General features: G+C 35.0%; 223 protein-coding genes, 6 tRNA genes and 2 pseudogenes (2 of these 231 running past the window's edge). 151 read left to right on the top strand and 80 right to left on the bottom strand.

The annotated features are described in order from the left end of the window. The 17 genes from W908_RS07270 to W908_RS07190 all read right to left on the bottom strand — a co-directional run. Positions 1-242: the start of a glucosaminidase domain-containing protein gene (locus tag W908_RS07270; RefSeq protein WP_053820561.1), read on the bottom strand. 484 nt of this gene lie to the left of the window's left edge; the window shows 242 of its 726 coding nt (coding positions 1-242); the start codon lies at positions 240-242; the stop codon falls past the left edge of the window. A 116-nt stretch (positions 243-358) separates the two neighbouring features. Beyond that, positions 359-2,128, bottom strand: coding sequence for an ABC transporter transmembrane domain-containing protein (locus tag W908_RS07265; RefSeq protein WP_053820560.1), 1,770 nt, complete (start codon positions 2,126-2,128; stop codon positions 359-361). 26 nt (positions 2,129-2,154) lie between these two features. Continuing rightward, positions 2,155-3,129 (bottom strand): NAD(P)H-dependent glycerol-3-phosphate dehydrogenase, encoded by a 975-nt coding sequence (locus tag W908_RS07260; RefSeq protein ID WP_053820559.1) that lies wholly within the window; start codon positions 3,127-3,129, stop codon positions 2,155-2,157. A gap of 5 nt (positions 3,130-3,134) precedes the next feature. After that, positions 3,135-3,548 carry a rhodanese-like domain-containing protein gene (locus W908_RS07255; RefSeq protein WP_053820558.1) on the bottom strand — a complete coding sequence of 138 codons (414 nt, stop codon included), beginning with the start codon at positions 3,546-3,548 and terminating at the stop codon, positions 3,135-3,137. A 2-nt stretch (positions 3,549-3,550) separates the two neighbouring features. Continuing rightward, positions 3,551-4,135, bottom strand: coding sequence for an anthranilate synthase component II (locus W908_RS07250; RefSeq protein WP_053820557.1), 585 nt, complete (start codon positions 4,133-4,135; stop codon positions 3,551-3,553). A 34-nt stretch (positions 4,136-4,169) separates the two neighbouring features. After that, positions 4,170-4,883 (bottom strand): carboxy-S-adenosyl-L-methionine synthase CmoA, encoded by a 714-nt coding sequence (gene cmoA / locus W908_RS07245; protein WP_020025638.1) that lies wholly within the window; start codon positions 4,881-4,883, stop codon positions 4,170-4,172. Next, positions 4,876-5,352, bottom strand: coding sequence for a chorismate--pyruvate lyase family protein (locus tag W908_RS07240; protein ID WP_053820556.1), 477 nt, complete (start codon positions 5,350-5,352; stop codon positions 4,876-4,878). The genes cmoA and W908_RS07240 overlap by 8 nt, the downstream gene beginning before the upstream one ends. Before the next feature lie 50 nt (positions 5,353-5,402). Beyond that, entirely contained in the window at positions 5,403-7,469 is a 2,067-nt protein-coding gene (recG, locus tag W908_RS07235) for an ATP-dependent DNA helicase RecG (protein ID WP_053820555.1), read from the bottom strand. Between the two features lie 4 nt (positions 7,470-7,473). After that, positions 7,474-7,881: a RidA family protein gene (locus W908_RS07230; protein ID WP_053820554.1), complete on the bottom strand. Its 408-nt coding sequence runs from the start codon at positions 7,879-7,881 to the stop codon at positions 7,474-7,476. 78 nt (positions 7,882-7,959) lie between these two features. Then, entirely contained in the window at positions 7,960-9,135 is a 1,176-nt protein-coding gene (locus W908_RS07225; RefSeq protein ID WP_053820553.1) for an MFS transporter, read from the bottom strand. A gap of 42 nt (positions 9,136-9,177) precedes the next feature. Next, the gene (locus tag W908_RS07220) at positions 9,178-10,083 is read right to left on the bottom strand and encodes an ABC transporter permease (protein WP_053820552.1); all 906 of its coding nucleotides are present in this window, start codon (positions 10,081-10,083) and stop codon (positions 9,178-9,180) included. 2 nt (positions 10,084-10,085) lie between these two features. After that, a complete protein-coding gene (locus W908_RS07215) occupies positions 10,086-11,480 on the bottom strand; it encodes an ABC transporter permease (protein ID WP_053820551.1) in 1,395 nt (464 codons plus the stop codon). A gap of 114 nt (positions 11,481-11,594) precedes the next feature. Next, positions 11,595-12,680 carry an extracellular solute-binding protein gene (locus W908_RS07210; RefSeq protein WP_053820550.1) on the bottom strand — a complete coding sequence of 362 codons (1,086 nt, stop codon included), beginning with the start codon at positions 12,678-12,680 and terminating at the stop codon, positions 11,595-11,597. A 30-nt stretch (positions 12,681-12,710) separates the two neighbouring features. Next, complete coding sequence (locus tag W908_RS07205) at positions 12,711-13,799, bottom strand: ABC transporter ATP-binding protein (protein WP_053820549.1); 1,089 nt, start codon at positions 13,797-13,799, stop codon at positions 12,711-12,713. Positions 13,800-14,129: 330 nt separating this feature from the next. Then, a complete protein-coding gene (locus tag W908_RS07200; protein WP_053820548.1) occupies positions 14,130-15,503 on the bottom strand; it encodes a uracil-xanthine permease family protein in 1,374 nt (457 codons plus the stop codon). 182 nt (positions 15,504-15,685) lie between these two features. Next, positions 15,686-15,774, bottom strand: a tRNA-Leu gene (locus W908_RS07195). A gap of 82 nt (positions 15,775-15,856) precedes the next feature. Beyond that, on the bottom strand, positions 15,857-16,774 hold the full coding sequence (locus W908_RS07190; RefSeq protein ID WP_053820547.1) for an alpha/beta fold hydrolase: 918 nt from the start codon (positions 16,772-16,774) through the stop codon (positions 15,857-15,859). A gap of 79 nt (positions 16,775-16,853) precedes the next feature. Between W908_RS07190 and W908_RS07185 the strand changes: the two genes are divergently transcribed. From W908_RS07185 to W908_RS07175, 3 genes are read left to right on the top strand one after another with little or no spacing between them, the layout of a single operon-like run. Further along, positions 16,854-17,063 (top strand): PP0621 family protein, encoded by a 210-nt coding sequence (locus tag W908_RS07185; RefSeq protein ID WP_020027296.1) that lies wholly within the window; start codon positions 16,854-16,856, stop codon positions 17,061-17,063. A 6-nt stretch (positions 17,064-17,069) separates the two neighbouring features. Next, on the top strand, positions 17,070-17,729 hold the full coding sequence (locus W908_RS07180; RefSeq protein WP_053820546.1) for an inner membrane-spanning protein YciB: 660 nt from the start codon (positions 17,070-17,072) through the stop codon (positions 17,727-17,729). 42 nt (positions 17,730-17,771) lie between these two features. Next, on the top strand, positions 17,772-19,583 hold the full coding sequence (locus W908_RS07175; protein WP_053820545.1) for a ribonuclease catalytic domain-containing protein: 1,812 nt from the start codon (positions 17,772-17,774) through the stop codon (positions 19,581-19,583). On the opposite strand, the gene W908_RS07170 is transcribed toward W908_RS07175, so the two are convergent. Together W908_RS07170 and W908_RS07165 are read right to left on the bottom strand one after the other, a co-directional pair. Further along, positions 19,560-20,267: a UDP-2,3-diacylglucosamine diphosphatase gene (locus W908_RS07170; protein ID WP_053820544.1), complete on the bottom strand. Its 708-nt coding sequence runs from the start codon at positions 20,265-20,267 to the stop codon at positions 19,560-19,562. The two genes, W908_RS07175 and W908_RS07170, sit on opposite strands and share 24 nt — an antisense overlap. Positions 20,268-20,304: 37 nt before the next feature. Further along, positions 20,305-20,793: a peptidylprolyl isomerase gene (locus W908_RS07165; protein WP_053820543.1), complete on the bottom strand. Its 489-nt coding sequence runs from the start codon at positions 20,791-20,793 to the stop codon at positions 20,305-20,307. Between the two features lie 120 nt (positions 20,794-20,913). Between W908_RS07165 and rplU the strand changes: the two genes are divergently transcribed. The 4 genes from rplU (at position 20,914) to fabG (ending at position 23,239) form a co-directional block, all read left to right on the top strand. Beyond that, positions 20,914-21,225 carry a 50S ribosomal protein L21 gene (gene rplU, locus W908_RS07160; RefSeq protein ID WP_053820542.1) on the top strand — a complete coding sequence of 104 codons (312 nt, stop codon included), beginning with the start codon at positions 20,914-20,916 and terminating at the stop codon, positions 21,223-21,225. A gap of 10 nt (positions 21,226-21,235) precedes the next feature. Beyond that, positions 21,236-21,493 carry a 50S ribosomal protein L27 gene (gene rpmA, locus W908_RS07155; protein WP_020024764.1) on the top strand — a complete coding sequence of 86 codons (258 nt, stop codon included), beginning with the start codon at positions 21,236-21,238 and terminating at the stop codon, positions 21,491-21,493. 77 nt (positions 21,494-21,570) lie between these two features. Then, on the top strand, positions 21,571-22,506 hold the full coding sequence (fabD, locus tag W908_RS07150) for an ACP S-malonyltransferase (RefSeq protein ID WP_053820541.1): 936 nt from the start codon (positions 21,571-21,573) through the stop codon (positions 22,504-22,506). Then, entirely contained in the window at positions 22,499-23,239 is a 741-nt protein-coding gene (fabG, locus tag W908_RS07145) for a 3-oxoacyl-ACP reductase FabG (protein ID WP_053820540.1), read from the top strand. The genes fabD and fabG overlap by 8 nt, the downstream gene beginning before the upstream one ends. A gap of 6 nt (positions 23,240-23,245) precedes the next feature. Here fabG and W908_RS07140 read toward each other — a convergent pair whose 3' ends face one another. From W908_RS07140 to guaA, 5 genes are all read right to left on the bottom strand, one after another. Then, entirely contained in the window at positions 23,246-24,094 is an 849-nt protein-coding gene (locus tag W908_RS07140) for a Wzz/FepE/Etk N-terminal domain-containing protein (protein ID WP_053820539.1), read from the bottom strand. A 93-nt stretch (positions 24,095-24,187) separates the two neighbouring features. Further along, complete coding sequence (gene tadA / locus W908_RS07135; RefSeq protein WP_053820538.1) at positions 24,188-24,640, bottom strand: tRNA adenosine(34) deaminase TadA; 453 nt, start codon at positions 24,638-24,640, stop codon at positions 24,188-24,190. 34 nt (positions 24,641-24,674) lie between these two features. Beyond that, positions 24,675-25,292: a LysE/ArgO family amino acid transporter gene (locus W908_RS07130; protein ID WP_053820537.1), complete on the bottom strand. Its 618-nt coding sequence runs from the start codon at positions 25,290-25,292 to the stop codon at positions 24,675-24,677. After that, entirely contained in the window at positions 25,292-26,077 is a 786-nt protein-coding gene (locus W908_RS07125) for a class I SAM-dependent methyltransferase (RefSeq protein ID WP_053820536.1), read from the bottom strand. The genes W908_RS07130 and W908_RS07125 overlap by 1 nt, the downstream gene beginning before the upstream one ends. Positions 26,078-26,109: 32 nt before the next feature. Next, positions 26,110-27,684, bottom strand: coding sequence for a glutamine-hydrolyzing GMP synthase (guaA, locus tag W908_RS07120; protein ID WP_053820535.1), 1,575 nt, complete (start codon positions 27,682-27,684; stop codon positions 26,110-26,112). A 47-nt stretch (positions 27,685-27,731) separates the two neighbouring features. Here guaA and lptG point away from each other — a divergent pair, with 47 nt between their 5' ends. From lptG to surE, 5 genes are all read left to right on the top strand, one after another. Next, the gene (lptG, locus tag W908_RS07115) at positions 27,732-28,814 is read left to right on the top strand and encodes an LPS export ABC transporter permease LptG (protein WP_053820534.1); all 1,083 of its coding nucleotides are present in this window, start codon (positions 27,732-27,734) and stop codon (positions 28,812-28,814) included. 3 nt (positions 28,815-28,817) lie between these two features. After that, entirely contained in the window at positions 28,818-29,117 is a 300-nt protein-coding gene (clpS, locus tag W908_RS07110) for an ATP-dependent Clp protease adapter ClpS (RefSeq protein ID WP_053820533.1), read from the top strand. Positions 29,118-29,140: 23 nt separating this feature from the next. Further along, positions 29,141-30,244, top strand: coding sequence for a trimethyllysine dioxygenase (locus tag W908_RS07105; RefSeq protein ID WP_053820532.1), 1,104 nt, complete (start codon positions 29,141-29,143; stop codon positions 30,242-30,244). A gap of 99 nt (positions 30,245-30,343) precedes the next feature. Beyond that, on the top strand, positions 30,344-32,563 hold the full coding sequence (clpA, locus tag W908_RS07100; protein ID WP_053820531.1) for an ATP-dependent Clp protease ATP-binding subunit ClpA: 2,220 nt from the start codon (positions 30,344-30,346) through the stop codon (positions 32,561-32,563). Beyond that, positions 32,564-33,310 carry a 5'/3'-nucleotidase SurE gene (gene surE / locus W908_RS07095; protein ID WP_053820530.1) on the top strand — a complete coding sequence of 249 codons (747 nt, stop codon included), beginning with the start codon at positions 32,564-32,566 and terminating at the stop codon, positions 33,308-33,310. It abuts the gene before it with no gap. Here the strand turns inward: surE and W908_RS07090 are convergent. Next, entirely contained in the window at positions 33,304-34,971 is a 1,668-nt protein-coding gene (locus W908_RS07090; protein ID WP_053820529.1) for a glutamine--tRNA ligase/YqeY domain fusion protein, read from the bottom strand. The two genes, surE and W908_RS07090, sit on opposite strands and share 7 nt — an antisense overlap. 103 nt (positions 34,972-35,074) lie before the next feature. Between W908_RS07090 and waaC the strand changes: the two genes are divergently transcribed. From waaC to W908_RS08935, 6 genes are all read left to right on the top strand, one after another. Further along, positions 35,075-36,070: a lipopolysaccharide heptosyltransferase I gene (gene waaC / locus W908_RS07085; RefSeq protein WP_053820528.1), complete on the top strand. Its 996-nt coding sequence runs from the start codon at positions 35,075-35,077 to the stop codon at positions 36,068-36,070. Positions 36,071-36,143: 73 nt separating this feature from the next. Beyond that, positions 36,144-37,220, top strand: coding sequence for a glycosyltransferase family 9 protein (locus tag W908_RS07080; RefSeq protein WP_053820527.1), 1,077 nt, complete (start codon positions 36,144-36,146; stop codon positions 37,218-37,220). Next, positions 37,220-38,341 (top strand): glycosyltransferase family 9 protein, encoded by a 1,122-nt coding sequence (locus tag W908_RS07075; protein WP_053820526.1) that lies wholly within the window; start codon positions 37,220-37,222, stop codon positions 38,339-38,341. Before W908_RS07080 ends, W908_RS07075 begins: the two co-directional genes overlap by 1 nt. 13 nt (positions 38,342-38,354) lie before the next feature. Then, positions 38,355-39,434 (top strand): glycosyltransferase family 9 protein, encoded by a 1,080-nt coding sequence (locus tag W908_RS07070; protein WP_053820525.1) that lies wholly within the window; start codon positions 38,355-38,357, stop codon positions 39,432-39,434. Beyond that, on the top strand, positions 39,435-40,346 hold the full coding sequence (locus W908_RS08940) for a carbamoyltransferase N-terminal domain-containing protein (protein ID WP_335334132.1): 912 nt from the start codon (positions 39,435-39,437) through the stop codon (positions 40,344-40,346). Further along, on the top strand, positions 40,330-41,259 hold the full coding sequence (locus W908_RS08935; RefSeq protein WP_335334135.1) for a carbamoyltransferase C-terminal domain-containing protein: 930 nt from the start codon (positions 40,330-40,332) through the stop codon (positions 41,257-41,259). The genes W908_RS08940 and W908_RS08935 overlap by 17 nt, the downstream gene beginning before the upstream one ends. A gap of 39 nt (positions 41,260-41,298) precedes the next feature. On the opposite strand, the gene gmhB is transcribed toward W908_RS08935, so the two are convergent. After that, positions 41,299-41,826, bottom strand: a complete 528-nt coding sequence (gmhB, locus tag W908_RS07060) for a D-glycero-beta-D-manno-heptose 1,7-bisphosphate 7-phosphatase (RefSeq protein ID WP_053820524.1) — start codon at positions 41,824-41,826, stop codon at positions 41,299-41,301. A gap of 54 nt (positions 41,827-41,880) precedes the next feature. Here gmhB and W908_RS07055 point away from each other — a divergent pair, with 54 nt between their 5' ends. Together W908_RS07055 and W908_RS08930 are read left to right on the top strand one after the other, a co-directional pair. Beyond that, positions 41,881-43,056 (top strand): O-antigen ligase family protein, encoded by a 1,176-nt coding sequence (locus W908_RS07055; RefSeq protein WP_053820523.1) that lies wholly within the window; start codon positions 41,881-41,883, stop codon positions 43,054-43,056. Further along, positions 43,043-45,010 (top strand): glycosyltransferase family 9 protein, encoded by a 1,968-nt coding sequence (locus tag W908_RS08930; protein WP_082345045.1) that lies wholly within the window; start codon positions 43,043-43,045, stop codon positions 45,008-45,010. Before W908_RS07055 ends, W908_RS08930 begins: the two co-directional genes overlap by 14 nt. On the opposite strand, the gene W908_RS07045 is transcribed toward W908_RS08930, so the two are convergent. Both W908_RS07045 and W908_RS07040 read right to left on the bottom strand, forming a co-directional pair. After that, positions 45,007-46,410, bottom strand: coding sequence for a mannose-1-phosphate guanylyltransferase/mannose-6-phosphate isomerase (locus W908_RS07045; RefSeq protein WP_053820522.1), 1,404 nt, complete (start codon positions 46,408-46,410; stop codon positions 45,007-45,009). The two genes, W908_RS08930 and W908_RS07045, sit on opposite strands and share 4 nt — an antisense overlap. Continuing rightward, positions 46,407-47,198: a glycosyltransferase family 2 protein gene (locus tag W908_RS07040; protein ID WP_082345029.1), complete on the bottom strand. Its 792-nt coding sequence runs from the start codon at positions 47,196-47,198 to the stop codon at positions 46,407-46,409. The genes W908_RS07045 and W908_RS07040 overlap by 4 nt, the downstream gene beginning before the upstream one ends. 112 nt (positions 47,199-47,310) lie before the next feature. On the opposite strand from W908_RS07040, the gene W908_RS07035 reads away from it, so the two are divergent. The 3 genes from W908_RS07035 to waaF are packed head-to-tail and all read left to right on the top strand — an operon-like array spanning position 47,311 to position 49,881. After that, the gene (locus W908_RS07035) at positions 47,311-48,108 is read left to right on the top strand and encodes a glycosyltransferase family 2 protein (protein WP_053820520.1); all 798 of its coding nucleotides are present in this window, start codon (positions 47,311-47,313) and stop codon (positions 48,106-48,108) included. After that, positions 48,098-48,958, top strand: a complete 861-nt coding sequence (locus tag W908_RS07030; protein WP_053820519.1) for a glycosyltransferase — start codon at positions 48,098-48,100, stop codon at positions 48,956-48,958. Before W908_RS07035 ends, W908_RS07030 begins: the two co-directional genes overlap by 11 nt. Positions 48,959-48,999: 41 nt before the next feature. Continuing rightward, a complete protein-coding gene (waaF, locus tag W908_RS07025; RefSeq protein WP_335334131.1) occupies positions 49,000-49,881 on the top strand; it encodes a lipopolysaccharide heptosyltransferase II in 882 nt (293 codons plus the stop codon). Here the strand turns inward: waaF and W908_RS07020 are convergent. The 3 genes from W908_RS07020 to rfaD are packed head-to-tail and all read right to left on the bottom strand — an operon-like array spanning position 49,878 to position 52,866. Then, positions 49,878-50,444: a D-sedoheptulose 7-phosphate isomerase gene (locus W908_RS07020; protein ID WP_053820517.1), complete on the bottom strand. Its 567-nt coding sequence runs from the start codon at positions 50,442-50,444 to the stop codon at positions 49,878-49,880. The genes waaF and W908_RS07020 overlap by 4 nt on opposite strands. Continuing rightward, entirely contained in the window at positions 50,441-51,865 is a 1,425-nt protein-coding gene (gene rfaE1, locus W908_RS07015) for a D-glycero-beta-D-manno-heptose-7-phosphate kinase (RefSeq protein WP_053820516.1), read from the bottom strand. The genes W908_RS07020 and rfaE1 overlap by 4 nt, the downstream gene beginning before the upstream one ends. Beyond that, a complete protein-coding gene (rfaD, locus tag W908_RS07010) occupies positions 51,862-52,866 on the bottom strand; it encodes an ADP-glyceromanno-heptose 6-epimerase (RefSeq protein ID WP_053820515.1) in 1,005 nt (334 codons plus the stop codon). Before rfaD ends, rfaE1 begins: the two co-directional genes overlap by 4 nt. A 258-nt stretch (positions 52,867-53,124) precedes the next feature. Here rfaD and W908_RS07005 point away from each other — a divergent pair, with 258 nt between their 5' ends. The 18 genes from W908_RS07005 to W908_RS06920 all read left to right on the top strand — a co-directional run bounded on the left by W908_RS07005 (position 53,125) and on the right by W908_RS06920 (position 72,957). Beyond that, the gene (locus W908_RS07005) at positions 53,125-55,098 is read left to right on the top strand and encodes a bifunctional aldolase/short-chain dehydrogenase (RefSeq protein ID WP_053820514.1); all 1,974 of its coding nucleotides are present in this window, start codon (positions 53,125-53,127) and stop codon (positions 55,096-55,098) included. Positions 55,099-55,121: 23 nt separating this feature from the next. Continuing rightward, positions 55,122-56,006: an S-methyl-5'-thioadenosine phosphorylase gene (locus W908_RS07000; RefSeq protein ID WP_053820513.1), complete on the top strand. Its 885-nt coding sequence runs from the start codon at positions 55,122-55,124 to the stop codon at positions 56,004-56,006. Between the two features lie 9 nt (positions 56,007-56,015). Beyond that, on the top strand, positions 56,016-56,543 hold the full coding sequence (locus W908_RS06995) for an adenine phosphoribosyltransferase (RefSeq protein ID WP_053820512.1): 528 nt from the start codon (positions 56,016-56,018) through the stop codon (positions 56,541-56,543). A gap of 3 nt (positions 56,544-56,546) precedes the next feature. Then, positions 56,547-57,590, top strand: a complete 1,044-nt coding sequence (mtnA, locus tag W908_RS06990; RefSeq protein WP_417903552.1) for an S-methyl-5-thioribose-1-phosphate isomerase — start codon at positions 56,547-56,549, stop codon at positions 57,588-57,590. A 4-nt stretch (positions 57,591-57,594) separates the two neighbouring features. Next, entirely contained in the window at positions 57,595-58,368 is a 774-nt protein-coding gene (rfbF, locus tag W908_RS06985; RefSeq protein ID WP_053820804.1) for a glucose-1-phosphate cytidylyltransferase, read from the top strand. Further along, positions 58,350-59,435 (top strand): CDP-glucose 4,6-dehydratase, encoded by a 1,086-nt coding sequence (gene rfbG, locus W908_RS06980; RefSeq protein WP_200908875.1) that lies wholly within the window; start codon positions 58,350-58,352, stop codon positions 59,433-59,435. Before rfbF ends, rfbG begins: the two co-directional genes overlap by 19 nt. Positions 59,436-59,443: 8 nt before the next feature. Next, a complete protein-coding gene (gene rfbH / locus W908_RS06975; protein ID WP_053820510.1) occupies positions 59,444-60,754 on the top strand; it encodes a lipopolysaccharide biosynthesis protein RfbH in 1,311 nt (436 codons plus the stop codon). 82 nt (positions 60,755-60,836) lie between these two features. After that, positions 60,837-62,288 carry an N-acetylneuraminate synthase family protein gene (locus W908_RS06970; protein ID WP_053820803.1) on the top strand — a complete coding sequence of 484 codons (1,452 nt, stop codon included), beginning with the start codon at positions 60,837-60,839 and terminating at the stop codon, positions 62,286-62,288. Positions 62,289-62,292: 4 nt separating this feature from the next. After that, on the top strand, positions 62,293-64,122 hold the full coding sequence (locus tag W908_RS06965; protein WP_053820509.1) for a thiamine pyrophosphate-binding protein: 1,830 nt from the start codon (positions 62,293-62,295) through the stop codon (positions 64,120-64,122). A 67-nt stretch (positions 64,123-64,189) separates the two neighbouring features. Beyond that, positions 64,190-65,260 (top strand): class I SAM-dependent methyltransferase, encoded by a 1,071-nt coding sequence (locus tag W908_RS06960; protein ID WP_053820802.1) that lies wholly within the window; start codon positions 64,190-64,192, stop codon positions 65,258-65,260. 3 nt (positions 65,261-65,263) lie between these two features. Further along, positions 65,264-65,758 (top strand): NUDIX hydrolase, encoded by a 495-nt coding sequence (locus tag W908_RS06955; RefSeq protein ID WP_053820508.1) that lies wholly within the window; start codon positions 65,264-65,266, stop codon positions 65,756-65,758. A 105-nt stretch (positions 65,759-65,863) separates the two neighbouring features. Further along, positions 65,864-67,060 carry a radical SAM/SPASM domain-containing protein gene (locus tag W908_RS06950; RefSeq protein WP_053820507.1) on the top strand — a complete coding sequence of 399 codons (1,197 nt, stop codon included), beginning with the start codon at positions 65,864-65,866 and terminating at the stop codon, positions 67,058-67,060. A gap of 1 nt (position 67,061) precedes the next feature. Next, positions 67,062-67,892 carry a hypothetical protein gene (locus W908_RS06945; protein WP_053820506.1) on the top strand — a complete coding sequence of 277 codons (831 nt, stop codon included), beginning with the start codon at positions 67,062-67,064 and terminating at the stop codon, positions 67,890-67,892. Continuing rightward, entirely contained in the window at positions 67,889-68,929 is a 1,041-nt protein-coding gene (locus W908_RS06940) for an NAD-dependent epimerase/dehydratase family protein (protein ID WP_053820505.1), read from the top strand. The genes W908_RS06945 and W908_RS06940 overlap by 4 nt, the downstream gene beginning before the upstream one ends. After that, a complete protein-coding gene (locus W908_RS06935; RefSeq protein WP_053820504.1) occupies positions 68,907-69,575 on the top strand; it encodes an HAD family hydrolase in 669 nt (222 codons plus the stop codon). Before W908_RS06940 ends, W908_RS06935 begins: the two co-directional genes overlap by 23 nt. Positions 69,576-69,585: 10 nt before the next feature. Beyond that, positions 69,586-70,566 (top strand): glycosyltransferase family 2 protein, encoded by a 981-nt coding sequence (locus tag W908_RS06930; protein ID WP_053820503.1) that lies wholly within the window; start codon positions 69,586-69,588, stop codon positions 70,564-70,566. A 115-nt stretch (positions 70,567-70,681) separates the two neighbouring features. Further along, positions 70,682-71,854: a phytanoyl-CoA dioxygenase family protein gene (locus W908_RS06925; protein WP_053820502.1), complete on the top strand. Its 1,173-nt coding sequence runs from the start codon at positions 70,682-70,684 to the stop codon at positions 71,852-71,854. A gap of 107 nt (positions 71,855-71,961) precedes the next feature. Further along, a complete protein-coding gene (locus tag W908_RS06920; RefSeq protein ID WP_053820501.1) occupies positions 71,962-72,957 on the top strand; it encodes a glycosyltransferase family 2 protein in 996 nt (331 codons plus the stop codon). 12 nt (positions 72,958-72,969) lie between these two features. Here W908_RS06920 and W908_RS06915 read toward each other — a convergent pair whose 3' ends face one another. After that, on the bottom strand, positions 72,970-74,202 hold the full coding sequence (locus W908_RS06915) for a radical SAM protein (protein WP_053820500.1): 1,233 nt from the start codon (positions 74,200-74,202) through the stop codon (positions 72,970-72,972). A 116-nt stretch (positions 74,203-74,318) separates the two neighbouring features. On the opposite strand from W908_RS06915, the gene W908_RS06910 reads away from it, so the two are divergent. The 9 genes from W908_RS06910 to W908_RS06870 all read left to right on the top strand — a co-directional run bounded on the left by W908_RS06910 (position 74,319) and on the right by W908_RS06870 (position 83,384). Continuing rightward, positions 74,319-75,584, top strand: coding sequence for an MATE family efflux transporter (locus W908_RS06910; protein ID WP_144417911.1), 1,266 nt, complete (start codon positions 74,319-74,321; stop codon positions 75,582-75,584). Between the two features lie 45 nt (positions 75,585-75,629). Continuing rightward, entirely contained in the window at positions 75,630-76,211 is a 582-nt protein-coding gene (locus tag W908_RS06905; protein ID WP_053820801.1) for a DapH/DapD/GlmU-related protein, read from the top strand. Beyond that, a complete protein-coding gene (locus tag W908_RS06900) occupies positions 76,201-77,214 on the top strand; it encodes a hypothetical protein (RefSeq protein WP_053820498.1) in 1,014 nt (337 codons plus the stop codon). Before W908_RS06905 ends, W908_RS06900 begins: the two co-directional genes overlap by 11 nt. Then, the gene (locus W908_RS06895; protein ID WP_053820497.1) at positions 77,204-78,346 is read left to right on the top strand and encodes a putative sugar O-methyltransferase; all 1,143 of its coding nucleotides are present in this window, start codon (positions 77,204-77,206) and stop codon (positions 78,344-78,346) included. Before W908_RS06900 ends, W908_RS06895 begins: the two co-directional genes overlap by 11 nt. Positions 78,347-78,357: 11 nt before the next feature. Beyond that, positions 78,358-79,431: a DUF1972 domain-containing protein gene (locus W908_RS06890; RefSeq protein WP_053820496.1), complete on the top strand. Its 1,074-nt coding sequence runs from the start codon at positions 78,358-78,360 to the stop codon at positions 79,429-79,431. 79 nt (positions 79,432-79,510) lie between these two features. Beyond that, entirely contained in the window at positions 79,511-79,837 is a 327-nt protein-coding gene (locus W908_RS06885; RefSeq protein WP_053820495.1) for a tetratricopeptide repeat protein, read from the top strand. Between the two features lie 44 nt (positions 79,838-79,881). Next, positions 79,882-80,802 (top strand): NAD-dependent epimerase/dehydratase family protein, encoded by a 921-nt coding sequence (locus tag W908_RS06880; protein WP_053820494.1) that lies wholly within the window; start codon positions 79,882-79,884, stop codon positions 80,800-80,802. Next, positions 80,786-81,346: a sugar transferase gene (locus tag W908_RS06875; RefSeq protein WP_053820493.1), complete on the top strand. Its 561-nt coding sequence runs from the start codon at positions 80,786-80,788 to the stop codon at positions 81,344-81,346. Before W908_RS06880 ends, W908_RS06875 begins: the two co-directional genes overlap by 17 nt. Positions 81,347-81,557: 211 nt before the next feature. Beyond that, positions 81,558-83,384 (top strand): polysaccharide biosynthesis protein, encoded by a 1,827-nt coding sequence (locus W908_RS06870; protein WP_335334130.1) that lies wholly within the window; start codon positions 81,558-81,560, stop codon positions 83,382-83,384. Positions 83,385-83,441: 57 nt separating this feature from the next. Here the strand turns inward: W908_RS06870 and galU are convergent, their stop codons facing one another. Beyond that, positions 83,442-84,278, bottom strand: coding sequence for a UTP--glucose-1-phosphate uridylyltransferase GalU (gene galU, locus W908_RS06865; RefSeq protein WP_053820800.1), 837 nt, complete (start codon positions 84,276-84,278; stop codon positions 83,442-83,444). Between the two features lie 164 nt (positions 84,279-84,442). Between galU and W908_RS06860 the strand changes: the two genes are divergently transcribed. From W908_RS06860 to W908_RS06840, 5 genes are read left to right on the top strand one after another with little or no spacing between them, the layout of a single operon-like run. Then, positions 84,443-85,315 carry a UbiA prenyltransferase family protein gene (locus W908_RS06860; protein WP_236849140.1) on the top strand — a complete coding sequence of 291 codons (873 nt, stop codon included), beginning with the start codon at positions 84,443-84,445 and terminating at the stop codon, positions 85,313-85,315. Beyond that, complete coding sequence (locus W908_RS06855; RefSeq protein WP_335334129.1) at positions 85,279-85,692, top strand: GtrA family protein; 414 nt, start codon at positions 85,279-85,281, stop codon at positions 85,690-85,692. Before W908_RS06860 ends, W908_RS06855 begins: the two co-directional genes overlap by 37 nt. Before the next feature lie 12 nt (positions 85,693-85,704). Beyond that, positions 85,705-87,003, top strand: coding sequence for an FAD-binding oxidoreductase (locus W908_RS06850; protein ID WP_053820489.1), 1,299 nt, complete (start codon positions 85,705-85,707; stop codon positions 87,001-87,003). A 1-nt stretch (position 87,004) separates the two neighbouring features. After that, positions 87,005-87,736, top strand: coding sequence for an SDR family oxidoreductase (locus tag W908_RS06845; RefSeq protein ID WP_053820488.1), 732 nt, complete (start codon positions 87,005-87,007; stop codon positions 87,734-87,736). Next, on the top strand, positions 87,736-88,860 hold the full coding sequence (locus tag W908_RS06840; protein WP_053820487.1) for an EpsG family protein: 1,125 nt from the start codon (positions 87,736-87,738) through the stop codon (positions 88,858-88,860). The genes W908_RS06845 and W908_RS06840 overlap by 1 nt, the downstream gene beginning before the upstream one ends. A gap of 44 nt (positions 88,861-88,904) precedes the next feature. Here the strand turns inward: W908_RS06840 and W908_RS06835 are convergent, their stop codons facing one another. After that, a complete protein-coding gene (locus W908_RS06835; protein ID WP_082345027.1) occupies positions 88,905-89,399 on the bottom strand; it encodes a gluconokinase in 495 nt (164 codons plus the stop codon). A gap of 101 nt (positions 89,400-89,500) precedes the next feature. On the opposite strand from W908_RS06835, the pseudogene W908_RS08925 reads away from it, so the two are divergent. Together W908_RS08925 and W908_RS06830 are read left to right on the top strand one after the other, a co-directional pair. Continuing rightward, positions 89,501-89,692 (top strand): annotated as a pseudogene (locus W908_RS08925) (recombinase family protein); the annotation flags it as partial. 63 nt (positions 89,693-89,755) lie between these two features. After that, positions 89,756-92,284, top strand: coding sequence for a hypothetical protein (locus W908_RS06830; protein ID WP_053820485.1), 2,529 nt, complete (start codon positions 89,756-89,758; stop codon positions 92,282-92,284). Between the two features lie 37 nt (positions 92,285-92,321). On the opposite strand, the gene glmS is transcribed toward W908_RS06830, so the two are convergent. Next, positions 92,322-94,169, bottom strand: a complete 1,848-nt coding sequence (glmS, locus tag W908_RS06825) for a glutamine--fructose-6-phosphate transaminase (isomerizing) (RefSeq protein WP_053820484.1) — start codon at positions 94,167-94,169, stop codon at positions 92,322-92,324. A 150-nt stretch (positions 94,170-94,319) separates the two neighbouring features. Here glmS and W908_RS06820 point away from each other — a divergent pair, with 150 nt between their 5' ends. The 6 genes from W908_RS06820 to prmA are packed head-to-tail and all read left to right on the top strand — an operon-like array spanning position 94,320 to position 99,887. Further along, positions 94,320-95,144 carry a PHP domain-containing protein gene (locus W908_RS06820; RefSeq protein ID WP_053820483.1) on the top strand — a complete coding sequence of 275 codons (825 nt, stop codon included), beginning with the start codon at positions 94,320-94,322 and terminating at the stop codon, positions 95,142-95,144. Continuing rightward, positions 95,144-95,758, top strand: a complete 615-nt coding sequence (locus W908_RS06815) for an L-threonylcarbamoyladenylate synthase (RefSeq protein WP_053820482.1) — start codon at positions 95,144-95,146, stop codon at positions 95,756-95,758. The genes W908_RS06820 and W908_RS06815 overlap by 1 nt, the downstream gene beginning before the upstream one ends. A 41-nt stretch (positions 95,759-95,799) precedes the next feature. Next, positions 95,800-96,006, top strand: a complete 207-nt coding sequence (locus tag W908_RS06810; protein ID WP_053820481.1) for an AbrB/MazE/SpoVT family DNA-binding domain-containing protein — start codon at positions 95,800-95,802, stop codon at positions 96,004-96,006. Continuing rightward, on the top strand, positions 96,006-96,320 hold the full coding sequence (locus W908_RS06805; RefSeq protein WP_053820480.1) for a type II toxin-antitoxin system PemK/MazF family toxin: 315 nt from the start codon (positions 96,006-96,008) through the stop codon (positions 96,318-96,320). Before W908_RS06810 ends, W908_RS06805 begins: the two co-directional genes overlap by 1 nt. A 49-nt stretch (positions 96,321-96,369) precedes the next feature. Beyond that, positions 96,370-98,970: an alanine--tRNA ligase gene (alaS, locus tag W908_RS06800; RefSeq protein ID WP_053820799.1), complete on the top strand. Its 2,601-nt coding sequence runs from the start codon at positions 96,370-96,372 to the stop codon at positions 98,968-98,970. Between the two features lie 32 nt (positions 98,971-99,002). Beyond that, on the top strand, positions 99,003-99,887 hold the full coding sequence (gene prmA, locus W908_RS06795; RefSeq protein WP_053820479.1) for a 50S ribosomal protein L11 methyltransferase: 885 nt from the start codon (positions 99,003-99,005) through the stop codon (positions 99,885-99,887). Positions 99,888-99,904: 17 nt separating this feature from the next. Here the strand turns inward: prmA and thiS are convergent, their stop codons facing one another. Beyond that, positions 99,905-100,105 (bottom strand): sulfur carrier protein ThiS, encoded by a 201-nt coding sequence (thiS, locus tag W908_RS06790; protein ID WP_020024250.1) that lies wholly within the window; start codon positions 100,103-100,105, stop codon positions 99,905-99,907. A 122-nt stretch (positions 100,106-100,227) separates the two neighbouring features. Between thiS and carA the strand changes: the two genes are divergently transcribed. The 6 genes from carA to W908_RS06760 all read left to right on the top strand — a co-directional run bounded on the left by carA (position 100,228) and on the right by W908_RS06760 (position 107,577). Further along, the gene (carA, locus tag W908_RS06785; protein ID WP_053820478.1) at positions 100,228-101,349 is read left to right on the top strand and encodes a glutamine-hydrolyzing carbamoyl-phosphate synthase small subunit; all 1,122 of its coding nucleotides are present in this window, start codon (positions 100,228-100,230) and stop codon (positions 101,347-101,349) included. Positions 101,350-101,380: 31 nt separating this feature from the next. After that, positions 101,381-104,590: a carbamoyl-phosphate synthase large subunit gene (carB, locus tag W908_RS06780; protein WP_053820477.1), complete on the top strand. Its 3,210-nt coding sequence runs from the start codon at positions 101,381-101,383 to the stop codon at positions 104,588-104,590. Positions 104,591-104,594: 4 nt separating this feature from the next. Beyond that, on the top strand, positions 104,595-105,071 hold the full coding sequence (gene greA, locus W908_RS06775) for a transcription elongation factor GreA (RefSeq protein ID WP_053820476.1): 477 nt from the start codon (positions 104,595-104,597) through the stop codon (positions 105,069-105,071). Between the two features lie 96 nt (positions 105,072-105,167). Further along, positions 105,168-106,292 carry an aminotransferase class V-fold PLP-dependent enzyme gene (locus tag W908_RS06770; RefSeq protein WP_053820475.1) on the top strand — a complete coding sequence of 375 codons (1,125 nt, stop codon included), beginning with the start codon at positions 105,168-105,170 and terminating at the stop codon, positions 106,290-106,292. Between the two features lie 6 nt (positions 106,293-106,298). Continuing rightward, positions 106,299-106,742, top strand: a complete 444-nt coding sequence (locus W908_RS06765) for a GNAT family N-acetyltransferase (RefSeq protein WP_053820474.1) — start codon at positions 106,299-106,301, stop codon at positions 106,740-106,742. A gap of 121 nt (positions 106,743-106,863) precedes the next feature. Further along, positions 106,864-107,577, top strand: a complete 714-nt coding sequence (locus W908_RS06760; RefSeq protein ID WP_053820473.1) for a GNAT family N-acetyltransferase — start codon at positions 106,864-106,866, stop codon at positions 107,575-107,577. 8 nt (positions 107,578-107,585) lie between these two features. Here W908_RS06760 and xerD read toward each other — a convergent pair whose 3' ends face one another. After that, on the bottom strand, positions 107,586-108,467 hold the full coding sequence (gene xerD, locus W908_RS06755; RefSeq protein WP_053820472.1) for a site-specific tyrosine recombinase XerD: 882 nt from the start codon (positions 108,465-108,467) through the stop codon (positions 107,586-107,588). A gap of 79 nt (positions 108,468-108,546) precedes the next feature. Next, positions 108,547-108,897: a 50S ribosomal protein L19 gene (rplS, locus tag W908_RS06750; protein WP_020024242.1), complete on the bottom strand. Its 351-nt coding sequence runs from the start codon at positions 108,895-108,897 to the stop codon at positions 108,547-108,549. Positions 108,898-109,060: 163 nt separating this feature from the next. On the opposite strand from rplS, the gene W908_RS06745 reads away from it, so the two are divergent. The 4 genes from W908_RS06745 to dsrK are packed head-to-tail and all read left to right on the top strand — an operon-like array spanning position 109,061 to position 113,213. Then, positions 109,061-110,500 carry a glutamate synthase subunit beta gene (locus W908_RS06745; RefSeq protein WP_053820471.1) on the top strand — a complete coding sequence of 480 codons (1,440 nt, stop codon included), beginning with the start codon at positions 109,061-109,063 and terminating at the stop codon, positions 110,498-110,500. A 16-nt stretch (positions 110,501-110,516) separates the two neighbouring features. Continuing rightward, complete coding sequence (locus tag W908_RS06740; RefSeq protein WP_053820470.1) at positions 110,517-110,840, top strand: TusE/DsrC/DsvC family sulfur relay protein; 324 nt, start codon at positions 110,517-110,519, stop codon at positions 110,838-110,840. Between the two features lie 58 nt (positions 110,841-110,898). Further along, entirely contained in the window at positions 110,899-111,669 is a 771-nt protein-coding gene (locus W908_RS06735; protein WP_053820469.1) for a respiratory nitrate reductase subunit gamma, read from the top strand. A 5-nt stretch (positions 111,670-111,674) separates the two neighbouring features. Then, positions 111,675-113,213 (top strand): sulfate reduction electron transfer complex DsrMKJOP subunit DsrK, encoded by a 1,539-nt coding sequence (gene dsrK / locus W908_RS06730; RefSeq protein ID WP_053820468.1) that lies wholly within the window; start codon positions 111,675-111,677, stop codon positions 113,211-113,213. A gap of 4 nt (positions 113,214-113,217) precedes the next feature. Here the strand turns inward: dsrK and W908_RS06725 are convergent, their stop codons facing one another. Genes W908_RS06725 through W908_RS06715 form a run of 3 tightly spaced genes read right to left on the bottom strand, consistent with a single transcriptional unit; the run spans position 113,218 to position 115,723 of the window. Next, entirely contained in the window at positions 113,218-114,339 is a 1,122-nt protein-coding gene (locus tag W908_RS06725; protein WP_053820467.1) for an N-acetylmuramoyl-L-alanine amidase family protein, read from the bottom strand. Next, positions 114,324-114,782, bottom strand: a complete 459-nt coding sequence (tsaE, locus tag W908_RS06720) for a tRNA (adenosine(37)-N6)-threonylcarbamoyltransferase complex ATPase subunit type 1 TsaE (RefSeq protein WP_020024235.1) — start codon at positions 114,780-114,782, stop codon at positions 114,324-114,326. The genes W908_RS06725 and tsaE overlap by 16 nt, the downstream gene beginning before the upstream one ends. Further along, complete coding sequence (locus tag W908_RS06715; RefSeq protein WP_053820466.1) at positions 114,773-115,723, bottom strand: calcium/sodium antiporter; 951 nt, start codon at positions 115,721-115,723, stop codon at positions 114,773-114,775. Before W908_RS06715 ends, tsaE begins: the two co-directional genes overlap by 10 nt. A 97-nt stretch (positions 115,724-115,820) precedes the next feature. Here W908_RS06715 and W908_RS08900 point away from each other — a divergent pair, with 97 nt between their 5' ends. The 8 genes from W908_RS08900 (at position 115,821) to W908_RS06680 (ending at position 120,809) form a co-directional block, all read left to right on the top strand. Further along, positions 115,821-116,147, top strand: coding sequence for a uroporphyrinogen-III synthase (locus tag W908_RS08900; protein ID WP_236849139.1), 327 nt, complete (start codon positions 115,821-115,823; stop codon positions 116,145-116,147). After that, positions 116,056-116,601: a uroporphyrinogen-III synthase gene (locus W908_RS06710; protein ID WP_236849138.1), complete on the top strand. Its 546-nt coding sequence runs from the start codon at positions 116,056-116,058 to the stop codon at positions 116,599-116,601. Before W908_RS08900 ends, W908_RS06710 begins: the two co-directional genes overlap by 92 nt. Before the next feature lie 59 nt (positions 116,602-116,660). Continuing rightward, positions 116,661-117,110, top strand: coding sequence for a lipase chaperone (locus W908_RS06705; RefSeq protein ID WP_053820465.1), 450 nt, complete (start codon positions 116,661-116,663; stop codon positions 117,108-117,110). A gap of 148 nt (positions 117,111-117,258) precedes the next feature. After that, positions 117,259-117,477 carry a translation initiation factor IF-1 gene (gene infA, locus W908_RS06700; RefSeq protein WP_018402165.1) on the top strand — a complete coding sequence of 73 codons (219 nt, stop codon included), beginning with the start codon at positions 117,259-117,261 and terminating at the stop codon, positions 117,475-117,477. Positions 117,478-117,486: 9 nt separating this feature from the next. Beyond that, positions 117,487-117,573 (top strand) — tRNA-Leu (locus tag W908_RS06695). A gap of 66 nt (positions 117,574-117,639) precedes the next feature. Beyond that, positions 117,640-117,873, top strand: coding sequence for an OadG family protein (locus W908_RS06690; RefSeq protein WP_053820464.1), 234 nt, complete (start codon positions 117,640-117,642; stop codon positions 117,871-117,873). A gap of 3 nt (positions 117,874-117,876) precedes the next feature. After that, entirely contained in the window at positions 117,877-119,676 is a 1,800-nt protein-coding gene (gene oadA / locus W908_RS06685) for a sodium-extruding oxaloacetate decarboxylase subunit alpha (protein WP_053820463.1), read from the top strand. Between the two features lie 2 nt (positions 119,677-119,678). Next, positions 119,679-120,809, top strand: a complete 1,131-nt coding sequence (locus W908_RS06680; RefSeq protein ID WP_053820462.1) for a sodium ion-translocating decarboxylase subunit beta — start codon at positions 119,679-119,681, stop codon at positions 120,807-120,809. Positions 120,810-120,834: 25 nt separating this feature from the next. On the opposite strand, the gene W908_RS06675 is transcribed toward W908_RS06680, so the two are convergent. Further along, the gene (locus tag W908_RS06675; RefSeq protein ID WP_053820461.1) at positions 120,835-121,512 is read right to left on the bottom strand and encodes an ABC transporter ATP-binding protein; all 678 of its coding nucleotides are present in this window, start codon (positions 121,510-121,512) and stop codon (positions 120,835-120,837) included. Next, positions 121,505-122,740: a lipoprotein-releasing ABC transporter permease subunit gene (locus tag W908_RS06670; RefSeq protein ID WP_053820460.1), complete on the bottom strand. Its 1,236-nt coding sequence runs from the start codon at positions 122,738-122,740 to the stop codon at positions 121,505-121,507. The genes W908_RS06675 and W908_RS06670 overlap by 8 nt, the downstream gene beginning before the upstream one ends. Positions 122,741-122,792: 52 nt before the next feature. On the opposite strand from W908_RS06670, the gene lpxK reads away from it, so the two are divergent. The 6 genes from lpxK to W908_RS06645 are packed head-to-tail and all read left to right on the top strand — an operon-like array spanning position 122,793 to position 126,253. Further along, positions 122,793-123,761 (top strand): tetraacyldisaccharide 4'-kinase, encoded by a 969-nt coding sequence (gene lpxK, locus W908_RS06665; protein WP_053820459.1) that lies wholly within the window; start codon positions 122,793-122,795, stop codon positions 123,759-123,761. Beyond that, positions 123,758-123,928 carry a Trm112 family protein gene (locus tag W908_RS08720; RefSeq protein ID WP_082345026.1) on the top strand — a complete coding sequence of 57 codons (171 nt, stop codon included), beginning with the start codon at positions 123,758-123,760 and terminating at the stop codon, positions 123,926-123,928. Before lpxK ends, W908_RS08720 begins: the two co-directional genes overlap by 4 nt. Beyond that, positions 123,928-124,665, top strand: coding sequence for a 3-deoxy-manno-octulosonate cytidylyltransferase (gene kdsB, locus W908_RS06660; protein ID WP_053820458.1), 738 nt, complete (start codon positions 123,928-123,930; stop codon positions 124,663-124,665). The genes W908_RS08720 and kdsB overlap by 1 nt, the downstream gene beginning before the upstream one ends. Continuing rightward, the gene (gene folD / locus W908_RS06655) at positions 124,662-125,495 is read left to right on the top strand and encodes a bifunctional methylenetetrahydrofolate dehydrogenase/methenyltetrahydrofolate cyclohydrolase FolD (RefSeq protein ID WP_053820457.1); all 834 of its coding nucleotides are present in this window, start codon (positions 124,662-124,664) and stop codon (positions 125,493-125,495) included. Before kdsB ends, folD begins: the two co-directional genes overlap by 4 nt. Further along, positions 125,492-125,857 carry a glutathione S-transferase N-terminal domain-containing protein gene (locus tag W908_RS06650; protein ID WP_053820456.1) on the top strand — a complete coding sequence of 122 codons (366 nt, stop codon included), beginning with the start codon at positions 125,492-125,494 and terminating at the stop codon, positions 125,855-125,857. The genes folD and W908_RS06650 overlap by 4 nt, the downstream gene beginning before the upstream one ends. 24 nt (positions 125,858-125,881) lie before the next feature. Beyond that, positions 125,882-126,253 (top strand): hypothetical protein, encoded by a 372-nt coding sequence (locus W908_RS06645; RefSeq protein WP_053820455.1) that lies wholly within the window; start codon positions 125,882-125,884, stop codon positions 126,251-126,253. Here W908_RS06645 and W908_RS06640 read toward each other — a convergent pair. The 6 genes from W908_RS06640 to W908_RS06615 all read right to left on the bottom strand — a co-directional run bounded on the left by W908_RS06640 (position 126,250) and on the right by W908_RS06615 (position 131,523). Beyond that, positions 126,250-127,332, bottom strand: a complete 1,083-nt coding sequence (locus W908_RS06640; protein ID WP_053820454.1) for a 5-(carboxyamino)imidazole ribonucleotide synthase — start codon at positions 127,330-127,332, stop codon at positions 126,250-126,252. The genes W908_RS06645 and W908_RS06640 overlap by 4 nt on opposite strands. A gap of 3 nt (positions 127,333-127,335) precedes the next feature. Further along, positions 127,336-127,800: a 5-(carboxyamino)imidazole ribonucleotide mutase gene (gene purE / locus W908_RS06635; protein WP_236849137.1), complete on the bottom strand. Its 465-nt coding sequence runs from the start codon at positions 127,798-127,800 to the stop codon at positions 127,336-127,338. A gap of 109 nt (positions 127,801-127,909) precedes the next feature. Then, entirely contained in the window at positions 127,910-128,608 is a 699-nt protein-coding gene (locus W908_RS06630) for an alpha/beta fold hydrolase (protein WP_053820452.1), read from the bottom strand. Then, positions 128,595-129,704 carry an aminotransferase class I/II-fold pyridoxal phosphate-dependent enzyme gene (locus tag W908_RS06625; RefSeq protein WP_053820451.1) on the bottom strand — a complete coding sequence of 370 codons (1,110 nt, stop codon included), beginning with the start codon at positions 129,702-129,704 and terminating at the stop codon, positions 128,595-128,597. The genes W908_RS06630 and W908_RS06625 overlap by 14 nt, the downstream gene beginning before the upstream one ends. An 18-nt stretch (positions 129,705-129,722) precedes the next feature. Further along, positions 129,723-130,505 carry a thiazole synthase gene (locus W908_RS06620; protein WP_053820798.1) on the bottom strand — a complete coding sequence of 261 codons (783 nt, stop codon included), beginning with the start codon at positions 130,503-130,505 and terminating at the stop codon, positions 129,723-129,725. 76 nt (positions 130,506-130,581) lie between these two features. Next, positions 130,582-131,523 (bottom strand): Gfo/Idh/MocA family protein, encoded by a 942-nt coding sequence (locus tag W908_RS06615; protein ID WP_053820450.1) that lies wholly within the window; start codon positions 131,521-131,523, stop codon positions 130,582-130,584. A gap of 125 nt (positions 131,524-131,648) precedes the next feature. On the opposite strand from W908_RS06615, the gene upp reads away from it, so the two are divergent. Beyond that, on the top strand, positions 131,649-132,278 hold the full coding sequence (gene upp / locus W908_RS06610; RefSeq protein WP_020027056.1) for a uracil phosphoribosyltransferase: 630 nt from the start codon (positions 131,649-131,651) through the stop codon (positions 132,276-132,278). A gap of 6 nt (positions 132,279-132,284) precedes the next feature. Then, the gene (locus W908_RS06605) at positions 132,285-133,190 is read left to right on the top strand and encodes an aminotransferase class IV (RefSeq protein WP_053820449.1); all 906 of its coding nucleotides are present in this window, start codon (positions 132,285-132,287) and stop codon (positions 133,188-133,190) included. A 7-nt stretch (positions 133,191-133,197) separates the two neighbouring features. On the opposite strand, the gene W908_RS06600 is transcribed toward W908_RS06605, so the two are convergent. The 4 genes from W908_RS06600 to trpC form a co-directional block, all read right to left on the bottom strand. After that, the gene (locus tag W908_RS06600) at positions 133,198-134,622 is read right to left on the bottom strand and encodes a cryptochrome/photolyase family protein (protein WP_053820448.1); all 1,425 of its coding nucleotides are present in this window, start codon (positions 134,620-134,622) and stop codon (positions 133,198-133,200) included. A 69-nt stretch (positions 134,623-134,691) separates the two neighbouring features. Next, positions 134,692-134,783: transfer RNA gene (locus W908_RS06595), tRNA-Ser, on the bottom strand. Between the two features lie 68 nt (positions 134,784-134,851). After that, positions 134,852-135,265, bottom strand: coding sequence for an OsmC family protein (locus W908_RS06590; protein ID WP_053820447.1), 414 nt, complete (start codon positions 135,263-135,265; stop codon positions 134,852-134,854). Next, positions 135,262-136,062, bottom strand: coding sequence for an indole-3-glycerol phosphate synthase TrpC (gene trpC, locus W908_RS06585; protein ID WP_053820446.1), 801 nt, complete (start codon positions 136,060-136,062; stop codon positions 135,262-135,264). The genes W908_RS06590 and trpC overlap by 4 nt, the downstream gene beginning before the upstream one ends. 77 nt (positions 136,063-136,139) lie before the next feature. Here trpC and kdsA point away from each other — a divergent pair, with 77 nt between their 5' ends. The 13 genes from kdsA (at position 136,140) to W908_RS06520 (ending at position 146,913) form a co-directional block, all read left to right on the top strand. After that, positions 136,140-136,979 (top strand): 3-deoxy-8-phosphooctulonate synthase, encoded by an 840-nt coding sequence (gene kdsA / locus W908_RS06580; RefSeq protein WP_053820445.1) that lies wholly within the window; start codon positions 136,140-136,142, stop codon positions 136,977-136,979. Then, positions 136,972-137,703 carry a 4-hydroxy-tetrahydrodipicolinate reductase gene (gene dapB, locus W908_RS06575; protein WP_053820444.1) on the top strand — a complete coding sequence of 244 codons (732 nt, stop codon included), beginning with the start codon at positions 136,972-136,974 and terminating at the stop codon, positions 137,701-137,703. Before kdsA ends, dapB begins: the two co-directional genes overlap by 8 nt. A 9-nt stretch (positions 137,704-137,712) precedes the next feature. Further along, positions 137,713-138,012 (top strand): YciI family protein, encoded by a 300-nt coding sequence (locus tag W908_RS06570; RefSeq protein WP_053820443.1) that lies wholly within the window; start codon positions 137,713-137,715, stop codon positions 138,010-138,012. 96 nt (positions 138,013-138,108) lie between these two features. Then, on the top strand, positions 138,109-138,885 hold the full coding sequence (locus W908_RS06565; protein WP_020027039.1) for an ABC transporter ATP-binding protein: 777 nt from the start codon (positions 138,109-138,111) through the stop codon (positions 138,883-138,885). Beyond that, positions 138,885-139,589 (top strand): ABC transporter ATP-binding protein, encoded by a 705-nt coding sequence (locus tag W908_RS06560; protein WP_053820442.1) that lies wholly within the window; start codon positions 138,885-138,887, stop codon positions 139,587-139,589. The genes W908_RS06565 and W908_RS06560 overlap by 1 nt, the downstream gene beginning before the upstream one ends. After that, entirely contained in the window at positions 139,590-140,624 is a 1,035-nt protein-coding gene (locus W908_RS06555; protein ID WP_020027037.1) for a branched-chain amino acid ABC transporter permease, read from the top strand. It begins immediately after the preceding gene. Between the two features lies 1 nt (position 140,625). Next, on the top strand, positions 140,626-141,990 hold the full coding sequence (locus tag W908_RS06550) for a branched-chain amino acid ABC transporter permease (protein ID WP_053820441.1): 1,365 nt from the start codon (positions 140,626-140,628) through the stop codon (positions 141,988-141,990). Between the two features lie 165 nt (positions 141,991-142,155). After that, positions 142,156-143,340, top strand: a complete 1,185-nt coding sequence (locus W908_RS06545) for an ABC transporter substrate-binding protein (RefSeq protein WP_053820440.1) — start codon at positions 142,156-142,158, stop codon at positions 143,338-143,340. A 147-nt stretch (positions 143,341-143,487) separates the two neighbouring features. Beyond that, positions 143,488-143,847: a DUF4282 domain-containing protein gene (locus W908_RS06540; protein ID WP_053820439.1), complete on the top strand. Its 360-nt coding sequence runs from the start codon at positions 143,488-143,490 to the stop codon at positions 143,845-143,847. A 58-nt stretch (positions 143,848-143,905) separates the two neighbouring features. Then, positions 143,906-144,769, top strand: a complete 864-nt coding sequence (gene rarD, locus W908_RS06535) for an EamA family transporter RarD (RefSeq protein WP_053820438.1) — start codon at positions 143,906-143,908, stop codon at positions 144,767-144,769. 26 nt (positions 144,770-144,795) lie between these two features. After that, positions 144,796-145,428, top strand: a complete 633-nt coding sequence (locus W908_RS06530) for a class I SAM-dependent DNA methyltransferase (protein WP_053820437.1) — start codon at positions 144,796-144,798, stop codon at positions 145,426-145,428. Positions 145,429-145,437: 9 nt separating this feature from the next. Then, positions 145,438-146,346: a DMT family transporter gene (locus W908_RS06525; RefSeq protein WP_053820436.1), complete on the top strand. Its 909-nt coding sequence runs from the start codon at positions 145,438-145,440 to the stop codon at positions 146,344-146,346. 60 nt (positions 146,347-146,406) lie between these two features. Beyond that, positions 146,407-146,913: an HPP family protein gene (locus W908_RS06520; protein WP_053820435.1), complete on the top strand. Its 507-nt coding sequence runs from the start codon at positions 146,407-146,409 to the stop codon at positions 146,911-146,913. Between the two features lie 6 nt (positions 146,914-146,919). Here the strand turns inward: W908_RS06520 and W908_RS06515 are convergent, their stop codons facing one another. Continuing rightward, entirely contained in the window at positions 146,920-147,501 is a 582-nt protein-coding gene (locus W908_RS06515) for a malonic semialdehyde reductase (protein WP_053820434.1), read from the bottom strand. Positions 147,502-147,589: 88 nt separating this feature from the next. Here W908_RS06515 and W908_RS06510 point away from each other — a divergent pair, with 88 nt between their 5' ends. From W908_RS06510 to W908_RS06470, 9 genes are all read left to right on the top strand, one after another. After that, positions 147,590-147,928 carry a histidine triad nucleotide-binding protein gene (locus tag W908_RS06510; protein WP_053820433.1) on the top strand — a complete coding sequence of 113 codons (339 nt, stop codon included), beginning with the start codon at positions 147,590-147,592 and terminating at the stop codon, positions 147,926-147,928. A 108-nt stretch (positions 147,929-148,036) separates the two neighbouring features. Next, positions 148,037-150,280, top strand: coding sequence for a DNA topoisomerase IV subunit A (gene parC / locus W908_RS06505; protein WP_053820432.1), 2,244 nt, complete (start codon positions 148,037-148,039; stop codon positions 150,278-150,280). Between the two features lie 119 nt (positions 150,281-150,399). Then, complete coding sequence (queD, locus tag W908_RS06500; protein WP_053820431.1) at positions 150,400-150,768, top strand: 6-carboxytetrahydropterin synthase QueD; 369 nt, start codon at positions 150,400-150,402, stop codon at positions 150,766-150,768. 6 nt (positions 150,769-150,774) lie between these two features. Beyond that, a complete protein-coding gene (gene folE2, locus W908_RS06495) occupies positions 150,775-151,566 on the top strand; it encodes a GTP cyclohydrolase FolE2 (RefSeq protein WP_053820430.1) in 792 nt (263 codons plus the stop codon). Between the two features lie 3 nt (positions 151,567-151,569). Next, a complete protein-coding gene (locus W908_RS06490; protein ID WP_053820429.1) occupies positions 151,570-152,625 on the top strand; it encodes a 3-deoxy-7-phosphoheptulonate synthase in 1,056 nt (351 codons plus the stop codon). 104 nt (positions 152,626-152,729) lie between these two features. Beyond that, on the top strand, positions 152,730-155,321 hold the full coding sequence (gyrA, locus tag W908_RS06485; protein WP_053820428.1) for a DNA gyrase subunit A: 2,592 nt from the start codon (positions 152,730-152,732) through the stop codon (positions 155,319-155,321). A 223-nt stretch (positions 155,322-155,544) separates the two neighbouring features. Continuing rightward, positions 155,545-156,558, top strand: a complete 1,014-nt coding sequence (locus W908_RS06480; protein ID WP_020024983.1) for a glycine betaine ABC transporter substrate-binding protein — start codon at positions 155,545-155,547, stop codon at positions 156,556-156,558. A 173-nt stretch (positions 156,559-156,731) separates the two neighbouring features. After that, on the top strand, positions 156,732-158,900 hold the full coding sequence (locus W908_RS08920) for an ABC transporter permease subunit (protein ID WP_053820427.1): 2,169 nt from the start codon (positions 156,732-156,734) through the stop codon (positions 158,898-158,900). Next, complete coding sequence (locus W908_RS06470) at positions 158,897-159,940, top strand: quaternary amine ABC transporter ATP-binding protein (protein ID WP_053820426.1); 1,044 nt, start codon at positions 158,897-158,899, stop codon at positions 159,938-159,940. The genes W908_RS08920 and W908_RS06470 overlap by 4 nt, the downstream gene beginning before the upstream one ends. Here the strand turns inward: W908_RS06470 and W908_RS06465 are convergent. Genes W908_RS06465 through W908_RS06450 form a run of 4 tightly spaced genes read right to left on the bottom strand, consistent with a single transcriptional unit; the run spans position 159,937 to position 164,191 of the window. Beyond that, positions 159,937-161,505, bottom strand: a complete 1,569-nt coding sequence (locus W908_RS06465) for a peptide chain release factor 3 (protein WP_053820425.1) — start codon at positions 161,503-161,505, stop codon at positions 159,937-159,939. The two genes, W908_RS06470 and W908_RS06465, sit on opposite strands and share 4 nt — an antisense overlap. A 5-nt stretch (positions 161,506-161,510) precedes the next feature. Continuing rightward, positions 161,511-162,077 carry a dCTP deaminase gene (gene dcd / locus W908_RS06460; RefSeq protein ID WP_053820424.1) on the bottom strand — a complete coding sequence of 189 codons (567 nt, stop codon included), beginning with the start codon at positions 162,075-162,077 and terminating at the stop codon, positions 161,511-161,513. 33 nt (positions 162,078-162,110) lie between these two features. Continuing rightward, positions 162,111-163,196 (bottom strand): phospho-N-acetylmuramoyl-pentapeptide-transferase, encoded by a 1,086-nt coding sequence (mraY, locus tag W908_RS06455; protein WP_053820423.1) that lies wholly within the window; start codon positions 163,194-163,196, stop codon positions 162,111-162,113. Positions 163,197-163,198: 2 nt separating this feature from the next. Continuing rightward, positions 163,199-164,191: a peptidylprolyl isomerase gene (locus W908_RS06450; protein ID WP_053820422.1), complete on the bottom strand. Its 993-nt coding sequence runs from the start codon at positions 164,189-164,191 to the stop codon at positions 163,199-163,201. 143 nt (positions 164,192-164,334) lie between these two features. Between W908_RS06450 and W908_RS06445 the strand changes: the two genes are divergently transcribed. Then, complete coding sequence (locus W908_RS06445) at positions 164,335-164,571, top strand: YfhL family 4Fe-4S dicluster ferredoxin (protein WP_020024989.1); 237 nt, start codon at positions 164,335-164,337, stop codon at positions 164,569-164,571. An 11-nt stretch (positions 164,572-164,582) separates the two neighbouring features. Here W908_RS06445 and W908_RS06440 read toward each other — a convergent pair whose 3' ends face one another. Next, positions 164,583-165,692 carry a pyridoxal-phosphate-dependent aminotransferase family protein gene (locus tag W908_RS06440; protein WP_053820421.1) on the bottom strand — a complete coding sequence of 370 codons (1,110 nt, stop codon included), beginning with the start codon at positions 165,690-165,692 and terminating at the stop codon, positions 164,583-164,585. Positions 165,693-165,900: 208 nt separating this feature from the next. Between W908_RS06440 and W908_RS06435 the strand changes: the two genes are divergently transcribed. From W908_RS06435 to W908_RS06415, 5 genes are read left to right on the top strand one after another with little or no spacing between them, the layout of a single operon-like run. Then, positions 165,901-167,331 carry an FAD-linked oxidase C-terminal domain-containing protein gene (locus W908_RS06435; protein WP_053820420.1) on the top strand — a complete coding sequence of 477 codons (1,431 nt, stop codon included), beginning with the start codon at positions 165,901-165,903 and terminating at the stop codon, positions 167,329-167,331. A 2-nt stretch (positions 167,332-167,333) separates the two neighbouring features. Beyond that, positions 167,334-167,897: an FAD-binding protein gene (locus W908_RS06430; protein WP_020027003.1), complete on the top strand. Its 564-nt coding sequence runs from the start codon at positions 167,334-167,336 to the stop codon at positions 167,895-167,897. Then, on the top strand, positions 167,897-169,051 hold the full coding sequence (gene glcF, locus W908_RS06425) for a glycolate oxidase subunit GlcF (RefSeq protein ID WP_053820419.1): 1,155 nt from the start codon (positions 167,897-167,899) through the stop codon (positions 169,049-169,051). The genes W908_RS06430 and glcF overlap by 1 nt, the downstream gene beginning before the upstream one ends. Continuing rightward, positions 169,044-170,366: a 23S rRNA (uracil(1939)-C(5))-methyltransferase RlmD gene (gene rlmD / locus W908_RS06420; protein WP_053820418.1), complete on the top strand. Its 1,323-nt coding sequence runs from the start codon at positions 169,044-169,046 to the stop codon at positions 170,364-170,366. The genes glcF and rlmD overlap by 8 nt, the downstream gene beginning before the upstream one ends. Before the next feature lie 45 nt (positions 170,367-170,411). Further along, positions 170,412-170,825 (top strand): rhodanese-like domain-containing protein, encoded by a 414-nt coding sequence (locus W908_RS06415; protein ID WP_053820417.1) that lies wholly within the window; start codon positions 170,412-170,414, stop codon positions 170,823-170,825. Here W908_RS06415 and uvrD read toward each other — a convergent pair. After that, the gene (gene uvrD / locus W908_RS06410; protein ID WP_053820416.1) at positions 170,822-172,993 is read right to left on the bottom strand and encodes a DNA helicase II; all 2,172 of its coding nucleotides are present in this window, start codon (positions 172,991-172,993) and stop codon (positions 170,822-170,824) included. The genes W908_RS06415 and uvrD overlap by 4 nt on opposite strands. Before the next feature lie 148 nt (positions 172,994-173,141). On the opposite strand from uvrD, the gene W908_RS06405 reads away from it, so the two are divergent. Then, the gene (locus W908_RS06405) at positions 173,142-174,083 is read left to right on the top strand and encodes a KamA family radical SAM protein (RefSeq protein ID WP_053820415.1); all 942 of its coding nucleotides are present in this window, start codon (positions 173,142-173,144) and stop codon (positions 174,081-174,083) included. Here the strand turns inward: W908_RS06405 and W908_RS06400 are convergent. Then, complete coding sequence (locus W908_RS06400) at positions 174,064-174,591, bottom strand: TlpA family protein disulfide reductase (protein ID WP_053820414.1); 528 nt, start codon at positions 174,589-174,591, stop codon at positions 174,064-174,066. The two genes, W908_RS06405 and W908_RS06400, sit on opposite strands and share 20 nt — an antisense overlap. A gap of 11 nt (positions 174,592-174,602) precedes the next feature. On the opposite strand from W908_RS06400, the gene arsC reads away from it, so the two are divergent. Continuing rightward, on the top strand, positions 174,603-174,950 hold the full coding sequence (gene arsC, locus W908_RS06395) for an arsenate reductase (glutaredoxin) (RefSeq protein WP_053820413.1): 348 nt from the start codon (positions 174,603-174,605) through the stop codon (positions 174,948-174,950). A gap of 9 nt (positions 174,951-174,959) precedes the next feature. Here arsC and rlmH read toward each other — a convergent pair whose 3' ends face one another. From rlmH to W908_RS06375, 4 genes are read right to left on the bottom strand one after another with little or no spacing between them, the layout of a single operon-like run. Continuing rightward, positions 174,960-175,427: a 23S rRNA (pseudouridine(1915)-N(3))-methyltransferase RlmH gene (gene rlmH / locus W908_RS06390; protein ID WP_053820412.1), complete on the bottom strand. Its 468-nt coding sequence runs from the start codon at positions 175,425-175,427 to the stop codon at positions 174,960-174,962. Further along, positions 175,417-175,752 carry a ribosome silencing factor gene (gene rsfS / locus W908_RS06385; protein ID WP_053820411.1) on the bottom strand — a complete coding sequence of 112 codons (336 nt, stop codon included), beginning with the start codon at positions 175,750-175,752 and terminating at the stop codon, positions 175,417-175,419. Before rsfS ends, rlmH begins: the two co-directional genes overlap by 11 nt. Continuing rightward, positions 175,749-176,351, bottom strand: a complete 603-nt coding sequence (gene nadD, locus W908_RS06380; RefSeq protein WP_053820410.1) for a nicotinate (nicotinamide) nucleotide adenylyltransferase — start codon at positions 176,349-176,351, stop codon at positions 175,749-175,751. Before nadD ends, rsfS begins: the two co-directional genes overlap by 4 nt. Further along, entirely contained in the window at positions 176,348-177,070 is a 723-nt protein-coding gene (locus W908_RS06375) for an MBL fold metallo-hydrolase (RefSeq protein ID WP_053820409.1), read from the bottom strand. Before W908_RS06375 ends, nadD begins: the two co-directional genes overlap by 4 nt. Positions 177,071-177,153: 83 nt before the next feature. Between W908_RS06375 and W908_RS06370 the strand changes: the two genes are divergently transcribed. From W908_RS06370 to sucD, 6 genes are all read left to right on the top strand, one after another. Beyond that, positions 177,154-177,229: transfer RNA gene (locus tag W908_RS06370), tRNA-Ala, on the top strand. A 16-nt stretch (positions 177,230-177,245) separates the two neighbouring features. Then, a tRNA-Glu gene (locus W908_RS06365) sits at positions 177,246-177,320 on the top strand. Between the two features lie 67 nt (positions 177,321-177,387). Continuing rightward, a tRNA-Glu gene (locus W908_RS06360) sits at positions 177,388-177,464 on the top strand. Between the two features lie 143 nt (positions 177,465-177,607). Next, on the top strand, positions 177,608-178,555 hold the full coding sequence (locus W908_RS06355; RefSeq protein WP_053820408.1) for an HpcH/HpaI aldolase/citrate lyase family protein: 948 nt from the start codon (positions 177,608-177,610) through the stop codon (positions 178,553-178,555). 8 nt (positions 178,556-178,563) lie between these two features. Continuing rightward, on the top strand, positions 178,564-179,733 hold the full coding sequence (locus tag W908_RS06350) for a malate--CoA ligase subunit beta (RefSeq protein WP_053820407.1): 1,170 nt from the start codon (positions 178,564-178,566) through the stop codon (positions 179,731-179,733). A gap of 10 nt (positions 179,734-179,743) precedes the next feature. Continuing rightward, positions 179,744-180,631, top strand: coding sequence for a succinate--CoA ligase subunit alpha (sucD, locus tag W908_RS06345; protein WP_020025006.1), 888 nt, complete (start codon positions 179,744-179,746; stop codon positions 180,629-180,631). 8 nt (positions 180,632-180,639) lie between these two features. Here the strand turns inward: sucD and W908_RS06340 are convergent, their stop codons facing one another. Next, a complete protein-coding gene (locus tag W908_RS06340; protein WP_236849136.1) occupies positions 180,640-181,455 on the bottom strand; it encodes an SLC5/6 family protein in 816 nt (271 codons plus the stop codon). Positions 181,456-181,625: 170 nt separating this feature from the next. Beyond that, the gene (locus tag W908_RS06335; protein ID WP_053820406.1) at positions 181,626-183,434 is read right to left on the bottom strand and encodes a tetratricopeptide repeat-containing sulfotransferase family protein; all 1,809 of its coding nucleotides are present in this window, start codon (positions 183,432-183,434) and stop codon (positions 181,626-181,628) included. A 99-nt stretch (positions 183,435-183,533) separates the two neighbouring features. Between W908_RS06335 and W908_RS06330 the strand changes: the two genes are divergently transcribed. The 10 genes from W908_RS06330 (at position 183,534) to pgeF (ending at position 198,398) form a co-directional block, all read left to right on the top strand. Then, entirely contained in the window at positions 183,534-185,198 is a 1,665-nt protein-coding gene (locus W908_RS06330; RefSeq protein WP_053820405.1) for a tetratricopeptide repeat-containing sulfotransferase family protein, read from the top strand. Between the two features lie 4 nt (positions 185,199-185,202). Continuing rightward, positions 185,203-187,998, top strand: a complete 2,796-nt coding sequence (locus tag W908_RS06325) for a tetratricopeptide repeat protein (RefSeq protein ID WP_053820404.1) — start codon at positions 185,203-185,205, stop codon at positions 187,996-187,998. A 7-nt stretch (positions 187,999-188,005) separates the two neighbouring features. Continuing rightward, positions 188,006-190,513 (top strand): tetratricopeptide repeat protein, encoded by a 2,508-nt coding sequence (locus W908_RS06320; RefSeq protein WP_053820403.1) that lies wholly within the window; start codon positions 188,006-188,008, stop codon positions 190,511-190,513. A gap of 2 nt (positions 190,514-190,515) precedes the next feature. After that, positions 190,516-193,239, top strand: coding sequence for a tetratricopeptide repeat protein (locus tag W908_RS06315; RefSeq protein ID WP_053820402.1), 2,724 nt, complete (start codon positions 190,516-190,518; stop codon positions 193,237-193,239). Between the two features lie 65 nt (positions 193,240-193,304). Beyond that, on the top strand, positions 193,305-194,375 hold the full coding sequence (gene rfbB / locus W908_RS06310) for a dTDP-glucose 4,6-dehydratase (RefSeq protein WP_053820797.1): 1,071 nt from the start codon (positions 193,305-193,307) through the stop codon (positions 194,373-194,375). Beyond that, complete coding sequence (gene rfbA, locus W908_RS06305) at positions 194,375-195,256, top strand: glucose-1-phosphate thymidylyltransferase RfbA (protein ID WP_053820401.1); 882 nt, start codon at positions 194,375-194,377, stop codon at positions 195,254-195,256. The genes rfbB and rfbA overlap by 1 nt, the downstream gene beginning before the upstream one ends. Then, positions 195,253-195,807: a dTDP-4-dehydrorhamnose 3,5-epimerase gene (rfbC, locus tag W908_RS06300; RefSeq protein WP_053820400.1), complete on the top strand. Its 555-nt coding sequence runs from the start codon at positions 195,253-195,255 to the stop codon at positions 195,805-195,807. Before rfbA ends, rfbC begins: the two co-directional genes overlap by 4 nt. Positions 195,808-195,813: 6 nt before the next feature. Then, positions 195,814-196,695, top strand: coding sequence for a dTDP-4-dehydrorhamnose reductase (gene rfbD, locus W908_RS06295; RefSeq protein ID WP_053820399.1), 882 nt, complete (start codon positions 195,814-195,816; stop codon positions 196,693-196,695). Between the two features lie 27 nt (positions 196,696-196,722). Further along, positions 196,723-197,664 carry a 23S rRNA pseudouridine(1911/1915/1917) synthase RluD gene (gene rluD / locus W908_RS06290; RefSeq protein WP_053820398.1) on the top strand — a complete coding sequence of 314 codons (942 nt, stop codon included), beginning with the start codon at positions 196,723-196,725 and terminating at the stop codon, positions 197,662-197,664. A gap of 17 nt (positions 197,665-197,681) precedes the next feature. Next, a complete protein-coding gene (pgeF, locus tag W908_RS06285) occupies positions 197,682-198,398 on the top strand; it encodes a peptidoglycan editing factor PgeF (RefSeq protein ID WP_053820397.1) in 717 nt (238 codons plus the stop codon). A 2-nt stretch (positions 198,399-198,400) separates the two neighbouring features. Here pgeF and W908_RS06280 read toward each other — a convergent pair whose 3' ends face one another. The 4 genes from W908_RS06280 to W908_RS06265 are packed head-to-tail and all read right to left on the bottom strand — an operon-like array spanning position 198,401 to position 201,823. Further along, positions 198,401-198,808, bottom strand: a complete 408-nt coding sequence (locus W908_RS06280) for a S24 family peptidase (RefSeq protein WP_053820396.1) — start codon at positions 198,806-198,808, stop codon at positions 198,401-198,403. After that, positions 198,796-199,608 (bottom strand): bifunctional DNA-formamidopyrimidine glycosylase/DNA-(apurinic or apyrimidinic site) lyase, encoded by an 813-nt coding sequence (mutM, locus tag W908_RS06275; protein WP_053820395.1) that lies wholly within the window; start codon positions 199,606-199,608, stop codon positions 198,796-198,798. Before mutM ends, W908_RS06280 begins: the two co-directional genes overlap by 13 nt. A 4-nt stretch (positions 199,609-199,612) precedes the next feature. Further along, complete coding sequence (locus W908_RS06270) at positions 199,613-201,256, bottom strand: AMP-binding protein (protein ID WP_053820394.1); 1,644 nt, start codon at positions 201,254-201,256, stop codon at positions 199,613-199,615. Positions 201,257-201,262: 6 nt separating this feature from the next. Then, positions 201,263-201,823 (bottom strand): chalcone isomerase family protein, encoded by a 561-nt coding sequence (locus W908_RS06265; protein ID WP_053820393.1) that lies wholly within the window; start codon positions 201,821-201,823, stop codon positions 201,263-201,265. A gap of 123 nt (positions 201,824-201,946) precedes the next feature. Here W908_RS06265 and W908_RS06260 point away from each other — a divergent pair, with 123 nt between their 5' ends. The 13 genes and pseudogenes from W908_RS06260 to W908_RS06200 all read left to right on the top strand — a co-directional run bounded on the left by W908_RS06260 (position 201,947) and on the right by W908_RS06200 (position 217,250). Continuing rightward, positions 201,947-202,546 carry a urate hydroxylase PuuD gene (locus W908_RS06260; protein WP_082345024.1) on the top strand — a complete coding sequence of 200 codons (600 nt, stop codon included), beginning with the start codon at positions 201,947-201,949 and terminating at the stop codon, positions 202,544-202,546. A gap of 358 nt (positions 202,547-202,904) precedes the next feature. Then, on the top strand, positions 202,905-203,729 hold the full coding sequence (locus W908_RS06255; protein ID WP_053820392.1) for a hypothetical protein: 825 nt from the start codon (positions 202,905-202,907) through the stop codon (positions 203,727-203,729). Between the two features lie 137 nt (positions 203,730-203,866). Next, positions 203,867-204,694, top strand: coding sequence for a CAF17-like 4Fe-4S cluster assembly/insertion protein YgfZ (gene ygfZ / locus W908_RS06250; protein WP_053820391.1), 828 nt, complete (start codon positions 203,867-203,869; stop codon positions 204,692-204,694). Beyond that, positions 204,687-206,064, top strand: a pseudogene (gene nhaD, locus W908_RS08965) (sodium:proton antiporter NhaD). Before ygfZ ends, nhaD begins: the two are co-directional and overlap by 8 nt. Continuing rightward, a complete protein-coding gene (locus tag W908_RS06240; protein ID WP_053820390.1) occupies positions 206,051-206,743 on the top strand; it encodes a type III pantothenate kinase in 693 nt (230 codons plus the stop codon). Before nhaD ends, W908_RS06240 begins: the two are co-directional and overlap by 14 nt. A gap of 33 nt (positions 206,744-206,776) precedes the next feature. Beyond that, a complete protein-coding gene (locus W908_RS06235; protein ID WP_053820389.1) occupies positions 206,777-207,976 on the top strand; it encodes a tryptophan--tRNA ligase in 1,200 nt (399 codons plus the stop codon). A gap of 16 nt (positions 207,977-207,992) precedes the next feature. Beyond that, on the top strand, positions 207,993-208,727 hold the full coding sequence (locus W908_RS06230; protein WP_053820388.1) for a pseudouridine synthase: 735 nt from the start codon (positions 207,993-207,995) through the stop codon (positions 208,725-208,727). A gap of 111 nt (positions 208,728-208,838) precedes the next feature. Further along, positions 208,839-211,607, top strand: coding sequence for an isoleucine--tRNA ligase (gene ileS / locus W908_RS06225; protein ID WP_053820387.1), 2,769 nt, complete (start codon positions 208,839-208,841; stop codon positions 211,605-211,607). Then, complete coding sequence (aroB, locus tag W908_RS06220; RefSeq protein WP_053820386.1) at positions 211,607-212,698, top strand: 3-dehydroquinate synthase; 1,092 nt, start codon at positions 211,607-211,609, stop codon at positions 212,696-212,698. Before ileS ends, aroB begins: the two co-directional genes overlap by 1 nt. Before the next feature lie 12 nt (positions 212,699-212,710). Continuing rightward, positions 212,711-212,998: an Asp-tRNA(Asn)/Glu-tRNA(Gln) amidotransferase subunit GatC gene (gene gatC / locus W908_RS06215; RefSeq protein WP_053820385.1), complete on the top strand. Its 288-nt coding sequence runs from the start codon at positions 212,711-212,713 to the stop codon at positions 212,996-212,998. A 2-nt stretch (positions 212,999-213,000) separates the two neighbouring features. Further along, entirely contained in the window at positions 213,001-214,440 is a 1,440-nt protein-coding gene (gatA, locus tag W908_RS06210) for an Asp-tRNA(Asn)/Glu-tRNA(Gln) amidotransferase subunit GatA (protein ID WP_053820795.1), read from the top strand. Positions 214,441-214,453: 13 nt separating this feature from the next. Then, positions 214,454-215,881, top strand: coding sequence for an Asp-tRNA(Asn)/Glu-tRNA(Gln) amidotransferase subunit GatB (gene gatB, locus W908_RS06205; protein ID WP_053820384.1), 1,428 nt, complete (start codon positions 214,454-214,456; stop codon positions 215,879-215,881). Further along, positions 215,865-217,250: a protein adenylyltransferase SelO gene (locus tag W908_RS06200; protein ID WP_053820383.1), complete on the top strand. Its 1,386-nt coding sequence runs from the start codon at positions 215,865-215,867 to the stop codon at positions 217,248-217,250. Before gatB ends, W908_RS06200 begins: the two co-directional genes overlap by 17 nt. On the opposite strand, the gene W908_RS06195 is transcribed toward W908_RS06200, so the two are convergent. Next, complete coding sequence (locus tag W908_RS06195) at positions 217,242-217,877, bottom strand: site-2 protease family protein (protein WP_053820382.1); 636 nt, start codon at positions 217,875-217,877, stop codon at positions 217,242-217,244. The genes W908_RS06200 and W908_RS06195 overlap by 9 nt on opposite strands. Before the next feature lie 41 nt (positions 217,878-217,918). On the opposite strand from W908_RS06195, the gene W908_RS06190 reads away from it, so the two are divergent. Both W908_RS06190 and asd read left to right on the top strand, forming a co-directional pair. Beyond that, positions 217,919-219,622, top strand: coding sequence for a proline--tRNA ligase (locus W908_RS06190; protein WP_053820381.1), 1,704 nt, complete (start codon positions 217,919-217,921; stop codon positions 219,620-219,622). Between the two features lie 47 nt (positions 219,623-219,669). Further along, positions 219,670-220,431 (top strand): archaetidylserine decarboxylase, encoded by a 762-nt coding sequence (asd, locus tag W908_RS06185; protein ID WP_053820380.1) that lies wholly within the window; start codon positions 219,670-219,672, stop codon positions 220,429-220,431. A gap of 3 nt (positions 220,432-220,434) precedes the next feature. Here asd and W908_RS06180 read toward each other — a convergent pair whose 3' ends face one another. The 8 genes from W908_RS06180 to W908_RS06145 form a co-directional block, all read right to left on the bottom strand. After that, positions 220,435-221,424: a putative transporter gene (locus W908_RS06180; RefSeq protein WP_020024913.1), complete on the bottom strand. Its 990-nt coding sequence runs from the start codon at positions 221,422-221,424 to the stop codon at positions 220,435-220,437. Between the two features lie 47 nt (positions 221,425-221,471). Then, entirely contained in the window at positions 221,472-222,719 is a 1,248-nt protein-coding gene (locus W908_RS06175; RefSeq protein WP_053820379.1) for an HlyC/CorC family transporter, read from the bottom strand. A 79-nt stretch (positions 222,720-222,798) separates the two neighbouring features. Further along, positions 222,799-224,079 carry a phosphopyruvate hydratase gene (gene eno / locus W908_RS06170; protein ID WP_053820378.1) on the bottom strand — a complete coding sequence of 427 codons (1,281 nt, stop codon included), beginning with the start codon at positions 224,077-224,079 and terminating at the stop codon, positions 222,799-222,801. A gap of 73 nt (positions 224,080-224,152) precedes the next feature. Continuing rightward, positions 224,153-225,256: a molecular chaperone DnaJ gene (dnaJ, locus tag W908_RS06165; protein WP_053820377.1), complete on the bottom strand. Its 1,104-nt coding sequence runs from the start codon at positions 225,254-225,256 to the stop codon at positions 224,153-224,155. A gap of 70 nt (positions 225,257-225,326) precedes the next feature. Next, positions 225,327-227,234, bottom strand: a complete 1,908-nt coding sequence (dnaK, locus tag W908_RS06160; protein ID WP_053820376.1) for a molecular chaperone DnaK — start codon at positions 227,232-227,234, stop codon at positions 225,327-225,329. Between the two features lie 77 nt (positions 227,235-227,311). Beyond that, positions 227,312-227,794 carry a pantetheine-phosphate adenylyltransferase gene (gene coaD, locus W908_RS06155; protein ID WP_053820375.1) on the bottom strand — a complete coding sequence of 161 codons (483 nt, stop codon included), beginning with the start codon at positions 227,792-227,794 and terminating at the stop codon, positions 227,312-227,314. Then, positions 227,791-228,366: a 16S rRNA (guanine(966)-N(2))-methyltransferase RsmD gene (gene rsmD, locus W908_RS06150; protein WP_257720186.1), complete on the bottom strand. Its 576-nt coding sequence runs from the start codon at positions 228,364-228,366 to the stop codon at positions 227,791-227,793. Before rsmD ends, coaD begins: the two co-directional genes overlap by 4 nt. Before the next feature lie 29 nt (positions 228,367-228,395). Next, the gene (locus W908_RS06145) at positions 228,396-229,415 is read right to left on the bottom strand and encodes a ribonuclease D (RefSeq protein WP_236849132.1); all 1,020 of its coding nucleotides are present in this window, start codon (positions 229,413-229,415) and stop codon (positions 228,396-228,398) included. Between the two features lie 104 nt (positions 229,416-229,519). On the opposite strand from W908_RS06145, the gene W908_RS06140 reads away from it, so the two are divergent. After that, positions 229,520-230,686, top strand: partial view of a sensor histidine kinase gene (locus W908_RS06140; RefSeq protein WP_053820372.1) — the 5' portion only. Its footprint extends 912 nt past the window's final position; the window shows 1,167 of its 2,079 coding nt (coding positions 1-1,167); the start codon lies at positions 229,520-229,522; the stop codon falls past the right edge of the window.

The following is a 230,686-nucleotide window of genomic DNA, read 5'->3' as shown; positions in this document are numbered from 1 at the left end:
CTTAGCTCATCATTAGAGATAGCAATTCTTATTTCTATAATTTCATTATTTTTCTTTTGAATTGCTGGAAGAAGATAATTAAAAAAAACTTCTTTCCTAACGGTAGTACTTTCAATTGACTCAAAACTAGGTTTGAATGAAGAAAGAGATGCTGAAGACACAAGAGAACTAATTGTGAACAAAGACAGTAGAAGAAAAAGCGACTTCAGATTTTTAAAGATATTTCTATATTTATTGACCATTTGTTAATCAACTAACTATTGAAATTTGATGCACATTATCCTTTAAAAAATAGAGTAAGTTATTCTAATTGTTAAAAAATATTCTTAAGAAATTAGCTTACTTTAAACTAGTTAATTTAATGATTAAATTGGAGCTCACAAAGCCTCTTGTATAGATCAGAGCTGGTTAAGAGTTGCTGATGATTCCCTTCTGCAATAAGTTGCCCCTGATCAATAAGTAAAATACGATCTGCATGCATAATTGTTGCCAGCCTGTGGGCAATGATTAGTGTGGTTCTACCTTCCATTAGCTTCTTTAGTGCGTGTTGGACCTTTTGCTCACTATCAGCATCTAAAGCACTTGTAGCCTCATCTAGAAGTAAGATTGATGGGTCTTTGAGCATGGCTCGAGCAATTGCAATACGTTGGCGTTGTCCGCCAGATAAGCGAACACCTTGCTCACCTAAATAACTATTAAACCCCTCAGGCAGTTGCTCAATGAAGTTCAATGCAAATGCCTCTTTTGCCGCCTGTTTTATTTGATTTTTGCTAGCTGAGGGGTTGCCATAACTAATATTATGAGTTACATCTGCAGAGAAAAGTGTTGGCTGCTGAGGAACCACACCAATATTCATACGAAGATTTATTGGATCAAGATTTATTAAATCTATATCACCAACATCAATGCTTCCTTGAGAGGGGTCATAAAACCTCTGGAGTAATTCAAATATTGTTGTTTTTCCAGCGCCTGAAAGACCAACAATTGCGACAGTTTCACCTTTATTAACTTTAAAATTTAGTTGGTTTAAGGCAACCTCCTTTGGTCTTGAGGGATAACTGAAACTAACATTATTAAAGCTTAATGAAAGAGTTCCTTTTTCTAGTTTTTTGGGTTGAGCAGGAGGCGTAATTTGTGGTTTTTCAGATAATAGTTCAAGCAGTCTCTCTGTAGCTCCTGCAGCCCTTTGAAGCTGACCATAAATCTCAGATATAACGGCTACAGATCTTGCTACCATAATTGCATAAAAAACAAATGATGCTAGCTCGCCAGCTGATATTTCTCCATTTGCAACATCTTTGGCGCCAAACCAGATCATTGCTCCTAAGCCAGTAAAAACTATAATCATAGCAGCAGCTATCAGTAAAGAGCTTTGTAATATTCGTCTTTTGGCTGCAGAGAATGCCTTTTCAACCTCAACACTAAATGCATATGACTCTTCAGGCTCTCTAGTAAAGCTTTGCACGATCTTAATATTTTGAACAATCTCACCCGCATAGGTGCCAATATCTGCAACGGTGTCTTGACTTTTCCTTGAAAGGGTTCTGAGGCGACGACCATATATAGCCATTGGGAGAAGAATGACTGGGACACTTATTAATACAATTAAAGCCAGTTTTATATTGGTAATAATCATCATTATCAATCCACCAATAAATAAAAGTACACTACTTAATGCCATTGAAATTGAAAATCCAAAGATGGATTGAAGGAGGGTAGTGTCCGTTGTTAAGCGTGCATTAATTTCACCACTTCGATTGACTTCAAAGTAATGAGGGTGAAGTGTGAGAAGATGATTAAAAACGGCAAGGCGAACATCATTACTAATTCTCTCACCGATCCATGATATAAAATAAAATCTGATAAAAGTTCCGATAACGAGAGTCATGAGAACAAGCAAAATAACAAACAGCTCGTTCCTGCTAAGATTATAGATACCTTCATCAATGAAGAGTTTTATTCCTTGACCAAGCAAGAGGAAGGACAGAGAAGTGATGATGAGAGCAATAAAAGCAACAAATGCAATTTTTTTATAAGGCTTTATAAAAGAAGACAGCTGCAGAAGAATTCGTAAATCTTGCTTTTGAGTCTGATCTGAGTTCTCTATTTTTTTAGCAGTTAAGCCCATAATTAAGAATAGGATTTATAAACTTTTTACTCTTGACTTGGCTTTCTCAGAAGGAGCTCAGTAACTGCCTCTTTAGGAGTTGTCTTTCCTTCAGTAACGAGAAGAACTTGTTCACAAATAGGCATCTCAATTTGATTACTTCTAGCTACCTTCAGGACAAGTTTAAGTGCTTTAAACCCTTCAACAGTAGCATTAATGTTTTTGAGTGCATCGTCTGTAGAAATGTTGTTAGCGAGTTCTTTTCCAAATCGTCGGTTTCTAGACAAGTCATCTGAGCAGGTAAGGACTAGATCACCAAGACCTGATAGTCCTTGAAAGGTAACTTTATCTGCTCCCAATGCAACGCCCAGTCTCGTCATTTCAGCTAGGCCTCTTGTAATCAATGCAGCTTGCGTGTTAGCACCGAAACCAAGCCCACTAGCAATCCCTGCTGCAATTGCCAAAATGTTCTTAACAGACCCGCCAACCTGAACACCCACAATATCTGAATTTGTATAGGCGCGAAGGGTTTCTGTTTGAATAATATCTGACCAATAATCCCTTGTTTTTTCATCTTTCGAGGCAACAACGATTGCTGCTGGCTTTTCTTCAACAATTTCAGCGGCAAAAGTTGGTCCTGAGATGACGCATGGATGATGTCCTGTCAAATAGCGATTAAAGGTTTCATGAAGCAGATTTGCCGTTTCAGGATCAAAGCCTTTAGTGACCCAGGCTATCGGTATATCATTTACGTTATCTTTAATATTCTTAAGAACACTTCCAAATGCAGAGCTGGGTGTTGCTATTAGAACGGCCTTTGAGTGACTAATGACCTCGTAGCTGTAGCCAATAAAAATGTTTTGATTGTATGGCTTTGATAGGGCTGAATGTTGTTTACCTAGTGCATCGCTACTGGCTTTATCTTTCGTCAATAGAAATATTTTATCAAATTTATGACTTAGAGCGATAGCAAGAGCGCTTCCCCATGCGCCTGCTCCAATAATAGTGAGGGAATTGTTCATTGTGATTACTTGTCGATTGGAAGCTCAGCTTTAAGCCATGAATTAAAGCCACCTTTAAGGCTGTACACTTTCTGAAAGTCACTTTTGGAGAGAAGGTCTGCAATACGATCAGATCGGGTTCCACTCTTACAATAGACAAGAATATTTTTTGATTTTTCAAGAGAATCAATCTTCCCTTTAACCTGTCCCATAGGAATATTAATATCATTTAAAATAAATCCAGCATTACGCTCTTTTTCTTCTCTGACATCTAAAATAACGAGCTCATCATCATCCATTAAAGAAACAGCTCCATTAGTATCAACTACCTCATACTTTCTAAATTTCTCACTATAAAAATTTACTATGAGTAATATAATTAGTGCAAATAAAGTTCCTGTGAGTAATAACTCACCCTGTAAAAATTGAATAAATTCCATTGTTATTGATTGTCCTGTAAAAAAGTATTAAGCATTTGGTGTCCATGTTCAGTGAGAATTGACTCAGGATGAAATTGAACCCCTTCAATTGGATAGCTGGTATGTCTAACCCCCATTATTTCCTCAATTTCGCCAGATTCTTTATTAGTCCATGCGGTCACCTCAAAGCAATCTGGTAAAGACTCTTTTTCAGCAACAAGGGAGTGATATCGAGTTGCGTTGAGTGGATTTTTTAAACCTTTAAAGACGCTTTTTGAGGTGTGATGAACTGGCGAAACCTTTCCATGCATAATTTTCTGGGCACCGATAATTTTTCCACCAAAGGATTGAACTATTGCTTGGAATCCTAAGCAAACTCCAAGTATTGGATATTTGCCAGCCAGCTTTTCAATTAATTCCAATGAAATTCCTGCTTCGTTAGGTGTACAAGGGCCTGGTGAAATAACAATATATTGTGGGTTTAATTTCTGAATCTCACTCACTGAGATTTGATCATTTCTGTGGACAACAACGTCTTGACCGAGTTCACCGAAATATTGAACTAAGTTGTAGGTAAATGAGTCGTAGTTGTCGATCATTAATAACATGGAGTACCGCGCTTTAAGGCTAATTTAACTTTAATTATTTTACAGATAAAAAAGAAACAAAGTTAAGGCACTGAAAGAAGCAGCTAGTGTCTTTAAAACCAGAATCTTTAAGGCGTTCAATATGTATTGCCTTTGTATCAGTGATAAGAACATTTTCAATAGCTTGTCGTTTATTGGCAATTTCTAATTCACTGTACCCATTCTCTTTTTTAAAATCAATATGAAGATTTGTAATTTGATCTTGGGTTTCTTTATCCTCAAAATGAATTTTTTCACTTATGATTAACACCCCACCAGGGTTTAATCCCTCATAAATTTTCTTGATTAGATTAGAGCGATCCTTAACATCAATAAACTGAAGTGTTAAGTTTAAAACGACTATTGACGCATTTTCTATATGAATTTGGTTAATGTCAGCACAGGTTGCTTGTAAATTATCAATTTTACTTTCTAGATTCTGTTTACATTTACTGACCATCTCTTCTGAGTTATCGATCGCAAAAAATGTATTTTTTTGATGCTTATTATTTAGAGCTATTGCCAGTGAAATAGCGCCTGTAGATGATCCTAGATCGTAATAATTTGTATTATCTTGACCATACATTCTAGCAATAAGGCCAATCATTTGAATCATCGAATCATAGCCAGGAACTGACCTTCTGACCATATCATCAAAAACCTCAACAACCTCTTTATCGAAACGAAAATCAGCAATATCGATATTAGCGTTAAATAAATTATCACGCATATAATGACTCCAAAAAAATCTCTGTTACAAGTAAATTTGTTTTGCTAATTGTAAACGTTGAGCGCCTGGCCCATGAATTATTAAAACTTCCAACCTCAAGATGACCACGTTTAATTTCTGGATCATTAAATAAAATTTCCCCTAGTGGCCTAGAGCCAATTTTTAAAATATCTTTCGTATCATCTGTTAAAGGAATAAGAGAGCGTGCATTTACAACTGGTGTTTCAGATCCTATGAGTTCAACCTCTCTCACAATAATTTTTAGATTAGTTGTTGAACCCAGAAGCTTTAATTCACATTCATATGGGCTATTTTGCTCTTGTGAAAGAACGTTTACTCTAAAGTCATTGTACTTTTCTTTTAATTTATGCGTTAAGGATTGATTATCTAACAACCATCTGCCGACATGTTCAGGTATGTTTTCTTTAGGATCAAAAACCCGCCATTTAAATTTGTCTGGATTAAACATATTGGAGATATTTTACAAGAGTCTTATATTTTATAAAATTCTAAAATTATTTAAGCATCAAAATAGTGTGTTTTTTCTTCATCAATCCATCGATTAATAAGTGCGCTTTGGTTTTGTTCGCTCGCCTCTAGCATTTTGGCTGAATAATACCCAGCCTCTTTCAAAAGGTAAGCATCCCTGACTATGTTTGCAATCTTCATTGACGCTATCCCGGTTTGTTGTGTTCCAAGAATCTCCCCAGGGCCACGAAGCTCAAGATCTTTTTGAGCAATCATAAAGCCATCATTACTTTGACGCAGAATTTCGAGTCTCTGTTTGGCACTTTCACTCAGAGGCGATTGATACATCAAAATACATATACTCTTCTCTGAGCCTCTTCCAACACGACCCCTAAGTTGGTGCAGCTGAGCTAGACCAAGACGCTCTGAATTTTCAACAATCATTAGGCTTGCATTAGGGACATTAACGCCAACTTCAATCACAGTGGTGGCAACAAGAAGATTTATTTTCCCTTGTTCAAAGTCTTTCATTATGACTTCTTTATCTGATTTAGTTAATTTGCCATGAATCATAACAACTTTTAATTCTTGAAGATTTGAGGATAGGTAGTCAAATGTTTTTTCTGCAGATTCTGCCCTAAGAGCCTCTGATTCTTCTATTAGCGTGCAGACCCAGTATATTTGACGGCCATCATCTGATATTTTTTTAATTTTTTCAATGAGCTCATCTCTTCTAGAGTTGCTTAAGGCAACTGTCTCCACTAATTGACGACCTGGAGGTAACTCATCAATAACTGATGTATCTAGGTCAGCATAAGTGCTCATTGTGAGTGACCTTGGGATAGGGGTTGCAGTCATGACTAGTTGGTGAGGGGTATTAATGGCTTTCTTTGTAAGGGATAGCCTCTGATGAACACCAAATTTATGCTGTTCATCAATGATGACTAGGGATAAATCTTTAAAGCTGACACTGTCTTGGAAAAGCGCATGAGTCCCAATCACAACTTTTGCTTCGCCGCTCTCTATAAGACTCATCTGCTCTCTTCTTTCTTGGGTATTTTGAGATCCTGAGAGGTAGGCAATTTGAATATTTAAGGACTCAAGGTATTGAGTAAAATTTTGAAGGTGTTGGCGGGCCAGAATCTCAGTAGGAGCCATAATTGCAGCTTGAAAGTTATTCTCAACCGCTTGAATGAGAGCAAAAACTGCAACAATCGTTTTTCCTGATCCAACATCTCCCTGAAGTAGTCTTAGCATTGGCTCTGAACTAGCTAAATCATAATTAATTTCTTTAATGCATCGAGACTGCGCATTAGTTAAGTTGAAATCAAGTGAGTCCAGAAGCTTATCACTCAAAGTGTTATTAAGTATGAATGCATTAGTTTTTTTACCTTTTCGGGCTTTTTTAGTTTTCAATAGACTAAGCTGATGGGTTGCCAACTCTTCAATAATTAAGCGCTGCTGAGAGATATGTTTAAAGGCTTCAATCTGAATCAAGTTTTCATTTTTATCAGGATGGTGAAGAAGAAATAGAGAGTCCTTTAGGCTTGGCATTGACTGGTGAGTTATTGTTTCAAAATAATCATCAAGCATACTCATTTTTAAAACTTCAAGGGATTGATTAACCCATTGCTTCATTTTATTTTGACTAACTCCTGAGCATAGAGGGTAAATTGGGGTGAGGGTTGGCTCTAAGAGAGGGGTTTGATTTTGTGAAACAATGCGATATTCTGGATGATGCATTTCTAGGCCTTGATGGCCCATTTTGACTTCCCCAAAACTCTGTATAGTTTCCCCACGAACAAAAGCCTGTTTTTGATATTGGGTAAAATGAAAAAACCGTAAAAGTAATCTCTGGTTTTGATTATCAGACAGGTAGCAAAGAAGTTGTCTATTTCTAGAGGGAACAACCTCAATTCGATCAATATTCAGTTCAACTAATATCTCAGCATTTATGCTTGCATTTGAAAGAGGCGTGATTGATGTCTTATCTTGATAACGGTTAGGGAGATGAAAAACTAAATGCTCAAGGGTATGGATTCCTAGCTGATTTAATCTGTCAGAGGTTTTCTTCCCTAATCCTTTAATCGAGATGATTGGATCAGAGATTGAAGGCATAAATTTAGAAGCTGTAAGAGTCCGAACTAATAACCATAACGCCATCCATTTCTACACCAACACCTTTAGGGAGCTCTTTCACTCCAATCGCTGCTCTTGCAGGATAAGGCTCAGAGAAGTAAGTTGCCATAATCTCATTCAAAGCAGCAAAATTACTTAGATCTGTTAAAAAAATGTTCAATTTAACTATGTTACTTAAATTACCTTTTGATGCTTCACACAAAGCTTTAAGATTTTTAAAAACTTGATGAATTTGTTCTTCAATGCCTCCTTCAACAATTTCCATTGTCTCTGGAATAAGAGGAATTTGTCCCGAAAGATAAATTGTTGTTCCGCCGTTAGTAGCAACTGCTTGCGAGTAAATACCTATCGCAGCAGGGGCTTTATCAGTTGAAATAATATGTTTTTTCATGGCTTTAAAATAATGAAATAAATAACTTTAATTATATTCTGGATCATAAATTTTGGTGAACTCTTTTAGTGTTTTAATTTAATGTTTGATACTATATTTAATATTCCAAATTATTATTACAGCAGCAATTGACATAATAAGAGTTAATAAGATCGAGGAGTTGTAGTTATTATTTTGTTCATAAAGCCATCCAGCAATCGAAGGTGAAAGTAATCCTGCAGCGCCCCATGCAGTAAAGACCCTTCCATAGACCATGGCAGATAAATTATTTCCAACTAAGTGACTAACAAGAGTGGGATATATCGAAATCACTGCGCCATATATAGATGCTATTAGAATTAAAAAAATCAAAATCAAATTTATACTCGTCGTTATTGAAAGGATAAAAATGGAAAAAGAATTGACAATGAGTATTGTTAGAAGAGGGCGCTTGCATCCAAATTTATCTGACAGCCACCCAGCATATATACCGGCAATACCACTTCCAAGTGTCATTAGAGTAATAGCTGTTACTGAAATGATTGAAGAGCCTCCATAAGAGCTTATTAATGGAACAGCATGCCCAATAATCATAAGACCAGCAAAGACTCCTAAAAAATAACCAGTCCAGAGCTTTAAAATTTTAGGTTTGATAGAACTATTTTTATTAGACATATTAGCGAGGGAATTAATCTTGACTTTGGAGGTAATAAATAAGAATAGACCAACAAAAGTAGCACACGAAAGAATTCCTAACCCCATAACATATCCATTTTCAAAGCCAAAATGTTTAAATAACATAGGATAGAGCATAGAAAATACAACAGCACCAAATGCGTATGATGCAGTCACCAAGCCAAGTGCAAAGCCGAGCTTTTTGTCTTTAGTTATGGAGGAGACAATGTACAGAGAGAGTCCATAACCAAGTCCACTTGAGAAGCCAAACAGAAAGCCGTAGCCAATAATCCATCCAAACCAGCTTCCTGAATTTGAGAACAATAAGCCAATGATCGGAAGGATTGCAATAAGTGTTATTAAAACATTGGGTGAAAATTTACGATAAAGAACATGGCCAAAAAATACCGCCAATGTGACATTAAGTAGCCCAGTCGAATAAACAAAGCTTGATGCCATCCTTCCAACACCAGCTTGCATCTCAATATTTTGTATGAGGGTGCTGAATGCATGGATAGTACCCATACAGAAAGTAACTAAAAGGCAAGCAATTAAAGCGAGAAGTCTTCCATTCTTATTTTTTAGGTTTTGAGTGCTCATTTAACAAACTATACATTATTATTAAATGAAAAATAAGTGAGCTTAGTGAGGTGTGATGCCGCGGATTTTTTCTGATCTGCGACGAAGCATCTCAAGTGTTGAAAGTAATAAAATAGAAAATATTACCAGTATCGTTGCTGCAGCGAGAATTGTTGGACTGATTTCATTACGAATTCCAGACCACATTTGTCTCGGGAGCGTGTATTGATCTGGTCCACCTACAAAGAGCACAATGACTACCTCATCAAAGGAAGTAATAAAGGCAAAGAGGGCGCCTGATATAACACCTGGTGCAATGAGTGGGGCTTGTATCTTGAAAAAATTTCGAAGTGGTGAGCCACCTAAATTAGAAGCTGCTCGCATTAGATTATTATCAAAACCGGCAAGTGAAGCTGTAACCGTTATTACTACGAAAGGTATGCCCAAGATCGTATGCGCAATAATCAGTCCTGGAAGCGTAGCAACGAGGTTTACTTTAGCAAAAAAGAAAAAAGTGCCCGCAGCAGTAATGATTAGAGGAACAATCATTGGAGAGATCATGAGCGCCATGATTAAACGGTTAAAAGGCATATGTCGATTAGACAAACCAAGCGCTCCAAGTGTACCTAATACGCTTGCAAAGAAGGTGGCGAACACAGCAATAATAGCACTATTTTTAAAACCAATCATCCACCGATCTGTACACACCGTTGTTCCTGAGTTTGCACTGCAAATGCCAAACAGCTCCTTGTACCATCGAGTGCCATAACCTTCAAAATTAAAAGACCAGGTCTCAAAACTAAAGATTTTCATTTCTGGTACAAATTGTAGAAAAACAGAATTCGTAAATGAGAGCGGAATGACAACAATGAGAGGCGCTACAAGGAAAAATAGTACTAGCCCACAAAATGTCCTATACGTATAGAACCAAAGTTTTTCTCGAGGAGTTATGTAAGAAGGAAATTTCATAGTTAACCCATTTTCAAATTATCAATTCCAATTAGTCGATCATAAGCCCAATATAGAATCAAAACTGCAGCAAGAAGAAGTGCTCCCATAGCAGCTGCAAGACCCCAATTCAGTGTTGTCTGCATTTCTCGGGCAACAAAGTTACCTATCATCAGACCGTCTTTTCCACCGACTAACTCTGGTGTTATATAGTAGCCAATCGCAACAATAAAGACTAATATGCATCCAGCACCAATACCTGGAACCGATTGAGGCATATAAACACGAATAAAAGCCCTGGTAGGGGTTGCCCCAAGGTTTTGAGCTGCCTTCATATAGCTTGGAGGGATTCCCCTCATCACGCTATAAATTGGAAGAATCATAAATGGCAGAAGTACCTGCGTCATTACTATAATGGTACCTGTAAAGTTATACATCATAGGAATTCGATCTTCATCACTAAAGCAAAGATCAATATTAGTTTCTCCAAAAAATGGTAGATTGACCATACCCTCAAAGCATGGAAGGATAGTGATAAGCGTATCATTTACAACACCATTTTGCTGAAGCATAATCATCCAAGCAACAATTCTGACGAGTAGTGATGTCCAAAAAGGCATCAAAACACAAATCATCAGAAGATTCGATGTTCGCATTGGGAGTGTGGCTAGTAAATACGAAACTGGATAGGCAAGAAGTAAACAAAAAATGGTTACCATTAAGCTGACTTGAAGCGTTCTCATCCAAATCGTTTTATAAATCTTTAAATGCTCTTTCTTTTCGATAATATTTTTGTTTGCATCGTATCTTAAGTCGACTGCATTAAGATAATATCCCATAGTATAAGGGTCTTTCATTGCACCGAGTGACTGCCAGAACTCAACCTTACCCCAGCGTTTATCTCTCTTGATCATTTTTTCTTTGTAAGGTGCTTCCCATTTATAGGGCTTGATTTCTTCCTTGGATCTCTTGTCAACTTTTATAGCTTCTTTGACTGTCTTTAATAATAGGCTTCGCCAACCAGAAAATTCATAAGTCATCCGAGTACCGGATTGACCCAGAAGATTCTTACCAATATTTTTACCTTCACTGTTTTTTAATTTGTGAGTGATTCTGATGTCATTTATGACTGCAGCAAACATTTCTTCACTAGGAATTGTAGATTTGTCTTCCCATAATTCATACTGAGCAAATGTTTGAGGTAGTACTTTATTTATATTTATATCATCAATACTTCTTGATAGTAGCGATCCTATTGGCGTAACAAACATAATTAATAGGAATAGAAGAGGAGGTAATAGAAGAAGGAACGAGCGAATTTTAGAACGACGCAGGGACTTTCTTAAACTTTCTTTGAGGGGTACACCATCATTCGTCAGTAACTGACCCTGAGAATCTATAGTGGAATTATCACTCATATAAACACCAATACGTACAAAATTTATAGTTAAGTTTTAAGAAAAACAGGCCAGTAAAAAACTGACCTGTTTTCAACGAGATTAAATATATAAACTCGTATTAGGGTTAGCTAATTAATTAGCCATCCATGCTGCATAACGGTCGTTTACTGCTTGACCATTATCTGCCCACCAATCTGGGTTAGCAAGGATACCACCTTTCATATGCTCATCTGTATTAGGCATATGCTCCATGATATTTACACCAGTATTGAACCATGGCTCACCGGCTTCCATTAGAGGAAGAGCAGATGGACGCATAGGACCATAGTTGATCCATTTAGCTTGATCTGCTTGTGCCTGAGTACTTGAAGCATGTACTAGGAAGTGAAGAGCTGCAGTCCAAGATGGAGCTCCACTCATAAGCACTAACCATTCCTCTTCTAGAACTTGTCCATCCCAGACAGTAACGTAGTCAGCACCGTCATTTAGAACAGCACCACCGATACGTCCGTTGTAGGCTAGTGACATTGATACCTCACCAGAGTTAACTAGATCGAGTGGCTTAGCGCCTGCAGACCAAAATACTACGTGGTCTTTGATTGAATCAAGTTTATTGAAAGCACGATCCTGTCCTTCTTGAGTACTTAGTACATCATAGATATCAGGAATTGCTACACCGTCAGCATACAAAGCCATCTCAACGATAGCGTTAGCCCAAGTGTGAACACCACGCTTGCCTGGGAACTTTTCTACGTCAAAGAAGTCTTGGATAGTAGAAGGTTGCTCACCAGAGAACGTATCCGCTTTGTGGAAAGGAACATATGACCACCAGATCTGCGGAACAACACAGTCATTTGGAACGTCAACCATTAAGTCTTGGTCCATTGGTGTGCCATCAGGCGCAGGTAAGAAGATGCTTCTATCTAGCTCTTCAAATAGGCCTTCATCACAACCTGTACGAGCTTGAGATGGAAGTACGTCAACGATATCCCATTGAACATTTCCTGATTCAACTTGAGCACGAACTTCACCCAGACCACCGTTGTAACTGATCATGTTAACGTTTCCACTTGAATAAGTATCAACGTAGGCTTTTTGTTGTGAAGCTGAATAGCCACCACCCCAAGAAACCAAAGTTACATCTGCTTGCACTGCACCAGCCAACATCGCTGTTGAAATAGCACTTGCAACCAGAGTTTTTGATATTACATTTTTCATTTATATTTCTCCTTATGTTAAATCTAGACTTTATCCATCTAAAGCTAGACAATCCTCCGACATCCAACCGATATCAACTTGTTTACCTTCTTTGAGGGTCACATTATCAATTGAATTTGGAATTTTGACGATAAAATCGTCATGTCCACACACACTAAAGCGTGTGCGAATATGGTCACCATGATAGATTAATTCTTCTACCTTGGCTGAATACGTGTTTGGGGTTTTACCTTTAGAAGGAGAAACCATAATTCTTTCAGGTCTTAACGATAAGGTAGCTCGGTCACCGGCCTTATTAACGTTAACCTTTGTGGCTATAACTATATCTCCTGAGTCAGTTTTAACAGTTGCCTTATCACCATCAATGGATTCAACATTTCCCATCAATCGATTATTTTCACCAATAAAATTAGCTACAAAAGCATTTTCAGGTTTTTCATAAAGATCCTCTGGAGAAGAGCACTGTAAAACGACACCATCATCAAATACTGCGATTCGATTTGACATCGTGAGCGCTTCAGTTTGATCATGGGTAACGTAGACTACGGTTAATCCAAGACTCTCATGCAGATGTTTAATTTCGTACTGCATTTGCTCTCTTAAATTTTTATCAAGTGCGCCTAAAGGCTCATCCATTAAAACTAAATCGGGATCAAATACGAGAGATCTTGCTACTGCAACACGCTGTTGTTGTCCTCCAGATAGTTGCATTGGGCGTCTATTACCAAAATCACCAAGCTGAACCATATCAAGAGCACGATTAACCTTTGCTTCCCTCTCAGCTTTACCCATTTTGCGAACTTCTAGTGGGAATGCCAAATTCTCAGCAACCGTCATGTGTGGGAAAAGTGCATAGTTTTGAAACACCATTCCAATGCCTCTTTTGTGAGGAGGGACATTATTGATCGGCTTATCTTTTAAGTAAATTGTTCCATTTGTAGTTGGTTCAAAACCTGCAAGCATCATCAGGCAGGTCGTCTTTCCAGAACCTGAGGGTCCTAACATAGTAACAAACTCCCCTGGAGCAACATCTAGGTTGAAATCTTTGACAACCAGTATCTCACCATCATAACTTTTTTGAACGTTTTCAAATTTTACTAACGGTTCTGTATTACTCATAAATAAACACTTTTTTAACAAAAAAAAATACCAAGATGAAATTAATCACCTTTATATGGTTTTAAGAGATTGAAATTACATCAAACTTTTGCTACAAATTTACTTTAATAAAAGCCTTTTGTAAAGCGCAAATCGAGCTTAATTCAACAAAAATCCTCAACACTAAAACGAAATATACCATATTGATTGGAGTGAATGTTTCCAATATTGGAACAAAAACAATGCATTTATTTTGATTCTAAAGTTTATTGATGATTTAATTATTTCAAAATACATTAAACATTCATAAAAAAAGGCGGCTATAAGCCGCCTTATTAAAACTAACAATTATTAGTCTTCTACTTTTTCGCCCATAATGGCGCTCAAAATTAAAACAGTTAAACCACCTGTAGTAATTGCAGAGCTAAAGATACTGCCCATGAGCTTGCCAAATGTACCACCAATATTGCTCGCTAAAGCACCAGCAAATTGCGGTACTAAGAGAACACCTAGGCCCATACCAAATGAAACGGCTAGGATCAACATATTTCGACGGTTCATGTCAACTGTTGAGAGAATTTTAATTCCCGCAATAGCGACCGTACCAAACATCACGATAGTTGCACCGCCAAGAACTGATGCTGGAAGTGCCCTCAATATTGAGCCTACATGTGGAAATAAGCCCATTAGTATTAAGATTCCACCAATCCACACACCCACATGACGACTAGCAATACCAGTTAGATGTATCACGCCATTGTTTTGACTGAAAGTTGTATTTGGGAAAGTATTAAAAACTGCAGCGATTGCAGAATTAACACCGTCACCTAGGACACCATTCTTGATTCGATTGATATAGCCCTCACCTTTAACATCTTGCTTGGATATCATGCAGTTTGCAGTTATATCACCAGAAGATTCAATGGCTGTAATGACATATATTAACGCAATAGGTATGAAAGCAATAATATCAAAATCAAATCCATACCTAAATGGTATAGGGATGCTTATAGATTCTTGAACAGCAAATACTTGACTTGTATTTACTTCTCCCATGGCTAAGGCAATAATAAATCCAATTACTAAGCCAATAACAATTGAAGATAAACGGATCCATTGATTATTTGAACGGTTCAAAATAATGATTGAGATCATCACTATAAAGCCAAGTGCTATTTTAGATAATGAGCCCCAGAACTCAGGTTTATTATCCAGTAGCCACTGTCCACCACCTAGATCAGTCAAGCCAACTTTGATGAGGCTGATTCCAATGATTGTTATGACTGTTCCAGTCACGATTGGTGTGATGAGTTTTCTGAGTTGCGGTAGAAACTGACTCAAGCCGATTTCTATAAATGCTCCCAAGAAACACACACCCATAATCATTGCAAGAATTTCCTCTGGTCCACCGCCTTGTGCTTTCGCTAAAAAGCCGGCTGCAAGAACTGAGCTAAGAAACGCAAAGCTTGTTCCTTGGACACAGATCATTCCAGCACCAACATTCATTGGTTTTTTAGCTTGGATGATTGTGCCAACTCCTGAGACCATTAGCGCCATACTGATTAGATAAGGTATTTGCTCACCAAGTCCAAGTGCACCACCAATGATTAAGGTCGGCGTGATAACACCAACAAAACTTGCAAGCACATGTTGAAGTGCGGCAAAGAACTTTTCAGCAGGTGGCGGATCTGCTTCGAGTTCGTAAATTAACTCTGAATCACTCATATTAACTCCCCTTTTAAGTTAAAAAATGCTGACAGGAATTGTCAACAAGTGACATATTAACACAATTTTTTTAGGGTTTTAATTGATATTTAATGAAAAAATATCATTGATTTAAACTCTCTAATTTAGATTAGTATCTTAAGTGATTGTTGTGATTGTTGTGATTGTTGTGATTTATTTGATGGTGCCCGGAGCCGGAATCGAACCGGCACGGAGTTTAACCTCCGCAGGATTTTAAGTCCTGTGTGTCTACCAATTTCACCACCCGGGCAGAGATGTTTGGAGAACGGCAAATTATATACTATCGATAATAATTATTTTTATCATTTATTATTGAAGATACTATCCAAATCTTAAAATCTTTCATTAAGCCATTCAATAAAATCGGTGGTAGTTTGATCCCGATTGATTTCGTTTAAAGTTTCATGACGAGTGCCCTCTAAAATTGAACTAGTGACATCTTTCATCCCTTGATTTTTAAGTTTTGTAGCAAGTTTAATCATATCTCTTCCATTATTTGTGCATGGATCTTCAGCACCTCCAATAATATGAACTGGAAGGTTATTAGATAATCTTATTAGGTTATTTTTATGTCCGGCGTAAAAAACACCCTCTAGGATATCCATCCACATTGATATGGATGCTTCAAATCCGCAAAGGGGGTCATCTACATAAAGGTCAACTTCTTTTTCATCTTGTGAGAGCCAGTCAAATTCGGTTCGATTGGGTTTAAATTTTGCATTCCAAGCCCCAAAAGAGAGCTTCCAAGCAAAGAGGCTTGGTAAGTGAGTTTTTCTAAAAATTGATTCGAGAGATAGAATGACTCTAGATGCTCTTGGTAATAAACCAGTTTCAATTCCACTATTCCAGCAAGCTAAGGCATTAACATGTTCAGGGTATTTGAGAGCAAAATTCAAATTTACGATGGAGCCAAGAGAGTGACCAAAGCAAATGACGGGTTTATTCTGATGACTTTTTTTTGCCAGCTTTACTATTTCATTTTGATCTTCTAGGATTAACTCAAAGCCATTTGATTTAGCAAACACACCTTGAGACGCATCATGAGCCCGTGTTTGACCATGGCCTCTTATGTCATGAGTGTAGACTGCATAACCTGATTTACAGAGTTCATTTGCAAATCTTTTATACCTCAGTGCATGCTCAACCATTCCATGAGAAATATGTATGATTGCCTTTACCTCATTATTTGGAATCAGACTGTAGAGATTAATTTGTGATCCAGTTTGACTTTGATAAATTTCATTTTTCATAAATATAGCCTTTCTTTCAGAGTGCAAAATAATTCTGTAAAATTTACTATTTTAAATCGCAATTCTCGAGGATATTTCTTTGATCATTAAATTAATATTGGTTTTGTTATTAGGCTGGACTGGGTTTAGTCTTATTAAAAGGTTTAAGGTTTCAAACTCAAATCGATCATCTCAAAAAGGTGCCGGTCAAAAAATGGTTGCCTGTGTCATTTGTGACACTCATGTTCCTGAGTCTGATGTTGTTATTAAAAATGGTAAAAATTACTGCTCAAAAGAGCATGCGGAGTAAATTGAAATGAAGTTTCTATTAGATTTTGGTCCTATCGTTCTATTTTTTATAGTCTATAAGTACTATGGACTTTATGCAGCAATTTACGCAATGATTGCATCAACATTTGTTCAAATTATGTACTCAAGGGTAACAACTGGAAAATTTGTTACATCACAGGTTCTCACTTTTGCTCTTCTTGTTGTTTTTGGAGGAATTAGTATTGTTCTTAGAGATCCAGCATTTGTCATGTGGAAGGTGAGTGTTCTTTATGTAATTTTTGCGGCAGTTCTTATTGGAAGTAACTATGTAGGGAGTAAAACTTTACTTGAAAGGATGATGGGTAAGGAGCTTCAGTTGCCCAGAAACACATGGGTTAATTTAACTTGGTTTTGGAGTTTGGGATTTATTATTATTGCCATCATTAACGCTTTTTTTGTCAATACAGCCCTCAGTGCGAGAAATCTATTCTTAACTAGTGGTTCAATAGTTAATCCTAAGATAGATCTGAAAAATTTTGACTGTAGCCAGAGCCCGCTTGAAAGCCTTTGTTTAATCGCTCAAAGCTCAGAAGAATCTTGGGTGAACTTTAAATTGTTTGGTACCTTGGGTCTTACTTTAGTTTTAATCATCATTACAGTATTAATGCTCAGTAAGCACATTAAAGAGAAGCAAACTGATTCCTAGTTAATTTCTTACACAGATTAAATTCTCTAATTGGAGAGATCCTTGTCAAAAATAGGTGCACTCGTAGCATACAAAAGTAAACCAGCAAAAGTGGTCTCTGCAACAATGCATAAATATGAGATCACTTTTTCAGATGGTACTAGCCAGAAAGTAAGAGAGAAGGATTTTCGTTTTATTCACCCTGAATTTAATACAATCAACCAAAATTGTCCTGATGTAGATGCTTCAATTTTGTCCGATTTGGATGCTGAGTCATTGCCACTTCAAGAGATTACTGAGTGGCTTTTTGATGACTTTACCCCACAAAGTGCCTGGTATGTTTACTTGATGAGTGAAGATAGTTTGTATTTTTACTGGAATAAGGATTTATTGATTCTTAGAACTCCAGAGCAAATTCAATCAATTAAGAATCAAAGAAAAGATAAAGCATTAGAGCAAGAAAGCTTAAATAGGTGTATTAAAAACCTAGAAAATAATTTATTTGATGGTGAGGATATTTTTTGGATTAATGAGGTAGAACAGGTTGCCCTTAATCAATCGAAGCACTCTAAGGTAATGAGTGCTTTATCAATCGAAAATTCACCAGAAAATGCCCACTCGTTACTTCTTAATATTAATTATTGGTCAGAGTTCAATAATCCCTACCCACAGAGAAATAAAATTTATCCTGATGCAGATTTAGAGTTTGATGCAGTCAAGTTAGATAGAAAAGATTTAACTCACCTGACGTGTCTTGCAATTGATAATAGCTATTCCAGTGATGCAGATGATGCAATCAGTATCGATGGAGATAGAATATGGGTTCATATTGCAGATGTAGCTAGTTTTGTAGAAATTGATAGTGAACTTGATATATTTGCAAGGAAAAGGGTATCTAATCTTTATCTCCCAGATCAAATTTTTCATATGCTTCCACCAAGGCTATCTGAGGCTTGTTCCTTGGGAGCTAATGACGTGTCAAATGCTATTTCAATTGGATTCGTGCTCAATGAATTTGAAGTCCATGATATACAAATTTACTTGAGTGAAATTAAGGTGACAAAAATGAGCTATGAGGTAGCTGATGAGGAAATCAATTCAAATAAAACTTTAGCTTCATTAAATAAAATAGCTATAGCTCATAAAGCTCATAGAGATACTAATGGCGCCATCCAACTCAATCTTCCAAATACGGATATAAAGCTTAAAGATAGTAAGGTTCACATTTTTCCTCAAACAGTTAGCGAGAGCAGAAGTTTGGTCTCAGAGATGATGATTCTTGCGGGGCGAGTCATTGCAGAGTTTTCAGTTGAGAATAGTATATCAATGCCCTATCTATCGCAAGAGCCAGGAAATTTCAGTGATGAAGTTATTAAAAATATTAATAACCTTTCTCCCCTTTTTCGAAAAGAGGCTGCAAGAGGGTTTAATAGATCTAAACTATCTGTGAAGCACTCATTACACTCAGGATTGGGTTTAGAGGCTTATTTAAGAGTAACAAGCCCGATGAGACGCTATCTAGATTTACTAGTTCAGCAACAATTGGTTAGATTTCTTAATAAGAGTGATCTATTGAATGATAGTGATATTAAAGAGAGAATTAAAGTGGTCAATGCTTCAGTTTCAAAAGTCAATAAAGCCACAAGACAGAGTGTTGAGCACTTCAGATGCCTTTATTTCAAACAAAATAAACAATGGGAAGGAGAGGGGGTTATTGTTGAAGTTAAAGGCCAAAAGGCTTCTGTATTAATTCCTGAGCTTGCAATGATTACTCAAGTCAAATTCAAATCAAAAGTTGAGTTAGAAGAAGAGATTAAGCTGAAGGTTATTTCAAGTAATTTGTTTGAGAGATCAATTGATTTCAAGCCACTCTAACTTGTTATCTAACTTTATTGCGTTGCCTTTTTGAGTCGACCAGTCACCTAAAACATGCCTAGTGTAATTGCTATCATTATGAGTATTTTGTCTGTGCGTATGTCCATGAATGAGATCATAGCCAGGGTATTGGGACATTAATAAATCGGTTGCATTTTGATTTATATCCATAATTTTTTCAGATTTATAAGCCTGCGCCTCAATACTTTTCTTTCGCAGTTGTCCTGTTAACTTAAGCCTCATATTTTTTGATAAATTTAAAAAAATGAACTGAATGATTGGATTTCTAAGGACTTTCTTTAATTTTTGATAGTTTATATCATCAGTGCAGAGGCTATCCCCATGAATTAAAAGGTATTTTTTTGAGTTATGCTCAAGTTCAAATGGTTCTTTGATTAGCTTACAACCAGATTCTTTTTCAAAATTTTTTGATAGTAAAAAATCACGATTACCAGCCATAACAAAAACATTTGTTTTGTCTGAAAGATTATTAAGGATCGAGGTGATCACTTTATAGCTTGCTAGAGAAGCATCATCTCCAATCCAGGAGTTAAAAAGATCTCCTAAGATAAAAAGTTGATCTACTTTTGAGGCCTGTTCAATACAAAAATTTTCAAACAGCTTGACCTTATCCAGCTCAACATTTGTTAGATGGAGATCAGAAATAATTAATGTGCTCAGCATATTTTATTCGCGCTAGAGTTCATCTAGCACAATGAAATTAATCTTGTATCGTTGCCTTTAAAATAATGACAGCTTCGCCTGGAACATCAGCATGTCCTCCAAGGTTGATTGTTTCAACTTTTTCAATCTTATCAACGATATCTTGACCTGCAACTACCTCACCAAAAACGCAGTATCCCCAGCCATCCTGGCCAGGAAAATCTAAAAACTGATTATCATTTGTGTTTATAAAAAACTGTGAACTAGCTGAGTGAGGAGCCATTGTTCTAGCCATAGCAAGACTATATTTGACATTCTTTAAGCCATTCTTAGCTTCATTCTCAATTGTAGCCTTTGTTGTTTTTTGGACCATGTCTTCTGTCATACCGCCACCTTGAATCATAAAGTTTGGAATCACTCTATGAAAAATAGTGCCATCAAAGAATCCTTCTTCCACATAATCGGTGAAGTTTTTGGCAGTAATTGGTGCTTTTTCAGCATCAACAGTAATATGAATTTCACCCATATTGGTCTCTAAAATAATCATGTTTAATCTCAGTTAATTTAAAAGATGGAATTATAACTTATTTAGTTAACACTACTTTCATTAAGAGCAGTGTTCAAGTATAATTCATTCTTTTTTTTAACAATCATATTAGGATTTGTTATGTACGCAGTAATTAAAACAGGTGGAAAGCAGTACCGAGTATCTGAAGGTGAAATACTAAAGATTGAAAAGCTTGAAGTCGAACCTGGAAAAAAAGTTACCTTTGACGAGGTGTTGATGGTTGCAGATGGTGACAAAGTTCAGGTTGGTTCGCCGCTTGTTGCAAAGGCAACTGTCGAAGCTAAAGTCATTTCTCAGGGTAAAGGTAAAAAAGTACATATTCTAAAATTTAAACGTCGTAAGCACTCCATGAAGCAACAAGGACATCGTCAGTTGTTCACAGAAGTACAGATCGATAAAATTAAGGCATAAGGAGTAATTTATGGCACATAAAAAAGCTGGCGGTAGTACTAATAACGGTAGAGATTCGGTATCCAAAAGACTTGGTGTAAAACGTTTTGGTGGTCAAGCAGTTCTTGCAGGAAATATTCTTGTTCGTCAAAGAGGCACAAAGTTCCACCCTGGAACTAATGTCAAGAAAGGAAAAGATGATACATTGTTTGCAGTTGCTGATGGAAAAGTCCAATTTGAAAAGAAAGGCAAATTTAATCGTCAATATGTCTCGATTCAAACTGCCTAATTGTTAGATATTTATTATTTAAAAAAGCGCCTTCAGGCGCTTTTTTATTATTAATCTCACTTATAATTTACTTCATTATGAAATATTCAATCGTTTTTCCTGGCCAAGGGTCACAATCTTTAGGAATGCTATCTGATCTAAATAGTAACTTTTCAGTTGTAAATGAAGTTTTTCAAGAGGCAAGTGACTCTATTAGTGTTGATCTTTGGAAGATCATTAATAATGATCAAGAGGCACTTAATCTTACTGAAAACACTCAGCCAATAATGCTTGCTGCAGGATATGCTACTTATAAGGTTTTGTCAGAGGAGATTAGTCTGACTACTGTATCTATGGCTGGCCATAGTTTGGGAGAGTACACTGCACTGGTAGCATCAAACACTATGAGTTTTTATGATGCGATTCAATTAGTTAGAAAAAGAGGTGAATTAATGCAAGCAGCTGTTCCAAATGGCACAGGTTCAATGGCAGCAATACTTGGTCTAGAAGATAAGGTTATTGTTGAAATATGTCAAAAAGCTAGTAATAGAGGAATTGTTGAAGCAGTTAACTTTAATTCTCCAGGGCAAGTTGTTATTGCTGGTGAAAAAAATGCAGTTTCTCATGCTTGTAAACTTATGAAAGATGTTGGAGCAAAGCGCGCGCTAGTTCTTCCAGTAAGTGTCCCATCCCATTGTTCTTTGATGAAAGATGCTGCTGCTGAATTTAAAACTTATATAGATCATGTTGACTTTAAGGATGGAAATGTTAAAGTGATTCATAATGTCGACGCAAATTTTGGAAGTGATATTGAAAATATAAAAGATAAGTTGGTTGACCAACTGTATATGCCAGTTCTTTGGACTGACTCAGTAAAAAAGATGAAGGGTTCAGGTGTGAAGAGGCTTATTGAGTCAGGGCCTGGTAAAGTCCTTACAGGGCTTACAAGGCGTATAGATAAATCATTAAGTGCTTCAGCTATAATAGATGTAAGTTCATTAAAATCTACTATTGAGGAGATATCAAATGCTTGATGGAAAATTAGTTCTTGTTACTGGTGCATCCAGAGGAATAGGTAAAGCAATTGCATTAACTTTAGGTGAGGCTGGAGCAACTGTTATTGGAACAGCGACTACTGAAAATGGCGCTGATAATGTTTCAAAAGTTTTTGCTGAAAATAAAATATCTGGAAGAGGTATAAAACTAGATGTTACTGATAATGAGCAAATTTCTAGTTTGCTTAAGATTGTAAATGATGATTTTGGATCTATTGATATTCTTGTTAATAATGCTGGTATTACCAGAGACAATATACTTCTCAGAATGAAAGATGATGAATGGGAGGATATTATCGATACAAATCTTTCTTCAGTATTTAAGATGTCAAAATCTGTATTAAGGGGGATGATTAAAAATCGTTCAGGAAGAATTATTTCAATTACTTCAGTCGTTGGAGCCATGGGAAATGCGGGACAGTCAAATTATGCAGCAGCTAAAGCTGGGATGATAGGCTTTACAAAGTCATTGGCAAGAGAAGTTGGAGTTAGAGGGATAACTGTCAATGCAATAGCGCCTGGATTTATCGAAACTGATATGACTGATAGCTTGCCTGATGAACAAAAAGATGCTTTGGCTTCTCAAATTCCAATGGGGAGATTGGGAACTCCTGATGAAATCGCACAGGTAGTATTATTTCTAGCAGGGGATAGTGGATCTTATATTACTGGCCAAACCCTTCATGTAAATGGTGGTATGTATACTGTATAAAAAACTCTATGTTTTGAGCTCTCTATTTATATGGATAGAATTTTTTAAAAATACCAAAAAAATACTAAATATGCATCCAATAACAAAACCTAATGATATTATTAATTTATTTTTTGGCATTATAGTTATTGTCCTTATATCACCAATAGTTTGACTGCCGATTATATTTTGACTATTAAGTATCTCTAATTTATTCAATAAGGCTGACTGTCTTTGATTTAAATTAAATAATTTATCAGTAGCTCCTGCATTCTCATTCAGAAGATTTAAACGACTAGTTGCTTGAGCTTCATGTTTTAAGTTTTCAATAATATTTAGATAAGTGGATTGATTTAGGTCTGATAATTTTAACTTGATATAAGATATCTCTGCTTTTATGCTTTCAATCTCAACAGTTAATAAATTCTTTTTCTTCAAATAAATTAATTTAGAAAGACGATTATGACGCTCATAAATGTAATTAATAATACGATTCAATAGCTCTTTATTTGTTTCAGATGACTTTGAAGTGAATTCAAATTTAATTAATTTATTTTCTAAAGCCTGAATTGTGAGAGCATCATGTAAATAATCATCCAGATTTTTATATATTAAGTCTACTTTTAAGTTTTCAGTTAAGATAGAAGGTGTTTCAATTATCTCTTTAACCCCGCCAGGCATCTCAAAATAACCAATCTCAATTAGAGTTGTTGACTTAAATATAGGCTTAAGAGAAATGGTATAAAAAATAGAAATAGTCGTAATAATTAATATAGTTGAAATTATTAATTTTTTAGATTCTTTAAGTGCTTTTATTATTTCTCGAAAATCAATTTCATTTTCAACGAATTGAGGCGTGCTTAAATTACTGCTCATTATTAATTAATTTAGTTAATCAAAATTCTATTTTATAGAATTAAAATTAGCTTTACATATTAATTAAATTCAATACGACATATAAAAGGTATTTTATTTTCTGCGTAATTTAAAAAATGATTGCAGGACTTTCTTACAATCCTGCTCTAGAACTCCACCATTAACTTCTATCTTATGATTAAAAAAAGGTTCAAATAAAAGGTTTGCAGCTGAGCCACAAACACCACTTTTAGGATCCAAAGCCCCAAATACAATTCTTTCAATACGCGCATGAATCATAGCTCCAAGGCACATTGCACAAGGCTCTAAGGTAACGTACATTGTTGTTTTTGGTAATCTATAGTTCAATAATTTTTGGCCAGATTTTCTAAGAACCTCAATTTCGGCATGAGCAGAAGGATCATTTTTTGAGATAGGACAATTATGAGCTTTTGCAATAATTTGATTATTATGAACTAGAACAGAGCCGACTGGAACCTCGCCCTTTTCCATTGCAATTTCGGCTTCTTGAATTGCAAATTTCATCCATTTTTCATCTTCTACCATAAGTATATTTTAATAAAAAAACCACTCAAATTTATTACCAGTCTATTGAAGAAGCAAAATTAAAAGCTATTGAAAACATAATTAAAGCGATTATAAAGTCAAGAATTTGCCAAGAAGTCGAACTCCTCATTATAGGTGCTATTTTTTTTGCACCATATGCTAGGCTAAAGAAAAAAACAAAACTTGCAAATATAGCACCAATTGAAAATGCAAATTTTTTTACTCCAATAAATTGTTGTGAATATGTTCCAATAAGTACCATTGTATCTAGATATACATGAGGGTTGGCGAAAGTTAGAATTACTAAAATACCAATAGTAGATTTTAAGCTCTTTGAGTTTGAATTAATAATTTCAAGACTTTTATTAGCTTGAAAAGATGATTTTAACTTCATGACTCCATATCCAAAAAGCCAAACTGAAGCTAAACCAAAAATTACGTTGGAGAAATCAGTAATAAATTTGTTTAATACAGAAGAAGCACCTAAAACACCAATACTAATTAACAGTCCATCAGCAATTGCACAAAATAGCGCAACATAAAAAACATGTTTGCCACTAATACCCTGGCTTATAACGAAAGTATTTTGAGCACCAATTGCCGCAATTAAAGAAAGTCCAAGTAAAAAACCGGTAATAAAAGCTGATATCACTAGGTATTAAAGTTTTTATTTGAGAAACTCAAGGTGTATTCATCTAAATTGGGATTATTAGGCATATCTAAATTATTTGGAAAATCTGAAGCTAAGACTTGATTGACTGGCCCTGAAGAAAAAGAACATTCAATCGTATGAGGAATCTTATTTATAGTTAAGGGACCATAATTGTTAAGATGGATATGAATAAGGTTGAGAGGAAATTGACTAACAAAGTTTTCAATTTTATCGATATGAAGATCGACATCATGAAATTCAATTACTAATCCTTCTATTATCTCAGAATATTTTATCAAATCTGCCAGTAAGCGATATTCCCAGCCTTCAATATCAATTTTTAAATAAATATGTGAATAGTTTTTAATAATTGATTTATTTAAAATTGTTGAAAGAGAAACATAATCTGGTGGATCATCAATACCAACAAGTTTCTTTAGATGAAATTTATCATCTTTAAAAAATTTAATGTAGTTATATGAAGTTTTAAGCCAGTGAATAAAAATTTTAGGTTTATTTATCCTTATGAAATACTTTTTGCATTTTTTTAAGAAAATTTCTAAGCTCACAGTTCCATCATAGATATATGTAGGGACTGAATTAATTGAATTAAACTCCTCTTCGAAGTGCCAATTATCACTCATTCCAAGACCAATTAAAATATCTGAATTTGAAATATTTCTTTCATCAATAACGTAACCTCCATCATTATTTCCACCAATGCGCTTTAAAGAGGATATTTTTTTTGGTTGAAGAAATTTGGGCAGTGTGAATTGTGATTTCATAATTAATTATTTAATTAATGCCAGGATTTTAATTACTCCCACTCAATTGTTGCAGGAGGTTTTCCTGAGATATCATAAACTACCCTAGAAACTTTTGAAATCTCATTTATAATTCTATTTGAAACATGGTCCAAGAAGTCATGAGGGAGTCTTGCCCATCTTGCAGTCATGAAATCAATAGTTTCTACAGCCCTTAATGCAATTACATTTTCATATCTTCTCTCATCTCCCACTACCCCAACTGACTTGATAGGAAGAAAGACAGCAAAAGCTTGATTAACTGAATCATACAAATTAAAGTTATTAAGTTCTTCTATGAAAATACTATCAGCGTGCCTTAAAGTCTCTGCAAATTCTTTATTGATTGGTCCTAAAATTCTAACACCTAAGCCAGGACCTGGAAAAGGATGACGGTAGAGCATTTTTTTTGGTAGACCAAGTTTTATTCCAATAGCTCTTACTTCATCTTTAAAGAGATCCTTAAGAGGTTCAACTAGCTCAAATTGTATATCTTCTGGGAGACCACCAACATTATGGTGAGATTTTATTACTTTTGCTTTACCTGATGCCGCACCTGCAGACTCAATAACGTCAGGATAAATAGTGCCTTGAGCCAAGAACTTAATATTGTTTAATTTTTTAGCTTCTTGATCAAAAATTTCAATAAATGCATTACCAATAATTTTTCTTTTATTTTCAGGATTACTTTCATCAGATAATTGCTCATAAAAATGCTGTTGGGCATTAGAACGAATTACTTTAACTCCCATATTTTCTTCGAAGGTTTGCATTACCTCATCACCCTCATTAAGTCTCAATAACCCATTATCAACAAAAACACATGTGAGTTGATCACCAATTACTTTATGGAGAAGTGCAGCTACTACCGAAGAGTCAACACCTCCTGAAAGAGCTAAAAGAACTTTTTGATCACCAACCTGAGATTTAATTTTAAGTAAAAGGTCTTTAATAATATTTTCTGTGGTCCACTTTCTTTCACATTTGCAGATATTAGAAATAAATCTTTCTAAAATTTTTACCCCTTGTTTTGTATGAGTAACTTCAGGATGAAATTGAAGCCCGTAGTAATTTTGATCTTTATTTACAAAGCCTGCAATTGGACAGTTTTCACTAGATGCAATGAGTTCAAATCCAGGAGGTAATTTTGTAACTTCTATGCCATGACTCATCCAAACATCAAGAAATTCATGGCCATCAGAGTTTTTTCCATCATTTATTTCATTTAAGAGATCAGAATGATTTCTAGCACGAATTTTTGCAAAGCCAAACTCAGCTTTTTTAGCACTAGTCGCATCTCCTCCCAACTGTATAGCTAATGTTTGCATACCATAACAAATACCTAAAATTGGAACTTTAAGATCAAATATGATTTCAGGAGCTCTTGCAGAATTTTCATCAGTTACAGAATCAGGACCACCAGAAAGAATAATCCCACTCGGATTAAAATTTTCAATAAAATGGGAACTAACATCGTAAGGAAGAAGTTCACAGTATACTCCAGCCTCTCTGACTCTTCGAGCAATTAGCTGAGTATACTGAGAGCCAAAATCGAGAATTAAAATTTTATGATGAAGTATGTTTGACATAATGAAAATGTTTAATAGAAAATTATTTATTTATAGATGTTATTTTAATGAAAATTAAAGATCGCTACATTGCTAAAACTCTTTTAACTTATTCACTAGTTGTTCTAATAGTTTGGCTTAGTATTTATAGTTTTTTTAATTTTTTAGCTGAACTCAATAGTGTTGGAACAGTTAACTATACAATTCTTAAGGCATTTAGTTATATTTTACTGCAGATACCTGAGGTAGCCTATGAGCAGGTAGCACCAGTAATTCTATTAGGATGTATCCTTGGTATGGGGCATTTAGCAACTACTGGACAATTAATTATATTTAGAGCTTCAGGCATTTCAATACTAAAAATTACTTGGCTTACTTTGAAAAATGCAATTATTTTCTTAATTTTCTTAACTGTAATTGGTGAGTTAGTAGCCCCAGTTATAACTAAATATGCAGAAGATGAGCGTTCAATTGCCTTGGGTCAAAATAGTTTTTCGACTAATCAAGATGGTTTTTGGATTAGAGATGGAGATAATTTTATAAATGTTGAAAATAATATTGATGGGAGTTTACTAAATGGAGTAACTATTATTGAAGTGAATAAATCGAATAAGATTGAGAGAGTTGTTGAATCTAAAAGTGCAATCTTTGACGGTCAAATTCTTAATATGGGTGCTACAAATATTTTTTCAATTAGCTCATCAAATACATTTGACAAAATCGCATTAAAAGAGCGAAATTTATATAATAAGCGTGTTGCTTTCGACCAGGATATGATTGATAGTCTTGAGAAAGAGCCTAAAGATCTAACAACTTTTACTATTCTTAAGCAGATAAATTTTTTAACAGATAATAAGTTAAGAGCAGAAGTATTTGAGGTAGAACTATATAAGAGACTAGCAAGGCCATTAATTCTTATTGCAATGATTTTACTGGCTATGCTGTTTATTTTTGGATCTACACGTGATGTAACACTTGGAAGGAAAATATTTTTTGGTGCGGCATTAGGTTTATTGTTTGAATTATTTACTCGAATTGGTGGCGCTTTGGCACTAAGTTTTGATTTTAGCCCAATATTTAGTTCTTTCTTGCCTGCAATAGTAATAATGTTGATTGCAGTTATAGTATTAATGAATAAATCAAATCAATAAAGAATGTCAATGAACGAAACAAAAACTTCAAAACAAAAGCTAAAACAGCCTAGTCGTTTTGAGGTGCTTTTATTAAATGATGACTACACCTCTATGGACTTTGTAGTAGAGGTACTTAAGAGGTTTTTTCATAAAGAATTTTTTGCAGCAGAAGCAATTATGCTTAAAATTCATATCGATGGTGAGGCAGTTTGTGGTTCATATTCATATGATGTTGCTCAAACAAAAGTTTCGCAAGTGATAGAATATTCTCGAAAAAACGACCAGCCTCTAATGTCAGTTCTTAGGGAAGGTAGTTTTTAGTTATCTTTTTGGAGGTATTATTTATGTCAATTCAATCAATAAACCCACAAAATGATGGGTTAATTATAGTTTGGAATGATGGATCGTCTAGCTGTTTTCCTTGGCTTTGGATAAGAGACCATAGTGAGAGCAAAGTTGATCTTCATCCAGACTCAAAACAGCGTCAAGTTGATGTATTCAGTGAGACGCCAGATAACTCTATAATTAATGCAACACTAGACCAAAATGAAAAAAATGTAATAGTTGAGTGGGTAGATCACTCTGAAAGCTGTATTTCGTTTGATCTGCTTGACTCTATGTCGGTAGTTAAGCCGCCTTCTGCGCAAGCTCTAGATAATGGTATCTATTGGAATTCAACTAGTGAAATTAAATTTTTTCCAGAGATGATTTATGATGAGTTTATGGATGATGGAGGGTTAAAAAAATGGCTTGGACATATTCAAAGAAATGGTTTCGTGTTGGTAAATGAAGCGCCAGCTTCTGCGAGTGCAACAAAAGAGATTATGGAAAGAATGGCTTATGTAAGAAATTCAATATTTGGTGGTTTTTCAGTTTGGGATAACAAGCTTGAAAATCCAGATGACACTGCCTTTACTTCACTTGCAATTGAGCCTCATACTGATGGAACCTATGTTCATGATGCGCCTGGACTTCAAACACTTCATTGCCTTAAGAAAGATTCAATTGGCGGCGAGAATCAATTAGTAGATGGGCTTGCAATTGCTGAAAAAATGAGAATTGAGTATCCTGAATATTTTGAAATACTTTCCTCAATCAATATTCCAGGAAGATATATTAAGACCGATACATATTTAGAGGCTAAGCGGCCTTTATTCAGAGTTAATGATGAGGGTAAAGTTGTTCAAGTAAGTTTTAATAATCACGATAGAGCTCCTTTTAGGCTTGAAAATGATTTAATGAACTCATTTTATGAGGCTTACAAGGTTTTCCATAATTTGGCTAATGATGAAAATCGTCAATTTCAGTTTATGTTGGAGCCTGGCAAAGTTTTGACATTTGATAACTGGAGAGTTCTTCATGCACGCTCTTCACTCACTGGCTATCGACAGCTTTGTGGTGGCTATCATAATCGTGAGGATTTTGAAAGTAAGCTGAGGTCAATTTAGTTGGATAATTTACCACATAAATTGAATTTTTTTTAAATCAAATTCCTTTCAGAGGTGTTAAAATCTTACTTATAGATTATGAATTAATAAGAATATTATATGATTGAACAAGGACTTCAACAAGAAATTAATATGGTAATGACTGAGGCGAGAAATCGCCGCCTTGAGTTTGTGACTGTTGAGCATCTGCTATTAGCGCTGCTAAACATGGATGAGGTGGTAGCTTTTCTTCGAGGTAAGAGAGTAAATATTGATGAATTAAGAGCAGAGCTAGAACAATACATAGACTCACATACACCCATAATCTCTGAAGATGCAGAAATTGACATTGTTCCAACTGTAGGCTTTCAAAGAGTTTTGCAACGAAGTGTTTATCAAGCTCAGTCTGCACAAAAAAATTCTGTGAATGCAATGAATGTTTTTGTTAGTATTTTTTCTGAGAAAGAATCACATGCTGTTTACATGCTTAAGCTAAATAATATTTCTAGGCTTGATGTGATGGAGGGGATTTCATCTCAATTGGCCGATTCACCGACTGAGGAAACTAAACAAGTTGAAGGTGAAAAGTCAACAAAGCCCTCTTCACTTGAATCCTTCACTAGGAACCTATGTGATAAGGCTAGATTAGGTGAAATTGACCCATTACTTGGAAGGGAAGAAGAAGTCATGAGAACAGTCCAGGTTCTATCGAGACGAAGAAAAAATAATCCTTTATTTGTTGGGCAGGCTGGAGTTGGAAAGACTGCAATTGCTCAAGGACTTGCTAAAAGAGTCGTTGACGGCCAAGTTCCTGACGTTCTAAAGAAAACGACGATATATTCTTTAGATGTCGGTGTTTTAATTGCAGGCACAAAGTATCGTGGAGATTTTGAAAAACGACTTAAATCGGTTTTAAATGAACTTGAAAAAGATAAAAATGCTGTTCTTTTTATTGATGAAATTCATACTTTAATTGGAGCTGGAAGTGTGTCTGGTGGATCTTTAGATGCGTCTAATCTTCTAAAGCCAGCATTGGCTGATGGCACACTCAAATGTATTGGTTCTACTACTTATGAAGAGTATAGAAAAGTTTTTGAAAAAGACCATGCTCTAGCTAGGCGCTTTCAAAAGATTGATATCGAAGAGCCATCTGTAGAAGACACAATTAAGATTCTTCATGGTTTAAAGAAATATTATCAATCACACCATAAGGTTAAATTTTCGTCTGCAGCGCTTGCTTCTGCTGCTGAATTAACACACAGACATATGGGTGATCGGCGTCTTCCAGATAAAGCAATTGATGTCATGGACGAGGTTGGAGCGCTTCAACAAATAATGCCCAAATCTAAAAGAAAAATAAATATTGGTGTTTCAGATATAGAGAATATTGTTGCTAAACTAGCTCGTATTCCATCTAGGCAAGTTAACAGCAATGATAAGACTCAACTTCAAAACCTTGAAAAAGATTTAAAACTAGGTGTTTTTGGACAGGATAATGCTGTTGACTCATTATCAACAGCTATTAAACTTTCTCGCTCTGGACTTTCTCCTCTTGAACAACCGATGGGCTCATTTTTATTTGCTGGTCCAACTGGTGTAGGTAAAACAGAAATTTGTAAGCAGTTATCCAGAATTATGGGTGTTAAATTATTGCGTTTTGATATGTCTGAATATATGGAGAGACATTCAATTTCAAAACTAATTGGCTCCCCTCCCGGATATGTTGGGTATGATGAAGGCGGACTTCTAACTGAAGCGGTAAACTCAAATCCTTATGCAGTTCTTTTACTGGATGAAATAGAAAAAGCTCATCCAGATGTTTTTAATCTTCTTTTGCAAGTCATGGATCATGGCATGCTAACTGATGCAAATGGACGCGAAGTTGATTTCCGTAATGTTATTCTTGTTATGACTTCTAATGTTGGTGCCCAAAATGTTCAAAGAGCATCAATAGGATTTAATGAACAAGACCATTCATTGGATTATGAAGGAGAGCTAAAAAAAACCTTTACACCTGAATTTAGGAATAGACTTTCTGAAATTATTTACTTTAATTCATTAAGTGAAGATATAGTGGTTTTTGTAGTTAATAAATTCATTTTTGAGCTTGAGGATGTCCTAGAGCAAAAAAATGTCTCTCTAATTGTCTCAGATAATGCCCGAACATGGTTTGCAGAAAATGGCTACGATTCAAACATGGGGGCAAGGCCAATGATAAGGTTAATTGAAAAAGAGATTCGTAAGCCTTTAGCTGATGAGCTTCTTTTTGGAAAATTAAGTAATGGCGGAACTGTTAAAGTTGGTATCAATAAAGATAAAATTACCCTAAACATCTCTTAAATGAGAATTCTTATAAGTAACGATGATGGCTATAAAGCTGAGGGAATTATCCAGCTTGCGAAATCACTTAGTGAAATTTCAGAAGTTATTATTGTTGCTCCAAGTGAAAATAAATCAGCAGCCAGTAGTTCATTGACTATAGGTAAGCCATTAAAGCCAATTCAAATCGAAAAAAATGTTTATGCGATTGATGCAACCCCAAGTGATTGTGTGCATTTGGCTTTATGTGGTTTTATTAAAGAGTCAATTGATTTAGTTGTTACTGGGATTAATTTAGGTGCCAACCTTGGAGATGATGTTATTTATTCTGGAACTGTAGCAGGAGCAATTGAGGGGCGATTTTTAGGTCTTCCATCTATTGCCGTTTCATTAGCGAGTTGGGAATGTAAGCACTTTGAGACTGCTGGAAAGATAGCCAAGCTTCTTGTTGCTCAAATTGAGAAGGCACCTCTTGCTTACAATACAATTATTAACGTTAACGTTCCTGATATCCCAATGAGTGAAATTAAGGGAATTAAGAGTACTCGTTTAGGAAATCGGCATAAGTCTGAGCCAAGTATTCAAGATTTAAAAGATCCATCTTTATTTTGGATTGGGGAGAATGGCAAAGAGTCTGATAACGAAAAAGGTACAGACTTTCATGCAATTTCTAATAATTTTGTATCTGTCACACCTCTTCAGATTGATCTAACTAAATATCCTGAAATTCAGCAAGTAACCGATTGGCTTGAAAAAATTAATTATTGACTCCAGGTATCTCTTAAGCCAACTGTCTTGTTAAATACTAATCCTTCTGATTCAGTATCTCTACAAAAATATCCTTCTCGTTCAAATTGATATGCTTTTCCTATTTCAACATTCTTAAGACTATACTCAACATAGCCATTTTTTATAATTAGTGAGTTTGGGTTAAGTGCTAATGACATATCATCAAATTGAGAAGGATTTGAGTCTAAAAAAAGGCGATCATATATTTTAAATTTAGCACTAATAGCTTTAGTAGATTCAACATAATGAATAACACCTTTAACTTTTCTTCCATCAATTGGATTTTTACCTAAAGTATCTGGGTCATAAGTGCAATAAATAGTAGATATATTTCCATTTTCATCTTTATTGAACCGTGACGCCTTTATTACATATGAGTTTCTTAGGCGAACCTCTTTATCAATTGATAAGCGTTTATATTTATTATTTGGAACTACTTCTGTAAAGTCATCCTTATCAATATAAATCTCACGACTAAAGAAAATCTTCCTGGCCCCCATTTCTTCATTTTGAGGATGAAGTGGTGCACTAAGAGATTCAATTTTTCCTTCAGGATAGTTTTCAATCACGAGTTTTATTGGATTAATTACAGCCATTGCTCGAGGCGCAGTTAGATTTAAATCATCTCTAATAGATGACTCTAAAATAGAAATATCAGTAAGGCTATTAACCTTTGAAACGCCAATTCGCTCTGAAAAGTCTCTAATTGAGGCTGGAGTATAGCCTCTTCTCTTAAGGCCAGAGATTGTTGGCATTCTAGGGTCATTCCAGCCTGAAACATAATCATTATCAACAAGAAGTTTTAGTTTTCGTTTAGAAGTCGTTGCATACTCAAGATTTAATCGAGAAAACTCATATTGATGAGGTCTATCAGGTTTGTTAAAGGCATCTAAATTTTCTAATGTCCAATTATAAATTCTTCGATTATCTTGAAATTCTAAAGTGCATATAGAATGAGTTACACCTTCAATTGCATCACCAAGACAGTGAGCAAAATCATACATTGGATAGATGCACCAATCATCTTTAGTTTGGTGATGCGTTTCGAAGCGAATACGATATAGGGTTGGATCCCGCATACACATAAAGCTTGAAGCCATATCAATTTTTGCTCTGAGTACACACTCTCCCTCCTTGAATTCACCTGCTTTCATCTTGTCAAAAAGAACTATATTATCATTTATAGTTGAATCACGGAATGGACTATTTTTGCCAGGTTTTTTTAAAGTACCTCTATATTTGCGAATTTCTTCAGGACTTAAAAAACACACATAGGCTAAATTTTTCTTGATAAGTTCTACAGCAGATTGATAGAATATATCAAAGTAGCTTGAGCTAAACTTAACTTCATTATTCCAGCTAAAGCCAAGCCAGTTAACATCTTTTTTTATAGAGTTAACAAACTCAATATCTTCTTTTGATGGATTAGTATCATCAAATCTTAAGTTGCAATATCCATTATAATTTTTCGCTGTCCCAAAGTTTAGACATATTGATTTAGCGTGGCCGATATGAAGATAACCATTTGGCTCAGGAGGAAAGCGGGTAATAACACTAGAATGTTTACCAGTTGACAGATCTTCGTCAATGACATTTAGTATAAAATTTCTTGACTTTTCAGATGTCTTCTTTGGAGGCATTGTTGACAATGTTCAGGATAAATTAACCAAAATAAATTATATCATTAAAGACTAATTTAATATGAAGTGCTTGAAAAGTGAATGACGTTGTAAAATACTTTTTATGAAAATAGCTATAGTTAAACTTTCAGCATTGGGTGACATTATCCACTCCATGATTGTTTTGCAATATATAAAAAATAATAATCCTGAGATTGAAGTTGATTGGTTTGTTGAAGAAGCATTTAAAGGTATATTAGAATTTAATCCAGATATTCGAAAAGTTCATACAGTGAATATCAAAAAAGCAAAACGAAAAAAATCAGTTTTTCTTTTTTTAAAAGAGCTTAGACAATTTTCTAATTTTAAGCAATATGATTTAGTTATAGATATGCAAGGCTTGATTAAATCGGCAATGTTAGCTCGATTTATTCCTTCTAAAATAACTATGGGCTTTGATGGTAAATCATTGAAAGAAAGATACGCATCATTTTTCTATAATAAGACTTTTAAGTGTAGATATGAAGATAACATAATCGAACGAAACTTAGCAATCGTAGCAAATGGAATAAATGTTGATTTTCTATCAAAGTTCATCGATGAAAAAAAACCTTTTTTGTTTTCAGGGAGCAATGTTTTAATTGAAGAACTATCAAATACATTACCTAATGTAGTTATTATTCCTGGAGCTTCTTATGAGGCTAAATGCTTCCCATTAGAAAAAATTGCTGGAGTAATAAATATAATGCAAGCAAATTTTTTAATTATTTGGGGAAATGATGTTGAAAAAGTGAAGGCTTTAAAGATAAAGAATCTTGCGCCATCGGTAAGAATATTAAATAAATTTCCCTTGGATGAGCTAATATCATTAATTAAGCAAGTTGATCTTGTAATTGGCCCAGATACTGGGCCTACACATATGGCTTGGGCTCTAAATACTCCCTCAATAACTTTGTTTGGGCCAACACCAGGCTATCGCAATACCCGAGTAACAAAAATAAACAAAATTCTTGAATCAAAATCAATTGTTAATCCAAGAAAAATCGATAAAAATGATAATTCAATAAAGGAAATTAAAATAGCTGATGTAGCTAATTTAGCTAGTCAATTATTAAGCTAAATCTTGAGCTATTTTATTAATCAATTAACAAAAAAATTGAGATAATTAATATCCGATGATTGAAAAATAAAAAATGTTTAAATTCGATAGAACTTATAAATTACCCTTTAAATACAAAGTTGAAAATGATGCAATAGTCTATCTTCAGCAAAATTCTATTTTTAAGCGCTATTTAAAATTCATAAAACGATGTTTTATTGTCCATCTTCTTCGTCAGTATTCTCTGGAATTAGATAATATAAGTAAAAAGCATAAAAACATCTTGTGGATTAATATCTCGGCACCAAGTTTTGGTGATAGTTTGATGGATCTTTCTAGCAGAGTGTTGCTTCAAAACAAAAATGTAGATTTATTTACGAATATTACAGATAGTAGTATTTATTCAGAAGATGAGATATTTTCAAATGTATTCACTGACAAAAAATTAATTATTAAAAAAAAATATAATCTAGTAATTATAGATTCATATAGCACAAGAAGTTTAAAGGTTAAATTTGACATTGCACCATCAACACCTTTTGTTGGAATGTATGGCTTTTATAACGGTCCAGATATTAATCGAACACTGTTTAGTTTTCATAGATTAAATCATCTGCTTGGCTATGTGAGTAATGAAAAAAGAATTAATGAAATCGCAAAACCATCATTGACAATTTCGGAGAATGATAAAGAAATTGTTAAAATTCAAAATTTACCAACCAAATATATTGTTGTCGCCTTAGGAGGTGAGTGGCCATTTAGAACTTTTACTAAATGGGATACACTTTTAAAAAAAATTTTGCATGCAGATAATAATTTAAATATAGTTATTGTTGGATCTTCTAATGGAGGACATAGTGCAAAGATTATTATGGATCAATTTGAAAACTTTAATGTATATGATTGTGTTTCACAATTTTCCTTCACGCAAACTGCGTATATTATTAAGAAAGGGGAAGTATTATTTTGCTGCGATGGAGGTTTAATGCATGCTGCTTGTGCAGTAGATACATGTTTTATTCCATTATTTGCAAGGGTTAATCAGCAAATGAGACTGACAAATTCTATTAATGCCTATCCATTATTTGACAATAAGGATGTTAATAATATCAATACTGAAGTCATATATAAAAAATATATAGAAGTCAAAGAATTTTTGGATCAACCTTAATGTTTAAAAAAAGCTCTATCCACTTTATTTTTATATTACAAAAAAAATTAGTTAATCATTTTAAGTCTAATTTTTTAAAAGTTATTTGTAAGAGTAAGGTTAAATCACTTTCAGTATCTGATTGTCCAAGTTTTTTGATATTAATGAATCAAAATATTGGTGATATGATTGTTTGTAGTCCAATTATAAGAGAGATAAAGTTAGCATTTCCAAATTCAGAGTTAGAAGTTCTTATAAACCCAGTAAATGAAGAAATGTCTAAAGCAAATCCTCATATTGATAAAGTTCATATTTATAGAAATAAATGGTTCAACTTATTACCAGTTCTTGTGCATCTAAGAAAACAAAAGTTTGATTTTGTTATTGAGCTCGAAGCCAAGGTTATAACCAAGGTAATTATAATGTTAAAGATTATTAATCCCAGACGAACCCTAGCAGTTAGTAAAACTGAGGGGAGGTATGATATGGCGCCTGATGAAGTTCTACCATATGATTTCTATACCAATCCTGAATTAACTCATCAAAGGGATACAGCACTTGATATCCTAAGATTATTGAATATAGAGCCTATTGATAAATATTATGATATTTATTTAGAAGAGAGTCACAGGAAAAAAGCATTAACATTCTTGTCTTCATTTGATAAGTCAAAATTTTTGATAGCGTTTAATCTAGAAGGTGCAAATATAGAAAGAAGAATATCTAAGGAAGATGCAGCTAAAATAATGGATGATTTAGCTAGGATACATAAAAATATCATTTTTATTTTGATAAATAAGCCAGGAAATAGCAAAATAAGTAACGACATAATTGCTGAAACGAATAATGCCATTGCTTATCCATGTTTTTTAACTACTTCAGTACTAGATATTGCTGCAATTATAAGTAATGTTGATCTAATTATTTCTCCTGATACCTCAATAGTACACATGGCGTGTGCATTCAATAAACCTTTGATTGCAATATATGAAAATAACAGGAGTAATTACGATAAGTGGTCGCCTATCTCAAGTTTAAATCATGTTATATTTTCTGATGAATATAATAATTTAAAGTCGATTAATACAGATCAAGTTGTTAATTATGCAGATGATTTGCTCTCAGAAAATTTAATAAGATAACTGCATCATTTTTATGGCAGGAAAAGAAAAAATTAAATCCCTCATTCTTAGGTTTTTAACAAAGAAGAAAAATGTTAACTTTGATATAAAAAAATCAAAAAAAATCTTAATTTTTAGATATGACCGAATAGGGGATATGATTCTAACAACTCCATTATTCAGAGAACTAAAAAAAGCTTATCCAGAAATTGAAATAAGTGTTTTAGCTAGTAAAGCCAATAAAGATGTGCTACGTTACAATCCATATATCAAGCAAATATATACTAACTATAAAAATAATTTACTTTTTGACTTCTATACTTTGATTAAGTTAAGACTTAAAAATTTTGATGTTTGCATTGAGCTAGAGCATTCAATAGTACCGCATACGATTATTAGGCACAAAATCATAAAACCCAAAAAAATAATTTCTGTATATAAATATGAGAGATATGGTGTTAAAGCAAAGGAACTTAAACTTTATGATTATTTTACATATAAAAATGAAAATAATCATTTTTCAAGCATTTGGCTTGATACCCTAACTTTTTTTGGACTAAGTTCGTTATCAAGTAATTATGATTTTTTTCTTGGTGATTATGAAAATCAAAAAGCAAAATTGTTTATTTCAAATATTGCTAATAAATTAAAAATTGGTATTAATGTTGAAGCTTTTTCACCAGACAAGAGATTAAAAACATCTGAGTTAATTAGAATTTGTGAGAATATATATAAAGAAAAAAAAGATATTAAAATAATATTACTATCATCACCGAAATATAGAAAGAGTTTATTAAAAATAGTTAGTGAAATGAATTTGAGTTTCGTCTGCTTGTCATATGAAACAAAAACTATAATTGATGTAGCTTCTTTAATAAATCAAATTGATATTATTATTTCACCAGATACTTCAATTATTCATATTGCATCTGCATTTAATACACCAGTAATTTCAATCCACGAAAATAATAAAAAAAGTTTCAGATTATGGGCACCCAAGTCATCATTAAGTAAGACGATTTTTGCTGAGAGTAAGTCTGGTCTTTATAATTATAGTGTTGATGAAGTGGTTACCTCAGCAATAAATATAATTAATGTTTTAGAGGAAAAATAAATGAAAATTATGGGTACAAAATATTGTGGTCACGATAGCGCTCTTTGCTTAATAGACACTGAAGAAAAAACTATTTTTGCAATGAGTACTGAGAGAGTAACTAGAATTAAGCATGATTACTTAGACATAACTCCAATTCTTGAAGAATATATGTTTGATTATGTTGATTTTGTCTCCCATTCTTATAATGATTTTGAAGATAAAGGAAATGATGGCGAGCTAAGAGAAAAAATGACCTATAACAAGGATATTGAAAAAGCCATTCGACTCATAGTTAAACCTAAATATATTAAAGATCTTCGAATTACGAGATCAAGAAAAAATAAATTAATTTTTAAATCTTTATTCAGAAATTTTAAAGCGGTGAGAATGTATTATTTTGCAAAAATTCAAAGGGCATTGATATCAGAGACTACTTTAGGTAATAAAATTGCATTTACTAATTACATAAAAAGGAATTTTAGCTTATTCAAACTTTACCCTAAAGAAGTCTTTTATTTTGATCACCACTTGTGTCACGCCATTCCATCTTATTGTCTTTCACCATTTAGTGAAAAGAAGGCAATTGCTTTGACTATTGATGGTCAAGGAGATGGTTTTTTTAGTAAATTATATCTTTTTAATAGTGCGAATGACTATGAGTTAATTGGACATTCAGAAGCTAATTTGATTGGTGACGGAGATAGATTTTCTTCTATCGGTCGTATTTATAATTATTTTACTCAAGCCATGGACCTTCATCCAAATAGTGACGAGGGCAAAGTAGAAGCTTTAGCTGCTTTTGGAGTTGCAGACCAAAAACTGTTAAATGAATTAAAAAATACTACAAAAATTGATAGCACAAACTTATGTATTAATTATGACGCAAAGAAATTAAATCTTTTTTTTGATATAAATTTTTTTAAAAAATGAGAGAGCTAGAATAGGAGATGAAGGTTTTTGTGCAGTAGTTCAAGATTATCTAGAAGATACTATAGTGGATTATCTTAAATGTGTTTATGAGAAATACCCCATAGAGAACTTATGCCTCTCTGGCGGTGTATCTGCAAATATTATTATGAGTTTAAATATTTATGAGCGAACTAATATTAAAAATATTTTTGTATTGCCATCAATGGCAGATGATGGTCTTGCCTTAGGTAGTGCGATATTAACTGCTTTAAAATTTAATCAAGATATTAGTTGGCTCAAAAACTTTCAAATGCCATATTTTGGTGACTCATATTCTAGAGAACAAGTAAAAAAAGCATTAGAGATCTATCCTAATATTTCGTTTGAAGATTTGAAAGATGAATGGCCCAAGCATGCCGCTTTATCTGTATCTAAAGGTAAAGTATGCGCATTATTTCATGGCAAGATGGAATTTGGGCCTAGAGCTTTAGGCAATAGATCAATTATTGGGAATCCGATGTTAGAAGAAACTAGAAGGATCATTAATAGTAAGGTGAAAATGAGACCTTCTTATCAGCCATTCTGTCCCTCAATTTTAGAGGAGGAAAGAGAGAGACTTTTTGAGAATAGCTTTTCTCATAAGCATATGGCTATTGCATTTCGTATGAAGGAAGAGTTTATAAAAGACCTGCCATGTGCTGTTCATGTTGATGGAACTGCAAGGCCTCAATTTGTTGAAGAAGCAGACAACCCTGACTATTATTCATACTTAAAAGCATTAAAGGACATCACAGGCTATGGTGTAAGTTTGAATACTTCATTTAATCTTCATGGAAGAACAATTGTCCGTACTCCACAAGATGCAATACTAGATTTTCTTGATTGTAATATTGATGAATTATATATCGAGGGTTTTAAAGTAAAAGCTAAATAATTTTAGCCTTATATCTTAATAAGCAAGTCAAGATATTTTTTATTTATTGATTACATATTTTGATTCTTTTAAAGAGTCAATAACAAATTTGGCTTTTGTAATTTTTTCATTAATTTTATGACCACTTCTTACCAGAATAGTATTTTTAATATTTACAGCATTTGCTGCCATAATATCTTCTTCTTTGTCTCCAATCATCCAAGATTTTTCCATATCAATAGAATGTTTAGACTTAGCAGACAGCAACATGCCTGGTTTTGGTTTTCTACAGACACAGCAGTCGCTTGGGAGGTGGGGGCAATGAATTACATCTAATATTTCTATATTATTCTTATAAAATTGATCCAACATCCATTTAGTTATTTTTTGAAAGTCAATTTCAGTGTAGTAACCACGCGAAATACCAGATTGATTAGTAATGACAATGATTTTATAGTTTAAGCTTTCAAGAAATTGACAAGCTTCAAATATACCATTAATAAATTGAAAGTCTTCTATTCTATACAAATAGTTTATTTCTTTATTAATAACACCATCGCGGTCTAAGAAAATTGCTTTTGTAGCCATAATATAAGGTGAGTATAATTAATGTTTGGCTTGTAATCAATAAAAAAAATTTAGATGCTAGAAAAAACTGCTATAGATAAAATTTACCAATACTTATTAATAATTCTCGCATTCTTATTGCCACTTACAGTTTTTGGGGCCAACTTAATTATTGTGATTATTGTCCTTTTATGGTTATTTTCAGGCAACTATCTAGCCAAATATGATCTTATAGTAAATAGTAAGATCATGATAGCATCAATAATATTCTTTTTGATTCATCTCATTGGATTAATTTGGACAGAGGATTTGGCGTGGGGTCTTCATATTGTTCACAAAATGTGGTATTTTTTATTACTATTACCTGTTCTTTATACTGTCGTAAAACAAGAACATATTAGATATTATATTTTTTCATTTCTCTTAGCAATTTTTCTAACAGAAATTTTATCTTATCTTATATGGTTTGAAATTATTGCACCTTTTAAAAATGCTAACATTTTTGATCCTACGCCATTCATGACCCATGTTTCATTTAATCCTATATTGGCTTTTGCTATATATCTTGTTCTGAATGAAGTTTTATTTAATAAAAAATTAAATAGATACCAATTAGTTTTATTAATTCTTTTTGCAATTGCCATGAGTTTCAATATGTTTTTGACTCTAGGAAGAGCAGGCCAACTAGGTTTCTTTTTTGTTATTGCGCTGTTAATTTTTCAATATATTAAGTATCAAAAAATTAAATCACTACTTGTTATATGTCTTGTAATCCCATCAATTTTTATTTTGGCCTATCAGGCAAGTCCATATTTTCAGTTACGAATTGATAGTACCATTAATGCATTATCTAATGGTGATCCAAGATTAACTTTCGCAATTAATTCATGGGAAATAATTAAAGAAAATATGTTTCTTGGTGTTGGTACAGGAGATTTTCCAGTTGAATATAAGAAAATAAACTCCATCAAATCGCCAAATTCCCCTAATGCCACTAATCCTCATAACATGTATGTTCTAGTGGCAGCTCAACTTGGTCTTTTAGGCTTAATGAGCATGTTTTCAATTTTTTACCAACAACTTTTATTTGCTTGGAAATCCAAAAATGAATTAATGAAAAATATTGGTATAGCTTTACCAACACTTTTTTTAGTCCTGATGTTGGGGGATTCCTATCTATTGGGGCACTATACTAGTTTATTATTTGTATTTTTTAGCTCTTTTATTTATAGAGATTTTGAAAAAAATTAAAAAAATTCTTATAGTTATTCAAAGATCTAATGGTGATGTTTTTTTAAGTCAATCATTAATATCATCTATTTATAAGCACTATAATTCTCCCCAGATTGACTTATTAGTTAATGACGATACTCTTCAAATTGCAAAATTAATGCAATTCATAAATTATATTCATACATTTTCTTATAAAAAAAAACAGGAAGCTCAATGGACTCAAGAGAAAACATTAGTAAAGAGTATTTATAGAAAATACGATTTAAGTATTAATTTAACTTCTAGTGATAGGAGTGTAATCTACTCTCTTTTAGCAAGTAGAAAATCTATTACGGCTATTGACGAAAACATTAAAAAATCTTGGTGGAAAAAAATCTTACCAAATGATTACTATTTTTTTGATTCAAATAAACATATCTTATTAAATAATTTAGAGCCACTGAATTTGCTTAAAATTCCTCACGAAAGTATTCAAGAATGTCCTCTTATAAAAAAAGAATCAATTACAAATGTTAAAAAGAAATTATTTAAAAAAGGCATCAATAATTTTGTAATATTTCATCCATCTACTCAATATGAGTACAAAATTTATCCAAAAAAATTAAGACATGAGCTCTTAGTCCATTTGAGTTCTATTGGAATAAGTGTTTTAGTAACTGGAAGTAACAACCAAATTGATTTAAGTATAAAAAACTCTTTACCTATATTGCCCAATGTATTTGATTTAATTGGTGAAACAACCTTAGAAGAATATTTTGCATTAAGTCATTTGTCGCTCGCCTACATTGGTATGGACACATTGAATATGCATATAGCAGCCTCACAAAATAAACGAATTTTTGCAATTTTTGGCCCTACAAACATAAACATGTGGTCACCATGGTCCAATACTATTTTTAGATCAGCACGAAAAGATGCTCCAATACAAAATTATGGAAATATTACACTTTTCCAAGCAAATCTTCCATGTGTAGCATGTGGTAAAGCAGGATGTAATGATCTTCACTTGCACAGTGATTGTTTAGATAAAATTAAACCAAAAAATATTTTCAATGAGTTTAATAATTGGCTTTTACGAAAAGATTCTCAAGTTCAATTACAACAAAGTATTAGTATAGAACAACAAAATCGAAAAATAATTCTATATATAGTTTATGGTAATGATGAAGGTTATTATGATGGAGCAAAATATAGTTTTTTAACTCTAATGAATTGGATAGAAGAGAAAGATCCAATTGAAATAATAGTTTTAACTGAAAAACCAGAAAAATTTATTGGTTATCCAGTTAAGACTCTCTTAATTGAAGCACATCAAAAAAAAGAATGGTCCTTATCTGGTGCTTATGAATTTAGGATTAAAAATAGAGGTTTGGCTTATGTGATGAATAAAATGAAACTTAATTCTCATGATAAGATTCTATTTTTTGATACTGATACATATTTTCATAAATCACCATTTCCATTGTTTGAATTAATTAAATTCAATCAGGCAGTTTTTTATTTAAATGAGGGATTAATATACAATAGAAAAAGATTTAAGGTTTATTTGGAAAGTTTAAAAGATCAAAAAATTGAATATGGTGGACAGTGTTATGAATTAAGTCCAAATTCAGAAATTTGGGGCTCTCTTATGATAGGAGTAATGCCAAATATGCTTTCCAGTCTGGATTGGGCTGATAAGTTGATGCTTGAGTTTTTTGAAATTGTGCCATCACATACAATTGAGTCATTTTCATTATCAGAAATCTTATTAAAAAAATATCAAATAGTTGAAGGAAAAAGATTTGTAAGTTTATATTCAACTCGAAGAAAAAAAGAGCATGCTGTTCAAATACTATCAAAATTTTTCCAGGAAAACAAGCTGCTTTCTATTAAAGATCAAGTTTATTTAGCACAGAAGATTAAGATTAAGCGTCCATTTTTTACATTAATAAAACAAAGATTTTTCAAAATCAAAGAATATAGAAATTAATTACGGGAATAATCATCTGCTAGACGGATAATGTCATCTTCTCCAAAGTAATCACCAGTTTGTATTTCAATTATTTCTAAAGTTTGATTCGTAGAGTTTTCAAGCCTATGAATTGATCCCCTTGGTATATATGTAGACTTGTTCGCTTTTAGTGAGAATACTTTGTCATTACAAGTTATCAATGCAGTTCCTTTAATAACTACCCAGTGCTCATCTCTCTTTTTGTGTTTTTGTAAAGATAGTTTGGCATAGGGCTTGACAAAGATTCTTTTGACTTGAAAGCCAACTCCTGAATCTATTGAATCATAGTAGCCCCATGGTCTATATACTTTTCTATGATTCTTTGATTCAATTCGATTTTTATCATCAATAAGCTCTACTATATGTTTTATCTCTTGAGAGTGTTCTTTATCAGTTATTAAAAGTGCATCTTGAGTATCAACAATTACAAGACCATTAATGCCATTGGCAGCAATAAGTCGATTAGAGCTATAAATAAATGAATTTTTGACGTTATTAACTATAACGTCACCTTCATTGACATTGTTATTAATATCTTTTGGTTTTGACTCCCATAAGGCATTCCATGATCCAATATCACTCCAATAGGTATTTAGGGGGACAACAATACCATTATTGGTCTTCTCCATTACAGCATAATCAACTGATTTACTTGGACACTTAACAAATTCATCATTGTCAAATCTTACAAAATCAAGATCTTCGGAATTATTTAAACAGGAATTTTTGCAATATTTAAAGATTTCAGGTTCATATTTTTCTAATTCATTTAAGTAAACAGAGGCTTTAAAAATAAATATTCCACTATTCCAGTAATAACCTCCAGTTTCAATATATTTTTCTGCAGATTCTAAATCTGGTTTTTCAGTAAATGATTTAATTTTATAAAAATCATTATTTAATGAATTGTCTGTTTCAATGTAACCATAGGCTGTTTCTGGGTTTTTTGGTTTAATTCCAAGAGCAACTAATTTGCCTTGATTTGCATATTTTTCAGCGATTTCAATTGCCTCATGAAACCTCTGATTATTATCAATAAGATGATCTGCAGATAAAACTAGTAATGTAGGATCAATATTTTTATTTTTTAAGTAAAAAGCAGCAAGGGCTATTGCAGGTGCAGTGTTCTTACCAACAGGCTCTAAAATAATGCCATTATTTTTTGACTTTATTTGGCGTAGTTGTTCAGCCACTATAAATCGATGTTCTTCATTACAAATTATTAGAGGTTTTGATGCTTTAGCAGGAAGACGATTAATTGTTTCTTGAAACAAAGAAGTATCATTAATGAGACTAATAAATTGTTTTGGGTACTGTTTTCTGGATAATGGCCATAGTCTTGTGCCACTTCCACCTGAAAGAATGACTGGAAAAATCATTTGCTATCTTTTTTTATTGGTTGAGTTTTCGGTGGATTCCATTTTTTTTGAGATTCAGTTAGTTTTAAATATCTGTAAAAAGTTCCTTCAAAATTACCAAAGGCTATTACAAAGCCTGCACCACCATCTAAAAAGCCCAGTTTGACTATGTAGTGTTTAATAAAGGACCATAGACCATGTAAAAATGCTTTTAATACACTTCCATTTATATTTTTTTCTTTCAACTTTAAAACTCCAAGAGTTGAATAACGATTTGCTTTGTACATTACTTCCTCAGTATTTTTGAAAGGAAATTGCCAAATAACATTTTTTAATTTTCCAATATCCTTATCGCTATGACAAATAAAGCCTTCATGAACTGAATCCATCGTGTATGTCATTTTTCCTTTTTTAAATAACTGAGGTTGTCTAAAATTTGGATACCATCCAGAATGCATAATCCATTTACCCATAAAAAAATTCTTTCTTGGAACTTTGTATATCTCAAATTGTGCGTTATCAATCAGTTCAATAATTTCATCACGAACTTCCTTTGTACACCTTTCATCGGAATCAAGACTCATTATCCACTCACCTTGGCAATGAGTAATAGCTTGATTTCTTAGGTCACCATAACCTTTAAAAGGAATGTGAATAACTTTTGCTCCAAGTTCTTCAGCAATTTCAGAGGTTCCATCAGTACTATTTGAGTCAGCAACTATAATCTCATCAGCCCATAAAACACTATTAATACAATCACGTATTTTTTCAACCTCATTAAAAGCAATAATATAAACTGATATTTTCATAATATTTTTTAAGTTTTAAATTTGCTAATAGAAGGTATTTCTATCATAAAGCTCTTTAAGGCAATATATTGCTTATAATTTCTTCTTATTTTATCCAATAACTTGAGCTTTGATGAAAATTAGTCTAATTATCACAACTTATAATTGGCCAGAATCACTTTTACTAGTTCTAGAAAGTGTTAACCATCAGACTATTTTACCAAATGAGGTAATAATTGCAGATGATGGAAGTACTTTAGAGACTAGATCTCAAGTTGAGGTTTTTCAAAATAATTCTGAATTAAATATTATTTATTCTTGGCAAGAGGATATGGGTTTTAGAGCCGCAAGATCAAGAAATCTGGCGATACTTAAGTCAACATGTGACTACATTATACTAATCGATGGCGACGTCATACTTGACAAAAACTTTGTTCTGGACCATATTGCAGCTTCAGAGCAAGGTTACTTTGTTCAAGGCTCTCGAGTTTTGTTATCTAGGATGCAAACTAGTAGGGCTTTATTAAAGAAAAAGATTATTTTTCCATTTTTTTCTTCGAACTTTAAAAATAGAAAAAATTCAATTCGCTCAAAATGCCTATCATATTTATTTTCAAATAAAAAAAATGGTTTGAGGGGAATTAAAACTTGTAATTTAAGTTTTTTCAGAAAAGATTGTATCAAAATCAATGGATTTAATAATGAATTTGAAGGATGGGGGAGGGAAGATAGTGAATTTGCAGTTCGACTAATTAATAGTGGGATTAAGAGAAAAAACATCAGATTTAAAGCGATTCAATTTCATTTATGGCACAATGAAAATAAAAGAATAGCCTTAAAAAAGAATAATGAGATGTTACAGGATTCAATAAACAATAGAATTGCCTGGTGTGAAAATGGAATGAATTCAAGAGAAATTAATGAAAGTTAGTGCATTTACATTTATTAAAAATGGACAGATACTTGGCTATCCATTTCTGGAGTCTATTAAGTCTATTCTCCCAATAGTTGATGAGTTCATTATCAATGTTGGAAAGAGTGAGGATGATACTTTGCAGATTATTAAAACACTTAAAGATAAAAAAATTCGTATTATTGAATCTAAGTGGAATGATAGTATGAAAAATCGAGGCTATGTCTATGGCCAACAAAAAATGATTTCTCAATTTAATTGCACTGGTGATTGGGCTTTTTACATTGAAGGTGACGAAATTTATCATGAGAAAGATTTAGAGAAAATTAAAAAGTCTATGAAAATCTATTTGAATGATCCAAATGTTGAGGCAATTGCATTTGACTTTATTCATTTCTATGGTAACGCAAATAGTTATCTGAATTCACCTGGCTGGTATCGTTCTGAAGCTCGAATTATAAAAACATCAATTCGATCATATGCCCCAGATGGTCTTTTTTGGCTAGTACTGAGCTCTAATAAAAAAGGTAGATACCCTAAAGCGAAAAAAATTGGAATAAATTGTTTTCATTATGGCTGGGTTAGAAGTGAGGAGCAAATGAATTTAAAAAGTACTCACGTTCAAAAATATTGGAATGATGATCCTAAGATTATTGAATATTCTCAAATGGATAAATCAATAATTAAAGAATTTAATGGGACGCATCCAGATATTATTAGGGACTGGCTTCCAAAAGAAAAAGGATTATTTGAGGTGGATAGTAAATATAATTTAAGTTTTAAGCAAAAAAAACACCGAATTATGATAAGGCTTGAGAAACTTTTTGGAATTGATTTAAGTAAAAAACATTATAAAACCGTAAGATGAAAATTTTAATTGAAATGCCCTCATGGCTCGGGGATAGTGTTATGGCAACTCCTGCGATTGAGAACCTTGTAAGGCATTTTAAATCTGCAGAAATAACTTTAATTGGTTCTCAAGTTTCAATAGAGGTTTTAAAAAATCATCCAAAAGTAATCGATTCACATGTGCTTGAGAAAAAAATTATAAATTTATATAACTTTTTAAAAAATTTAGATAAATTTGATATTTTTTTGTCTTTTAGAGGTTCTTATCGCTCAAAATTTATTAAATTTATTGTTTCTTCTGAACTAAAGTTTCAATTTGACAAAAATAAATATACTAATGGTCATCAAGTTGAAAAATATAATAAATTTATAAATGATAGTTTTGCTATAAATTCTCAAGCTAGCAACTTAAAGTTACCAAATAAAAAATATTCTGGATATAAAAAAAGTAAATTACTTGGCATTAATCCAGGTGCATCTTATGGAAGCGCTAAACGCTGGCATCCTGAAAAATTTGCTGAAGTCGCAATTGATCTTTCTAATCAATTTGATATTATTATTTTTGGCGGGTTAGGTGAAAAAGATATTGCAAAAGATATTGAAATTTGTTTAATTAAAAAAGGTATTAAAAATTATAAAAATCTCTCAACTAAGACTTCAATCAGTCAATTAGTAGATTTAATCTCAAAGCTAGATTTATTTGTTACTGGTGATAGTGGCCCTATGCACATTGCGGCTGCATTTCATGTTCCAACAGTGACCATTTTTGGGCCAACAAATGAATATGAAACTTCTCAATGGCTAAATGAGAAGAGTGTAATAGTGAAAAAAAATTTAGCTTGCCAGCCTTGTATGCAACGCATTTGTCCTCTTCATCATCATAACTGCATGAAACTTATTAAATCAGAAGATGTATTAGAAGCAGTTAAAGGCCTATGTTAATTGCTAAATTCTTGATCAATAAGGTGAGAGATTGTATGCCCAATTATTATGTGCATTTCTTGAATTCTTGCCGTATCTTCAGAGGGTATAACTATATTTAAATCACAAATATTATTCATCTCGCCACCACCATTACCACTAAAACCAATTGTAAGACACTTTAAGAGAGATGCTGTTTTGAGTGCGCTAATTATATTCTTACTTCTACCACTTGTGCTAATTCCAATTAATACATCATTCTTTTGAGCTATTGCTTCAATCTGCCTATCAAATATATGTTCATATCCAAAATCATTACCAATTGAAGTGAGAATAGATGAGTCTGTAGTAAGTGCAATTGCTGGTATGCCTTTACGTTCTGTTTTGTATCTCCCAACTAACTCTGCAGCAATATGTTGGGCATCTGCAGCACTCCCTCCGTTGCCAATTAATAGAATCTTTCCACCATTTTTAAGGCAATCAATACATATTTTGGCAGATTCAGCTACAACATCAGTTAAATTATGTAGTAAGTTTGCAGTTTTTATGTGTGCATTAAATTCATTATTAATAAGCTCTTTCATCCTTTTTGAATCCTTTTAATAGTATCAGAAGAACTTTTGCCTTCAATAAATTCTACCAACTTTAATTCTTTTGCAATATTTTTTCCAATTACTTCTTTACCCTTATAGTCTCCGCCCTTAACTAAGATATCTGGCTTGATTAAATTGATTAATTCGTATGGCGTCTCCTCCTCAAAAATCACAACATAATCAACAACTTCTAAAGCAGCAAGAATATATGCACGATCATTTTGGGGATTTATTGGACGACTCTGACCTTTAAGTTTTCTAATTGAGGCATCTGAATTAAGGCCTAAAATTAATACATCACCAAAGCTTTTAGCTTTTTCTAAATATTTAATATGTCCAAAATGGAGAATATCGAAGCATCCATTAGTAAAAATAATTTTTCTTTCTTTGATTCTTAAAGAGTTAACTATTACACTAATTTCACTCCAGTTTTTAATGTGTTCTCTACTATTTGATTTTTTAAGGCTCGATTCATATTCTATGATTTCGTCTAGAGTTGCAACAGCTGAACCAATTTTTCCAACAACTACGCCTGAAGCAAGGTTTGAAAATTGAACAGCCTGATCTATATCTATATCACATGACAAAGCAAAACCAAGTGATGCAAGAATTGTATCACCTGCCCCTGTTACATCATAAACTTCTCTTGCAGTAGTGGGATGGATACGTAAATTTTTGTCATAAATTGCCACACCATCTTCACTCAAAGTGATCAAAGATACATTCAATTTGTAGTGATTTTTAAGATGTAATATAGCGTCAGTAAGACTATCTTTATCTCTAATAATAATATTTGTTGCCTCGCTAGCTTCTTTTTTATTTGGAGTTAAAAGGTACGCTCCTGTGTATTTTGAAAAGTCCAAGCCCTTTGGATCTACCAATATTTTTTTATTATTTTGGTTTGCAACTTTAATTAATTTTTTTGTTAGATTTGGAGTAAGTACGCCTTTTCCATAATCTGAGAGTAAAACAATATCATAATTAATAACTATTTTTTTAAAGGTAGAAAGAATAATTTTTTGAGATTTTTCATTAATTTCTTCATTGCTTTCACGATCGAACCTAACTACTTGTTGTTGAGCAGAAATAATTCTACTTTTTCTGCTTGTGATTCTATTTTTTTGAGTAACTAAGAATTGAGTATTTATATTTATCTTGGCCAGCAAGCCCTTAAGTTCAGTTGAAGTTTCACATTCTCCAATTACGCTAATTACATCAACATTTGCTTTGAGAGCATTCAGATTATTAATAACATTCCCTGCACCTCCTAATAATACACTCTCATTATCCACATTGATTACTTGAACTGGAGCTTCAGGAGAGATACGATCACAGGATCCCCAAAGATATTGGTCGATCATTAAATCACCAATAACTAGTATTTTTGGAGTTTTGTTCTTAAAATTAATCATGAAATATTTCTTCCATATGAGAGCCTTATCTCAGGTATATATTTTTTAATTCCTTGTTCTAATGAAAAATTTGGCTCAAAGTGAAGAAATTCCTTTGCTTTTGAAAGATTTGCCTGCGTATGATTTTGATAATCTTTATATGGGTTGTCAAAATAATCAATTGTTTGATTAGTTTGTAACTCTAATTGTAAAATATCAACTATATTTTTAAAGCTTCTAGGAATTCCAGTTCCCACGTTGTAAGTTCCATTTTTAATTGGATCACACGCTTTTATATTGGCTTGTATAGCATCATCAATATATATGAAATCACGAAAAATTTTGTTAGAATTTTTAAATAATCTAGGTTTGTTTCCAGATAATAGCTGATTTGCTAGCTGAATAACCATAGATGATGTTTGGTTTTTGTAAAATTCACCAGGCCCATAAACATTAAAAAATCTTAACCCAACAATACTCATGGATGGATTTAACTTTGAAAAATGATTAGCAATTTGATCCATCATAAATTTACTGTAACCATATGGATTTTCCGGTTTTTCACAACCTTCTGTCTGGGGTGAAGGCAAGTCACCATAAGTTGCTGCTGAACTGGCATAAACAATTGTTGCATGATCTTTTTTGCCTAAATTCAAGATGTCGTAAAAAGAATTAATATTTGTTTTAAATATAATTTCTTGATCATAGACGCGTGTATCAGAAATTGCAGCATGGTGAAATATATAGTCAAATTTATATTTATTCAGGAGATTAAGATCGTCTTTAATATTAATATTTCCACAAATCACATCACCTTTAAAATTAATTAAGTTTTTATAATGACCAAAACTCTTTAAGTTGTTATTTGAAAAAGTTTTTTCATTTCTAAAACAATCGAAAATAACTACATGACAATCTGGAAAATTCTCTTGAAAATAAAATGCTAAATTGCTTCCAATAAAGCCCGCTCCTCCTGTAATTAATATAGTCTTATTATTAAAATTTATTTTGTTATATATCATATTAGTTAGTAATGCATAACATCATCTTATTTGTTTAAGCTTTATTATATAGGCTAGGAGTGATTCAATGGCTAAGCTTAATACCAAAAAGATAAGGATTTTTAAAATTTTTTTATGAATTTATTAAACCAATTTAAAACTCTAGTTTTTTATAAGATATTTTTTATTATTGCTTTAAAATCTGTGCTTAAAGTTAAGTAAATGAGTTAAAATTATTATCATTAATAAGAGAGTTTTTTTTGAGATTTTATAAAAAAAATGAAAAATTTATGGGACAAGTCTAACACTTTTTCTTTTGAGGATGATTTAGATGCAAGAGTTTATTCATCAAGGTTACTTGGACAAGACTCATCTCTAGTTTTGCATGGTGGTGGAAATACATCAGTCAAAATTCTTGAGAAAAATTTACTAGGTGATGAAGAACAAATTCTATATGTTAAAGGGAGTGGCTGGGATCTAGTATCAATTGAAAGGGCTGGATTTTCACCAGTTCGTATGTCTCATATGGTAAGTCTGGCTAAACTAGAATCACTTTCTGATCCAGAAATGGTTAATGAGTTAAAAACTCAGCTAACTGATGCTAATGCGCCAGCGCCCTCTGTTGAAACAATTCTGCACGCGATATTGCCTTTTAAATTTGTAGATCACACCCATGCTGATTCTGTAGTTACAATTTCTAATACTTCAAATGGCGAAGAAAGAATTAAAGAAATTTATGGTGATAAGGTTCTAGTTGTTCCCTATGTTATGCCTGGGTTTGATCTTGCAAAGTCAGTTGATAAGATATTTTCTGAACAAGCTACTTCCTTAACAGAAGGAATAATTTTGATGAATCATGGGATTTTTTCTTTTGGAAATTCTGCCAAAGAGTCTTATGATCGAATGATTGACCTAGTAGCTGATGCTGAAAATTATATTCACGAACAAAATGCTTGGGATATTCAAATATCTTCTCCACCCTCTTCAAATGAAAGCTTAATTACAGAAATACCTAAGTTAAGACAATTAATTTCTAAAAATGCAAAAAAACCACTTTTACTTAATCTTAGTGATAAAGAAATTGGAGTTCATTTTTCAAAACGACCTGATTTAAAAAAAATTGCAAATCAAGGTCCACTTACTCCAGATCATGTGATTCGAACTAAAAGAGTTCCAATGATTGGGCGAGATGTTGAAAAGTATATAAAAGAATACACCTCTTACTTTGACCATAATGTTTTAAATGCAAAAGAATCAAAAACAATGCTTGATCCTTTACCAAGAATCGTTATTGATAGTGAGTTTGGAGTATGTTCAATTGGCAAAAACATGAAAGAAGTCGGGATAGTTTCGGACATCTATGAGCATACTATGTTGAGTATTATTCGAGCTGAAAAATTAGGTGGTTTTAAGGCGCTTCCAAGTTCGGATATTTTTGACCTTGAATATTGGGATCTTGAACAAGCCAAATTGAAAAAAAATATTAATTCCTTTGTGTTTGAGGGTGAGGTTGTATTAATTACTGGAGCAGCTTCTGGAATTGGAAGGGCTTGTGTTGAGTCTTTTTTAAATAGAGGTTCGGCCGTTATTGGACTTGATATTGATTCATCTATTAAAGAAGTATCAAATGATAAAAATTATTTGGGAATAATTTGTAATCTCACTAATGATGATGAGTTGAAAGAATCAATTGAATTGGCAGTTCGTTATTTTGGTGGAATAGATATGGCCGTCCTTAATGCTGGAATTTTCCCCCCAGCTCATAAAGTTTCAGAGTTGCCTTTTAAAGAATGGAGAAGTATTTTTTCAATTAATTTAGATGCTAACTTTAACTTACTTCGTTTAATTTATCCAATATTAAAGCTTGCACCTAATTCTGGAAGAGTGGTTTTTATTGGTTCAAAAAATGTTCCTGCTCCTGGTCCAGGCGCAGCTGCATATTCTGCCTCTAAGGCGGCTCTTAATCAATTGATGCGAGTGCTCTCAATGGAATGGGGTGAGGATGGTATTCGATTAAATACAGTTCATCCAAATGCTGTTTTCGATACAGGAATTTGGACAGAGGAAGTTTTAAAATCTCGAGCAGAAAATTATGGACTTTCAGTTGATGAATATAAATCAAATAATTTACTAAAAATCGAAATAAGTAGCTTTGATGTTTCTGAATTAGCAGCTGAAATGTGTGGACCATTATTTTCTAGGACTACTGCAGCTCAAGTCTCAGTGGATGGTGGGAATGAAAGAGTTATTTAATTTTTACATCAATTAGGAATATCATGAAAAATCAAGAAACGATTCTTGGAGTTATTGGGGGAAGTGGAGTTTATGAAATTGATGGCCTTAAAAATACGCAATGGAAAAAAATTAACTCTTCTTTTGGGGAGCCATCTGATTCACTATTATTTGGAGAACTAGATGGGCAAAAAATGGTTTTTCTTCCAAGACATGGAAGAGGTCATCGTATTCCACCTTCTGAAGTAAATTACAGAGCAAATATAGATGTCTTGAAAAGAGCAGGTGTGACAGATGTAATTTCAGTTAGTGCTGTTGGCTCTCTTAGGGAGGACTTAAGACCTGGCATGTTTGTAATTATTGATCAATTTATTGATAGAACTTTTGAAAGAAAAAAAAGTTTTTTTGGGCCAGGTTTAGTTGCGCATGTCTCTATGGCTCATCCAGTTTGTAATCGTTTGGGTCATCATATAGAACAGATTGCAAACGATGCGTCAATTAAGACTGTCCGAGGAGGCACATACATTGCAATGGAAGGGCCACAATTCTCTTCAGTTGCAGAGTCTGAGCTATATAGAAGTTGGGGGTGTGACGTTGTTGGAATGACAAATATGCCTGAAGCTAAATTAGCAAGAGAGGCGGAATTATGCTATGTTTCAGTGGCCATGGTTACAGATTATGATTGTTGGCATCCTAATCATGATAATGTAAGTGTTGAGTCTATGATAAAGGTATTAAGTGACAATGCTGATAATGCAAGATATTTAGTAAAAAAAGTTGCCCCAATAATAGATGCTGACTCCAAGAGTGCAGAATGCATTTGCAAAGAAAGTCTCAATAATGCAATTATTACCCAACAGAACTTTAGAGATAAGAAATTAGTTAGAAAGTTAGAGGCTATTGCTGGAAGAGTTTTGAACAATAATTAGGAGTTATCTGTGTCTATCAAATCTAAAATCAGAACAATAAAAAATTATCCAATTGAGGGAGTTATGTTCAGGGATATAACTACATTATTGAATGACCCTAGTGGATTTAAAGAAGTTATAGACGATTTTTATAATCGTTATAAGGATTTAAAAATTGATAAAATTGTTGCAGTTGAGGCAAGAGGTTTTATTATTGGTGCCCCGTTAGCTTACTTGTTGAATATTGGTCTAGTCATAATTAGAAAGCCTGGTAAATTGCCTTCAAAAACCATTTTTGAAGAATATGATTTAGAGTATGGAACTGACAAGATTGAAATCCATATAGACTCTATTAAAAAAGGTGAAAGAGTATTGATCGTTGATGATTTAATTGCCACTGGAGGTACAGTTGCAGCTGCAGTAAGATTAGTTGAAAAAATGGAGGCAGAAATAATTGAATGTTGCTTTGTAATTGACTTGCCTGACATTGGTGGTAGAGAGCGACTTCAAAATATGGGGCAGAAGGTCTTTACTTTATGCGAATTTGAAGGGGAGTAAATAATTGTGAAAAATATTGAAACTTTAAGATGGAATGAAGATCATCTTGAAATGATTGATCAAAGGATATTGCCGGAAAATTTTGAGTATATATCCTACTATACAGCTAAATCAGTTGCGGATGGAATCTACTCCATGGTGGTTCGCGGAGCCCCTGCTATTGGTTGTGCTGCTGCTTACGGAGTAGCCCTAGAAGCACTATGCTTAAGTAAAGCTAATTTGGAGGATTTTTTGGTTGGTATGGAGGTTGCTTTTAAGATTTTATTAGAAAGCAGACCTACGGCTATAAATCTTTTTTGGGCTGTAGATAGAATGAAAAATTTAATGGCTGAAACGAATGAAGAACCTGAAGCTATTGCTTTAATTCTTTTGAAAGAAGCGCACAAAATATTAAGAGAGGATATTGAAATTAACAAAACTATGGGTAGTTTTGGCGCAGAAGTTTTGTCCAATAATTCAAGCGTTCTTACTCATTGCAATGCTGGAGCACTAGCAACTGCTGGACATGGAACAGCTCTTGGGGTTGTGAGATCTGCAGTTGAATCAGGGAAATCAATTTCAGTAATTGCTGATGAAACTCGTCCTTTTCTTCAAGGTGCTCGCCTTACTGCATGGGAAATGGTCCAAGAAAAGATTCCAGTTACACTTATCTCCGATAATATGTCTGGCCATTTGATGAAAACAGGGAAGGTTGATGCTGTAGTGGTTGGGACTGATAGGGTTGCAGGTAACGGAGATGTTGCAAATAAAATTGGAACTTATATGGTAGCTGTATTAGCTAAAAGGCACAATATTCCATTTTATGTTGCATGTCCTTTATCAACAATCGATCTATCAATATCTTCTGGAGATGAAATACCTATTGAAGAAAGGTCAGCAAATGAGGTTACTGGCTTCAGAGATTATCAGTGGGCTTCAAAAGGAGTGTCTGTTAGAAATCCTGCATTTGATGTCACCCCAGCAGATCTTGTAACTGGTTTAATTACTGAAAAAGGAGTTATTTTCAGTCCTAATGCCAAAAAAATATCTAAATTATTTGAAGGATAAGTTCATGAAGGCAGTTATTTTAGCGGGTGGGTTTGGAACTAGGATTAGTGAGGAAACTGATAATATTCCAAAACCCATGATTCAAATTGGAAATAAACCGATACTTTGGCATATTATGAAACTTTATTCATATCATGGCGTAAATGATTTTATTATTTGTTGTGGCTACAGGGGTTATTTAATAAAGGAATATTTCGCAAATTATTTTCTCCACATGTCTGATGTAACATTTGATATGAAGAACAATAAAATGCATGTTCATCAAGAAAGAGCAGAGCCTTGGACAGTTACTTTGGTTGATACTGGTGAAAATACTATGACTGGAGGGAGAATTAAACGAGTACTTGACTATGTTAAAGATGAAGAGGCATTTTGCCTAACTTATGGAGATGGGGTTAGTAATGTAGATATTGCCGCTCTGATAAGACATCATAAGGCACATCAAAAACTAGCTACTCTTACAGCAGTTTTCTCTCCTGGGCGTTTTGGTGCTCTAGAGATATTAAATGGACAAGTTAAGACCTTTGTAGAAAAACCAAGAGGAGATGGTGCAAGAATCAATGGTGGTTTTTTTGTCCTTTCACCCAAAGTAATTGAGTTCATTGCTGATGATACTACCTTTTGGGAGCATGAGCCAATGGAGACTTTAGCTCAAAAAGGCAACATGATTGCTTTTAATCATGATGGCTTTTGGCAGCCTATGGATACTTTAAGGGATAAGAATTACCTTGAGGATCTCTGGACTAATTCTAAAGCACCATGGCGTGTTTGGAAGTGAATTATAGTTTCTGGTCTGGTAAGAAAGTACTAATTTCTGGGCATTCAGGCTTTAAAGGAAGTTGGTTAACTTTATGGCTGAAAAGCCTAGGTGCTGAAGTAATTGGAGTTTCACTAGACCCACCTTCAAAGCCAAGTTTGTATTTAAAAGCTCATATTGCTAATGATATAATAAGTCATAGGCAAGATATACGCGACCTTCAAGGTTTAACAAAAATTTTTCAAAAATACAAGCCTGAAATTGTATTTCACTTAGCTGCTCAATCTCTAGTTAAATATTCATACTTAAACCCTTTAGAAACATATGAAACCAATGTAATGGGCACAGTCAACATTCTTGAAGCAATAAAAAATGTTGGTAATGTTAAAGCTGCAATTATGGTCACTTCTGATAAATGCTATGAAAATACAGGGAGCTATGAAGGATATGTAGAAGATGACCCAATGGGGGGCTTTGATCCCTACAGTAGTAGCAAAGGTGCTTCTGAGTTGTTAATTTCATCATATAGAAATAGTTTTTTTGCAAATACAAATTCTCAGAAAAATAATACAGCTATTGCCTCTGTTCGGGCTGGTAATGTTATTGGCGGTGGTGATTGGGCTGAAGATAGACTAATTCCAGATATAATTGACGCTTTTCAAAAAAAAGAAAAAGTTAAGATCCGAAATCCTCATGCAGTCCGGCCATGGCAGCATGTTTTAGAGCCACTTTCTGGTTATATGCTATTAGCTGAATTACTATTTACAGAGGGCTCTATTCATGCAGAAGCATGGAATTTTGGACCAAATGATGAAGATGCTCGACCAGTAGAGTGGATTGTAAAAAGAATTGCGTATTTGTGGGGTGACAAATCACAATGGACTATGGACAAAAATTTCCATGAACACGAGGCTGCCTTTCTTAAGCTTAATTGCAGTAAAGCCTTGAAAAATTTAAATTGGAAGCCTAAATGGACTTTAGATGAAGCTCTAACTAAAATTGTAGAGTGGCATAAAGAAGAGAGATCAAATCCTTCAAAATGTAAGGAAATATGTTTAAACCAAATTCAAAACTATCAAAATAAATAGGAATATTAATGACCAAGAAAGAATTAAGAGAAAAAATATTGAACTTAGTTGTCCAGTATGGTGACGAGCATCTAAACAATGATTCCTTTAAGGAGGGAGATATAATTCCTCCATCAGGAAAAGTTATAGGTAGCAATGAACTTAAAATGATGACAGATGCAGTTTTGGACGGTTGGCTGACAACGGGTCGTTTTAATACTGAGTTTGAAAAAAAACTTGGTGACTATTTAGGTGCAAAATATGTTCTTACAACAAATTCTGGCTCATCTGCTAACTTGTGTGCATTTTCTGCTCTTACTTCTCCTAAGCTAGGGGATAGAAGATTAATGCCTGGGGATGAGGTGATTTCTGTTGCAGCTGGTTTTCCAACAACTGTTAATCCAATTATTCAAAATAATTGTGTGCCTGTTTTTGTAGATGTTGATATTCCAACTTATAATATTAATGTAGATCTTCTTGAAGAAGCATACTCTGACAAAACAAAAGCTGTCATGATAGCTCATACCTTAGGCAATCCCTATAATCTTAGGGCTATCAAAAAATTTACTGAAAAATACAACTTATGGCTAGTTGAAGATACTTGTGATGCCCTTGGTTCTGAATATGATGGTAAAAGAGTTGGGACTTTTGGAGATATTGGTACTTTAAGTTTTTATCCTGCACACCATATTACCATGGGGGAGGGTGGAGCAGTTTTTACAAATAATGCCCAGTTAAAAATGTGTATTGAGTCAATTAGAGACTGGGGAAGGGATTGCTATTGTTTGCCTGGTTGCGATAATACCTGTGGTAAGCGTTTTGACTGGCAGCTTGGAGACTTACCAAAAGGCTATGATCACAAATACACATATTCTCATCTTGGATATAATTTAAAAATTACGGATATGCAGGCTGCTTGTGGTTTGGCTCAACTCGAACGTATTGATGATTTTGTCAAAGCTAGAAAAGATAATTTTGAGTACTTGACAGAAAAACTACAAACCTTAAAAGAATTCTTAATACTTCCAAAGCCTACCGAGAACTCTTCTCCATCATGGTTTGGTTTTCCAATAACCATTAAAGAAGATTCTGGCATAAGTAGAGTTATGTTGACCAAACATTTGGATAGTTATAATATTGGAACTCGCCTTCTTTTTGCTGGGAATCTCACTAGACAACCTTATTTTCAAAATAGAGAGTATAGAGTTGTGGGCAGTTTGAAAAATACTGATATCATTATGAACCAGACATTTTGGATTGGATTATATCCTGGATTAAAGAAACAACATCTTGACTTTGTTGTGTCAAAGTTGGAAGAACTTTTTGGAATCGGTTGGTAACAAACCAAATAATAAATATAGGGAGAGTTTTGTGAAAAAAATACCAGAAAATTTATTTACTCTTGAGTTAGCAAATAATCATATGGGTGATATTGAACATGGAATTCATGTAATTCAAGAATTTGGAAAAGTATGCAAAAAGTATCCTTTTTCTTTTGCATTTAAGTTGCAATATCGTCAGCTAGATTCATTTATTCATCCTAGTATGAAGGGAAGGGACGATATTCCATATATTAAAAGATTTTCTGAAACCCGACTGACAAGAGGAGATCATGATCGTCTAGTTAAAGAAATTCAAAAACAAGGTTTTCTAACTATGTCAACTCCTTTTGATGAGGAATCAGTGGATGTGATTGAATCTCAGGATTTAGACATTATTAAAATTCCAAGTTGTTCCTTTGGTGACTGGCCCCTTTTAGAGAAAATAAGTCAAACAGATAAGCCTATTATTGCTTCAACTGCTGGCGCTACTATTGAACTTATTGACCAAGTAATAAGCTTTCTAAAGCATCGAAATAAAGAATTCGCGATTCTTCACTGTGTTGGTGAATATCCTACACCAGATGATAAAATGCATATTTCTCAAATTGATTTTCTTAAAAATCGCTATCCAGATGTTCGGATTGGTTTTTCTACGCATGAGGATACATCTAACACTGACTTCATTAAGATGGCTGTTGCAAAAGGTGCTAGCATTTTTGAAAAACATGTAGCTGTTCAAACTGAAAAATATGGAATTAATAAATATTCAGCAACCCCTGAACAGGTTGACGCTTGGCTGGAGTCTGCTTTATATGCTCAAAAAACTTGTGGTGTTAGTGATGTCAGACTTCCTGTTAATCCTAAAGAGGCTGCAAGCTTGCTTTCTCTTAGAAGAGGGGTTTTTGCTAAGCGAGATATACATAAAGGTGATGCATTGACTATTGAAAATGTTTTTTTTGCATTTCCTCCAGAAGAGGGACAATTTACTGCAAATGACTGGTCAAAATATTTTTCATTTCATGCTAAAGAAGATATTCATGTTAATGATGCAATTTCACCTAGTAATTCCATTAAGACAGATTCGAGAGAAAAAATTTGGGATATAGTTAAAAAAGTTAGAAAAATTATAAAGGATAGTAATGTTGTAATACCAGGATCAGCTGAGCTTGAAATATCACATCATTATGGATTAGAAAAGTTTCATGAGTTTGGCCTTACAATGTTGACTGTTGTAAATAGGGATTATTGTAAAAAATTATTAGTGTCACTTCCTGGACAAAAACATCCTGAACAATATCATAAGCAAAAAGAAGAAACTTTTCATGTTTTATATGGCACTGTAGAAATTGTATTAAATGGCGTGACTCAGACTTGTTCTCCTGGAGATGTGCTAACTATTGAACCAGAAACGCGTCATGCATTTATAAGTCATGATGGAGCAGTTATTGAAGAAATCTCTAGTACTCATTTTGTTAATGATTCATTTTATACAGATGAAAGTATCTCTCTTAATGAGAATAGAAAAACTATATTGACACATTGGATGGGCTAGTTGGGTGAGTGAAACTTATAGAGTTGCTGACTACATAGCAGATTTTATTGAAAAAATTGGGGTTAAAAATGTCTTTCTTTTGCCAGGAGGTGGTGCAATGCACCTTGTGGACGCAGTTGGTAAGAATAGGCAAATTGAAGTAGTGGCCTGCCTTCATGAGCAGGCAGCAGCAATTTCTGCAGAAGCTTACTCAAGGATTAGTGAAAATATCGGTGTAGCAATGGTTACTACAGGTCCAGGTGCTACAAATGCTATCACTGCAGTTGCCGGTGCTTGGATCGAATCTGTTCCTTTAATGATCATATCTGGTCAATGTAAAAGAAGTGACATGCTTCGTGACTCACCTTTGAGGCAAAAGGGAGTCCAAGAGGTTGATATTGTTAAAATGGTTAAGAGTATTACTAAATACTCAAAAATTGTTGAAAACCCACAGGAAATAAGGTCTGTGTTGGAAGAGGCTTATCATATGGCTAAAGATGGACGAGCTGGACCTGTTTGGATTGATGTTCCTCTTGATGTTCAAGGGGCTCCGTTATCTTTGGAAAACCTTCCTGTTTGGCAAAATAATAATACAGATAAAGTAAAAGACATTCCTAATAAAGTAATTAAGGATATTCAGAATTTAATCTCAAATTCAGAGAGACCTCTAATTATTGCAGGACATGGTATTCGTTTAGCAAATGCTGCTGAATCATTTAAAGATTGGGTTGAGGAGCTTGGAGTTCCTGTGGTAAGCACTTGGAACGCTCTTGACCTATTACCATTCAACCATCCTCTTTATGTTGGCCGTCCAGGGGTTGTTGCATTAAGAGGTCCAAATTTTGCTGTTCAAAATTGCGACTTATTAATAAGTATTGGTTGCCGATTAGATAATATCATTACGGCATATAATTCAAAAGGCTTTGCTAGAGAGGCTAAAAAAATCATTGTAGATGTTGATTCAAATGAGATCAAGAAACTTGAAATGGATATTGAAATTTCAGTTGTTTCTGATGCGGGTAAATTTATTGATTCCATCAAAAAAACAAAAATAAAAACTTCTTCTGGTCTTAAATTTTGGCAAGACACTTGCAATGATTGGAAAACTAGATATGGAGTTAATAAAGGAAAACCTTTTCCAAATAAAGGTGAGATCTCCCACTATCATCTGGCAAATTCTTTGTCAAATAATATTCCTGAAGAAACTTTGATTTCTACAGGAAGTTCTGGTCTCGCAGTTGAAGCCTTCTACACCGTTTTTCGTAATAGGGTTGGCCAAAGAGTTTTTCTCACCTCTGGTTTAGGCGCAATGGGCTATGGCTTACCGTCTGCTATAGGTGCCTGTTTTGCTAATAATAAAAAGCCAATGGTTGCTATTGAAAGTGATGGAAGTTTGCAGCTCAATATTCAAGAGTTGGCTACAGTTAAGGCCTTTAACCTGCCGATTGTATTAGTGGTTATGAACAATGATGGATATGCTTCTATCAGAAATACTCAGCGTAATTATTTCGAAGAAAGATACGTTGGTACTGGCCCAGAGTCTGGCCTAGTATTACCAGATCTTGAAAAATTATCTTTTACTTATAATATTCAGTTTGAAAAAGTAATTGATGCTTCTGAATTAGATGAAACTCTTCAAAAATGTATAGGTTCAAATCAGCCTGTAATAATTGATGTTCGATTAGTCAAGAATGAGGTTTTACTTCCTAAAGTTTCAGCTTTACCTCAAAAAGATGGTTCAATTTATTCTATGCCACTGGAGGATATGACCCCACTTCTTCCTCTCAAAATACTTGAGTCAGAAATGATTATAAGTCTTCTAGATATTTCTAGAAATGCTAACAGAGATAATTGAAATGTCAATTAATTGCAGAGTTTGCGACGCTATATGCTACAAAAATAATCTATTAAGTTATAGTAATATGCCTTCATCGGCTCAAGGATTTTTAACAACTGAAGATTTAAAATTTGATGCAGGTTCAAGTCTTTTTATTGTTCAATGTAAGTCTTGTGGTTTGATTCAGCTTGACAATGCTCCTGTTCCATACTTTAAGGAAGTAATTCGAGCAAGTTCTTTTTCAGAAGAGATGAAAAAATTCCGCTTAAAGCAGTTTAAGTCTTGGGTAAAAGAATTTAATTTAACCAATAAAAAAGTATTAGAAGTTGGTTGTGGTAAGGGCGAATACCTTGAAATTTTATCTACTGTTGGTGCAGAGGCACACGGAATTGAGTATTCAATACAATCAGTTGATTATTGTGTGAATAATAATTTATCTGTATCTCAGGGGTTTTTAGGCGATAAACATTCAGATATAGAAAATCAAAAATTTGATGGATTTATGTGTCTTAGTTTTATGGAACATTGGCCTGATCCAAATAAAGTCCTTGGTGAACTTTCAAAGATTTTAAATGAAGGTTCAATAGGTCTTATAGAAGTTCCAAATTTTAATATGATTTTAGAAAAGGGTTTATACTCCGAATTTATCTCAGATCATCTTATGTACTTTACTAAAGAGACTTTAATTTTTACTTTGCAACTTAATGGTTTTGAAGTTTTAAGTTGTAAATCGATTTGGCATAACTATATTTTGTCAGCGGTTGTAAGAAAAAGAATTAAAACTAATTTAGATTTTTTTGAAAACTTTAAGAAAAAAGTAAAGTATGATTTAGATTTTTTCATAAAAAAATTCCCTGAAAAGGGCGTTGCTATCTGGGGAGCAGGGCACCAAGCACTTGCAACTATTTCATTAACTAAAATTGAGAAAAATATTAAATATATTGTTGATTCTGCTGTTTTCAAACAAGGTAGATACTCACCTTCGAGCCATATTAAGATAGTTTCAGAAGATAAATTAATAGAAGATCCTGTCGATGCACTAATTATAATGGCAGGGAGTTATTCTGACGAAATTATTAAAATTATGAAATCGAAATATCCTTTAATTGAAATTGCAGTTTTAAGAGAGTTTGGACTAGAGTTATTTGAAGACTGAATCATGAGAGAAATCAAAGAACTATTAAGTAAAATTGCTAATCCAAGAAAGGGCTTGCCAGAAGAGGTATTTTTATTTGTAAGTCAGTTAACACCAATGGTCAATGTAGAGCTTTTAATTAAAGATCCATTGAAAGGAACTTTATTAACATGGAGACATGATGAATTTTATGGGCCAGATTGGCATTTGCCTGGTGGAATAATAAGATTTAAAGAACTAGCTGAAACTAGGGTGAATAAAGTAGCATTAAATGAACTTGATGCTACAGTATCTTTTATTGAGAAGCCTATTGAGATTAATGAAATTATGAATAAAGAACGTGATTTAAGAGGCCATTTTTTGTCCTTATTGTATGAATGTAGTTTAACAAGCTCACTAAATAAAGCAACTAAGTTCGATAAAAATTCTCCTAAAAATGGAAGCTGGTGTTGGTTTCAAAGTTGTCCTGATAATTTAATTTATCAACATGAAATATATAGGGACAAGATAGGATTGTAATTTTAAAAATATATTCTTTTGTTTATTAATCTTATTATAATTATTCAAAGTTTAATTTATTAATCTTAGTTCATAAAATTTTCTGTTAAAGGAGTAAATTATATTATGCAAACTGCAATTCCAATTTATGCTGAAGAGGCTGCACTTACTGAAATTGAAGGTAAGAAGCGTCAAGATCAAAGTATTAAAAGACCCAGGGTTTATGAAAAAATCCAGAATTATTTTGGCAATATGGCTGATGGTGTAATAAGTCCTATTCTTCGCCTTAAAATAAATAGATCACTTTGTAATTTTCACTGCTTACATTGCTGTGAAGAGCCCTACATGAGCAGGGATTTAAAAAAGAAAACGGGTACTATTGATCCCAGGCATCAAATGACAATTGATGATTATGCTGAGTTATCTAGACAAGCCGATGAATATGGAATTTATCGTTTCGTTTTAACTGGAGGAGAGGCGCTATTAGATAAAAATCTTGAAGAGTTAATTATTGCTCTTGATCCAATGAAGCACCTCATTATCCTAGATACGAATGGATGGACTTTTGATGAAGAAAAGGCAAAATGGTTTGCAGCTCTAGGTGGTTATAAAGTTCAAATTTCATTGGATAGCTTTATAGAAGAAGAGCATGACTCTTTTCGTGTAAAGCCTGGATCATACAAGAGGGCGCTTAGAGCTGTTAAAGCCTCAAAAGAGGCTGGTCTTGAGTTATTGATTTCTACATGTATTGTAAAAGATAGAGTTTTTTCAAAGGAATTTGACGAGTTTTGTGAATATTGCTATGAAGAAGATATACCTTTATACGTTACTCTTGCTAAGCCTGTAGGTAGTGCTCGAGGCCATGATGAGTGGGTATGTACCAAAGATGATGTGGATTACCTCAAACTTTTAGAAGATAAGTATAATATTTTTACTCACATGACCCCTTCGTATGGCCGTCCGGGTCAATGCATTACTGTAAAAGGTATCAATACAATTAATCATGATGGAGAGATTGTCCCATGTCCATACATGGACCTATCAATTGGAAATGTTATGACTATGCCACTCTCTGATATTCTTGATCGTGGAATGCAGGATAAATGGCTTGGACCTTACAGAGATGAATGTATTATTGGAGAAAACTTCGATTTTATTAAGTTTCATAATGATACTGTTACGGACCATCTTAAAGAATCACCTTTACTTCCGGTTCCTTATGAAAAAGGTTTTGCTATTGCTGGGTTGTCTAAAGACTCGGGTAAGGTGAGTAATATAGCATTTCCTAATGTTGAAAATACAACGAACCAATTAAAGGATTAAAATGAGCTTAGAAGAAAATAATGAGAGTTTGTTTGATCAGAAAGGAAGAAGAATTCCATTCAGTGGTATGAGGGTTTTTAATGAAGAGTCATTGTCGTATTATAAAATAAGTAAATCTTCTTATAATTTTCCAGAAATTTTAACAAACAGTAAGAAATTTTCTAGTGTTGATCCTGGCATTAAACTTGAATCTTTTGAATCAACATGTACAGATTTGAAAGAAAATTTAGAGAATGAACCTCTCTTAAAAAACCTTTTCACTGGAGTTCATGTTCCCTTTATTTGCCCTAAGAGAGAGCCAGAAATTGATTTAGGAATAGAATTAGAAAAAACAACATTACCATCAGTTGCCGCCTCATTTAAAGGCACTTTTCCAGAGCTTCATTGTAAAGCTACACTTCAGGGTAGTTCAAAATTAGAGGGCGAATTAAGCATCGATAATAAGTCACGATATGACTCCTTTCTTGATGCACAACAAAGAGGTGCAGTGGTTGGATGGTATTTTCCACAAGCTTTGCAGGAGTATGATATTGATTCTCAACGAGCTCAAATGAAAACTTTACCACTTCATGAAAATCTGGTCCTTAGTGGTGCTGTAGATACCGCAGCAGCCCTAATTGGCTCGCCTGACTTATTGGTCAACATAGATGATTATCCACCAGTACTTTGTCTTTCAGCTCTTAAGCACACTGACGAACGTTTAATGTTATGTTTTAAAGCTTATGGTCAGCATCTCGAGTTTTGGTGCATGAGTCAGATGCTTACTCCAGGACAGAAACAAGTCTCTGAACAATGGTCTGGTGGCCTGACTTTATTTGCATCGATTGAATGAATTCTGAAGAGATAAATATCTCTGAAAGGGAATTTAGTGGATGGTCTGAATTAGCTGGTGAGTCTATTTTTATTACTGGGGGCTCTGGTTTTATTGGTTCAGCGCTTCTTTACTCACTAATTGAGTCAAACAAAAGGAGCAATTTAAATATAAGAGTCACAGTACTTACAAGAAATATTAGTTCATTTACAATTAAACATGCTGAAATAGTTAAATCAAGTTTTATTACCCTGTTAGAGGGTGAAGTTAGAAATTTTGATTTTCCAAAAGAGAAATTTTCAAAATTATTTCATTTAGCGACAACTTCTGCTTTCGAAACTTTCAAAGGAGAAGATCAACTAAGAAAATACAAGACACTTGTTGAAGGAACAGAAAGAGTTCTTCAATTTGCAGCATTTAGCAACGTAAAGAAGATAGTTTTTACAAGCTCTGGAGTTGTTTATGGCAAACTCCCAGAGGGAGTAAAGAATGTTAGTGAAACTTACTTTGGTTCTCCTGATACGAGTTCACCTTCTTCAGCACTTGCTCAAGGAAAGAGAGGTGCCGAGTTTCTAATATCATATTATGCTGATAAGTACGGTTTTGACTTTGTGATTGCAAGATGTTTTTCATTTGTTGGGCCAAATCTTCCTTTACAACTTCATTATGCAATTGGAAATTTTGTATTTGATGCAATGCATAATGAAACAATTAATATTAAAAGTGATGGTAAAGCATATCGATCTTACATGGATGTTAACGATTTAACAGTGTGGCTTTTAAGTTTTATGTCAATTAATTGCAAACATAAGATTTATAATGTAGGCTCAAATCAAGCATTGTCAATTATAGATTTAGCAAAAAAAATACAAAAAATAATATCACCCAATAAAAAAATAGTGATTCAAGGGGACACTTCTCATTCCGTAGGAAATTTTTCACGTAGTTACTATGTGCCTAATATAGATCGAGCCACAAATGAATTTAATTTAGATATATGGATTGATTTAGATTTATCAATTAACAGGTTAAGAGATGCCAGTAAATCTAAAGAATAAATCTCTAAAAACGGTTATATTTGATCTAGATGGGACTTTAATAGACTCTTCCTCTAGTATTGTTGCTAGTTTTAAAAGTGCTTTTCTATCCTGTGGTATAACTCCAATAAAGTCTCTAAATTCAGATATTATTGGCCCACCATTAGTGGAGATACTTGAACAATTGTCTGGCACTTCTAATAAGAAAATTTTGGATAATTTGTCGGCTGAATTTAAGTCTCATTATGATACGTATGGCTACAAGAATACAATAGTTTATCCAGGTATAGTTCAAATGCTTACTGAGGTCAAGAAAAGTGGTTTAAAGATTTATATTGCAACTAACAAACGAATTTATCCTACTCAGAAAATTATTAATTTACTAAAGTGGAGCGATTTTTTTGAAGGCATTTATGCTTTAGATTCTATTTCACCGCCAGCTTTATCAAAAGGTAGGCTGCTATCTACTATTATGAAAAATAATAACCTTGCAAAAGAAAATACAGTTTATGTTGGCGATCGTGAGGATGATAAAACCGCTTCATTTTTTAGCAACATTGATTTTATAATGGCTTGTTGGGGCTATGATAATAAAGAAGAATTATTGGATACAGTTAATGTCTTATCACCATTAGATTTAATTAATAAATTACTTAATATTAAATAGTGCATAAATTATGAGTTCTATTTCTATTGCAATACCAACTTATAATAATGCTGAGTTCTTGGATTATTTATTGGAAACAAATACTCCATTGTTTGAAAAGTACAAAATCAGAGTTTTTATTTCGGACAATGATTCTACTGATAATACAAACGAAATAATAAATAAATGGAAAGTTAAATATTCATTGATTACTTCAAGAAAAGTTCCAAGGCATGTGAATTTTACAAAAAATACAGAATTAGCTTTAAATCTTGCTACAACTGATTTTGTATGGCTTATGGGTGATAGGTATTTTATCCCTGAAAAGACAATTAAGTATGTTTTGGAGTCAATAAAATTAAATCCTGAGACCGATCTTTATGTTTTGAATCTTGAAGATATGGTAAAGAATATTCCTTCAGCTGACTACACTAATTCAGAATTATTGTTAACTGATCTAGGCCCCTTAATGACCTGCGTTAGTTCACTATTGATTAGAAAGGAGGTCCTCAAAGAGCTTGATTTTAAAAAGTTTGATAGTTCTGGATTTGCTCATTTTTGCTCGATATTTGAATATTTAACTGATAAAGACTTTCATGTGTTATGGAACCCTGAATACTCAGTCTATGCTATTAATCCAAAAGGAGTAATAAGAAAAAATTGGAGTCATGACTTTAGAGCTCTTGAGTTTGGCTCTCGACAGTGGATTAATTCTGTTTTTTCATTGCCTCCAAATTACTCTTTTAATAGTAAATTGAAGTGTATTAAAAATTTTGGAATTTTAAGTAAACTATTTACGTTGAGAGGTATCGCTCTGATGAGGTTCAGAGGAATTTTGACTTATACTAGCTATAAAAAATATTCAAAAGAAATTGGAATTATAGTGAAATACCCAAAATTTATTGTAATGCTAATGTCAATTTTCCCAAGATTTATTCTAATAATTCTATTTTACCTTTTAACAAAGTTACCTAAAAAAACAACTTCATTAATTGGTTTTAGGAGTAATTAGGTCAATTTAAATAATAGATTTAACGCAAAGAACCCCCAAAAGAAAATAGTATAAAATGAATATCATTACAATTCATATAGTTCAAAACTATTTTTGAGCTTATTATTTTTTCAAAATGAACTCAATTAAATCCTATACTAATTTAAATAAAATTGTTGTATTCTTCCATGATTGGTTAAATTTAAATCAACAAGGTTTCTCTTCGCAACAGTTAGAATTATTAAAAAAAGACAATGCTCTAATCATTTTAAGTCTTTTTTGGCTGGGTAAAAAAATTGAAGAAGTTAACAATTTTCAAGCTAATCGATATTTTTTAAATGCTATTAATGTTGAGTATCTGCAAGAACAAAATTCACTTTATAAATTTTCAATTGGAAATGAACTTGATAATCAAATTGGAGGCAATTCAAGTAATAACTTAGACTTTCTGAAAGACTTAGGAGTTGTTATTTTGAGGGAGTTTGATGAACAAAAAAATATAAATAGTGATACACGAGAAAAATGGAATTTAAGTAAAAGAAATTTTTTCAATGATAATGGTTATGTGGTAATTCCTGATGTTTTGTCTAGTGCAGAGTGTGACCACTATAGGGAAATTGTTATAAATATTGCAAAAGAAGAAGAGTTAAATAATAGCGGATATTTTTATGGTTTTAATAATAGATTTCAAAGAATTTATAATCTAGTAAATAAATCACATAAACTCGGTGAATTGTTAACACTTCCAATAGTAGAATATATTATGAATGACTTATTTGACAGGGAAACCTTGCATGATAAGTATACTTTAAGTAGTTGGCATGCAAATATCATTCCTGGTGGAGGGGAAGAGCAAAAGTTTCACTTAGACTCTGCAGTGCCACAACCAATTCCACCTTGGATAATAAGAGCTAATATTAATTTTATTGTTGAGGACTATACTGCAGATAATGGTGCAACAGTTTGTCTTCCAGGCTCACATAAAATTCTTTCGAAGCCCACATTTAGTGATGAACAAAAACATAAAAAACAATTAGTTAAAATGATTGCACCCAAAGGCTCAATGGTTATTTGGACTGGGCATTTGTGGCATAAAAGTGGAGAAAATAGTACCAACAAAAATAGGGTTGCACTTTTAGCATGCTTTGCTGCCAGTCATTTAATTGAGATGGCTCTTGAGGAAAATCATCAGTTAATCATAGGTGAAGAAAATCTTAATTCTTTTTCAGAGGAGTTAAAAAATCTACTTTTATTCAATCATGGTCTAAAACAAGGAGCTAAAAGTAAGTCTAGTTATTTCAAAGACTGATCAGTTGATAAATTCAATCTAGTATTTATCTCAAAATAAACTTCTAGACTTACTTATATTTCATAAAATATGTTAATTAAAATTAATTTTATTTAATACGAGATTCAATGAAAAGTGAATTTTTAACAGTAATTATTCCATTTTATAACGCAATTAGATATAAAGAAATAATCTTAAATAATTTAAGTCGAAATAAATCAAATCAAGTTAGTTTTATACTAATCGATGATGGTTCGGAAGATGACCTTCTTGATTTGATTAAAAAAGAAGTTGAAGAAAATAATATTGTTTTTATAAAAAATCCCAAAAAATTTGGAGTATCTAAATCAAGAAATATTGGTATAAGAAACTGTCGTTCTGATTTTTTAATGTTTTGTGACGTAGACGATGATTTAGATTTAAGTCAAATCAATAATTTGAGCGATACTCTTGAGCAGGAAAATGATTTAATCATATTTAAACATCAAAGTAAGGATAAATATAATTTTCAACAAAAATCCTTTAACCACAATCAAAATGGCCAGTTAGATAAGAAACGAAGACTTTCTTTAATAATTGATTATTTAAAATCACCAGTTGGTAGTTCAATCCTCATTCACTGTTGGGCTTCTATTTATAAAAGAAAATTTTTAATAGAAAATTCATTGCTTTTTAATGAATCCATTGAGAAATTTGAAGATTCTCTGTTTATCAGCGAAGTTATTACTAATGCTAATACTATTAAAATTTCAGATATTGAGATATATAGTCATTGGGTTCATCAAGGCGGCTTATCTTATTTTTCAGAAAACGGTATAGGTAAATTTAGTCTTCATGTTGAAGTTTATTATCAATTTTTAAAAAATCATGGAATATTTAATGCAATAGATTTAAAGCATTCTGCAACTAATTTTTATGTGTCGAAATTAATGGTACAAATACAAAATAGAAGCTTTGGATTTGTCAAATCGGCTATTGAAAAGATTTTGCTTGAGGATTCAGTTATTGAATCATTAAAATTTTATAATATTGAATGTAAAAAAATGCCACTAATAAAAAACTGGATGTTTAAATCCAAATTAATTATAACTTTAATGATTATGTTTTACAGATTTATTAATTAGCAGTATTCTTAACTATAAGATTTCAATTGGAACATTAATATACTTTTCATAAGGGATTGGCTTGGACGTTTGAATTGCCGACTCTATTTCTGGAGCGCTATAAGACCTGCCTTTGCAAAAGTTGCATGCGGGTATAAACTCGATATCGTTTATATATTTTTTAATATCATTTGTTGATGCATTAACGGAAACATAGTTTCTTTTATCATCAGGCATACCTTGTAATCTATCGGCATTTGCAGCAAATGGACAGCGATATAATTTGTTGTCCGTAAGTGTTATTAAATTTCGAGCACAACAATCAAGAAACATTTCCTTCATTTCAGGTACATCCCTCTTAAAGTCTTGGAGAACGCCACTATCAGTCCAATTCTCTGGATCATGCAATCTATGCGGCACTTCTAACCTTTTTAAGGCTTCGTGAACTTTAGCTGTATTTCTTTCAATAGCTCCCTTAGTTACTTTACGATAATCAGTTAAGGTGAAGACTAGTTTGGGATGCTTAAGAATATTAACAAACTCCTCTTTAAGGGGTATGGTTGCATTTGAATATACAACTTGTTTAGTTATTTTATTATTATTATTAAAATAATCCATTATTCTATATATATCTTTATTCATAAATGGCTCACCACCAATTAGTCTAATTTCGTATATATATTCTACTTTTGATGTTAATTCATCAAAGTCTGCCTTAATTTCTTCAAAAGAAATATCAACTGGAGCTTCATAGTATTGCATAAGATTAGAGCAGTCTTTGCACTTTAATGAGCATTTTTCAGTAATTACAACATCCACACTTCTTAAATATAAGCTTTGAGTTACAAGATATGATTTATGGCATTTTTCAACTGCCTGAAGAGAGTACTTAACAAAATCCTCACTTTCGTCTGTTGGATTTATATGCACAGGATGATTGTTTAAAAATAGGCCAAGAGCAAGCCATTTTTTTATATTTAAATTTTCTACGTTTGGAAGAACGTCTTGGATGTCTATGACAGAGATTATTATTACAGAATTTTTTGTTAATTTTTCTTTTGCTTCATCAAGCGTAATACAGCTTATACCAGTCGACTCTCTCCCTGATTTTTTTGTATCAGTATCGATAAAATTTTGAATTGGTATATCAATATTTGCAGCAAGCCACCGACCAGAAATTCCAAAACCATAAATATAAACATCTTCTTCTTTTTCTAAAGACTCTTTTAATTGGGCAATTGAATCGTAATTAATAACATTATTCATATTCTTACCAAGTAATATAAAATCAAAGATAATTATATCTTAAAAAAATGATTCCTCAATAGTTTCAAAAATCCCAATTCACTTTTAATGCTCCTAAATATCATTTAATGGAAATATTGTTAAAAAATTCAATTTTAAATGCAAGAACTATACTTTTTATAATTAGAGGGGCAACTCTTGTATCTAAGTTTCTCCTAATTGTTTATATGGCACGAAAGCTTTCAGTGGTTGATTTAGGATTATATGGATTTATAACAGCTGCAATTTTTGCAACAGTTTATATTGCTGGATTAGAGCATGGAAGCATTACAGCAAGGCAAATAATAAATTGTAAAGATTTTTTATGTAAACAAAAAACAGTTTTTGGGTTAACAATTTTTACCTTAATTATGTTTTTTCTTATCTCACCTATATCTTATTTATTTATTACTTCGAAGGTGACTTTAAGCTTAGATATGGTAATCTTATTTTTTATTATTGTTTATGGTGAATCTTATTCTACGGAGCATAAAAAAATTCTTATTTCTCTAAATCAACCAGTTTATTCATCAGTAGTTGATTTCATTAAATCAGGAGTTTGGGCTTATTTAACAGTGATTTTTGTATCTCTAAATATTTTTAACTTGAGTATAAGAAATATACTTTTTATGTGGGCTTTATCTGTAATCATTGGGTGTTTTTTAGTATTTATTAAGTTAATTAAATATTATGGAATGTCAGTATTTGCAACATTACCTTCAATTAAGACTTATGGAAGACAGATCTACTTAACACTGCCTTTTTTTGTTACTGGAATTTCATTAATTGTGTTTGAACTATCTGGAAGATTCTCACTTCAAATCATTAATGCTCAAGTTGAAGCCGGTATTTATACTTTATACTCTGGTTTTATATTTGCTATTCCTCTATTTGTTTGGAGCTCATCTGTTGCTTTTGATCACTCTAAGATTCTCCAAGCTTATGAGAATGAAGAGGTTTCGAAGTCTGATAGCTTAATAAAAGTGATGCTTAAAAGATCATTACTTATATGTCTTTTTTTAGTTGCTTTTTTATATTTTTTCTTTGATTTGTTACTTATATTGATTGAAAAAATTGAATATATCAATTATATTAATGATTTCTATCTCTTTCTTTTGGTTCCTTTTTTTCATATAATTGATTCACATTTATATTACATGCTTTATACTAGAAAGAGAGATAAGGCTAATGCATTAAGTTCTTTGGCAGGAGTTGTCTTTTTGTTTATATTCCAATATTTAACTATAGATTTATATGGTATTACCTCTGTTATTTTTTCAATTATATTGGCACTAATCATATCAATAGTACTAAAGATTTTCTTTATTAAGAAAAATATGATTGCTGAGACCATCCCTCAATAATATTCTATGAAATTTCTTAAAAAATTTTCTACTCTTTGTAGTTCTATGGACATATTATCTCTAATCAGATTATCTGTTGATTTAATTTTTACAAAGATTTTCTATCCTAAAGCTCGAATTATTCGTAGGCCTGTATATATTAGAAACGAAGGCTCATTAATTTTAGGAAAAGACTTTTCATGTGGCCCTGGACTTATTATTGAATTATTTGGTGCAACTTCAAAAGTTGAAATTGGTAAGGGTGTTATGGCATTTCACAATTTACATATTGGTGCTTTAGATAGAGTGATTATTGGTGATAGAGTATTAATTGCTAGTGGGGTTTATATCTCAGATCACAGCCATGGTAATTATTCTGGAATTTCTCAATCCAGCCCAACCGAGCCTCCTGTTGAAAGAGAATTAGTTTCCAATCCGATAGAAATTGGAAATGATGTTTGGATTGGTGAAAATGTTTCTATATTGCCTGGTGTAAAGATTGGTAAAGGCTCTATAATTGGCGCAGGCGCAGTAGTAAATTGTGATGTACCTAATTATTGTATTGCTGCTGGAGTGCCTGCTAAATTATTAAAAAGATATAGTTTTGAAAAAAAACAATGGATTTTAATATCTGAAAATGAATATTAAATTTGGTAATTCTAGGATGTCTTTATTTAATCCTTTTTTAATATTTATATTGTCTCTATTATCATGTTTGTTTGTTTTAGTTACGGAAAGAGCATTAGGTATCGGTTTGAATTTTCACCCAGACGCAAATACTTACTTAACTCTTGGGAAAGATATAGCATTAGCTGATTTTAATTTCCGGTTTCTTTTTGGAAACTCCTTTTATGTTCTAGTTAGTTTGTTTGATAGCATAATATGGCAAGTGTTAGCTTTTAATATATTTCTATATTCACTAACCAATGTTCTATTGGCAACTTTTTTTGATAAGAATTTTAGTTCTAATAGCTTTTTAATTTGGTTTTTGATTTTATTAGTCATCTTTAATCCATATCGATTACATTTAGCAGTTCACGTATTGAAAGATACGATTATTATTTTTGGTTTAATAGGTTTTTTAACCCTTAGTAGAGTTTACTCATGGATCTTCATGATAATTTCTTATTCAGCATCTATACGAACATTGATCTATCTTGTTTCATTTATCAACAAAAAGACCTTTATTTTAGCTATCATGCCAGTGATAGTTTTTATTTTTATTCAGAAGGATGGTTTTTTGTATTCAATAATAAATATTGAAAATCAAGTTAATATGACATTTAGAGATTTTGATAAAGTGCCTAATTTTTTTGAATATGGAATATTAGGAGCTTTATTGAGAGCTATAATTTGGCCATTTTTATTTTTAACTGGTTTATTTATTTTCTTTAGTCCGTCTATTATGTACCTGCCAATTGCATTTGGCTCTTTTTGTCTCCAGTTTTGGCACATAATATGCTTTCGAAAGCTTGCTTTTTTATTTCCAATATATCTTAGTATGAGTGTTTTGGCGTATATGGTTTCTGGCTTTACAAGTTTTATAAGATATTCATTACCCTTGTTGACAATTCTTCCAGTAATGGTTTTATATAAAAACAACAAACAGCCCAAAGTATACTTAAATATGGACAATCAAAATGATAGGTAGAATCAAATATGCAATTTTAAGAAGAATTTTTAATTTATATGTTTCATCTTTTGATGGAAGTAAATATAAAAATGATCCTAATTATAATTTGGACTTAATTAATGATTGTTTTATGAATAGAAAAAGTCAAACGATTGATTTTAATATTTTTGAAAGAATATGTAGGTCATACAATATGGCTAAAGATGTTCAAGAGAGGGCCAATTCTGTTTATCAGGTTGGTAATGAGTGGGTTCCAATATATAAGAGATATATGGGCGACATCATGAGGGTATTAAATGAATGTGATTTTCAATCTATGGAGCTTATATATAATAACTTTATGCGTGAACCCTGTAGTGTTGGATTGCATGGAATTGGCGGATATGAAAGAATGACAAAAAATTACTTTTCTGGAAATATCAGTACGCCAAATGCCAGAATATACATAAAAGATGTGGTCAACAGATATAACATTTGGAATGCTGAATTGGGTAATTCTCATAACATAGATTCATTAAAAGGTCCATTACTTGGAAATACTTATGGCCATTTTGTTGACGGAATTTTTGTTGAGGGAGGCTCCTACTATAATCACTATTATGCAACTAAAATTAGTCAATTATTAAAAGATAAAAAACGCAGCTCTGTATTAGAATTAGGCGGTGGATTTGGAAATATGGCATATTATCTTATGCAAGAGTCCAATAATGTCACTTATTTTGATTTTGATTTGCCTGAAAATTTTGCTCTTACAGCTTTTTACTTACTAAGCTCTTTTCCAGATAAGAAGATTGCCCTTTATGGAGAAGTAGATCTAGAAAATGACAACCTTACTAACTATGATTTAATTTTAATGCCTAATTTTGAAATTGATAAAGTTCGCACTAACAGTATAGATTTAGTATTTAATTCATATAGTTTAGCTGAGATGCCTCCTAATACAATTAAAAACTACATTAATATTATCAATAGAATTTCTAATAATTATATATATCATCTGAATCATACGAAATATAGCACTATGTCTGCAGATGACTTTCCTATCAATCTAGATAAATTTGAACTTATGAATAGGACTGAAGCATTATGGAACAAAGCAATAAATTTTTCTATGGATGAATTTGAGTTCCTTTATAAGGCTAGAAATTGAATGTCTAATTTATGAGAAAAAAAATTTCTATTGTTGGTACAGTTGGTTTACCAGCAAAATATGGAGGTTGGGAGACGCTTGCAAATAATTTAGTTGATCATCTAAGTAGTAGATTTGATATAACAGTTTATTGCAGTAAAAAAAAATATCCAACAGAGATTGAAGAATTTAATGGAGCCAAGTTAAAGTATATTAATCTTAACGCTAATGGCATTCAAAGCATTCTATATGATATTGTTTCAATTTATAAATCCTTAAAATTTGCAGATACTATTATTGTTTTGGGCGTTTCAGGATGTATTTTTTTACCTTTAGTTAAATTTTATGGCAAAAGTCAACTAATTGTTAATATTGATGGATTGGAATGGAAGAGAGATAAGTGGGGAAAGTTTGCAAAATTGTTTTTAAAATTTTCTGAAAGAATTGCTGTTAAATTTGCAAATATTGTAGTTACTGACAATAAAGCTATCCAGAAATATGTTCTTGATCAATATAACGTAAATAGTGTATTTATTCCATATGGTGGAGATCATGCTAATAGTGAGGGTAAGGATGATTTTATAGCTATTTATGATTTTTTGAATTTCCCCTATGCTTTTTCAGTTTGTAGAATCGAACCTGAAAATAATATTGATATGATTCTTAAGACGTTTAAGTCTAATGACTCATATCCTTTAGTAATCGTAGGTAACTGGTCAAATAGTAATTATGGATTGAAACTTAAGCAACAATATAAAAATCAACATAATATATATTTAATAGATTCAATTTATGATCAAAAAAAACTTGATATCTTAAGAAGTAATTGTACTATTTATATCCATGGACACAGTGCAGGAGGAACTAACCCCTCTCTGGTTGAAGCGATGAATTTAGGCCTTCCTATAGTTGCTTATGATGTGGAGTATAATCAAAAAACAACCTTTAATATGGCTCTCTATTTTAAAGATACTCAAGAATTATTTGAAATAATAAGTGGATTAGATAAAATTGATCTTTCCAAAATTTCTTCGGATATGAAGTCTTTAGCTGAAAAACACTATACCTGGCTCAGTGTCTCAGAAAAATATGCTAAGATACTTTAATATAATTAAAATAATTTAGAATTTTTCTATTTTTTGTTATTTTGGTAAAATATTTATGAGTTAATGATTTCAAATAAATATGTCAATTTTTAAAAAAATAAATACACAAAATTCTTCTCCAGTTTTAGAAGAGCAAAACTCAGCTGAGCAATTTAAATGTGGAGTTAATTTTGAGTTTGGCTATGGTGTAATTGAGGATCTTGACAGTGCTATTTATTGGTATACAAAATCTGCTGAACAAGGAAATATCAAGGCTCAAGCTTATCTTGCTTGGATTTACTTCGAAGGTAAAGGGATTGCAAAGGATTATGAAAAATCAGTTTATTGGTATTCTAAAGCTGCTAAACAGGGAGATGAAAATGCTAAGTTTGAATTATTACAGATAAGCAATTTATTTAAAAAATAGACTAAAATGATTCATTATTTATTTTTTTTAAAAAATTGAATTATTTGTCTGACAAAAATATAGTCATTACCGGCTCTTCAGGCTTTATTGGTAAAAGACTCGTAAATGCCATAGGTTGTTTATCAAATAACCTAACATTATTATCCAGAACAATTGAACCAAAAATTTCTCATCATCAAATCGAATGTGATATTGTAAATGATGATTTGAGTTTAGATTATTTTTGCAATGTAGATATAGTTTTTCATTTGGCTGGCTGTGCCCATGATATAAGTAATAAAAAAAGTGCAAATTACTATTATAAGGTTAATGTTGAAGCCACTATAAAGCTTGCTGAGCTTGCAATAAAAAATAATGTAAAAAAATTTGTCTATATTAGCTCTGTTAAAGCCGGGCTAAATAATATAAACAATAGCTCTTTTTCTAAAATCGATGATGATATTAATGATATTTATGGACTAAGTAAACTAGAAGCTGAAATGAAGCTTTTGGAAATTGATAAGAAATCCACTATGAGTATTATTATTGTTAGACCAGCTTTAGTTTATGGGCCTGAAGTAAAAGGCAATCTTGGGTTGATGTTATCTGGTATCAAGCATGGCTGGTTCCCGCCATTGCCTAAAATTAAAAACTCCCGATCTATGGTGCACATCGATGATTTAATTGGTGCTTTAATTTTTCTTGTGAATGAAAAAAGTGCTAATGGAAATACATATATTATTACTGATGGATTTCAGTATACTTCTAGAGAAATTTATGAAATTTTGTCCCAAGTAACTAGTAAAAAGCCCTACAGTTGGAGTGTTCCTAAATTATTATTTGATTTAGTAGGATATTTGCATCCAAATATTAGATCTAAAGTTAATAAAATTTTTGATAACGAAATGTATAATTCAGATAAAATTAGGTCGCTGGGATTCAAGCCAAATAAATCTTTAAAGGATATCAATGAAACGATTTATTGATTTATCTCTTGCAATATTAATTGCACTTCTCTTTCTAATTCCAATGATATTGATAGCATTACTTATAAGACTTACTTCCTCAGGTCAGGCTATATATTGGTCAAAAAGAGTAGGCTATAATAATAATATATTTAATATGCCAAAGTTTCGAACTATGAGAATCAATTCACCAGTAGTTGCTACCCACCTTATAAAAAATATTGATGAGTATTATTCTCCAATTGGCAGCTTTTTGCGTCGCACTAGCTTAGATGAGCTTCCTCAAATTTTTTCAGTATTAAAGGGTGATATGAGTATAGTAGGACCGAGGCCAGCTTTATTTAACCAAGATGATTTAATACAGTTACGCAAAGAAAAAGGGATTATGAAATTATTGCCAGGAATCACAGGATGGGCTCAAGTTAATGGCCGTGACGATTTAAGTATTCCTGAAAAGGTTTACTACGATAAAGAGTATTTGGATAAAAAATCGTTCAAATTCGACTTGAAGATTATATTTTTAACTATTTTTAAAGTCATTAAAAGTTCTAATATATCGCATTAATAGCTTGTTATTTAAGTTCTTTAAAATCAAATTGACTTTATTTATAAGGTACTAATGTATGTTAAATTTACTTAATAAATTATTGTCAATTTCTCGTTTTTATAAACAAATAATAATTATATTTTGTGATATATTTTTACTTATTTTTTCAATTTTAGCTTCCTTTTCAATACGATTGGGTTATTTATATTGGCCTCAAAATGATTTAATTATGGTAGTTTTTGGGGCCCCTCTTTTTGCCATTCCAATATTTATTAGTTTCGGACTCTATAGAGATATTATCCGTTTTATTGGACTTCAGGCTCTATGGAAGGTTAGTAAAGCGGTTTTTTTGTACTCCTTATTATGGAGTCTTATTTGTTTTATATATATTACTTCCAGTCAATTTGCAAACGTTCAAGGAATACCTCGTTCAGTTATTGTTCTTAATATATTGCTGTCATTATTAATGGTTGCTGGATTTCGTGTTTTTGGTCGTTGGATCTTAACAAAGTGTTTGAATTTACTAACTTCATTTATTTCCAAAAATGTAATTATATATGGTGCTGGTGAAGCTGGAAGACAGCTTTCTCATTCACTAGTTGAAACTAATGAGTTCAATTTAGTTGGTTTTTTAGACGATGATGTTAGTATTCAAAAAAATTCAATAAATGGAAAAAATATATATTCTCGACTAGAATTTTCAGAATTAATTCATAATTTGAATATTACTGAGGTTTTTTTGGCACTCCCCTCATTGTCAATAAATATTAGAAGAGAAATAATTGATTTTCTGGAACCTTTTTCAGTTCATGTTCGATCTTTGCCTAGTATGTTGGATTTAGTTAGAGGTAATATTAGAATTTCAGATTTAAATGAAATTGGTATTGATGATCTATTGGGACGAGATAAAGTGATTGCTAATAATGAACTTTTGAATCTTAATATTTTAAACAAAGTAGTATTAGTAACTGGTGCAGGGGGTTCAATAGGCTCAGAATTATGTCGACAAATAATTTTGCTTAAACCTAAAACATTAATTCTTTATGAGTTAAGTGAATTCGCTCTTTATCAAATTGATAAAGAGCTAAATAATGGCAATTTTGGAAAAGTAGTGATATTTCCAATATTGGGCTCAGTGAATAATCAAAAAAGATTGTCACAAGTATTTACAAAATTTAATGTTGATACAATCTATCATGCAGCTGCCTACAAACATGTTCCAATTGTAGAATTTAATAATACAGAAGGCATAACTAATAATATTCTTGGTACTTATAATTGTGCTCTTGCTGCAATTGAATCTAGTGTTGAAACTTTTGTCCTTATTTCAACTGATAAAGCTGTTCGTCCTACAAATACTATGGGTGCAACTAAAAGATTTGCTGAGTTAATTCTTCAATCTCTAGCTGATCATCAGGATAATTTAAATCTCAATTTCAATCAGAAAATATCTAATCATACTCAATTAAGTTCTAAGACTCGTTTTATGATGGTTAGATTTGGTAATGTTTTAGGATCAAGTGGATCAGTCATTCCTCTATTTATGGAACAAATTAAGTCAGGTGGACCTGTTACAGTAACTCATGGAGAAATGCAAAGATATTTTATGACTATTTCTGAAGCGGTTCAGCTAGTTATTCAGGCAGGGTCTATGGGTATAGGTGGCGATGTTTTTGTTTTAGACATGGGTAAACCTATGTCTATTTTAGCTCTTGCTAAGAAAATGATACGTCTAAGTGGATTAGAAGTTAAGAGTCAAGACAATCCAAATGGAGATATTGAAATCATTTTTAGTGGCTTAAGGCCGGGTGAAAAGTTATATGAAGAGTTGCTGATAGGAAAGAACGTATCTAATACTGAAAACCCAATGATTATGCGGGCTAAGGAAAAAATGCTTCCTTTGATTGAGTTGGAGGCAATTATTAACGAGCTTAAAGTCGCAATTAACAATAATGAAATAGATACTATGAGAAAATTATTAATCAAAGCAGTTCCTGAGTTTAAGCCTCAAACTGATATAAAGGATATACTATTCAAAGATTGCGATTCAAAATAGATTTTAGTGTAAATTTTTAAGCTTTGGCTATCCAGAAATAAAAGTACATTTTGATCATTATTTAATAATTCCTTTCTTTAAAGCTAAATAGTTTGTGGCATTTACAAAGCCTTCAATACTTCCACAGTCAAACCGTTTACTTTGATGTTTGTAAGCTAGGACTTTTCCATTTTTTGCTTGTTTTATTAACGCATCAGTAATTTGAATTTCACCACTTTTGCCTGGCTTTGTAGTTTTAAGAATTTCAAAAATGTCTGGTGTTAATATGTAGCGCCCAATTATAGCTAAATTGCTAGGCGATTGATTTTTAGCTGGCTTTTCAATTAATGAATCAACTTGAAAAGTATTATCAGAATTATTTAACAATTTTCCAGAAATAATTCCATATTTGTGCGTTTGATCATCGGGAACTTCTTCAATTGCAATAACTGAGCAATGGTATTTATTAAAAATAGTTATCATTTCAAATAAAATGTTTTCTCCATTTTCATTTATACATAAATCATCTGCAAGATTTACTGCAAATGGTTCATTTCCAATGAGTGGCTGGCCAGAAAGAATAGCATGACCTAACCCAAGCATTTCTTTCTGGCGAACATATGTGAAAGTAGCAGCATCAGTAATGTCATTTATTTTTTTGATGTAATCTTTCTTTGAATTTTCAATAAGCTGATATTCAAGCTCAAAAGCTTTATCAAAATGGTCCTCAATTGATCTTTTGCCTCTTCCTGTAACAATCGCCATATTAGAAATTCCTGCAGATAAAGCCTCTTCAACTCCATACTGTAAAAGAGGTTTAGTTAGTATTGGAAGCATTTCTTTTGGAACTGCTTTAGTGGCAGGCAAAAAACGAGTTCCATATCCTGCAGCAGGGAAAAGACATTTATTAATAATCATAAATATTGCAATTAATTTAAAATTGAAAGAAGTATTTTTGGTAACAACTAACTCTTTGTTAATTGAAGCTTTTGCTATTTTAGTATAATCACTTAAAAAGATTTATTAATAAATTTTATAGTTGAAATGTGCAAAAAAAACATATTTTTATAAAACAAACAATGAAAATTCAAAGTTTCTTTAAATTATTAAGAATAAATCATTATATAAAGAATTTCTTTATATTTATGCCTTTATTTTTTTCAGGAGAAATGATTAATGCGTATTTATTTTTAAATACTTTCTTAGCTTTCTTAGCTTTCTCTTTTGCAGCTAGTGCTGTGTATATATTTAATGACTTTCTGGATTTAAAAGATGATCTTATTCATCCTAGAAAGAGATTTCGTCCTATTGCATCGGGTGAAATTGATAAAAAAAATGCAATATTGATTATGCTAGTTTTAGCCTCATTTGGGGTTTTTATATCCACAAATATTATTTTTCATGCTTTAATAGTGATCATTATTTATTTTATTATAAATATTGCTTATTCTGTTTATCTAAAGAATGTAGTTATTTTGGATGTTAATGTTATTGCATTTGGATTTGTTTTAAGGATTTGGCTTGGGGCTATAGTAACTGATGTCAATCTTTCTATTTGGATAGTAATTTTGACATATCTTTTAGCTCTGTTTCTAGCACTTGCAAAACGAAGAGATGACGTGCTAATTTTTTTGAATTCTGGTCTAAAAATGAGAAAAGTTATTGATGCTTATAATATCAAATTTATTAATATTACCATGATAATTTTAGCTGCAGTGATTGTTATGACGTATATATTATTTACTTTATCAAATGAAGTTCAATTAAGAATTCAAAATGAACATTTATATTTAACAGTTTTATTTGTATTACTTGGACTTATAAAATATCTTCAACTTGCTTTTTTTGATGAAAATACTGCTTCCCCAGTATCAATTATTTTGAATGATAGGTTTATTCAACTAATGGTTTTCTTATGGGTTTTATCGTATTCATTTATACTCTATTTATGATACTTTTTAAATATTCAATATTTGCTATTATTGCAACATCTCTTAATCTTTTGTTTCAATTCTTTACCTTAGTAATCTATGATGGACTATGGAGTTTTTACTTTGCAATGATTATTGGAACAATTGTAGGACTCATTTGCAAGTATTTTTTTGATAAAAATTATATCTTTAATTTTAAAAATGAAGTTAGCACTAGTGAATTTAAAATCTTTTTTTTATACTCTTTAACTGGTGTTATTACTACAGCTATTTTTTGGGGTTTTGAAATTAGTTTCCACAGAATATTTGAATTTAAATCTGCGAAATATATTGGGGCAATAATTGGTCTTGGAATTGGCTATGTATTTAAATTTTTTCTTGATAGAAAATTTTTTTAAGGTGTGCATAATATGAGTATTTCGAGTTGGGGTAATTATCCTAAAATTAAAAGCCAAACTTTTAAGCTTAACAATATAGATAAGCTTTCAGAATTGGTGAATTTTCACGATAACTTAATTACTCATGGAAATGGCCGTAGCTATGGAGATAGTGCCTTAGGCGAAAAACTAATACTTTCAAGGTCCTTTAACTATTTTTTAAATTTTGACAAATCTTCAGGATTACTTAAATTGCAATCGGGTGTTATATTGTCAGATATACTTGAAATTTTTGTCCCAAAAGGTTGGTTTCTTTTAGTAACACCAGGTACAAAATTTGTTACTGTAGGGGGAGCTATTGCTAGTGATGTCCATGGAAAAAACCATCATCTAAGAGGTACATTTAGTGAATGTATAAAATCAATAACATTAATGCTACCCTCAGGCAAAGTTGTCAGGTGTTCTAGAGAAGAAAATTCAGAATTATTTAAAGCAACCTGTGGTGGAATGGGACTTACTGGAGTCATAATAGACGTTGAGTTATATTTAAAAAGAATAGAATCAAAAAATATTAGTCAAACAACAATTAAGTCAAATAATTTAAAAGAAACATTTGAGGTTTTTGAAAAGTATTCAAAATATGAATACATAGTTGCATGGATAGATTGTCTGGAAAAAGAAAAAAAAATTGGTAAGTGTTTAATTAATGTAGGCCACTTTTTAAGTGATGGTGATCTTGAATATGAAAACTTAAAAACTATTAAATTAAGTTTAAAATTACCTTCACTTATAATAAATAGGATTACTTTAAAGTTTTTTAATTTTTTATATTTTTTTAAAGTAAGAAAAAAAATATCTAATAAGATTTTGAGTTTAAATAGTTTTTTTTATCCTCTTGATTCAATTCTTAACTGGAATAAAATCTATGGTAATAGTGGTTTTATTCAATATCAATTTGTATTACCAAAAAATAAGAGTTATTTGGGGCTAAAAGAGATACTTGATAAAATTTCGAGCTCCTCATGCACTCCTACTTTGGCAGTTTTAAAACTATTCGGCCCTAAAAATGAGAACTTTTTATCATTTCCTATAAGGGGTTATACACTTGCAGTAGATTTTAAAATTAATAAAAGTTTATTTGATTTATTGGACTCTTTGGATAGCATTGTAGTAAAAAATAATGGACGTATTTACTTGGCTAAAGATGCAAGAGTATCCAAAAAAGTTTTTGAAGTTGGATATCCACAAATTGATAAATTTAGAGAAATAAGAAAAAAATATAATCTTGAAAAAAAATTTAATTCCTTGCAATCTAAGAGACTAGAGATTTAATATGAGTTATATCTTAATTATTGGTGCAAAAAGTGATGTAGGTATGGCGCTTGCCAGAAAGTACACTGATCATGGCTATAATTTATACTTGGCAGCCAGAAACTCAACTGATTTAACAGAATTTGCAAATGATCTACAGATAAGAAGCTCAAGAGCGATTAGTTGTGTAGAGCTTGATATCTTGGATTATCGATCTCATAAGGCTTTTTTTGATAATTTAAAAATAAAACCAATTGGTGTCATTGTAGTTTCAGGATATCTTGGAGTACAAAAATACTCTGAGTCTAATTTCAGTGATGTAGAAAAAATAATTGATACAAATTTTACTGGTGCTGTAAGTTTGTTAAATATTGTAGCAAATAATTTTGAGCTTCAAAAGAGTGGCTTCATTGTTGGAGTGAGTTCTGTAGCTGGTGAAAGGGGACGTCAGAGTAATTATTTATATGGGTCCTCTAAGGCAGCGCTTTCTATTTATCTATCCGGACTAAGAAATAGGTTGCATGCTTCAAATATTAGCGTGCTTACTGTTAAACCTGGATTTATAAAAACAAAAATGACAAAAGGGATGGACTTACCACAATTTCTTACTTTAAGTCCAACTGAAGTAGCTGATAAGATATTTATAGCTCAGCAGAAAAAGAAAAATGTTGTTTATTTAAAATGGATTTGGAGATGGATAATGTTTGTGATAAAAATTATTCCAGAAGCAATTTTTAAAAGAACATCTTTATAATGTTTTTTAAAGACAGGCCAGTATTTTTATTTTTTTTAGCTTATATTATTGGTTTAATTGTAAGTTTAATATGGCTTTCTTTTGGAGAGGCTTGGCAAGTTTTTGGGGATGCTGTTCATTATGTGTCTATATATAATGGTGGATTAGCTCCAGCGCCCTGGGGCTTTAGGGTTATGACCCCCTTAATAGCCAAAATTTTTCCATGGGATCTAAAAACTAACTTTGCTATTATTACTATAAACAGTTTAGCCTTTACAACTGGTATTCTTGCCCTTTATGGAAGAAAAATTGGCTTTAATTTAAAAGAAATTTCAATTTTTATCTTATTTTGGGTTATTTCATATCCTTTTGCATATTACAGTTCGGCACTTATTCGAGCTGACGCACCGATGCTTTTAATTTTGGCATTAATCTTCATGTGGTCAAAATATAAAGCTTCATCAATTCTTTTATTACTAACAATCTCAATAGGAACTTTTTTTCATGAGATGATTCTTATTGTAATTCCAGCACTGTGGTTGGATAAAATTTTCTCTGGTAAGCTTACTGGAGGTAGACAATACTCTACATTTGAGTTATTGAGTGTCACAATTGTACCTTTAGTAATTATGATATTTACAAGAAGCTATTTCGTGAATGTCTTTATTATTGCTGAAGAAGATTTATTAACAAGCTCAGTATTGGAATATACAGGAGGCGGTTTAAAACACATTCTTAGAATCTATGCCACGTTTGGCCCTGCATTTTTATTTTTTATATTCTTTATTATTACTACCCGAAAGACTTCTATATTAATTCCAGCTGCTGGTTTGTTATTTATAACTGCTTTTGCCACCTTGCTCGCTGCCGATACTCTAAGAGTAATGTCGATACTATTTGTACCGATATTACTTTATGCTTCAAAATATTTGGTTACATGTATGAATCATAAGCACAATGACCTTAAAATTTCTTTTATGCTTCTTCTTCAAGTTCTATATTCATACACCGTTTTTGGGCATCTAAGGACCTTTGAAGCATCGATGACAATGAATATTGCAGCTGCAATTATTTCTATTTTTACATTGTTAATTTGCTTATTGACTTATAAAAAAAATAATATTAGAGATTTTTTACGATCTTAATAAATTAACTAACTTAAAATTTCTTTATCGCAATTTTGGAAATATTAAAGATAATTATTTAAGTAAGTTATTTTTTTATTAATCATTGAACAAATGTCTTTCAAACTTTGGTCGATAGGAATTTTGATACAATCTTTTGGTTTCTCTAAGTCTAAAAACTGATTACTAAGCATCTCTTTTGAAAAAAAATGATCTTTTCTCTTAGATAGCCTCTCAAAAATTAAGTCATAACTTCCATCAAGAAAAATAAATGTAATTTCATTATCAATAGATAATAATTTACGATAACTTTGTTTTAAAGCAGAGCATGCTAATACTGAGTCGCCTTTTTCATTCCACTCTTTTATTTTTGAAGAAAGTAAATTTAACCATGGCATCCTATCTAAGTCATTAAGAGACTGACCTTGTTTCATTTTTTCTATATTTAGATAATTGTGAAAGTCATCTGCATCATAAAAAGGAATTGAGCGAGTTTTTGCCAAATTTACTCCTACTGAAGATTTTCCACTTCCAGAAACTCCCATAATTAGATACAGCATAATTGCAATCCAACAAACTCATCAATCAAAAAGAATACACTAAACGACAACAGATCATTTACGTTCTTATTTAACATCTTCATGAGAAAGAAGGGTGGGGTTACAGAAAGATATCAAATTGGTTGAATAAGAGTTCCATATTGACCCATACAGGAAAGAAATGGTTCTCTTCATCAGTTATCTTAGTCTTAAAGAGAAAACATGAAAGAGACCTAATGAATGAACAGATAAGAAATCAACATTTCCCTAGTAAGGTTTCTAAGTTTGAGGTGAATTACTATATTTTTGATTAAATAGAAAGTACAATAGTTTTAAAAGATAAATTAAAAGTATTTTTAACAAATTTTTTTTATGAGATGAAAAGTAGATTATTTAAAACAATCTCAACTATTTTATTAATTTTATGCACTCAAAATGTATTCGCATCTACCTGGGGATCTGGTGATGTAAATCTTTTGAAATTGTCAATTAAATGTAGCAGTAATGCGAATGGAGACAAACCTTGGAATAGCAGCATAACTGCTGTGGCAACTGAGTTTACAATTCAGGGTAATCGTTTTTGGTCAGGATCAGGCAAACACGCAGGTGATACAGGACAGCATATTTTTACAGGGTATAAAACAGATCAATCTCTCACTATTACTGCTATTGGTAAATGGTTATTAAAGTCGAATACGTGGGATATGTATTTTGTCTCTCGTGGAAATAAAACTATGCATCAGCATTTAATAGATGGAATTCCAGGATTTGAAGGAAGTGGTAAAAATAGAAGAGATTGTGAAATTAAATTATTAAATTCTATTCCGGTTGCTTCAGCACTTAATATTGAGTTCAAAAATAAACAAATTTCAAATTTAAAAAATCAAGTTTCTAAATTACAAAATGGAGAACTCAATATTCAGGCAGAAACCATGAAATTGTCCCGACAATACGACAGGAAAATTGCTAATTTAAAAAAAGAAATTTCTGATTCTAAAAATAATTTAGAGTTTGAAACAAAATTTAATGAAATTAATAAAGAATATGAAGACATAAAGAATGAACTTGCTATTGTTCAACAAGAAAAATCTAGTTTAGAAAGTAAAAATCTAAATCTTGATGGGATTGTAATAAAACTTGAAACTAATTATCAGGATTTAGAGAAAAAACATGAAAAAGTTCAACAAGAAAAATCTAGTTTAGAGAGTAAAAATAAAGATCTTAATCAAGAGTTAAATATTTTTAAGAAAAAAGAAGCAATTGAGATTAAAAGAAAAGAGGATGAAGAAAAAGAAAAACTTCTTTTAATTAAACAAAATAAGGAAAGAGTCAAAGAAGAGGATAGAAAAAGAGAGGAACGTAAAATTAATAATCTGAAATATGAATTAATTTCATCAGAAATAGTTGTTGCTCAAAATTTTATTCGAGATTTGGAGGAATTTGTAAAATCTAATCCAAGTGAATTTGACATAATTGAAATTGCAGAATTGTTAATTGAAAGTAAGAATATTCTAAATGGAGATTGGAATGAAGTTTTACAAACTAGTTTTTTAGAACTCAAAAACTACTCAAAAAAATCTAATAACTTTAATCAATATAAGATTAAAAAAGAAGAAGAAAGATATATCACTGCAATGTCACAATTAAATTCTGAATATGCATTACTTCTCTCTAACCAGAAAGAACTTGAAAGTAAACTTAATGAGAATTTAACTTCAGATTTTGCTCCTCTTATCATTGAAAAAGTAAAGATTATAAGAAGTGTGTTAAATAATTACACATTAAAACTCCTTCAAAGTACGAACTTTGAAATTGATATCTTTAAGCAAAACTTGTCAAAGCAAATTGAAGAAAAACGAATTGAAGAGGAAAATAAAGTTATTGAAATTAGAAAAAGTAAAACAAACTTGCTCAAATTAGAGCAACTCCTTGTGGAAAATTTAACAAATGATTATTCTCAACTAATAATAGAAAATATAAATAAGATCAATAAATTAAATTATGATGCTTTGAACTCTCAGGACATTTTGACTTCGAACTTGAGTATTCAAAATTTTATTTACGAGTTAGAAAATGGAACTTTATTGCAAAATCTAGAATCTAATAATTCCCTAGAGAGTGATCAATCAAGTAGTAAATCATACAAAGGAGGAAGTAATTTATTTTCAGAATTTTTGAATTCATTTAATTTATCACTGAGCAGCAATATGCTTGAATTAACTTGTGAGGATGTTGTTAATCAAGTTAAAAACCAAAAATTACAAACTATGTTTGGTGGAGAGATTGAAATGATTTATTTTGATAAAGTCTCATTGGTAAATCAAACTAAAGATGAGATCCTATGTAAATCTTATATCACCACAAGTAACGCAGTTGATGCCTGGTATAACATCAGGTTATTTAAAAAAGACGAGAATGTTTTTTATGAGGTGAAGGCAAGATTGGATTCTGAAAATCAGGATATTACAAAGATTGATAACTCTAAAGAGAGTTCAGAGTCAAGTTCATCAAGACGGACTCAGAAAAAGGAAAGTCAAAACACTTTAGTTTTGGGTAACGATGCTTCAACAATACCAACAGAAAATACTGAAGTCATTAGTCAAATAGAGACTTTTTATGTTGATTCTTGTAATCAAGATTTAGAAATTTTGGAAGATAACATAGAGATTTCTACGGCAATGTGCAAATGTATATTTAATTCTATTATGAATGCTGGTCTTACAAAAGAAGAATTATTTGGCACTAATGGTATGTATGAAGTTTACCAGGCAAGAGCAAAAGGAACCAATGAAGGTTTTACAGACATAGAATCAAAGATAGTTGATATTCAGATGGATTCAGTAGGTAATTGCATGCTTGAAACCAATTACTTTAATTACCTTTATGACTTGCCAATTAAAGAATAGTTAAGTTTGCTTTTTATTTAAAAGGACCCATGCAAAACTACTCTACAGTAACAGACTTGGCAAGATTTCTTGGTTTGTCAATATCTGTATTTTTTAATAAAGCTACATGGTAGCTAAGCAATTGTAAAGGTATTGTAAATATAATTGGGGCTGTAATTCTCCCTAAATTTGATGTGACTGGTATCACCTGCATTGAGTCCATTGATTGAACTTTAGAATTTTCATCCTCAAAAACAATCATCTTAGAGCCTCTAGACTTTACTTCTTGTAAATTTGATTTCAATTTTTCTAATAGTTCATCATTAGGAGCAATAGCAATCACAGGCATATTTTTATCAATTAAAGCTAATGGACCATGCTTTAGCTCTCCTGCTGGATATGCTTCTGCATGTATATAACTTATTTCTTTAAGTTTAAGGGCACCCTCCATTGCAATAGCATGCATTGTGCCTCTTCCCAAAAATAGGGTACTATTTTTATCTAAAAAGCTATTTGCTAAGATTTTAATCTGATTTTCTTGATGGAGGGTTTCATTGATAAGTCCAGGTAATTTTTTTAAGCCATCTACAATTTCTTTTTCCTGAGTTCTGTCAATTTTATTGCGTAATTTCCCAATGGAACAAAGCATTAAGGCGAGAGAGACTAATTGAGTTGTGAAAGCTTTAGTGCTTGCAACACCTATTTCAGGTCCTGCATGAGTTAAAAATGTTAAATCAGAGAGTCTTGTAAGGCTTGATTCAGGAGTATTGCTTATACATAAAGATTTAATTGAATTATTTATTTTTTGGGCTGCCTTAAGAGCCTCTATAGTGTCAGCAGTTTCTCCACTCTGGGAAAGAGTAACAAAGAGAGTATCATCCAAAAGAATTGGACGACGATAACGATACTCACTTGCAATTTCAGTGTTACATGGAATTTTAGCAATATCTTCAATCCAATATTTTGCTACTATTCCTGCGTTATAACTAGTTCCACATGCAACAATTTGAATTTGTTTTATGTTTTTGAAAATTTCATCAGCTTTGTAACCAAAGGATGAAGTAATAACTGAATCATTAGTAATTCTAGACTCTAATGTGTCTCGTATTGCTTGAGGCTGCTCAAAGATTTCTTTTTGCATGAAATGATCATAAATACCCTTATCAACTTGACCTGCTTTAATCATGGACTTTATCACTGGCCGATCAACCAAGTTTCCATCAAGATCAAAAATTGTAATCTTATCTAATTTGATTTCAGCAACATCACCTTCTTCAAGAAAAATAAATTTTTTAGTTTCTGATAATAATGCCATTTGATCAGACGCAATATAATTTCCATTTGAACTAACCCCTAGCACTAAAGGCGAGCCCTTTCTTGTGGCGATGATTTGGTCTGGGAATTTTGAGGACATAATGCCAAGTCCATAAGAGCCTTCTAATGACTTAACTACTTTTTGAACAGATTCAATTAGAGTTTTGCTTGATTTTATTGCATAGTCAATTGCATGCGCTATAACCTCAGTATCTGTTTCAGATTTAAACTCATAACCCAGCTTTTTTTGATCATTTTTTAATGCAACATAATTTTCAATAATTCCATTGTGAACTACACTAACTGAGTTCTTTGATATATGGGGATGCGCATTGAGATTAGATGGCTTACCATGGGTTGCCCATCTTGTATGAGCAATGCCAATGTTGCCTTTTATCTTATTACTTCTCTCATTTAAGTTTTTCTCTAGATTTTTAACTTTTCCAACAGACCTTGCCCTATTAAAAGTATTCTTCTCTGACAATACAATAAGGCCAGACGAATCATAACCTCTGTACTCTAATCTATTTAACCCCTCTAAAAGAAGGGGGGTAATATTTGAATTTGTAACACCGCCAACTATTCCACACATAACGAATAATTAAAAAAAAGAGTATCTAATTATAGTTAATAATGAAATTGATCCCAACAGGATGATTTTTTTTCATTGTCTTGTTCATTTATTTAGAAACAATTAGCAATTTAGAGTTAATTTGAGTTTTAGCTTATAATAAAAAGCATAATGAAAGCTGATCTCCACAACCATTCATACTATTCAGATGGATTACTATCTCCCAGTGAGGTAGTGAGTTTAGCTAGCAGGGCTGGCTGTGATTTATTTTCATTGACTGATCATGATACAACAGATGGTATAGCTGAGGCTAAGTTAGAAGCTGAAAAAGTAGGTTTGAATCTAATCAATGGTGTTGAAATATCTGCGTTTTGGAAAAATATGGCTATCCATATAGTTGGTTTGGGAGTTGATATTAATAATGATATACTTCAAGCTGGTCTGGAGCATAATAAAGAGTTAAGAAAAATGAGAGCAGAAAAAATAGCTCTCAGTTTGTGGCGTTCTGGAATTAAGGATGCATTAGAAAAAACTCAAATGATAAGTGGGGGTCATATGCTTACAAGAACTCATTTTGCGCAGATGTTAATTCAAGAAGGTTATTGCAAAGATATGAAGTCAGTTTTCAGACGATATCTCACTGGAAAAAAGCCTGGAGGTGTAAGAGTAGAGTGGAAAGATTTTGATGAGGTTATCAATTGGATACAATCAGCTGGAGGCAAAGCATTTATTGCACATCCTTTTCGTTATCGAATGACTCACACCAAAATAAAAAAATTGATTAGGGACTTTAAAAAAGCTTCTGGAGATGGTATTGAAGTTGTTAATGCAAATAGTTCTAGTGAGGAAATTGCTCTTGGAAATCAGTGGGCTGAAGATCATGATTTGCTAGCATCATGTGGCTCAGATTTCCATGGATGGCCGAATCAAAGAGTCCAAATAGGAAATTTGATTGAGCTACCAAATCCTAAAAGAGCCGTTTGGAGTCACATGTAATGGCCTTATTCCTTGATATTCATCCTGAAAACCCACAGTCAAGACTTATTTCTAAAGTAACTGAAACTTTAAAAAGTGGCGCGGTAATAGCTTATCCAACTGACTCTGGTTATGCTTTAGGATGTGCATTAGGCAATAAGAATGCGATGGATAGAATTATAAAAATTAGACAATTAAAAAGACACCATCACTTTACATTAATGCTTAAAGATTTGTCCCATGTTGGAGAGTATGCAAAATTAAATAACTCAGGATTTAGATTATTAAAAAAAATATTACCAGGTGCATACACCTTTATTCTTGAGGGAACCAAAGACATACCTAATCGTTTACTGAATGGCAATAGAAAGACAATTGGTGTGAGGGTTTCAAGTAATGCAATTGTGCAATCAATATTGGAGGATTTGATGGAGCCAATGATGAGTGTTTCATTAATTATGAAGGGTTACGAGTTTTACCATGGTAATGATGTGAAGACAGTTCTCAATAATTCAATTGATCTTATTATTGATTCAGGTCACTGCCCACCTCAGCCAACGACAGTTATAGATATTTCAGAAAATGATGTCATTATTTTAAGAGAGGGCGCAGGAAGTCTCGAATTTGTAAATTGACACTGTTTGCTTTTAAAATGTAATTACAATATAATTACATTATGGCAAAAATCATAAAAATTGGCAACTCCCAAGGTATCAGAATTCCTAAACCAATCATCACTCTTGCAAATCTTGAAGACCAAGAGCTTGATTTTGTGGTTTTAGATAGCGGTTTACTAATAACACCTGAAAAAAAAGTAAGAATAGGTTGGGATAACAATTGCGAACATGAACTAACTGCAAAATGGGAATGGAGTAAGAGCTAATGAAACGTTTTGAGGTCTGGCTTGTTATGAAAAACCCTGAGTATGGGCGCGTTGTTGATAATTTGGGTCTATGCGCCATTGTGACTCCTGATGAACTCAACAATATAACAAGTCTTTTGGTAGCTCCGATGACAACATCATACGAAGAAATTCCTAGTCGGGTTTCTTGTAATTTTGAGGGTGCAAAGGGCTTCATAATGACTGACCAAATTAGGGCAGTTGAGAAGCATTGCTTTATTAAAAAATTAGGCGAACTTGAATCTGAGGTTCAAGTAAATCTATGTGATTGCCTTCAAGAGTTTTTTGCTTACTAACTAGCGCTGTGAGTATAATCGTTTCATTTATATGCAAATCAATTTCAAAATGAAGACTGCTGAAATTCGTCAGAAATTTTTAACTTACTTTGAGAGTAATGGACACTCAATTCAGCAGAGTGCTTCTTTAGTTCCCCATAATGACAACACTTTGCTCTTTGTAAACGCTGGAATGGTTCCTTTCAAAGATTTTTTTACTGGTGCTGCAAAAAAGCCTTTCGACAGAGCGGTTTCGTGTCAAAGGTGTGTCAGAGCTGGTGGAAAACATAATGATTTAGATAATGTAGGATATACCGCTAGGCACCATACATTTTTTGAGATGTTGGGTAATTTTAGTTTTGGCGACTATTTTAAAAGCGAAGCAATTCGATTTTGTTGGGATTTCTTAACGGTTGAGCTTGGTCTTCCAAAAGAAAAGCTCTGGGTAAGTGTGTTTGAAGACGATGATGAGGCTGTAGATATATGGGTTAATGAGATTGGCTTTCCTATTGATAGGATATCAAGATGTGGTGCAAAAGATAATTTTTGGCAAATGGGTGATACAGGACCTTGCGGACCATGCAGTGAGGTTTTTTATGATCATGGAGACCATATTGAAGGTGGGCCGCCAGGAACTCCAGAAGAGGATGGAGATAGATTCATTGAGATATGGAATTTAGTTTTTATGCAATTCGATCGTCAAATAGATGGTACTTTGGTGCCTCTAAAGTCTACTGGCGTTGATACTGGGATGGGTCTTGAGAGATTGGCAGCTGTTATTCAGCATGAAAATAATAACTATGATATTGATAGTTTTAAAGAGTTGACTAGCGCTGTTGTAGCCTTAACTCCAAAAGAAGAAAAGATTAAGCAGAACCATGCGTCAGTACGTGTCATTGCAGATCATATAAGGTCTACAGCGTTTATGATTGTTGATGGCATAATGCCTTCTAATGAGGGAAGAGGTTATGTACTTAGACGAATTATTAGAAGAGCAATTCGTCATGGGCACAAGTTAGGAATTAGTGAAACCTTCTTCTATAAACTGGTATCCGTTTTATCAAATCAAAATCAAAAAGCATATCCTGAACTTTTATCGAGTAAAGAATTAGTAGAGCAAGCACTGCAAAAAGAAGAGGGGCGATTTATTCAGACTCTTGATACGGGTATGGGAATTCTTGAAAATGCAATTGAAGCCATTTCTGGCGATGAGATTAGTGGAGATATAGCCTTTAAGCTCTATGATACGTATGGCTTCCCAGTTGACCTTACAGCTGACGTTGCAAGAGAGAGGGGCTTGAAGATTGACATGGCTGGCTTTGATTCACAAATGACACAACAAAGAGATCGTGCAAGAAATGCTGGCGATTTTGAGTCCAAAAAATCTAATGTAACCATTGGAGATCCAACTGAATTTTTAGGTTATGAGCACTTTGAAAATACTGCTATTGTTAAAGCGATCATTAAAGAAGCCCAATCTACAAATGAATTAAATCAGGGCGAAAAAGCAATTTTAATTCTAGATAAAAGTAGTTTTTATGGTGAATCTGGAGGTCAGTGCGGTGATCATGGTATTTTATCCAATAAAGACTGTCTATTCAATGTGACAGATACTCAAAAACAAGCCTCCAATGCATATGAGCACTATGGAATTCTTGATTCTGGATCTATTAAGCTTGGTGATAAGGTAGATGTTGCAATAGACACAGATAGAAGAAAAAAAATTATGCGTAACCACTCTGCAACCCATCTCCTTCATGAGGCTTTAAGGCAGGTTTTGGGAGATCAGGTCAAGCAAAAAGGATCCCTAGTTGAATCAGATAAATTAAGATTTGATTTCTCTCAAGATGAGCCAATCTTACAACCAGACCTAGATCAAGTTGAGGCTATAGTGAATGAGCAAATTCTAGGTAATACAGAAGTCAACACTGAGTTAACAGATATTAAAACCGCAAAAAAGATGGGGGCTATGGCCCTTTTCGGTGAAAAATATGGAGAAGAGGTCAGGGTTCTATCAATGGGAGATGATGACTTTTCAGTTGAGCTATGCGGGGGAACGCACGTTCAAAGATTAGGTGATATTGGTAGATTCAAAATCACTTCTGAGAGTGGAATAGCCTTTGGAATTAGAAGGATTGAGGCAGTTACAGGTTTAGAAGCTTATCAACTCGATAAAAATAATGAAGAAAATATAAATATGATTGCTCATCTTACAAAATCAAATTCAACTGCAGTTATCGACAAAGTAAAACAGCTCATCAACAATCAAAAAAGTCTTGAGAAACAAGTCGCTACCTTTCAAAAGCAATTAGCTAGCGATCAAAGTGATACTTTAATAACGAATGCTATTGATGTTAATGGGCTCAAACTTCTTGCGACTGAAGTCTCAGGCGTCTCCTCAAAAGATTTGAGAGAATTAGCTGATACATTGAAAGACAAGCTGGTTTCTGCGATAGTCGTTTTAGCTGTTGTATCGAACAACAAAGTTTCTCTTGTCTCAGCCGTCACAAAAAATCTCACTGATAAATACCAAGCGGGAAATATTCTAAATCATGTTGCATCCCAAATCGGAGGTAAAGGTGGTGGAAGGGCAGATATGGCGCAAGGTGGTGGAACTGATGTAGAAAAACTTGCCCAAGCACTAGAGTCTGTTAAGGATTTAATTGAATAAAAAAGAAAAAGTAAAGTGCTAGGACTTAGTTAATGGACTGGCAACAAATATCTTTTGAAGTTCAAAAATCTGAAGTAGATTTGATATCAGAAGTGCTTGTGGGTCTTGGCAGTCTATCGATTACATTCAAAGATGCGCAAGGTAATGATATCTATGAGCCTCCAGTTGGAACAACGCCTTTATGGGAAAAAGTTACGGTAACAGCTTTGTTTTCATCTGAAATGAGCAAGGATTATGTAGAGAAGACTATCTTAGAAATCTGTGATATTAATATTTCTGATGCCTCCAGCCTTAAAGATAAGGTTTGGGAGAAAGAGTGTCAAAAAGACTTTCCTGCAATGCAGTTTGGAAAAAAGCTGTGGGTATGCCCTTCATGGGATATAAAACCGGAGCTATCAACTGGAGCCATTGTTATTGAGATGGATCCAGGTCTAGCTTTTGGAACTGGAACGCACCAAACGACAAGTCTATGTTTAGAATACTTGGATGAAAACCCACCAGTAAACCTTGACGTCATTGATTTTGGTTGTGGAACTGGAATTCTGGCGATAGCAGCTGCAAAGCTTAAAGCTAAAAGCGTTTTAGCTATTGATAATGACCCTCAGGCTGTCATGGCAAGTCATGAGAATGCCAATAAAAATCATTGCAATGATGTCATTAATACCATTCATTCAATGGACCAAGATAATTCATCTCGGTGTGATTTACTTATAGCAAATATACTTGCAAATCCAATTATTGAATTAGAGCCTCTTTTTTCAGAGTTTTTAAAATCAAATGGCACCATCCTTCTTTCTGGAATTATAAAAGATCAGGTTAAAGAAGTAGTCAGTTGCTATTCTCAAAACTTCACTGGCATTAAGCTTGCCAATAAAGATGAGTGGTATAGAATTTCAGCAACTAGAAAATTTTCTTAAGAATTTTATGATATTTTTTAGCCGCCGCCAACTGCATCAATTACCTCAATCCGGTCTTTGGCCTCTAAAAAAAATGAAGAATGCTTTGATTTAGGGATAATTGATTCATTGATCTCAACAGCAATTCGCTTATTTCGAAAGCCTAATTGATTAATAAGGTCATCTATATTTGAATTTTGAGGGAGAGAAATTTCCTCACCGTTGACAAAGATTTTCACAGAAACATCAAGTTGTAAATACTAAGTAGATTATAACATTGGATTCTTAAATTCAAGATAAATTCTCTACAAACACATGGTAAAATTTCTCAAGTTTTTGATCCCTCAACAGGAGTACAGTTTTGCCTCAAACTGCCATATTAGCACTCGAAGATGGTACAGTTTTTTGGGGAAAATCAATTGGTTCTATTGGCCAAACTGTTGGTGAAGTTGTTTTTAATACAGCAATGACAGGCTACCAAGAGATACTCACGGATCCTTCCTACTGTCAGCAAATCGTAGCACTGACCTATCCTCACATTGGTAATACTGGAATTAATATTGTCGATCAAGAATCTTCAGATATTTATGCTTCTGGTTTAATTATAAGAGATCTTCCTTTGGCTTATAGTAATTGGCGCTCTGAAATGAGCCTTGATAACTATCTTTCTACTAATAATATTGTTGCTATTGCTAATATAGATACTAGGGCTGTCACTAGACATTTACGAATTAATGGAGCGCTTAAAGGATGTATTATGGCTTATGATTCTATTGATTCAAACGCAGCAGTTCAAAAGGCTAAAGAATTTCCTGGTCTCAAAAATATGGACTTAGCTAGAGTGGTTTCAACATCTAAAACTTACAGCTTTAATCAGGGTTCATTTGATATCGAAAATGCCACGTTTAATAAGAGTGTGTCCAAATTCAAAGTGGCAGTCTATGATTATGGAGTCAAGAAAAATATTCTAAGAATGCTTGTTGATCGGGGCTGTGAGCTAACCGTTTACAACGCTCAAACGCCTCTAGAAAAGGTGCTCGAAAATAATCCTGATGGTGTTTTTCTCTCTAATGGTCCTGGAGATCCTGAGCCATGTGATTACGCTATCAATAATATCAAAAAATTATTAGATAAAGGAATACCAATGTTTGGTATCTGTTTGGGACATCAGCTTCTATCATTAGCCTGCGGTGCAAAAACAGAAAAAATGAAGTTTGGACACCATGGTGCAAATCATCCAGTGCAAGACCTTAATTCTCATAGAGTTATGATTACATCTCAAAATCATGGTTTTGCAGTCTCTGATCAGAATATGCCTGATAATGTTGAAATTAGCCACAGGTCTCTTTTTGATAAGAGTATTCAGGGCATCAGAATCAAAGATAAGCCTGCCTATAGTTTTCAAGGGCATCCTGAAGCATCACCTGGACCTCACGATGTCAGTTACTTATTTGATGAATTTATAGGACTGATGTCAACATGAAATTGAATACTACTTATTATTCTTATTAGAAATGCCTAAAAGACAAGACATTAAAAGTATTTTAATTATTGGTGCTGGACCGATTGTCATTGGCCAAGCATGCGAATTTGATTACTCTGGTGCACAAGCATGCAAAGCTTTAAGAGAAGAGGGCTTCAGGGTGATATTGGTTAATTCAAATCCTGCAACTATCATGACAGATCCAAAAATGGCAGATGCAACCTATATTGAGCCTATTGAGTGGAAAACTGTAGAAAAAATTATTGAAAAAGAAAAACCAGATGCTCTTCTTCCAACCATGGGTGGCCAAACTGCACTTAACTGTGCCCTTGATCTTGATCGACACGGCGTTTTAGAAAAACATAAGGTTGAGATGATTGGCGCAAACAAGGAGGCAATTGATAAAGCTGAGGATAGAGAACTATTTCGCCAAGCCATGCTTAAAATTGGGCTCGATATGCCTAAAGCTGCGATAGCTCACACACTTGAAGATGCACTAAAAGTCCAGGAGCAGGTTGGCTTTCCAACAATAATTCGCCCCTCATTTACAATGGGTGGCTCTGGTGGTGGAATTGCTTACAATAAGGAGCAATTTGTAGAAATATGTCTGCGAGGTCTTGATTTATCTCCAACTAATGAGTTATTAATTGAAGAGTCTATTTTGGGCTGGAAAGAATTTGAAATGGAGGTCGTTAGAGATAATAAAGATAACTGCATCATTATTTGTTCTATTGAAAATTTTGATCCAATGGGGGTTCATACAGGAGACTCAATAACGGTAGCCCCTGCACAAACCCTTACTGACAAAGAGTACCAAGTCATGCGAAATGCTTCTTTGATGGTTCTAAGAGAAATTGGTGTCGACACAGGTGGTTCAAATGTTCAGTTTGCTGTTAATCCTGATAATGGCAGACTAACCATCATTGAAATGAACCCAAGAGTTTCTCGATCATCTGCTTTAGCATCTAAAGCGACTGGCTTTCCAATTGCGAAAGTAGCTGCCAAGTTGGCAGTTGGTTATACGCTTGATGAATTAGATAATGACATTACAGGTGGAAAGACACCTGCGTCATTTGAGCCATCTATTGACTATGTTGTGACAAAAATTCCAAGGTTCGCATTTGAGAAATTTCCACAGGCTGATGATCGGCTAACCACTCAAATGAAATCTGTTGGTGAAGTAATGGCAATGGGTTCTACATTCCAAGAGTCACTCCAAAAGGCACTCAGAGGTCTTGAAACTGATAAATCTGGTCTGGATCCAATTATAGATATTTCAATCGATGATTCAAAATCAAAAATAAGAAGTGAGCTTCTTTCTGCAGGTGCTGAGAGAATATTTTATTTAGCTGACGCCTTTAGGATGGGTATGAGTGTACGAAATGCATTCGACCTTTCTAAAATTGATCCTTGGTTCCTAGCGCAAGTTGAAGACCTTGTCCTTTCAGAAAATTCAATTCAAGGACAAGATATAAAAAGCATAAAGTCTGAAACAATTCGTGAACTTAAGCAGAAGGGTTTTTCAGATAAGAGGCTCTCAGAAATCCTAAAATGCTCAGAAGCAGAATTTAGAAATAAAAGACTATCATTCAATATTAAGCCGGTATTTAAAAGGGTTGATAGCTGCGCTGCTGAATTTGATACGCAGACTGCTTATTTATATTCTACCTATCAATCTGAATGCGAAGCAAGCCCAACCAATAATAAAAAAATTATGATCTTGGGGGGTGGGCCAAATAGAATCGGGCAAGGGATTGAGTTTGATTACTGCTGCGTTCACGCATCTTTAGCGCTTCAAAAAGATGGATATGAGACCATCATGGTTAACTGTAATCCAGAAACTGTTTCTACTGATTATGATGTCTCAGATAGGCTTTATTTTGAGCCGCTCACACTCGAAGATGTTCTAGCGGTTATTGAAATTGAAAAGCCAGAGGGCATTATTGTTCATTACGGGGGGCAGACACCTCTTAAACTTGCAGAAGCTCTTGAGAAAAGTGGTGCCAACATTATTGGTACAAGTCCAGACTCTATAGACCTTGCTGAGGATAGAGAACGCTTCCAAAAAATGATACAAAAACTTAAATTAAAGCAACCAGTTAACGATACAGCAAGATCACAAGATGAAGCGGTAGAAATTGCAAATTCAATTGGCTTTCCTTTGGTGGTCAGACCCTCATATGTTTTAGGTGGCCGTGCGATGGAAATTGTCTATGATAACGAAAGTCTTGAAAGGTACATGAAGACAGCTGTAAAGGTCTCAAATGATTCACCTGTCCTATTAGATTCCTTTTTAGATCATGCGATTGAGGTTGACATAGATGTCATTAGTGATGGCAAGGATATTGTTATTGGCGGAATTATGGAGCATATCGAACAGGCTGGAATTCATTCAGGTGATTCTGCATGCTCACTTCCACCTCACTCTTTGCCTACAATTGTTCTTGATGAAATGCGTCGACAAGTCAAAATGATGGCCAAAGAACTAAAAGTTATTGGGTTAATGAATACACAGCTTGCCTATCAAGATGAGGAAATTTATGTGATTGAGGTAAACCCAAGGGCTTCAAGAACAGTCCCTTTTGTTTCCAAAGCAACAGGAGTTCCTTTAGCAAATATTGCCGCAAGAGTTATGGCGGGAACATCACTTAAAGAACAAAACTTTACCTCTGAAATTATTCCAAAGCACTATTCAGTTAAAGAGTCTGTTTTTCCATTTAATAAGTTCTTAGGAGTCGATCCATTTTTAGGACCTGAGATGAGATCAACTGGAGAAGTGATGGGTGTTGGCAAGGATTTCCCTGCAGCTTTTGATAAAGCATTCCTCGCTGCGGGTGATGTAGTTCCAACGAGTGGAAAGGTGCTTGTCAGTTTAAGAACTCTAGATAGAGGTAGGCTCGTTGAGCTAGGAAACAGACTGATCGACCATGGCTTTGAGATAGTTGCAACTCGAACAAACCAAGAAATACTCAAACAAGCTGGCCTTGAATGTACAATGGTTAACAAAGTGTCTGAAGGTTCGCCGCATATTGTAGATGCGATCAAAAATGAAGAGATTAGCTTGATTATTAATTCAACTGATGATTCACAAGGTCTTGAAGATGCGACTGTGATTCGTTGTCAAGCATTAATTCATAAGATTCCGTGTACAACAACAGTTGCCGCAGCCTTTGCAATGCTTGATGGATTGATGACTCAAGATAAATTGGTTGTAAGATCTTTACAATCTATTCACCAGTAATAATATGGAAGCTATACCAATAACAATTAACGGAGCAAAGTCTCTAGAGTTTGAGTTACTTAGACTTAAGGATGAGGAGCGCCCTAGAATAGTTAGTGATATTGCAACAGCGAGAGAGCATGGGGATCTTAAAGAAAATGCTGAATATCATGCTGCAAAAGAAGAGCAAGGCTTTGTTGAAGGTAGAATTCAGGAGATTGAATCAAAGTTATCTCGCTTACAAATTATTGATGTTAGGCAACTTAACCAAGATGGTCGCTGTGTTTTTGGAACAACAGTCAACCTTTTGAATCTCTCTGATGATACAGAAACTAGCTATCAAATTGTGGGTGAGGATGAAGCAGATATCGAGCAGGGTAAAATTTCATGTCATTCTCCAATTGCAAGAGCCTTGATGGGCAATGAGGAGGGTGATGAAGTAACCGTAAAAGCCCCCAAGGGCGATATTCTTTATGAAATTCTTGAGGTCCAGTACATCTAGTCCTGCTTTGATTAGAAGCTAGCTTTTTAATTTTTTTTATTTTAATTTTTCAATTCTGTGTAGAATTGTAATTTTTTAAATTTAGGGAATTTTATAATGCCTGGCTTACTTCCTAACATTGATCCAGATGGACTCTTAGAATACTCAGTGGTTTACACTGATAGATCACTTAATCACATGTCCAACTCTTTTCAGAAGGCGATGAATGATGTGTCATCCTCTCTCAAAAAAGTATACAACGCTGAGTCAGTAGTCCTAGTTCCTGGTGGTGGAACTTATGGCATGGAGGCTGTAGCGCGTCAATTTGCTACTGACAAAAATTGCCTTGTGCTTCGAAATGGATGGTTCAGTTATCGCTGGTCTCAAATTCTTGAGATGGGAAATATACCCTCTAAATTAACTGTTTTAAAAGCATCTCGAGAGATTGATGGGCCTCAAGAGCCATTTTCTCCATTAGATGTTGACCTCGTCATTGAAAAAATTAAAACAGAAAAACCAGCAATGGTCTTTGCACCACATGTTGAAACTTCAGCTGGAATTATTTTGCCTAATGATTACATTAAATCAGTTTCAGACGCGGTCCATTCAATTGGCGGTATGTTTGTCCTTGACTGTATTGCGTCTGGCGCTATTTGGATTGATATGGAAAAATGTGGGGTTGATGTTCTAGTTAGTGCACCTCAAAAGGGGTGGAGCGCATCCCCGGCATTTGGAATGGTAATGCTTTCTAAGAATGCTTCTAAGAAGATACACAATACCCAGAGTACAAGTTTTTCTTGTGACCTTCTAAAGTGGCTTCAAATTATGCAGACTTATGAAAATGGGGGTCATGCTTATCATGCAACTATGCCTACAGATGCCATTAAACACTTCCGAGATACTATAAATGAAACAGCTGAGTTTGGATTTGATAGGGCTCGAGACAAGCAACAAGAGCTAGGTGATAGGGTAAGGGAGTTACTCAATAAACATCACTTTATTAGTGTTGCGGCAGAGGGGTTTCATGCCCCTGGGGTCGTAGTTAGTTACACCAAAGACCAAGCAATTCATAATGGTTCAAAATTCAAAGATATGGGAATTCAAATTGCTGCAGGTGTTCCGCTTCAGTGCGATGAAGGCGAAGATTATCAAACTTTTCGTTTAGGGCTGTTTGGACTTGATAAGTTAAAAAATGTCGATGCCGCAGTTCAAAAGCTCGAAGATGCTTTTAACAATTTATAAATACTTATGAACGTTGAGTCTTTAATCAGAACTGATAAAGAGTATTGGAGCAAACTATATCATGGTTATGCTAACTTTTATAAAATGCCAATGAATAGTGATATTCTTGATGAAGTTTGGGATTGGATCTTTAACCCTGATATTAAATTTTATGCGATAGGTGTTAAGTCAGAACAAGGAGAATTGATTGGCTTTATGCATTTTAGAGAAATGCCATCGCCCTTAAGAGGCATATTTGTTGGGTTCTTGGATGACCTGTTTGTTCGTCCTGATTTTAGAGGCTCTGGGGCAGTTCAATTGTTATTTAAAGACTTAAAGTTACAAGCTCAAAAGAATGGCTGGCCCTATGTGAGATGGATAACTGCCAGCGATAATCAAAGAGCAAGAGCTGTGTATGATCAAATTTCCGAAACAATTGATTTTGTTACTTATCAGATGCATACCCAATAAGTTTTCAATTATTAGATTAACCTGTTGGCACATCAATTGTATTCTTTTTGGGTCCATATTTAATCTTTGACAATAACTAATCTTATTTACAATTATTTTTATAAAAACCTAGAGATTATTTATGAAACTTGGTGAAATAATTGATCATTATTCAGAGCCATCTCATCCCAAAGGTATAACAATTGAAGGGAATATGGTGACCTTGAAACCATTAGTTGCCAATCAATTTGCAGAGGAGCTTTTTCTATCCAACTCAATAGATATTGAGGGGGGTAATTGGACTTATCTGCCGTATGGGCCCTTTAAAAGTGAATTAGAATATGCAAGCTGGATAGAATCTTTTGAAGAAGGTAGTGACCCAGTATTTTTTGCTATCGTAAGCAAAAAACTAAAAAAAGCAATAGGTGTTGCGAGCTATTTGAGAGTTAATCAGGATGCTGGGTCAATTGAAGTTGGACATATTAATTACTCTCCGCTGTTACAAAAAACGACAGAAGCTACAGAAGCAATGTACTTAATGATGAAGTGGGCATTTGAAAATGGTTATAGGCGTTATGAATGGAAGTGTAATGCACTTAATTTAAGATCTCGTGCCGCGGCTCAAAGATTTGGTTTCTCATATGAAGGAGTCTTCAGGCAGATGGCTATTGTCAAAGGGAGGAATAGAGATACGGCATGGTTCGCAATGATTGATAAAGAGTGGAACAGTATTGAAAAATGTTTTACTAAATTTTTATCTGAAAGCAATTTTGATGAGAATGGCAAACCAAATTTATCTTTAAGGTCGCTAACAAAGCCATTACTCTATAAGCTGGACAACTTAGATCTATCCTAAATGGTGGTCTACCCTCTAGGATGGTGCTTTTGATGCTGCATTTTTAGTTGCGCATTCTGAATGTGAGTGTAAAGTTGAGTGCTTGAAATGTCGCTATGACCGAGCATTAATTGAACTGAACGTAAATCAGCCCCCTTCTGAACAAGGTGAGTTGCAAATGCATGTCTTAAAGAGTGCGGTGATATTGGTTTAGTGATGCCTGCAGTTGCAGCGTAGCTTTTGATGATATAAAAGAAATTTTGTCTTGACATCGCGCTACCCCGATTAGATAAAAAATAGCTATCACATTGACCATTTTTCAAAAGTAATGTTCTTGAATTTCTTTCATACTGGTTAAGAAAATCAATAGCCATCTCTCCTAATGGCAGCATTCTTTCTTTGTTTCCTTTTCCATGGACACGGACAAACTCCTCTTTGAGATTTAAATTATGATAACTTAAGCTGATTAACTCTGAAACTCTTAATCCACAAGAATAAAGAAGTTCAAGCATTGCACGATCCCTTTGGCCATATATAGAATTTGTATTAGGGGCCTCTATTAATTTTTCAACTTCTTGTATGTTTAAAAAAATAGGTAGTTTTTTTTCCAACTTAGGATAATCCATTTGTTCAGTTGGATCATTAGACATTTTTTGATTGTTTAACAAGTACTGAAAAAATGAGTGAAGGCAGGTTAGAATTCGAGACCGAGACGCAGCACTAAGATTTGATTTTTTCCTATAAGAGAAATAGTCATGCACTAATTTTTTATCAACACTGGTGAATGGTTTTTGATTAAGCCATTTATTAAAAATGTTAAGATCAGAGCGATAAGCGCTCAATGTATTTTTACTAGCACCACTAGTTAGCCAGTAATAATCGATAAATTGATCAATGAGATTATTGTTCATTAACAATCATTCTACTTAAGAATTTAAAGATTGGACAAAAAAAATGCCAGTAAAAACTGGCATTTATCTATTCAATGAATTATTTCTTTTTGAGTTTCTCTTTAATTCTAGCAGCCTTACCTGTAAGTCCACGTAAATAATATAGTTTTGCTTGACGAACTTTACCACTTCGCTTGACTGAAACACTATCAATCATTGATGAGTGTGTTTGAAAAACTCTCTCTACGCCTTCACCATGTGAAATTTTTCGTACAGTAAATGCAGAATTTAACCCTCTATTTTTCTTTGCGATGACAACGCCCTCAAAGGCCTGTAATCTTTCGCGAGTCCCTTCACGAACCTTTACCTGAACAACAACTGTATCACCTGGAAAAAACTCAGGGATATCAGATCTAAGTTGCTCACTTTCAATTTGATCAATTAAATTCACGATTGCACCTATTTGGGGTTTCTGAAAAAAGCGGTAATTATACATATTTTTTCTTTCTTACACAAGAAGCAATGAGCTTTTAAATAGATCTTATTGATTTTATTTTTTAAATGTTTTAACCATAATATGAGATAATCTCATTGAATAAAAATAAAAGTAATCAATGGGAAAAGCAACAGGTTTTTTAGAGTTAGACAGGCAGGTTGAGTCATACCGTGAAGTGGATATCCGCATCAATGATTATGATGAGATTTTTTCTGGCACTCACAACTTAGATCAACTCCAAGAGCAAGGCTCAAGGTGTATGGATTGCGGCGTCCCTTTTTGTCAGTCCTCAACTGGCTGCCCAATAGATAATTTAATACCCGAGTGGAATGATCTCGTTTACAACAATGAATGGCAAGAGGCTTTAGAGCGTCTTGAAAAAACTAATAACTTCCCTGAGTTTACTGGGAGAGTGTGTCCAGCTCCATGCGAGGGTTCATGTGTACTAGGCCTTAATAACCCAGCTGTTACAATTAAAAATATTGAGTTAGCTATTGTTGACAAAGGTTTTGAGGAAGGCTGGATTAAACCTAAACTTATTGAATTAAGAACAGATAAAAAAGTTGCTGTGGTTGGTTCTGGACCTGCTGGTCTCGCAGCCGCTGATGAGCTTAATCAAATGGGGCATTCTGTTATGGTCTATGAACGAAGTGATCGTATTGGTGGTCTTTTGATGTACGGTATCCCAAATATGAAATTGGGTAAGGATGTTGTTGATCGACGTGTTGATTTATTAATGCAAGAGGGTGTTGAGTTTATGACTAACACTGATGTTGGTAAAGATATCTCAACAGATGAGCTGCAAAATAATTTTGATGCGGTCGTTTTTACAACTGGAGCCACAAAGGCAAGAGATCTTCCAGCTGAAAACAGAAATGCCAAAGGGATTTATCCAGCAATGGATTACCTAACTTCAAATACTAAAAGTCTTCTTGACAATGGCATTGCTGATGAAAGCCAACTTTCAGCAAAAGGAAAAAATGTTATTGTGATTGGTGGCGGTGATACTGGAACAGATTGTATTGGCACGTCACTCAGACAAGGCGCTAAATCGATTATAAATTTTGAGTTAATGAGTCAGCCCCCAGAGCATCGTTCAGATACAAATCCATGGCCAGAATGGCCAGTGATTTTCCGTGTGGATTATGGTCATGAGGAGTCTAATAAAGTATTTGGGAATGATCCAAGGCGATACCAGCTTTTAACAAAAGCATTTTTAAAAGATAGTAATGGTGATGTTAAGGGAATCAAAACAATTAACGTTGATTTTGTAGATGGAAAATTAACTGAAATCGATGGTACTGAGAAAACCTGGGATGCTGAGTTGGTGCTTTTATCCATGGGATTCCTATCCCCAGAGCACTATCTGAGTGACGATGCTAATATTGAGCTAGACGAGAGAGGCAACTACCAATCTAAGCATGGTGAGTTCAATACTTCAAGAAAAGGCGTTTTTTCTGCTGGAGATTGTCGAAGAGGTCAATCACTCGTTGTATGGGCAATTAATGAAGGTCGCGGCGTAGCAAATAGTGTCAATAGTTTTCTTTTAAATTCGTAAAGGTTCGATCGTAGATATGGCTGAAATATTGGGTGCTGAAGTAGATGAAGAGGGTTACTTGCTTAATGAAACTGACTGGACGCGTGAGATAGCAAATGCTATGTCTGAAGAGGATGGTATAGAGCTCTCACCAGAGCACTGGGAGGTCATTAATTTCCTTCAAGATTATTATAAGGAGTATGAATTTGCCCCGGCTGTTAGAGTTCTTACAAAAGCTATTGCAAAAAAACTTGGAAATGATAAAGGTAATTCACGTTATCTATATTCACTTTTTCCATATGGTCCTGCAAAGCAAGGCTGTCGATTCGCTGGCTTACCAAAACCAACTGGCTGCGTTTGAGGAAAGCTTGGCGGCTTTAAGAAGAAATGACCTCCAATTTAATAAGAGGTAAAGTCATATGTCGTTGATAAGTATTCTTTTTACGTTCTTTTTTTATTTCTCTGCACTCATCTTTGTAGTAGGTGTTTCTTATAAATTAGTGCAGTATTGGAATACTCCAGCTCCTCTTAAGATACCTATCGCACCAGCCTCATTAAATAAATCTGGAGTCATCTTAAGGTATTTGAAAGAGATTTTTTTATTTTCAAGTCTTTATAAATCAAACAAGTGGACTTGGCTTTTTGGATGGAGTTTTCATTTTGCACTCGTCCTTCTTTTTTTTCGTCATTTACCTTACTTTTGGCCAGGAGAGGTCCCTCTGGTGCTCTATAAAACTGAGGTCTTTAAATATTCGTCCTACCTGCTATTTTTTGGCTTGATTGGATTATTAAGTCGAAGATTATTTGTTGATAGGGTCAGATATATTTCTTCTCCTTCCGACTATCTCATGCTTTTGGTTTTGATCTTTATCACTGCTACTGGAATGTTAATGACTTTTGGTAATAATCATCCAAATATGTTATTAGTAACTAATTTTGCAAGTGGTTTGATTACTTTTAATTGGTCTGAACTCCCAAAAGAAATGATTTTTATGGCCCATATATTCCCTGTCTTTTGCCTCATTGCAATTTTCCCTATTTCTAAACTCCTTCATGGTCCAGGAATATTTTTTTCACCTACATTCAATCAAGTGGATAATGCACGTAAAAAAAGACATATATCTGATTGGGCATTAAAAAAGGAACAAAGTTCAAAAATAGATATCGAAAATAATAATGATAAGACATAATAATTTTGACTAACGATAATCAAATAAAGCTTCCCACATACATTGAAGTGCCAGCAATTAAGAAAGATGCAATGGTGGGTAATGGGCCATTTAAGGCGAGTAAGGATATTCAACAGAGCCTAGGTTTTCCTGGAGAAAAAGTGGATAACTGGCAACAAGTAGCTATTGATAAAATCGCTGAAACCAAGTCTAAATACCGTTCAGTCCAAGTTTTCTTAGACGCCTGTGTAAAGTGTGGAGCTTGCACAGACAAATGTCATTATTATCTAGGGACTGCAGATCCAAAAAATATGCCTGTTGCAAGGCAAGATCTTTTTCGAAGCGTTTACAGAAGACACTTTACTTTTGCAGGCAAGTATTTTCCAAAATTAGTTGGCGCTAAAGATTTTGATGAAAATATGCTTGATGATTGGTACAACTATTTTCATCAATGTTCACAGTGCCGAAGATGTGCTGTTTACTGTCCCTTAGGAATAGATACAGCTGAAATTTCTATGGCTGCTCGTGAAGTGATGAATGTCATTGGAGTTGGTCAAAAATACCCTAATCAAATTTTAGGAAAGATTAATAAAATTGGAAACAATTTAGGAATGCCTGAGCCTGCATTGAGAGATACACTTGAAGACCTTGAAGATGAGATCAAAGATGAGACTGGAGTGAATGTTAAACTTCCCTTAGATATTAAAGACTCTGAAGTTTTAATGGTAACTCCTTCAGCGGATTTTTTTGCTGAACCTCACATTGATGGACTTATTGGCTATGCCAAAGTGTTTCACGAGAGTGGCGTGAGTTGGACATTAAGCTCTTACGCTTCTGAGGCGGCAAACTTTGGTATGTTTATAGGAAATTATGACGTAATGAGGCAAGGTGCTTTAAGGATTCGTAAAGCTGCTATTGATTTAAATATAAAGCGAGTTATAGTTGGAGAGTGTGGACATGCCTGGCGTGTTGCTTATAGTTTTTGGAATACCCTTACAGGTATTGGTGAGGGGGGGGGGGGGGAATATTCATCAAGACTTCAAAAGCAACTTGATAGTAATTACCCGCAGCCACAACATATGATTGAATTTACATATGACTTAATTCAAAAAAACAAACTATCCTTTGAGAAATCTAGAAATGATCATCGAATAGTTACCTTTCATGACTCCTGTAATGTTGCTCGAGGTAGCAATATGGGGGATATTAAAAATGGGCAATTTATCTTGCCCAGAGAAGTCATTAAGGCGGCCTGCAATAATTTTGTAGAGATGCCAAAGAATACTATCAAATCCTCCACTTTTTGTTGTGGCGGCGGCGGGGGGCTTTTAACAGATGACCTTATGGATTTGAGGATAAAGGGGGCCAAGCCAAGAATGCATGCTCTAAAGCAGACTGAGCAAGAAAAAGGAGTAAACACCCTGGCTGCGATTTGCGCTATCTGTAAATCACAGTTTTCTAAAGTTCTCCCTAATTATGATTTTGACCCATACATGATTGTGAGTGTTCATCAGCTCGTTAGTGAGGCTATTGTGTTAAATAAAAGCTCAGATACTGAAGCATAGATTTCTATAAGGTACTGTAATATTTCAAAATGCCTTGATAGATTGACTGTGCAATTTTAGTTTGTTGCTTGCTGTTGGTGAGTCTCTTTTCCTGAGTTGGATTCGATATAAAGGCAGTTTCGACTAATACCGAGGGAATTGAGGGAGACTTGAGTACAACAAAGTTAGCTTTCTGAGGAACTTTTTTATGAATTGGTCCAATTTTTTCAAGTTGTTTTATTATCTCGTTTGCAAGATTAAATGATTGCATGTCACGATCCTTTCTTGAAAAATCTTTCAAAATATTTTTGAGAAACTGGTCACTATCAATAACTGATTCGACTCCTCCAAATTGATCAACTACGTTTTGAGATGTTTCCAACTGTTTTGCCAATTTACTATTATTCCCTTTCTCACTTAATATATAAACAGAGGCACCTTTCGCAACAGGACTTTCGACAGCATCCGCATGAATAGAAATAAACATTGTTGCTTTTTCTTTTTGAGCGATTGTAATTCTTTTTGTTAGTGGAACATAATAATCACCACTTCTAGTTAATACTGCCTTCAAATTCTTATTTTTATTAATGATTGCCACTAATTTTTTAGCAATAGCCAGGTTGACATCTTTCTCTTTAGATCGGTTTTTTCCAATTGCGCCCGAATCTTCACCACCATGACCCGCATCGACAAGGATAATTTTTTGATTTTGTATAGGCGTAACTACTTCAGGCTTTGTAATTTTTTTTGTTATTTTGAGCTCTGAATCGATAACATCTACTACCAATCGATGGTACTTGTATTTTGCATTTGGCTTTAAAGTGAAGTGCTTAGTGCTAAATTTATTATTAATATGAACAATTAATTTAATAGTTTCTTTATCGCGTTTGATTCTAACTTTTTTTATACGAGAGTCTTTAAAGAAAAGATTTGAAAAAGTTTCAGATAAAACCTCAGCATCATCAAAGCTTATAATGAGGTAATCATCAAAACTTTTGATATTAAAAAGTGTATCCTCTTCTTTATCAATAACGATTCGAGTATGGTCTGGAGCAGACCAGTATCTAAAATCATAAAGAGTCGTTTTATCATCTGCAAGCGAGAAAGCAGAATAAACAATAAAAAATAAACTTATCCAATAGCGCATTCTTTTATAGATTGACCTAAATCAGTTTGAAATGTTATTTTGGCATTTCTTATATCTCCATTGCCACTTAATTCAATTGAAATATCTGATTTTGCTAGTGCACCCTTTCCTAGCTCTGGCCATTCAATAAGCTGAAGGCATCTAGGCTTGAGATATTCACGTATTCCGATATATTCTAATTCCTCTGGGTCTGTCAATCGATAGCAATCAAAGTGATGAATATCAACATTTTCATTTTGATAACTCTCAACAAGGGTGTAAGTTGGGCTTTTTACTTTGATGAACCCAAAGTACTTAATAAAGTTTTGAGCTAAAGTCGTTTTTCCAACACCAAGATCACCAATCAAATATATGACACAAGGATATTCAAGATTTGAGCAACACTCTGCAAGTTTTTCACCAAGTGCTTTTGTATCATCGAGATTTTTTAATATTAAATCCAAACTAATTGGTATAGATAACTGGCCAGAATCGTCAGTAAAATTAAACCTCCAAACCGGCTTATTCTTAACTTTAAAGAGAAAATAAGAATCAACAAAGTAAAGATAAGCATATAAATATAGTCTCTACTCATTACTTCTGAAGGAATCTGAAAAGGAAGGATTAAGCCTGGAATGGCTAAAACACCTAATGAATAAATAAATTGGAGCCATAAATTGGAGCCAATAATATTGCCAATAATCATTTGATGTTGTTTTTTTAAAGCACTGCTAATGGCAACTGCTAGTTCTGGCAAGCTTGTTCCCAATGCAACCACTGTTAATCCAATAATTAAGTCGCTTACTCCAAAAGCTAATGCAAGATTTGTACCGCCCCAAACAACAAGCCTGGCGCTGGATACTAATATTACTAAGGATATGATTAGGAGAAGCCAAGTTTTCCCTTTGGATTGGTCCTTGTTTGTGTCTTCAGAGACTTCATTTTCAAGGTTGTTATCTTTTTTTGACTCGTTAAAAACATAATATAAGAATAGGAGAAGTAGTGTTAGTAGAATGGAGCCATCGATAAAACTTAAAAAGCCATCTATTAGTAGGAACCCAATAACTAAAGTGGATAAAAATAGAAAGAGCCATTCTTTTTTTAAGACATTTTTTTCTACAATTACTGGATGGATAATTGCAGCAACTGCAAGTACTAAGCCAATATTAAAAATGTTTGAGCCAAATGCATTTCCAATACTTAATTCAGGATGACCATCATAAGCAGCAAGTCCAGAGACTAACATCTCTGGTGCTGATGTACCAAAACCAAAGATCAATAAGCCAATAATTAGTGGTGAAATGTTAAATATTCTGGCTATTTTAGCGCCATTATCTGTAAATGCATCAGCACTCCAAACAAGTAAGGTGAAACCAATTAAAAGAGATAGGACTGAGATAAGCATAGTAATGTTAAAAATAATTTAACGTTTATTATAGAGTCATCGAAGTTTGATTTTAATAAACACGTTCGTATTAATGATCTAATAATGCAGATCGATATTGATAAATACTAGATTTCCAAAGTCAAATATCTATAATAAATGGATGATCCTCATTACAAGACCCATTTCTCAAACTAAAAACTTAGAGTTACTTCTAAATAACAGAAATATTGATTATGCTTTGTTTCCTGCTTTTGAGATCATCAAAATTCAGACTGCAGCTCCTGTTGAAAAATACGATATTATTATTTTTATAAGTGTCAATGCAGTTAGTTATGCAGAAGAGCACTTTAATGAATTATTCAGTGATTCTTCTAAAGTTTTTGCCGTTGGGCCATGGGCCAGCAACGGCAAATCAATTATTAAAGAAAAATATTGCAGTTGACTGTTTTCCAAAAGAGAATGCCTCAAGTCAAGAACTTTTAAATATCAAAGAATGTGCAGAGCTAGCGAATAGAAAAATATTAATTGTTAGAGGAAAGGGCGGTTCAGAAACTTTAAAAAAATATTTGAGTGCATCTAATCAAGTAGATTATCTAGAAGTTTACGAGAGAATTCCATGCAAGCTGAGCAAAATTCATAAGGAGTCTTTAATGTCATTTGTAAATCACCCCGATGGAGCATCTATGGCAACAAGTAATGAGAGTCTAGTCAATATCATTCAGTTAGTTTCGAGTGCCTCTTCAACCTATTTGGAGATTTTAAAATCAAGAAGAATGATTGTTTTTAGTGAACGAATTAAATCCACAGCAAAAAATTTAGGGTTTAAAAAAATTGAAGTTACGCAAAATCCCTCTGATGAAGATTTTGTTGGCATTTTATTTAATAAAAAGTTATAAAAAAATGCACAAATATAAATTGTTTGGGTAACATATGTGAAACTATATCAGGAGTTCAGGTGATAAGATTTGGAATTTCATGGGTGGCGCGTATGCTAGGGGTTAGTGGCTTCACCGTCCAACAACCGACAACCCGCGGCTCTCTTCAAGATCTAAATATTTCTGAACGAATCATCCCCTTCAATCCAAGTAACCTAGCTATAGACGAGTCTCATTTGAAAAGTGATTCTGAAGCTACAAAGCACTTGAAACGTTTTCAAGATACTCAGGTTAAGTTGAATAGTGATGCAGAGCTAACAGACGCTAGCAATGATCAAGATTTAGTTTCTGTAATAGCTACTTTGAAATCTAAGTTATATCAAGAGTCTATTAAAAGTAAGCATTATACAAATGCTTTTAATGAGCTTAATGAAAGACTAATTGAGCTTGAAAAGATTGTCCAGCCAGAAAAGAAAACAGATTTTCAAAAACTGCAGGGCTGGGTTCACTCAAAAAGGCATTTCCACTAACCACTCATTCTTGAGTTTTCGTTATAACCATAAAATACTTCAATTCAGTTTGAATTTTTTTATGAACGTTCACCTATTATCAGTATTACAATTGGCGTCAAATAACTAATTAGGTATAATATTACTTGGTTTTTTAATTAATATAAATATGTCAAAAAGTGATTACATTGAGTTAGAAGGTGTCGTAAAGGAAAAATTACCCAACACAACATTTAAAGTTGAGTTAGAAAATGGACATAGCGTTCTTGCTCATATCTCAGGAAAGATTCGTAAACACTATATACGCATATTACCTGGCGATAAGGTAACTGTCGAAATGACTCCTTATGATTTGACCAAAGGTAGAATTACTTTCAGACATAAATAAACCTGTTAAGCCAGTGTGGTGGAATTGGTAGACACGCCGGATTCAAAATCCGGTTCCTTCACGGGAGTGACGGTTCGAGCCCGTCCACTGGTACCAAATATGAATTATTGAGTAATTCATATATAAAATATTAAATTAACATTCTTTCACTAGGATTTTAAAATGGATAACAACCTGCTAAGTGATGCAATAACTTTGACCATGTTTGGTATGGGATTTGTTTTTGTATTTTTAGCATTGATGGTTATTGTTACAAACCTAATGTCAAAGTTAGTAACAAAAATTCAGCCTTCAATGAATGTCTCTGCATCGATGAGCTCTGAATCTTCAATAGAAATTGATGAAAAGACAAGAGCTATCATAGAGGCAGCAATCAAAATGCACATACAGAGATAAATCATGTCAACAAAAGAAAATAATAAACCTGTTCAAATTACTGAGTTAGTGCTCCGTGATGGACACCAGTCACTCTTTGCAACAAGAATGCGAATTGATGATATGCTCCCTATAGCGGAAAAATTAGATCAGATTGGCTACTGGTCAATGGAATCTTGGGGTGGGGCAACTTTTGATGCTTGTATTCGTTTTCTTGGAGAAGATCCTTGGGAAAGAATTCGTGAAATCAAGAAAGTTATGCCTAATACGCCTCAGCAGATGCTTTTAAGAGCTCAAAATTTGCTTGGTTACAGACACTATAGTGATGACGTGGTTAGAAAGTTTGTTGATCGTTGTGCAGAGAATGGGGTTGGCGTATTAAGAATATTTGATGCAATGAATGATACGCGCAATCTTAAGACCGCCATTGATCAAACGGTCAAGACAGGCGCACATGCTCAGGGAACAATATCCTATACAGTCAGTCCTGTTCATACTACTGAGCTTTGGATTGATATGGCAAAAGAAATAGAAGATATGGGCGCCCTTGTGTTGTGTATCAAAGATATGGCTGGCTTACTTCAGCCTTATGTTGCTTTTGATCTTGTTAAAAAGTTAAAAAAAGCTATTGATATTCCTATTCAGCTTCATGCACATGCAACTACAGGCCTTTCTACTGCATGTATTATTAAGGCTGTTGAGGCTGGTATTGACCGAGTAGATACGTGTATTGGCTCAATGAGCATGACTTATAGTCACTCTGCGACAAATTCTGTAGTCTCAATCCTTGAGGCTAGCCCAAGAAAAACTGGCTTAGATTTAAATAAGCTTGAGGAAATTGATCAGTACTTTAAGCCAATAAGAACTAAGTACGCAAAGTTTGAAGGCTCTCTTAAGGGTGTTGACTCAAGAATTTTGACATCTCAGGTGCCTGGTGGAATGCTCACCAATATGGAAGGTCAATTAAAAGAACAAAATGCACTAGATAAGATGGATGAGGTTTTATTAGAAATTCCTCGTGTCAGAAAAGATCTTGGATATATTCCACTTGTCACTCCAACTTCACAAATCGTAGGCACTCAATCTGTGCTCAATGTCCTGACAGGAGAGAGATATAAAACAATCACTAAAGAGTCGGCAGGCATATTGAAAGGTGAGTATGGAAAAGCCCCAGCACCCGTTAATAAAGAATTACAAGAAAGAGTATTAGAGGGTTCTGAGGCTATTACATGCCGACCTGCAGATAATATTGAGCCTGAGCTAAGCGTTTTAGAGTCTGAGTTTGATAAAATTGTTTCTGAGAAGGGTATCAGGGTTGCTGATCAGAAAATTGATGATTTAATGACTTACGCACTTTTCCCACAAGTTGGAATAAAATTTTTAGAGAATAGAGACAATCCAGAATTTTTTGAACCAGTCCCTGTTGCTGAAACTGAATCCTCAAAAGATCAAAAAGATGAGGGAGTCTATACTGTTTCATTTAAAGGACAGTCTTATACTGTTAATGTATCTGCTGGAGGAACTATAACTTCAATGGGGTCCTCTTCAGATCAATCTACTCAGAGTTCTGAAAGTTCCGATGACGAATCAAAAGTCCCACTTGTAAATGGAAAAGAAGATATTTCTGCGCCACTTTCAGGAACCATATGGAAGACTCTTGTTACTCCAAACCAGAGTGTTAAGAAAGGTGATACCTTAATTGTTTTAGAGGCAATGAAGATGGAAACTGAAATAAAAGCAACATGTTCAGGTGTTGTGGTTAGTGTAGATGTTAAAGAGGGCGATTCAGTTACTGTTGGTCAACTTCTTCTTTCTTTGGGTTAGATATGGATCAATTCAGTCTTCTTTGGACAAACACAGGGCTTTATCAGATGAGCTGGGGGCAAGGCTTAATGCTTTTAGTTGGCATCTTGTTGATTTACTTAGCCATTGTAAAAAAGTTTGAGCCACTTTTACTTCTTCCAATTGGTTTTGGAGCACTTCTAAGTAATATTCCAGGGGCTAACTTGGCTTTAGATGGGGGCATTTTGCATCTTTTTTACATGGTTGGAATTGAGTCAGGCGCTTTTCCACTAATTATTTTTATGGGTGTTGGTGCAATGACAGATTTTGGTCCTCTCCTTGCAAATCCAAAAACATTACTTCTAGGTGCAGCAGCTCAGTTTGGTATTTTTGCTACTTTGCTAGGCGCTGTTGGACTGTCAGTTATTGGTATTTTTGACTTTAATTTAAAGCAAGCTGCTGCAATTGGAATTATTGGTGGTGCAGATGGCCCGACCTCAATTTATGTGGCATCGATACTTGCACCAGAGCTACTTGGAGCTATTGCTGTGGCATCATATTCTTATATGGCACTCGTACCATTGATTCAGCCACCTATTATGAGAGCGTTTACAAATGAAAATGAAAGAAAAATTAAAATGGTGCAGTTAAGGGAGGTTTCAAAGGCTGAAAAAATAGTTTTTCCAATCATCCTTCTTTTATTAGTTGCTCTTCTTTTGCCAGCAGCAGCTCCTCTTTTGGGAATGTTTGCCTTCGGTAACTTAATGAAGGAGTCTGGCGTTGTTGATCGTCTTAGTGATACAACTCAGAACGCTATGATTAATATTGTAACTATATTTCTGGGTCTTGCAGTGGGTTCTAAACTGATGGCGGATAAATTTCTTCAATTAGATACATTGGGTATTTTGTTGTTAGGGTTGGTTGCATTCTCAATAGGAACAATGTGCGGTTTGTTAATGGCAAAACTAATGAATGTCTTTAGTAAAAATAAAATTAATCCTTTGATTGGGTCCGCTGGCGTTTCTGCAGTTCCAATGGCCGCTAGAGTCTCTAACAAAGTTGGCCTAGAGTCTGACTCAAATAACTTTTTACTGATGCACGCAATGGGTCCAAACGTTGCAGGAGTAATTGGCTCAGCAATTGCAGCTGGAATAATGATTCAGTTTTTAGCCTAGATCGATAAGTTTTTTTACTTGCCCGTTATACTTCAATAAGCCTTTGATTACTTAACTCTAGCTTTCTGTCCATCATATTGGCGATACTCAAATCATGCGTGACAATCAAAAGCGCAGTTCTTTTGCTATCATTAAGCTCAACAATTAAATCTAAAACATCCTTGGCATTATTTGCATCCAGGTTCCCAGTAGGCTCATCCGCCAATAGGCAGGCAGGCTCTGAAATCATAGCCCTTGCAATAGCCACCCTTTGTCTTTCTCCACCTGATAACTGAGATGGTTTATGCTTTAGGCGTTTTTCAAGCCCAACTTTCTTTAATATATCTTCAGCTAATTTAACTGCTTTTCTCTTGTCAATGCCTTTAATCAATAAAGGTAAGGAAACATTATAGAGTGAGGAGAAATCATTCAGTAAATGATGAAATTGATAAACAAAGCCTAAATTCTTAGAGCGCAACTCTGTTCTATCTTTTTCATTTAGCTTCGCTATATTTGAGTTGTTAATCAATACATCACCTGTGGATGATTTATCTAATCCAGCAATCAAATTAAGTAGTGTAGATTTCCCGCATCCTGATTGACCAATAATTGCAACCTTTTCACCCGGTTTAACCTCAAAATTTAAGTTATCTAATACCGTAGTTTTGTTTTCACCCTCGTAATACGAGAAGCATAAAGATCGACATTCAATAATGTTACTCATGTCTTAGCACCTCAGAAATGTTTACTTTTCCAGCTCGTCTGGCAGGATAGATTGATGCAAGAATAACTAATATAAATGCTCCAAAGACTATACTCAAGACATCACTCAGAAGAATTTTGGATGGAAATCTATTAATATAAAAGACATCCTTAGGAAAAAATTGAAACCCAATTATGCTCTCAATTCCAGAGATAACTGATTCAATGTTTAGAGCCAAAAGTAACCCAAGACCTGTGCCGACTGTAATTCCAATCAGACCAATGCTTATACCCTGATAAAAAAATATTTTCACAATGCGTCTTGGCGTCATTCCAATAGTCCTTAGAATGGCAATATCCGATTTTTTGTCGGTAACAACCATAACCATCATAGAAACAATATTAAATGCTGCTACAGCAATGATCAGAGAGAGAATAATTGCAATCATTTGCTTTTCTAGGTTTAATGCCCTAATAAAGTGTTTTTGTTGCTGCATCCAGTCAACACCATAGTATTCATCTCCTAATGAGCCAACAACCTTATCTGTAATTGCATTTGCCTCAAATAAATCATTAACCTTGAGACGTATGCCAGAAACTTTATTGCCCAAGCCAAAAAGATCTTGAGCATCATAAAGATGAATAAATGCTAAACCATTATTGTAGTCATTTAATCCAGCATTAAAAATACCACTAACACTAAATGTTTGAGAAATTGGAACAAGGGTACCAAGTGAGTTTCTAGCAGGCGCAATAAGAGTAATCTTATCACCAATACCAGTTCCCATGAGTGTTGCTAAACCAACACCCAGCAAAACTGAGGACTCATCTTCATTTAAACTAAGAGAGCCATATTTAATGTCATCTAGAAGAGCAGAGGTGGAGGGTTCTTGATCTATAAGTATTCCTCTAATGCTGACACCCTGTGAAGCACTTTTAGAGGTCATTAGGGCAAAATCTTCTACAAAGGGAGAGGATGCTAAAACACTATCCTGAGAGTCAATCTTTTTTTGGAGATCACCCCAATTTTCAAGAGTATCATCTGAGCCTGTAATATAAGAATGAGAGATCGTATTTAAAACCCTGTTGGTTAATTCTTCATGGAAACCATTCATTACAGACATGACAGTAATTAATGACATAACAGCTAAGATTAGGCCAACCATTGAAACACCAGAAATAAAAGAAACAAAGCCCTTTTTTCTGCTTGATCGCAAATATTTGTTAGAAATATGAAATTCAACACTCATGATCGGAATATTTTGTCATAATAAATGTTTTAAAGGTAATTAAAGTTATCAAATGTTAAGTAATCAAAGTTTTATAAACCATAATAAGTTTGGCTTGATTAACTTTATGCTTCTTCCTTTTTCTGCTATTTTTTTTATTTTGTCATCCATTCGATTATGGCTTTATAAGTTCAGAATTCTAAAAATAAATGATTCATCTTTGCCAGTCATAGTGGTAGGAAATATAACAGTAGGCGGAACAGGAAAAACGCCGATTGTCATTTCTATTGTCAATTATTTAGAGTCTCAGAATAAAAAAGTAGGGGTTGTTTCAAGAGGTTATGGCGGCAAATATTCCCAAGATTCTTTAGAGGTTAGCATGACCAGCGACCCAGTACAATGCGGAGATGAGCCTTTATTGATTAAACAACAGACCGAAGTGCCAGTTGTAGTAGCAAAAAAAAGAACAAAAGCAATTGAGTTTTTAATTAAAAAGTATTCATTGGATGTTATTGTCAGTGATGATGGCCTTCAGCACTATTCTATGGGTCGTGATATTGAAATTGCTGTGATAGATGGTCATAGTCGTTTGGGTAATGGTTTTTTCCTACCAGCTGGGCCCCTTAGAGAAGCTAAAAGTAGACTCAAATCAGTCGATTTCATCATTAATAATGGCTCTCATTTCGAGGGTGAAGTTTCAAGTGAAATTGAACCGCATGAATATATAAACCTAGTTACTAATGAAGTTAAGGGGCTTGAGTATTTCAAAGAAAAAAAATGTTACGCAGTAGCTGGAATTAGTAAGCCAGATAATTTCTTCTCGATACTTCAGAAAAATGGAGTCAAATTAATCCCCAAACCCTTCCCAGACCATTACGCTTTTTCTGAAAAGGATCTATCTTTTAACGAAAATTATCCTGTCATAATGACCTCAAAGGATTGTGTAAAATGTGTTTCATTTGCAACTGAACAAATGTGGTATTTGTCTGTAAGCGCAAAAATTAATTCTAATTTTTATCAGCAATTGGAGTCTAAGTTTTGATTGATAATGATTTGTTAAAAATGTTGGTTTGTCCGCAAAGTAAAGCGCCTTTAAGATTTGAGGAGGGTGAGTTATTGTGTGAAAAGAGTGGACTGGCTTATCCAATTATTGATGGCATTCCGATACTTCTTGTAGAGGAAGCCAGAAAAATAGACTCTAAAAAATAGTGGGCTTTTCCGTTATTATTCCTGCCAGGTATGCATCAAGTCGTCTTCCGGCAAAGATGCTAAAAGAGATTAATGGAAAATCGCTTATAGAGCATACTTATTCTAATGCAATTAAAAGTGATGCGAGTCGTGTCATTATTGCTACTGATGATGAAAGGATAAAAACTGTTGCAGAAGGTTTTGGAGCAGAAGTGTGCATGACACATGATAGCCATACTTCAGGAACTTCCAGGATAGCTGAGGCTGTATCGTTTTTAAACTTCCAAAATGATGATGTGATTGTTAATTTGCAAGGTGATGAGCCTATGATGAGTCCAACTGCAATCAACCAGGTAGCATCAAATCTGGTTAGTTCTGGAATGAGTGTTGCTACTTTGTGCGAAGCAATTGATACTGAGGATGCATACTTTGATGAGAATTGTGTGAAAGTTGTATATAATTCGCGCGGCAGAGCAATGTATTTTTCTAGATCTCCGGTACCTGCTTTCAGGGATGGCCAAAACATTAATTTAGATTTATGTTTTAGGCATATCGGTTTGTACGCCTATCGAGTAAATTTTTTAAAAGATTATCGTAATATGCCTATATCAAGACTAGAAACGGCTGAAAAATTAGAGCAACTTACTTTCCTGATGGAAGGCTTTGATATCCATGTTGACGTTTCATTTGCCTCAACGGGATATGGTGTTGACACAGAAAGTGATTTAATAAAAGTTAAAAAGGAATTAAAAAAATGAATATTATTGATGGTAAAGAGATTGCCAAAAACTTACGTCTAAAGATCGCTGACGAGGTTAAAGCTCTTGAGCGTCCCCCGGGACTTGCGGTCATTCTGGTAGGTGAAGATCCAGCTTCAGCTGTCTATGTTAGGAATAAAGAGCTGGCGTGTAAACAGGCAGGATTCTTTTCAGATAAAATTATAAAGTCAGAGAACATTACTGAAGAACAGTTATTAGAGGAAGTAGAGCGCCTTAATAATAATCCTCATATTGACGGTATACTTGTGCAGCTCCCGTTGCCAAGTCATATTAATGCAAACAAGGTGATCGAGCACATCTCCCCCTTTAAGGATGTAGATGGCTTTCATAGTGAGAATATTGGAAAATTAATGCAGAATAAGTCTCACTTAAGACCTTGTACTCCAAAGGGTGTGATGACCATGCTTGATTCAGTTAATTGCAAAGTTGAAGGAATGAATTGTGTTGTTATTGGTGCCTCAAATATTGTAGGAAGACCAATGGCTATGGAGCTTCTCAATGCAAGAGGAACTGTCACAATATGTAATAGTAAAACTAAAGATGTGGCTGAGAAAGTGAGACAAGCAGATATTGTTGTTGTGGGTGTTGGAATACCTCAAATGGTGAAAGGTGATTGGATCAAAGAGGGTGCAATTGTAATAGATGTTGGAATTAATAGACTGGAAGATGGGTCACTGGTAGGAGATGTAGATTTTGATGCAATCAAAGATATTGCTGGAGGCATAACTCCTGTTCCTGGTGGCGTAGGTCCAATGACTATAGCAACTCTTCTTGAAAATACTTTAATCGCCTACAAGCAAAATTTATGAGAATTTTTCTAAAATTACTAAGAGAAGGTTCCGGAAGGTTGCTAATCTTTATTGATTGGGTGTTTAGACCATCAATCATTAAACGAAGTGATGAAGAGCAGATGATTGTAGATCAGAAAACTGAATCTTTAAAATTGTATGAGTTTTATGCGTGCCCTTTTTGTGTCAAGACTCGAAGAGCAATCAAGCGCTTAAATCTAAAAGTTGAGACTAGAAATGCACAAGAGGGTAGCTACAGAACAGAGCTTGAATCAAGTGGTGGAAAGATACAGGTTCCATGTCTTCAAATTAGTCAAGATGGAGAGGTAAGCTGGCTCTACGAGTCAAACGATATTATTGGTTATCTAGACAAACATTTTTAACTAACTTTATGAGTTTTCTCAAAAATGCTTTATATTCACGGGGGTAATAAAAAGCAAATAGAGCTTTCACATCAGCTTTATAATTTTTGTTGCAATGGTCTATTCAAAGAAGATAATATCCCAAATATAGATCTTACCATTCATAAGGTTGAGGACGCACTTGCGTGGACAGACTATGAGGGCGATGGTAAGTTTTTTATTGAAATTGAGGAGACACTTGATCAAAAAAAATTTATTATTACCATGTGTCATGAGATGATCCATGTATGCCAATTTTTATCAGGTGTGGAGGTAAGTGAATTATCAGCATATCATTATGAGGAGAAGATAGCTGAGCAGTTTTATCATGAGGAATTGAGACTAAACCATAGTCCTTTAGATTTAAATGAAGATTAAGGTAAATACCCCTTTAAGTTATCAATTGATTTATTTAATTCTTCCATAGAATTTGAAGTTAGCGTGATATGGCCTAGTTTTCTTCCCTTGCGCTCCTCTTTATCATAAAGATGTAAATGCGCATTTTTGGTTTCAAGTACCTTACTAGTTTGACCGTGCATACCAATAATATTAATCATCGCATTAAATGAACTTTTGATAGATGTCGCTCCTAATGGAGAATTAGTAATTGCTCTAATATGATTTTCAAATTGAGAGGTTTGAGCGCCTTCAATTGTCCAATGACCTGAGTTGTGAACTCTTGGGGCAATTTCATTAACAATCAGCTCATGAGAGTCAAAAAGTTCAAGGGTCATTACACCAACATGATCCATTTCATTAATCAATGAATGCATATATTCCTCTGCTTTTTTTTGAAGAGATTTTGGTATATTTTGTGCAGGTGCAATTGTTAATCTTAATATTCCTTCATGATGTTTATTTTCCACTAGTGGATAGTATTTAAGACTTGCATCCAGTCCTCTTACAGCGATTAAAGAGAGCTCTCGTTTGAACTTTATAAAGCCCTCCAAGATAGACTCAGCACCAGAGAGATGGTTCCAGGCTTCATCGATTTCAGATTCAGATTTGATAAGAAATTGACCTTTTCCATCATAACCATCTTTAGCAGTTTTTAAAATTGCAGGAAGTCCTATCAATTCAACAGCACTTTTAAGTTCTAACAAACTGTTAACCATTTTGAATGGTGCGCAAGGTATGTCTAACTTAGAAAGTAAGTTTTTCTCTCTTCCACGATGCTGAGTAAGGTGTAGCGAACTTTCACTGGGATAGACTTTTGATTTTTTACTGACTTTGTTAACGATTGATACATCAGTATTTTCACTCTCATATGTCACAACATCAGAGTCATCAGAAAATAATTCGATTACATTAGAATGGTTATTAATGTATGTTTTTCCTAAAAGAGAAGAGGGGTCTTCCTCTGATAAAGCCAGAAACCTCATTTGATGCCCCAAAGGGTAAGCTGATAGAGCAAGCATTCTTCCTAACTGACCAGCACCAAGAACACCAATTTTCATAACTTATTTATTAGGATTAGGATTGTTTAGTACACTTTGAGTTTGTTCTGAGCGAAATTGAGCAACCTTTTTTCTAACTTCTTCATTGTGGTTTCCAACAATTTGAGCGGCTAGTATTCCTGCATTTTTTGCGCCTGATTCACCTATAGCAAGTGTACCAACAGGAATTCCACCAGGCATTTGAACTATAGATAATAATGAGTCTTGTCCGCTTAATGCTTTTGATTGAATGGGAACGCCAAGAACTGGCACAATAGTTTTTGATGCAACCATTCCGGGCAAGTGAGCTGATCCTCCAGCACCAGCAATAATGACTTCAAGGCCTCTATCCTGAGCAGTTTCCGCGTATTCAAACATTAGGTCAGGTGTTCTATGAGCAGAGACCACTTTAACCTCATAGGCTATACCAAACTCATCAAGCATATCTGTGGCACTTTTCATTGTGGGCCAATCAGACTTTGAACCCATAATTACTCCGACTATTGCACTCATTTTTGTGTTGGTGAGGAAATTGATGGAATTATACCAAAAACCCGATAACTATAAGAATTGAAACTTTGAAGTGGGAGAATATAAGTTAAATTTTGAAGTCGTTGTCCAAAAATGGCAGGTGGCCAGATCTTAAAACATGGGTTTTTGATCCTGCTGCTTGATACCAATCTTGAATTCTTACTGGAACAAGAGTGTCGAGTGATCCAAGAATGCATTTTTTTGGCGTTGAAATATTTTTGAAGGTATCTCTGAGATCAGAATTTAAGATTATTTGAAGTCCATTATCCAAAGCGCTTTGTGATGCAGGGAATTTTTGGATAGATTGATGAAGCTCCTGAATTTGTGACTTATCTTTGCTTTGAAGGCTAACAAAACGCTTTAGCGATTTAGTACTATCGTTTTTCAAGTTGTTTACAAATTGATTAAAAACATGGCTTTCAATTCCAAATTCCCAATCTGTATTATTTATAAGGCAAGGACTCGAAGCAACTAGAATAAGTTTATTGACTTTAATTTGATTTGCTACGAAAGTTGATAAAAGCCCTCCTAAAGACCAGCCCAAGAGGATTGATTGTTCAGGGATCAGTTTAATTATCTCATTGCACCATGATTCAAGATCACCCTCAATATCAGGGCTTCTTCCATGTCCAGGTAGGTCGATAACTGTTATACGGTATTTATGTTTATATTTTTCGACAAGGCTTTGAAAAATATCACTATTAAAAGCCCATCCATGAAGGAGAACAAGGTCTGGCCCTTCACCTATAGTTTTATGCCATAGCATTTTTCACCTTTTCAAGTAGTGACTCTATTTCTTCAGATTGATGATTTGATGATAACGTAAACCGAAGTCTAGCTGTATTTGGAGGGACAGTGGGAGGACGAATTGCACTCACAAAAAAACCTGAATCAAATAAATTCTTACTTATTTCTAATGCCTTTTGACTAGAGCCGACAATTAGTGGCTGAATGGCACTATCTGAATTTTCAAAATTGAGCCCTAGTTGGCTTGACATAGTCTTAAAAAAGTCAATATTTTTAAGTAGTTTTTCTTTTTGTTGGCCGTTTTTTATAATTTCTAGGCTCATTAGGATTGCTTGACAAACACTTGGTGGGATTGCAGTTGTATAGGTGTATGGTCTTGATTTTTGAATTAAGAATTCTATAAAGTCATTATTGCCAGCAACAAAGGCTCCCATAACCCCTGCAGCTTTACCTAACGTAGCCATATAGATAGAACCCTTAGGTATGAATGGATCAAAAATACCAAAGCCATGGGCATCATCTTGCATCAAAATGGCATCAGTTTTATGAATAGCTTTGTCAATTCCAGCTATGTCTGCTTGATCTCCATCCATACTAAATACATTGTCTGTCACAACTAAGCCAGGACCTATTTGTTTTTCGAGCTTGGAGTCAAGAGAGTCAAGGTTGTTATGAAGGTACCTTTGAATAGTTAGACCAGCTATCCGACTTCCATCAATTAAAGATGCATGGTTTAACTTGTCATGTAGTGCCCATTTGATTTCGTCTCTGAGCGCTGAAAAAATTCCAAGATTAGCACTATATCCAGATGAGAATATGAGAGCATTTTCTTGACCAGTAAATTCTGATAAGGCCTCTTCAAGAAGTTTATGGGACTCTGAGTGTCCACTGACAAGGTGAGATGCCCCTGAGCCAGAGCCATATTTTTCGACTCCTTTAATGAACGCTTCTTTAACCTTGGGATGGCTCGCAAGTGAAAGATAATCATTGGAGCAAAAATTAACCACTTCACTGCCATCGATGACCATTCTTGTAGTTTGGGGGCTGTTTGATACTCTTCGAGATCGTAATAAATGATTGTTTTCAAGCTCACTTATTTTTTTTGAAAAGTTCATGATAGTAATCTTAGATTGCTATATGAGATTTTCCATGGGTGATGAGGCACTTGCGTAGGCTTTTTTCATCATTCTGCCTGCAAGGTAAGATTTCCTGCCAGCTATAATCGCATGTTTCATTGCGCTGGCCATAAGAAGTGGATCATTAGCATTGGCAATAGCGGAGTTCATTAAGACGCCATCACATCCAAGCTCCATGGCTCTAGCAGCATCACTTGCACAGCCAATTCCTGCATCTACCAAAACTGGCACACTGGAATTCTCTTTAATTAATTTAATGTTAAAAGGATTGGAAATACCCTGACCAGAGCCTATTAGTGAGCCAAGTGGCATTATTGCACAGCAACCAATGTCTTCAAGTTCTTTTGCAATAATTGGATCATCAGAGGTGTAAACCATAACATCAAAGTTTTCCTTGATTAGTGTTTTAGCTGCATCGAGAGTTTCTACGATATTTGGGTAAAGAGTTTTTTCATCACCAAGGACTTCAAGTTTTACTAGGTTATGTCCATCAAGTAATTCTCGAGCCAATAGGCACGTTCTCACAGCATCTTTTGCATTGTAGCATCCAGCAGTGTTTGGGAGAATCGTATATTTATCAGGCGAAATAACGTCTAGGAGGCTCTCCTCATTGGCATGTTGTCCAATATTAGTTCTTCGGATTGCAACAGTAATAATTTCTGAACCTGATTTTTCAGTCGCTAATTTTGTCTCTTTTAGGTCTTTGTATTTTCCTGAGCCAACAAGCAGTCTTGAGTTAAAAGTTCTTCCAGCAATTGTAAATGGGGCATCTATTTCCATAGCGTTATAAGATACCATGTGCCGTAATTAATATTTCAATATTGAGTTGTAATCTTTTCAATTTTTGATGAATTATTTAGATTGTTAAACCAGCAATTTTTTGAATATCATTGATAGCTTTTGTGATGATTCTTGAGAACAAGAAATCTGAGTCATGCCCAGATTCAGATTGAGAAACAAATTCTTCTACCATCAGCTGGTAGTGGTTACACGCTGGAAATTCAACTTTAGTTCCTTTTTCAAGGCCACCATTAGACCAGTAGGCATATGTTGTTTCAGGGGGATTGACTGGAACATTCAGTTTAGCCCAGCCATTCGAACCAAGAACAGTAAAGGCTTGACAAAGAGCTGCATTAGCTGAAACAGTCAAGCTCAGTGTTTCACCATTTGGCCATCTAAGAGTAGCATCGACTTGTTTTTCAATTTCATATTCTTCACTTTTAACTGCAACCGCATAGAGTACTTCGGGCTCACCCTCAAAGAGTATGCATCCCGACAAAATAGCATAGCACCCAATATCAAATAATGGTCCACCACCATATTTAATAAGGTTTCGCACATTCCCAAGGGGCTGTTGGGGGTAGCTAAAGATAAAGTGAGACGACTGATACTTGCCGATATCAAGATTTTTTAGCCAGTGCCATTGAGGGTGACTTCTGACCATAAAAGCTTCATAGAAAAATGCTTTGCTATGTTTGGCAGCATTCTCAAGCTGTGATAATTCATCTAAGTTAAGGGCAACAGGTTTTTCACAAAGGACATGTTTACCAACTTTAAGCGCTTCAATAGAGTAGGGTACATGAAGATGATTCGGAAGTGGATTATAGATTGCATCAACTGAAGGGTCATTAATAAGAGTCTCATAATCAGTCTCGATAGCATTCCCATAGATTTTAGGCAGTGCTACTTGCCCTGGGATTCTTCTTCCAACATGAGTTACTTTATGTCCAGCACTAAGTATTGCTGGAACAACATGTTCTCGCGCAATTTTTGCTTCCCCTAAAATTCCAAAATTCATATGATTAGCTCAATAGATAAAACCTTTATCATACATATTCATGTTCTAAGATTTTTAGAAAAATATTACAATTTGTATTAACATGTAAAATCAAATTTTATTGAAAATATATTTTAGGAAAAAAGATGCCACTTAATGCTATAAAACACCCTCTCATTGCACATAAGATTGCTTTGCTTCGTCAGGAGGGAATTAGTACGAAACAGTTTCGTGAGCTTGCCAATGAAGTCGCTAGTCTTTTGACTTATGAGGCGACCCGAGACCTGCCTCTAGAAAATAGAGAAATCAATGGCTGGCAAGGTGAGCCAATAAACACCCAGATGCTCAGTGGTAAGAAACTATCAATTGTTCCAATTCTTAGAGCAGGACTAGGAATGCTTGATGGTGTTCTAACTCTTGTGCCTAATGCCAAAGTGAGTGTAGTTGGTTTATATCGAGATGAGGAAACTTTAGACCCTGTTGCTTATTTTGATAAAGTGATTACGGACATTGACCAAAGAACTTCATTAATTATTGATCCAATGCTGGCTACAGGTGGAACACTTCTTGCGACAATTGATTTATTAAAGCAAAAGGGTTGTAAGAAAATTATAGGTTTGTTTTTAGTAGCCTCTCCCGAGGGGCTTGAAAGGGTTACAAAATTACATCCAGATGTTGATTTGTTTATTGCTGCAATAGATGATTCTCTTAATGAGAATGGCTATATACTGCCAGGTTTAGGGGATGCTGGAGATAAGATTTTTGGCACAAAGTAAATAATCTTGAAAGAAGATATCTTTCCTCAAGGCTCTGCATGGATGAATGGAGAGTTTATTAATATTTCAGAAGCTCGAATACCAATCCTTGACTGGGGGTTTCTCAGATCTGATGCAACCTATGATGTTGTGCATGTATGGAAAGGTCAATTTTTTCGCTTAGATGAGCATATAGACAGATTCTTTGAATCTACTAAAAGTCTTAGGATGCCTTGTTCATTGGAAAGAGATGACCTTAAAAAAATACTTGCAGGTTGTGTTAGGCATGCAGGACTCGATGATGCTTACGTAGAGATGATTCAGACTAGAGGTGTTTCTAAAAATTTTCAAAGGGATCCGCGTAAAGCGAATCATCGTTTTATAGCTTTTGCAGTGCCATTTGGCTGGATTCTTAATCCAGATGAATTTGAGAAAGGCTTGAATGTTATAGTAAGCAACATAAGAAGAATACCACCTGAATCTGTTGATTCAAAAATCAAAAACTATCATTGGCTTGATTTAATTAGCGGGATGTTTGAAGCTTATGACTCTAATGTTGACTCAGTAATTTTAGTGGATGAAGGAAATAATATTTCAGAAGGACCTGGATTTAATATTTTTTGTGTCGATGCAAGTGGGCTTTATACTCCAGATAAAGGAGTTTTAGAGGGTGTTACAAGGCAAACTGTTTTAGATCTAGCAGAAGAAATTAACTTACCAGTTAATCTAAAGCCAATTTCTATCGACATGCTTAATGATTCTATTGAAGTATTTGCAACCTCTACAGCTGGAGGAATAATGCCAATTACTAAGATTAATAATCAATTGGTGGGTAATGGCAAACCAGGCAAAGTAACGAGACAAATACATAAGTCTTATTGGGACTTACATGTAAATTCAAGATGGACTCAATCAGTGAATGATTTGGTTTAAGAGTCTTTTAAGCTTCCTCTTTTTTTAAGGATTTAAAAGCATCTAGGGCTTTTTCTCGAGAAGCCTTTAGATTTATTATGGGCTCAGGATAATCTTTTCCAATAACAATATTTGCTTTGTCTAAGGTTTCCTTTGGAGCCTCCGATGGATTGTAAAGATATTTGTTGGGCAGTTCCTTTAATTCTGGAATATATTGTCTAATGTATTCACCATCTGGATCAAATTTCTCGCCCTGTGTGACTGGATTGAAAATTCTAAAGTATGGTGCTGCGTCTGCCCCACATCCTGCAATCCACTGCCAACTCGCACTATTACTCGCAAGATCAGCATCAACCAGGCAATCCCAAAACCAGCGTTCACCATGATGCCAATTTAATAAAAGATTTTTTACTAAAAATGAACCTACAACCATCCTGACTCGATTATGCATTGAACCGGTCAACCATAATTCCCTCATTCCAGCATCAACCATAGGGATTCCAGTTTGGCCTTTTTGCCAAGCTAATAAATTTTTTGGGTTATCTTCCCATGGAAAAGCATCAAATTTCGATTGGAGATTTTTTCTTGGAAGATCTGGATTGAAATAAAGCTGACAGTAGGAGAACTCTCGCCACCCTAATTCACTTAAAAAGTGATCAATATCCTTATCACCACCTTTTTCTTTAGCCAGATACCATGCCTGATTGGGAGACAGCTCACCAAAATGTATGTGAGGAGAGATTCTAGATACAAATGGCTTTGCAGGAAAATTCCTACCTTCCTTGTAGTGTTTAATACCACCATCAATAAATTTAGTCAGCCTTTCGTATGCACCTATTTCTCCTATATCCCAATGGGACTCCATTTGAATGTCCCATCTGAAGGCAGGAATGAGTGACAAATCTTCAAGATTTAATGAGGGGGCCTTATCAACAATGAAATTCGAAGTACTGACCTTGGGTAGAGGCCTTCTAGGTTCTTCTGAGTTAAGGCATCCCTTACGGTAGAAGGGAGTAAAAACTTTGTAAGGCGTACCATCATCTTTTTTGATCGTCCAGGGCTCCCATAGAAGTGAGCCATTGTAGGTAAAAACTGAAATTCCTTTAGATTCTAGTGCTGATTTGATTTCTGTGTCTCTTTTAATTCGCCAGGGTTCATAGCACCTATTCCAATAGACAGCAGTTATATTGTTGCGATCAATAATATCTAATAAGGCTTTTAAAGGGTCTCCTTGATAAATAGATAAATTATTATTTAGGTTTTCTTTAAGGTTTTTTAAAGAATGATGCAGCCAGAAACGACTTGCTTCTCCCATTGAAAAATCTCCAGAATTTTGATCATCTAAAATATAAAGTGGAAGAACTTGGTCATTCTTTGAAGCATGATGGAGAGCTGGATTGTCTGATAAACGTAGATCCTGACGAAACCAATGAAGTGATTTAGTATTATTCATTATCGAATTATAAAATTCTGTTGTGAAGTCTAAATGAAGATTAGGCGTTATTTAGAGAAAGAAAAATTATGGCGGAGAGAGAGGGATTCGAACCCTCGATAGGAGTTAAAGCCTATACTCCCTTAGCAGGGGAGCGCCTTCAGCCACTCGGCCACCTCTCCGAAGAATCGCATATTATACTGCAAATAAATTGAATGAGTATTTTAGAAAATAGTTGTTTCACAAAATTTTATTCAACGACCTCAAAATCATGCGTAATTGTTGCCATTTCTCCAAGCATGATTGATGCTGAGCAGTACTTTTCAGCTGACAATGTAATCGCTTTATCAACTTTCTTTGAATCTAAATCCTTACCTTTAACGGTAAACTGAATATGAATATTGGTAAACACTTTTGGATGGTCAGTTGCTCTCTCTGCGTTAATCTTGGTTTCACAGTGAGATAGGTCTTGGCGCATTTTTTTGAGTGTGGTCACAACATCAATCATTGTGCAGCCTGCCACACCTAGTAAGAGCATTTCCATGGGCCTAACGCCCAGATTCTCACCACCTGATTCTGGTGGTCCATCCATGGTGATGGTGTGGCCACTGTCTGATTTGCCAACCATAAGAAGCCCGTCAACCCAATTTACAGAAATATTCATTTAAAAAACTCCTCAAGTTTTTGGCCAGGGTTAGAGTCCCTCATAAAAGCCTCGCCAATTAAAAAACCAAACACATGATGCTGATGCATTAAATCTACATCCATTTTTGAAGTGATACCTGATTCAGTAATCACTAACTTATCATCGCCAATGTCAGAGAGTAAGTCAATAGTCGTTTGAAGGCTAACTTCAAAATTTCTAAGATTCCTATTGTTTATGCCAAGCATTGGAAGTTCTAGTTTTAATGCACGATGAAGCTCATCTCTGTCATGAACTTCAACTAAAGTATCCATTCCAAGGGATGAAGCTAGCTGACTTAGGTTTTTTAACTCACTATCTTTGAGGCATGAGGCTATTAATAAAACACAGTCAGCTCCCATAGCTCTTGATTCATAGACCTGATATGGATCAACAATAAAATCTTTTCGAATGACTGGTATTGAGACAGCAGCACGAGCTTTTATTAGGAATAAAGGGTCACCTTGAAAGAAATCGCGGTCCGTTAATATTGAAAGGCAACTCGCACCCCCTGACTCATAACTTTTTGCAATTTCAACAGGATCAAAGTTCTCCCTTAGGACGCCTTTACTAGGGGATGCTTTTTTGATTTCAGCAATAATACCACTCTGTTTTTGACTGACTTTGCTATAAAGTGCATTATAAAAGCCGCGGGTTTCGTCAGCATTACTGGCTAATTCAATCATTCTATCGAGAGGGACACGTTTAATACCCTCATCAATTTCTTCATGCTTTCGAGAAACTATTTTTTTTAAAATGTCAGGTGTTTTTTGTGCCATCGCTGAAAGGAATTTATAACTATGCCTATTTTAAACGAATATAATTTACGTATATATTTAAGTATTGAGCGAAGTACATGAATTTACTAGATTTTCATGCTGGAATTGAGCACCCCTTTTTTTTGATTGCCGGGCCCTGTGTGATTGAGTCAGAGCAGCTTGCAATTGAGACGGCAAGCTATCTCAAAAAGGTGTGTAACGAGCTCAATATCAACTTTATTTATAAATCCTCATTTGATAAGGCTAATCGCACGAGCGCCGATAGTTTTCGCGGTCTTGGGATTGAAGAGGGGCTCAGGATACTTGAAAAGGTTAAATTGGAGGTAGGTGTTCCGGTCTTGACTGATGTCCATGAAGACTCTCCTTTAGATGAGGTAAGCTCTGTAGTGGATGTTCTTCAGACGCCAGCTTTTCTGGTTAGGCAGACAAACTTCATACAAAATGTTTGTAGTCAGGGGTTGCCTGTAAATATCAAAAAAGGACAATTTCAAGCGCCTTGGGATATGGAAAATGTCGTAGATAAAGCTAAGTCAACAGGAAACCAGCAGATCATGGTGTGTGATCGCGGCACCTCTTTTGGCTACAACACTTTGGTTTCAGATATGAGGGGTCTATCTAGTATGAGATCGACTGATTGTCCGATTGTGTTTGATGCAACTCACTCAGTTCAGCATCCAGGGGGGCAAGGTAAATCCTCGGGTGGCCAAAGAGAGATGGTCCCTGTTCTAGCAAGGGCTGCTGTAGCTGTTGGCGTTTCAGGAGTATTTATGGAAACGCATCCAAATCCAAACTTAGCCAAGAGTGATGGTCAAAATTCAATGCCAATGAACTTAATGTTTACTCTTCTTGAAACTCTTAAGGAGATTGATTCAGTGACCAAAAAAAATAACTTACTAGAGGATTCTATCAATGACTAGAATTGCCATAAATGGATCAAAAGGAAAAATGGGTCAAACCCTAATAGAAGCTGTTCATTCAAACTCTAAAGCAGAGTTTGGCGCTGGACTTGATAAAGGAGATAAGTTAGCAGATCAATTAGATAATTTCGATGTACTGATTGATTTTTCAAGGCCAGAGGCATCCTTAGATGCTATTTCTATCTGTAAAGGCTCTGGAAAAGCAATGGTCATAGGGACAACAGGTTTCAGTGATAATGAGTTAGAGTTCATTCAACAAGCGTCAAAAGAAATTCCTATTGTGTTTGCCCCCAACATGAGTGTAGGCGTCAATCTAACTTTGAAAATATTAGAGACTTCTGCAAAAGTCATTGGCCCAGATTCAAGTGTAGAGATTATTGAGGCTCATCACCGGTTTAAGGTTGATTCACCCTCAGGCACTGCCCTTAAAATGGGAGAGGTAGTAGCAAATGCACTTGGCAGAAATTTAGCTGATTGCGCAATGCCGTGCCGTGAAGGCATTGAAGAGCCTAGAGATTTAAATACGATTGGCTTTTCATCTATCAGAGGCGGTGATGTTATCGGTGAGCATACTGTTGCATTTTTTATGGATGGTGAGAGGGTCGAAATAACACACAAGGCGTCCTCTCGAATGATTTATGCAAATGGTGCTGTAAGGGCAGCTAACTGGCTTTTTGATAAACCAAGTGGCCTATATTCAATGCATGACGTTTTAGACCTTTAGGAATGAATTATGTTGTACGCAATTATTTCTCAAGATATTGAAAATAGCTTATCAAAGCGAATGGGAGCGAGACCTTCCCACGTTGAAAGACTTAACGAGTTAAAAGATGAAGGTCGACTCATTTTGGCGGGCCCTCATCCATCGATTGATGTCTCAGAGCCGGGCGAAGCTGGTTTTTCAGGGTCTTTGATTGTTGCAGAGTTTGATGATCTCCAGCAGGCACGTCAATGGGCAGATGCTGACCCCTATGTTACTGCAGGCGTTTATTCAAGTGTAGTTGTAAAACCATTTAATAAGGTTTTGCCTTAAAGGCCTACAATTTTTCTAAATTTAAAGGATAATTTGGCACTTTTGAAAAACCAGTTAGTTCACAGGGAGATTTGGGTATCAATTACCTGACTGATAATGATTACAGTTAAAAACTTATCAAAACATTTTGGCGGAATCAAGGCTGTAGATGGAGTTGACTTGCATATTGATAAAGGCTCAATTACTGGTTTAGTTGGACCAAATGGTGCTGGAAAAACAACAATGTTTAATCTTATAGCTGGACTTTATCAGCCCACTGAAGGTGAAATTATTCTTGATGGTGAAGACGTCACTGAACTTACATCTCACCAGCTTTTTCATAAGGGCTTATTGAGAACATTTCAAATTGCTCATGAATTCCCTACTCTTAGTGTTCTTGAGAACTTAATGATGGTACCAGCCAATCAGCTGGGTGAAAATTTGATGAATACTTGGTTAAAGCGAAAGCAAATACATGAGGAAGAGAAAGCTCTTCAAGCCAAAGCAGAAGAAGTTGTTGATTTTTTGAGTATTAGTCATCTTAAGAATGAAAGTGCAGGAAATCTTTCGGGTGGCCAGAAAAAATTATTGGAGTTAGCAAGGACAATGATGGTTGATGCCAAAGTCGTTCTTCTTGATGAAGTGGGTGCAGGAGTTAATAGGACACTCCTTAAACAAATCGGCGATGCAATCATCAGACTCAATGAAGAAAGAGGCTATACATTTTGTATGATTGAGCACGATATGGATTTTATTTCTAGACTTTGTGATCCAGTTGTAGTTCTTGCAGAAGGTCAAATTTTAACAAGTGGAACTCCTGATGAAATTAAGAGTAGTGATGCTGTAATTGAGGCCTATTTAGGCAAAGGCATTAAAACTGAGGCAACTCATTAATGGCTTATCTTGAAGGTAAAAATCTGGTTGCTTCTTATGGCGTAGTTCCAATTCTTCACGAGTGTTCTGTTGAGGTTGAAAAGGGTGAATTGGCAGTCATTGTTGGCCCAAATGGAGCGGGTAAATCGACTGTTATGAGGGTTCTTTTAGGAATGTTAGATGCAACTTCAGGCTCAGTGACACTAGATGATAAAGATATTTCTATGCTTTCTACTCAGGATAGAATCGGTATGGGCTTAGCATTCGTCCCTCAAACTAAAAATGTTTTTCCGTCAATGACAGTTGAGGAAAACCTTGAAATGGGGGGTTTTATTAGGAAAGATGACATCAGTAAAACGATTCAAGAGGTCTATGAATTGTTTCCAATACTTTATGACAAACGTAAACAATTAGCTGTTCAGTTGTCAGGCGGCCAAAGACAACAGGTTGCTTTTGGTAGGGCTATGATGACCAAACCATCAGTAATGCTCCTAGATGAACCAACTGCAGGCGTTTCGCCTATTGTCATGGATGAAATTTTTTCGAACATATTGGATGTGAGAAATGCTGGAATGGCCGTTTTAATGGTTGAGCAGAATGCCCAGCAAGCATTGAATATTGCGGATAAGGGCTTTGTTCTTGTCTCTGGACGCAATGAACATACTGGAACTGGAAAGGAACTTATCAATGATCGCGAAGTTCGAAAGAAATTTTTGGGGGGATAGATGTCAGATTCAATCGATATAATTAATGCTTTCGCCCTAATGACAAATTTTGTCATTCTTCCTGCTTTATCATATGGCTCTCAGTTGGCGCTTGGCGCTCTTGCAGTGACCTTAGTATATTCAATTTTGAGGTTTTCCAACTTTGCTCAGGGTGATAGCATGGCTTTTGGAACGATGCTTGTTATTCTAATTAGTGGTTTTATGATTAGCAAAGGTTGGACCATAACAGGCTTTCCTACCGCTATTTTGGCAATTCCATTGGCTTTAATTGGTATGTCAATTTACCTACTTACTATGGACAGGCTGGTCTATAGACATTATAGAAAAATTAAGGCCAAGCAAAATATTGTTGGTATTACTGCATCAATTGGTGTGATGTTTGTCACTGGTGGCATCGTTAGATTTATATTAGGCGCCTCTGCACAAAGATTTGGGGATGGTGAGCGATTTATTTTTTCTGTTAGAGAATTCAAAGCCTTTACTGGACTTGAACAGGGGATTGCATTTAAAACATCTCAATTTTTAACTATAACTCTTGCCATATTGTTGGTTGCTTTTCTATTCTATTTTTTACAAAAAACAAAAACTGGAAAAGCCATGCGAGCTTATTCTGATAATACAGAGTTAGCTCTTCTTTCTGGTATTGACCCAGATAAAGTCGTTCAAATAACCTGGCTACTTGTTGCCCTTTTTACAACGATTGCTGGAACACTTTATGGCCTAGATAAAGGCTTTGCCCCTCAACAATATCATTTGTTGCTTTTACCAATTTTTGCCTCAGTGATTGTAGGAGGTATTGGTTCACCCATTGGGGCAATTGCGGGAGCATTTTTGGTTGCATTTTCTGAGATACTACTTACTTATGCTTATAAGAAATTTTTAATATATTTACTCCCGCTCTCTATGCATCCGAGCTCACTTGTTCAGCTCATTGGAACAGAATACAAATACGCAATATCCTTTGTTATTTTGGTGATTGTTCTTTTAATAAGGCCTACAGGAATATTTAAAGGTAAGGTGATAGACGGTGAATAATATGAATACTTTGTTTCAGGCTAATAAAGCCATTGCCTACTTCACAATAATGGCATTGGTGCTTTTATTTGTGGGCTTAAACCAGTCTTGGGCACTAGCTCTAGGCATAATAAATATGTCATTAATATCAGCCATAATGGCTCTAGGTGTAAATATTCAATGGGGTTATGCAGGTTTAATGAATGTAGGAATTATGGGCTTCGCTGCACTAGGAGGCGTCAGTGTTGTTTTAATTGCACAGCAGCCTGTTACTGAAGCGGTTGACGCTGGTGGTATTAAAATGCTTATTGCTTTGATTATGGGAGCAGCAACTATTACTGCAGGAATACTGCTCAATCGAAGAGGCGTGAATAAATGGCTAATAGCTGCGATTGTGGTTACTGGCTATCTTTTCACAAGATATTATTTCTCTGAGGCTGCAGATATTATTGAAAAAGTAGACCCTGCAATTACAGGCTACTTGGGCGGATTTGGGCTTCCAATTGCTTTTTCATGGATAGTAGGGGGAGTCATTGCGGCTGGAGCAGCCTGGTGGGTTGGAAAGATAACTTTAGGTTTAAGGACTGATTATCTTGCCATTGCAACTCTGGGTATTTCTGAAATTATTTTGTATGTTATTAAAAATGAAGATTGGTTTGTGAGAGGCCTTAAAAATGTTTATGGACTTCCAAGACCAGTCCCCTATGAAGTTGAAATGCAACAATCTGAATGGTTTCAAAATGTAGTTACTTGGATTCATAAATCAGAGCTTCAATTGCTTTCTCAAACAGAACAAATTGATAAGCTAAGTGATTATGTCAGAGAAGCAGCTGTTGTTTTTGTCAAACTTTGTTATTCAGGTTTATTTATTGCAATTTTAGTTGCACTCATAGTTCTTTCTAATCTTGCTTTAAATTCTCCCTGGGGCAGAAAAGTAAGGGCGATCCGAGACAATGAGGTGGCAGCCTCAGCAATGGGAAAAGACATTAAGCGTCAGCATCTTCAAATTTTTGTTCTTGGCTCTGCAATTGTAGGAATAGCCGGAGCTTTATTGGTTACCTACGATGGAATATTTATACCAACTGCATATCTACCTCTTCGGTTTACATTTTTAATCTGGGTGATGGTCATTCTTGGTGGTTCAGGCAATAATATGGGATCTGTTTTAGGTGCATTTATCATCTGGTTCATATGGATTCAATCAGGTCCTATGGGGCTTTGGTTTGTTGAAATGCTGAGTAATAATATGTCAGAAGGAAGTACATCATTAGAATTTATTGAAGATCGAGTGCACTATCTCAGGCTTGTCTTTATGGGAACGATACTTCTTCTTATAATGAGATTTTCTCCCAGCGGTCTTTTACCTGAGAAAAATAAAGAGCTATAATTCTGCTCTGAATGGCTTCTGGATTAGTCTTTCATTAAGTTTTTTTTCACATATTTTTAACACAAACTACAGGAAACTGTTTATCATTATGGGTGAATCCCTCAGGAAATACGTCTTAATTTAATATTGAGCCTAGGGAATCTTTTTTTTATATTAGGAGACAAAATGAAAAGTTATTTAAAGACAACAGCTGGTGTAGTATTGTCAGCAACGATGGCAACTGCATCATATGGTGCTACTGTCAACGTAGGAGAGCTTCAAGGATTTACTGGTCCACTTGAATCTATGATCGGTGCTATGTCAGGTGGTGCAAATCTTGCTGTAACAGAAGTGAACGCATCTGGCAAGTACTTGCAAGGCACAATCAATGTAGTACAGGGTGACTCAGTATGTATCGACGCAGCGGTTGCAATTGCACAAGCTGAAAAAATGGTAAATGATGATAATGTTATGGCTATTATGGGTCCTAACTGTTCAGGTAACACTGGTGCAGTTATTACTAATGTATTAGTACCTAATGGTATCGTATCAATTTCACCATCAGCTACGTCACCTGCATTAACTACTCTTGAAGATGGTGGATGGTTCTTTAGAACTGCACCATCAGATGCGAGACAAGGGCCAGTACTTGCAAGTATTGCAATGTCTCGAGGCCAAACTGATATGGCTGTAACTCACTCAAACAGTGACTATGGTAAAGGTTTAGCTGATGCATTTGTTACTGCTTATGAAGCGATGGGTGGAACGGTAACTGTAATGGCTGGACATGATGACGATAAAGCTGACTATTCGGCTGACGTTGCTGCACTATCTGCAGGTGGCTCAGCTACATTAGCTATCTTAGGTTATGCTGATACTGGTGGTAGAGGAATTATTGCTGCATCAGAAGATACTGGCGCTTTCAGTGACTATGTATTTGGTGATGGAATGATCAGTGATGTGACTTCAGCTGCTGTTGGTGATGGTTCATGGGGTACTTTACCTTCTCCAGATGCCGCTTTAGGGACAAACTGGAAAGCTGTTGCTGCTGCAGGCGGTGTTGACGGTTCTGGTGTTTATTCTGCTGAGTCATACGATGCTATGGCGTTAATTATCTTAGCATCACAAGCTGCTGGATCTACTGACAGAGCTGCTATACAGGCACAAGTGTTGAATGTTGCTAACGCACCAGGAAACGAGTGTCATGCAGGTAAGCTTGCTGAGTGCTTGAAAATGATTTCAGGTGGTCTTCCAGTTGACTATGTCGGCGCTACTGGCGTTGAGATGGATGCTGGCGGAACTGCAAATGGTTCATATGCAGAGCGTGAAGTTATTGGTGGAGCATTCACTGATGTGGAGATCCATAAATAAAAAGATCTGATTTCAATGAAAAGCCTATCTTCGGATGGGCTTTTTTTTTGCAAACTAATAGTTTCATTTCATAAATCAGGAATATGAGACTTTTGAATTCATTAACATTATAATAAAGTAAGTTACAAGAAAATAAAGGTGGTCTAAATGAATAACAATGAAATTTTAGATAGTATTAAAAAAGCTTTTAAGCTAACCATTGATAAGCTTGATAATCATTACATGTTTTATCTGGATGAAATGGTAACTCCTAAGCTTATTACACTATTTTATTGGATACTTTTATTTGCTTTTATCACAAAAGGTCTAGGAGACATTTTTCTTGAAGGCGATTTTTGGAGAGGTTTAGTCTGGGTTGTTGGTGGATCTCTTGCATCAAGAGTGGCTTGTGAAATGGTTGTCATTCTATTTCGTATCAATGAAAACTTGAATGAAATCAATGATAAAACGAGTGAAAGCGATACCTTAAGTAACACAAGTTTTGAAAAAGATTACTATAAGCATTAGAAGCACATCAAAACTATTTAGTCTACAATAAGTCCTTTTTCTTTTTGCTTTAAGCTTTATGAATAAAGGCATTCTGCTTGTTCTCTCTGGTTACCTAATGTGGGGTTGTTTTCCGCTATACTGGGCATTACTAAACCATGTTAATCCTTCTGAGGTTCTCATTCATAGAATGTTATGGGCAGTTCCAGTTTTATTTTTTTTGGTTCACTTTAAATCTTCATGGAAAAATAATTTTAAGGATTCTATATCCTCTAAAAAGGAATTAGTCTTTTTGTTTATAACTGCAATTCTGATAACAATTAATTGGGGTGGTTATATTTATGCAGTTAACTTAGGTCGAGTTGTTGAGGCTTCTATGGGTTATTTTTTATCACCCGTTATTAACATGATAGGTGGTTATATTTTCTTCCAAGAAAGGATTTCTAAATTAAAACAATTAGCTGTATTCTTTGCTACAGTTGGTGCCTTATATTATGTTTTTAGTGGAGATTCATTTCCGTGGTTAGGCTTTTTAGTAGGGTTTACTTTCTCTGCTTATGGAATTGCAAGAAAAGCGATGGCTTCATCAGCAGTACCAGGGCTTTATATTGAAACATTGATACTTCTTCCTTTTCTATTAATATTCTCATTGTGGTTTTATACAAATTACGATATTGCTTTTTTTAATATAGATATCTCTACAGATATTCTTTTATTTTTAGCTGGCGCTGTAACAGTTGTGCCATTGGCTTTATTTACTGCAGGAACGAAGTTACTTCCTTTGACGACGGTTGGAATTTTGTTTTTGATTACACCAACAATTCAATTTCTTGTAGGCTATTATTTACAAAACGAGCCTGTCAATTCAAACCAGTTAATAGGTTTTGTTGGAGTTTGGGCAGGACTTATAATATATAGCTATGCCTTAGTTAAGAATAAATAATCCATTATTAATCATTTTAATGAGTAATGAAAAATACAAAGAGCATGATCTCAACAATTTATCAAACATTGCATGCTGCTGATTCGCAAGAATTAGAAGGGATTTATAAAAAATGGGCGTCAGATTATGACCATGATGTTCTAGAGTTAGCAGGTTATGTCGGTCATTTAATTACGTCTAGTCTCTTACTCTCAACAATCAAAAATAAAAAAGCGAAGATTCTTGATGCTGGCTGCGGCACAGGACTTGTTGGAGAAATATTAAGTGAGAACAACTATAAAAATGTAGAGGGGGTTGATTTTTCTCAGGAGATGCTGGATGAGGCAATACAAAAACAAGTATATCAATCTTTAAGATTAGTAGATTTAACCAAAAATCTTGACTACGAGGATAGTTTATTTGATGCGATTGTATGCGCTGGAACGTTTACTTGTGGTCATGTGGGCCCTAAAGCCCTTCTAGAAATGGTTAGAATAACAAAACAAGGTGGGTATATTTGTTTTACAGTCAGAAAACAAGAGTGGGAAGCGTCACCTTATAAAGAAATAATTGATAATCTTGAGAATTCTAACTTGTGGCATCAAATTGTTCATAAGACTTCAGAATATAATGTTAAAGAAGGTATAACATGTCAACTCTGCCTTTATCAAGTGATTTAAATAATAAGAATGTTTTCAAGTTTCGATAATCAAAATAAAGCGTATCTTTTTGCTGGAATTGCTATTTTTTTCTGGTCAACAGTTGCTAGTGCATTTAAGCTTACTTTAGAGCACCTGGGGCCAATTCAATTAGTCATGTATTCGACATTATTCTCAATATTAGTTTTGTTTATTATTGTGATTTATCAAGGGAAGATTAAATTAATAAAAGCCTTTTCAAGTATTGACTTAATAAGGTGCGCTTTCCTTGGACTATTGAACCCGTGCCTTTATTACATCATTTTGTTTAAGGGTTATGATGCTTTACCCGCACAAGAGGCTATGGTAATTAATTTTAGCTGGCCAGTCATGATGGTTATTCTTTCAATACCTATACTCAAGCAGACCATCGATATTAAGTCATTTTTATCAATCATACTTTGTTATATTGGCGTCATTGCTATTGCAACAGGCGGGGAGTTTTTTTCACTCAGTTTTAACAACCCTGAAGGGGTTTTTTACATGCTGTTAAGTACTGTGATATGGTCACTATTTTGGCTTTTTAATACTAAAAATAAGAATGATCCTTTGGTAAGTATTTTTCTAATATTTTTATTTAGCACGCCTTTTATTTTGTTGGTTGTGTATTTTACAAATTCTTTTGGCATTCCATCAATTCAGGGGATCATGGGATCTGTATATATAGGCTTATTTGAAATGGGTATTAGTGTTGTTTTATGGCAGTCAGCTTTAAAAATTTCGACGACTGTTTCGAGAGTTGCTAGTCTAGTCTTTATTACTCCATTCTTGTCTCTTGTCGTTCTTTACATAGTTCTTGGTGAGAAAATATTGGCATCTACTTTCTTTGGGCTGATTCTTATTTGTGCTGGACTGATTTTGCAAAAATACTTTACAAATAAGTTGATTGAGTCTTCTTGAGACACGTCAAAAAAATAATTTAGTTTATACTTAGAGCATTATTACTTTGAATGAATAACTGTGTCTTACCTTACTAAACTTAAAGGCTCTCCTGCGCCAATTCCACCTCGACCACCCCTTAAAGAAATTAGCTTTATTTCTTTCGGCGCTTTTTTAGCTGCATGTGTTATTGGTTTTTTAGCATACTCAACCAGCTATCCCATAATTATGGGTTCATTTGGTGCGTCTATCTTTGTACTATTTGTTCTTCCTGAGTCTCCGTTTGCTCAGCCAAGAAATGTTGTACTTGGTCATTTTGTAACAACACTTGTAGGTCTTATTTTCTTTCAACTGGTCAGTTCAGACTGGTGGAGTATGGCGATTGCCCTGGCTGTTGCTATAGCTCTTATGCAGATCTTAAGAATCTCTCATCCACCTGCTGGCTCTAACCCGTTTATTGTATTTTTGCTTGGCGCAAACTGGGATTACTTGTGGATGCCAACGCTGATTGGTTCTGTGCTGATTGTATTAGTAGCACTCTTTTATAATAATATTTCTGAAGTTCGAAGTTATCCAAAGTATTGGTAATCCTTATTATATAACGCTGCAAGCTTGGTTAAATTCAAGCCTTGGGGCTCTATTGTAGAGTTTTGAGTGATCGCCATAGCCAATTCCACAGATAAAGACAGCCTTATTTTTTCCATCAGGAAAGAAGTCTTGGTTTAACCTCTCTTTGCTAAATCCAAGCATTGGGCAGCAATCTAATCCAGCAGATCTGGTTGCCATAATAAAATATGCTCCCTGAAGTGAAGAGTTAAACTCAGCAGTATTTTTGATTTTCTTCTCATTACCTTCAAAGGAAGATTTCGCATCACTATGTGGAGATAGGATTGAGAGTGATTCATAAAATTTTGTATCGTAACTAATAATTACAACGCAAGGGGCGCTCATAACCTTATCAATATTTCCTTGGTCTAATGAGGGCAACATTTTTTGTTTTAATTCTTTACTTTTCACGAATGTAAAGCGAGCAGGGCAGCAGTTTCCAGACGTGGGTGCAAACTTTAATAAATTATATATCTGCTTAATTTGATTATCATTAATATCTTGATCAAGCCATGCCTTATGGCTTCGTGCTTTTGAAAAGAGGATATCTGTACTATCGGTTGAAAGCATATTGTTATTCCTTAGTTAATTTTTTTAATAATTATAAGTTCTGCTAGAATTTGTTTATATCAATATTTGAAAGATATAAAATCAGATTATGGAAGATTGTATTTTTTGTTTAATTATTAAAGGGAATATCCCTGCTGAAATTCTCTATGAGGATGAGAGGGTACTAGCCTTTAAAGACGTCAATGCGCAAGCGCCTGAGCATTTTTTAGTGATACCCAAAGAGCACATCTCTAATGCTAATGATGCAACTGATGAGGCTTTAATGGGAAGGCTCAGTATCACGGCAGCCAATATTGCTAAAGAGCATAAATTCTCAGAAAATGGCTACAGATTAGTGATGAATTGTAATAGTGATGGAGGTCAGACGGTCTCGCATATCCATCTGCATTGTTTGGCTGGCCGACAAATGACTTGGCCTCCTGGGTAATTTGATCATAGAAGTCATTAATTAATGATTTCTGTATGTTGAGTTGAATTAAAATATCCTTCATTCAAGTATTTTTTTGAATTCAGATTTTATTTTTTTAGGAAAACAATGAGCCAAAACGGCATTGAGCAACAAAGCGTTGGGGAATACAGTGAGCGCGCTTACCTTGATTACTCAATGTATGTCATTCTTGATCGTGCACTTCCATTTGTTGGTGATGGACTAAAACCAGTTCAAAGAAGAATCATCTATGCGATGAGCGAGCTCGGTCTTAAGTCAACTGCTAAGTTTAAAAAATCTGCTAGAACAGTTGGTGATGTTTTAGGTAAATTCCACCCTCATGGTGACAGTGCTTGTTACGAGGCAATGGTCCTCATGGCGCAACCATTTTCTTATCGTTATCCATTTATTGATGGGCAAGGTAACTGGGGAGCTCCAGACGATCCTAAATCTTTTGCGGCAATGCGCTACACTGAATCAAAATTATCCCCCTATGCAGATTTACTTCTCAGTGAAATAAATCAAGGAACTGTGAGTTGGACGGATAATTTTGACGGGACTATCAAAGAGCCTCAACAACTGCCTGCACAAGTTCCAAATTTATTGCTGAATGGCACTTCTGGAATTGCTGTTGGTATGGCTACTGATATGCCTCCACATAACTTAATAGAGGTTATAAGTGCTTGCATTCAGCTTCTTGAAAAGCCTTCAACTGATTTAGATGAATTATTAAAAATTCTTCCAGCACCAGACTATCCAACAAATGCATTTATAGTAAGCTCGAAAGAAGAGCTTCATCAAATGTATGAAACGGGTCATGGTTCGATCAAAATGAGAGCGAGCTATATCAAAGAGGATGGTGAGATAGTAATTGAAGCATTGCCATATCAAACCTCAGGCGCAAAAGTGATTGCACAAATAGCTACTCAGATGAGAAATAAAAAGCTCCCTTTAGTGGATGATCTAAGGGATGAGTCAGATCATGAAAATCCAACACGAATAGTTGTTGTTCCCAGGTCGAATAGGGTTGATTGTGACCAATTGATGCTTCATCTTTTTGCCACTACAGACCTAGAAAAAAATTACCGGGTTAACATGAACGTCATTGGATTAGACGGAAAACCCCAAGTTAAACCTCTGATTCCATTGCTTAAGGAATGGCTTCAATTCAGGATGCAGGTCGTTGTTAATAGGCTTAATTCTAGGTTAAACAAAATTTTAGATCGGCTCCATATTCTAGAAGGATTGTTAGTTGCGTATCTTAATATTGATGAGGTAATAGCTATTATTAGGAGTGAAGAAAAACCAAAGCCTGTTTTAATTAAACAATTCAAAATTAGTGAAATTCAGGCTGAGGCAATCCTAGAGTTAAAGTTACGTCATTTAGCTAAACTTGAAGAGGTAAAAATAAAGAGTGAGGCAGATGAGTTAGAGAGAGAGCGTAAATCAATTGAACTTCTCCTCTCAAGTGAAACAAGATTAAAAACATACATCAAAAAAGAGTTACGCGTCATTCTTGAAGAGTTTGGTGACAAGAGGCGTTGTCAAATTGTATCCGATGTAATATCTGCCCAGGCATTTAGTGACCAAGATATGATGCCAGCTGAAAATGTGACTGTTGTTCTGAGTGAAAAGGGTTGGGTCAAGGCTGCTAAAGGCCATGAAATTGATTCGTCGGCATTAAACTATAAGTCTGGCGACGCATTCTTAAAAGATGCCAAAGGCAGAAGTAATAAAATGGCCTTCTTTATTGACTCTTCAGGCAGGTCATATACTATATTGGCCAACTCTCTTCCGAGCGCAAGAGGTCAAGGGGAGCCTTTAACGGGAAGGTTGACACCTCCAATAGGAGCTGAATTTATTGATGTTGTCATGGGGGATGATGAGCAGTTAGTCATTCTTTCATCAGATGCTGGATATGGCTTTATATCGACTCTTGGAGATCTACAATCTAAGACTAAATCTGGAAAACATGCAATAACTCTCTCTAAACAAGCAAAAACAATGAGAGTTACAAAAGTCCAAAACCTTGAGTCTGATTACGTAGCAGTGATCACTAATAGAGCAAGATTATTAATTTTTCCAGTTATAGAGCTTCCTCAACTCTCTAAGGGAAAGGGTAATAAGCTTATTCAGATTAAAACAGATGACTTTGTTGCTCGAGAAGAGTTTCTAATAGGAATTTGTACAATTAAAGACAATCAAAAGCTGCGAGTAGAGTATGGAAACGGAAAGAAACATAAACAATACTCTTTTGAGGACTTGGTTAATTTTACTAGTCACCGAGCAAGGAAGGGTCTCACGATTCCTGGAGTCCATGGTAAAGCACTTGGAATTGACGTAATAGACTAAGTTCTTCCAAAACATCTTCATTTTCTTCTTTTATTTGATCAATTCTCACAATAATTGTGGGTGGTATAGTAAGATTTAAGTAGGTATAATTCCGCTTTTTTTTATCAATTTTTCCGAAAATGTTCGTACTAAAAATTGTTACTGACTTTGCATCTGCTCATTCACTGAGAAATTATCCTGGTGATTGTTCCAGGCTTCATGGGCATAATTGGCAAGTTGAAGTGTCTGTATGCTCTCAAGTCTTAGATGATAATGGTATCGCAATTGATTTTCGTGAAATTAAGAAGCAAACGAAATTGGTGATAAAAAGGGTAGATCACCAATATTTGAATGAAATAGAGCCATTTGATGTTCTCAATCCAACAGCAGAAAAGAATGTAAAGTATTTTTATGATGAAGATGAACTTTTGGTTAATGATGAGAATGTTAAAGTTAATGATGTGATGATTTGGGAAACTCCTAGATCAGCAATTACTTACTCGGAATAATAAATTATGAAAAATACACTACTACCTGATACACAAAATAAAAAAGATATTCGTAATATTGTCATCAATCAAGTTGGAATTAAGGATATTTTGCATCCAATCAATTTTGTAAATCGAGATAATGCATCTCATCCTTCTGTTGCAAATTTTACAATGACTGTCGAGCTTCCTGCTAATGTTAAGGGAACGCATATGTCACGTTTTATTGAAATTTTAAATGATCGAGAGTGCAATTTCGGTATTGAGAGCTTTATGAATCTTGTTCAAAAGGTTGCAGATAAACTTGAATCTAACGATGCACAAGTTATTGTTGATTTTCCTTTTTTTCGAAACAAAAAAGCACCCTCTTCTGGAGTCCAAAGCTTACTAGATTATCAGGCAACATTAATTGGGAGTATTATTGACAGTGAGCCAGACCTTTCAATTAAAGTTGTTGTTCCAGTGACCAGCTTGTGTCCTTGTTCAAAGAGTATTTCCAAATATGGAGCTCACAATCAAAGGTCTCATATCACAATTGAAGCAAAAGCTTCAGAGGGAGAGATTATCTATTTAGAGGATTTGATTGATTTAGCGGAGCAGAAAGCTTCGAGTGAACTTTACGCGATTTTAAAACGCGATGATGAGAAAGTTGTTACTGAAAGAGCCTATGAAAATCCAGCGTTTGTTGAAGACATAGTAAGAGATATTGCTGTAGAATTAAATGCTAATAAGAAAGTTAGCTATTATTGTCTAGAGTCTGAAAATTTTGAATCCATCCATAATCATTCAGCTTACGCATTAATAAAAAACCAAAAATAAGTGATGCTTCATAATACAGATAATGTTAGGATTATTTCAAGTGCACCTATGGTGTCCCCCAATGCTCTTATTGAGAAGCTTCCTCTGTCTGAGAAGGCTGCATCAGTAGTTGTAAGCGCAAGAAATACCATTAAAAACATCCTTTATGGAAATGATAATCGCCTTATGGTTCTTGTCGGGCCTTGTTCGATTCACGATACCAAGGCTGCAATGGAATATGCTCAAAATCTTTCAAAGTTAAAAGATGAGTTGTCTGAGGATTTATTTATAGTAATGCGTGTTTACTTTGAAAAACCCAGAACAACAGTTGGCTGGAAAGGTTTGATTAATGACCCTTATCTTGATGAAAGTTTTGATATTGATAAGGGCCTTGAAACTGCCAGAAAACTACTTGTAGACCTAGGTGAAATTAATATGCCGGTTGGCGTAGAGTATTTGGATGTATTAACGCCTCAGTACCTTTCAGATTTGATTTCTTGGGGCGCAATAGGCGCAAGAACTACTGAGAGTCAGTCACATAGAGAGCTTGCCTCAGCATTATCATGCCCCGTAGGCTTTAAAAATGGCACTGGAGGCTCTCTTAATATTGCGATTGATGCCATTCAGTCGGCCAATAGTCCTCACCACCTTTTATCAGTCAATAAGGATGGCGGCATAAGCCACTTTACATCGCTTGGTAATGATACTGCCCATATTATCTTAAGAGGTGGAAAAGATGGGCCAAATTATTCAGAAGAAAACGTTGAAAGCACCTGCGAAAAACTTAAAAGTAAAGGACTAGTTTCTAAGGTGATGGTTGACTTCTCTCATGCGAACTCTGAAAAGCAGTTTAAAAACCAGTTAAAGGTGGGTGCAAATATCGCTTCTCAAATTGAGAATGGCTCTGAATCTGTCTTTGGAGTTATGATTGAATCTCACATTAATGAGGGAAATCAAAAAGTTGGACCCCTTTCATCTCTAGAATATGGCGTTAGTATTACTGATAGCTGCATTGGCTGGGCTGATACTGAAAAACTTTTAAGAGATCTTGCAAAATCCGTAAATAAGCGCAACTCTTAGGCTTTTTTTAATCATTTTTATCTATTAAAAATAGCCAATTTATTGGTGTGTTTTTGCGTCATCTAGGGTACAATAAAACCTACTTATTTATATAGGTTTATTCTATGTCTGACGATATCGATTCTAAAGAAATTCTTGAGCAAAAATACCCGATTATATCTATAGAAGATGAAATGCGTGACTCATATCTAGAGTACGCAATGAGTGTTATTGTTGGAAGAGCTCTCCCCGATGTTAGAGATGGTTTGAAACCAGTTCATAGGCGTGTTTTGTACGCTATGGATGTTCTTGGTAATGATTACAATAAATCTTATAAAAAATCCGCTCGAATCGTTGGCGATGTCATTGGTAAATACCACCCCCATGGAGACACTGCGGTATATGATACGATTGTAAGGATGGCTCAGCCATTCGCAATGAGAAATATACTAGTTGATGGCCAGGGTAACTTTGGATCGGTAGATGGTGATCGTGCTGCTGCAATGAGATATACAGAAATAAGAATGACTAAGCTCTCACACGAGCTTCTTCGTGACTTAGATAAAGAGACTGTAGATTTTATTGATAACTATGATGGCTCTGAAAGTGAGCCTGGAGTTCTACCAACTCGCGTTCCAAATCTATTAATTAATGGCTCCTCAGGTATTGCGGTTGGTATGGCCACCAATATCCCTACTCATAACTTAACAGAGATTACAGAAGCATGCCTCAGAGTTATTGACAATGAAGAGATTACTGTAGATGAACTGCTAGAGGTTCTTCCGGGTCCTGATTTTCCGACTGCTGGCATCATTAATGGTGCGAGTGGCATACGTGAAGCCTATGAGACTGGTAAAGGAAAGATTTACTTACGTTCAAGGTCACATGTTGAGGGTGAGGACAAATTAAGTATTGTCGTTACTGAACTTCCTTATCAGGTCAATAAAGCAAGGCTTATTGGCAAAATCGCAGAACTCGTTAAAGATAAGAAGATAGATGGAATTACTGGACTTAGGGATGAATCTGATAAGGATGGAATGAGAATGGTCATAGAGCTTCGTCGGGGTGAAGTTCCAGAGATAATGCTCAATAACCTTTATAAGCTCACAGAAATGCAAACTGTTTTTGGAATCAACATGGTCGCAATCGATCATGGCATGCCAAAACTAATGAACCTCAAATCGATTCTTAATGCTTTTATAGCCCATAGAAGAGAGGTGGTTACAAGGCGCTCAATTTTTGAACTCAATAAAGCAAAAGATAGAGCACATCTATTAGAAGGTTTGTCGGTTGCACTTTTTAATATTGATGAAATTATTGAACTAATAAAAGCTGCGCCAAACCCAAGTGAGGCAAAAGATGGTTTGGTTGCAAGAACTTGGCAAGGGTCTGTCATTCAAGAGCTTATTGGTGATAGAGACATGGCACAGTTTAAGCCTCAAGACCTTGATTCTGCACTAGGCCTCCAAAAAAATGGTGACTACCAGCTATCAGAGAAGCAAGCGCAAGCCATTCTTGATTTAAAACTTCACAGATTAACGGGCCTTGAAAAAGACAAAATTTTTAATGAATTCAATGAGCTATTAGAACAAATCAAAAACTTATTAGATATTCTTCAAACGCCAGACCTCCTGATGCAGGTCATCCGTGATGAAATTATTGAAATTCGTGATAATTATGGTAACGCTAGAATGACCGAGATCATAGAGAACAAGATTGACCTAACACTTGAGGATCTTATTGCTCAAGAGGATAGGGTAGTAACTCTGTCTCACGGCGGCTATGTAAAAGCGCAGTCACTCAGTGACTACCATGCACAAAGAAGAGGCGGAAAGGGTAAGGCAGCTACCAAGATGAAGGATGAGGATTTTGTGGATCAATTATTTGTTGCTAATTCCCATGATACTGTCCTATGTTTCTCTTCAACGGGCAAGGTACATTGGCTCAAAGTCTATGAACTACCAATGGCTTCAAGAATTTCAAGAGGAAAACCAATCATCAATCTCTTGCCATTAGACAAGGATGAGTCAATCAATGCAATATTGCCAGTAAAAGAATTTACCAATGACCAGTTCGTGTTTATGGTGACGAGTTCAGGCACCTGTAAAAAAACTTCTCTTCAAAACTTTTCAAGACCTAGGAAAGGCGGCATCATTGCTATTGAGTTGAGAGATGATGATAAACTTGTTGGCGTTGAAATTACCGCGGGAGAGCATGATATTCTACTATTCTCTTCTGCAGGTAAATCAATTCGCTTTAAGGAGTCTGATGTCCGCTCTGTAGGAAGGACTGCTATTGGTGTAAGAGGTATAAGGCTGTCTGACAAAGATAAAGTAGTTTCACTGATTGTAGCTGAGTCTGATGATCCAATTCTAACTGCAACTGAAAAGGGCTATGGCAAGAGAACGCAACTTGATGAATATCGTACTCAGGCAAGAGGTGGTTCAGGCGTTATTTCAATTAAGACATCAGATAGGAATGGACAGGTTGTTGGTGCTATTCAGGTAACTGATGAAGACGAAATGATGTTAATCTCAGATAAAGGTACTTTGGTTAGGGCTCGTGCAGCTGATGTCTCTATTATTGGACGAAATACTCAAGGTGTGACTCTTATTAATATTGCTGATGATGAGGCGCTCGTTTCAGTCGCTAAAATAGCAGAAACTGACGATGACGAAGAGGGTGCTGACGAGATTGAAGTTACTTCAGAAGAGTAGTTTAATATTTAGTTATTAATTTATGAGTTCAATTTAAACTATTGTTCGTTTGAAATAGATGTTGTATTCTTTTAAGTCTTTGTAAGTTATTGATAAATTATTCAAAAATATTTTTTATTTTTTTTAAAAAAAAACTAAAATATTTTTTTTCAGTTGCTATAATCATTTTAGAGTATGAAATTGTTCACTCTAATATTAAAATAATCCTTTAGGAGAAAGATATATGAATATTAAATTCACTACTAAAGTATTTGGTGCGGTAGCTGCAGCTTTATTGCTCAGCACTTCGGCAAATGCTGCTAAATGTGGAAAAGTTACTATTGCAGATATGAACTGGGCCTCAGCTTCATTGATGGCTAACGTTGATAAAGCAATGTTGGAAGCAATGGGCTGTGAAGTTGAGTTAGTTGCCGGTTCAACTATGCCTACATTCACTTCAATGAATGAAACTGGACAACCTGACGTTGCACCAGAGATTTGGGCAAATGCGATGGCAGATCTAGTTGATAGTGCTGTTGGTGCTGGACGCTTACATATTGGTAATATTGCACCAATGAGTGGACTTGGAGAGGGCTGGTGGGTTCTTCCTCACACGCTTGATGCACACCCAGAATTGACAACTGCACAAGCAATTCTTGCACGTCCTGACTTATTCCCAGACAAAGAAGACCCTTCAAGAGGCGCCTTCCACGGCTGCCCTGCTGGTTGGGGTTGTCAATTGTCAAATCAAAGTCTCTACAAAGCATTTGATATGGAAGCTTTGGGCTGGAACCTAATTGATCCTGGATCAGCTGCTGGTCTTGATGGATCTATTGCTAAAGCATCAGAGCAAGGTGAGAACTGGTTTGGTTACTACTGGAACCCAACTTCTTTAGTTGGAAAGTATGACTTAAGAGCTGTTGACTTTGGTGTGCCTTATGCTGGTGATGACAACTGGGTTGGATGTATTGCACTAGGTGGCGATAACTGTTCAGACCCTGAGCCATCAGCTTGGATTAACTCACGTGTTAACACTCTTCTTAGTGACAACATGTACTATAACGGACCTAAAGGAGCTATGGATTACTTTTCTGCTCGCACATGGCCTGGTACTGTCATGAACGAAATGTTAGTTTGGATGGAAGATACAGGTGGAACTGGAGCGGACGCTTCTGTTGAATTCTTGTCTTCTCATGGAGATGTTTGGAAGCCATGGGTTAGCGCAGATGTTGCTGCTGCTGTAGAAGCTTCACTGTAAATAAAAATTAGTAAGTTAATACTTACTATTTAAAATAAAAAATTGCCCGTAGTTTAGATAAATACGGGCAATTTTTTTATTATCTAAATTAATTTAAAAGTTATTAGATTAACTGTTGATAATTTTTAAATTGAAAGTGTTAGAATAAATATTAAAAATTAAAGGAGCTCATTATGGCAGCAGTTAGGCCACTTCCTCAACAAAGCATCATTGAGTGTATACCCCCTGCATCTGAAATTGCAGACCTTAGGATACTCAATAAAGATTTGAATTTTATACAGGCGATGACTAAGAGGGCAGATGACCTTAGTGCTCAAGCTCAAAGTGCAACTGATTATTCTGAGTTAGTAAAGGTAACGGATAGCTTTTCTAAGCTTGCTGAGAGAGCTGAAGTTAAAGCCAAAACATTAAAAGAGCTCTCTAATGAGTCAAATCCATTGACTGAAGTTAATAGTTCAGCTGAGCTACTAGAGAAGGTTCAAATCCTGTCAAAGACTCTTGAGTCAAAAACACAGGAGCTTTCTGGCTTATATAACTCCAATGAAAGTTCACTTCTTGATAGTTATGAGAGCTCAATATCAGAATTAAACAATCAGATTGATTTGACTTCATCCCCAGATGGCATAGTTGCTCTATTTCCTCAAATAGAATCTCTCTTTCAGGAGATTGAAGAAAATGCTAGATATGTAAGTAATAGTTCTGAATCCTTAACTTTAACTGAAAATATTCAGAAACTTACAAGTAATTATTCAGATAAAGCAGAGCAGTATAGCGATGCCTTTATGAGCGAGATGGGCTCTCAGATTTCTCTGCTTAATGACGGTATCAATTCTTTGAGAGCAAATATTGACTATCTCAGCTCAAATTCTTCAGTTCAGTCACACTTGGAGCGACTCTCTGAGATCAGAGAGCAAGTCAACGCATCTGCGTCTATCTATAAGAACTATCCAGGTGCTCGTGATATGGTCTACAACCTTGATACTTTGAGCATTGCTACACATGCTAGAGTTGAAGAAATGGCTGATAGCCATGAAATTGTCTCTGATTTGATGCCCTTGGTTAATGACCCTGAGGCCTTAGTAAGAGCCGTCAAAGAAGCAGCAATAAGAACCGATGTAGCAACCATTGAAAACGTACTTATTCCTCTTACCAATAAAGCTAATGAGCTCAGTGCAAAGGTGATTGAGCTTGCTGGACGATATGATGCAGGCAATTATGGAGATATTAAGGTTAGGGCAGTATCTAGTTTTGATAAAACAGTAGAGCGACTTGACAGACAATACATCTCAATAAGGTCTACCGATCCAGAGGCTTTAGCGGCTAATATCTCAGGTTTATCAAACAATATTGAAAGTAATATGAGTGCAGTGAGATCTGTTGATCCTGCCTCTCAAGTTCAATATTTTGCATCACTCAATACACGAGTTTTTGATTCTGTAAATACCTCCGATTTCAGCATATTTATGAATAATGTCATATCAATACCTGGTGACGTGATGATGAGTTCTAGAAACTGTGTTGATGCAGCATTTAAAGATTTCACAAGAGAGTTTGGAAATAATATTGAGTCATTCTTTGACCCACTCTTAACATTTTTGATTGTCATTGAAAAATTACTTCTTTCAACCCCTTGGCCAATTTTCCTATTAGTTGCCGGTGTGCTTGCATGGCTAGGATCAAGAAGTATAAAAGTTTCAATAGGGGTAATGACTGCCTTTTTTGCTATTGGTTTTCTTGATATGTGGGAGCCAATGGTCTCTACGGTTACAATGATTTCTGCTGCAACCATATTATGTTTAGCGCTTGGCATTCCTCTTGGCATTTGGATGTCTCGATCAGACAGGGCGCAATCATGGATAACCCCAGTTTTAGATGTAATGCAGACTATACCATCTTTCGTATATCTCATTCCAGTTGTAATGATGCTTGGAATTGGAAAGGTTCCAGGACTTATTGCGGTCTGTATATACGCAATGCCACCAATAGTTAGGTTGACAAATTTAGGGATCCGATTAGTTGATAAAGAGGCAATGGAGGCTGCTGATGCATTCGGAGCTACATACAGGCAACGATTATTTATGGTGCAAATGCCACTTGCACTTCCTAATATATTTGCTGGGATTAACCAGACAATTATGATGGCCCTTGCAATGGTTGTTATCGCCTCCATGATTGGTGTTGCCGGCCTTGGATTGCCTGTACTTCAGGCTGTTCAAAACCAATTCTTATCAATGGGGTTACTTAACGGTTTGGCAATTGTTGCCTTGGCTGTAATATTTGATAGGGTTTCTCAGGCATTTGGAACTAGAATACAGAAACACCGCTCAGGAGAAGTACTATGACGCATGATATTAAAGTAAAAATTTCTAACTTAACTAAAATTTTTGGACCTAAGGCGGATTCTGTTCTGAAACATGTTGATAATGGGATGGGAAAAGATGATCTTCTGAGAGAGCATAAGCATGTTTTGGGGTTAAGTAATATTAATCTTGATTTAGCTAACAAGAATATTGAAGTTATTATGGGGCTCTCTGGTTCTGGCAAGTCAACATTAATTAGGCATATTAATAGACTTATTGAGCCTACAGCTGGATCCATTATGATTGGTGGTGAAGATGTTATTCAGATGCCGATGGAGAAATTAAGGCAATTCAGGCAACAAAAAACTGCGATGGTATTCCAAAGTTTTGCACTCCTTCCGCATAAAACCATTATGGATAATGTATGTCTGGGCGTTCACTTGCAGGGTGTAAAAGGGGATGACGCTATTACAAGAGCAAAAAAATGGATTGATCGAGTAGGGTTATCTGGTTATGAAGACCGTTACCCATCCCAATTGTCAGGTGGAATGCAGCAGCGTGTTGGTTTGGCTAGAGCTTTAACTTGTGATACTGAAATATTAATGATGGATGAAGCATTCAGTGCACTTGATCCACTCATTAGAAGTGATATGCAAGATTTACTTTTAGAACTCCAACAAGAGCTCCATAAGACCATTATTTTTATTACTCATGATCTTGATGAGGCGCTCAAAATTGGAGATCGAATTGCCATCCTTAATGGTGGAGAGCTAGTTCAGCATGGCACTTCACAAGATATTTTAATGACACCAGCGGATGACTATGTAAGGGATTTTGTCAAAAAAGTTAACCGCTCTCATGTGCTTCATGCAAAGTCAGTAATGACAAATGAAAAACCAGCAAAGGGCTCTTCTAACATTAAAGTGAATGAAATGGATTCGGTTGATTCTGTTTTATGTGAAATGCTTAGACAAAATGCAGATTGTTGTGTAGTTCAAGATTCTAGTGGAGCTGATGTTGGTTATTTAAACAAGAAGGATATTGCCGAAGTTGTTCAGCCCCTGGAGGCAGTTATTGATTAGTGTTCTCTTGTTGAGCTGAAAGTTAATTCTGGGTGACGTTCAATAGTGAGTTGAAGATTTACCATACTTGGTGCTAGGTATGTCAGCATGCCTGCGCTATCAATGGCTATATTATTTCCAGCTTTTATTTTGAGTTGTTCTATGTCCTTTTCAGAGCCTGAGACCCATCTTGCTGTTGCGACATTAATCGTCTCAAATTGACAGTCAACCCCATACTCATATTTAAGCCTATGAGCAACAACATCAAACTGAAGTATTCCTACAGCACCTAAAATTTGAGAGCTATTTGAAACAGGTCTAAAGACCTGAGTGGCTCCTTCTTCCGAGAGCTGATCAAGGCCTTTTTGAAGGGCTTTTGCTTTGAGAGGGTCTTTTAGTTGGGCTCTTCTAAAGAGCTCAGGTGCAAAGTTAGGTATTCCTTGGAAATTAATTTTCTCGCCTTGAGTAAAGGTATCTCCAATTCCAATTCCTCCATGGTTGTGGATGCCAATAACATCACCAGCATAGGCAAAATCTGTCGAGCTTCTCTCACGGGACATAAATGTTACAGCATTGGCAATTTTAATTTGTTTGCCACTTGAAACTTGGAGAAGCTTCATACCTTTTTGATACTCTCCACTCACAATCCTCATAAAGGCAAGGCGGTCATGATGCTTAGGGTCCATGTTTGCTTGAATTTTAAATACAAAACCCGTAAGTTTTTTTTCTTCAGGGAGAACGTTTCGAATATCACTCTCTCTTTCTTGGGGGATTGGCGCGTACTGTATGAAGCCATCTAAAAGGTTTTCAATACCAAAATTATTGATTGCTGATCCAAAAAAAACGGGCGTTTGTTTTCCTTCTAGAAAGTCATTAATATCGAAGGGGTTGGTAGTTCCTGTAATGAGTTCGATTTCTTCACGGGCCTCTTGTGCCAGCTCTTTACCTAAAAACTCATCGAGCTTGGCATTATCAATTCCATCAATTAAGGTATTGTCACCGATACTTGCATTCTTACCACTTTCAAAAAGATAAACTTTGTCTTCTAGCAAGTGATAAACACCCTTAAAGCCTTTGCCCATTCCAATTGGCCAAGTGATTGGTGAGCACTCAATATTTAAGACTGACTCCACCTCATCTAGTAAATCAATGGGCTCCTTTCCTTCGCGATCTAGCTTGTTGATAAAGGTTAATATTGGTGTATCCCTGAGTCTGCAAACCTCCATTAATTTAATAGTTCTTTGCTCAACACCCTTTGCAACATCAATTACCATTAATGCAGAGTCGACTGCTGTTAGTGTTCTGTAGGTATCCTCAGAAAAATCTTCGTGTCCAGGGGTGTCTAGAAGATTAATGATGTGATTATCATATGGAAACTGCATGACAGAGGAGGTAACAGATATTCCTCTTTCTTTTTCCATTTCCATCCAGTCACTCGTAGCATGCGTATTTGCTTTTCTTGCTTTAACGCTTCCAGCCGTTTTAATTGCACCACCATACAGCAAGAGTTTTTCAGTGACAGTCGTCTTGCCAGCATCTGGATGAGAAATAATCGCAAAGGTGCGACGTTTAGAGATTTCAGACATTATCTTTAAGCTTTAGGAAGGGTAACACCGGTTTGACCCTGGTATTTGCCATTTCTATCCTTGTAGGAGGTCTCACACATTTCATCTGATTCAAAAAAGAGCATCTGGGCAACACCCTCATTGGCATATATTTTTGCTGGGAGGGGAGTTGTATTTGAAAATTCAAGTGTTACATGGCCTTCCCATTCTGGTTCAAGTGGAGTGACATTGACAATGATTCCGCATCTTGCATAGGTTGATTTTCCAAGGCAAATGACCAGGGTTGAACGAGGGATCCTGAAATACTCAATAGTACTTGCAAGTGCAAATGAGTTGGGAGGGATAATGCATTCATCAGAGTTGACCTCAACGAAGCTTTGCTCATTGAAATTTTTTGGATCAACAATGTTGTGATTGATGTTGGTAAATATTTTAAATTCTGTTGAGCATCTGACATCATATCCATAGCTGGAGGTGCCATAAGAGATAATCTTTTGATCATTCGCTCGACGGATTTGCTTGGGCTCAAATGGCTTAATCATATCCTCTTCAAGGGACATTCGTCGGATCCAGTTGTCTGATTTAATGCTCATAGGACTTTATTTTACAGTTCAATAGTTAATGAGTTATCTAATCTTGATACTTGCTAAGCTGATTAAAACAAGGATCAATGTAACAATCCAAAAGCGCACAATAATCTTGGGCTCTTTAAGGCCCTTTTTTTCAAAGTGATGATGAATGGGGGCCATCAAAAAAAATCTTTCTTGCGTTCTCTTAAAGTAGCCAATTTGTATGATAACTGAGAGCGTTTCAGCTACAAATATACCACCCATCAGTATCAATAGAATTTCCTGATGGACAATGATTGCAATGACAGCAAGGATAGCGCCTAGTGACAGAGATCCAGTATCTCCCATGAAGATTTCTGCTGGATAAGTGTTAAACCAGAGAAAGCCAAAGCCAGCACCAATCAGTGCTGCACACAGAACAAATACTTCTCCAGTCCCAGGCATAAATGGCATATTAAGATAGGCTGAAAAATTATAGTTACCACCAATGTAGGCGAAGACTGCCAGTGCACCACTAATCAGTATCACAGGCATAATTGCCAGCCCATCAAGCCCATCAGTGAGGTTCACAGAATTGGAGCCGCCGACAATAGCAAACCAGCCTATAAGTAAAAACCCTATAGCATTTAAAGGAATGATAAGATCTTTAAAGAATGGAATGAGTAGCTCTGAGCCAATAGTCTTAGAGTTCAAACTCAACAACCACATACAGATTAATAGAGTGCCAACGGTTTGAGTCAAGAGTTTTTGTTTTCTGCTTAGACCATCAGAGTTTTGTTTTTTAATTTTTAAGTAGTCATCAACAAAGCCCACTAAGCCAAAAAGGAGGGCAGTAGAAATTACAATCCATAGAAAAGGGTTTCGCCAATCTCCCCATATAAGAACACTGGTAAAAAAAGCAAAAAGGATCAGTACGCCGCCCATCGTTGGGGTGCCTTTTTTCTCCAAATGGGTTTCAGGTCCATCATCACGAATGACTTGCCCTATTTGATACTGCAGAAGTTTAGATATGATCCATTTTCCTAGAAAAAGGGTTATGAGTAGAGCAGTCATCATTGCGAAAACTGCCCTCACCGTTAAGTAGCTTAGAACATTGAAACCAGTGTCTAGGGATGCAAGAAAGCTTAAAAGCTCTAGAAACATATTTAATTGTCCTCAGCAGCTATAAGTATAAGATCAAAAATGATGAAAGCATCTTGAGGAATATTACCGCTTGGGGCATCACCAAATACAGACTCATAGGTTGCAATGACTGTTCTCTCTTCTCCAATCGTCATCTCTTGAGCATTCTCTTCAATAATGCTGATGATTTCCCCATTGCCAAGAATAAACGGAATAGGGCTCCCAGCAGCACGCATCACTTCACCAGTATTCGCTTTAAGTGCGATATCAACAGAAACGATTTGACCCTTATTGGGTGAAACGCCACCACCTTGTTTGTTGACGCTAGTGAAGTAACCCAAATCGGTTTCTTTTGCATTAGGATAAGTTGAAGACACATACGATTCAAAGTCCTTTTGACGACGCTTTAGGCTTGTCAATATATTTTCATTAGCTTTTGAGATTAATGCATTAAATGAATCCTCATTGGCAGCAAATTGATTGGCTTCCTCTCCCACACGTTCGATCCTAACAGCTTCTAATATGTCGCCTTGTTTAATTGAATTAACGGCATCCAATCCCTCAACAACAGAGCCAAATACGCTATGCTTTCCATCAAGCCAAGGCGTTGGGACATGGGTGATAAAAAATTGAGAACCGTTAGTATTTGGTCCTGAGTTTGCCATGGATAGAACACCAGGCCTGTCATGAATGAGATCTGAAAATTCATCGGCAAACATATACCCTGGCCCGCCAGTGCCGTTCCCTTTCGGGTCTCCGCCCTGAATCATAAATTCATCAATAACCCTATGAAAAACTAATCCATCATAAAAAGGTGTTCCAAGTTCTTTATTACTTACCTTGGTTCCTTCAGATAGAGCAATAAAGTTGGTCACAGTGAGCGGGGCTTTTTTATAGGCCAGTTCAACAGTGATTTCTCCTTTACTCGTTGTCAGGTGAGCGTATATTCCATCATCAAGATTTGCAATAGAAAAAGTGGAAAATAGGAGTGCAAAGATAACTAAAAGTCTTCTCATAATAACCTTAGAAAGAAAATAATTAATGATACCCAAAATCCTCAATATTTTTGCGCTGATACGTTAAAATATGTTTATTAAAAATTGTTTTATCATAACCCAGGCGTTGTGATAATTTATATACTTAAACCGAGGATTTTTTTATGTCTCTACTGATTACAGATGAATGCATTAACTGTGATGTTTGCGTGCCGGAGTGTCCGAACGAAGCCATCTATATGGGTGAAGAAATCTATGAAATTGATGGGGATCTTTGTACTGAGTGTGTAGGACATTTTGACACCCCACAATGCGTTGAAGTCTGCCCAGTGGATTGCTGCCTTCCCGATCCTGACAGGGTCGAGACAGATGAAGAGCTACTAGCAAAAATTAAAGACTAATTTCTGACTGCTTATAAAGTTTTTTGAAGGGCTGATAAGCAAAGGTCTATATTTTCCTTCCTTGAGGTGTGCCCCATTAGACCAATTCTCCATATCTTTCCAGCTAAGTCCCCTAGACCAGCTCCGATTTCTATGTTGTAATCATTAAGAAGAGTTGAGCGAACTTCTGCTTCATTTGTGCCTTCTGGAATAAATACACTATTGAGCTGTGGAAGTCTACTTGGCTCATCAACAAGGTAATGAATACCAAGCTTACTTAACCCTTCTCTTAGTAAAAGATGATTTGATTGATGTCGCGCCCAGGAGTTTTCAAGTCCCTCTTCAGTCAGCATAACTAAAGACTCATGGAGTCCATACAAGGTGTTGACCGGTGCTGTATGGTGATAGGCTCGCTTTGCTCCCTTTCCCCAGTAACCCATGACCAGGTTAAGGTCTAAAAACCAACTGGTAACTGGAGTGCTTCGATGTGTAATTTTATGAATGGCTTTCTCACTAAAACTAACAGGCGATAGGCCTGGCATTGCAGAAAGACACTTTTGTGAGCCCGAATAAATCGCATCTATGCCCCAATCATCCACTCTCAATTCTGATCCCACTAAAGAGGTTACTGCGTCAACAATTGTAATGCACCCGTGATTGTTTGCTAATTCACAAATTAGCTTTGCGTCTGATAGGGCGCCAGTTGAAGTTTCGGCATGAACGAAGGCAACAATTTTGGCATCAGGATTGTCAATTAAACTCTGTTCAACTTTTTGAGGGTCTACTGGTTTACCCCATTCGTCGTTTACGATGATGGCATGACCACCAATCCGAGTGACATTCTCTTTCATTCGAGAGCCAAAAACACCATTAATGCACACAATGACCTTGTCACCAGGTTCAACCAAATTAACAAAGCACGCCTCCATGCCAGCAGAACCTGGAGCTGAGATAGGCATAGTTAGCTCGTTTTCAGTCATGAATGCATACTGAAGCATCTGCTTCGTTTCATCCATCATTTCTATAAACGCAGGATCTAGATGTCCAATTGTCTGCCTTGCCATGGCACTTAAAATTCTTGGGTGAACATCTGAAGGGCCTGGACCCATAAGTAATCTATTTGGCGGAGAAAATGATTTCATTTTTTAATCTCGGTTGTTAGTTCATTCTTGAATCTATCTGACATATGTCACTTCAAAGCTAATAGAAACAATATATAATTTTTTTATAATTATCTTAGATACTGAAATAATAATTAATAATTAAATTCATAACCGCTTGAATTTAATTTTAAATAAATGTGTTTCATCTCACTATGATAGGAATATCCATAACAATTGAAGGCAAGATGTGTCAATAATTTCTCAGTTAACGAAGTCGTTACCAACACACACAGTTATTACTGGTTCTGAAAATACTCGGCCATTTGAATGTGATGGGCTGAGCGTTTATAAACAAGAGCCTTTGGCCGTTGTTTTGCCGAGTGCGGTCGGTCAAATTAAAAAGGTACTAGAAATCTGCCGTCAGAATAACACACCAGTCGTAACAAGAGGTGCTGGAACTGGGCTTTCAGGAGGCGCTATGCCTCTAAAGGATAGTGTCGTTCTTGGACTCTCAAAATTAACTAACATTATTTCTATCGATCAAAATGCTCGCACTGCAGTAGTTCAGCCTGGCGTTAGAAATTTGGCAATTAGTGAGGCGGCTGAGGAGTTCGGATTATATTATGCTCCTGACCCCTCGTCTCAAATTGCATGCACTATTGGGGGAAATGTCGCTGAAAATGCAGGCGGAGTTCACTGCCTTAAGTATGGACTCACAGTACAAAATATTGAGTCTCTCAAAATCTTAACGATCGATGGAGATGAGTTAGTATTCTCTCGTCAAGATGACGGCTTAGGATTGTTGGCACTCATGACTGGATCAGAGGGGCTTTTAGGTGTTATTATTGAAATAACAGTTAAGCTCACTCCTAAGCCTGAACTAGCTAAACTAGTGATGGCCGGTTTTGACAGCGTCAGAGACTGTGCAAAGGCGGTTGCTGATATTATTAAAAATGGCGTTATACCGGCGGGCCTTGAAATGATGGATGCATTTGCAATAGAGGCCGCTGAAGACTTCGCAAAACCAGGATACCCCATTGAGGCAAAAGCACTTCTTCTATGTGAATTAGATGGCTCTATTGATCTTGTCAATAATGATGTGAATGAAGTTAAAAAACTACTTTCAAAGGCAACTTCAATCAGAGTTTCAGAAACCGAAGAAGAGAGACTTCTGTTATGGAAAGGAAGGAAATCCGCATTCCCAGCAGTAGGAAGGATATCTCCAGATTACTATTGTATGGATGGAACCATCCCTAAGAGACACTTAGGTGATGTTCTTGAAAAAATTAATAAACTATCAAGACACTATAACCTGAGGGTTGCAAATGTTTTTCATGCGGGTGATGGTAACCTCCATCCATTAATATTATATGATGCAGGGATTCCAGGCGAACTAGAAAAAACAGAAGAGTTTGGAAATAAAATTCTTAAGATTTGTATTGAAGCTGGAGGAAGCATCACGGGAGAGCACGGTGTTGGTGTAGAAAAGTTGGATGCAATGTGTTATCAATACAGTGAGGCAGAGTTAGATGTTTTTCATCAAATTAAAGCTGCTTTTGATCCACACGCACTCCTCAATCCTGGCAAAGCCGTTCCAACCCTTCATCGCTGCGCTGAACTCGGCAATATGCATGTCCATCATGGTAATTTGCCTCATCCTGAACTGGAGCGCTTCTGATTATGAACTCCATATCAGAGCTCCAAAAAAAAATAAGAAATGCTAGCCAACTAAGAATTACGAGTTCAGGTGATGAATCTGACGACGAGCTATTAAATATGTCGTCATACTCTGGCGTGGTTGAATATTTTCCAGAGGAGCTCGTCATTACGCTTAAAGCAGGAACATCCATTAAAGAAGCTAGAGAAGTCCTGGAAAAAAATAGCCAGGCTTTCTCATTCTATGTGAGTGATTCTAAAAAGACTATTGGATCAATATATGCAACATCGGGTTCAGATCTGTCCGACAGTGTTTTGGGGGTTCAAATTATTAATGGCAAGGGAGATCTTCTAAATTTTGGCGGACAGGTGATGAAAAATGTAGCCGGTTATGATGTCTCAAGGCTTCTAGTTGGCTCATTAGGTAAGCTTGCTGTCATTACCCAAATCAGCTTCAAGGTTCTCCCAGAACAAGTTGTAAATAGATTAGATCTTAAAGAGGTTAAGAGTAAAACTGAATCTCCTATAAAGAGTGAAATTGAAAAAAAACTCAAGAGTGTGTTTGATCCTTATGGAGTTTTTATCTAATGCATATAGACCTAGCCAACAACGCAATCTCAGAATCAACTCAAGATAGAGCCAGTCAAATAATTGAATCATGCGTTCATTGCGGCTTCTGTTTAGCTACTTGTCCAACATACCAGTTGTTAGGAGATGAGTTAGATTCTCCAAGGGGTAGGATTTATCTTATTAAATCTGCATTAGAGAAGAACCAATTTAGTCAAAAATCTTTGAGTCATATGGATCGATGCCTTACATGTCGATCCTGTGAGACAACTTGCCCTTCTGGCGTTGAGTATGGTCAGTTGCTTGAAATAGGGCGTGAAATGATGGAATCCAAGAGAGGAAAGCTGCAGGCACTGTATCGATACATCGTTAGAAAGACCCTTTTAACCCCATTACTCTTCAAGCCTATTGGGTATTTTCTTCGTCACTCCAAGGTAAGCTCAAAACCAATCAAACCCAATACAATAGACTCCTCTGTTCTTTTGATGGGAGGTTGTGTTCAGCCATCACTCGCACCAAACATCAATCACAGTATAAAAAATATATTGGCTAAATTAAATATTGAAGTAAGGGAGTCCTCTCAAAGTGAATGCTGCGGCGCCCTTGATCAGCATCTAGCCGCCTCTAACGATGCGCTAAAAAAAGTTAAACGAAACATTGATACCTGGATTTCACAGCTTGACTCCGGCGTTGAGGCAATCATATCCAGTGCGAGTGGCTGCGGCATAATGATTAAGGATTATCCTAATCTCTTTGAAGAGTCTGATCCGTATTATGAGAAATCACTCCTTGTTTCCTCAAAAACTAAGGATATTGCTGAATTTCTTGCCAATAAAGATTTGAGTATGCTCAACCTAAAAGAGTTAAATATTAGCTATCATGAGCCGTGCACTATGCAGCATGGTCAAAAATTAGGCGGCCTAGTTGAGTCAATTCTTTCGGATCTTGGTTACATTAAAAAGACGATTAAAGATTCACATATTTGTTGTGGTTCTGCTGGTACTTACTCGATTTTTGAGACTAAAATAGCCAACCAACTCAGATCAGAGAAAATTGAAAATCTAAATGCCTCAAAACCTAAAATGATTGTCACTAGTAATATTGGATGCCTAATGCACCTTCAAAAGGGAAGCTCGATCCCAGTAAAGCATTGGGTGGAGCTTCTTGATGTCTAGAAGAAGAAAGCTAAAAAGTAAGAGTTATGAAATTGAGATTGAGTCTTTATCTCATGAGGGCAGAGGTATCTCTCACATGGATAATAAGGTTATATTTACCCGAGGCGCTTTACCTGGAGAGAAGGTTATTGCCTCTAGGACCCTGTCTCGAGCTAAGTATGAGGAGGCGGACGTTACCGAAATACTTGAGCCTTCTTCTGACAGAATCGAGCCAAAGTGCTCGGTTTATGGAATATGTGGCGGCTGCTCATTTCAGCACCTATCGAGCGAAAATCAAATTAATGCAAAACAGGACTGGCTTCAAAGCGCCTTTAAGGGGCAAGCCAAGGTAGAGCCAAAAGAGTGGCTAAAGCCAATGCAGATTGGGAGCTGGGGCTATCGACGTAAAGCTCGGCTCGGGGTTCGTTATGTCGCAAAGAAAGAGAGGGTTCTGGTTGGTTTCAGAGAGAGAAAATCCTCATTTGTCACTGTCATGAGTCGATGTGAGGTTTTGCATCCCTCCCTAGGTGACAACCTTGAATTACTCTCAGAGTGCATAGAGAGGCTTAGCATTAAAGAGCATATTCCTCAAATCGAGGTCGCCATTGCAGAAAAAGACACCATTTTGATATTGAGGCACCTTCAGCCACTGACTAATAAAGATGAAGAGGTCTTGAGTGACTTCGCCCAAAAGCTTCAAATTACTTGGTATCTGCAAAGTGGTGGGCTAGATACTATAAAGCCTCTAACAAAATCTGTTCAGCTTACTTACTCAATTCCAGATCATAGTATTGAAATGTCTTTTTTGCCCAATGACTTTACCCAAGTCAACTTTGAGCTCAATAAAAAAATGATTAATTTGGCAATAGATCTCTTGGAGTTAGATGAACAAGATAATGTCATTGATCTTTTTTGTGGACTTGGTAACTTCACACTCCCTATTTCAAAATATGTCAATAAAGTGGTTGGCATTGAAGGAGATCGAGGCTTGGTAGAGAGGGCAAAGGAAAATGCTGAGGTAAATAATATCTCCAATGCATTCTTTTATAAGTCTGATTTATTTGAGGATGTATCTGGTTTCGAATGGTTTAGAGGTCAAAATTATAATAAAGCACTAATAGATCCTGCTAGGACAGGGGCAATCGAGATTGTAGATCTTCTTCCTAAGCTAAATGTTGAGCGTTTGGTTTATGTCTCATGCAACCCAGCAACCCTTGCAAGAGACACTGCAAGGTTGATTGACCTAGGCTTTTATCTGGAGAATGCAGGGGTTATGGACATGTTTCCCCAAACAGCACATGTTGAGTCAATTGCACTTTTTACTCGAAAAAAATAAAGCATAGAGTATCATTACTCAAGAAATACCTTATAAGGAAATAGAATGGAATACAAAAGAAACTTACTTCCAAAAATGGCTATTGATAGGTTAAATGAAAATCCAGATGCTGTATTGATTGATGTCAGAACAAGCGCTGAACATAAGTATGTTGGCTTTCCTAAAAATTCTATTTTAATTCCCTGGTTTGATGAGCCAGACTTAAACTCTGATCCTTCAGCTTTTTGCGAGGCAGTAAATAATCATCTTAGTGATCGTAGTGACATTTTAGGCACAGAATTGATTCTCATCTGCAGAAGCGGATTCAGATCGAATGAGGCTTTAAAGTGTCTACAAAGTAATGGGTTTACTTGTGTTTCTCATGTCGCGAGTGGTTTTGAGGGCGACTTAGACGAGAATGATCACCGAGGCAATCTTAATGGCTGGCGGAATGATGGGATGCCTTGGTCTCAGGGCTAAACAATCTCGAGCTTTGCGTAAGAACTAATAAGCCACTTTGTTCCTGCTTTTTGAAATTTGATTTGTAGTCTCATCGAATCACCACTTCCCTCGTAATTTAGGATTGTTCCATGCCCAAATTTGGCATGATTGACGACTTGGCCAATAGAATAGATGGAACTACTTAAAGTGGATACCATTTTTTGCGGTGAACTTTTAACGTCCTCATAAGCAGTTGTCGTATAGTCACTATTTGGATTCTTAATGTAATTTAAAAAGCTTTTAGGGATTTCATCTAAAAACCTTGAATTAAGTGAATAAAAAGACTGACCATGAAGGAATCTTCTACTTGCATAGCTTAGTGTCAGTGATTGCATTGCTCTGGTCATGCCGACGTAACAAAGACGCCTTTCCTCATCAAGTAAGTGAGGTTCATCTTTACTCTGCCTTGAAGGGAATAAGTCCTCCTCCAAACCAACTAAAAAGACAACAGGGAATTCTAATCCTTTTGCAGAATGAACGGTCATTAACTGAACACTTTCTTGACTAGATTGATTCGATTCACCGCTAGAGTCAAGCGTTGCTAGAGCAATAAAACCCTGAGTTTCATTCATCTCGCTTTCATTCTCGTGAACATATTGTTTGGCAGCTGTAACTAACTCATCTAGATTTTCTCGTTTACTTCCAGCCTTATCAGTTTTATCATTGGCATAGTGAGTCATCAATCCTGACTGAAGAAGAGTTGAGTCAACTTTTTCACTAAGTGTTAGATTTTTAGTGCTATCAATAAGCGCTTCAATCAGATGAATAAATCCTTGTAAGGCATTCCCTGCTCTGGCTGGAAGGCTTTCAATAATAGCAATAGATGATTGAAAGAGGTCAGTATGATTTTCAACTGCATGGGATCTAATCTTTTCAATGGTGGATATTCCGATGCCTCGCGTTGGAAAGTTGACAACCCTCTCAAAAGCAATGTTGTCAGAGATATTTTCTGCAAGACGGATATAGCCCATTGCATCTTTTATTTCAGCACGCTCAAAAAATCTGAGACCACCATAAATTCTGTAATTAATATTTCTTTTAATTAGGGATTCTTCAAAGACGCGAGATTGAGCATTTGAACGATATAGTATGGCGCATTCGCTAAGATTTTTTCCTTGATTAAAATGGTTCTCGATTTCACTTACTACATATTGTGCTTCCTGAGTTTCTGTTCGCGCATTAAAAATATTGATGAGATCTCCATCTCCAGACTCAGTCCATAATGACTTTTCAAGTCTATTTTGATTTTTTGCAATGAGAGCATTGGAAGCGCTGAGAATGTTTCCAGTTGAGCGATAATTTTGCTCAAGCTTGATAACTATTATCGGCTTGAAGTCGTTTTCTATCTTTTGTATGTTTTCAACTCTTGCTCCTCTCCATCCATAAATAGACTGGTCATCATCACCAACACAGAAGACATGATTGTTTTGATTGTGCAGTATTTTTATAAATTGATACTGGATTCGATTGGTGTCTTGGAACTCATCTACCAAAATATGACAAAACTTTTTTTGATAATAATCTAATAAATTCTGATTATTCTTTAAGAGTTCATAGCTTTTAACCAGCAAGCCTGCAAAATCAACCAGATCATTGGCTTGACAATGCTTCTCATAGAGATCAAAAACCTTAGCACTCTGTTTTACAAAAAAGTTATAGCCTGCATCAATATTTTGAGGGAGTATACCCTCATCTTTTTGTTGGTTAATAAACCATTGCACTTTACGAATTGGAAACTTTGTTTCATCAATACCGTTTTCTTTCATTAAACGTTTAACAATTCGAAACTGGTCTTGAGAGTCTAGAATTTGAAAGGTGGGTGATAACTTTACCTCGAGTGGATGTGTTCTGAGAAGTCTATGAGCAAGGGAGTGAAAAGTACCAACCCACATCCTGCCAATGGGTTGTCTCAGAAGGTTGGTCAGCCTTTCTTTCATCTCATTTGCAGCCTTGTTCGTAAAGGTCACTGCAAGGATATCATCAACATGATGATTTTTTTCAGAGACTAGATAATGGATTCTATGGGTTAAGACTCTTGTTTTACCGCTTCCAGCACCAGCAAGTATTAGGGCATTAACGTCTTCACTCAGGACTACTGACTGTTGCTGTTTTTCATTTAATCCGTCAGCAATAGGTGGTGAAATCATAATAGTTAATTGAATATAAAAAAGGCTTTATTTAAGCTCTAACTTTAAGAAAAATCGCACTCAAATGAGTCAGTATAGATAAATTATAATCAGTAATTGAGTCATTATAATGTTGACTGATTATTTAATACTATATTAGAACATTCAGATGAATAAAACTTGGAATGAGAGTGTTAGAAGTTCTTTAAAAAATGCCAATGATTGTAATGAGTATTTTGATAATGATCGATTTCAAGATGGTAATTTTCCAATCAAGATCCCACTTGAATTTGCTAAGAGAATAGATAAAACTAACCCTTTAGATCCTCTTTTATTGCAAATTCTTCCTAAAGAACGTCAAAGTAAAAAAGGTTTTATTGATTCGCCAGTATACGATGAAGAGTTTTCACCTGTGAAGGGCTTGATTCATAAGTATCCCTCTCGAGTTCTATTAATATCGAGCAGTGTTTGTGCTATCCATTGTCAATATTGCTTCAGACAAAATTTTGATTATGACGATAATGATGTTTTAAAAAATTGGGCTGATATTCAGAATTATTTATCAAAAAGAATTGAGGTCAATGAGGTTGTATTGAGTGGCGGTGATCCACTCACATTGAGTGATAAAAAAATTAACAAAATATTAAGGAAGATTGAAAGCATTCAACATATTAAAACACTGAGAATTCATACAAGAACAGCCGTTGTCATACCTTCTAGAATTACTGAGGAGCTTATAGCATCACTCAATCAAACAAAGCTCAAAGTTGTGATTGTTTTTCATATTAATCATGCTCAGGAAATATCTGATGAATTTGTTAATAACATAAAGGCTTTGCGAAATCATATATTGCTTAATCAATCAGTTTTTTTGAGAGATGTGAATGATGACTCTAAGACTCTAGCTGAACTGTCTTATAAGCTTTTTGAGGCATCTATATTGCCCTATTATATCCATCTACTTGATAAGGTTTCTGGAGCAGAAAGTTTCTTAATTTCAGATAATCAGGCTCATAAGATTTATAAAGCTCTACAGAATATGGTGCCAGGCTATTTGTTACCTAAATTAGTTAGAGATGAGGGAGGTGAGTCTAAGAGATTGGTGATATAAATTTATCTAAATCTTCAATAGTTACTTCTCCCATAAATGTTTGTAGTAACTCTCCCTCAGGACTATATATTTGAGTTGTAGGCATTCCAACAATCTCACCAAAATTTGAGTATTCAGAGTCATTCTGATAATCATAAAGGACGATTGGATAATTGATATTAAAGCGTTCAATAAACTCATTAATAACTTCGATGTTAACTGGCTCAAAATCTAACCCTAATATCTCAACATGATCAGAATTTTTATTATAGAATTTTACAAATGCAGGAATCTCTTTTAAGCATGGAGTGCACCAAGTAGCCCAAAAATTAACTACCAGGTACTTCCCCTTTGTATTTTTTTCTGTATACACATTTCCCTTGATATCGGTCAATTTAAATGTTAGTTCAGGTTCTTGCTCGTACCATGGCATCAGAGGCTTTACCCAGTCAACTAATGAGTTAAGACTGAGTGCCTGGCTAGTATGAATGGGAGATATTAGCAAGAGTATAATAAGTAGTTTTTTCATGAGTTAAATTTATGAGTGCCAAGATTTATCACAATACGCGCTGCTCTAAATCAAGAGCAACACTTGCCATTTTAGAACAAAACGATGTTGAGTTTGAGGTTGTTAATTACCTTGATACTCCTCCAAATGAGCAAGAACTTAAAGCTATCTTGAAGGATTTAGGAATTAGTGCTCGAGATCTCATGAGAAGGGGAGAGTCAAAATACAAAGAGCTTGGCCTTTCTGATAAGTCGCTCAGTGAAGATCATTTAATAAAAGCAATGTTAGGGTCACCCATTTTAATTGAGCGTCCTATTGTTAGAACAGACAAAGGGGTTGCCATTGGAAGACCACCAGAGAATATTAATTCAATCCTGTGAGTTAATTCTTTAACTCCTATGGTATGGGTGGTTAGTCATTAAACTGTGGCCTCGATAGAGTTGCTCTACTAACAGTAATCTCGCCATGGAGTGAGTCAAAGTTAGGTTAGATAAGCTCCAAATCAAATTACATTTTTGTTTCAGCTCTGACGAAAGCCCATCTGCACCACCGATAATCATTGCCACACTCTCACCCTCAAGCTGCCACTTCTCAATTGATTTAGATAGCTCTTTGCTTGATTGCTGTTTACCTAGCTCATCAAATGCTATCAAAAGAGTTGAGCCAGAGGCTGCATCTAGAATTAATTTCTCTTCTAGGTTTTTAGTATTTTCAGCACTAATTGATTTTCGGTTTTGAGACTCTAGAACTGTGATTGTGAAATTATAGTTTTTAGGGAGTTGCTTCTTATAGTGTTCAATGCCATGGGTGATCCAGTCGGGCATTTTTTTTCCTATAGCAATAAGGTTAATCCTCATCTTTATCGATAGACCATAATTTTTCTAGTTTATAAAATTCTCTAGTTTTTTCTGTCATAACATGAACTACCACTTCTCCAAGATCAACAAGAGCCCATTCGCTAGACTCAGTACCTTCAGTTCCTAGGACTGGCATATTAAGCCTTTTGGCTTCGCTACTGACATTGTTAGCTATGCCTCGGACATGCTGAATAGATCGTCCAGTTGTGATAATAATAGCCTCCATATCATCACTCTGTTTCATAATATTGAGAGTTACAATATTCTCTCCTTTTAAATCATCAATAACATTTTCAACAACTTTTATTTGTTCAGCAAGTTTCATATTTTTTGTAAAAAATTTATAACAGAAGAGGGCATTAAATTATCAAGATTTTGATTGCCGGCAATTTTACCTCTAATATCGCTAGATGAAATATCTATAAGCTGTGCATTAGAGAAATATAAAAGACCATTTGACTTAGCCCTTAACTGATCAATATTATCTGTTATCTTAAAAGTATCAAGATTCTTATGACTGGGCTGATCTCCATTTCTCGGAAGGATAATCATATGAACAAGCTTCGAAAACTCATCCCATTGTTTCCATGTTTTGAAGTTTACAAAGCTATCCATGCCAATAATAAGACAAATTGTCTCTTCTTTGTGAATCTCTACTAGCTCTTTAAGAGTGTCAATCATATAAGAGCTTCCACCACGAAGAATTTCCCTTTTATCAATCTCAAGTTCAGAAAAATCTTCAATTGCAAGGCTTAACATCTTAAGTCTTTGATCAGATGAATATTTAAGAGAGCCTTTATGTACAGGTTCATAGCAAGGCAGAAGAAACAAGCGTTTAATAGCTAGTTCATTCTTAATTGAGGTTGCTGTTTTAAGATGTCCTAAATGAACGGGGTCAAAGGAGCCGCCATAAATCCCTATCATAGTAGGGCATTTACCTCATCTAGTGTCATTGGTGACATTGGGTATGTTCTTGTTGAGTCATGAACATGCATTCTATAACGGACAAATGTGTCTTCATCCTCAATTAACAAGAAAGGATTAGCCTTTTTTTGTTCAGCAATCGTCGTTGTAATTTCTGAGCCATAGTTATGTCCACATAGTAAATGAATATCATCAGGCACCTGAGCCATTAATTTTTTTAAAGAGTGGAATAAGGTGACTGGATTTGATCCAGCAAGACTACAGATTCCGACACCATATACAAATAATGTATCGCCAGCAATAAGATGTTCATCAAGAAGATAGCAGACACCACCAGCTGTATGGCCAGGAGTTTCAATAATTTTTATTTCAATATCGCCAAGCTTAATCATATCCCCATCATCAACAGTATGAACTGGATTTTCAATATTGAGGTAGGGAACCTCATTAACACCAGCAGTAATTTTTGCGCCAGTTTTATTAGCAAGGTCGTCTACTGCATTCGTATGGTCGCCATGCCAGTGCGTTATCCAGATGTCCGTAAGTGTATAACCTTTATCCTTAATTTTCTTCAAAAATAAATCAGGCTCCCATGCTGGGTCTACAATTGCGCATGTTTTGGTAGCTTTATCAAAGATAAAATGAATTGAATTTTCATAGGCGCCGATATGATAAAGCACCTCGATTGAGTAATTATTGCTGTTATATTTTTTTTCCATAATAGTACTATTTTACCAATTTTGACTTGACTGAAATGAGATACAGATTATAATCTACGGTTTTGCTAACAACCCGGTTTTTTGGGGCTATAGCTCAGCTGGGAGAGCGCAACACTGGCAGTGTTGAGGTCGGCGGTTCGATCCCGCCTAGCTCCACCATAGCAAAAATGATTTTGTCCGGTTCGTCTATCGGTTAGGACTCCAGGTTTTCATCCTGGCAAGAGGGGTTCGATTCCCCTACCGGATGCCATTTTTTTTTGATTAAGTAAGTTAAATTTAACTTACTTTTTCAATTTAAAATCCTCTAAAATTTTCATGTCCCGTTCGTCTAGTGGCCTAGGACGCCAGGATTTCATCCTGGAAACAGGTAGTTCAAATCTCCTACGGGACGCCACTTAAAGACAAATCTTTTGATATTCTTTTATTCATTTAAGTTTCAGGATTGATTTGACCTAAATCACCTTTGATTATTACTCAATTTACTCAATGCAATTGTTGTTATAGTTTAATTATTGAAATATTCATTAAAGGGGTTTTATGAGTCATATTATCTATGAGCCAGTTAAACAAAGGCTTCAGCGAAGTGAATTGGCTGTTCCTGGATCTAGTCCAAAGATGTTTGAAAAGGCTTTACAAAGTTCTGCTGATTATGTCTTTTTAGACCTAGAGGATGCAGTAGCTCCAGACGATAAAATACCCGCTCGACAAAATGTAATTGATGCCATTAATGATCTTGACTGGAAAGGGAGTGGAAAAACGATTTCAGTTCGAATTAATAGTATTGATACTCACTATATGTATCGGGATGTAGTTGAGGTTGTGGAGCAGGCTGGGAGTAAGCTTGATACCATTTTACTTCCAAAAGCCGGAACAGCATCTGATGTGTATATGTTGTCAGCGATGCTTAATCAAATAGAGACAGCAAAAGGCCTAAAAAATAGAATTGGAATAGAGATTCTGATTGAAACTACACTAGGTATGGCTAATGTGATGGAGATTGCAAAGCAAGGGCGAGATGAAAGACTTGAGGCTATGCATTTTGGCGTAGCTGATTATGCTGCAAGCTGCAGAGCCAGAACAACTGTTATCGGTGGTTTGAATCCAGATTATCCTGGTGATCAATGGCATGCTGGATTGTCCCAGATGTTAGTTGCGTGCCGTGCTTATGGACTGCGTGCAATTGATGGGCCATTTGGAGATTTTAATGATCCGGAGTCTTATAAAGATGCAGCACGAAGGGGCGCAGCTCTTGGGTTTGAGGGAAAATGGGCCATCCACCCATCTCAGATTGAGCTTGCTAATGAGGTTTATACGCCACCTAATGAGGAAGTTTCTCATGCAAAGCAAATTCTGATTGCTCTTGATGAGGCGGCAAAAGATGGAAGAGGGGCGGCCCAACTTAATGGACGTATGATCGATGCAGCATCCGCTAAGATGGCTGAAAATATTGTGAATACAGATAACGCAATTCATGGAAAGGTCTAGGTGTAGTTATGAATATTCATGAATATCAAGCCAAAAAACTCCTAGCTAAGTATGGGGTTCCAATTCCTAAGGGAGGTATTGCACACTCAGCAACAGAGGCAATTTATCAGGCTAATGAATTGGGTGGAAATTCATGGATAGTTAAAGCACAACTGCACTCTGGTGCAAGAGGAAAAGCGGGTGGAGTTAAATTATGTAAAAGTCATAGCGAAATTTCTGAATTTTGTGACAAGCTACTTGGAAATAACCTAGTCACCAATCAGACAGGCCCTCAAGGAAAGATGGTTTCCAGTATCTATGTTGAAGAGGCTAGTGACATCAGTAAAGAGCTTTACTTTAGTATTGTTCTTGACCGTGCTACTCAGAAAGTTACTCTCATTGCCTCAACTGAGGGTGGCATGGATATTGAGAAAGTGGCTGAGGAGACACCTGAAAAAATTGCAAAAATTGTTATTGATCCTGCAGTTGGCATGCAACCCTTTCAATCGAGGCAATTGGCCTTTACGCTTGATCTGCCAAATCAGGCGGTTGGAGTTGCAAGCAGAGCAGTAATGAAATGTTATCGTGCCTTTCGAGATACTGACGCTAATTTATTGGAAATTAATCCATTGGTTTTAACATCAGGTAATCAAATATTAGCTATTGATGCAAAGATGACATTTGATGCTAATGCTCTATACCGCAGACCAGAGATTTTTGAATTCCGCGATAAGACTCAAGAGGATCCTAGAGAAACCAATGCTGCAGAGCATGACCTAAGCTATATTGGGTTGGAAGGAAACATAGGCTGTATTATTAATGGTGCAGGATTGGCAATGGCCACCATGGATATGATTCAGCATGCTGGAGGAGAGCCTGCTAATTTCCTTGATATTGGCGGCGGCGCATCACCTGAAAGAGTAGCAACATCGATTGAGTTAGTTCTTTCAGATCAAAATGTTGAAGCCATACTAATTAATATCTTCGCAGGAATAAATCGCTGCGATTGGGTAGCTCAGGGAATCGTCGATTTATTAAATAAACGTGATATTAACATTCCTTTAGTTGTTCGTTTGTCTGGAACAAATGTTGAAAAAGGACAAAAAATTTTAAAAGATAGCGGTAAGAAAGTTATTACAGCAAATACTCTGGCTGATGCAGCTCATAAGGTTGTTGATGCCTGGAAGGATAATCATTAAAGGTTGAGATATGAGTATATTTATTGATGAAAAAACACCAGTATTAGTTCAAGGGATTACTGGGAGAATTGGCTCTTTTCATGCCCAGGAAATGATTGATTATGGAACCAATGTGGTTGCTGGAGTAACACCTGGAAAAGGAGGTATGACCCATCTAGGTATCCCCGTATTTAATACTGTTGAGGAGGCTGTTAAGGCAACAGGTGCAGAAGCTAGTATTGTTTTTGTACCACCAGCTTATGCAGGTGATGGAATTATGGAGGCTGCTGAATCTGGGATTAAATATTGCGTTAGTATTACTGATGGCATACCAACGCATGATATGATCCGAGTAAAGCGATATATTAATAGTGCTCAGCCAGATGAGAGAATGATATTGACCGGTCCAAACTGTGCTGGAACTATTAGCCCAGGTAAAGCTATGATGGGAATCATGCCAGGGCACATCTATATGAAAGGCAAAGTTGGCTTAATTGGAAGATCTGGTACTTTAGGATATGAGGCAGCGTCTCAAATGAAAGAGTTAGGTATTGGTATAAGTACAGCTGTAGGTATTGGTGGAGACCCAATCAATGGAAGTTCTTTTGTAGAAATACTTAAGCATTTTGAAAAAGATGATGAGACTGAAGCTGTTTTGATTATTGGAGAAATTGGCGGCCCTCAGGAAGCTGAAGCTGCAGACTACTTTAAAAATAATATGAGTAAGCCGATGGCAGCATATGTTGCTGGTTTAACTGCTCCACCTGGACGCCTTATGGGGCATGCAGGAGCGATTGTAAATTCCAGTGGAGAGAGTGCTGCAGAAAAAGTAATTATGCTTAAAGATGTAGGAATTCTGGTAGCACCAACACCTTCAGATATGGGTATTACAATGGCAAAACTATTAAAAGCTAACTGAGATAATAGTCATTCTGAAGAAATAGATTTAATCTCTATTTCAGGCTCAGTAGACATTCTTAATTTGTTAGCTAAAAACCAAACTACTCCAACACCTAATGCCCACCAAATAATTTGCCATGCCCAGATGGATGGCATTCCAAGAATCCAATCCTCATAACCATTGTTTGGCTTTCCAAAAACAAAGTTACCAAATATAGATCCAGGCCCTATAGCAAAGAACATCCAAACCATTAATAGAAGACCTCCAACAGGTTTAGACCAGCGGTCATTATTTTTCCTAATACTATGCTCTCGAATAAAAGAATGGAATTTCTCTCTGTGCTCCCTATCTGGATCATTATTAGTTAAAAATGACATAATTAAACAAATGGAAATATTAAAGAACATTCCCCATACAGCTGAATGAATTGTCCAGGGCCATACCCCCCATAGAAGTCTTCCACCAGTTAATTTTTGTCCTAATGTATCAGTAAAAACAACAACAATTAGCCCGATAATTAATCCAGCAATTGCTGCATTTTTCGTTATCCATGGAAACCAAGTAATACTTAATAATGATGGCCAGAGTTGAAATGAAAAAGCAATCGCTAAACCACCAAGTAGAAGTGTGGCTTCCATAGAAAAAGAAGCAAGCAACATTCCACATAAAAAAACTAAAGCAGTAAAAATTTTTGCAGACTTAATTTGAAGTCTATAATCTGCATCTTTGTTAAAGTATTGAACATAAATATTTCGACATAGAATATTTCCTGTCGTAAACATAAACGCAGCAGCAGTAACTTGTAAAGCAGCAACTGCACAAATTGTAAGAAAGCCAAACATCCATGGCGAAGAATTGCCTATAAGCTTTATATAATGTATGACTAATTCTGTATATTGCTCTTTAGATAGCTCGGGTAAGTAATTAGCTACTGCAAATCCAGCTTTATTTACGGCACTACTTGCCCCAAGTAAATTTGCACTGACTCCTTGTAGTGTAGAAAATCATTACGCTAATTGGCACCTAATCCTTTAATTAAAGGTTGTAAATTTTTTTCATATTGTTTCCAAGCCTCAGAGCTCCCTTGATATATTTTTTTTCTAACTTGTGCTGAGCTTGCTGTTAAAACTGCGCGCTGATTGTTATGAAAATCAAGGCAATTTTCATCCCACTCTAAATCACAGTATTCTAATAATTTTTGGGTTTCCTCTTCTTGATTGATTGTTAAATTTTCATAGTTAAGATCATATATTTTATTTGGGAATAATTTATGCCAAAAGGTCATCATCTCTTGATACAAAAGATAGAACTTAGCTAAATCCACCTGATCAAAAGAAAATCCATTTCCAGCAGTAAAGTAATGATTGAAGTTTGACCAACATGTAGCCATAGGATCTCTTGTTAAATGAATAATTTTAGCATCAGGAATTGCCGATAAAATAAATCCTAATAATCTAAAATTCATTGGCATCTTATCAGTAATTATGGTTTCTTTGGCCTGAAGACTTGCTAAAGAATCAAGATATTCTTTTCGAATTATCAACATATCTTCTTCTGAAATAGCATTATTTTTTTTGCTTAAATGATTGTCTAAAATAGGAGTTATAATGTTTCTAAAATTAAGAAGTTCACCTGCTCCATGAACAGAATTATGACTAGAAATAATCTGCTCAACTAGACTTGTGCCAGAGCGAGGCATTCCTACAATAAAAATAGGTTTAATATCGGAAGTATTTTTTGATGAGCTCTGAACTATTGGTTGAGTAGAGCTAAACAATTTGGTAATAATTGAATGGAAACTTTGACTCTCTTCAAAAGAGTACTTTATTTCTTTTTTTCTTAGACGATTACCCTCATTTAAGTATTTAATATAGTCTTCGTGATTTCCTAAACTTTTATTAATGTCTGCTAACGCAAAGCCCAATCTTGCTTTATCAGCAACATTTAATTTATTCCCAGAATAAAGTAAGTATATTTGATTTATTTGTGGGTCTTTCACCTTAAATTTCTTAACTTTGCTTAAATTTCTGTATGCTTCTGCAAATTCTGGTTCGATTTCAACTGCTCTCTCATATCGACTTACTGCATCTTTTGGTTGGTTGATGATTTCACTTAATATGCCTAAGTTATGAAATGCTTTTGCATAGTTAGGATTAATAGAGCAAGCTTTTTCAAATTGCTTTTTAGCATTTTTAAACTGTTTGAGTTCTTGGAGCGCTGAGCCTAAGTTATTATATGCCTCTGCATAATTAGGACTATAAGCTATTGCCCATTCGAAGCTTTTCACGGCTGCTTCGATTTTGCCTTTATTTAAGAAAATAATCCCAAGATTATTATGAGCTGAGGGATAAGCATGTTGAGAGTTTATTGCCTGCAAATAATATTCAGATGCATTGTCTAGCTGGTTAAGTTTCTGAAATGCAACACCAAGGTTGAATTGTGCTTCTGAATAATTTATTTTAAGTGCTATAGCTTTTTTAAAATTTTCAATAGCTGGTTCAATTGATCCAATCTCACTATGACATGCACCACATATATTAAATAACAAAAATTCATTAGGATAATCTTTAATTAAGGATTCTACATACTTAAGGGCCTGTTCAATTTCACCAGATGAATAAAATCTCATAACTTCATCTAACTGAGCCTGAGTCGGATTTGCCACCTTTTTATTTTCTAATAGTTTAATTTCCTTCCTTGCTAGAAGATTATTTGGAAAAGTTTTAATAATATTAGAATAAATTTCCTTTGCTTCTTTAACTTGTCCATTTTTAGCAAGTTTCTTTGCTCGAGATAAAAGTCGCTCGGTCTTTAATGACATTATTAGAGGGTATTTATTTGTATATATATTAATTAAAGTATACTAAAATATTGCTTATTACATTAGCAAATTTTTGTATCTTTACTTTGGAAACTTTAAATGAAAAATAAACAAGCTTCAATTCCTAGAAAGGAGCTTGAAAAAATTTATTTGATGTATTCAATAAGCCAATTTCATGAGGCTATAAAGTATATAAAGCTATTAAATGAAAAATTTCCAAATCAACCTTTATTGTTTAATCTTATTGGTGCCTGTTATAAGGAGATAGGCCAACTAGATGGTGCTGTGCAGATGTTTCAAAGAGCAGTTTCAATAAATCCAAAATATGCGGAAGCTTTCTTTAATCTGGGAGCCACTCTTCAGGCTCTTGACCAAAAAGATGTTGCAGTTGAAAATTATCAAAAAGCAATCGATATAACACCTAATTATCCTGATGCTCTCAATAATCTAGGTAATACATTATTAAATCTAGGACAAATTGATTCTGCCATTGAAAGTTTAGAGTGGGCTGTTGCATATAAGCATGATTTTGCTGAAGCATACAATAATTTAGGTAATGCTTATAATGATTCTGGGAAGCCAGAAAAAGCAATTAAAAGCTTTAAAAAAGCAATATCATGCAACCCAAGTTATGAAAAAGCTCTCTTTAATCTTGCTCTTGTGTTCAAAGACCTTGGAAATAGGGAGGAATTTGTTGAAAATATAGAAAAAGCTTTGGCTCTTAATCCATGTTGGGGGCATGCTCACTACCACTTAAGTCGAGTTAAGAATTACAAAAAGAAAGATCCACAGATTAAACAAATTAAACAAGCCCTAGAAAGTGAAAATCTTAACTCGATAGATCTTATTGGGCTTAATTTTGCTTTATCAAAAGTTTATGAAGATCTTGAAAATCCTAAAGAACAATTTAAGTATCTGAATCAAGCGAATAGTTTAAGAAAAAAAGAACTTAATTATTCTATAAAAAGGGATCAAAAACTTTTTTCACGAATTAAAGAGACATTTACAACTCCTCCTTCAATATTTAATTTATCAGAATTTCAGACGAAGCCTATTAAGCCTATTTTTATTGTTGGAATGCCTCGTTCTGGTACTTCTCTTGTGCATCAAATCCTTGATAGCCACTCAGAGGTCAAAGGATTGGGTGAATTAAATAATCTAAATAAGCTTGTTGTGCCACTCCTCAAATCTTTTAATAATGATATTGAAGAATGCTTTTCTAAAAAAGAATTATTATTGTTAAGAGATGGGTATCTTAATTCGCATCCAATTTTAGGTATAGATGAAAATATTATTGTTGACAAAATGCCTTTAAACTTTCGTTATATTGGATTTATTTTATCTTGCTTTCCAGAAGCCAAAGTTATCCATATGAATAGAGATCCAATGGCCACATGTTGGTCAATATATAAATATGAATTTAGGGGTAATGCATATTCATTTAATCAGGAGGATATAGCTTCTTATTTTGGTCTTTACTCAGATCTTATGGAGTTTTGGAAGGGTCTTTTTCCAGGAAAAGTTTACGACCTTTGTTATGAAGATTTAACCTCTAATCAAGAAGAAGAAACTCAAAAATTGTTGGCACACTGTGAACTCGAATGGGATGATAAATGTATAAACTTTCATAACAATAAAACCTCAGTTAAAACTACAAGCTCAATGCAAGTGAGAAAAAAAATGTACCAAGGAAGTTCAGAGGCTTGGAAAAAATATAAAGCCTATTTAAAGCCTTTAATTAAAGGTTTAAATTTGTATTATTAACATTATGAATCCAGAAGAACAATCAAATTTAGAAATGAATGCTGCTATCAAGCTTTTTTCAAGTGGAAAATTTCAGAAAGCATTAGAGGTAACTCAAGCTTTGTCTAAAAACTCTCCAAGAGATTCATTACTTCATAATATTATGGGAGCTTGTTATGCTGGTTTAGGACAGTTATCTTCAGCAGTTAAGAGTTATGAAATAGCAATTAATCTTGATCCAAATTATGCCAAAGCTTTTTATAATCTTGGTGACACATATCTTCAGCTAAAGAATTATGAAGAATCTATAAAATGCTATGAAAAGTCCCTTGAAATTGATCCATATTATGTCAATGCATTAAGTAATCTTGGGAATGTGCTTCGAGAGAATGATCAGCTTGATAATGCAATTGAAGCCTATGAGAAGGCTTTAAAAATAGATCCAAACTCAATTATTGCGCATAGTGGAATTTGCATCGTACTTAATGAAATGGGCAAACTAGAGCATATGATAGAGCATCTACACGCAGTGATTAAATTAAAGCCAGATTTTTCAGAAGCTCATAATAATTTAGGAAATACACTTAGAGAGCTTGGGCGTCTTGGTGAAGCAGTTGATTCTTATCAAAAAGCATTAGAAGTAAATGCAGAATTTTCAGAAGTGCATAATAATTTAGGAAATGCTTTTATAGAGTTGGGATATTTTGGTGAAGCTGTGGAGTCTTACCAAAAAGCATTAAAAATTAATCCTGATTATCCTGCATTACACAATAATTTAGGTAATGCTTTCAAAGAACTCGGGCGCTTTGATGACGCTTTAAAATCATATCATAATGCACTAAGCTACAATCCAGATTATCCTGACTCTCTTAACAATCTAGGAATAATTTTTTCTAAGATGGGTGAATTGGAGCAATCTGTTCAATATTACAAAAGAGCAATTTCTAAAGCTCCAGATTTTGAAGAGGCATATGTTAATTTGGGAAATGTTTTAAATGAACTTAATCATTTTGATGAGGCTGTTCACTTTTACAATAAGGCAATAGAGATCAATCCAAACTCTGAACATACTTATAATAATCTTGGCCTTATTCTTTTAGGTAAGGATGATTTTTTGGACAAGGCTGTTAAAAGCTTTGAGAAGGCCATTCAAATTAATCCAAATTTTGCTGCAGCTTATAATAATATTGCTCAAGCCTTTAGAAATCTTCAAAAGCCTGAAAAAGCAGTTGAGAGCTATAAAAAAGCGATTGAAATCAATCCAAGCCTTGTTGTGGCATATAACAATTTAGGCAATATTTTAGCAACTGACTTTAACAAGCTTGATGAAGCTGCCTTATACTTTGAAAAGGCAATTGAAATTAATCCTAATTTTGCAGAGGCATTCAGTAATCTGGGTAATGTAATGAGAGAACTAGATCGTCTTGATGAAGCGCTTAATTTTTATGAGAGGGCAAATAATCTTCAGCCAAACTTAGATAATATTTTAGGAAATATCTTAAGAACTAAAATGGAATTTTGTAATTGGGATAATTTAAAGAGCCTCATTACAGACCTTAAGCAAAAAATCATTAATAATGAAAAAGTTATCAATCCATTCGTACTTTTAGCTTTAATTGACAATTCTGCTTTGCAATTAAAAGTTGCCGAGCTAATGACAAATGTTTATCACCCCAAAAGAAATTTATTGCCAGTTATCGAGAATCATCCAAAAAGCCAAAAAATAAAAATTGGTTATTTTTCTGCTGGTTTTAGTGAGCATCTAACGGCTGAACTTTATGAAATGCACAACCGAGATCATTTTGAGATTCACGCCTTCTCTTTTGGCAAAGCAACTAATGATGAGATGAATCTTCGAATCAAAGCCGGTGTTGACCAATTTCATGAAGTTCAAGCAATGACACATCAAGATATTACAGAGCTTGCGAGATCTTTTAAGATCGATATTGCCGTTGATTTAGCTGGACATACTCTTGAGTCTAGAACGGATATCTTCGCGATGTCCGTTGCGCCAATCCAGCTAAGCTATATTGGCTACCTAGGATCGATGGGCGCCGAGTATTATGATTATTTGATTGCAGACCCCGTTATGATTCCTAAAGAGAGTCAAAAATATTATATGGAGAAGATAGTCTATCTGCCTAGCTTCCAGGTGAATGATTCAAAAGACTTGCCACCCAATATTGTTATGACTCGTAAAGATGTAGGCCTTCCTGATAAAGGCTTTGTGTTCTGTTGTTTTAATAATACTTATAAAATGACGCCTACAACCTTTGATAGTTGGGCAAGAATCCTTAAAGCTGTTGAAGACAGTGTGTTAATAATTTTTGCTAATAATGAACTCTCAAAGGCTAATTTGACAAAAGAGATAAAGAAAAGAGGAGTTGCTGCAGAAAGGCTTATCTTTGGAGATAGTGTATCAAGACCTGAATATTTAGCGCGTTTTAAAGTAGCTGATCTATTCTTAGATACTCAGCCTTATAATGCTGGAACTACAGCCAGTGATGCACTTAAGATGGGTCTTCCTATGCTTACAATAAAAGGAGAGGCTTATCAGGCAAGAATGGGTGCTAGTATAGTTAACGCTCTTAATCTTCCTGAACTTATCACTACCTCATCTAAAGAGTATGAATCCTTAGCTATTGAACTTGCTAAAAATCCAGAAAAATTAAATAAAATAAAAGAAAAGCTCCAAAATAATCTATCTACAGCTCCTCTTTTTGACACACCATTATTTACAAAAAATCTAGAGTCAGCTTATACACAAATGTATGAAAGATATCATAAGGGATTAGAGCCTGATCATATCTTCGTGGAGTAATTAGTTAATGACAGGTCAAAATCAACAAAAAGTACTTTCAAAGGAGCAAATAGATTATGTTATCAATTTGTATTCAAGTGGTCAGTATCAAGATGCAATAGATCAAATAAAAATTCTTAATGAGGCTTATCCTAACGTTCCATTTTTGTTTAATTTAATTGGCGCTTGCTATAAAGAATTAGGTAAGTTAGAAGGTGCAGTTAAAATGTTTGGGACTGCAGTTGATATTAAGCCAGATTATGCAGAAGCATATAAAAATTTAGGTATTACTTTGAGAGGCACTGGTCAATTAGAGGGTGCAGTTAAAAGCTTAAGGAAGGCGTTAGCGCTTGATTCTGGCTATGTTGATGCGCATTATAATCTTGCGATCACTTTAAATGAGCTTGGCCAATATGATGACGCAATCAACAGTTACCAAAAGGCAATAGCTATTAATAGAAACTTTGCAGACGCTCATAACAACCTTGGTAACCTTTTTAAAGATCTAGGTCAAACGGATAAAGCCATAAAAAGTTATATTAGAGCAATAGATATAAGTCCTCAATTTGCGCAAGCTCATAATAATCTAGGTACTGCTTTAGTAGACCATGAAAGGTTTGATGATGCAGTTAAAAGTTACAATAAAGCAATTGAAATTAACCCAAAATTCTATGAGGCGCATAATAATCTAGGCCAAGTTTTGATTGCCCTTGGTCAATTTAAAGCCGGAGTTGATTCATTTAAAAAAGCAATTGACATTAATCCAAGATTTGCTGAAGCCTATTACAATTTTGGTTTAGTGCTTAAAGAATTAAAACATTTTGATGATGCAATCAATAATTTTCATAGTGCAGTTTCAGTTAAACCTGATTTTTTTGAAGCTTTGAATAACATCGGAAGTTGCTTGAGCTTTCTTGGTCGAGTTGATGAAGCTATTAAATTTTATGAAAAGGCATTAATTATTAATTCTGAATATGCTTATGCGCATCATGATCTTGGTAATGCGTTAGTTTCGATTGGCCAATCTCAAGTTGGAGTCAAGTCATTAGAGAATGCAATTAAAATTAATCCAGAATTTGCTGAAGCACATACAAGCCTTGGTAATTTTTTTAAAACTCGAAAACAAAGAGATAAGTCTCAAACATATTATGAAACAGCATATAAAATAAAACCTGATATGGATTTTTTATTTGGTGAGATTTTAAATAATCAAAGAAATCTTTGTGCCTGGCCTGATTTACCTGGCTCACTAATTAAATTGGAAAAAAAAATCATTAATAATGAAAAAGTAATCGCTCCATTTGCCCTTCTTTCATTGGTTGATAGTCCTGAACTTCAAAGGAAGGCTGCAGAAATAAAGGCCAATAGCGACTTTCCAAAAAATTATGATTTACCCATTGCAGATCTTTATCCTAAGCATTCAAAGATTCGTATTGGCTATTTCTCTGGAGATTTTAAGATCCACCCAGTTTCTACGCTCACTGCACAGCTTTATGAAATGCACAACCGAGATCATTTTGAGATTCACGCCTTCTCTTTTGGCAAAGCAACTAATGATGAGATGAATCTTCGAATCAAAGCCGGTGTTGACCAATTTCATGATGTGGACTTGATGTCTCATAAAGATATAGTCCATTTTGTGCGATCACTTGAGATAGATATTGCCGTTGATCTTTCTGGCTATACTGCAAAAGCTAGAACGGATATCTTCGCGATGTCCGTTGCGCCAATCCAGCTAAGCTATATTGGCTACCTAGGATCGATGGGCGCCGAGTATTATGATTATTTGATTGCAGACCCCGTTATGATTCCTAAAGAGAGTCAAAAATATTATATGGAGAAGATAGTCTATCTGCCTAGCTTCCAGGTGAATGATTCAAAAGACTTGCCACCCAATATTGTTATGACTCGTAAAGATGTAGGCCTTCCTGATAAAGGCTTTGTGTTCTGTTGTTTTAATAATACTTACAAGATAACACCTACAACCTTTGATAGTTGGGCAAGAATCCTTAAAGCTGTTGAAGACAGTGTGTTAATAATTTTTGCTAATAATGAACTCTCAAAGGCTAATTTGACAAAAGAGATAAAGAAAAGAGGAGTTGCTGCAGAAAGGCTTATCTTTGGTTTAAACTTAGAGAGAGATGAGTATTTAGCAAGATATCAAGTAGCTGATCTATTCTTAGATACTCAGCCTTATAATGCTGGAACTACAGCCAGTGATGCACTTAAGATGGGTCTTCCTATGCTTACAATAAAAGGAGAGGCTTATCAGGCAAGAATGGGTGCTAGTATAGTTAACGCTCTTAATCTTCCTGAACTTATCACTACCTCATCTAAAGAGTATGAATCCTTAGCTATTGAACTTGCTAAAAATCCAGAAAAATTAAATAAAATAAAAGAAAAGCTCCAAAATAATCTATCTACAGCTCCTCTTTTTGACACACCATTATTTACAAAAAATCTAGAGTCAGCTTATACACAAATGTATGAAAGATATCATAAGGGATTAGAGCCTGATCATATTTATGTTAAGTGATAATGAGTAATTCAAATGATCAATCAATGCCAGATCAAAAGCAAATTGATTCTGTTATAAATCTTTTTTCAAATGAACAATTTGAAGAAGCATTGAATTCTCTAAAGGTTTTAATTAAATTGTATCCAGAGGTTTCACTGCTTCATAATATAAATGGTGCTTGCTATGCTGGTTTAGGACAATTAGCTTCTGCAGTTAAGAGTTATGAGAGTGCAATAAGCCTTGATCCAAGTTACGCTAAAGCATACTTTAATCTTGGAAATGTTCTGCATGAATTAAATCTCCAGGGATTTGAAACAATAGATGAGCCAATTGTAATTTATAAAAAATCAATAGAAATTGATCCAAACTATGCTGAAGCCCATAATAATCTTGGCAATGTTCTAAAAGAAATCGGAAGACTGGACGAGGCAAATGTTAGTTTTAATAAGGCCATCTCTCTTAGACCAGAATATGTTGAAGCACATTACAGTCTTGGTATCGTTTTGTTTGACTTGGGACAACTTGAAGCAGCAGAAAGATCCTACAAAAAAGCATTAACCCTTAATCCAAATTTTCCTGAGGCACATAATAATTTAGGTAATACACTTAATGAAAAAGGAAAAGTAGATGATGCAATTTCTTCATATAAAAGAGCGCTTAAGATTAACCCAGATTATCTAGAGGCTCATAACAACCTTGGCAATATTTATTTAGGAAATAACCAGCTAGGCGAAGCAGTTAAATCATTTCAAAGAGCTTTAGAGATTGACCCACAGAATCCAGCATTGTATAACAATTTAGGCAATTCTTATAAAAAACTTGGACGCAATCAAGACGCCTTAAATTCATATTCAAAAGGACTAACTTACAATCCAGAATACACTGATTTACTCAATAATTTAGGTGTTACTCTAAATGATCTTGGTCAATTTAATGAGGCAATAAAAAGTTATAAAAGAGCGATAGATCTCAAATTAGATTATGCTGAAGCCTATAACAATCTTGGAGTAAGCTATAACAAACTTGGTCAGTCAGATAAGGCTGTTAAATCCTATAATATGGCTCTCAATATCGATCCAGAATATTCTGACGCTTATAATAATCTTGGTGTTGTTCAGAAAAAGCTGGGCCAGGTTAATGATGCAATTGCATCATATAAAAAGGCATTAGAAATTAACCCAAATGATGCTGATACTTTTAATAATTTAGGAATAGCATTTGATGAACATGAGCATTTAAATGATGCAATCCAATCCTATCGTCAGGCTTTATTGATACAACCTGACTTGGCTGAAGCGCATAATAATCTTGGCCATACTCTTTGTAAGCTTCATCATTACAAAGATGCAGCGGAGGCTTATGAAAAAGTGCTTACTATAAAACCAAGTTTGGATTACATTGTTGGAAACCTTGTAAGTGCTAAGATGAATTGCTGTAATTGGAATGATCTAGCCAGTCTTATTAATGAAATCAAGAGCAAAATTATCAATAATGAAAAAGTAATAGAGCCATTTGGACTGATGTCTTTAATTGATGATCCTCAACTACAAATTACTGCTCAAAAACTTAGAATGAATGCCGATCATCCTATTAATAATTTATTACCAAAAATTAGTAGTAATAAAAAACACCAAAAAATAAAAATCGGTTATTTTTCTGCTGATTTTAGAGTGCATCCGGTTTCCTATCTAACGGCTGAACTTTATGAAATGCACAACCGAGATCATTTTGAGATTCACGCCTTCTCTTTTGGCAAAGCAACTAATGATGAGATGAATCTTCGAATCAAAGCCGGTGTTGACCAATTTCATGATGTGGACTTGATGTCTCATAAAGACATTGTTTTGCTTTCTCGTTCAATTCAGATCGATATTGCTGTTGACCTTGGAGGTCTCACGGCTGAGTCTAGAACGGATATCTTCGCGATGTCCGTTGCGCCAATCCAGCTAAGCTATATTGGCTACCTAGGATCGATGGGCGCCGAGTATTATGATTATTTGATTGCAGACCCCGTTATGATTCCTAAAGAGAGTCAAAAATATTATATGGAGAAGATAGTCTATCTGCCTAGCTTCCAGGTGAATGATTCAAAAGACTTGCCACCCAATATTGTTATGACTCGTAAAGATGTAGGCCTTCCTGATAAAGGCTTTGTGTTCTGTTGTTTTAATAATACTTATAAAATGACGCCTACAACCTTTGATAGTTGGGCAAGAATCCTTAAAGCTGTTGAAGACAGTGTGTTAATAATTTTTGCTAATAATGAACTCTCAAAGGCTAATTTGACAAAAGAGATAAAGAAAAGAGGAGTTGCTGCAGAAAGGCTTATCTTTGGAGATAGTGTATCAAGACCTGAATATTTAGCGCGTTTTAAAGTAGCTGATCTATTCTTAGATACTCAGCCTTATAATGCTGGAACTACAGCCAGTGATGCACTTAAGATGGGTCTTCCTATGCTTACAATAAAAGGAGAGGCTTATCAGGCAAGAATGGGTGCTAGTATAGTTAACGCTCTTAATCTTCCTGAACTTATCACTACCTCATCTAAAGAGTATGAATCCTTAGCTATTGAACTTGCTAAAAATCCAGAAAAATTAAATAAAATAAAAGAAAAGCTCCAAAATAATCTATCTACAGCTCCTCTTTTTGACACACCATTATTTACAAAAAATCTAGAGTCAGCTTATACACAAATGTATGAAAGATATCATAAGGGATTAGAGCCTGATCATATTTATATTTAATTCCAAAGCAATCAACTCAAGGAGATATTGTAAAATTAACCAATTTTCTCTGTTAAAAAATGAACATTAATAAAACTTTCCTTGTAACTGGTGGCGCTGGATTTATTGGTTCAGAGTTGATTAGACACCTGATTGAAAATACTGAATATAAGGTAGTAAACATAGACAAACTCACCTATTCTGGTAATTTACAGTCTTTAGTTTCAATTGAGACCAATGAAAATTATATTTTTGAGCATATAGATATTTGTGATGAAAAAGAACTAAAGAGGGCTTTTGAGGTACATAAACCTGATATTGTAATGCACCTTGCTGCCGAATCTCATGTGGACAGATCTATTGATGGACCTAAAGATTTTATTCACACAAATATTGTGGGAACTTTTGTGTTGCTTGAACAAGTAAGAAATTATTGGCAAAAACTTGAAGGAATAAAAAAAGAAGACTTTAGATTTCTCCATGTTTCAACTGATGAGGTCTATGGTGATTTAAATGGAAAGGAGGATTTTTTCACAGAAGAAACTGCTTATGATCCTAGTTCTCCATATTCCGCATCGAAAGCTAGCTCTGACCATTTAGTAAGAGCTTGGTTTCGCACTTACCAACTTCCAGTATTAATTACAAATTGTTCAAATAACTATGGTCCTTATCAATTCCCAGAAAAACTTATTCCACATGTAATTCTTAATGCTATTGAGGGAAAAGATTTACCAATTTATGGAGATGGAAAACAAATTAGGGATTGGTTGTATGTGAATGATCATGTAAGAGCGCTTTTGACTGTCGCTTTAAAAGGTCAGGTTGGGGAAACTTACAATATTGGTGGAAATAATGAGGTTCAAAATATTGATGTTGTAGAAAAAATTTGTGAAATTTTAGACATACTAATTCCAGATAGATTGAATGGGCTAGATTCTTATAGAGACTTAATTACATATGTTCAAGATAGACCAGGACATGATGTAAGGTATGCGATTGACAATACAAAAATTAAAAATGAATTGGACTGGGAGCCAAAAGAGAATTTTAAATCAGGTATGCAAAAAACTGTAGAGTGGTATTTAGATAATTTATTATGGTCTGAAAATATTAAAAATGGAAGTTATAAGCTCGAACGTCTAGGAGTAAAAATATAATGAAAGGTATTATTCTTGCTGGTGGTTCAGGAACTCGGCTTTTTCCTTTAACAAAAGGGATATCAAAGCAATTAATGCCTATTTATGATAAGCCCATGATTTACTATCCACTATCAGTGCTTATGCTTGCAGGTATTCAAGAGGTTTTAATTATCTCAACTCCAGAAGATTTACCAAGGTTTAGGCAGTTATTAGGAGATGGATCTGAAATTGGTATGAAGTTTGAGTATCTAGCTCAACCATCACCTGATGGTCTTGCACAGGCATTTATTTTAGGTAAAGAGTTTATTGGTGATGATAATGTTAGTTTAATTCTTGGAGATAATATTTACTATGGCCATGGTATGAATCAAATATTATCGCAAGCTTTGGCTAGTGTAGAAGATAATAATATGGCCACTGTTTTTGGCTCTCATGTTCAGGATCCAGAGAGATATGGCGTAGTTGATTTTGATAAGCAAGGAAAGGCACTTAGTATTGAAGAAAAGCCTAAGAATCCAAAAAGTAATTATGCAGTTACTGGATTATATTTTTATCCAAATGACGTAGTTGAAAAAGCAGCTGAAGTTTTGCCTTCCGATAGAGGCGAGCTTGAAATTTCTTCGGTAAATCAAATGTTTTTGGAGGAAGATAGGCTTAATGTTGAAATAATGGGAAGAGGTTATGCGTGGCTTGATACTGGAACCCATGAAAATCTTCTTGAAGCATCTACTTTTATTGAAATTATTGAAAGAAGGCAAGGACTGAAGGTCGCTTGTATTGAAGAGATTGCTTTTGAAAAAGGCTATATTGACAGACAAGAACTAATTGCTCTGGCTACTCCACTCTCAAAAAATCAGTATGGTCAATATCTTCTCAGAATAGCTAAGGGTTTCAATTGAAGTTTACACCGCAAGCAATTCCCGATATTATCTTAGTTGAACCAACTCTTCATGGGGATGATAGAGGTTATTTTGTAGAAACCTTTAGACAAGATTTATTCAATAAGGTTGTTGGTAGTAAGATTAATTTTGTTCAAGACAACGAATCCAAGTCGTCAAAAGGAGTCCTTAGAGGTCTTCATTATCAGGTTTCTCCATATTCTCAATCAAAGCTTGTAAAGGTTATTGAAGGAAGTGTGCTAGATGTTGCAGTTGATATTCGAAGGTCAAGTCCAACTTTTGGCCATCATGTTGCTATAGAGCTTTCATCTCATAATAAAAAACAACTTTTTGTTCCTAAAGGTTTTGCCCATGGTTTTGTTGTTTTAAGTGATACAGCGACTTTCACATACAAAGTAGATAGTTTTTATGCGCCAGAGTATGAAAGGAGTATTGTATTTGATGATAAAGATTTAAAAATAAACTGGAAATTAAATCCTGAAGTTTTAAAGCTATCAGAGAAAGATAAAAATAGCCCAAGTCTATCAAACGCAAAAGACTTATTTGACTAGCTAATTATGAAAATTTTGATTACAGGCAAGAATGGTCAATTAGGAAAATCGATTAAAAGATTACTAGATGAAAAATGTATTGATAATCTCAGTTCCTTCAGTTTCATTTTTACTAGCAGAGAAGAGTTAAATCTTGAAAATTTAGAAAATATTCAGTCGTATTTCGTTAGTAATGATATTGATGTTATTATAAATTGTGCAGCATATACTAAGGTAGACCAGGCTGAAGAGGATCAAAATCAAGCTAATTTGATTAATCACAATGCAGTTAGAGAGCTCGCAAAAATTTCTAAAAAATACAAAATAAAACTTATTCATATTTCAACTGATTTCGTTTTTAATGGACATAAGGAAGAGCCCTATACTGAGGATGATGAGCCTTCGCCACTTAATATTTATGGTGAAACTAAATTGGCTGGTGAGTTGGCTATTATTTCAACTATGCCGTTCAATTCGATAATTATCAGAACTGGCTGGGTTTATTCTGAATTTGGTAATAATTTTGTAAAAACAATTTTGAATCTTGCATCAAAAAATAATGCATTAGATATTGTATCTGATCAGATTGGAACACCAACCTATGCTTATGATCTCGCGCATTCAATTTTAAATATTGTTAGTGATGAAAACTTTCTTGAAAATGAAAAGCCGACAGCAATATTGCACTATTCTAATGAAGGTGAATCTAGCTGGTATGAATTTGCTAAAGAAATCATTAGTATTTCTGGGATTAATTGCAATTTAAATCCCATTAAAACGAAAGATTACCCTTTACCTGCAAAGAGACCAAAGTATTCTATCTTGAGTAAGAAAAAAATTTCGCAAGAATATTCTTTAAATATTGATCATTGGAAAGATGCTCTTAAAGCCTGTTTGCAGAATCTATAACCACTTTACTTTTAATGGTTAATTAATATGGAAATACTTCAAATTATTATTCCAAAAAGAATGAAAGATCAAAGAATAGATGCGGCATTGACTGAAATGATTCCAGATTACTCTAGATCTAAGATTATTACTTGGATAAAATCAGGAGATGCATTAATTAACAACAAAACTTTTAAACCAAAAGATAAAGTTAATGGCAATGAAATGGTATGTTTGAAAGTTAAACAAAAAAATAATATCCAATGGCTGCCTGAGAAAATTAATCTAAATATTGTCTTTGAAGATAATGATATTATCGTAATTAACAAACCTTTTGGTTTGGTTACTCATCCTGGTTCTGGGAATTGGAGTGGGACATTGGCAAATGCACTTTTACATTATGATTCTCATTTATCAAGCCTTGATCGAGCTGGAATTGTCCATCGCCTTGATAAAAATACATCTGGACTGATGGTTGTTTCAAAAAATTTAAAGTCACAAAAATTTTTAGTAGAGCAACTTCAAAATCACTCTATTCAGAGAGAATATTCAGCAATAGTTTATGGACATATGATTTCAGGAGGTTCTATTGATGAGCCAATTGGAAGAGATCCTAAAGATAGAGTTAAACAGGCTATTTTGACTAATGGAAAACAAGCAAAAACTCACTACAGGGTTATTGATAGATTTAAAAGTCATACGCATGTCAAAGCCATTCTAGAAACTGGAAGAACTCATCAAATCCGTGTTCACCTATCTCATGTTGGATACCCATTGATTGGAGATCCAATGTATGGTGGGCGAGTTCGTTTTCCAAAAAAAGCTAGTCAGGAGCTTAAAGATGAATTAATTAATTTTCAAAGACAAGCACTTCATTCAAAAAAATTAACTCTTAAGCATCCAGTGACTGGTGAAACTATGACGTGGAAGGCAGATCTTCCAGATGACATGCAAGAGCTTTTAAATATCCTTAAAAAATACGACTCTTAATTGTCAAATAATAAGATATGAACTTATTTCCTAACAATGTTAATTTCCTATCAACTAAGAGATATCAAGATGGTGGTGAAAGCTTAGAAAATTTTGAAAACTTTAATCTAGCTCTTCACGTCAATGATAGAAAAAAGAGCGTACTAGAAAACCGCTCGATTCTTAGAGATTGTTATGGATTGCCATCAGATCCAGTATGGATAAATCAAACACATTCCTCCATTTGTATAGATGCTAATTCAAGTAAAAAAATAGTTGAAGCTGATGCGAGTTTTACTATTAATCCTGGAGTTGTTTGTGCAATTCTGACTGCTGACTGTCTACCAGTGTTTGTTAGTAAAAAAGATGGCTCAATGGTAGGCATTGCTCATGCAGGATGGAAAGGGTTAATTTCTGGCGTAATTGAAAACCTAATTGAATCTTTTCACTGTAATGGAGATGATTTAATTGTTCATCTAGGTCCAGCAATTTCTAAGAACTATTTTGAGGTGGGAGTCGAGATTAAGGACTTGTATTTATCAAAAAATAGTAATTTTGCTCGTTCATTTAGTTTTTACAGGGATAAATATTATCTTGATTTATATGATGCCGCAAAAGTTATACTTGAATCTTTCAATATAAAGTTCATCACTGGAGGTGATAGATGCACCTTTAAAGAGTTGGATGTATTTTTTTCTTACAGAAGGGACGGGATAAACTCTGGCAGGATGGCGCATCTCATTTGGATAAAATAAAGTTAGCTATCAATTAAATTCACTTTGCCGTTCATATTAAATTCTAATTCACCAGTAATTTTATTTGGAAGGTAATAATGAAGTGATTTTTGTTTTCTTTGCTTTTGTTGGACAATGCAGCCACGAACTTCAAATATATCACCCAGCTCAATATCTTCATATCCTGAGTTAAGGCACCTCAGTATTCTTTTATGACCCTCCTCAATATATTGACGAAAATAAAGTTCATCTTCAAAGTCAACTATTACATAAGCCTCATGATGAATTGACATGGAAGGATCAATAATGATAATACAACTCTCACTAAACTCGGGTGACATCATATCACCAATATTTTGAAGTGCGTATGGCTCAGAATTTGAAGCACATGTGGCTTGATAGAGTGTTTTAGAGTCTACTAGTTCTGACATTTGGGACAGTAATAGGTGGCACGCTGGTTTTGAACAATTCGCTTAATTTTACCATTACATCTAATGCATGGCATATCTTCACGATCATATACAGACAAGACTTGTGAAAAATAACCAGGACTCCCGTCAACATTTGAAAAATCATTGAGCGTAGTCCCACCATTATTAATCGCGTCAGTTAAGATTTTTTTTATAGAGTAAGTTAAAGTTAGATAACGACCTTTTGATGTTTTTCCAGATACCCTTTTGGGTGAAATACCAGCTAGAAACAAGCTTTCAGAGGCATAAATATTACCAACTCCAACTAGAACTTTGCTATCCATAATAAATGTTTTAATATTTTTTGATTTTCCAAGAGAGGCCTTATAAAGCACTTCATTGTTAAAATCATAACTTAATGGCTCTGGACCAAGTTCACTCAAAAGTTTTAATTGACTGTCGTTATCTTGCCATAGAATCGAGCCAAATCGGCGTGGATCATGAAAACGAATGCTAGTTAAGTTATCCAACTTTAACTCAAAGTGGTGATGCTTCTTTAATGGCTCTTTTGAAGGAACAACACTCATTGAACCTGACATGCCTAAATGAATAACAAGCTGACCATCACTAAATCCAATTAGAAGATACTTGGCACGCCTTGAAATATTAATAATAGTTTTTTGTTTTAATGTTTTAATAAGATGAGAAGGAATTTCCCAGCGAAGTTTTTTTTTGTATATATGAGCTGTCAAGACCTTCCTATTAACTATTAAAGGTTTAAGTCCTCGCTTGGTTGTTTCAACCTCTGGAAGTTCAGGCACTTATCTATTTTTGTTCATTAACAAGTGCAATTTTTTTAGTTGCACCAAAGTCTGTTTTACCACTTCCTAATTTGGGAATTTCATCAACCATTAAAACTTGAGCAGGGTGATAAAGTGGATTAACTTTAGCATCAGAAAGAAGTTTTTTGAGCTGATTTTTATCTAAATTATTTGTGGCAAGCAGTACAATTTTTTCACCTTTACGCTGATCTGGAAGGCAAGTTGCTGCAATCTCAAGGTCTTTATCATTGCATGCATCAAGTATCTCCTCTTCAACGGTTGTAAGGCTTATCATTTCGCCTCCAATCTTGGCAAACCTTGAGTATCGATCTACAATAGTTAAAAACCCATCTTCATCTAGATGACCTTTATCCCCAGTTCGGTACCACCTGTAACCATCAATTAGCTCAATCACTTCAGCTGTCTTTTCTGGCATTTTAAGGTAGCCTTTCATAATTTGTGGTCCACCGATTAAAATTAATCCATCTTCTCCGGTTGGCAAAGGTTCTAGGGAGTCAGGATCCACAATTCTGAATTCTGTTCCACTAAAAGCTTTTCCGACAGTTCCTGGACGGTTTCTTAATTTATGAGGCGATTCAATATTTGGCAAATTGACAGATGCTCCAGGTGAGGTTTCTGTAGTTCCATAACCTTCATAAACAGGCATCTTAAACTTTGTTTCAAAGCCATCTCTAACTTCTGATCTTAACTTTTCAGCTCCAGCGACAACTAACCTGAGTGATTGAATTGATTCAGAAGTAACTTTTTTACTGATAGTGTACATGCGCAGAAAAGTTGGGGTGCCAACTAGAATTGTCCCAGAGTATTTTTGAATTCCAGATGCTATTGTCGATACATCTTTTGGATCCGCATGACAAACAATGGGAATACCTTCTGAAAGAGGCATAAGGGTGGTTATAGCAAAACCAAAGGCATGAAAGGTTGGAAGTGTTGACATAATGACATCACTATCGACTGCACCTAGTTCTATTGCTGCTTGTTTTGCATTAGCAGCTATATTGGCGTGTGAAAGTTCAACTCCTTTAGGTGAGCCTTCACTTCCACTTGAGAATAAAATAGCTGCAGTATCATTCATTGAAACTTTTTTAAAGTAGCTTTTTTGAATAAAGCTAGCTGGAAATAGGATGGCTTTTAAAAGAGTTCCAAGGCGAGAAAGAGTTGAAATTTCTTCTTTAATATCTTCTAGCATGAGAAGTTTTGACTCAGGAAAATATGACTCTAGATTCATCCCTCTCTCTAGCATCTTATCTAAAAACTTTCTAGAGGTATAGATATGCTTAACTTCTGCTTGCTTTGCAGCAGAATTCAAAGCTTTTTTCCCGGCAGTAAAATTTAAATTGACAAGCGTCTTTCCTAGAGAAAGAATAGCAATCGATGCAATCGCGCCGCCTCCGCTACTTGGCAAAAGAAGCCCAACGTTCTGTTCTGGACTATAAACTTCTATCTTCTTTGAAAACAAGAGAACGCCAGTTAAAAACTTTTTGTGAGATATCTCTACTCCCTCTATATCTGCAACAGCAAAGGCAGTTTTAGATTTCTTTGCGCTTTTAAGCCACGCAACATGAATAGGATCTAATGTAGATGGATAGTCTTGCCATTCAGCAAAAGAAGAAGGGTGATTTGACATAATTAATTAGCCTCCAAGCATCGCTTTTTTTAGGTTTTTTTGTATTGGATTATCTGAAAGAAAGATTCCAAAGAATGCTTTTTTAAAATCCATCCCTTTAATTAATTCTTCAAGTTCAGAGTTTTTTAGAACATTTATTCCCGTCTTAGGGAGATAAATAAATTCATAGAAGTCTCCAGTAGAAACATCTGTATTAAATACAGATGATAACTGTTCCATTTCATTTCTAATTGGATCAGTATTATTCCCCGTTGATTTTTCAAGTCCTTCACTCAAAGCACGTTTCATTGCATCAGCAGTTACAATGGATGAAAGTACATCAATCCGAATAGCCATTGGAGCATCCATATTAATTATCTCTTTGGCATTTGAATTTTTAGTTTCAAGATATAAGCTTCCTTCATAAACTTTCATAAAGAAAATAATTCGAGTTCCTTGACCATTTTTAGTTATTGTATTTCCCTTATAATCTATTTGATCAGGAGCAACTGCTCCGATCGAAGGTGAAGATAAAAATATGCCAAAAATAAAGAATGCAGTAAATATTTTTGTGACAATTGAGTTCATTTTTTTATTTTTTTGATGAAGAGGTTTGATTATAGATATAAAAACTAAAATATAAATACAAAAATGCAATTACTGTAATTATGATTTATCTATAATATAAGCTTTTAATTAAACAATAATATTATGAATCCATTAACTTCTGTCAAAGGCACTATTATTAGTGGCTTTGTTCTTGCTATTCTAGTTGCTTTCTATGTGTCACCTGAAAGTTCAGTTTTTCAAACACGTAATTTTAGTATTTGGCTACACGCTCTTTTTGGAGTGACATGGGTTGGACTTTTGTATTATTTCAATTTTGTACAAGTACCTGCGATGGCTGATGCACTTGCTGATGAAGGTGGTCCAGGTCCAGCAGCTATTGGAAAATATGTCGCTCCAAGGGCTCTTCTTTGGTTCCGTATGGCAGCAGCAGCAACATGGCTAACAGGTGCGTGGGCATTATCTATCTCTCCCCAGTATGGCTTTGTACAAACTTTTATTTTTCAGGCGCCAGCTGGGCCTATGATGAGTCTCGGAGCTTGGATGGGTACAATTATGCTTTTCAATGTTTGGGTTCTTATTTGGCCTAATCAGAAAAAAGTACTCGGTATTGTAGAAGCGAGTGCTGACGAAATTGTAAAAGCAAAGTTTACTGCCGCTATGGCTTCTCGAACTAATGTGGTTTTATCAGTTCCTATGCTTCTTTGTATGGTTGGGGCAGGTCACGGTGGTTACTTGTTCTAATTTTGATGCTAGTATTAAATAAACCGGACTAGTTCCGGTTTTTTATTGTAAGTTTATAAAATTTTGCGAATTTTCAACAAATAAGTTAATAACTTAACAATAACGTCCCAATGGATACTAATATTTAATATAAATAACTAGAATTGAGATTTACAATATTCCATTTAAACTCAATAAAGATAAAGATTTAGATGAAATAAAAGTAAGACTGTTGAAAAAAAACAACTAATTGTATTATTTTTACAATAAATTGTTGACATTGCCTAAAAAGGGCGTTATTATGTGTACATTGTTATTTGTAAAAGTAACAAAAGGGTGTTGGGTAACCAACAATTAAATATTCTAAATGGAGAATAAAATGAAAAAATTAATCGCACTATTTGCGACAACAGCTGTAGCGTCAGGTTCTGCTATGGGTGCTATCGCTTTAAGTGGAACGGCTTCAGTATCGTATGATGATAATGGTTCAGCTGCTTCAGCAACTACATATGACGCTGATTTAGTTATGACTGGTACTGCTGGTGCAACTACTTATACACAATCTATGGATATTGATGGTGGAACTACAAGAACTGTTGGTGTAACTGGTTCTTCACTTTCTACTACTATTGGTCCAATTACTGTTACTGCTGATATGTATGATGAAGATGATGCAGCTACTGTATCAACTACTGGTGGTCTTATTGCTGACAGTGGTGACAACAGAAGTGTAACTGTGAGCTTAGACGCACCTATTGGTGACGCTACTATTGGTTTAGATGACTCTGGTGACGTAACTGTTTCTGGTACTTTCTCAGGTGTTACTGTTTCTCATACGGTACAAGATGGTGCTGACACTACAACTGGTTCAGCTTCAATTGCTGGTATGGATATCACATTGTCTAATGACGCTGGTGCAACTGAGTGGACTATCGGTACAACTGTAGCAGGAACTGCTGTAACTGTTGGTAGTGATAAGTCTGTATCTGCTACATTTGGTGTTACTGGAAACACTGTTGTTGTTTCTCATACTGCTGAGCGTGCTTCTGCAAGTTCAACTACTTCTACTAAGTATGCAACATCACAGAAAGATGCTTATACAACTATTGCTGTATCGCGTGACCTGACTTCAGGTGCTGCTCTATCTGCAACGTATAACACTTTCGACAGTTCACTTACTCTTAAGGCTTCTGTTGCATTCTAAATTCGTTTAGAACAAACAGTTAACTTAATTTAAGTTAGTGTTAAAACCCAGAGCTAGCTCTGGGTTTTTTTTGTCTATTTAAAAAAATATCAACAAAAAAGTTTAAAATATAAAAAAATAAATACCGAATATAATTAATGAAAATACTCCTAAAAAATAGATCACTTTTAAAGATTTCAGGCAAAGATGCTGAAGTATTTATTCAAAATCAATTTACCAATGATATTAATAAATTAGATTATACAAAAGTGCAAATTAATGCTTATTGTCAACACCAAGGTAAAGTTATTGCACTTATTTGGGTGATTCGGATGGATGAAAATTTTCTTCTATCTTTTCCAAATGATTTGCTTGAAAAAATTGAAAGTCGTTTAAAAATGTTTGTGATTATGTCAGATGTTGTTATTGAAAATGTTTCAAGTTTATTCAGTCAAATAGGTTTAATCAATGAATCAAGCCAAAATGAATTTAGGATTAATGATAATTTGGCTTTGTTGATTGAAGACTCTATTAATCATACTGCTGAATTACCTGAAAATGAAATCGCTTGGAATAAGGCTTGTTTTGATTCTTGCCTTCCTGAGATTTATATTAACACTAGTGAAAAACTGGTTCCTCAAATGCTCAATCTTGATATTAATGAAATGGGTGTGAATTTTTCTAAAGGATGCTATCCAGGTCAAGAAGTTGTTGCAAGACTCCATTATTTAGGATCTGCAAAACGCCGCCTGTTTTCTTTTAAAACTGATCATGAAATGCAGGTTGGTGACTCACTCTATTGTTCTTCGTCAAAGACTGCTTTGGCAAGAGGTGATAGATATAAAGGTAGTGGAATTGTTGTATCTAGGGTAAAATATAATTCGTTATTTTATTGCTTAGCTACACTCGATGTGGACTTAATAGATGAGGAGATAACTCTTAATAATGAACATGGGCCTAAACTAGAAAGAATAAATGATGAATAAAATATTACTAATCCTTATAAGCTTTATTCCAAGCTTAAGTGTCGCAGCTTCTACTGCTGAAAATCTTGATTTAACTAAGCATATGGCTGGTTACATTGCTCTAACACTCTTTGTACTGGCATACATATTTGTAATGCTAGAGGAATTTACACACTTGCGAAAGTCGAAGCCTGTAATCTTGGCCGCTGGTGTTATATGGGCAATTATAGGTTGGGTTTATGCCGTAAATGGTATTCCACATGCTGCAGAGGTTGCAGTAAGGCACAACTTTTTAGAGTTTGCTGAGCTATTCCTTTTCCTTCTAGTAGCAATGACTTATATCGAGTCAATGAGAGAGCGCCTTGTATTCGATAAATTAAAAGTTTGGCTTATTTCTAAAAACTTTAGTTACAGACAGCTTTTCTGGCTCACGGGTGTAATTGCATTCTTTATGTCACCAATTGCTGATAATTTGACTACTGCACTTGTTATGGGTGCAGTTGTACTTGCTGTTGGGGCTGGGAATGCCCGATTTATTTCAATTGGATTTGTAAATATTGTTGTAGCAGCCAATGCGGGCGGTGCTTTTAGCCCATTTGGAGATATTACAACACTTATGGTTTGGCAGAAGGGGCTTGTTGATTTTCAGCAGTTTTTTGTCTTATTTTTACCATCAGCGGTTAACTACCTCATACCTGCAGGGTATTATGCATTTTGCAATTAAAAATGAAAAGCCTAAGGCAATTGATGAGACGGTTGATATCAAAACAGGTGGTATTGTAATTACTTTCTTATTTCTATTGACAATTGCTACTGCAGTCAGCTTTCATAATTTTCTTCATTTGCCGCCAGCTATGGGTATGATGACTGGACTTGGCTATCTAATGGTTGTGAGTTACTTTATCAAACGCCAAAATCCAAGTGAAAATAAATCTGAAAAGTTTGATATTTTTACAATGGTATCAAGAGCAGAATGGGACACGCTTCTATTTTTCTTTGGTGTCATAGTAAGTGTTGGTGGACTTGGCTTTATGGGTTATTTAGCTTTAGTTTCTGAAGCGATGTACGTTCAGCTGGGCGCAACTTATGCTAACGTCTTAGTTGGTATCTTATCTGCGATTGTGGACAATATTCCGGTTATGTTTGCGGTCTTAACAATGACGCCAGATATGTCACTGGGTCAATGGTTATTGGTTACATTGACAGCAGGAGTGGGTGGAAGTCTTTTATCAATTGGATCTGCTGCCGGTGTGGCCTTAATGGGCCAATCAAGAGGTTATTATACTTTTGTGTCTCACTTAAAATGGATTTGGGCAATTGCCCTAGGATATGCTGCCAGTATTTTGGTCCATTTATGGATTAATTCAGCACTTTTCGATGTCCCAATCTAACCTCTATATAGATATTGGAAACTCTGCGATTAAATGGCGTACGAGTGATTCAAAAGTTTTTTTAGAGGATATAGAAAATTTTTCAATAACAGCTCTTAACCAGTCCAGCACTGCCTGGTTGAGTGCTGTTGCTCATTCAGATATTGTTCAGGATATTACCACTCATTTTGAGACAATCAATATAATAAAAACTCAAAAGATATTTGGAAATCTTACACTCTCGTATGATGACCCTTCTATGTTAGGCGCAGATCGTTTTTTAGCCATGTTAGGTGCAATAAATCATTTTCCTAATAATCCGCTTTTAGTAATCGATATTGGGAGTGCTATTACCTTTGACGTGATTGATAAAAATGGGCTTCATCATGGAGGCCTCATAATGCCAGGTATCAAAGCCCTTAGGGGGAGTTTTGAGAAGTTTAAAACGAGTGATTTAAGTGTTAGTTTAAAAGGTTATGCAAATAATACTGATGATGCTTGGAAGCAGGGAACCTATTCAATGATGATTAGTGCTATCAATCATCAAATTGAAAGTTTTCAATCTAACTTCTCTGATGGTGTTGTTACTATTTGTGGAGGAAAAGTAAAAGAAATTAAAAAAGAGCTTCCCAAATCTATAGAACTCTTTGATAATTTGGTTTTAGATGGTTTAGAAAGCTATAGCCATTCTATGGGATAATCCAATTAAACATTTAATCCTTAAATAAATATAATGAAAGATCATCGTGTACTATCCGGAATGCGTCCTACTGGCCAACTTCATCTTGGGCATTACCATGGTGTTCTTAAAAACTGGGCCAGGCTTCAAAATGAGTATGATTCTTATTATTTTGTGGCTGATTGGCATGCATTCACAACTCACTATTCTGATAGGATTGATTTAGAAAAAAATGTCTCAGATATGGTTGTTGACTGGTTGGCAACTGGTCTTAATCCAAACACTGCGACCCTTTTTGTTCAGTCTAAAGTCCCTGAGCATGCAGAACTTCATTTACTTCTATCTATGACAACTCCCCTGAGCTGGTTAGAGAGAGTTCCATCGTTTAAAGATCAACAAGAAAAATTAAAATCTAAGGACTTATCTACTTACGGTTTTTTAGGATACCCACTCCTTCAAAGTGCTGACATATTGATTTATAAGGCTGGCCTTGTTCCTGTGGGTGAGGATCAAGTTGCGCATGTTGAGTTCACTAGAGAAGTTGCTAGGCGTTTTAATTATATCTATGGCAGAGAATCTGATTTTGAAGAGAAAGCTGAATTAGCTATAGGCAAAATGGGTAAGAAGCAAGCTAAACTGTATAGAGATCTTAGGAAAGCCTATCAAGAGACGGGAGATGATGAATCACTGGTAAAGGCAAAAGCGCTTCTCGGAGAGCAGCAAAACATTACCCTTGGTGACAGAGAAAGACTGCTAGGCTTTATAGAAGGCTTGGGGAAAATTATACTTACTGAGCCGGAGGCGCTCCTCACGAAAGCGTCAAAAATGCCTGGTCTGGATGGTCAAAAAATGTCTAAGTCCTATAATAATACGATCTCATTAAGAGAGAAACCTGAAATAGTTAAGCAAAAGGTTAATAAAATGCCAACTGATCCTGCCCGAATTAAGTTAACTGACGCTGGTGATCCAAATAAATGCCCTGTTTGGCAGATGCATCAAATTTATTCTCCTGATGAGACGCTGGGCTGGGTAAAGGAAGGATGCACTAAAGCTAAAATAGGTTGTATTGAGTGTAAAAAGCCCATTGTAGACTCTATCAATTCAGAATTAGATCCCATTCAACAAGAAATGACTAAGTATGAGGCCAACCCTAACCTTATTCAAGAAATAATCTTTGAGGGCTCTGAAAGGGCCCGAATAGTGGCAAAAACTTCTATGGAAGAAGTTCGAGATGCTATGGGCATAACCTACTAAATTAAGTTATAAATTCATGGCTGAAAGATTACAAAAACTCATTGCAAATGCAGGGTATGGCTCAAGGCGTTGGGCGGAAAGATTAATTGAACAAGGTAGAATTTCAATCAATAACCAAGAAGCCAAGCTTGGAGATAAAGCCGTTTTAACTGATAAAGTTACCATTGATGGTAGGTTAATAGATCTTCAACGTTATGCAGAGGAAGAAACAAAAGTGCTAATCCTAAATAAACAAGCCGGCGTTATATGCTCAAATAAAGATGAAGAAGGCCGAAAAAGTGTTTTTAATTTTCTTCCTGAGAATACGCGATGGGTTATGGTAGGCCGTTTGGATCTCAACACTTCAGGGCTACTTCTTTTCACTAATAATGGAGATTTAGCGAATAAATTAATGCATCCCAGCTCAGAAATAGATAGAGAGTATGCGGTTCGAGTTTTGGGTAAGGTAGAGAATGAGCATATCAAACAGCTCACATCTGGTTTAGAGTTAGATGACGGTTTTGCAAAATTTCATAGAGTCACTCTTGGAGGGGGAGAGGGCGCTAACCGTTGGTACCATGTGGTTGTTAGAGAGGGCAGAAAAAGAGAAGTAAGACGGCTTTGGGAGGCGTTAGATTTTAAAGTTTCTCGACTTATTAGAACAAGATTTAGTGATATACGTTTGCCAGAAAATTTGCGTGCAAATCAATCAGAATATCTTAAACCAAAACAAGTACAAGCACTGCTCAAGTCAGTGAATTTACAGAGTTAAATCAGTGCCTTTTTAGGAGCGTTTAATTTACATTTACAATGGATTATCATTCTTGATAATCCTTATGTGTCAAGTATAATGGCGTTTTAGATAGAAATAATATATCCTGGAATGTCTGACTACAAAAACACCTTAAACTTGCCTGCTACTGATTTTCCAATGAAGGCTAACTTGGCAAATCGAGAAGGGTCTTTCCTTAAAGATTGGCAAGACAAAGATATTCATCAACAAATTCGTCAAAAATTTAAAGGTAAGCCACTATTTGTTTTGCATGATGGCCCCCCTTATGCAAATGGCGACATTCACATTGGTCATGCTGTTAATAAAGTCCTTAAAGATGTTATTGTAAAAAGCAAAACCCTGTCGGGTTTTGATGCCCCTTATGTCCCTGGCTGGGATTGTCATGGTTTGCCAATTGAGCATATGGTTGAAAAAAAGAAAGGAAAGGTTGGCCATAAAATTTCAGCTGACGAGTTTCGAGCTGCTTGCAGAGAATATGCAGATAAGCAAATTGAAAAACAAAAAGTTGATTTTAAGCGTTTAGGAATTTTTGGAGATTGGGATAATCCCTACTTAACCAAAAATTTTAAATATGAAGCTGATATTGTTCGTGCACTTGGAAAAATTGTAAAAAATGGCCATCTTGCTAAAGGCTTTAAGCCAGTTCATTGGTGTACAGAGTGCTCATCTGCACTCGCTGAAGCTGAAGTTGAGTACAAAGATAAAGGCTCTGATACGGTTGATGTTGCCTTCAATGTCATTGGTGATTTTTTTGGAAATGATAAGCCTGTCGCTCTTATTATTTGGACCACAACGCCTTGGACACTTCCAGCCAATGAAGCTGTTTCACTTCATCCTGATCTTGATTATGCTCTAGTTGATGTCGGTAAGTCCCTCTATATTTTGTCTGATGATTTACTTGAATCTTCTCTTGAAAGATATGGAGTCAAAGACTTCAAAAAATTAAGTAAAAAATATAAGGGCTCTGAACTTGAGGGGCTTATGCTTCAGCATCCATTTTATGACAAACAAGTCCCAGTTATTCTTGGAGAGCATGTAACCACTGAAACAGGAACTGGAGCTGTTCACACTGCGCCAGCTCATGGTCAGGATGACTATGTGGTTGGCTTGCAATACAACCTTCCTGTAGAGTGTCCAGTAGATGGAAGAGGTGTATTCATAGATTCTACTGAGGGCGTTGCAGGAGAATTTATTTTTAAGGCTAATGCAACGATTATAGGACTACTTGAAAGCCATGGTACGTTGGTCAAACATGAACCTATTACCCACTCATATCCGCATTGCTGGAGACATAAAACACCAGTTATTTTTCGCGCAACACCTCAATGGTTTGTCTCAATGACGCAAAAAAACCTAAGAGATAAGGTTAACGATGAAATACTGAATGTTAAGTGGATTCCAAATTGGGGGCAGAAACGTATTGAATTAATGGTTGGCAATCGGCCAGATTGGTGTATATCGCGTCAAAGATATTGGGGCTCTCCAATTACCTTATTTATAAATAAAAATACTGGAGAGTTGCATCCTGAAACTGACAAATTGTTTGAAGTTGTTGCTAAAAAAATTGAGCTTGATGGAATTGAGGCTTGGTTTAAACTTCAGGTAGAGGATGTATTAGGCTCTGAAGCCAAAGATTACGAGAAAACGACTGATACTTTAGACGTTTGGTTTGATTCCGGTGTGAGTCATTATGCCGTTTTAAAGGCAAGCAGTTATTTAAGCGATGTGGCTGATATGTACCTTGAGGGATCGGATCAGCATCGTGGATGGTTCCAATCTTCTCTTTTAACCTCTTGTGCGATTAATGAAAGAGCGCCATACAAGCAGGTTTTAACTCATGGCTTTACCGTGGATCAAAATGGACACAAGATGAGCAAGTCTCTTGGCAATGTGATTCCTCCACAAAAGGTAGTCAACTCTTTAGGCGCAGATATATTAAGACTATGGATTGGAAGTACTGATTACTCTGGAGAGATGACGGTTTCTGATGAAATTCTAAATCGAAGTGCAGATAGCTATAGAAGAATTAGGAATACTATGCGCTTTATGCTTGCAAATATGCAAGGCTTTGATCCAAAGCATGATTTAGTTGATATGAATAACATGCTCGTTCTTGATCGGTGGATTGTGGCAAAAACGCATGATTTACAGCAACAAGTTATAAACGAGTACGATAATTATAATTTTCACTTTGTTATGAAAGCTATCCTTAATTTTTGCACTAATGATTTAGGTGGTTTTTATTTGGATGTCATTAAAGATAGACAATATACGACTCAAACTGACTCTCTGGCGAGACGATCTGCTCAAAGTGCACTTTTTCATATCTCTCATGCAATGGTTCGATGGTTATCACCCATCCTCTCATTTACTTCAGAGGAAATATGGCAATTTTTGCCTGGAGCTAGCAATGAAAGTGTTTTCCTTCAAACCTGGTATGAGGGTCTAGAGGGGAATTTTGATAATCCTGTGATTGAATCTTCAAGAGATATTAATACGCATTTAAGAAAGGAGCTTGAAGAGATGAGGCGAAATAAAGTTATAGGATCCTCTCTTGATGCCGAAGTAGATATTTATTGTAAAGATGAAGATTATCAAAACTTGTTAGGTCTTAAGGATGAGTTAAGATTTATCTTTATCACTTCTGAAGCAAGGGTTAATGAATTATCAAGCAAACCATCAGATGCAAAAGAGATTAATAGCTCAATCGCAATTAAAGTTTACAAAAGTCAACATCAAAAGTGTGTTCGTTGTTGGCATCATCGCCCAGAAATTGGTCAAAACAAAATGCATAATGATTTATGTGACAGATGCGTTGAGAATGTCTCAGGTAAGGGCGAAAAAAGGGTGTTTGCTTAATGACAGGTCATCCAAAAATTCTCAATGTTGAGCTTGGCTCAAAATCATACCCCATATTTATTGGCAGCGAACTATTGACTCAAAAATCTTTTATTACTGATCATATTCATGGTCAGCAGGTCATGATTGTGTCCAATACTACCGTGGCGCCTTTATATTTAGATCAAGTTGCTAGGCAGTTAGATGAATACAATGTTGAATTCATCATATTGCCAGATGGGGAGCAATACAAAACCCTAGAAACTGTTAATACCATTTTTGATGCTCTTTTAAAGTCAAAGTTTGATAGAACTTCAACTCTTATTGCGCTTGGTGGAGGAGTGGTTGGTGATATTACTGGCTTTGCGGCAGCTTCATATCAAAGAGGGATTAACTTTATTCAAATCCCTACGACATTATTGTCTCAGGTAGACTCTAGTGTTGGAGGAAAAACTGGCGTAAACCATGATCTAGGTAAAAATATGATAGGTGCTTTTTTTCAACCAAAAGCAGTCATTATTGATGTGAATACCTTAGACACCTTGAATGATCGAGAATTTTCTGCAGGAATGGCTGAAGTCATCAAGTATGGGCTTCTTGGCAATGCTGATTTTCTCTCAATGATTGAAGAGAATATTGAATTGATTATGAATAGGGACAAAGACTTAATAACAGATGTAATCTTTCGCTCATGTGAGGATAAAGCTCAAATTGTAGCCTTAGATGAATTTGAAAATGGAAAGAGGGCGTTATTGAATTTAGGCCATACTTTTGGACACGGTATTGAGAATACTTTTGGGTATGGAGTATATTTGCATGGTGAAGCAGTCTCTATTGGTATGCATATGGCTGCAATGCTGTCAATGCTTGAGGGAGATTTATCTAAAGAAGATATCAATCGAATTCAAAACTTACTATCAAAAGCTAATCTGCCCACAACAATCAAAAAATCTATGGATAGTGAATCCTTAATTAAGGCAATGTCATTGGATAAGAAATCCATTGATGGCAATATACGATTAGTTCTTCTTAAGAGTATTGGCGATTCGTTAATTACGGGTTCTTACTCAAAAGAAAATTTTAATACAGTTGTTTCAAATTTTTGTCACTAAAGTAATTTAAATATGTCACTAGATAAAAACAAAGTTAAAGAAATCGCTTTTTTAGCAAGATTAAGTATTCAGGACTCAGAGCTAGAGCAAAGCACTCAAGAGCTTAATAATATTCTTGGTCTAATGGATCAACTTGGTGAGATAGATACTGGAGACGCAGAACCCATGGCACATCCATTAGATATGTCTCAACGCCTTAGGGAGGATCAGGTGATAGAAGATGATTTATCTGAAGAATTTCATGAGATTGCTCCTAAGACTGGAAATAATCATTTTTTGGTTCCAACTGTAATTGAATAATGATGCATAATCTAACTATTGCTGAGCAAATTAAAGGGCTAAAAAATAGAGATTTCTCTTCTTTAGAGCTCACTCAGCACTATCTAAATCGAATTGATAATTCAAATTTAAATGCTTTTATATCGGTCACCAGTGATCAGGCTATCAATCAAGCAAAAATGGCAGATTCAATATTAGCTAAAGGAAATGCTGCAAGTCTTACTGGAATACCTTATGCGCATAAAGATATTTTTTGTACAAAGGGCATAAAAACCAGTGCAGGGTCTAAGATGCTAGACTCTTTTATTTCGCCATATGATGCAACCCTAAGTGATAAGCTAAACTCTAAAAATATGGTTATGCTTGGTAAAACTAATATGGACGAGTTTGCGATGGGCTCATCCAATGAAAATTCATATTATGGACCTGTAAAAAACCCATGGGATCCAAAAAAAGTGCCTGGCGGCTCTTCAGGAGGCTCTGCTGCTGCTGTTGCATCTCGTATTTCTCCCTTTGCTACTGGAACAGATACAGGTGGGAGTATTCGTCAACCGGCTAGTTTATGTGGCATAACAGGACTCAAGCCAACCTATGGTAGGATTTCTCGTTATGGAATGATAGCTTATGCTTCGAGCTTGGATCAAGCAGGTCCAATGACGAGAACAGCTGAGGATTCTGCAATTATTCTAAATGCAATGGCTGGTTTTGACTCAAAAGATTCGACTAGTGCTAATATATCAGTACCTGATTACACTCAAAATTTATCAAAGTCATTAAAAGGACTTAAGATTGGACTGCCAAAAGAATATTTTTCAAAGGGTTTAGACAAGGGTGTTGAAAAAGTAGTGATGAATGCTATTAATGATTATGAGGCTATGGGAGCTGAGATTATTGAAGTGTCATTGCCGAATTCAATTCATGCCATTCCTGCTTACTATATTGTTGCCCCATGTGAGTGCTCTTCAAATCTATCAAGGTTCGACGGCGTTAGGTATGGATACCGATGTGACGATCCGAAAGATTTAAATGATCTCTATTTGAGATCTCGTTCTGAAGGCTTTGGTGATGAGGTCAAAAGAAGAATTATGATTGGCGCTTATGCACTATCTGCTGGATATTATGATGCTTATTATCTTAAAGCTCAAAAAGTCCGTAAGCTCATAAGTGAAGATTTTAAAGTAGCATTCAAAGAAGTTGATGTTGTTATGGGTCCCGTTTCTCCTACAGCAGCCTTCGATTTAGGCTCTGTTAAAGATCCCGTATCTATGTATTTGGCAGACATCTATACGCTCTCAGTTAATTTAGCAGGACTTCCAGGCATGAGTATTCCTGCTGGATTTTCAGATAATTTACCTGTTGGTCTTCAATTAATTGGAAACCATTGGTCTGAAGAATTATTACTTAATACTGCACATCAGTTTCAAATGGTAACTGATTGGCATAATGCATCTCCAGTTGAGTAATGAGGAGCTATTTATGACATGGGAAACGGTAATTGGGCTTGAAATACATTCACAGTTAAAAACTAAATCAAAAATTTTTTCTGGTGCATCTACCGCCTTTGGCGCAAAAGCAAACACGCAAGCATGTGCCGTTGATCTTGGTTACCCTGGGGTTCTTCCGGTTCTTAATCAGGAGGCCGTTAAAATGGCTCTCAGGTTTGGTTTATCTGTCAATGCAACGATAAACAAGCACTCTATTTTTGCTCGTAAGAATTATTTTTATCCAGATCTTCCAAAGGGTTATCAAATTTCACAATTTGAAATTCCAATCGTTGGAAATGGAGTCATAGATATCTCTTTAGAGAATGGTGAAAACAAAATAGTCGGAATTACTCGCGCTCACCTTGAGGAGGATGCAGGAAAATCAATTCATGATATGTATGATGAATATACAGCAATCGATTTAATTCGGGCCGGCACTCCTTTACTAGAGATTGTATCAGAGCCTGATATGAGTAGTGCAAAGGAAGCAGTTGCTTATGCTAAGAAAATACATGCTTTGGTTCAATACATCGATATTTGTGATGGTAATATGCAGGAAGGATCTTTTCGATGTGATGCAAATGTCTCAGTTCGAAAGCACGGTGATAAGCTTGGGACTCGAGCAGAACTTAAAAATATAAATTCATTTAAATTTTTAGAAAAAGCAATCAATCTTGAAGTAGAAAGACAGATTGACATCTTGGAGGAGGGGGGTTCAGTAGTTCAAGAGACAAGGCTTTATGATTCAATTAAAAATGAAACCAGATCCATGCGCTCTAAAGAAGAAGCGAATGACTACAGGTATTTCCCAGACCCCGATCTTCTTCCAGTAGATGTTAGTGATGAACTCCTCTTAGACATTAAAAAATCACTTCCCGAATTGCCTACTGAAAAGAAATTAAGGTTTGTTGATAAATTGGGTTTGAGCGCATATGATGCCGAAATCTTGACCTCTCAAAAAGAGGTCGCAGACTATTTTGAAACAATAATCAATAAAGGCGCAGATGCTAAGCTCTCTGCTAACTGGGTCATGGGTGAGCTCTCTGCAGCTCTAAATAAAAACCAAGTCGAAATTAATAATTCTCCAATATCTTCAAATGAATTATTTGTGTTAATCTCAAGAATTACTGACAATACAATCTCTGGGAAAATTGCTAAAGATGTCTTTAAGCTGATGTGGGAAGGTAATGGAAGTGTTGATGAAATTATTGAGAAGCAAGGTCTTAAGCAAATGACTGACTCCAGTGCTCTAGAGTCGATCATTGACGATATAATTTCTAACAATCTCAGTCAAGTTAAGCAGTTTAAAGATGGAAATTCCAAGCTTCTAGGTTTTTTTGTTGGCCAAGTCATGAAGGCTACACAAGGAAAGGCAAACCCTAAACAGGTCAACCAAATATTAAATGAAAAACTCTCTTAAATTTAAGGATTTAGGTGCTGATTTCTTTGCACATATCCAAACTCAAAGACTTGAAAATCCCTCTTTAATCCATGTCAATCAAAATTTAAAGCAAGAATTAAACTTGAGTATAACGGACCAAGAGTTTTTAGAGATTTGCTCTGGAGATAAGCAGTTAGGTCAAGAACGTCCAATATCCACTGTTTATGCTGGCCACCAGTTTGGCTACTTTGTACCTCAACTTGGCGATGGCCGCTCGTGCCTGATTGGAGAATTAGAGGGTAATGAATTATCATTAAAAGGCGCTGGAACTTCTCCATTTTCTCGGGGTGCTGATGGTCGTGCAGTTCTTCGGTCAAGCATCCGTGAATATCTATGTTCTATTGCGATGCAGGGTCTAAATATCCCTACAACAAAGGCTCTAGCAATTGTTACTAGTAGCTCAGAAGTCTATAGAGAGCATGTTGAATCTGCTGCTATTGTAACGCGGGTGGCTGAAAGCCATATTCGATTTGGACACTTTGAATATTTTTCGTCCCTAGGACAAAATGAAAATGTTAAAAAATTAGCTAATTTTGTAATAAAGTACTACATGCCAGATGTTAAGCAAGGTGATTACTTGGGTATGCTTCGTGAGGTTATTCAGTCTACCGCAATAATGATTGCAAGGTGGCAAGCTCAGGGCTTTTCTCACGGCGTTATGAATACAGATAACATGTCTATTTTGGGTTTGACTATTGACTATGGGCCATTCAGTTTTATGGAGGCCTATGATCCAGGCTTTATTTGTAATCATTCAGATACGCAGGGTCGATATTCCTTTGAGAGGCAGCCATCTGTTGCATTATGGAACTTGCATCGACTTGCAGATACCCTAAAAACACTTATAGAGGAAGAGCAGTTAAAAGAAGCGCTATCAATGTATGAGAAAATCCTAGTCAAAGAATATTCTTTACTAATGAGAAATAAATTTGGCTTTGCTGTCCAGGATGAAAGTGATAATGCCATAATCAATAATTTTTTAGAACTCCTTTATACGAATAAAAAAGATTATCATCAGTCAATCCGACTACTTTCAAATGATGATCAAAGCTCTTTAGGTAAGGCATTTGATCCCTGGTTTAAAGACTATCGTAAGCGCCTAAAGATTGAAACAGAAGATCCAAGCCAAAGACGTGCCTTGATGAATAAGGTAAACCCAAAATATATTCTAAGAAATTATTTAGCTGAAGTGGCGATAAGAAGTGCAGAAGATCAAAATGAATATGCTGAGATTGATTCTCTTTTTAAGCTTCTTAGAGCGCCCTTTGCAGAGTATGAAGGCTATGAGTCATACGATAGTGAGACACCAGAATGGGCTCAAAATCTTGAGTTAAGTTGTTCATCTTAAGATGACTAGGGCGAACTGAAACCAGCTTAAAAGAAATTCAACCACAGGCCTTACTAAATAGTTAAAGCCCCCTAAAAACATTAGGCCCAGGAGAATATAAAGACCATACTGCTCTAATTGATTGTATTGATATGATAGTCGATTAGGCAATAAGGCGCTAATAACTCTAGAGCCATCCAATGGGGGAATAGGTAAGAGATTGAATACAGCAAGAACACAATTCACAAGTATTCCTACACGGCCCATTTCAATTAATACTGGTATATTCATATTGATTGCAATAATCATTATTATTAGCCAGCCAATAGCCATCAATAAATTAGCACCTGGCCCAGCCAATGCAACCCAAATCATTCCAGATTTTCCAGATCTTAGCGCATTAAAATTAATGGGGACTGGTTTAGCCCATCCAAAGATAAAACCAGAAGATGAAAGTAATAGAACGAGTGGAATAGCAATGGTGCCTATAGGGTCGATGTGTTTAGTTGGATCTAGGGTAACTCGCCCCATCATTCTTGCAGTATGATCACCTAATTTACTTGCGACCCAGCCATGAGCTGCCTCATGAAGTGTGATTGCAAAAACCAATGGAATAATATAAATTAATAAAGTTTGAAAATCAGGCATTAGGTAAAATCGAATTATTTATTGATATAAACTCATTTTATATGAAAAGCAGTGATTTTTTAATCTCTACAGTGAAAGAGGCGCCTAACGATGCCCAAATCATATCTCACCAATTAATGATAAGAGCTGGCCTCATATCTAAATTAGCGTCTGGTCTTTATTCTTATCTACCTATTGGTTTGAAAATTATTCATAAAGTTGAAAAAATCATAAGAGAGGAGATGAACAAATCAAAGGCATTAGAGTTATTGATGCCAGTTGCACAGCCCGCTGAGCTATGGCAGGAATCAAAGAGGTGGGAGGAGTATGGACCTGAGTTGCTTCGTTTTAAGGATAGGCATGAAAGAGATTTTTGCATGGGCCCAACACATGAGGAAGTAATTACCAATATAGCTAAGCAGTATTTAAGAAGCTATAAGCAGCTTCCTATCAACTTTTATCAAATCCAAACAAAATTTAGAGACGAAATAAGGCCTCGTTTTGGTGTTATGCGCTCCAGAGAGTTTATTATGAAAGATGCTTACTCCTTTCATATAGATGAAAAATCACTAGGTGAGACATACCAAGTTATGCATCAGACTTATTGTAATATTTTTGACAGATTGGGTTTGGATTATAGACCTGTTTTAGCTGACTCTGGAGCTATTGGCGGTGACAGCTCTCATGAGTTTCATGTGCTTGCTGAGTCAGGTGAGGATGCCATTTGTTTTTCTGATGGCTCAAGTTATGCTGCCAATATTGAAAGGGCTGAAACGCTTCCTTTAGGCAAACCTCATGCCCCCCAACAAGAATTAGAAATTGCTCATACACCCGGAGTCAAAACAATTGATGATGTCTGCAATTTGTTAAAAATTAGTCCACAAAAAACAATAAAAACGCTGATTGTTGATGGAACTAATGATAATCTTATTGCGCTTGTTTTGCGAGGCGATCATGAGCTTAATGAAGTGAAAGCAGCTAAGTTGGAAGGTGTTAAAAATCCACTGCAAATGGCCGAAGAGGGTAAAGTTCTTAAGCAGTTAGGCTGCTCTTTTGGATCTATTGGAGTTGTAAATCTGGATATTCCAATCTTTGTCGATTACGCAGCGGCCCATTTATCAGACTTTGTATGTGGCGCTAATAGAGATGATGATCATTACATCGGAGTCAACTGGGGAAGAGACTCGAAAAAGATTATTGCTTCCGATTTACGTAATGTTGTTCCTGGAGATCCATCGCCTGATGGAAACGGCAAGATAGAAATTAAAAGAGGTGTCGAGGTTGGCCATATTTTTCAGCTTGGAACTAAGTATTCAGATTCTATGAAAGCTAATGTAATTGGTGAAGATGGAAAGGCAGTCAATATGAATATGGGTTGTTATGGAATTGGTGTAACTCGAATTATCGCAGCGAGTATTGAACAAAATAATGATGATAGAGGTATTATTTTTCCGCAAGCAATCGCTCCATTTGAGCTAATTATAGTCCCAATAAATTACAATAAATCATCTCGCGTTAAAGAGTTAGCAGACCAGCTTTATATGGACTGTGTAGATCAAAATATTGATGTTTTAATTGATGATCGTAAAGAGAGACCTGGCATTATGTTTGCGGACTCTGAACTTCTTGGCATTCCTCATCGCCTCGTAATCAGTGATACTCATGCTGATAATGGGAAAATAGAATATAAATCTAGAGTGCATCCTGATAAAGTAGAAATTGACTTTAACGAGGCAGTTAGTTTTATTATTAACAAGCTTGATTAGTGATTTTTCTACAATACCTCTTGCCGCAGCACCTCTTATCGAGGTTGATGTTTCGATTTGCAAGAATCAAGACCCCATGGTTAAAAAATAGTTTTACTAGTTGGTTTGTTGCTACCTATAAAGTTAATTTGAGTGAAGCTGAGAGAGAAAATGTTAAAGATTATGAACACTTTAATGATTTTTTTACAAGATCCCTTAAAAAAACCTCAAGACCAATCTCAAGCTTGCCAGTTATTTCACCAGTAGATGGTGTTGTTTCACAGGCTGGAAAAATTAACAAGTCTGAGATAGTCCAAGCTAAAGGTAAAAAATACTCAGTATCCGCTTTACTTGATGATAAATCTATCGATACTGCTTACTTTAATAGCTTTACGACAATTTATTTATCACCAAAGGATTACCACCGTATTCATATGCCCTGCGATGGTGACTTAGTTTCGATGAAGTATATTCCAGGTTACCTTTTTTCAGTGAACCAGAGAACTGTTAATGTTATAGATCAAGTTTTTGCCCGTAATGAAAGGTTAGTCTGTTTTTTTAATACTGAATTTGGTGAGATGGCTTTTATATTGGTCGGTGCAATTTTTGTTGGGTCAATGCAGACTTCGTGGGAGGGACAAATAACGCCTCCATACTCTAAATCAGTTAAATACTATAATTATATGGATCAGAAAATTCGACTAGAAAAAGGGGATGAGTTGGGTCGCTTCAATATGGGTTCAACTGTAATTATTCTTATGCCAAATGACTTTCCCAACTTAAACCTTGAGGAAGGCCAAGCGCTTAAGATGGGGCAATCTATTACTTAAAAACTATTTTGCTTCAAGTTCGGTCATTGATTCAATCTGACCCTCAAACTCTCTCAAGCGTTTGTAGACACTGGCAAGTTCAATAATAGTAGGCCATGAATTAAATAAATATTGAAGAGAGCCCTCTACTCTTCCAAAAGCCCTTATTATTTGCTGCATAACTCCTAAAGTCATTACTCCCGCAACTATTGCAGGTGCAAGAACAATGTATGCAACTAAAACATTAACTTGAAGATAAGCTAATCTACCAATATTAAAATACAAATAATACAAATAGCTCTTATAGTGAATGAGCCTTACACCCTCAAAAAGTTCATTAAGTGTCTTTGGCCTAACGGTTCCATCATCTTCCGCGATTACGAGAACTTTTCGATAGGCAGCCTCTCTTTTTTGAAGGTCATACTCAATACCAACAAGTCTTAATACCCATGCTAATCCGATCATCAGGAGTGTTCCACCAACTGCCCAGATTAATGCACCAGTCACTAGGCCATACTCCCAGTCACCGAACCATAAAATAGGAATACCAACTGACAATCCCATTAATAATGGGAAATACTCAATGAGTACCATGATAGATTCAATAAGACTGGTTCCCAAGCCTTCCATAATTCTAGAGAATCTGATGGTATCCTCTTGAACACGCTGTGATGCTCCTTCAATGGTTCGTGCTTTATCATAGACGCTATGATAAAACTCAACCATCGACGCTCGCCATCTAAAAAGGAAGTGCGAGGTTAGAAATGAAGTTGCAAGGCCTAGAACAATCCACATAGCCGCAAGTTTTGCAAAACTCCAGAGACCACCCATATACTCGTCCATTGTTATTGCGTTAGGCTCAGCAAGAGCTTTTTGAATCATGTCATAAAATCCACCAAACCACTCATTGATCTGAACATCAATTTGTACAGAAAGCCACAATGAAGTTAGGATGACTGCTGAACCAAGATAAGCCCAAAGAAACCATTTTTTTTGCGTAAAGAATTTAAACATTTAATGTCCTTTTATTTGATATTGCTGATTTAAAATTTAGATAATACCTAATTTATTTTTGTGATTTTAACTAGTTTGATGCCCTGTTTACTAACCTGAATAATTTCAATGATTAGTGAGTCAATTTTTAGAGATAAATTGTGCTGAGGAAAGCTTTGAAGCTGCTCTAAGATTAACCCATTAAGCGTTTTTGCACTATCAAAAGGTAATTTGACATTGAGCTCTGTGTTTATCTCTCTAATGCTCACTCTCGGGTCAACTAAATAGCTTCCGTCACTCTGAATCTGAATTTCCTCAATAGTTTCCCCCTGAGACGATGTAAATTGTCCAACTATTTCTTCAAGAATGTCATCCAAAACAACCATTCCTTTAACCTCTCCATATTCATCAACAACTATTCCTAGCCTTCTTTTTTGTTTTTTAAAGTGTTCTAGTTGTTGGGATAAAGAGGTGCCTTCAGGAATAAAATAAGGTTCTCTAATACATTCTTTAATTTTACTAAGATTAATTTCTTCTTTGGCATAGATATTGAGTATATCTCTCATATGTATTGTTCCAATAATATTGTTTTCTGATCCTTCAAAAAGAAGTAGACGGTTGTGTTGAATTCGTTTAAATTGCTCAAATAATTCTTCATCATCATTGGCATCGGCACTAACTAACTCATGGTGCGGAATCATAATATCCTCAACTTTAACTTTTTCAAGATCAATAATATTGAGCAACATGCTCTGATAATTCTTTGACATTTGCGATTTTGAATCTTTGACAGCCATTCTGAGCTCTTCAGAATTTAAAATATCTTTACTAACATTTTTAAGTCCAAGTAGCTTTAAAATAAATTTAGAGATGATCGATATTAGATAGATTAGAGGCTTGAAAATTTTTATCAGTATCTCTAATATCCAAGACGCAGGTAATGCAATTTTTTCAGGATTTTTGGCTGCAAAAGTCTTTGGCGTATTTTCTGCAAATACTAGAATGACCAAAGTCAGAACTAATGAGGCAACGATGACTGAGCCCTCTCCAAATAATTTTAAAGAGAGAAGAGTTGCAATACTTGCTGCAAGTATGTTGACAAAGTTATTGCCAAGTAAAATACCTCCAATCAAGTAATCAATTTTGTTTAGAAGTTTCTCTACTCTTTTGGCTTGAGCATTATTCTTTGCACTTAGAGCTTTGAGTCGATAGCGATTGAGCGCCATCATCGAAGTTTCTGATGCGGAAAAGAATGCCGAAGCAATAATAAGAATAAAAAGTATAAAACTTAGCCAAAAAGTCGACAGTGATTCCAATCAGTCACCCAAAATAGTCAATGAGGTTATATTTTAACCTTAAATCAACTTAATGGACTAAAACAAGCAGGTATGCCTACTATCGTAAATTATCAAAAGCATTAAGGCCAGGATAGACCGCCATGCTTCCTAATTCCTCTTCAATCCTGAGAAGGCGATTATATTTCGCTAATCTGTCAGAGCGAGACAAGGATCCTGTTTTAATCTGACCACAACTTGTCGCAACTGCCAGATCAGCGATTGTTGTATCTTCAGTTTCACCACTTCTGTGCGACATCACACACGTGTAATTTGCCTCAAGCGCCATCTTCATCGCGTCAAACGTTTCAGTAAGCGTACCAATTTGATTTACTTTAATAAGTATTGAGTTTGCGATATTATTATCAATTCCTTTTGCAAGAATCTCACTATTAGTTACAAAAAGATCATCACCAACCAGTTGAACAGAATTTGCCAATCTATGAGTAAGCATTTCCCAGCCCTCCCAGTCATTTTCATCCATACCGTCTTCAATTGAGATAATTGGGTATTTTTTGACCCATGATACAAGATAATCAACAAACTCACTATTTGTTAACTTTAAACCTTCTGATTTTAAATTGTAAGTTCCATCTTTATAAAACTCAGAGCTTGCTGCATCAATGCCAATAAAAATATCTTTTCCAGGAGTATATCCAGCACTTTTAATTGCCTTAATAATGACCTCTAGCGCTTCTTCATTAGATTTCAAATCAGGTGCAAAGCCGCCTTCATCACCCACAGCAGTATTAAGCCCTTTTTTATCAAGGACAGCTTTTAAATGATGAAAAATTTCAGTGCCATACCGAAGCGCCTCTTTGAAGCTGGGAGCACCTGCCGGAATAATCATAAATTCTTGAATATCAACACTATTATTGGCATGTTCACCTCCATTAATAATGTTCATCATTGGAACAGGTAATTGAAAAGAATTTGAAAAATTAAATGAACGAAATAAAGATTGGTTTTGGGATTTAGCATTTGCCTTGGCGCACGCAAGAGATACTGCTAGTATTGAGTTTGCACCAAGTCTGGATTTTGTTTCTGTGCCATCTAAATCAATCATTGTCTGATCAATCATTTTTTGGTTTGATACTTCTAAATCTTGAAGAGCAGAATTTATCTCGGTATTTATAAATTTAACTGCTTTAAGAACGCCTTTACCAAGGTAGCGATTTTTGTCACCATCTCTAAGCTCTAAAGCCTCTCTTTGGCCTGTTGAAGCTCCTGAAGGGACGATGGCTCGACCAACAATGCCATTAGTTAAGGTTACATCAGCTTCAACAGTAGGATTTCCTCTTGAATCTAATACTTCACGCGCATTAATTTTTTGAATCTTCATCTTGAGATTTGTAAGTTAAAAAAAGAAATTTTATAGTTGGACAATTGATTCTTTGTTACAAATTGTTTCAGAGTTAATCAAAGAATGATTTCATTTTACCAAAAAATGAGTCAGACTCAGGGTGATGCTTGGCCTCACAAGAGTTTGAAAAGTCTTTTAATAACTTCTTTTGTTTGGAGTTTAAATTGACAGGAGTTTCAACTTTGACTTGGCACAGTAAATCACCAGAACCACTATGCCTCATTGCTGGCATGCCTTTACCTCTCAACCTAAAAAGTTTAGAGGTTTGTGTGCCTGCTGGAACGTTAATTTTTAGCTTGCCTTTGAGTGTAGGCACTTCAATTGACCCACCAAGTGCTGAGGTTGCAAAATCAATTGGAACTTCGCAATACAAATCATTCCCATCACGCTCAAATATAGCATGCTCTTTGATATGAATTTGAACATATAGATCTCCATGAGGGCCACCACGCAAGCCAGCCTCACCCTCACCACTGAGTCTTATTCGATTACCAGTGTCTACACCTGCTGGAATTTTTACAGACAGAGTTTTTTGATTCCTAACAACGCCCTGACCACGACAGGTTCCACAAGGAGATTCAATTTTTTCACCAGACCCATTACATTGATTGCAAGGACGCTGGACAGCGAAAAAACCTTGTTGCATAGTCGTTTGACCTGTTCCACGACAATTTCCACAAGTTTTAACAGAAGTTCCAGGTTTTGCGCCGCTTCCAGAGCATGTATCACAGGTATCATTTTTTGGGACTCTTATTTTGACTGTATCGCCATCAGCAGCTTGTTTTAAATCAATTTCTAAATCATATCGAAGGTCTGAGCCTCTGTTGTCTGGTTTTGAATTGCCACCACCAAAAATATCTCCAAAAATGTCACCAAAACCTCCAGCACCACCGAATGGGTTACCACCACCAAAGCCTTGTCCACCTTGTTCTACACCTGCATGCCCAAATTGATCATAGGCTGATCTTTTTTGCGGATTTGAGATAACGTCATAAGCTTTACGGACTTCCTTAAATTTTTTTTCTGCACCAACCTTGTCATCCGCATTACGATCTGGATGATATTTCATAGCAAGGCGCTTATAGGCTTTTTTTATTTTGGCTTCATCAGCCCCTTTATCAACACCTAAAACTTCGTAAAAATCTCTATCTGACATATTTCCCTTAAAATATTAAACCTCCCATGCTGAGCATGGGAGGTTTTTTTAAATCAGCAAATAAAACTACTTACTTTTCTTCGTTAACTTCTTCAAAATCAGCGTCTACTACATCATCACTAGTATCTGAACTTGCCTCAGCACTTCCATCAGCTCCAGCCTTCTCTTGTGCTTTTTGAGCTAATACTTGGGCTTTTTCACTTAGATTTTGAACTTTCGCATCGATAACTTCTTTGTCATCACCTTTAATGCTTTCCTCTAATTCACTTAAAGCGGCCTCGATTGCACTTTTTTCATCATCAGATACTTCATCTTTTAGCTCTTCGAGAGATTGTTTAGTTGAATGAACAAGAGAGTCAGCCATATTTCTGGAAGAAACAAGCTCTTGAAACTTTTTATCTTCATCAGCATGGGCTTCAGCATCTTTAATCATTTTGTCAACTTCCTCATCAGAAAGACCACTTGAAGATTTGATTGTGATTGATTGCTCTTTACCAGTATTCTTATCTTTAGCAGATACATTCAAGATACCATCTGAGTCCAGGTCAAGAGTTACCTCGATTTGAGGTTGTCCCTTAGGAGCTGGAGCAATACCTTCAAGATTAAACTGCCCAAGTGACTTATTTGCACTGGCAACGTCTCGCTCACCTTGAAGAACATGAACCGTAACAGCAGATTGATTATCCGCAGCAGTTGAGAATACTTGTGATTGATTAGTTGGAATTGTTGTATTTTTTTCAATCAACTTTGTCATAACTCCGCCCATTGTTTCAATTCCAAGTGAAAGCGGTGTTACATCAAGAAGTAACACATCCTTAACATCACCACCTAGAACACCAGCTTGAATAGCAGCACCCATAGCAACAGCTTCATCTGGATTTAAATCCTTCTTAGGCTCTTTACCAAAGAAATCTTTAACCATCTGCTGAACTTTAGGCATTCTAGTTTGTCCACCCACAAGTATGATTTCGTCAACATCGCCGCTTGATAGGCCTGCATCTTTTAATGCTGTTTTACAAGGATCAATTGAGCGCTTGAGTAGGTCTACCACAAGTGACTCAAGTTTTGACCTTGTCATTTTGATGTTGAGGTGTTTAGGACCAGACGCATCTGCAGTAATATATGGAAGGCTAACCTCTGTTTGTTCAGAAGACGAGAGTTCTATTTTTGCTTTTTCAGCAGCTTCCTTTAATCTTTGGAGAGCCATGGCATCTTTTGCTAAGTCAAGCCCTTGTTCTTTCTTAAACTCTGCAACAAGAAAACTAATAATTCTTTGATCAAAATCCTCACCACCTAAGAATGTATCTCCATTTGTAGACAAAACCTCAAAGTGTTTTTCTCCATCAATATCTTCCATTTCGATGATTGAAACGTCAAATGTTCCACCACCTAAATCGTAGACAGCAACTTTCTTATCACCTATTGTTTTATCAACTCCATATGCCAAAGCAGCTGCAGTCGGCTCATTGATAATTCTTTTTACCGTTAAGCCAGCAATCTTCCCGGCATCTTTAGTCGCTTGACGCTGAGAATCATTGAAATAAGCTGGGACTGTAATTACAGCTTCAGTAACCTCAGAACCTAAATAATCTTCGGCTGTCTGCTTCATTTTTTGAATAACACGCGCAGAAATTTCAGGTGCAGCCATTTTTTTACCTTTGACTTCAACCCAAGCATCTCCATTCTTCGCTTTAATAATCTTGTATGGAACCAAATCGATATCTTTTTGGACTGCCTCTTCATCAAAGCGTCGGCCAATCAATCTTTTGATAGCATAAAGTGTATTTTCAGGGTTCGTGACAGCTTGTCTCTTTGCAGGCTGACCCACCAATATTTCATCAGAATCTTTTGGATATGCAATAATTGAAGGGGTTGTGCGGTTTCCTTCAGAATTTTCAATAATCTTAGCAACACCTCCATCCATAACTGAAACGCATGAATTGGTTGTTCCTAGATCAATTCCTATAATTTTTGCCATTTTGTATACTCCTTTGTATTTTTTTTATATAATCCCTATTTAGGGGTACAAAATCTAATTTCAAGGTGTATTTAAAATTATTTTTGAACTGTATCTAGGAGTATTTCTTTGACTTGATTAGGTACAAATAGACTGATGTCTCCACCCAGAGAGAGGATTTCACGAACTAACGATGAGGAAATATTAGCAAATTCTTCAGAAGGTGTCATAAAGAGGGTTTCAATTTCAGGGTTAAGTCTCTTGTTCATTCCACTCAACTGAAATTCATATTCAAAATCTGATACTGCTCTTAATCCTCTAATTATGATTTGAGCGTTGTGCTCAGAAGCAAAGTCAACAAGGAGAGAGTTAAAACTGAGTACTTTAGTATTACCAAGGGAGCTAATAGAGGATTCAGCAGCACTCACTCTTTGTTCTATTGATAAAAAACTTGATTTGTTAGCATTTTGGGTTATTGCAATAATAACCTCATCAAATAGTTTAGATGCTCTTTTTATAAGATCAATGTGGCCATTAGTAATAGGATCAAAGGATCCAGGATAAATAGCAATTTTTTTCATATAGCTCCTAAACTTATCAAACAAAAATAAACGCTGCCTGATTTTTTTTCTTTGTTAATTTTACATTCATAGTCACAATTATTATCTAAAAATTCTTCTGTTATCTGAAACTCAGATTCAATATAAATGTGACTATCTGAATGAATAAGCTTTCCCTCATAAAGTAAATTGAGTATCAAGGGAAGTATTTGCTGGCTGAATGGAGGATCTAGAAAGATATAATCGAATGCATCATGTTCCAGTTTTTTAAGGTAATTAATTGAATCTTCATTAACTAGTTCAAATCTAGTTGAGCCTATGAATTCAAGGTTTGATTTAAGGGTTTTAAATACTTTAGTATTTTTCTCTATTAAAAATGTTTTTTTTGCACCTCTAGAAATTGCCTCAATACCCAAAGCTCCACTGCCAGAAAAGGGGTCAAGAACAGTTTTTCCAGCAATATCAAACTGAAGCCAATTAAAGAGTGTTTCTCTTGTTTTTCCTGAGGTAGGTCTTAAACCATCTGAATCTGGAAAATGGAATTTTCTTCCCTTTAGGTTTCCTGAGATAATTTTAAAGGTATTTGTTTTGATAGTATTTTTGAGATTGAAATAAAATAAAATTAAAGTTTAAATAATTCTGAGCGCCATCCACTCTGAATCGATAAAGTATTATCTCCTTTTATTAGCTTCACAAGATTTTTTGAAGAACATATAAGCTCAGAAGGAATGGCATATTTAGTAGACAAGAGATTGATTTTATCCTTAAGCTGATTTTTCAACAATGTCTCACTCTCTGAAAGAGGTTTTTTGGCTACTAATGAATCTTCTGGCCCAGCTATTAATTTACTTTTTCTTATAAAATTTTCAAAAAGTTTATTTTTGCTGTCTGAAAGTTTCCTTTGACCATTAGCATAATCAATTAATGATTCATCTGACATAATCCATTTACGAGGTTTATTTTTTTGCTGGGCAATTGATTCACGCCAGTGGATTAACTTAAAGGCATTTTCTTGATTTTTATGCGAAATTTTATTAATGCCCTTTGTTTTTTTTAAAATTTGTCTATAGTTAGGCTCGTAAGTATCTTTATTCAATAAAAATTGGACTTCTTCCTCGGCCCAACTCAGCTTTCCTTGATTAACTAGCTCTTTTTTAAGAATTCTATAGTTTGGCAATAAGTACTTAACATCGTCTAGTGCATATTTTAAAACATCATTGGGAAGTGGACGTTTTCTCCAATCAAAACGAGTAAATTTTTTTTCTAAGAAAATATTTTGAAGTTTTTCTGTTATTGCCTGGTATGAGACTTGTATGGGGTAATTTAAAAATGATGCGCCAATTTGTGTATCGAAGAGATGGCTTGGAGTACGACCTGATAAATAGTAGAGCGCTTCAATATCTTGCCTTGCAGAATGAATGACCCATAGTGTTTTGCCATCATATAGCTTATTAAATAAAGGTTCTAGATTACTTATTGAAAGAATATCTATGCACTCTAGATGACTCTTTGATGCAATCTGAACTAAACACAATTCAGGCGAATAGGAGTCAATCCTCCTAAACTCAGTGTCTATACCAAGAATAGATTCCTCATTGATACCATTTAAATATTTTTCTAGTTGTTCGTTGTTTTTTATCAAAATAATTACCTTAATTGAGTTGTTGTATTTTATCAACAACTTGTGATAGTAATATTTCATTTATGAGATAATCAAATGACTTTATTATTTGGTTAACAAAATTTATGTTGCTTAATCAGGCTTTTTCTTTAAAAGAAGCTCCCCGCGCTTTATTTTGGATTGGTGTTTTCTTGATTTCATTCTTTGGAATGTTTTATCTTGGGCTTAATGCTGAGCTTATAGAGAAGTGGTACTTACTTTTAGTTGGATTTAACGTTGTGATGAGTTTGGTGGCGATTTATTATATTTCTCTATCAATGAAAAAGTTAAAACAAAATACGCAAGAGGGCGTTATAGGTTCCAGGTTCACCTGGTCTTTTATTAAAATTGTTCCAGTTCTCGTTTTACTGCCAGTTCTCTCTTTTTATCTTTTTTCTTTTGGATCAATTAGAGATAATCTTCAAATTGCAGAAAATCAGTTTGATGAGTTCAATTTGAAAGTTGGTGGTGAAGTTGATGAGCTGTATCGTAACACCAATAATGTCGCAATTAAGTACTACGAAGATCGAACGCGAAATATTGGGAAACTAGTTAACTATTTTGATGCGCCAAGAGCCTCAAATGAAAGAATGCAGGCCGTTTTAGGTCTTTTAACAAGTGATTTTTGGGCGTGTGAATTAAAACTTTACGATAGTCAAATGAATCTTGCTGCCTCTAGTAAAAGAGCAGACACGAACTGTATGAATGATGGTTATACAGCCTCAACGGATGAGTTTACATTGATTGCTCATTTTGCTTCAGATATCAACATTGATAGCTTGACTTCAAGAATGACGCGTTTTCGTGATGCAGCAAAAGATGCTGAGTTAACATTAAACTCCTCCATAATTAAAACGAGGTTTATGATTGACTTTAGCTCAACAATTCTATTATCAGTTCTAAGCGCACTATTAATTGTACTAAGAATGATTGATCAACTTATGAAGCCAATGCATAATTTATCGATAGCCACAAGAGAGATTTCTTCAGGTAACTATGATGTTGAGATTGAGCAAGATCCTAAGCATAAAGATATGCATGATCTAATTGGTCATTTTAATGAAATGAGTCAGCGAATAAAGCTCTCAAGGGAGGGGCTTGATACTCACAACCTTTATCTTGAAACAATTCTCAAATATTCTTTTGGTGTTATTGCTCTAGATAAAGATAAGAAAATACAAATTATTAATCCAGTAATAGGAAAAATGTTTCAGATTGAGGATGAGACCATTTTTAATGGTCATTCTTATGAC

The sequence above is a fragment of the Candidatus Pseudothioglobus singularis PS1 genome, from assembly GCF_001281385.1.
In the GTDB taxonomy this organism is placed as follows: Bacteria; Pseudomonadota; Gammaproteobacteria; order PS1; family Pseudothioglobaceae; genus Pseudothioglobus; species Pseudothioglobus singularis.
This window is presented reverse-complemented; position numbering and strand designations above follow the sequence as displayed.

Excerpts from the sequence above, each read along its gene's own strand:
- W908_RS06260 (WP_082345024.1), top strand. The coding sequence starts at position 201,947 with ATGAATCCATTAACTTCTGTCAAAGGCACTATTATTAGTGGCTTTGTT.
- infA (WP_018402165.1), top strand. The coding sequence starts at position 117,259 with ATGTCAAAAAGTGATTACATTGAGTTAGAAGGTGTCGTAAAGGAAAAA.
- W908_RS06405 (WP_053820415.1), top strand. The coding sequence starts at position 173,142 with ATGAATAAAACTTGGAATGAGAGTGTTAGAAGTTCTTTAAAAAATGCC.
- rlmH (WP_053820412.1), bottom strand. The coding sequence starts at position 175,427 with ATGAGGATTAACCTTATTGCTATAGGAAAAAAAATGCCCGACTGGATC.
- rfbH (WP_053820510.1), top strand. The coding sequence starts at position 59,444 with ATGACCAAGAAAGAATTAAGAGAAAAAATATTGAACTTAGTTGTCCAG.
- rfbF (WP_053820804.1), top strand. The coding sequence starts at position 57,595 with ATGAAGGCAGTTATTTTAGCGGGTGGGTTTGGAACTAGGATTAGTGAG.
- W908_RS06675 (WP_053820461.1), bottom strand. The coding sequence starts at position 121,512 with ATGAGTAACATTATTGAATGTCGATCTTTATGCTTCTCGTATTACGAG.
- W908_RS06740 (WP_053820470.1), top strand. The coding sequence starts at position 110,517 with ATGGCTGAAATATTGGGTGCTGAAGTAGATGAAGAGGGTTACTTGCTT.
- guaA (WP_053820535.1), bottom strand. The coding sequence starts at position 27,684 with ATGTCAAACATACTTCATCATAAAATTTTAATTCTCGATTTTGGCTCT.
- W908_RS06645 (WP_053820455.1), top strand. The coding sequence starts at position 125,882 with ATGCTTTATATTCACGGGGGTAATAAAAAGCAAATAGAGCTTTCACAT.
- clpA (WP_053820531.1), top strand. The coding sequence starts at position 30,344 with ATGATTGAACAAGGACTTCAACAAGAAATTAATATGGTAATGACTGAG.
- W908_RS06955 (WP_053820508.1), top strand. The coding sequence starts at position 65,264 with ATGAGAGAAATCAAAGAACTATTAAGTAAAATTGCTAATCCAAGAAAG.
- dapB (WP_053820444.1), top strand. The coding sequence starts at position 136,972 with ATGACTAGAATTGCCATAAATGGATCAAAAGGAAAAATGGGTCAAACC.
- W908_RS06350 (WP_053820407.1), top strand. The coding sequence starts at position 178,564 with ATGAATATTCATGAATATCAAGCCAAAAAACTCCTAGCTAAGTATGGG.
- W908_RS06325 (WP_053820404.1), top strand. The coding sequence starts at position 185,203 with ATGAATCCAGAAGAACAATCAAATTTAGAAATGAATGCTGCTATCAAG.
- W908_RS06820 (WP_053820483.1), top strand. The coding sequence starts at position 94,320 with ATGAAAGCTGATCTCCACAACCATTCATACTATTCAGATGGATTACTA.
- dcd (WP_053820424.1), bottom strand. The coding sequence starts at position 162,077 with ATGAGCATTAAATCAGACAACTGGATCCGACGAATGTCCCTTGAAGAG.
- W908_RS06925 (WP_053820502.1), top strand. The coding sequence starts at position 70,682 with ATGAACTCAATTAAATCCTATACTAATTTAAATAAAATTGTTGTATTC.
- W908_RS06895 (WP_053820497.1), top strand. The coding sequence starts at position 77,204 with ATGATAGGTAGAATCAAATATGCAATTTTAAGAAGAATTTTTAATTTA.
- coaD (WP_053820375.1), bottom strand. The coding sequence starts at position 227,794 with ATGAAAAAAATTGCTATTTATCCTGGATCCTTTGATCCTATTACTAAT.
- W908_RS06735 (WP_053820469.1), top strand. The coding sequence starts at position 110,899 with ATGTCGTTGATAAGTATTCTTTTTACGTTCTTTTTTTATTTCTCTGCA.
- W908_RS06480 (WP_020024983.1), top strand. The coding sequence starts at position 155,545 with ATGAATATTAAATTCACTACTAAAGTATTTGGTGCGGTAGCTGCAGCT.
- W908_RS06710 (WP_236849138.1), top strand. The coding sequence starts at position 116,056 with ATGAATTATTCAGTGATTCTTCTAAAGTTTTTGCCGTTGGGCCATGGG.
- W908_RS06650 (WP_053820456.1), top strand. The coding sequence starts at position 125,492 with ATGAGAATTTTTCTAAAATTACTAAGAGAAGGTTCCGGAAGGTTGCTA.
- W908_RS06280 (WP_053820396.1), bottom strand. The coding sequence starts at position 198,808 with ATGTCAGAACTAGTAGACTCTAAAACACTCTATCAAGCCACATGTGCT.
- carB (WP_053820477.1), top strand. The coding sequence starts at position 101,381 with ATGCCTAAAAGACAAGACATTAAAAGTATTTTAATTATTGGTGCTGGA.
- arsC (WP_053820413.1), top strand. The coding sequence starts at position 174,603 with ATGAGTGCCAAGATTTATCACAATACGCGCTGCTCTAAATCAAGAGCA.
- fabD (WP_053820541.1), top strand. The coding sequence starts at position 21,571 with ATGAAATATTCAATCGTTTTTCCTGGCCAAGGGTCACAATCTTTAGGA.
- W908_RS07055 (WP_053820523.1), top strand. The coding sequence starts at position 41,881 with ATGCTAGAAAAAACTGCTATAGATAAAATTTACCAATACTTATTAATA.
- W908_RS07200 (WP_053820548.1), bottom strand. The coding sequence starts at position 15,503 with ATGAGTGATTCAGAGTTAATTTACGAACTCGAAGCAGATCCGCCACCT.
- W908_RS06315 (WP_053820402.1), top strand. The coding sequence starts at position 190,516 with ATGAGTAATTCAAATGATCAATCAATGCCAGATCAAAAGCAAATTGAT.
- W908_RS06330 (WP_053820405.1), top strand. The coding sequence starts at position 183,534 with ATGAAAAATAAACAAGCTTCAATTCCTAGAAAGGAGCTTGAAAAAATT.
- W908_RS06235 (WP_053820389.1), top strand. The coding sequence starts at position 206,777 with ATGAAAGATCATCGTGTACTATCCGGAATGCGTCCTACTGGCCAACTT.
- W908_RS07265 (WP_053820560.1), bottom strand. The coding sequence starts at position 2,128 with ATGGGCTTAACTGCTAAAAAAATAGAGAACTCAGATCAGACTCAAAAG.
- W908_RS06375 (WP_053820409.1), bottom strand. The coding sequence starts at position 177,070 with ATGGAAAAAAAATATAACAGCAATAATTACTCAATCGAGGTGCTTTAT.
- W908_RS06935 (WP_053820504.1), top strand. The coding sequence starts at position 68,907 with ATGCCAGTAAATCTAAAGAATAAATCTCTAAAAACGGTTATATTTGAT.
- W908_RS06415 (WP_053820417.1), top strand. The coding sequence starts at position 170,412 with ATGGAATACAAAAGAAACTTACTTCCAAAAATGGCTATTGATAGGTTA.
- W908_RS06815 (WP_053820482.1), top strand. The coding sequence starts at position 95,144 with ATGGCCTTATTCCTTGATATTCATCCTGAAAACCCACAGTCAAGACTT.
- gyrA (WP_053820428.1), top strand. The coding sequence starts at position 152,730 with ATGTCTGACGATATCGATTCTAAAGAAATTCTTGAGCAAAAATACCCG.
- W908_RS06890 (WP_053820496.1), top strand. The coding sequence starts at position 78,358 with ATGAGAAAAAAAATTTCTATTGTTGGTACAGTTGGTTTACCAGCAAAA.
- trpC (WP_053820446.1), bottom strand. The coding sequence starts at position 136,062 with ATGGCACAAAAAACACCTGACATTTTAAAAAAAATAGTTTCTCGAAAG.
- fabG (WP_053820540.1), top strand. The coding sequence starts at position 22,499 with ATGCTTGATGGAAAATTAGTTCTTGTTACTGGTGCATCCAGAGGAATA.
- W908_RS06440 (WP_053820421.1), bottom strand. The coding sequence starts at position 165,692 with ATGAAATCATTTTCTCCGCCAAATAGATTACTTATGGGTCCAGGCCCT.
- W908_RS07215 (WP_053820551.1), bottom strand. The coding sequence starts at position 11,480 with ATGAGTGATAATTCCACTATAGATTCTCAGGGTCAGTTACTGACGAAT.
- W908_RS06960 (WP_053820802.1), top strand. The coding sequence starts at position 64,190 with ATGCCTTCATCGGCTCAAGGATTTTTAACAACTGAAGATTTAAAATTT.
- W908_RS06640 (WP_053820454.1), bottom strand. The coding sequence starts at position 127,332 with ATGAAAATTGGTGTTCTTGGTGCTGGTCAGTTAGGAAGAATGCTTGCT.
- oadA (WP_053820463.1), top strand. The coding sequence starts at position 117,877 with ATGTCAACAAAAGAAAATAATAAACCTGTTCAAATTACTGAGTTAGTG.
- W908_RS06600 (WP_053820448.1), bottom strand. The coding sequence starts at position 134,622 with ATGAATAATACTAAATCACTTCATTGGTTTCGTCAGGATCTACGTTTA.
- W908_RS06590 (WP_053820447.1), bottom strand. The coding sequence starts at position 135,265 with ATGAATATTTCTGTAAATTGGGTTGACGGGCTTCTTATGGTTGGCAAA.
- W908_RS07225 (WP_053820553.1), bottom strand. The coding sequence starts at position 9,135 with ATGAGCACTCAAAACCTAAAAAATAAGAATGGAAGACTTCTCGCTTTA.
- W908_RS07000 (WP_053820513.1), top strand. The coding sequence starts at position 55,122 with ATGAAAAATCAAGAAACGATTCTTGGAGTTATTGGGGGAAGTGGAGTT.
- parC (WP_053820432.1), top strand. The coding sequence starts at position 148,037 with ATGAGCCAAAACGGCATTGAGCAACAAAGCGTTGGGGAATACAGTGAG.
- W908_RS06970 (WP_053820803.1), top strand. The coding sequence starts at position 60,837 with ATGGGTGATATTGAACATGGAATTCATGTAATTCAAGAATTTGGAAAA.
- folD (WP_053820457.1), top strand. The coding sequence starts at position 124,662 with ATGAATATTATTGATGGTAAAGAGATTGCCAAAAACTTACGTCTAAAG.
- W908_RS06690 (WP_053820464.1), top strand. The coding sequence starts at position 117,640 with ATGGATAACAACCTGCTAAGTGATGCAATAACTTTGACCATGTTTGGT.
- W908_RS06745 (WP_053820471.1), top strand. The coding sequence starts at position 109,061 with ATGGGAAAAGCAACAGGTTTTTTAGAGTTAGACAGGCAGGTTGAGTCA.
- W908_RS06725 (WP_053820467.1), bottom strand. The coding sequence starts at position 114,339 with ATGCGCTATTGGATAAGTTTATTTTTTATTGTTTATTCTGCTTTCTCG.
- W908_RS06265 (WP_053820393.1), bottom strand. The coding sequence starts at position 201,823 with ATGAACTCAATTGTCACAAAAATATTTACTGCATTCTTTATTTTTGGC.
- W908_RS07170 (WP_053820544.1), bottom strand. The coding sequence starts at position 20,267 with ATGCTGAGCACATTAATTATTTCTGATCTCCATCTAACAAATGTTGAG.
- rfbD (WP_053820399.1), top strand. The coding sequence starts at position 195,814 with ATGAAAATTTTGATTACAGGCAAGAATGGTCAATTAGGAAAATCGATT.
- W908_RS06830 (WP_053820485.1), top strand. The coding sequence starts at position 89,756 with ATGAAAAGTAGATTATTTAAAACAATCTCAACTATTTTATTAATTTTA.
- W908_RS07180 (WP_053820546.1), top strand. The coding sequence starts at position 17,070 with ATGAAGTTTCTATTAGATTTTGGTCCTATCGTTCTATTTTTTATAGTC.
- xerD (WP_053820472.1), bottom strand. The coding sequence starts at position 108,467 with ATGAACAATAATCTCATTGATCAATTTATCGATTATTACTGGCTAACT.
- W908_RS06900 (WP_053820498.1), top strand. The coding sequence starts at position 76,201 with ATGAATATTAAATTTGGTAATTCTAGGATGTCTTTATTTAATCCTTTT.
- W908_RS07075 (WP_053820526.1), top strand. The coding sequence starts at position 37,220 with ATGTTTAAAAAAAGCTCTATCCACTTTATTTTTATATTACAAAAAAAA.
- uvrD (WP_053820416.1), bottom strand. The coding sequence starts at position 172,993 with ATGATTTCACCACCTATTGCTGACGGATTAAATGAAAAACAGCAACAG.
- W908_RS06615 (WP_053820450.1), bottom strand. The coding sequence starts at position 131,523 with ATGAATTTTGGAATTTTAGGGGAAGCAAAAATTGCGCGAGAACATGTT.
- W908_RS07105 (WP_053820532.1), top strand. The coding sequence starts at position 29,141 with ATGTCAATTCAATCAATAAACCCACAAAATGATGGGTTAATTATAGTT.
- W908_RS06430 (WP_020027003.1), top strand. The coding sequence starts at position 167,334 with ATGAACTCCATATCAGAGCTCCAAAAAAAAATAAGAAATGCTAGCCAA.
- W908_RS07220 (WP_053820552.1), bottom strand. The coding sequence starts at position 10,083 with ATGAAATTTCCTTCTTACATAACTCCTCGAGAAAAACTTTGGTTCTAT.
- eno (WP_053820378.1), bottom strand. The coding sequence starts at position 224,079 with ATGAAGATTCAAAAAATTAATGCGCGTGAAGTATTAGATTCAAGAGGA.
- W908_RS07210 (WP_053820550.1), bottom strand. The coding sequence starts at position 12,680 with ATGAAAAATGTAATATCAAAAACTCTGGTTGCAAGTGCTATTTCAACA.
- W908_RS06555 (WP_020027037.1), top strand. The coding sequence starts at position 139,590 with ATGTCAGATTCAATCGATATAATTAATGCTTTCGCCCTAATGACAAAT.
- W908_RS06450 (WP_053820422.1), bottom strand. The coding sequence starts at position 164,191 with ATGAGAAGACTTTTAGTTATCTTTGCACTCCTATTTTCCACTTTTTCT.
- waaF (WP_335334131.1), top strand. The coding sequence starts at position 49,000 with ATGGCAACTCCTGCGATTGAGAACCTTGTAAGGCATTTTAAATCTGCA.
- dnaJ (WP_053820377.1), bottom strand. The coding sequence starts at position 225,256 with ATGTCAGATAGAGATTTTTACGAAGTTTTAGGTGTTGATAAAGGGGCT.
- W908_RS06870 (WP_335334130.1), top strand. The coding sequence starts at position 81,558 with ATGGTAGTTTTTGGGGCCCCTCTTTTTGCCATTCCAATATTTATTAGT.
- nadD (WP_053820410.1), bottom strand. The coding sequence starts at position 176,351 with ATGATAGGGATTTATGGCGGCTCCTTTGACCCCGTTCATTTAGGACAT.
- recG (WP_053820555.1), bottom strand. The coding sequence starts at position 7,469 with ATGCCTTCAATCTCTGATCCAATCATCTCGATTAAAGGATTAGGGAAG.
- W908_RS06230 (WP_053820388.1), top strand. The coding sequence starts at position 207,993 with ATGGCTGAAAGATTACAAAAACTCATTGCAAATGCAGGGTATGGCTCA.
- pgeF (WP_053820397.1), top strand. The coding sequence starts at position 197,682 with ATGAACTTATTTCCTAACAATGTTAATTTCCTATCAACTAAGAGATAT.
- W908_RS07190 (WP_053820547.1), bottom strand. The coding sequence starts at position 16,774 with ATGAAAAATGAAATTTATCAAAGTCAAACTGGATCACAAATTAATCTC.
- W908_RS06570 (WP_053820443.1), top strand. The coding sequence starts at position 137,713 with ATGTTGTACGCAATTATTTCTCAAGATATTGAAAATAGCTTATCAAAG.
- W908_RS07045 (WP_053820522.1), bottom strand. The coding sequence starts at position 46,410 with ATGATTTTTCCAGTCATTCTTTCAGGTGGAAGTGGCACAAGACTATGG.
- W908_RS06630 (WP_053820452.1), bottom strand. The coding sequence starts at position 128,608 with ATGCTATGGCATAAAACTATAGGTGAAGGGCCAGACCTTGTTCTCCTT.
- gatC (WP_053820385.1), top strand. The coding sequence starts at position 212,711 with ATGTCACTAGATAAAAACAAAGTTAAAGAAATCGCTTTTTTAGCAAGA.
- dnaK (WP_053820376.1), bottom strand. The coding sequence starts at position 227,234 with ATGGCAAAAATTATAGGAATTGATCTAGGAACAACCAATTCATGCGTT.
- W908_RS06920 (WP_053820501.1), top strand. The coding sequence starts at position 71,962 with ATGAAAAGTGAATTTTTAACAGTAATTATTCCATTTTATAACGCAATT.
- W908_RS06400 (WP_053820414.1), bottom strand. The coding sequence starts at position 174,591 with ATGAAAAAACTACTTATTATACTCTTGCTAATATCTCCCATTCATACT.
- W908_RS07250 (WP_053820557.1), bottom strand. The coding sequence starts at position 4,135 with ATGTTATTAATGATCGACAACTACGACTCATTTACCTACAACTTAGTT.
- W908_RS07070 (WP_053820525.1), top strand. The coding sequence starts at position 38,355 with ATGGCAGGAAAAGAAAAAATTAAATCCCTCATTCTTAGGTTTTTAACA.
- W908_RS06860 (WP_236849140.1), top strand. The coding sequence starts at position 84,443 with ATGAAAATTCAAAGTTTCTTTAAATTATTAAGAATAAATCATTATATA.
- W908_RS08940 (WP_335334132.1), top strand. The coding sequence starts at position 39,435 with ATGAAAATTATGGGTACAAAATATTGTGGTCACGATAGCGCTCTTTGC.
- W908_RS06765 (WP_053820474.1), top strand. The coding sequence starts at position 106,299 with ATGAACGTTGAGTCTTTAATCAGAACTGATAAAGAGTATTGGAGCAAA.
- ileS (WP_053820387.1), top strand. The coding sequence starts at position 208,839 with ATGTCTGACTACAAAAACACCTTAAACTTGCCTGCTACTGATTTTCCA.
- W908_RS07165 (WP_053820543.1), bottom strand. The coding sequence starts at position 20,793 with ATGATTATTTTAGAGACCAATATGGGTGAAATTCATATTACTGTTGAT.
- W908_RS06255 (WP_053820392.1), top strand. The coding sequence starts at position 202,905 with ATGAAAAAATTAATCGCACTATTTGCGACAACAGCTGTAGCGTCAGGT.
- W908_RS06810 (WP_053820481.1), top strand. The coding sequence starts at position 95,800 with ATGGCAAAAATCATAAAAATTGGCAACTCCCAAGGTATCAGAATTCCT.
- folE2 (WP_053820430.1), top strand. The coding sequence starts at position 150,775 with ATGAAAAATACACTACTACCTGATACACAAAATAAAAAAGATATTCGT.
- W908_RS06760 (WP_053820473.1), top strand. The coding sequence starts at position 106,864 with ATGAAACTTGGTGAAATAATTGATCATTATTCAGAGCCATCTCATCCC.
- W908_RS06620 (WP_053820798.1), bottom strand. The coding sequence starts at position 130,505 with ATGGAAATAGATGCCCCATTTACAATTGCTGGAAGAACTTTTAACTCA.
- upp (WP_020027056.1), top strand. The coding sequence starts at position 131,649 with ATGCCACTTAATGCTATAAAACACCCTCTCATTGCACATAAGATTGCT.
- W908_RS06515 (WP_053820434.1), bottom strand. The coding sequence starts at position 147,501 with ATGCTTTCAACCGATAGTACAGATATCCTCTTTTCAAAAGCACGAAGC.
- W908_RS06510 (WP_053820433.1), top strand. The coding sequence starts at position 147,590 with ATGGAAGATTGTATTTTTTGTTTAATTATTAAAGGGAATATCCCTGCT.
- W908_RS07255 (WP_053820558.1), bottom strand. The coding sequence starts at position 3,548 with ATGGAATTTATTCAATTTTTACAGGGTGAGTTATTACTCACAGGAACT.
- W908_RS07125 (WP_053820536.1), bottom strand. The coding sequence starts at position 26,077 with ATGAAATCACAATTCACACTGCCCAAATTTCTTCAACCAAAAAAAATA.
- asd (WP_053820380.1), top strand. The coding sequence starts at position 219,670 with ATGTTTCGATTTGCAAGAATCAAGACCCCATGGTTAAAAAATAGTTTT.
- W908_RS07090 (WP_053820529.1), bottom strand. The coding sequence starts at position 34,971 with ATGCCTCCAAAGAAGACATCTGAAAAGTCAAGAAATTTTATACTAAAT.
- glmS (WP_053820484.1), bottom strand. The coding sequence starts at position 94,169 with ATGTGTGGAATAGTTGGCGGTGTTACAAATTCAAATATTACCCCCCTT.
- rluD (WP_053820398.1), top strand. The coding sequence starts at position 196,723 with ATGGAAATACTTCAAATTATTATTCCAAAAAGAATGAAAGATCAAAGA.
- W908_RS06470 (WP_053820426.1), top strand. The coding sequence starts at position 158,897 with ATGACGCATGATATTAAAGTAAAAATTTCTAACTTAACTAAAATTTTT.
- W908_RS06200 (WP_053820383.1), top strand. The coding sequence starts at position 215,865 with ATGAAAAACTCTCTTAAATTTAAGGATTTAGGTGCTGATTTCTTTGCA.
- W908_RS06715 (WP_053820466.1), bottom strand. The coding sequence starts at position 115,723 with ATGCTTATCTCAGTCCTATCTCTTTTAATTGGTTTCACCTTACTTGTT.
- rsfS (WP_053820411.1), bottom strand. The coding sequence starts at position 175,752 with ATGAAACTTGCTGAACAAATAAAAGTTGTTGAAAATGTTATTGATGAT.
- W908_RS06915 (WP_053820500.1), bottom strand. The coding sequence starts at position 74,202 with ATGAATAATGTTATTAATTACGATTCAATTGCCCAATTAAAAGAGTCT.
- rpmA (WP_020024764.1), top strand. The coding sequence starts at position 21,236 with ATGGCACATAAAAAAGCTGGCGGTAGTACTAATAACGGTAGAGATTCG.
- W908_RS07030 (WP_053820519.1), top strand. The coding sequence starts at position 48,098 with ATGAAAGTTAGTGCATTTACATTTATTAAAAATGGACAGATACTTGGC.
- W908_RS06940 (WP_053820505.1), top strand. The coding sequence starts at position 67,889 with ATGAATTCTGAAGAGATAAATATCTCTGAAAGGGAATTTAGTGGATGG.
- W908_RS06670 (WP_053820460.1), bottom strand. The coding sequence starts at position 122,740 with ATGAGTGTTGAATTTCATATTTCTAACAAATATTTGCGATCAAGCAGA.
- W908_RS06945 (WP_053820506.1), top strand. The coding sequence starts at position 67,062 with ATGAGCTTAGAAGAAAATAATGAGAGTTTGTTTGATCAGAAAGGAAGA.
- W908_RS06850 (WP_053820489.1), top strand. The coding sequence starts at position 85,705 with ATGAGTATTTCGAGTTGGGGTAATTATCCTAAAATTAAAAGCCAAACT.
- alaS (WP_053820799.1), top strand. The coding sequence starts at position 96,370 with ATGAAGACTGCTGAAATTCGTCAGAAATTTTTAACTTACTTTGAGAGT.
- W908_RS06565 (WP_020027039.1), top strand. The coding sequence starts at position 138,109 with ATGATTACAGTTAAAAACTTATCAAAACATTTTGGCGGAATCAAGGCT.
- queD (WP_053820431.1), top strand. The coding sequence starts at position 150,400 with ATGTTCGTACTAAAAATTGTTACTGACTTTGCATCTGCTCATTCACTG.
- W908_RS06835 (WP_082345027.1), bottom strand. The coding sequence starts at position 89,399 with ATGCTGTATCTAATTATGGGAGTTTCTGGAAGTGGAAAATCTTCAGTA.
- W908_RS06530 (WP_053820437.1), top strand. The coding sequence starts at position 144,796 with ATGAAAAATACAAAGAGCATGATCTCAACAATTTATCAAACATTGCAT.
- glcF (WP_053820419.1), top strand. The coding sequence starts at position 167,897 with ATGCATATAGACCTAGCCAACAACGCAATCTCAGAATCAACTCAAGAT.
- W908_RS06190 (WP_053820381.1), top strand. The coding sequence starts at position 217,919 with ATGAAAAGCAGTGATTTTTTAATCTCTACAGTGAAAGAGGCGCCTAAC.
- W908_RS07205 (WP_053820549.1), bottom strand. The coding sequence starts at position 13,799 with ATGAGTAATACAGAACCGTTAGTAAAATTTGAAAACGTTCAAAAAAGT.
- W908_RS06840 (WP_053820487.1), top strand. The coding sequence starts at position 87,736 with ATGTTTTTTAAAGACAGGCCAGTATTTTTATTTTTTTTAGCTTATATT.
- rplU (WP_053820542.1), top strand. The coding sequence starts at position 20,914 with ATGTACGCAGTAATTAAAACAGGTGGAAAGCAGTACCGAGTATCTGAA.
- W908_RS07080 (WP_053820527.1), top strand. The coding sequence starts at position 36,144 with ATGTTTAAATTCGATAGAACTTATAAATTACCCTTTAAATACAAAGTT.
- sucD (WP_020025006.1), top strand. The coding sequence starts at position 179,744 with ATGAGTATATTTATTGATGAAAAAACACCAGTATTAGTTCAAGGGATT.
- rlmD (WP_053820418.1), top strand. The coding sequence starts at position 169,044 with ATGTCTAGAAGAAGAAAGCTAAAAAGTAAGAGTTATGAAATTGAGATT.
- W908_RS06875 (WP_053820493.1), top strand. The coding sequence starts at position 80,786 with ATGAAACGATTTATTGATTTATCTCTTGCAATATTAATTGCACTTCTC.
- ygfZ (WP_053820391.1), top strand. The coding sequence starts at position 203,867 with ATGAAAATACTCCTAAAAAATAGATCACTTTTAAAGATTTCAGGCAAA.
- W908_RS06550 (WP_053820441.1), top strand. The coding sequence starts at position 140,626 with ATGAATACTTTGTTTCAGGCTAATAAAGCCATTGCCTACTTCACAATA.
- gatA (WP_053820795.1), top strand. The coding sequence starts at position 213,001 with ATGCATAATCTAACTATTGCTGAGCAAATTAAAGGGCTAAAAAATAGA.
- W908_RS06905 (WP_053820801.1), top strand. The coding sequence starts at position 75,630 with ATGGACATATTATCTCTAATCAGATTATCTGTTGATTTAATTTTTACA.
- W908_RS06560 (WP_053820442.1), top strand. The coding sequence starts at position 138,885 with ATGGCTTATCTTGAAGGTAAAAATCTGGTTGCTTCTTATGGCGTAGTT.
- W908_RS06845 (WP_053820488.1), top strand. The coding sequence starts at position 87,005 with ATGAGTTATATCTTAATTATTGGTGCAAAAAGTGATGTAGGTATGGCG.
- W908_RS06490 (WP_053820429.1), top strand. The coding sequence starts at position 151,570 with ATGCTTCATAATACAGATAATGTTAGGATTATTTCAAGTGCACCTATG.
- W908_RS06855 (WP_335334129.1), top strand. The coding sequence starts at position 85,279 with ATGGGTTTTATCGTATTCATTTATACTCTATTTATGATACTTTTTAAA.
- W908_RS07040 (WP_082345029.1), bottom strand. The coding sequence starts at position 47,198 with ATGAAAATATCAGTTTATATTATTGCTTTTAATGAGGTTGAAAAAATA.
- W908_RS06180 (WP_020024913.1), bottom strand. The coding sequence starts at position 221,424 with ATGTTTAAATTCTTTACGCAAAAAAAATGGTTTCTTTGGGCTTATCTT.
- W908_RS06355 (WP_053820408.1), top strand. The coding sequence starts at position 177,608 with ATGAGTCATATTATCTATGAGCCAGTTAAACAAAGGCTTCAGCGAAGT.
- W908_RS07035 (WP_053820520.1), top strand. The coding sequence starts at position 47,311 with ATGAAAATTAGTCTAATTATCACAACTTATAATTGGCCAGAATCACTT.
- surE (WP_053820530.1), top strand. The coding sequence starts at position 32,564 with ATGAGAATTCTTATAAGTAACGATGATGGCTATAAAGCTGAGGGAATT.
- W908_RS06445 (WP_020024989.1), top strand. The coding sequence starts at position 164,335 with ATGTCTCTACTGATTACAGATGAATGCATTAACTGTGATGTTTGCGTG.
- W908_RS06545 (WP_053820440.1), top strand. The coding sequence starts at position 142,156 with ATGAAAAGTTATTTAAAGACAACAGCTGGTGTAGTATTGTCAGCAACG.
- W908_RS06625 (WP_053820451.1), bottom strand. The coding sequence starts at position 129,704 with ATGAACTTTTCAAAAAAAATAAGTGAGCTTGAAAACAATCATTTATTA.
- lptG (WP_053820534.1), top strand. The coding sequence starts at position 27,732 with ATGAAAATTAAAGATCGCTACATTGCTAAAACTCTTTTAACTTATTCA.
- clpS (WP_053820533.1), top strand. The coding sequence starts at position 28,818 with ATGTCAATGAACGAAACAAAAACTTCAAAACAAAAGCTAAAACAGCCT.
- W908_RS07240 (WP_053820556.1), bottom strand. The coding sequence starts at position 5,352 with ATGTTTAATCCAGACAAATTTAAATGGCGGGTTTTTGATCCTAAAGAA.
- waaC (WP_053820528.1), top strand. The coding sequence starts at position 35,075 with ATGAAAATAGCTATAGTTAAACTTTCAGCATTGGGTGACATTATCCAC.
- W908_RS06680 (WP_053820462.1), top strand. The coding sequence starts at position 119,679 with ATGGATCAATTCAGTCTTCTTTGGACAAACACAGGGCTTTATCAGATG.
- W908_RS07140 (WP_053820539.1), bottom strand. The coding sequence starts at position 24,094 with ATGAGCAGTAATTTAAGCACGCCTCAATTCGTTGAAAATGAAATTGAT.
- gatB (WP_053820384.1), top strand. The coding sequence starts at position 214,454 with ATGACATGGGAAACGGTAATTGGGCTTGAAATACATTCACAGTTAAAA.
- aroB (WP_053820386.1), top strand. The coding sequence starts at position 211,607 with ATGACAGGTCATCCAAAAATTCTCAATGTTGAGCTTGGCTCAAAATCA.
- rfaD (WP_053820515.1), bottom strand. The coding sequence starts at position 52,866 with ATGATATATAACAAAATAAATTTTAATAATAAGACTATATTAATTACA.
- W908_RS08920 (WP_053820427.1), top strand. The coding sequence starts at position 156,732 with ATGGCAGCAGTTAGGCCACTTCCTCAACAAAGCATCATTGAGTGTATA.
- purE (WP_236849137.1), bottom strand. The coding sequence starts at position 127,800 with ATGGGTTCAAAGTCTGATTGGCCCACAATGAAAAGTGCCACAGATATG.
- W908_RS06195 (WP_053820382.1), bottom strand. The coding sequence starts at position 217,877 with ATGCCTGATTTTCAAACTTTATTAATTTATATTATTCCATTGGTTTTT.
- lpxK (WP_053820459.1), top strand. The coding sequence starts at position 122,793 with ATGTTAAGTAATCAAAGTTTTATAAACCATAATAAGTTTGGCTTGATT.
- mraY (WP_053820423.1), bottom strand. The coding sequence starts at position 163,196 with ATGTTTCTAGAGCTTTTAAGCTTTCTTGCATCCCTAGACACTGGTTTC.
- rarD (WP_053820438.1), top strand. The coding sequence starts at position 143,906 with ATGAATAAAGGCATTCTGCTTGTTCTCTCTGGTTACCTAATGTGGGGT.
- W908_RS06930 (WP_053820503.1), top strand. The coding sequence starts at position 69,586 with ATGAGTTCTATTTCTATTGCAATACCAACTTATAATAATGCTGAGTTC.
- kdsA (WP_053820445.1), top strand. The coding sequence starts at position 136,140 with ATGAATTTACTAGATTTTCATGCTGGAATTGAGCACCCCTTTTTTTTG.
- W908_RS06805 (WP_053820480.1), top strand. The coding sequence starts at position 96,006 with ATGAAACGTTTTGAGGTCTGGCTTGTTATGAAAAACCCTGAGTATGGG.
- gmhB (WP_053820524.1), bottom strand. The coding sequence starts at position 41,826 with ATGGCTACAAAAGCAATTTTCTTAGACCGCGATGGTGTTATTAATAAA.
- W908_RS07020 (WP_053820517.1), bottom strand. The coding sequence starts at position 50,444 with ATGAAAGAGCTTATTAATAATGAATTTAATGCACACATAAAAACTGCA.
- prmA (WP_053820479.1), top strand. The coding sequence starts at position 99,003 with ATGGACTGGCAACAAATATCTTTTGAAGTTCAAAAATCTGAAGTAGAT.
- W908_RS06335 (WP_053820406.1), bottom strand. The coding sequence starts at position 183,434 with ATGTCATTAAAGACCGAGCGACTTTTATCTCGAGCAAAGAAACTTGCT.
- W908_RS06465 (WP_053820425.1), bottom strand. The coding sequence starts at position 161,505 with ATGTCTGAAATCTCTAAACGTCGCACCTTTGCGATTATTTCTCATCCA.
- W908_RS06320 (WP_053820403.1), top strand. The coding sequence starts at position 188,006 with ATGACAGGTCAAAATCAACAAAAAGTACTTTCAAAGGAGCAAATAGAT.
- W908_RS06770 (WP_053820475.1), top strand. The coding sequence starts at position 105,168 with ATGCCTGGCTTACTTCCTAACATTGATCCAGATGGACTCTTAGAATAC.
- W908_RS06885 (WP_053820495.1), top strand. The coding sequence starts at position 79,511 with ATGTCAATTTTTAAAAAAATAAATACACAAAATTCTTCTCCAGTTTTA.
- W908_RS06270 (WP_053820394.1), bottom strand. The coding sequence starts at position 201,256 with ATGTCAAATCACCCTTCTTCTTTTGCTGAATGGCAAGACTATCCATCT.
- greA (WP_053820476.1), top strand. The coding sequence starts at position 104,595 with ATGGAAGCTATACCAATAACAATTAACGGAGCAAAGTCTCTAGAGTTT.
- W908_RS06340 (WP_236849136.1), bottom strand. The coding sequence starts at position 181,455 with ATGTTTGGCTTTCTTACAATTTGTGCAGTTGCTGCTTTACAAGTTACT.
- cmoA (WP_020025638.1), bottom strand. The coding sequence starts at position 4,883 with ATGCGTGATAATTTATTTAACGCTAATATCGATATTGCTGATTTTCGT.
- W908_RS06240 (WP_053820390.1), top strand. The coding sequence starts at position 206,051 with ATGTCCCAATCTAACCTCTATATAGATATTGGAAACTCTGCGATTAAA.
- rfbA (WP_053820401.1), top strand. The coding sequence starts at position 194,375 with ATGAAAGGTATTATTCTTGCTGGTGGTTCAGGAACTCGGCTTTTTCCT.
- rfaE1 (WP_053820516.1), bottom strand. The coding sequence starts at position 51,865 with ATGATTAATTTTAAGAACAAAACTCCAAAAATACTAGTTATTGGTGAT.
- W908_RS07005 (WP_053820514.1), top strand. The coding sequence starts at position 53,125 with ATGAAAAATTTATGGGACAAGTCTAACACTTTTTCTTTTGAGGATGAT.
- W908_RS06540 (WP_053820439.1), top strand. The coding sequence starts at position 143,488 with ATGAATAACAATGAAATTTTAGATAGTATTAAAAAAGCTTTTAAGCTA.
- W908_RS07230 (WP_053820554.1), bottom strand. The coding sequence starts at position 7,881 with ATGAAAAAACATATTATTTCAACTGATAAAGCCCCTGCTGCGATAGGT.
- rfbG (WP_200908875.1), top strand. The coding sequence starts at position 58,350 with ATGGCGTGTTTGGAAGTGAATTATAGTTTCTGGTCTGGTAAGAAAGTA.
- W908_RS06950 (WP_053820507.1), top strand. The coding sequence starts at position 65,864 with ATGCAAACTGCAATTCCAATTTATGCTGAAGAGGCTGCACTTACTGAA.
- tadA (WP_053820538.1), bottom strand. The coding sequence starts at position 24,640 with ATGGTAGAAGATGAAAAATGGATGAAATTTGCAATTCAAGAAGCCGAA.
- W908_RS06525 (WP_053820436.1), top strand. The coding sequence starts at position 145,438 with ATGTTTTCAAGTTTCGATAATCAAAATAAAGCGTATCTTTTTGCTGGA.
- W908_RS07260 (WP_053820559.1), bottom strand. The coding sequence starts at position 3,129 with ATGAACAATTCCCTCACTATTATTGGAGCAGGCGCATGGGGAAGCGCT.